Here is a 199918-nt window from a genome sequence, read left to right as displayed (position 1 = left end):
ACAGGCAGACTAAATTCCCGGAAAATAGCACCCATGATCCATAAAATGGATTTATCATGTTTTGTGAACCCAAGATCATGTCGCCGTGCAGCAGTGGCAATCTCTTGGAGCAATTATCCCCCGGAGCACTCAAAGTGACTCGCTGACACTTTTTTATCCCTCGGCCAAGTGACTCTGCAACAGATCTTAATTCTTGACTCCGTGTTTTTTGGAAAAGAATCTCTTGCCACCTGTGGTTGAGACAATCGTGTTTAAAAAAAATAATTCTTTTACTGTTACTTAAACGAAAAAGGGCGCGGGAAATATCCCACGCCTAATATTCATAAATTTGTAACAATTATTAAGACAGAACTTTAACCCGTGAGGCCAAACGCGAAACTTTGCGTGACGCCGTGTTTTTGTGGAAGATGCCTTTTGTAACTCCGCGCATCAGCTCTGGCTGTGCGGCGCGAAGAGCTGCGGTTGCTGCGGCTTTGTCGCCGGAAGCGATGGCCTCTTCAACAGCGCGCAGAAATGTGCGGATACGGGATTTGCGGGCTTTGTTGACCGCTGTGCGGCGCTCAATTTGACGTGCGCGCTTCTTTGCTTGTGGTGAATTTGCCATGTTATCAGGTCCTAACTTAATCTTGTGCCACACGTATCACCGCTAGGCCCATACCGTTGGACCGGATTATCTAAAGCCAAGCGGGCCACACGCGCATTTTCTGAAGCTGCCTATAGCTGCTTTCTATGGAGATGCAAAGCAATTTTGCTTATTTATCGCGAAATTGTGGCTCTCTTTTCTCGACAAAGGCCGCCATACCCTCTTTTTGGTCTTCTGTTGCAAACATCGAATGAAACACACGCCGTTCAAACAAAAGGCCTTCCGCCAAAGTGGTCTCATAGGACCTGTTCACAGCATCCTTCGCGGCTTTGATGGAGATTTGCGATTTCTCAGCAATTTTTCCAGCAACCTCTAGGGCAACTTCCATCAATTTTTTAACCGGCACCACACGGCTGACCAGACCAGAGCGCTCCGCTTCCTCCGCATCCATAAAGCGCCCGGTCAAATGCATATCCATGGCTTTGGATTTTCCGACGAATCGGGTCAAACGCTGCGTGCCGCCAATGCCAGCGATGACGCCAAGATTGATCTCTGGCTGTCCAAACTTCGCGTTATCAGCGCAAATGATAAAATCACAGAGCATCGCCAACTCGCAACCACCGCCCAATGCATAGCCTGCAACCGCTGCTATTGTTGGCTTCCTAGCCTCTTGCAAAGGGCTCATACTCGCGCCGAATAAATCGTCAGACACTACGTCCACAAAGCTCTTGTCCGCCATCTCAGTGATATCGGCACCGGCGGCAAAGGCTTTCTCCGATCCGGTAATCACCATGCAACGGACTTTATCGTTCGCTTCCGCCTGGCGCACCGCATCGCCGAGCTCCGCCACCAACTGGCTATTTAGCGCATTCAGCGCCGATGGGCGGTTCAATTTGATGACGCAGATATGATCTGCAATCTCTACGATGATGGTCTCATAAGCCATATTGGTCCCAGCATTGCCTCTGTCAGGCGTTTAGGCCTATCACGTTCGCCACCTATTTCAAGCTATCTCTGACAGGTTGGACAATAGAAGCTGGAACGTCCCGATTGGCTCACCCGCGCAATTGTGCCGCCACATCTCGCATGTTTGCAGGGCTGCGATTCTCGATCATAAACCTGAAAACTATGTTGAAAATAGCCGAGCTCCCCGCCCGTTTGACGGTAATCTTTAAGACTAGATCCACCGGCTTCAATCGCCTCTTCCAGCACGGTCCGAATGATCGGCACCAAAGCGCCCACTTGGCGTTTTGACAGGTCCTTCGCCTTGCACATAGGTGAAATTTTCGCACGGAAGAGCACTTCACAGACATAAATATTGCCCAGGCCCGCAATGAGTCGTTGGTCCAAAAGCGCCGTCTTTATCGGCGTATTGCGCCCCGCCAAAGCTGCGAACAAATAGCTGTCGTCTAAGTAATTGCTCAATGGCTCCGGTCCAAGGCTGGAGAGCATCTTATGCGTTTCGACGTCGGCGGTCGGCGCAAGATCCATCGCGCCAAACCGTCTGGCGTCGTTGAAGGTCACCCGTGTGTCATTTTCCATGTGAAACACCACATGATCGTGTTTTTCTGGCGCGGGATGGTCTTGGTAAAACTCCCCAAGTTGCTGGCCCGAAATCAACATTCGGCCAGACATGCCGAGATGCACAATCAAAGTTTCCTGAGTATCCAAGTCCAACAGAATATATTTTGAACGCCGCCAAAGCCGCAAAACCCGCGCCCCAGTTAAACGCTGCGCCATATCCGGCGGAAAGGGCCAGCGCAAATCGGGCCGGTTCACCTCTGCACGCATGATTTTCTGGTCCTGCATCGCCGGCTGCAAGCCGCGGCGGACTGTCTCAACCTCTGGTAATTCGGGCATCTCGTGCTTCCTTCTGGTACATCACATTGTATCAGCCGTCCTGCGTATTATAAGGGGGGTGAAGTCACAAAAGGCCTGTTCCATGCAAGACACTGGTGAAGACACAACCCATTTTGGTTTTGAAACCGTTCCAGAGGCTGAAAAAGCCGGCAAGGTGCAGGGTGTTTTCACCTCCGTAGCCAGCAAATATGACGTTATGAATGACGTCATGAGCGTTGGCATCCACCGCATTTGGAAAGAAGCGATGATGGATTGGCTGGCCCCAAGACCTGGGCAAAAGCTTCTCGATGTCGCTGGCGGCACTGGCGACATCAGCTTTAAGTTCCTCAAGCGCGCGGGGTCTGGCCATTCCACAGTGCTTGATATCACTGAAAATATGCTCATCGAAGGGCGGAAACGCGCTGAAGCTGCGCAGATGGTGGATAATTTGGATTGGGTTGTCGGCGATGCAATGGCCCTGCCCTTTGCCGACAACAGCTTTGATGTCTACACCATAAGCTTTGGCATTCGGAATGTAACACGGCCGCAAGAAGCCTTAGATGAGGCCTTCCGCGTCCTGCGTCCCGGGGGTCGGTTGATGGTTTTGGAATTCAGTCAAATACCCGTGCCTTTGGCGCAAAAGGCCTATGATCTCTATTCCTTCAATGTGATTCCACCCATGGGCCAGATGATCGCCAATGACCGCGACAGCTATCAATATCTTGTCGAATCGATTCGCAAGTTTCCCGATCAAGAGACATTTTTAAGCATGGTGCAGCAGGCAGGGTTTGAGAATACCAGCTATCGAAACCTATCGCTCGGGATCGCAGCCTTGCATTCGGGATGGAAAATTTAGATGCGTGGTCCGCATAACATTTTTCGCCTGATCCGCACCGGCGCAACATTTGAGCGCACGGGGGCGATGAATGTAATCCTCAACGCCTATCAAGCGCCCGTTGGCCTGCGCCTAGCCGCGAAAATTCTGGGATGGCCATTTCAATGGTTGGGCTACAAAGGTGATCCTGCAATGCCACCCGTCACCCGGGCGCTGACCGCTTTGGGCCCGGCCTATATCAAATTTGGACAAATCCTATCGACCCGCCCCGATGTGGTCGGCGATGAGCTGGCCGTACAATTGCGGGTGCTGCAAGATAAATTACCGCCCTTTCCGATCGAAGAGGCGCAAAAAATGATCGAGGCAGAGCTCGAGCGACCTTTGGCATCCATGTTTCAAGACTTTAGCGCGCCCGTTGCCGCCGCCTCTATTGCTCAGGTCCACCGCGCAAAATTAGCCTCCGATGGTGCAGATGTCGCCGTGAAAGTCTTGCGCCCCGGCATTGAACGCGCCTTTCGCAGAGATATTGATGCGTTTTACTTTGCAGCCCGGATGGTTGAGGTTTTGGCCCCCGGCGCGCGCCGTCTACGTCCACTCGATGTGATCGCGCATTTCGAAGGCGTGGTGCTCGGCGAATTGGATCTTCGGCTGGAAAGCAGCGCGGCAGGAGAATTTGCCGCCAACACCGAATCCGATGAAGGATTTCAATTGCCTAAGATCAATTGGAGCCTGTCTGGCAAAAACGTCATGACCATGGATTGGGCCGAGGGAATCTCTGCAGGGGACAATGCCGCCCTTGATGCGGCCGGACATGACAGACGGCGAATTGGTGAGCGGATTTTACAATTGTTTCTGTCTCACGCATTGCGCGACGGCTTTTTTCATGCGGATTTACATCAAGGAAATATCAAAATCGCGGCCAATGGAGATGTGATTGCCTATGATTTTGGCATTATGGGCCGAATTGATGAATATACCCGGCGGGTCTATGCGGAAATTCTCTTCGGCTTTATTCGCCGTGATTACAAGCGCGTGGCGGAGGTGCATTTTGAGGCTGGATATGTGCCGGCTGACAAAGATGTCGATGAATTTGCCCGCGCCCTCCGGGCGGTCGGGGAACCTATTTTTGGCATGGATGCCACACAGATCAGCATGGGACGGGTGTTAACCTATTTATTTGATGTCACAGAACAATTTGGCATGGAGACCAGAACGGAGCTCATCTTGCTGCAACGCACGATGGTTGTGGTTGAGGGGGTTGCACGCAGCTTGCATCCTCAGATTAACATCTGGGAGGTCGCCAAACCCATTGTGGAAGACTACATCAAGCAAAGTATTGGGCCGAAAGCCTTGTTGAAAGATCTGCTGAAAACAGCCCGCGTGCTGTCACGTTTCGGGCCAAAGCTTCCCCAGCTTGCGGAAGCGGCCTTGATCCGCACCTACAACACCGCGCAACCCAGCGCGCAAAAATATGGGATCAAAAAGCGGTGGCTTTTGCTCGCCTTGCTTGTTGGAGGTGGAGGCGGTTGGCTTGCAGCGCATTTGATTTAAGTTTTATGACATTTAGACTAAACATCTTTTAACCAATAATTCGGCAAGGTTGCACCAAGACTGATAGCCGCTTTGATTCAATCTAAGATCAAAGCGATTTGAGAGGAAACTTTATGACACGACACCTATTTGGAACGGATGGCGTCCGCGGCACGGCGAATACTTATCCCATGACCGCTGAAACCGCGCTGCGGCTTGCAGCGGCGGCGGGCCGGTTTTTTCGGCGTGACGCCTCCCCCGGCCACCGTGTCGTGATCGGTAAGGACACACGCAGATCGGGCTATATGATTGAAAACGCTCTCACCGCTGGTTTTTTGTCAACCGGCATGGATGTCGTCCTCTTAGGGCCAGTTCCAACACCTGCCGTCGGAATGCTCACCCATTCCATGCGCGCAGATGTCGGTGTCATGGTCACTGCCAGTCACAATCCGCATCACGACAATGGCATCAAGTTTTTCGGTCCAGATGGTTATAAGCTGTCAGACGCCGCCGAGATGGAGATCGAAGCTCTGTTTGCCGGAGATGTGGATCTCTGCTTGCCAGAAAATATTGGACGCGCCAATCGCATTGAAAGCGCGATCGGTCGCTATGTCGAAGCTGCAAAGGCAACCTTTCCAACAGGAAAGCGCTTGGATGGGTTAAAGGTTGTTATTGATTGCGCCAATGGCGCCGCATATCGCACCGCCCCAGAGGTTCTTTGGGAACTTGGGGCTGAGGTCATTGCCATTGGCGTGCAACCCAACGGCTATAACATCAACAAAGGTGTAGGGTCCACCGCACCACAAGCAGCCGTTGATGCGGTGCTACAGCATGGTGCCGACATTGGGATCTGTCTGGACGGTGATGCAGACCGGATCGCCATTATTGACGAGAAAGGCCATATCGCCGACGGGGATCAACTCATGGGGTTGATCGCTGCGCGCTGGGCTAAGAGCGGAGAGCTCCGGGGCGGCGCATTGGTGGCCACGGTTATGTCCAATCTAGGCCTTGAGCGCTGGCTAGGTGGACAGGGAATTGATCTACACCGCACCGATGTCGGCGACCGTTATGTGGTGGATGCCATGCGTCAAGGCGGGTTCAATCTGGGTGGTGAGCAATCTGGCCATATCGTGATGAGTGATTACGCCACAACCGGCGATGGTCTTCTGGCTGGATTACAATTTCTTGCCGCCATGGTCGAAACGGGCCAGCGGGCCAGCGAATTGGCCAACGTCTTCTCACCCTGTCCACAAGTGCTGAGGAACGTAAGATTTTCCGAGGGTATGGCGCCGCTGGAGGTGGCTTCTGTGCAATCGGCTATCCAAGATGCAGAGGCCTCTTTGATGGGCAAGGGACGTCTGCTCATTCGCAAGTCGGGCACCGAGCCGCTGATCCGCGTGATGGTGGAGGCTGAGGATGAAACCCTGCTCAACGAGGTTGCAGAAACTGTATCGCAAGCGGTGAAAGACGCCGCCTAAGGCCAAACCCGCATCCAGCGCGAAAAGTTTAACATTTGTTATCGCGCCCGCCCTCTCTGGATAGAATTCCATTAACTCTTTGCGAGATGATCGCCGAAACGTCATCTTGCAAAGGTTCTTGAACCATGTCCACTGTCTCGCCCAATCTCTCCCTGCCCTATATTCAACAAAACCAATCGCAAAAACATGTCACCCATAATGAGGGTATGCGCCTGCTGGATGGTGTGGTTCAACTCAGTGTTCTCAGCCGGGCCCAAACTGCGCCCCCCGCAAACCCTGTTGCCGGAGATCGCTATATTCTGCCCAGCGGCGCGACCGGCGCTTGGGCCGGGTTTGACGATTCGCTGGCCCATTGGGAAGAAAATGCCTGGCGGATTATCCCGCCAAATGAGGGTTGGGTGGCATGGGATCAAAACGGGCTGGCCTTGCTGGTATTTTCCCAGGGTCAGTGGACCGAAGCCACCGCTGCGGATGTCGAGCGCTTGGACAAGCTTGGACTCAACACATCCGCCGATTTGACAAACCGATTGGCGGTTTCCTCCGACGCAACATTGCTGACCCACGACACAACCGGCGGGCATCAACTGAAAATCAACAAGGATCAGCCCGGGGACACCGGCAGCCTGTTGTTTCAAACTGGCTGGTCGGGTCGCGCCGAAATGGGCCTCGCCGGGTCAGATAACTTCGAAATCAAAGTCAGCCCTGATGGCAGCAATTTTCATCAAGCCCTGACCGTTGACCGGGCAACGGGTGCAGTCACCCTGCCCAATACAACCCTTTCTCAGGCGGAGTTTGGAACAAGCCCGATTGTCACGGTCGATTATACCAATTCGAAAACGGGCAATTTGGTCAGCAATGGCAATGGCGCTTTGGGCAATTCCTATAATATGCCCAGCGCTCTAAGCTATGATGCCAGCGACACCCCAGGCTTGCCTGGCAGCTTTCTGTTCACAGGATACCATGGTTTAGATCTTACAACATCGGAATTTATCGCAGTGGACGCGCAGAAAACCTACCGCTTGGAGAGCTATATCAAACAAGCCACGGGCGATCGCCACGCCCAGGTTATGGGTATAATGGCCTTTGATGCCGATTTTCAACAGATCACCTCCGCCTGTCACATGCGCTATGCATCAGGTGGTGTCGACAGTTTGACCACTCTATCAGCGCCTTTGGCTCCGGGGGACACCACTGTATCGGTGACCAATGCGTCGGGGTGGAACGATGCAGACAGCTCTTCGGACAAATGCGGTTTGATCTTTTTCACCTATCGCACCCAGGGCGGCAACGCCCAAGACTTTTACAGCAGGCATTTTAGAACGGGTCTTTTCTCGCCGGCACAGGTGGATAGAACCAACCACAGCATTACACTCTTGGCGCCTTTGGCACAGTCCGATGGCAACCCCGATGATCCCAGTGGTATTTGGCCAGCCGGCACGCCTTTGGCCAATACGGACAGCGGTTGGAATCTCAAACCGGCTCTTTTAGATCAAACCGTTCTACCAACCGCGGGTTACTGGTACCACGCCTGCAACCATATCGGCGGGGTAGACACCTCCGGCCGCAATGAGGTGAAAAATTTCCCACCCAGCACGGCCTTTGTCAAAATTCTTATGCTGCCAAATTTCAGCAACCGCCCGGGGGGCTATAGCGGATTTGCCGATTCTGGCGCGGCCCATGGGCTGCATCTGTCTGGCATTTCAATGGCGCCCGAGCCCTATGCTGCCATGCAGGCTACGGCCTCTGGCGGCGTGGATATAAAGGTCCCAGACCCAGATTTCACCACTGGATCTCTCTCTCTGATCACCTCAAGCCTGCGACTCAAGGCCGTGTAAGTCTTCGGCCTCCAGCTCTGCTTTATAAGACTTAAACCAAGTTACGAACTGATCGACGCCCGCGCGAAAATCTGTTTGTGGGCGATAGTTGGTGAGTTTTTGCAAAAGTGACGTGTCGGCCCATGTGGCCGGCACATCTCCAGGCTGCATCGGCATATAGTTGCGAATGGCCTTGACGCCCAAAGATTGCTCAATGGCATCAATAAAATCCATCAACCGCACCTTGTCAGAATTACCAATATTGACCACACGATGCGGCGCAACGGGAGAGAGGCTGTCTCCCTCCATAATATCGGATGCACAGGTGGGACGCACCGGCGGCACATCCATCAATAAACGAATACCGCGCACCAAATCCTTTACATGGGTGAAGTCACGATACGTGTCGCCATTGTTGTAAATGTCGATAGGCCGCCCTTCGAGCATGGCATCAACAAACTTATAAAGCGCCAGATCAGGACGCCCCCAAGCACCGTAGACCGTAAAGAAGCGAAACATCGTTGTCGGGATATCCCACAAATGCGCATAGGAATGAGCCATTGCTTCATTGGCTTTTTTCGAAGCGGCATAGATGGTCAAGGGCGTGTCAGCCTTATCATTTTCGTGAAAAGGCATCCGCGTATTGGCGCCATATACCGAAGAGGTCGACGCCATCATCAAATGCGTCACCCCATGCACCCGGGCCGCTTCCATCACGTTGAAGGTGCCAAGCACATTGCTTTCAATATAGGCCCGCGGGTTTTCCAGGCTGTATCTCACACCCGCTTGCGCCGCGAGATGCACAATGACACCCGGTTTTGCCTGCGCAACGGAATTCATGACCGCATTCTCATCTTCCAGCATTGCAGTGATGGAATGAAAATTTTTGTGTTGGCCAAGCATTTGCAGCCGCCGATGCTTGAGCCGCACATCATAATAGTCCGTTAGACCGTCTAACCCTGTGACACTCCAACCCTCTTGCAACAGCAATTCCGCCAGATAAAATCCAATGAAACCAGCAGAACCAGTGATAAATGCGTGGCGCATGAAAGCCCCTTAATCATAAAAATATGGTGCAGGGCGAAGACCCCAAAAATTAACAATTTCAAATACCGCCCATCCGGGCCGTGCTTTAACGCAGCACTTAATCGGTTGCAGCCACCCGCGTCAATGTTGGCGATCAAACTGATCGCGGGCCTTTAGAATGTCTGGCTGTTTATCAATCGCCCATTGCGCCATTGCCCCAATGGGTTCAAACAGCGACTGGCCCAGTGCGGTGATGGCATAATCCACCCGCGGTGGCGTGCTGGGGGTGACTTTTCGACTGACAAGCCCGTCCCGCTCCAATTTGCGTAGGGTTTGCGTGAGCATTCTTTGCGAAATATCGGGAATGGCGCGCTGTAATTGCGAAAATCGCTGCCCGCCTGCGCGGAGTTGCAATATCACCAATAGGCTCCATTTATCCCCAATTTGCGCCAGGACCGTACGAATGGGGCAAAGATTAAGCCCCAGTTTTTTCTCAATTTCTTCTCTCTTTTTCAATTTTTATCCGGTTACTAAAAAGTGCCTACTTACGAATAGTGCCTAGTGTTTTTATATCTATTTCATCTGCTGATGCAGCGTAACCCTTTTTTTCAAATTATTCTCAAGGAGACATAAAATGTCCAAATCACTCACCGGATTAACACTCGCGACAACCCTCTCTCTCACCGGCGTTGCAGTCGCGGCGGAAGGCCTCAGCCAAAAAGATCTCGCACGCGGTCTGCTGGAGCAAGGCCTAGCGCAGGGTGATCGCGGTTTTATCATGGATCATGTGGCCGAAGGATATATCCAACACAACCCACAGGCTGCCGATCGTCGGCAAGGGCTGCTGGATTTTGTCGACTTCATTCAAACCATGGATCCGCCCATGAAAGTCACACCGCTTCGGATGATCACAGATGGGGCCTATACTGTGGTGCACCAAGAATCCGAGTTCTTTGGCCCGAAAGTTATCATCGATGTGTTCCGCTTCGAAGATGGGAAAATCGCAGAACATTGGGATAGTATCCAAGACCGGGTCACTGAAACCGCAAATGGTCGCACGATGACAGATGGGGCGACAGAAATTGCAGATTTGGATAAAACTGAGGCAAACAAAGCCTTGGTCCAAGCCTTAGTTGCGGATGTTTTGATCGGTGGCAATATCGAGAAAATCGACACCTATATCAGACCTGACTATCGCCAGCACAATCCATATGTTGCCGATACCAGAGATGGGCTAAAGCAATTCATCACCTATTTGGCCGACAGCAACATAGCCTTTGGCTATGAGAAAGTGCACCTAACTTTAGGCGAAGGCAATTTCGTATTCACCCAATCTGAAGGCATATACGACGGCGCCGCCACTGCATTTTATGATCTGTGGCGGGTTGAAGATGGGAAAATTGCCGAGCATTGGGATGTTGTTCAAACAATTCCAGAAGAATTTGCCCACGACAACGGCATGTTCTAACATCACCACCCGCTTACCTGCGATCAAAAGCAGGTAAGCGGGATCACTCAAGCCTGTGCTGCATTTTCTCGCACAGTTAAAAAGTTAGATTTGCCATATGGTGATGTTCTACGCATCATACTTAGACACAAAACCAAACGCGTGTTTCCCTGCAGAGCCTTGCGCTGAGATACGGTTTAGTGGCTTAAGCATTTGAGCTCTGCGTTCTGCCAAACGAAGATGCGCTGCTCTCGAACGGCGACTTTGTTAGACCTTAAGAACTCAATCGGCGCAATAATTTCATGATGGGAATTTCTATATAACGCAGCAGCAATTGTGCAAAAATTATAGAAAATATCGCAGTGAGCGTGAATATCATCCAAGTTTGTGCAACTGAAATCGTGGCAAGCTGTGCCCTGTCTGTCGATCGTAAGACCATTACGGCTGCGAGCGCCAAAAATGGCATGTGGAATAAATAGATTCCAAAAATACATTGGGAAATAGTTTTGCAAGCCTGCCCCAATGGGCTCATCCATTTTGCTCCAAACACAAGTGAATTCCAAATCACCATTGATAATCCAACAGAAAATATCGTTATTGAAGATCCAAAATAAACTACAAGAACCGGTTCTGGTAACCTGTATAACCACGCGTCCTCAATATGTACGGGCGGATAACAGCAGATAATAATCATGAATAACCCAGCGAATCCTAGGCCACGCCACGAGTGCTTTACGGCGCTGCTTGACGCTCTGTAATACGCAATCGCTAATCCCATTCCAACGAGGAAGGGAGGCAAACGGAACCACGGGTGGTAATACAAATGTTTGGCAGCATCCGACGCCGGTAAGCTTTGGTACGTATCCAAAAACACGCGGCCGGCAGAAATGTCTGATATGTGCAAATAAGCCACCCGAGACCCTGTCGTAATCAGTATGGCCAATCCTAAAATAAGCAAGGGACGTGTGCATTTCAAAATGAGAGTTAATAACGCTGGCATAAGCAAAAAGAACAGCATCATCACTTCCATTGACCAACCAACCGGGATGACATTGCCAACACCTAGGGTGACGCCCAGAAATACAGCGGAGAGAGCAAACTGCAACGGATCAAATGGTGATCCTAGTTGAAACAGGAGAAGTGCTAAGTAGTAGAGTGGTAAGATACGCGACAGACGCTTCAAAACAAAACTTCGCACGTCGATGCGCCCTAAACGTGTATGCTCATCCAGCAATGTCGAAGTTAACAAAAACGATGAGACAAGAAAGATCGCGTCTACGCCAAAGGGTTGCCAAGCGAATGTCATCCATGTTGGCAGTTGCTCAATGAGAGCAAGGGCTGCATCGCTTCCTCCATAGCTGAAGACACCAAATACAACATGAAATAGGACAACTTGCAAAATACCAATAGCGCGAACTAAATCCAGAAAATGGTAATGCTCAGTATGCGTTGACATCAGTCTGATTTTTCACATGTAAATGAATGTTTTAATCAAGACGATTTATCAGAGCGCGGATATTCTATCTTGTTGAAAATCAATTTCTTAACCACAGTCGCCTCCAGTTTGTGTCTTCCCAGCTTCATTTAGACACATTAGGACACTAAATTTGCCGTGAGCTCAAGAGACGTTACTGAGGCGCTATGGGCTTTGGGATGTAAAATCTGGCGCCTTTGTCTCGGCATCTTGCGTTGTCGGCGGTGGCAGCTGTTCTTGAGCAGATCTATATACGCCCATGGCAATGTTTGAATTTTTTACCAGACCCACACGGGCAGGCCTCGTTCCGGCCAGGATTGCCCCAGGTGGCGCGATCATTTTCGTTGAAAGCACCGGGTTCTGACGGGGTGTCATCCACTGATTGCGCCGCAGCTGCAATGGCCGCTTGTTGCCGGGCCATTTCTTCCATAATCGCCTTTTGCTCTTCGGCCGTGCGCATACGCACATGTGCCAAAAGCTGGGTCACCCGCTCGCGCAATCCATCGAGCAAATTCTGAAACAATTGGAAGGCTTCAGATTTATACTCATTGAGCGGATCACGTTGCGCATAGCTGCGAAACCCAACCACAGAGCGCAGATGCTCCAGAGTCAGCAAATGCTCGCGCCATTTGCTATCAATGGTTTCTAGCAAAATTTGCTTTTCAATCATCCGCATATTTTCAGGTCCAAACTCGACCGCCTTGCGGGCCATGAAATCATCACTAAGATCTTCGAGCTTTTCGCGGATCGTGTCATCATCGACACCCTCTTCCGCCGCCCAGTCCACCACCGGCGCATCAAGCCCTAAGTTCTCTGCAAGGGCTGCTTGTAGGCCCTCCACATCCCATTGATCGGCGTAGGATTTCGGCGGCATAAATTGCGTCACCAAGTCATCAATCACCTGATGGCGCATATCCTGTGTGATTTCTGCCAAATCATCGGCTTCCATGATCTCGCGACGTTGGCCGAAAATCACTTTCCGCTGATCATTCATCACATCATCGAATTTCAAAAGCTGTTTGCGGATGTCAAAGTTGCGACCTTCCACTTTGGCCTGCGCGCGTTCTAGGGATTTATTGACCCAAGGGTGCACAATCGCCTCGCCCTCTTTCATGCCCAAAGTGTTGAGCACTTTTTCCAAACGCTCCGAGCCGAAAATCCGCATCAAATCATCATCCAAAGACAGGAAAAAGGAGCTGCGACCAGGATCCCCTTGCCGGCCAGATCGACCACGCAATTGGTTATCAATGCGGCGCGACTCGTGCCGTTCGGTGGCCAAAACATAAAGCCCGCCAGCATCTTTGACCGCCTGCTCATCGCTGGCGTGCTCTTCTTCGATCCGGCTGCGAATATCATCTGGGTTCGCCTCAGGGTCCGCCGCAATGGCCTCCATAATGGAGAACTCAACATTGCCGCCCAATTTGATGTCCGTACCCCGCCCGGCCATATTGGTCGCAATCGTCACTGCACCCAGCTTACCTGCATCGGCAACGATTTTGGCCTCTTGCTCATGCTGGCGCGCGTTCAAAACATTGTGCGTGATGCCAGCAGCGGTCAACAATTCTGACAGAAACTCTGACTTCTCAATTGAGGTTGTGCCGACCAAAACAGGTTGCTTTTTCTCATGAGCCACTTTGATGGCGTCAACGACAGCGTTGTATTTTTCACCGGCGGTCCGATAAACTTGATCATCCTCATCCACACGCGCAACCACGCGATTGGTGGGCACTTCCACAACACCCAAGCCATAAATTTCATGAAATTCATCAGCTTCGGTCAAGGCTGTGCCCGTCATGCCGCCCAATTTATCGTATAGGCGGAAATAATTTTGAAAGGTGACCGAAGCCAAAGTGACATTTTCGGCCTGAATGGTGCAGCCTTCCTTAGCTTCAATGGCCTGATGCAACCCATCAGAGAGGCGCCGACCAGCCATCATCCGGCCCGTAAATTCGTCGATCAACACCACTTCGCCATCCCGCACGATATAGTCTTTATCCCGGGTGAAGAGCTTATGCGCCCGCAGACCTTGGTTGACGTGGTGCACAATGGTCGTGCTTTCTGGATCATAGAGCGATTGACCCTCCGGCAGAATGCCCTTGCCACTCAGCACCTCTTCCAACCATTCGTTGCCTTCATCGGTGAAGGTCACATTTTTGGTCTTTTCATCTAACGTATAATGGGCCTCCAGAACATCTGGGATCAGCTGATCAATGGTCTTGTACAGCTCCGAGCGATCTTGCGATGGGCCAGAAATAATCAGCGGGGTGCGCGCCTCATCAATCAAAATGGAATCCACCTCATCCACAATGGCGAAATTGTGGAATCGTTGATGCATTTGGCTCAACTCGGCCTTCATATTGTCGCGCAAATAATCAAACCCAAGCTCGTTATTCGTCGCATATGTGACATCACAGGCATAGGCTGCGGCTTTTTCATCATCGGGTTGCTGAGGGTAAACCACCCCAGTGGTCAGGCCCAAAGCCCCATAGACTTTCGACATCCAATCCGCATCGCGCCGCGCCAAATAGTCATTGACTGTTACAATATGCACACCCTTGCCGGTCAAAGCATTAAGATAGGCCGGAAAGGTCGCCACCAAGGTTTTACCCTCACCGGTTTTCATTTCTGCGATATTGCCTTCATGCAAGAATATGCCACCCATCAGCTGCACATCAAAGGCACGCAGGCCCAAGGCGCGCTTGGCGGCCTCGCGACAATTGGCAAAAGCCTCTGGCAGAAGGCTGTTTAAATCCTCACCAGATGTGGCGCGATCTCGCAGTTCAGCCGTCTTGGCCACCAGGCCCTCATCGCTCAGAGCTTCAAACTCAGGTTCAAGCGCGTTGATTTTCTCGATCAACGGCCGGGTCGCTTTGACCTTGCGATCATTTGGTGTGCCAAAAACTTTTTTAGCAAGTGTTCCTAGACCCAGCATATTCGCTCCGCATGGTTATTCAAATCAAATGAGGGATTTGCTTGCCCACCGCGCCACCGCAGCTTATGAAAAGCCAAAGGCATGTGCAGAGTTGAGCCGGCCCCCTCCGGGCCACCCAAACGATGTATGGGTCCCGCATTACAGTGTCAACGGCGCGGGCCAGTCCGTGCGCATCAAAGGATAAAACAATGGCAAAATCATCCACAATCTTCCGCAACATAGCCTTCACTTTGTTCTTATCCACACCCTTGGCCGCTCAAGAAGCTAATTTGACCACCGTGGTTGCCACCGTAAACGGCACAGAACTGACGCTCGCCCATGTGCTTGACATCAAACGGCAGCTTCCAGAGCAGTATAGAAACCTTGAAGACAGCGTATTGTTCAATGGAATAATCGAACAATTGGTTCAGCAACAACTCTTGGCCAGCTCCGTAGAAACCCCGCCAAGCTGGCTGCCCACAGCGATGGAAAATCAAGAGCGCAACCTGCTGTCTACAACTGTCATTGAGGACATTCGCGCAGGCGCGCTCAGTGACGCGGCGCTGCAATCTGCCTATGAGGCCAAATTCCCTGCCGGTGGCGGCGAAGCAGAATATCAAGCCTCACATATTTTGCTCGAAACCGAGGACAAAGCACGTGAGCTTTTGAAGCTTTTGGATGAGGGCGCAGATTTTGCAACGCTCGCCCAGGAACATTCAACTGGCCCCTCCGGCCCGCGCGGTGGTGATTTGGGCTGGTTTGGTAAGGGTCAAATGGTGAAACCCTTTGAAGATGCAGTTCTCAACATGGAGCCAGACACCTATACCGGCCCAGTGCAAACCCAATTTGGCTATCATCTCATCTTGTTGAGAGACCGCAGGGTAATGGCACCCCCCAGCTTTGAAGAGGTTCGGGGCGAGCTGGAAGTTGAGCTGCAAAATGCCGCTGTCGAAGCACATTTGCGCGCCTTAATGGATGAGGCGGATGTCACCCTGCTGAGCGATAGCATTGATCCATCCGTGCTATCAACCTTGGATCAATAACATCATGACACAGATATCCCCTCTGGCCCCCGCAAATTTTCCAAATCTGCCCGCCATTGACGGGGTGCGCTTCGCCACGGCAGCCGCTGGGGTGAAATACCCCGGACGGACCGACGTCATGCTGGCCGCCATTGCGCCAGGAGCGGCCATCGCAGGCGTCTTCACCCGCTCCGCGACCCGCGCGGCCAGTGTCTTGGATTGTCAGGATAAAATTGGCGGTGATATGTCAAAAGGTGCGGCAATACTTGTCAATTCCGGCAATGCAAACGCCTTCACAGGCGCTGCGGGAAAGGCCTCGGTTGGCCGTATCTGTGCCGCTGTCGACGCCCGGCTCAATATTCCCGCTGAAGCGGTTTTCACCTCCTCAACCGGGGTGATTGGTGAGGTCTTACCAGATCAAAGAATCACAGATTGCCTCGACCAACTGACAGCCTCCCTAAACCCCGCGGCGCAGGAAGAGGCCGCACGGGCCATCATGACGACCGACACCTTTCCCAAAGGTGCGTCAAAGATACTGGAAATAGATGGACAGCCCGTGACCATCAGCGGCTTTGCCAAAGGATCCGGCATGATCGCCCCGGATATGGCGACTATGTTGGTCTATATCTTCACAGATGCAAAAATTTCACAGCCAGATCTGCAAGCCCTGCTCGGGGATTTGACCGATCAAACCTTCAATTGCATCACCGTCGACAGCGACACCTCAACCTCTGACGCGCTCATCTGTGCTGCAACAGGAGCCTCAGGTGTAGATGTAACGGACAGCCGTGAGTTCGCAGAGGCGTTGAAGGAGGTCATGCTTGACCTGTCCCATCAAGTGGTCAAAGACGGCGAAGGCGCAACAAAATTTGTCACGGTTGAAGTGACCGGTGCCAAAAATGATGCCGACGCTCGCAAAGTGGCGATGTCTATCGCCAACTCTCCCTTGGTCAAAACGGCGATTGCTGGTGAAGATCCCAACTGGGGTCGCATTGTCATGGCCGTTGGAAAATCCGGCGCCGAGGCAGATCGCGACCGGCTTTCCATTTGGTTTGGACCGCATCTGGTGGCCGAAAATGGCTGGGTTGCCCCAAGCTATACAGAGGAAGCGGGCGCGAGCTATATGCAGCAAGCTGAGTTGATTATTCGCACAGATCTCGGTGTCGGCACGGCGCAAACCACGGTTTGGACATGTGATTTGACGCATGGCTATATTGAAATTAACGCGGATTACCGCTCGTGAAAACGATCCTGGTCTCTGCAGTTGCCCTTATCGATCCAGATGGTCGTGTGCTTTTGGCACAACGTCCCGAAGGAAAATCCATGGCCGGCCTTTGGGAATTTCCCGGCGGCAAGGTCGAAGCGGGAGAAACCCCAGAGGCCGCCTTAATTCGCGAATTAGAAGAAGAATTGGGCATTAACACTTGGCAAAGCTGCCTTGCCCCGCTGACATTTGCCAGCCATGCCTATGAAGATTTTCACCTTTTAATGCCGCTCTTCGCCTGCCGGAAGTGGCAAGGTCTTCCGCAACCTCAGGAAGGGCAGTCCATAAAATGGGTTCGAAAACAGGACCTTAGATCTTATCCCATGCCTGCCGCAGATCTACCTTTGATTCCCATCCTATACGATTGGCTCTAATTCTATCCATAGTCTTAGTAACTCTTACATAATTTCAATGTAACTTGTCCCCAATAGGTTTGGGAAAAAGTGCAATGGATCAAAAAGACAGCGCCAACAATCAATCAATCGTGAAAACGATTATGATGGGATCGCGGATTTTAGCTCAGGGGATTTACAAAGGCGAAGCCGCCAAAGGGGCAATCCAAATCAAGATCGGGCAAAAACTCTTTGTGGGTCAACCGGTTTCATAGAAGGCAAAGAAAAATGGCGCCCGATCGGAGCGCCATTTTTTATCTTTAAAAATTAAGTCAGCTTGCGTTCGACTTCTTCGCGCTCAAAAATTTCGATCACATCATTTGGTCTGATATCATCATAATTTTCAAAGGCCATGCCACATTCTTGGCCCGATTGCACCTCAGGCACCTCGTCTTTGAAGCGCTTCAGTGTTTTCAGTGTGCCTTCATGAATAACAACGTTATCGCGCAGCAAGCGTACCCCAGCGGAGCGCCGAGCCACGCCTTCGGTCACCAAGCAACCAGCCACTTTGCCAACGCCCGACACTTTGAACACTTCTTTGATATTGGCGTAACCAATGAATGTTTCGCGAATTTCGGCGCTCAATAGACCAGAGGCCGCCGCTTTCACATCATCAACCAAATCATAAATCACTGAATAATAGCGAATCTCAACGCCTTTTTGGTTGGCTGTGTTCCGCGCGGAGGTATTTGCCCGCACGTTAAAGCCAAACACCGGCGCCCCAGAGGCTTCGGCCAATCCGATATCTGTTTCTGTGATCGCACCGACACCAGAGTGCAAAACCCGCACCCGAACTTCGTCATTGCCGATTTTCGCCATGGCCTGCACGATCGCTTCCGCAGAGCCCTGAACGTCGGCTTTCAAAAGAATTGGCAGCTCGCTGATATCTTCATTGGCCTTCGCATTGGCCATGAGCTGTTCCAAAGTTGTCGCGGCACCTAGGGCGGCGCGTTTATCTTTGGCCGCTTGCGCACGATATTCTGCAATTTCGCGCGCCTGGGCTTCGGTTTCCACCACATTTAGAACATCGCCCGCTTCCGGTGTGCCGTTCAGGCCCAGAACTTCAACAGGCGTTGACGGCCCAGCGGTCTTAATCCGTTCCCCGGAGTCGCTGATCAAGGCGCGCACTTTGCCCCATTGTTCCCCAACCACGAAAATATCGCCAAGTTTCAGCGTCCCGTTTTGCACCAAAACAGTGGCCACAGGTCCACGCCCGACATCCAACTGCGCTTCAATGACAGCGCCGGAGGCTGCACGGTTTGGATTGGCTTTCAGCTCCAAAATTTCAGACTGCAAAGCAATCGCTTCCAGCAATTGATCCAAGCCTTGGCCCGTTGTCGCAGAGACTTCTACGTCTTGGACCTCACCGGACATTTGCTCCACGATCACCTCATGTTGCAACAAATCGGTCCGCACTTTTTGCGGATCAGCTGCAGGGCGGTCAATTTTGTTGATGGCCACAATCATCGGCACATTGGCCGCCTTTGCGTGGGCAATCGCCTCAATTGTTTGTGGCATCACCGCATCATCTGCAGCAACAACCAAGATAACAATATCTGTGACCTGCGCACCGCGTGAGCGCATCGAGGTAAAGGCCGCGTGGCCCGGGGTGTCGAGGAAGGTCAAAAGATCGCCATTCTGCTCAACCTGATAGGCGCCGATATGCTGGGTAATGCCGCCGGCTTCACCGGAGACCACCCGCGCATTACGGATCGCATCCAAAAGCGAGGTTTTCCCGTGATCAACATGGCCCATAACCGTGATGATTGGCGCACGAGGCTTAAGATCTTCAGGACTATCAACCACTTGGTCAATCACATCCTCAACATCCGCATCAGAAACGCGCACAATTTTGTGACCAAACTCTTCCACGATCAACTCAGCTGTATCTTGGTCGATGGTTTGGTTCTGTGTCACCATCATGCCCATTTGCATCAAAGATTTCACAACATCAGAGACCCGCTCAGCCATACGATTGGCCAGCTCTTGCACCATGATCGCGTCCGGCACTTGCACGTCGCGGATAATCTTTTCACGCTCAACAGTCCCGCCCATCGCTTTTTGACGGGCGCGCTCTTGCTTGCGCTTCATCGACGCCATTGAGCGATGCCGCCCATCATTTCCAGCGCTGGCCTGATTAACAGTCAGCTTGCCAGAGCGACGGTTGTCTTCCCGGCCTTTGTTGCGGCTTGGACGCGCAGGTTCCTCACGGCGCACAGGCTCAGCAACTTTGTTACGCACAACGCCGGTTTTGGCAGCCCGCTCTTCGGGTGTCGGTGGCGGTGCGGCTGCAAGCAGCGCTGCGGCCTCCGCTTCGCGCTTCTTTTGCTCTTCAGCAGCGACTTTTGCCTGCGTCCGCTCTTCGCGTTCGCGCAGTTCGCGCTCTTTTGTTTCCTGTTCTTCGCGGCGACGGTTGCGTTCAGCCTCCCGCTCGAGATCTTCTTGCGCGCGCCGTGCTGCGTCTTCTGTCTCGCGCGCTTTTGCGGCTTGAACAGCTTTTAAACGACGCTCCATTTCCGCGTCAGAAATTCCGGCCGGCCGGCGTGCAGGATCGCCGCCCCGCACAGCTCCAGGAGCGGCAGGTTTCGCGGCACCGGGCTTGGGTACGACAACGCGTTTACGCTTGGTTTCCACCACAACATTCTTGGTCCGGCCGTGGCTGAAACTTTGTTTCACATTTCCCGAACGTGACCCGCCCATCAAACCCAGTGTTTTTTTTCCGTCGTCGCTCATAAAGCTCTATTGTCCTTTTCAGAGGGCCATTGCCCTATGCCACCTTTGTGGCTTCTCGTAATCCGCGCAGTCTTGCGGCCTCATGTACTACACGTTCGCTAAGTTTGCCACCGGAGAGTGCGCAGTGTATCGCATGCCCGCGCCCAAATGCCAAACCCAATTCCTGCGCCGTTAAACACCCAAAAAATCGTCCACCCTCTGGGGTCCATAGTTTGTCTTTACCACGGGCGGATCCATCGCTGGCTTGCAGCAAGACTTTGGCCCGGCCCTCGGCCAACCACCCTTTGACCTTCTCAAAGCCTGTTACAGCTTTGCCGGCTTTGCGGGCAATTGATACAAGGTCAACCACCCGGCGCGCCAGCTGCCGGTCAATCTGAGCAATCAGATCGTCCGGCACGCTCACCTGCGTTTTCGCACCACGGGCAAAAACTTTGCGCTTTACCGCGTCTTCCAAAATATGCAGGTCAGCAGTGACATAATACCCCCTACCGGGCAATTTTTCCAGTATATCCGGCACGACCACCCCATCAGGGCTGGTCACAAAGCGGATTAACCCCGCTTTTGGACCAGACTCCTGGCTGACCAAGCATTTACGCTCGGTCAGATTTTCCGCAATGTGGGCGCCGCTGTGGCTCATTTAGCTCACCTGTTCCGCATCATCTTCTGAGACTTCCGCCTCTTCATCGAGCAATTCTTCAGGGTCCACCCACCCCAGCATGATCCGAGCCGTCATCACCATGTTTTGCGCTTCTGCCAAATCCACGTCGAATTTTTCAAGCACGCCGTCATCTTTGACCCGCTCACCCTCCACAGTGGTCCAACCACCGGCCAATTCCCAATCGGCACAAGTGGCGAAATCTTCCAAGGTTTTCACGCCATCATCAGCCAAAGCTTCAATCATCTGTGGCGTTAAGCCTTCGAAATTCACCAGGCTATCTTCGACACCCAACTCACGAGCGCGGGCCATTGCACGGGTGTTTTCGGCTTCAATCACATCACGCGCACGTGCTTGCAGCTCACCTGCCGTGGCTTCATCCACCCCGTCGATGACCAAAAGCTCATCAAGCTCCACATAGGCCACCTCTTCAAGGCTGGTAAATCCTTCAGACACCAAGAGCTGTGCAAAGAATTCGTCTAGATCCAAGCTGTCGATAAAGAGCTTGGTGCGCACTTCAAATTCGGCCTGACGACGTTTGGATTCTTCTTCCTCTGTCATGATGTCGATGTCGAGGCTGGTCAGCTGGCTCGCCAAACGTACGTTTTGACCGCGACGTCCAATGGCCAGGCTAAGCTGCTCATCTGGTACAACAACAACAATCTTGCCGGCTTCTTCATCCAGAACCACCTTGGTCACTTCCGCAGGTTGCAAAGCGTTCACCAAGAAAGTTGGTTGATCTTCATTCCAGGGGATAATGTCGATTTTTTCGCCTTGAAGCTCATTCACAACCGCTTGCACCCGGCTGCCGCGCATCCCAACGCAGGCACCAACAGGATCAATGGAGCCGTCATAAGAGATCACGGCGATCTTCGCGCGCGATCCAGGATCACGAGCCACGGCTTTGATCTCAATGATGCCATCATAGATTTCTGGCACTTCCATTTTGAACAATTCCGCCATGAATTCTGGCGCCGTCCGCGACAGGAAGATCTGCGGGCCGCGTTGCTCACGGCGCACTTCCTTGATGTAGACGCGAATACGGTCGTTGGGGCGATAGCTTTCACGGCCAATTTTTTCATTGCGGCGCAACACAGCTTCACCGCGGCCAATATCGACAATGACATTGCCATATTCTTCGCGCTTCACCAGACCATTGATAATCGTGCCAGCACGGTCCTTGAATTCTTCATATTGACGATCCCGCTCGGCTTCGCGGACTTTTTGCAAAATGACCTGCTTGGCAGATTGCGCGGCGATGCGGCCCATTTCAACCGGAGGAACCTCTTCAATATACTGCTGACCCACTTCTGGGTTCTCCATATATTGCTTGGCTTGCTCAACGGTGAATTCCGCTTGGTAATTTTCCAGCAACTCTTCTTCCACAACAGTGCGCACGCGGGTGAAAGTCGCTCGGCCAGTTTTCCGGTCAATAGAAACTCGGATATCCATTTCTGCGCCATAGCGAGACTTTGCCGCCCGCGCTAAGGATTCTTCCATCGCCTCAATCACCAGACCGGGATCAATCATTTTTTCACGAGCAACAGCTTCGGCGGTTTGTAGCAACTCAAGCTGGTTTGCAGATGTAATGGCCATTAGTCTTCCTCTCCATCAACGATGGTTTGCACTTCATCATATTGTGTTTCATCAATTTGACCCGCGTCTTTGCGACCTTTGAGAACCGCGCGTATCAAATCATCCGTCAAGATCAGCTTGGCATCTGCCAGCCAGTCAAATTTGAGACCAATCGTCCCCTCTTCGATGGTGATCAAAACCTCATCTCCATCCGTGCCTGCCAAGTCTCCCTTGAAGCGGCGGCGGCCGTCGATCAGCTGTTCGGTTTCAATCTTGGCCACATAGCCAATCCATTGGTCAAAATCTTTCAATCGAGTCAAAGGTCGATCGATTCCAGGGCTTGAAACTTCAAGCGTGTAGGCTTCAATAATCGGATCTTCCACATCCATCAAAGCGGAAACCGCTGTGCTGATCTCAGCACAGCCATCCACCTCCATCGTGCCATCAGGCTTTTGTGCCATGATTTGCAGCGTCGGGGTGTTGCCGCTCATCAAACGCAAACGCACCACCTCATAGCCCAAACCCTCAATCATCGGGTTCAGGATCTTGAGCAGTCGCTGGTCCATTGCAGCCTTGGCAATCAGATCTGTCATAGGCACCTTTCAGGCACAAAAAAACGGGCGCGCGGCCCGTGATATTTTCCGGTGGAATTTCGGGGGTGGAAGCCGAAACGCCGCTATTAAGTACCTATTACAGAGTTTGCCCAGCGGTTTCAATCCCAGAACGGCGATTCTTTCAAAAGGTTATTGAACAGGGCAGGCCGTGGAAGTGGTGCAAACGAGACAACCGGCTTAAGACCCCTGCATAACCCAGCCGCCAAGCCAACACACTTTGCCCGGTGGCAACACCGGGCTGCGCCTGCCTGCCCCCCGGCAGGCGCATTCACCATCTCAATATACGGGTATGTATGGTTATTGCTCCAGTGTTCCGGTGATTTCACCACCGGATTTATGCGCCCGCCCAGGCCGGCGCTGCCCTCATTTCATGTTAAAATGGCGTTATTCAGAGGTCTTAAGTTGGCAATCACAGATGACACAAAAAGGCCCCGGAAAATCCGAGGCCTTTGATCTTTAAAACCCAAAGGTCTTACGCAAACCACCAGCGCTCAGTCAAACGGCTCGAGTCCATTTGCCAAATGTTGCCGATGTCTGGACCGTGGGCCAGTTTTGTGGAGGCCGCATCCACCGTGTTTGCAAACATTGGAATGATCGTTCCACCTTCTTGCGACAGGAGCATTTGCATTTCAGCATATTGCGCCCGGCGCTTATTGCTATCCAGCTCCGCACGGGCTGTCAGCAACAGCTCTTGGAAACGGGCGTTCTCCCAATGGGTATCGTTCCAAGGCACACCGCTCTCATAGGCCGTTGAGAACATCCAGTCTTCCGTTGCCCGGCCAGACCAGTAGCAAGCGCACCAACCCTTTTTGAGCCAAACGTTGGACCAATAGCCATCTGCTGGTTCTTGCACCACGTTAATATTAATCCCGGCACTTTTAGCAGAGGCTTGATACAGTTGCGAGGCATCAACCGCCCCGTTGAAGGCCGCGTCTGAGGCGGAAAGATCTACATTCAGCTCTGTTAATCCAGCCGCCTTCATATGGAATTTCGCCTTATCCGCATCAAATTCAATCTGCGGAATATCGGTGGCAAGGTATTGGTTTGCCGGGCCGATCGGGTGATCGTTGCCAACCATGCCGTGACCTTGCAGGATTTTATCGACCATTTCCTGACGGTTCAGGCCATATTTCAAAGCCTTACGCACATTGACATCGTCGAACGGTGCCTGGTTTGTCAACATTGGGAATGTGTAGTGCATGTTGCCAGTCACTTCAAAAATCTCAACATTTGGATTGGCCCGCAGCAATGGCTCGGTCTTAAAGTCAACGCGGTTCACCGCATCCACCTGACCCGTCATCAAGGCGTTCATCCGCGCAGAGGAATCATTGATCGCGATACATTCAATCTCATCAAACCAACCGGCGCGGCCGTCTTTATAGTGGCTGTCCACACGGGTGAGCACGCAGCGCACGCCTGGATCAAAGCTAACAACTTTGTAAAGCCCTGTGCCAATGCCTTTGGCAATGGCTTCGTCGATCATTCCGGCGGGATACATCAAGATGTGATAGTCAGACAGCAGGAATGGGAAATCAGCGTTACCCGCTGCCAAAGTGAACTGGATCTGGTGATCGTTCATCTTTTTCATGGTGGTGATGGCAGCCACGATGGGTTGCGCTGCAGATTTCGCACCTTCCTCAGTGTGCATATTCAAAGATGCGATAACATCATCCGCACCAAAGGATTTGCCGTTGTGGAACGTCACACCTTTGCGCAGGTTAAACGTCCATGTTTTGGCATCCGAACTGGCTTCCCAGCTTTCAGCCAATTCGCCCACGAGCTCACCGGCGGCCGTGACCTCTGTCAGGCAGTCAAACACGGTCCCATGCCCCATGTGGATCATGAATTGATCCGAATGCGTCCGGCCGTCGAAGCTGTCAGATGTGTTCGCACCATTCAAGCCCATGCGCAGCTTGCCACCGCGTTTTGCGGCAGATTTCGCTGGCAGACCCGTCGCGGCGATCACACCGGCGGCGGCCCCTGTTTTTAAAAGTCCACGTCTACTGAATTGAGACATTCATTTTCTCCCTGGTTACTTTCATTTTTGGCGGGTCGCCCCGCGCCCCCTATTTAGCAGGGGGGGGTGATTCTATCCTACATCTTCCCAACCGCTGCGTCACCGATGTTATCCACTCCACGCCCATTTAATAGGTTTGTAAGCCAATCTGGGTCCATTTCAGGCACAGATGAGAGCAATAGGTCAGTATAGGGGTGGTGTGGTGGTTGGAACATCTCGGCTTTTGGCCCCTGCTCAACCACCCTGCCATCTTTCATAACCACAACTTCATCACTGATCGCACGCACGGTCGCGAGGTCATGGGTGATGAACATATAAGACAGGCCCAAGTCGTCTTGCAGCTGCGCAAGAAGCTTCAAAATTCCCTCCGCCACAAGTTGATCTAGCGCTGAGGTCACCTCATCACAGATAATAAACTGCGGTTCGGCGGCCAAAGCACGGGCAATGCCAATGCGCTGCTTTTGCCCGCCAGAGAGTTCACTGGGCAGGCGGTCAATATATTGTTCCGGCTCCAGCTCAATCTGCGCCAAGAGCTCCTCAACCCGTTTGCGTTTTGCAGAGCCGGTGAGGCCAGAATAAAACTGCACCGGCCGGCCGATAATATCACCAATCGAGCTGCGCGGATTGAGCGCTGTATCGGCCATTTGGTAAATCATTTGCACCTGACGCAATTGATCCTTGCTGCGCTTGCGATAATCCAACGGCAAGGCTTCGCAGTTAAACTCAATATGCCCCTGACTGGGCGGTAATAGCCCGGTGATACAACGGGCTGTCGTCGATTTTCCAGATCCAGATTCGCCCACAACCGCCACCGTGCGGCCCGCATGGATATCAAAGGCGACATCAAATAAAACAGGGGATTTCCCATAAGCCGCTGAGACGTTTTTCAAAGACACAATCGGCGTTACCCCAGTTGAAACCGCCGGTTTTGCAGGTCTTTGGAACGACCGCACGGCCCAAAGGGACTTGGTATAATCTTCGCGCGGCGCCGAGAGCATGGCGCGGGTCTCCGCCTCTTCCACCTCATCACCGCGCAGCAATACTTTAATCCGATCCGCCATTTGGGCCACGACTGCAAGGTCATGGGTAATGTAAATGGCGGCCGTATCAAACTGCTCCACAATGTCGCGAATGGCGGCCAGAACTTCGATCTGAGTGGTCACATCCAGCGCCGTGGTGGGTTCATCAAAGATGATCAAATCAGGCCGGCACGACATAGCCATCGCGGTCATCGCCCGCTGCAACTGCCCACCGGACACTTGGTGCGGATAGCGAAAGCCAATGCGATCGGGATCTGGCAGGCGTAGACGGCGGTAAAGCTCTATACCATCCAACTCGCTTTCAGCCTTGGGCCGCAGCCTGTGTTGCGTCGGCGCTTCGGTATGTTGGTCAATCAAACGATGCGCCGGGTTGAAGCTGGCCGCAGCAGATTGCGCCACATAGGCAATTCTCTTGCCCAGCATGTTGCGCTTCACCGCAGCAGAGGCGGTCACCAAATCCACCCCGTCGAAATCCACAGTTCCGCCGGAAATGCGGCAGCCGTCGCGGGTAAATCCCATGGCAGCCAGACCGACCGTCGATTTTCCAGCGCCCGATTCACCGATCAATCCGAGAACTTCACCCTTTTTCAGATCAAGATCTATCCCGTTCACAATTGGGTTCCAAACCTCATCGGATTTGCCTTCGATTTTCAACCCGCGTATTTTGAGGAGCTGCTGTGTCATGACCTTAATCCTTCAAGCCCGAAGATTTGTGCAGCATCCAATCCACCACGAAATTCACCGCCACAGTGAGCAAAGCAATTGCTCCAGCCGCCAAGAGGGGTGCGGTGGCGACATTTGGCGCAAAAGCAGCAAAATTTATGAATTGCGACAGATCTTTGACCATTGTTCCCCAATCCGCGAGGGGCGGTTGAATGCCCACACCCAAGAAGGACAGTGACGCAATCGTGAGAAACACAAAACAAAACCGCAAGCCGAATTCAGCCAAAAGCGGCGCTGTGGCGTTGGGCAGTATCTCTTTGAAAATGAGATATCCCATACCCTCTCCGCGCAGCTTGGCCGCTTCGATATAGTCCATCACGACAATATTTTGCCCCACCGCGCGCGCCAAACGATAGACCCGCGTGCTGTCAATCATCGCAATGATCAAGATCATAAAGATGGTGCGATCAATCCCAAGCTGGTTGGACCAAACGCTCGCGATTGTCATCAAAAGCAGGGCAAAAATAAGCGCAGGGATGGCCATCAAAACATCAATCGTGCGCGATAGGATTTGATCCAACCATCCTCCAACAATTGCAGCCAGAAATCCAAGCGAGCCGCCTACGAAAAACGCCAGGCATGTGGTGGCAAAAGCAATGCCCACAGTGTTTTGCGCGCCATAGATCAGACGGCTATAAATATCACGGCCGATTTGATCCGTCCCAAGCGGAAAATTTGGATCGCCCCCCATCATCGGGTTGCCCCCTGGCACAATATTGGCGTTGGCAAAAATCTCTTCCTGCCCATAGGGCGCAATCGATCCAGCAAAAATAGATACAAGCGCGTAAATCAAAATGACCAAAACACCAAAAGCAGCCGTCAGCGGCATGGCGCGAAACAATTTTCGTGTCCCAGAGGTTCCAACGGTCCGGCCAAACAGGCGGAACAAATAGGCCGCAATCGCAAAGCCAATAAAGCCCTGCACCGCCCAGCGGAAGAAAATCACCCCAGCAGCAGGCACGCCGTTGACCTCAACAGGTCGGAAGTAATAGCTCACGGCTCCAATCAACACCAACAGACCGGCAACATAGCCAAAGGCCACCGCAAAGGGCATGTCCCGGAAGAAGGGTTTATTGCCGGTGATTTTTTGACCGGCAAAACGAAACACCCAGGCGACAACCGCCGCCGCAATCAGGAGAAAAATCAGATTCATCAACCAACTCATTTCGGGTGCCTCAATCTTGGGTTGGAGAGAATGGATAGAATATCCGCCATCAAATTCAGCAAAATATAGGCGGCAGCAAAGATGAGGCAACAGGCCTGCACCACCGGAATATCGCGAATTTTCACGCTATCGACAAACAGCTGTCCGATACCAGGATATACAAACACCACCTCAACCACCACAACACCGGTGATGAGATAGGCGAGGTTGAGCGCAATCACATTGATAATCGGGGCCAAAGCATTTGGCAGCGCATGGCGCACAATCACGCGCATGGGGCTGACGCCTTTGAGGCGGGCCATTTCAATATAGGGACTGGCCAAAAGGTTGATAATCGCCGCGCGGGTCATCCGCATCATATGGGCTGTCACCACTAAGGTCAGGGTCAAGGCCGGAAGCATGGTTCGGTTGAGTTTTTCGCCCAATGCCATGCCCTCATAGACATTCGACAGCGACGGAAAGATCGGGTTGAGCACCGCTAGGACCAAAATCAGAATGTAGGCGAGGAAAAATTCCGGACTAGAAATAGACGACAGAGTCGTAATATTCACAGCCCGATCAAAAATAGAGTTGCGATAAAGCGCCGCCAGAACACCCAATGTGATCGAAATTGGCACCGCGAACATCGCGGTGACGCCAGCCAGAAACATTGTCGCTTTAAACCGCGGGGCGATTTGCTCCACCACGCCCACCAATTGATCCCCGCCCATATTTGACGCAAAATTCATCTGCGCAAAGCTGATCCCCAAATTACCGGTCACAACATTGCCCAGCCAAGAGAAATATCTCATAAAATAGTTTTGGTCCAAGCCCAAGTCAGCGCGGATTTGCGCCACGGCCTCATCTGTTGCGCCCTGCCCTAGAATCGCCTGGGCAAAATCACCCGGCAAGGCATTCACAGCAACAAAAATAACCATCGAAACGATCAGTAGTGTTATTACACCCAGTGCCAAACGCTGAAGAATGATCTGAAAGATCGGCCCCACCAGACATCTCCTAATTCAATTAATTGTTTCTGCGAGGTTAACGCCTGAAGGTCATATGTAAAGCCTCTTCTCAGAGCTTCCCGCTAAGGGCGCAGAGCATCCATGATTTTCACCAATTGCGCGCTAATGGGCGCATCAGACAATGCGTGTCCAGCCTTGCCCACCATTTGCAATCTTGCTTTTGGCCATGCCTTCGCCAATTGCCAGGCGGTTTGTGGCGGGCAAATCATGTCATAGCGACCTTGCACAATGTCGCCAGGGATCTCAGCCAGGCGGTCCATATTGTTCAACACCGCCTGATCCGCACTCAAAAACAACTGGTTTGAAAAATAGTGGTTTTCAAGCCGCGCGAAGGCGCGGGCATATTGCGATGGGGATTCTCCAGAGATTCCCGTTGAGTCAATCGACGCCAAGGCATTCTCCCAACCTGCCCAAGCACGAGCGTAGCGGGTCTCTTGCATCAAATCACCACTGAACAGACGAGCGCCATAGGCCGCGATCAGATCATCTTGCTCCTGCTCGGGGATTAAGTCGGCAAATCGCGCCCAGGCTTCTGGCCAAAACCGCCCAGCGCCACCTCCATAAAACCAATCTAGCTCAGATTTCTGGCCCAGAAACACGCCACGCAATATTAAATGCCGCACGGAAGAGCCTTTGGCTTGCGCATAAATCAAAGCCAAGGTCGCGCCCCAACTGCCGCCAAAGACCATCCAGCGCTCAATGCCCAAAGCCTCCCGAATTTTCTCAATATCTGACACCAGGTGCCAAGTGGTGTTATGCGCCACCTCCGCATGAGGCCGGGACCGCCCGCAGCCGCGCTGATCGAAAAGAATAACCCGGTAAACTGCGGGATCAAAATATCGGCGCATCGACGGGCTGCACCCGCCACCGGGACCGCCATGCAAAACGACCACAGGCACACCATCGGGCTTGCCGCATTGCTCCACATATATGTGATGCCCATCGCCCACACTCAAAATTCGTTGATCGAAAGGCTCAATCGACGGATAAAGAAGTTGCACTGCGCGTTTTTGACCTGCGACTTTGTCCATAACTGTCCTATATAAAGCAAAGGCCGGGTGCTGCCCTGCCTGATAAGTTAAATCCATATGGAGATGGGAATGCAAGGCAACCAATCGACCGTCGATCCCGCAGAAGTCGCAAAATTTGAAGCGATGGCCGCGGAGTGGTGGGATTTAGAAGGCAAATTCAAACCCTTGCACATGCTCAATCCTTGCCGCTTGGATTACATCACCCAGCAAATTTCCATGGAGTTTGACCGCGATTTGTCCGCAGATCTTCCATTTAAGGGCTTGCGGATCTTGGACATTGGTTGTGGCGGTGGGTTGCTCTGTGAACCTATGGCCCGTCTTGGCGCAACCGTTGTGGGTGCAGATGCAGCCGCAGGCAATATCCCCGTGGCAAAATTGCACGCAGAACAATCAGGCCTCAAGATTGATTACCGCCACATCACCGCCGAAGCCTTGGCCGAAGCCAATGAGCAATTTGACGTGGTGTTAAACATGGAGGTGGTCGAACATGTGGCCAGCCCACCGGCCTATCTCTTCGCCTGCCAACAGCTTTTGCGCCCGGGCGGCCTGCATATTTGCTCCACGCTGAACCGCAACCCCAAGAGCTTTCTCTTCGCCATCATCGGAGCAGAATGGGTCATGCGGTGGTTGCCCAAGGGTACCCATGACTGGAATAAATTTATCACCCCAGATGAACTCTTCGGCCTACTGGAGGAAGCTGGGCTCAAACCCGTAGACCGCAAAGGTTTTGTCTTTAATAAAGTGGCTTGGAGCTGGTCCATCTCAGCGCAGGATCTCAGCGTCAACTATGTCACCGCAAGCACCAAGCCCACCTAGACATCACTGGATAAGCTCAAACGCAGCTCGCGCAAAATGGGTAGAATGCCCTTGATATTATCCTCCCCCGAAACGCCTGTTGCGGCGGTCAAAATTGGCGCAATCTGAGCAAAGGCGTGATCACGCGCCGCGCGACCAGAGGGGCTGATCACGACCTGTTTGCGCCGAGCGTCATCCCAATCGGGCCGAATATGAACATAGCCGGCCCATTCCAACTTATTGAGCGTATTGGTCATCGCGCCGCGCGTCAGATTAAAGGTTTTTGCCAATTGCGCCGGGGTGCGCTCGCCACCCACATGCGCCAAATGGTTGAGCACCGAAAAATGCGACAGCTCCATACCTTTCGGCAAGCCCTTTGAAATTCGACTGCGCAACAATTGCTCCAAAGCCAGAATTTCCGAAAACAAGCTGACAGATAGAGTTTCAATCGATTTTGTCATGACTTAGATACCGTTTCAAAGCAAATGGGCGATCATGCTGCAAGGATGCCACACGCGCACGCGCCCTGTCCACGTCATCTAGGTCTAGTGTCGCAAAATGCAATCCAATGTCCGGCCCTGCGTCCAAAATTACCTCACCCCAAGGCCCGACAATCAAACTATGCCCGAATGTTTTGCGCCCAGATCCTTGATGCACACCCGTTTGCGCCGCAGCAATCACAAAACACCCAGTCTCAATCGCCCGCGCCCGCAGCAATACATGCCAATGCGCCTCCCCCGTCGGCCGGGCAAAGGCAGATGGCACCGCCAACACCTGGGCCCCATCCTGCGCCAGGGCACGATGCAATGCTGCAAACCGCAGATCATAGCAAATGCTGAGCCCCAACTCAGCCCAAGGCGTCTGCACAACCGCCGCCTCTGTGCCGGGGCGATATCCCTTGGACTCGTGATACCGCTCTGTATCAGACAGGGTGACGTCAAACATATGAATTTTATCATAAAATGCGACAATTTCCCCCTTTGCATTGATCATAACAGAGCGATTGGCAAAGCGGCCGTCATCGCCCTCGGTTTTGACCGTCACCGAGCCAAGCGCAACCCAAAGCCCCAAGCGCCGCGCCCGTTCACAGATGGCCCCAATAAAACTGTTCCCCTCATAGGGCTCCAGCACCTGCAATTGATATGCACGGTGCAGCGAGACGCAATTTGTCACCTCCGGTAGGAACAAAATATCCTGCCCAGCCGATTGATCCATAAGGTTCAAGACGGTTGCAAGATTCTCAGCTGGCTGATCGCTGGAAGTTATTTGCGCAATTGCAACTTTCACGGCACCAACATCGGGGCCAATTTGCCAGACCGATCCAGAGCATAAAGCTCATCACAACCGCCAATATGCACGTCATCTATAAAAATCTGCGGGACCGTATGCCGACCATTGGCCCGCGTTTGCATTTCAGAGCGGCGCTCCGGGCTACGCGAAAGATCCACTTCGACAAAGGTCGCGCCTTTAGCATCCAAGAGCCGTTTGGCGGCGTGGCAATATCCGCAAAGCGGTGAGGTATATAGTTCGATAATCGCCATTCACTAAACTCCATTGGCTCCGTTGCCATTACAGCACTTCAGGTTCACACCGAATTCATCACAGGCCTATCGCGCGCTGGACGCCCTGGGGGCTGTGGTGATGCCTATAAGTCATCGGTCATTGACTGGTCTGTAAATGATCCAGACGCTGTATAGCAATTTTTTTCTCTCTTCACCACGCGCACCATGCCGCGGGGCTATGGAGCATAGATCACGACGGTTTTGCAGCGCGGGCCAATGCAATGACAGAAACAGTTTTCGCACCAGCGTCCAAACACACCCGCGCAGCTTCCGAAAAAGTCGCCCCAGATGTAAAAACATCGTCCACCAAAACCACCGCACGACCAGCCACACATCCTTCTCACGCCGGGTTTATCGCCATAGAAGCATGCAGCAATTTCCGGCGTTCCTCAGCAGTGTGATCCTTAAGCTCCGGCGTACGGCGGCATTTCTTCAACCCATCCAAACAGCACTCAAGTCCCGCCATCTGCGCCATCTTCTGCGCAATGAGCGCAGATTGATTAAACCGCCGGCGCCACTGCCGTTGCCAATGCAAAGGAATTGGAATGAGCACAGGGGAGGGTGGAAAAATATCCGCGCCCCGGCGCAACATCCAATGGGCAAAGGGCGCGATGAGATCATGCCGATCGTGGCGCTTCAGGGCCAAAATCATACTGCGGGCTTTGGCATTATACGAAAACACCGCGCGCCCACTGGTCCAGGGACGCGGGTTGTTTAAGCAGTCGTCACAAAGAATATTTGCATCATCGTGATCCCCTAACATTTGCCCGCCACATTTCGGACAGGCACAGCCCGCAATAAAATGCGCCTCGCGCCAACATTCTGGGCAAAGATGCAGATGATTTTGCACCAAGACCCGACAACCGGGACATTGATGAGGATAAATCGCTTGCAACACACCTTGCAAACCGCACGGCTCCCTTCTACCTCAGAGCAATGACAGCGCCTGCACTCTTCGATCCGATAACTCAAGCCGAAGCACGCGCGCGTGCCTGCGCTTCAGGCATGTTTTTGCAAGAGCTGGCCTGCACTGAAATTCTAGAAAGACTGAAAGCGGTTAACAGGCAGTTTAAATCCGTCGCCATCGTCACCGGTTTTCCACAGGTTTGGTCGGGTGCCTTTCCCAACGCAAAACTGGTGCGCGATGAGGATCTGCTGGAATTGAGCCCCGGGCAGCATGATCTCGTCGTCCACGCAATGGCGCTGCATCATTGCAATGACCCCATAGGCCAAGTGGTGCAATGCGGCCGCGCGCTGCAAGCCGATGGGCTGTTTATGGGGGTATGTTTCGGAGGTCAGACCCTCACAGAACTGCGCAGTGCCCTATCAACGGCAGAAGCGGATTTGCGCGGCGGTCTGTCACCGCGGGTCACCCCTATGGCGGAAATTCGAGAGCTTGGCTCCCTCTTGCAGCGGGCCGGCCTCGCCTTGCCCGTGGCAGATTCGCTAAAAATACCGGCGGCCTATAGCGATATTTATCACCTCATGCGCGATTTGCGCGACATGGGTGAAACCAATATCATGACGGCGCGTCCAAAAACCTTCACCCCCAAATCACTATTTGACCGGGCCCAAGAGATCTTTGCCACAGAATTCCCAGCAGATGACAGCCGCATTACTTGCACCTTCGATTTGGTTTTCCTTTCAGGTTGGGCGCCGCATGCGAGCCAACCCAAAGCATTAAAGCCCGGATCCGTGACGAAATCGCTCCAACAAGCGTTAGAAGAGGCAAAAAGCTCCTTGGGCAATTGACGAGACCCATTTTCCAGTTATTTGCAAGGGAACAGATTCAGGAGCACGCCGTGACAGATCAAGACACCACCTATTTGCCCTTATCCGCTGCACCAGCAGATCACCCAAAGGTGAAGGCACCAAAGATTGGGGTTTTGCTGTCCAATCTGGGCACACCGGACAATTATGATTATTGGTCGATGCGCCGGTATCTGGGTGAATTTTTATCGGATCGGCGGGTGATTGATTATAGCCCCTGGCTTTGGCAACCTTTGCTCCAGCTCATCATCTTAACAAAACGACCATTTTCTTCCGGCGCGGCTTATAAGTCGATTTGGAACATGGAAGCCAATGAAAGCCCTTTGGCCACCATTACAAAAGCACAAACCGAAGCTGTGCGCACAGAAATCTCGAAACGCTATGACGGCGGTGTTATGGTTGAGTATTGTATGCGCTACGGCAACCCGTCCACCCAGTCCGTTGTGCAAAAGATGGTGGATGCCGGCTGCCAGAAAATTCTGTTCTTTCCACTCTATCCGCAATTCGCCGGGGCCACCTCCGCCACAGCCAATGATGAGTTTTTCCGAAGCTTGATCAAACAAACTTGGCAACCTGCCGCACGGACTGTTAGCCCATATTTTGATCGTCCAGATTATATCAACGCGCTGGCGACCTCGATTGAGAGAGCCTATGAAACCGCCGAGCTGCGCCCAGAGGTTTTGGTGTGTTCCTATCATGGAGTGCCAAAACGCTATTTGATGCAGGGTGATCCCTACCATTGCCAGTGCCAAAAAACCACGCGCCTATTGAAAGAGCGTTTGGGTTGGGATGACACAGAAATCGTAACCACCTTCCAATCGAAATTCGGTCCAGAGGAATGGTTGCAACCCTATACGGTCGAAGAAGTGGCCCGTATGGCCGAGAAGGGCCAGAAAAATATTGCGGTCTGCGCCCCGGCTTTTTCAGCCGACTGTATCGAAACGCTGGAAGAAATTAACGAAGAGATCAAAGAAAGCTTTGAGCACGCCGGCGGCGAACATTTCACATATATCCCCTGCTTGAATGACAGCAAGGAACATATTGAAACCTTGAGCAATGTGATTTCAGAAAATCTGCAAGGCTGGATTTAATCAAAAAAGGGCCACTGAAACAGCGGCCCTTTTTTAAATTGATACTTGCAAGCAAGTGATTATTTAGTTGCCAATGCCACGATTGCGATCAACGCCAGTGGGATCAACAGCGAACTTGCAGAACCAGCTGCTTCGTCCATTGTGGACGCAACAACAGGTGCTTCCATGACCGGTTCGCTCATACCGCCTGCGAAAGCGGTCGTTGTCGCTGCTGCAAAGACAGTCGCCAAAATTAGTTTTTTCATTTTATTCTCCATTCGTTTTGGTTCTCACGCATCATGTGCTGAACCGAAAAGTTAACCCATCCAGATGACGCTCCGGATAAAGCAAATTAAATTTGTTTTTGCAAATGCGGATTCGGCGTATCTTCGCCCAAACCCGCGACACTCGTCAAATTAGCAACACCTGTGTGCCAACCTTGGTGAGTTCATATAATTCGGCAATTTGCTCGTTGTAAAGTCCGATGCAGCCATTCGAGGATCTGCGGCCAATCTTTCGCGTGTCATGGGTGCCGTGAATACGGTAATAGGTCCAAGAAAGATATAGCGCGTGGCTTCCCAATGGATTGTCCGGCCCTGGCCCTACGAATTCAGGCCATTCCGGGTTGCGTTTGCGCATCTCTGGGGTTGGTCGCCAGGATGGGCCCACAACTTTGCGCACAACTTTCGTCCGGCCTTTGCGTGTTAAATCGGCGGTCATCGGAACAGATGTTGGGTATAACTTGTAGATCGACTCGTCTTCAGACCAGTAATGCAGCGCGCGCGAGTCAATGTCGGACAAAATCGCCCCATTCTTAAGCGTGTCAAAATAGGGGCGCCAATCCAACATTCTAAAACTGCTGATATTGCGCAGAGCCGTCTCGCTGGACTCTGTTTCTGCCTCCACAGCATCAAACACGCCTGTCTCCTGCGACAGGGCAAGCGTCCCCGACAAGGATGCCGCCCCCGTCAAAAATGCCCGTCTTGGCAAATGGTTTTCTGCTCTGCCCATGGTATTCACTCCACATATGTTGAGGATGCTTACAAAGAAAATCGACAACACACAAATCAAACACGCCTGATGTACAGCATTTGTCTTAATATTGGGTTTGATTGGCAACGCTTTGCCGCTATGTACGCTGCACAGAATTGAGGGTTCAAGATGATTTATCGGGTCGTTCTAGCGTTTGGCTTGCTCCTATTGATGGGATGCACACAAAATACCGGCTCCAACCTAGAGCCGGGAGATCGCCCGTTGCGTCCAGTATATGTCATCAAAGCATCTGACGGCGCGCGCATTCAATACAGCATCTTAGATGGCATAAACAGCCTTCGGCGCGCAGCTGGCCTGCAAACATTGATCTTTAATGCCAAGCTCAACGCCGCAGCCGCCACGCATGCGCGCGATATGTCGGTGCAAAACCGCGCCTGGCATTTCGGCTCTGACGGATCTTCTCCGCTCGACCGTATGGAACGCGTCGGATATGAGGGCACGCTTCTTGGAGAAAATATTTCCGAGACCTTTGAGTCAGAGCTTGAAACCCTCGCGGCCTGGATGGAGACCCCAGCCACGCGCACAATCATCCTCGCCCCAGAGGCGCAAGAAATGGGTTTCAGCTGGTATCAAGAACCGGGCGGCAAAATTTGGTGGACTTTGGTCACCGGCATCGAGGCGCAACAGTAAGACCGCTAAAGCCCCCCGAACAGGCTCTAGGGGTAAATCCAAATCGGCGTGCCGATGTCAACCATCGCATAAATCTCTTCAATTTCACGATTGCTCACCGCAATACAGCCCCAGGTCCAATCTTTGAAAAAGAAGCGATAGGGCCGGGGCGTTCCATGTATGAAAATGTCACCTCCCGGACTTCGCGTCCCAGCGGCCCGTCGATCCGCCGCATTGGGGTATGATATGCCGACAGATAGGTGAAATTGGCTGTTGGGGTTTTTGCGATCAATGAAATACTGCCCCTCTGGGGTTTTGCCATCGCCTTCAAATTTCTTATGTCCAATGGGTGCGAAACCCAATTTAAAGTCGTATTCTTTGATAACCGTGTTACCTTGAAACAAGTACATGCGGCGTTCAGCCTTGTATAAAACCAAGGCTGTTGCTTTCGGAAGATCGGTCCGCAAAATAGGCTTGGGATCGGAACAAGCGGCCAAGACCAAAGCGATGCAAAACATCGCGACGATATTAAAAACTCTCATTGTCCTCACCCTAAGTCACCTAGCCCATCTCTACCTCAGGATGATTAAAATACAACTCATCAATCTTGGATTAAACGCTCCTCAATGGCTTTAAGTCGCGCCAATACCTCGTCACGATAGGTATCGGTTTTTTGATCTGCTTCTTCAGAATGCGCATCCTGCATGGAGTTTACAATCAAACCCACCAGCAGGTTCACCACAGCAAAGGTGGTGACCATGATAAAGGGTACAAAAAACACCCAAGCATAGGGATATACTTCCATCACTGGGCGCACGATCCCCATCGACCAGCTTTCCAATGTCATGATCTGGAATAGAGAATAAGCCGACTGCCCGAGTGACCCAAACCATTGCGGAAAATCAGCGCCAAAGAGTTTTGTTGAGATTACCGATCCAATATAAAAAATGATCCCCATCAACAAAAAGACGGACGCCATACCCGGCAAGGCGGTGATGAACCCCTCCACCACCCGGCGCAGGCGCGGCGCCACAGACACCACGCGCAATATACGCAAAATGCGCAAAGACCGCAGGACTGACAAGCTCTGAGCCGCAGGAACAAGTGACACTGCAACAATTGCAAAATCAAAAATATTCCAACCATCGCGGAAAAACCTAAAGCGATAGGCCAACAGCTTCAGCGCCAGTTCCACCACAAATATTGCCAGACAAATGCGATCCAAAATTCCAATAAACGTACCGACGCGCGCCATGACCATCGCGGACGTCTCTAACCCAAGAATAACCGCATTAAATAAAATCACCGCGGTGATGAATTTACGAACTCCGGCGGACTCAAGAGTTGTTTGAAGATATGTCATCGATTTTTAAACCTTGCTGAAATGGGCAACGATCTCGATATGCGGCGACCATCTAAATTGATCAACCACTTCAATCCATTTTAGCAAATAACCGCCGTTACAAAGCAAGGCCGCATCACGCGCGAAACTGACAGGATTGCATGACACCATAGCAATATCGCGCAAATCGCTTTGCGCCAATTGCCCCACTTGCTGCTCTGCGCCGGCGCGAGGTGGGTCGATGATGGCGGCGTTGAACGGTTTCAAGTCCGTATGGTCAACAGGATTGCGAAACAAATCACGGGTGGAGGTTGTGACACTCTTGATCCCCTGCGTGTGACGCACGCCATGGGCCAAAGCCTCAAGCAAACCGGCATCGTTCTCAAAACAATGCAGCGTCGCCCTATCCGCCAGCGGCAATCCCAATGTGCCAGCGCCAGAGAACAAATCAACCACCCGATCCGCTCCCGCCAATGCACGCGCCACCGCCGCTTGGAGCGCGCGCTCGCCCGCAGAGGTGGCTTGGGTGAATGCCCTGGGTGGCGGAGAGACTTTTACCCTGCCAAAGGTCATTTGCGGCGCCTGATGCTGGCAAATGATTTCATTTCCCACGGACAGCCGCGCAATTCCATTGGATCCAGCCCATTGGGCAAATGGGCCAAAATCTGTATCTGCGAGATGATCCAATCCCTCAACAGAGACATCAATCCCCCGATCTGTTGCCAGGACCCAAAAGCCCAGCTGCCCCTTGCGAGATCCAAATTGGACCGTGAATTGTTCAAGCGCCGGTATGATACGCATGATCTCAGGCACCAGAACCTTGCAGGGCTCAATCGGCTGAATTGTGTCGCTGGCCTTGCCAAAGAAACCCACCGTTGCACCCTTCTTTGTGCGTCGGCCTGTGAGTTTGGCGCGGCGACGGGAATTTTCTGGCGATGTGTGAAGCGCTTGAATTTCAGCTGTGATTCCCTGCGCCGCCAAGGCCCGCACCACAACCTCTTGTTTCCACTGAGCCACAAAATCAGGATGTGCATGATGTAACGCGCAGCCCCCACAGCGCTTAAATGCGCTGCACAGAGGGGTGATACGATGCTTGGAGGGCGTGACAATTCGTGTATTTTGCAACCGATCGCCCAGCAAATCCCCAGAGAACACCTCTCCAGGCAGGGCGCGATCAACAAAAATTGGCCCCGCGGCCAAACCATCGCCCAGGTGCCCTAAACGTTCGATTGTGAGTTCCATCAGGTCTCTTCCATTGCCAAAAAGCCACCAGATTGGTGCTTCCAAAATCCAGCATAGGCCCCATTGGCTTCTAACAGGCTGGCATGGGTTCCCTCTTCTACAATGCGTCCCTCGTCAAGCACCACAATGCGATCCATACGCGCAATGGTTGACAGACGATGCGCAATTGCAATCACGGTTTTGCCGCGCATGACACGGTACAGCGTCTCCAGAATGTCTGCCTCTACCGCACTGTCCAGTGCCGAGGTGGCCTCATCCAGCACTAAAATCGGCGCATCTTTTAAGATCACCCGGGCCAAAGCCACCCTTTGTCTCTGACCGCCTGAAAGTTTCACACCCCGTTCACCGACCTGTGCATCATAGCCTGTGCGCCCCTCCGGATCTTCGAGCTGCAAGATAAAATCATGCGCTTCGGCCTTTTTCGCCGCCTCGATCATGTCTTCCTCAGTCGCTCCGGGTTTGCCGTAAAGAATATTGTTGCGCACAGAACGGTGCAGCAGCGCGCTGTCTTGCTGCACCACACCAATTTGCGCCCGCAAACTGTCCTGTGTGACGTGAGAAATATTTTGCCCATCAAAATAAATCGCCCCAGATTCCACATCATAAAACCGAAGTAATAGCTTTATGAGGGTTGATTTCCCCGCGCCGCTCGCCCCAACCAACCCCAGGCTCTCACCAGGCTTAATCTCAAGCGAGATATTCTCAAGCCCACCAAACTCCTTGCCATAGCGATGCGTCAGACCGGCAATTGAGATATGCGCTGCCTTCATCTGCAACTCCTGAGCACCTGGCGCATCAACCAGCTCAATGGGAGCAGAAATGGTCTCCATCCCCTCGCGAATAACCCCCATTTCTCTGAAAAGCGTGGTCAGTGCCCACATGATCCAATGGGACATGCCACTCATCCGCAGGGTAAGGGCTGCACCAGCGGCCACCACGCCCACATCCGCGCTGCCGATGCTCCACAGGTAGGTGGCCCAACCCACAACACTGACGACCAAACAGCCATCCAACAAAATAAGACCAAATTCCATGGTCGTATAAAGCCGCATTTCCTTTTGAAAGGTCACACGCGCCTCTTCGATCGCCTCTACCCCATAGTTCAACTCTTGATCGTTCTGGGAAAACATTTTGACCGCATGAATATTGGTGTAGCTGTCCACCACCCGCCCGGTCACGGCACTGCGCGCATTCGACGCCGCCGCCGATGCCGGGCTAACGCGCCGCACAGTCCAAACGACCAAAGCGAAATAGAGCCCCGTCCACATCGCAAGGGGGATCATTAACCGAGGATCAGACTCGCCCAATAGGAAAAATGCCCCGATCAAATAAACAAACGAAAAGGTGACCGCATCAATCAGCTGATAGACAAATTCACCCGTCGCAGGCGGGGTTTGCATGATCCGATTGGCAATGCGCCCAGCAAAATCATTTTCAAACCAACCCACAGATTGCCGCAACACATGGCGATGCGCCCGATAGCGCACCAAAGTGCCCACATTCGGCAAAATCGTATTGTTGAGCAAAAGGGTCGAAACCGTATCAATCAGCGGTCGAATCACAAGAATAAACCCGGTGACCAAAGCCAATTCCACCCAATGATTGCCCCAAAACTCAGACGGCGTTGCCTCTGTCATCAACACAATCAGTCGCCCGAAATACCAGATCAGAAAAATCTGGACCGCGGCAACAAGCGTTTGAAAAAAGGCAGAAAAGCAAAATGTCGTTTTGAACGGGCGCAGATAGTCACGCAAAAAGGCCAAAAGCGCGCGCGGTGGACGATTGCTGACTGGGTAGGGTTGATAGGGATCAACCAATCTTTCAAAAAATCTAAACATAGCCGAACAGAATACTGCGGCTATGCTTTTTTGCAAACAAAATAATGTGGTTAAACAAACAAACCCTTGAGACAGGGCAGGTCACCCAAGGCCGTCCAAATGCACCAATATTTCATCTTTGGTGATCTGCATATCCCGTGCAATCCAAATGTCTTGTGCACGCTTCAAAGCCTCCCCAAGCGCTGGGCCCTGGTGCTTTGGCATTAGATCAGCCGCCGAAACGGGGCAAATAGACTGGGCGCCGCGGCGCACCGCCTCTTGCTCTGTCTCTGTGACCCTGTTCTCCATCCAGGCCGCGCGCAGCAGCCAAGACGACCAGCCCTGCGCCGCGCCCAGCGCATATCCATGCGCCAAGGCTTTTGATGTGTTTTGCCCGTGATACCGCAGCGCTTCAACCTGGCGCGCCTGCACATTTGACAACCGCAAGCGCTCTTGCACCGCCTCACCACCAAGACAGGCCAGACGGCGTAGCGCATCGGGCGGATGCTCCCGCTCTAGGTCCACCAAAAGCGAAACCGAGCGCGCCGAAGCCCCTGGCAGCACGCGCCCCAAGATGCCAGCTGCCTCCATTGCGGCCAGCGCTGGGGCTGGGTCGGCGGCGGCCAATAGTTTGAGCAGCTCAGCGCCGATCCGTTCTTTAGAAATTCGCTCCAAACCCGATTGCAAAGCCGCACAGGCCGCGAGCGCCTGCGCATCAACACCTTCGAGGGGATCGCCATACCAAGCCCAAAACCGAAAAAACCGCAAGATACGCAGATAATCTTCCGCGATACGAGCTTGCGGCTCACCGATAAAACGCAACCGCCGCGCTTGCGCATCGGCCAGCCCGTCCAATGGGTCGATCACCTGGCCCGACGCCTCTGCATAGAGCGCATTCATGGTAAAATCGCGGCGCGCGGCGTCTTGTTCAAGCGATGTGCCAAAAACAACTTCAGCATGCCGACCGTCGGTCGTCACATCTTGGCGAAATGTGGTGATTTCATAAGATTTGCCACCGAGCAAAAACGTCAGTGTTCCATGATCTGCGCCGGTGTCGACAACCCGCACCCCATGGGCTTGCGCAATCCGCCGCATCTGATCTGGCACGGCGTCACTGGTCAAATCAATATCCGTTGCCGCACCCCCCATCACCGCATTACGAATACAACCGCCCACATATAAAAGCCGCGCGCCGGCCTCCTCGAAGGCCGTGAAAAGCGGTGCTAGGGTCTGGATATCAAGCGCGGTGGGATCAATCTTCATAGCGGACCCATCTGATCGGCCAAGCCGCGCAATATCCGCGCGGTCGCGCCCCAAATGTAATAGGGCCCGTAAGGGACGCAATAGTAAGAGCGTCTCTGTCCGCGCCAGATCCGCGACTGAACTTGAAAATTTTGCGCCGTCACCACATGAGACAAAGGCACTTCGAACACCTCCGCCACCTCGCCAGGATCTGCCTTAACCTCCCAGGGCGTGCTGATCCAACCGATGGTTGGAATAACGTTGAACCCCGTCACGGTTTCATGTGCCGGCAATTGCCCTAAGATTTCTACCAGGGATGGATCAAGCCCGGTTTCCTCATGCGCTTCACGCAGCGCTGTTGCAGAAATATCCGCGTCACCGGCATCCCGCTTGCCGCCGGGAAACGCAATCTGCCCAGGGTGGGATGACAAATGCGCCGCGCGTTTGGTCAAGACCACATGAACGCCTGAAGAGCGCTCAATCAAGGGCACCAAAACACCGGCATCTTTCTTCGCAGGCCCAGACCCAGACGTCCCCGGATTAAGATCAAAATCCGACGAGGCGCCGCCCGGCCGCGCCAATGCGCGGAGAATATCAGCGTGATGCGGAATCATTTTCAATGGGGGGATTGGCCTCAAACCCAAGCGTATCTGGATCAAAGCTGTAATGGGCGCCACAAAACTGGCAATCGGCGGTGACCTCATTGTCGTCTGTGGTCATATGCGCCATGTCTTTGGCCGAATAAATCGACAGGCTTTGGCGCACACGATCAGGCGAGCAGGTACAGCCGAAAGTCACCGGCTGGGTGTCGTAGACCCGCGGTTGCTCTTCATGAAACAAACGAAGCAGCAGTTGCGTCGGCGCAATGGATGGTCCGACCAGCTCAAGCTGATCGACGGTATCGAGCAAAATATTCGCCCGGTTCCAATTTTCATTCCCATCTGAATCCAATAGATCCGCTGCCGAGAGCAAACCATCTTCGCCCTGTGGCTCTTCAGAGGTCACATGCGAACCTGCCGCAGGCATATGTTGCAGCATCACGCCGCCCGCACGCCAACCATCTGAGCCATCCGCCTCCTGCGAGTAACCAAATGCCAGGGAAAAGCGGGTCGGTATTTGTTCAGACTGCGCAAAATAGGCCTCTGCACAGGCCGAAAGAGAGGTGCCGGCAATCGGGGTGATCCCTTGATAGGGCTGCATATCTTGACCTTGATCAATCAATATGGCGAAATACCCATTGCCAATTTGATCAAAGCCCGGTGCCTCGGTGTCCAGAGTCTCAGCATCATAGCTTGCATAGGCCCGGATGCGCCCGGGCGCTCCATCTTCTGTCGGGCCATAGTAGTCAGTTGCGATCAAACGCACCGCACCGCTGCCGCGCACTTGAAGCGAGAGCTTCCAGCGCAGCTTCATGGTTTGACCAATTAACGCAGTGAGCAAAGTCATCTCTGCCACAAGCGCCTCAACAACAGACGGATAATCATGCTGCGCAAGCACCTGATCCAACACACCATCGAGCCGCGCCACACGGCCACGGATATCGGATGCGTCCAATTGAAACGGCAAAACCGTATCATCCCAACTCATTTTTACAGTTTGCGTCATGATAACTTTCCATAGATTGGCCTTGCCTTAAACTGTCAATATAAGCGCGTCTAGGCTGACACCAAGTTTTGGAGAGACGATTGCTACGTTTTGGCACCACACCAGATCCCAATCGCCGCTACACGCGGCGCCCCGGCGCCTATGCAATTTTGCCCCATAAAGGAGGGCTTTTAGCCACCTATCAAGGGGGACGAAATCAGGAATATCAATTGCCTGGCGGCGGCATAGATCCGGGCGAATCACCTCTCCAAGCGTTGCATCGTGAAGTATTTGAGGAAACCGGTTGGCGCATCACACAGCCTCGGGTGTTTTTTCGTTTTAAAGTTTTCAGCTTTATGCCGGACTACGATCTTTGGGCAGAAAAGATTTGCACCATCTATGTCGCGCACCCCGTGTATCAAAAATCGGCTCCCTCCGAACCAGACCATCATCCCGTGATTTTGCCCGCTGACGCGGCCCTAAACCATCTGGCCAGCCCGGGCGATCGTCAGGCCGTGGCACAGTTTTTCGGCAAGAGATAACCCAAGCCTTAGATAATCAAATCCACCATCGCCTCATCTCCAGTGATGTCCCGAATTGACATTCCAGCCGCTTCAAGCCGCTCCGATAAGAGCGCAAAATTCTCTGGCTTTGAGGTTTCAATTCCAAGCAAGACAGTTCCGAAGTTGCGCGCTGATTTCTTGAGATATTCAAAGCGCGCAATATCATCATCCGGTCCCAAAAGACCCAAGAAATCCTTAAGCGCCCCAGGTCGTTGAGGCAGACGCAAGATAAAATATTTCTTCACACCGGCGTAGCGCTGGGCGCGCTCTTTCACCTCTGGCAATCGTTCAAAATCAAAATTGCCTCCCGATGACACACAGACCACGGTTTTGCCTTTGATCTTGTCTTTTAGATCCTTCAGGGCGTCCAAAGCCAAAGCCCCCGCGGGCTCCAAAACAATTCCTTCTGTATTCAGCATATCCAAAATTGTGGTGCAAATTCGATCTTCGGGGATATCCAAAACATGATCCGCATCAATACCTTTTAACGCAGCAAAGGTATTCACGCCCATCTTGGCCACCGCCGCCCCATCAACAAACGTATCCACCTGCTCCAGCGCAATAGGGGCGCCGGCCTGAACCGCAGCGGCCAGGCTTTTGCCCCCACTCGGCTCAACATAAAAGATTTCAGTCTCAGGAGCGCGCTCTGACAGCAAACGCCGCGCAGAAGAAGACAGACCTCCGCCGCCCACAGGCACCACAAAAACATCTGGAGAGCGGCCCAATTGTTCGAGCATCTCATAGGTGACTGTTGCCTGCCCCTCAATCACATCGGGATCATCAAATGGCGACAGAAAATGCCCGCCAACTTCCGCGCAATAGGCTTGGCTGGCGCGAAGCGTGTCGTCAAAATAGTCACCCACCAATTGCACCTGCACCCACGCGCCCCCAAACAGTCGAGTCTTGCGAATTTTTTGTTCCGGTGTGGTCACTGGCATAAAAATTACGCCTTTTTTCTGCAAATGCCTGCAAACATAGGCGACGCCCTGCGCATGATTGCCGGCGCTGGCGCAGACGAACACGTCTTTATCCGCCTGTTTGCCCATGGCATTAAATGCGCCGCGCAGTTTATAGGAGCGCACAGGCGATAGATCTTCTCGCTTCAGCCAAATATCCGCATCATAGACATTCGAAAGATGATCATTGCGCTGGAGCGGTGTTGCAGGAAACAACTGGCGCATGCGCTCGGTGGCCTCAGCGGCTTGGTTGCTAAAATCTGTCATGACAGATTAGTGGCTCAAACTGCGAAATTGCGCAAGTTATCTGGCCTGCGGCGGATTATGCAACGGGCTTTATAAAATTGCTCTGCACCAACTTGCCGTGCAAACAAAAACCATATACCTCCGCGCCGACCACACTTTGCCACATTTGGATTGGAAAACGCATGTCAGCCCCTAAGAAAGTTGTCCTGGCCTATTCGGGCGGACTAGACACCTCGATCATCCTCAAATGGTTGCAGACCGAATATGGCTGCGAAGTGGTGACATTCACGGCAGATTTGGGTCAGGGTGAAGAGCTCGAACCCGCCCGCGCCAAAGCCGAACTGATGGGCGCCTCCTCAATCTATATCGAGGATGTGCGTGAAGAATTTGTCCGCGATTTTGTGTTCCCTATGTTCCGAGCCAATGCGCTTTATGAAGGTCTGTACCTGCTGGGTACCTCCATTGCGCGCCCATTGATCTCCAAACGCCTGGTTGAGATTGCACAGCTCGAAGGGGCAGATGCTGTTGCCCATGGCGCGACCGGCAAAGGCAATGACCAAGTGCGGTTTGAGCTGGCCGCCTACGCATTGAACCCCGATATCAAAGTCATCGCCCCCTGGCGTGAATGGGATCTTTCAAGCCGTACCAAGCTGATCGATTTTGCCGAGAAAAACCAAATCCCAATCGCCAAAGACAAGCGCGGCGAAGCGCCGTTTAGTGTTGATGCTAACCTGCTGCACACCTCTTCGGAAGGTAAGGTCTTGGAAGACCCGGCCATTGAGGCACCCGATTACGTCTATCAACGCACCGTCAATCCCGAGGATGCACCCGACACGCCAGAATATGTTGAGATTGGCTTTCAAGCCGGGGATGCTGTCTCAATCAACGGCGTTGATATGTCCCCCGCAACGATTTTGACCGAGTTAAACCGGCTTGGCGGTCAACATGGCATCGGGCGGCTTGACCTGGTCGAGGGTCGCTTTGTGGGCATGAAATCCCGTGGCATTTACGAAACCCCTGGCGGCACATTGCTGCTGGAGGCCCATCGCGCCATTGAATCCATCACCTTGGACCGCGGCGCGGCCCATCTCAAAGACGAATTAATGCCAAAATATGCCGAGCTGATTTACAATGGCTTTTGGTTTAGCCCTGAGCGCGAAATGCTTCAGGCTTTGATTGATAAGTCCCAAGAGCATGTCACCGGAACTGTGCGTCTGAAGCTCTATAAAGGCTCCGCCCGCACGGTGGGCCGCTGGTCATATTACAGCCTGTATTCTGAAGCGCATGTGACGTTTGAAGATGATGCGGGCGCCTACGATCAAAAAGATGCTGCTGGCTTTATCCAGCTCAATGCCCTGCGCCTCAAGCTCTTGGCTGCGCGTAAAAATCGGATCCGTTGATCCGCGGGAGCAGGCGGTTATTTGGCAGCCTGCAGCTGCTCATAGATCGCCTGCGCTTGGTGCCATAGCGCGTCATAATCGGCATCAACTCTTGGCGCGGGACCTGGTGCCGGTCCAAATCCAGTTGAGCGATGCACGGCGTCATACCAATGGGCCGCCCAAATACCATCCTGCGCCCGCGGCCCAGCAGGCCAGTGTAACATCGCAGGGTCAAAGGCAATTTCCAGCCGCAGGCAGAGCTCCATAAGCGCAGATTTTGGATCGGCTAAAATATCATCGCTGTCGATCACAACCGGGACCTGACCCAGCGCCACGCAATGATCAAAAATTTTCTTTTGTTGCACAAACCCGAGGTCGTATAGAGTCACATCCGCGCGCTTGCGGGCATAGCTGGCGATCACCCGCGCGGGATCACGAATGAGAAACACATTGCGCAGCTGCGCCAGCAGATCCATCGGGAAATGGTCCAGCATATGATGGGTCATGTGTTTTTGATACCAAATCGCCGCACCACCTGGCACAGGGCCGGACAGCTCGGCACTCACCTGCACAGGATCACAAGCCATACTTGCCATGATTTCAGCACGCATCGGATGGTCCGCATTGGAATGATGAAGATAGGCGCCATAAAACGGCTCATCTACAACCCGCGTATCCGCCCGATTGCCAAAGGCATACATCATCGCCGTCGACAGGTTGCGCGGACCTGACCACATGGCGATCTTCATGCGCAGACCTGGGCGATGAGGTCCTGATACAACCCCCGAATACGGCAGGTGATTGGCCCCATGTCGCCGTCACCGATGGGGCGGCCATCAATCTCGATCACAGGGGTTTGCGCACCGAAGGTTCCGGTCAGGAAGGCCTCCTGCGCGCCATAGGTGTCCACCAAGCTGAAGTTGCGCTCAAAAACGGGGATGTCATGGGCGCGGCACAGATCAATGACCTTTTGCCGGGTGATGCCGTTCATGCAGTAATCTCCCGTACTGGTCCAAACCGCACCATCGCGCACAATAAAAAAGTTGCAGGCATTGGTGGTATTCACAAACCCATGCACGTCTAACATCAAAGCCTCATCCGCTCCGGCCTTTTGTGCCGCGATACAGGCCAAAATGCAGTTGAGTTTAGAATGCGAATTTAATTTTGGATCCTGCGTCATGGGCAGGCCCCGCATATGCGGTACAGTGGCGAGACGAATGCCACGGGGAAGGCTGGGCTTTGAATGTTCCATTATGATGGTAAATGTGGGGCCAGATTGTGACAGGTCTGGATGCTGAAACGGGCGGATCTTCACCCCGCGCGTGACCATAAGCCGAGCGTGCGCATCGCTCTGCATCCCATTGGCCGCTTGCGTATCGCGCAAGGCCCGCTCCACCCCATTGCGATCCATACCAATATCAATATCCACGGCCTTTGCCGCCTCAAACAAACGGTTCAGATGTTCATCCATGAAGGCCCATGTGCCGTTATAAAGACGCAACCCCTCCCAAACCCCGTCCCCAAGCATAAACCCGCTGTCATATACGCTGACCAAGGCACGCTCTTTGGGCAGCAATTGCCCATTGAGGTAAATCAAAATGTCTTCATTGCGGGCATCTTCCGCAGCTTGGTGGGTTGTTACATGATCTGTCATATCTCAAGCCTAGGCTGAGAGGCATTTTGAGCCAAGAGGGAAAACTCACAAGGACGGGTGAAACACAGCAAGAGGCTCAAGCCCATCACTCAGGGGGCGAATTCCATCACCTCTTGCAGGTTTGGAATAGCATCCGCTGTGCCGGATCGTGTAACCTTGAGGGCTGCGGCGCGGTTGGCACAGGTTAAGGCGGTTTGGGGGTCGTCTCCCAATGACAAACGCCCTATGAAATAACCACAGAAAGTGTCGCCTGCTCCGGTGGTGTCCACGGGAATGACAGGGATTCCAGCAACCTCAAACACCTGATCTGCTGAAAAATCATGATAGGCGGCACCTTTTGCGCCATAGGTAATGAGCATTCCATCGAGCCCAAGGCTGGCTAAACTGGAGATGCGCAGATCCTGTTGGAGCGCTTTCACCTCATATTCATTCGCGCATAGGATATTCACAAATGGCAAAACCTCTGCCACAGCCTTCGCCTCGAAGGGTGCCGCTGAATAGACCACGCGCGCAGCTTGAGCGCGCGCCATTCGGGCGGCATGGACTTGATGCGCAGTTTCATTTTGCATCACCAGCCAATCCCCCGCACCGATCGGGGCCAACCATTGGGTGAGCTGCGCTTCACTCATCGCCGTATTGGCTCCAGAAAATAGGGTGATGGCGTTTTCACCATCAGCGGCCACCGTGATGATGGCGTGGCCGGAAGCGCAGGACAGGCGGGCAATTGAATCGCGCGCGACACCCAAAGCAACAAGCCGCTCGAGCAGCCAATCCCCATCGCGGCCCACGGCTCCCAAATGCACCACATCCGCACCGGCTTGAACCATAGCCACAGATTGATTGGCCCCCTTGCCGCCCAGGCCTTGATCCAAATCAGTCGCCGCAAGGGTTTCACCAGGCGCCGGAATATGACGCACCTGGTAGAAGTAATCGGCGTTGATGGAGCCGAAATTGTAGACCGTCATCTGATATTGCAGGCGGCAATGGCCGCCATATTGAGGATGTCATTCACCGAAGACACGGTCGAGCAAATTTGAATTGGCTTATCGATGCCTGTCAAAATTGGACCGATGACAGTGGCACCACCCATTTCCTGCATCAATTTCACTGAGATTGATGCCGAATGCCGCGCTGGAACCACCAAAACATTGGCCGGGCCAGTGAGGCGGCTGAACGGGTATTTCTTCATCTCATTGACGTTGAGCGCCACATCCACAGCCATCTCGCCCTCAAATTCAAAATCAACCCCACGCTTTAACAAGACATCCGGAGCAATGCGCATTTTTTCAGCGCGCTCTGAAATCGGATAACCGAAGGTCGAAAAGCTTACAAAAGCCACCCGCGGATCCAAGCCCAAGGCACGCGCCACGCCAGCACCACGTTCGGCAATATCGGCAAGGTCGTTTTCATCAGGCCATTCATGAACCAATGTGTCAGCGATCAAAATGATTTTGCCTTTTGACAAAATAGCCGTCACCCCAACCGCGCCATCATGTGGGCCCACGTCATAAACATGGTTGATCAATTCCAAAACATGCGCTGACTTGCGTGTAACACCCGTCACCAAACCGTCGCCATGTCCATGCGCAAGCATCAAAGATCCAAAAACGTGACGATCCCGGGCAGCAAGGCGATGCACATCGGTTGTATCAAAACCTTTGCGTTGCAGGCGCTGGTAGAGGTAGTTTTTGTAATCTTCCAAATGTTCTGTGTTGGCGGCATTCACCACTTCCAGCTCACCGGCCGCATCACCCAGCCCCGCTGCCTCTAATCTTTGACGCACATCGCTTTCCCGACCCACGACAATTGATTTTCCAAAACCCTGGCGTTGATACAAGACAGCAGCGCGCAAGACCCGCTCATCATCACCTTCGGCAAAGATAATCCGAGCCTGCGACGACCGTGCGCGCGCATTGATGCCGCGCAAAATGCTCGCGGTGGGATCCATGCGGGTTTTCAGGGACAGCTCATAGCCATCCATATCCACAATCGGCCGGCGGGCAGCGCCTGTGTCCATACCTGCGCGCGCAACTGCGGGAGGAATGCGGTAGATTAAACGTGGATCAAAGGGGGTTGGGATAATGTAATCGCGGCCAAAACTCAACTTCGTGCCATAGGCCAAAGCCACCTCATCTGGCACCTCTTCACGCGCTAAATCCGCAAGCGCACGCGCACAAGCAATCTTCATTTCGTCATTAATCGCTCTGGCGTGAATATCTAATGCACCACGGAACAAATACGGGAAACCCAATACATTGTTGACCTGATTGGGATAATCCGACCGCCCTGTGGCCACGATCGCATCTGGACGCACGGCATGCGCCTCTTCGGGTGTGATCTCAGGGTCTGGATTTGCCATAGCAAAAATCACCGGATCGGGGGCCATGCTTTCCACCATTGCTGGGGTCACGGCGCCTTTGACGGAAACACCCAAAAACACATCTGCGCCCGCCATAGCGTCATCCAAACTGCGCAACTCTGTTGAAATAGCATGGGCCGATTTCCATTGGTTCATACCCTCAGTACGTCCCTGATAAATCACGCCCTTAGTGTCGCACACAATGCAGTTGTTATGTTTGGCACCCATAGATTTTAAAAGTTCAATACAGGCAATGCCAGCAGCACCGGCACCATTCAAAACAATTTTCACGTCCTGAATTTTCTTGCCAGACAGGTGCAAGGCATTGATCAGGCCTGCCGCGCAGATCACGGCCGTGCCGTGTTGGTCATCATGAAACACTGGAATATCCATGACCTCTTTCAAGGCTTGCTCGATGATAAAACACTCCGGTGCCTTAATGTCTTCGAGGTTGATGCCGCCAAAGGTCGGACCCATGAGCTTCACAGCATTGATAAATTCTTCGGGGTTTTCGGTGTCCAGCTCAATATCGATGGAGTTCACATCTGCGAAGCGCTTAAACAAAACCGCCTTGCCTTCCATGACCGGCTTGGAGCCCAAAGCCCCAAGATTACCAAGACCCAATACCGCTGTTCCGTTCGAAATCACCGCTACAAGGTTGCCTTTGTTGGTATAGTCATAGGCCAATTCAGGATTATCTGCGATGGCCAAACAGGGCACCGCAACACCTGGCGAATAGGCCAAGGAAAGATCACGCTGTGTTGTCATTGGCACAGAGGCGGTTATCTCAAACTTACCAGGCGTTGGTTCCAGGTGGTAGGCCAGCGCATCAGCGTCTGTGACTTTGTTATTGGGCATTGCAACACTCCGTTTAGAATTAGTTTAATATTAAACTATCTGTTTCGCTGGTGCAATTCAATTTTAGCAGAGCCCCTATATAGAGGATCTGCGCCGTCTAGGCCTTGAGCCATTGCCCATCGACCCTGCGCCACCTTCGCGCCAGAATGAACCACCGCCAACCAGAGGTCAAACCAATTCAAAATCCATCCCGATGATCGCTTTCTTTCGTCGCAAGTTTTGCCTAATACTTGCCACAAATGGAGATCAATCTGTGAGCAAGCCCGACCAGTCCGTAACGCCCATGATGGCACAGTTTCTTGCGATCAAGGAGGAATACCCCTCCGCCCTATTGTTCTACCGCATGGGAGATTTTTACGAGCTGTTTTTCGACGATGCCGTCGCGGCAGCGCAGGCGCTGGATATTACCCTGACGAAACGCGGCAAACATCAGGGCGCGGATATTCCCATGTGCGGTGTGCCGGTGCACGCGGCAGAGGGTTACTTGCTCAATCTCATTCGCAAAGGGTTTCGCGTTGCGGTCTGCGAACAGCTGGAAAATCCAAAAGAGGCAAAGAAACGCGGGGCTAAATCCGTTGTGAAACGGGGCGTGGTTCGGTTGGTCACCCCAGGGACCTTGACCGAAGACACGCTACTGCAGCCGCGACAAAGTAATTTTCTGGCCACGTTTGTTCAGGTGCGCAACCAAAGCTGTCTTGCTTGGGTGGATATTTCGACCGGAGATATGCGCTATAGTCCCTGCCCGCCCGTGCGATTGGGGCCAGAGCTGGCCCGGCTTGCCCCAGCTGAGGTGCTTGTGGCTGAGGGGGCGCTGGATGAAACTCTGGAAATCATAAATGAGGCCGGTGCGGCCGCGACCGAATTGCCACAGGAGGTTTTTGACAGCACCGCCGGCGTGGAGAAAATTTGCAAAGCCTATGGTGTTGGAGACCTGAGCGGTCTTGGAGAGTTCAGCCGTGCCGATGTCGCCGCCGTTTCTGGGCTTATTGAATATCTCTCCACCACCCAAAAAGGCCAACTCCCACTTCTACGCCGACCCGTTTGTGAAGCGCGGGATGATTTTGTTGCAATTGATGCCGCAACCCGAAAAAATCTTGAACTGACCCAAACGCTGGCAGGGGAAAGATCTGGCTCTTTGCTGTCGGTTGTGGATCGCTCTGTGACCGCTGCCGGAGCGCGGCTTTTGTCTCGCCGCATTACGACACCCTCTCAACGCCTGGCAGCCATCGAAGAGCGCGCATCGGCGGTGGAGTTTTTCTGTGGCCAAAGCGGTTTGCGCGGCGCGGTGCGCACCGCTTTGAAGCAATTGCCCGATGTTGAACGCGCCTTGGGGCGTGTGGCGCTTGAGCGCAGTGGTCCAAGAGATTTGCTGGCGCTTGGGAATGGCATCGCCCAAGCCGCGCAAGTGCATGCCCTTTTGGCAGAGCAAGAGTTACCGCCACTCCTGAAGAATGCGGCAGATGATCTGAAAGGGTTTGAGGCCCTGTCCGATGAATTGGATCGCGCCCTGGTCGCCGAACCGCCCCTTCTGGCGCGAGATGGTGGGTTTGTCGCCACTGGCTATTCGGCAGAGCTGGATGAGATGACGGCCCTGCGCGACGAAGCGCGGTCTGTGATTGCTAGGATGCAAGCCGATTATGCCGGCCAGTCTGAGATTTCCTCCCTGAAAATTAAGCACAATAATGTGCTGGGATATTTCATTGAAACCACCGCCACCCATTCCCAGCGCATGATGACGGCACCTTTGAATGATGTTTTCATTCACCGACAAACCACCGCCAATGCGGTCCGCTTTACGACGGTCGAACTGGGTGAGCTGGAAACCAAAATCCTAAATGCTGCCGGCCGCGCCACAGGGTTAGAGCTTGAAGTTTTTGCCGGTCTCTGCGCTCAGGTGTTAGATCATGCCGCCGCACTACAGGCTTTGGCGGTCTCGATTGCAGAGATTGACGTCGCTGCCGCTCTTTCCGAGTTGGCCATGGCAGAGGGTTGGGTCCGCCCGGTGCTGAATGACAGCCGCGACTTTATAATTGAGCAAGGCCGCCATCCAGTGGTCGAAGCGGCAATCAAAGCGCAGGCGGAAACTGTTTTTGTCGCCAATGATTGCCAATTGACCAGCACAAACGACATGATTTGGCTGCTCACCGGGCCAAATATGGCCGGTAAATCAACGTTTTTACGTCAGAATGCTTTGATTGCCCTTTTGGCACAGGCCGGATCTTTTGTGCCGGCGGCTCGGGCTGAAATTGGCATTGTTTCACAGATTTTTAGCCGGGTTGGTGCGGCCGATGATTTGGCCCGCGGGCGATCGACTTTTATGGTGGAGATGGTTGAGACCGCCGCAATTTTGAACCAAGCAGATGATCGTGCTTTGGTTATTCTGGATGAAATTGGCCGCGGAACCTCGACCTATGACGGGCTATCCATCGCTTGGGCCACTCTGGAGCATTTGCATGATGTCAACCGATGCCGCGCATTATTTGCCACTCATTACCATGAGCTCACCCAGCTCACCGCGAAACTGACCCATGTGGACAATGCCACCGTCACTGTGCGGGAGTATCAGGGAGATGTGGTGTTCTTACATGAGGTGAAGAAAGGCGCAGCAGATCGGTCCTATGGGGTGCAAGTGGCCAAACTGGCCGGCCTGCCGCAATCGGTTTTGGAGCGGGCAAAGGTGGTTCTTGAGGCTTTGGAGCGGGGCGAGCGCGAGGGGCATAGCAAGCAAAAAGCCCTCATCGACGATTTGCCGCTGTTTTCCGCGGTGGCGATGTCGGCACCTGCGCCCTCAGCCCAGTCGGAGCTTGAAGAGGTCTTGAATGGGGTCCAGCCAGATAGTTTGAGCCCCAAAGAGGCGCTGGATCTCATTTATCAGCTGAAGTCGAAACTCAAGACATAAAAGGCGGCCCTTGAGCCGCCCTTGTCGCAGATATCGCTTTTTAGCCTCAGCCTGGAGTTGAAGAAACGCCCACTTGCGCAGGGCGCAAAAGGCGATCATGCAACATAAATCCTTCGGTCATCACCTGAATGATGTCCCCTGCTTTTGTGCCAGGAACAGGCGCTTCAAACATGGCTTCATGATTTTGTGGGTCAAAACGTTCGCCAATTTCTGGCGAAATGGGTTCGATGCCATGTTTTTTGAAAACATTAACCACTTCGCGCATGGTGAGCTCAACGCCCTCAATCAAAGCAGCTGAGACTTCGCGCTGGTCATCCGTCGCGGCCTCCAGGCCACGCTTGAGGTTGTCATAGACCGGCAGTAGATCACGGGCGAGCTTCGAGCCGCCATAATTTTCAGCCTCTCTACGATCACGATCACCGCGTTTCCGAGCGTTTTCCGCATCCGCGAGGGCGCGCATCCACTTGTCTTTGAGATCATCGCGTTCGGCGCGCAGAGCATCAAGCTCTAGCTCTTCTTCGGTGTATTCTTCCTCACCATATTCTTCTTCTTCGGCAAGACTGACGTCCTGGAGAAACTCGTCTTCATGTTCTTTTGCCATCTGGACCTAACCTCGATCAGATAAAACCCGCCCGACCATTTGAGCGGTATAATTCACGATTGGCACGATCCTACCATAATTCAGACGCGTGGGTCCGATTACGCCAATAGCGCCAACCACCTTTTGGTCAGCGTTCATATAGGGAGAAACCACCAAAGAGGAACCCGAAAGTGAAAATAGTTTGTTCTCAGAGCCAATAAAAATGCGAACACCCTCACCTTCATCGGTTAATTGCAGGAATTCCGCTATATCTCGCTTGCGTTCAAGGTCATCAAAGAGCACTCGAACCCGCTCTAAGTCCTCAGCTGTTCCAGCATTCTCAAGGAGATTCGATCTGCCGCGGACAATTAATCGCTCATTGTCACCGCCAGCATCCTGCATGACGGCCACGCCAGCCTCAACCAAGCCGGTTGTCAAAACATCCAATTCCGAGCGGTGTTTTTTGATCTCTGTGACAATGGTGGATTTTAACTCTTGCAATGTCCGGCCCTGACCGATGACATTTAGAAAGTTTACGGCCTCTCGCATTTGACTCGGGGTTTGACCCAAAGGCGGTCGAAATACCCGGTTTTCAACCTCGCCATTGGCAAAAACCAAAACCACAAGCGCCCGGTCGGTCGCCAAGGAAACAAATTCAATATGTTTTATGGGCGATGACTTTTTAGGCGCCAGAACCAAAGATGCTCCGCGGGTAAGTCCGGAAAGGGTGCTGGACATACGGTCAAGCATGCCTGTGATGCTGTCGTTTTCATCCATTGTTGCGGAAATTTTACGCTGGGCGGCCTCATCGGGCTCCCCAACCTCCAAAATACCATCGACAAACATTCGCAGACCAAGCTCCGTGGGCTGTCGGCCGGCAGAGGTGTGCGGGCTGTCAAGCAGGCCAAGAAGCTCTAAGTCTTTCATGACATTGCGAATGGTGGCGGCGCTCACGGGTTGTGTCATGTGTTGGGTTAACGTGTTGCTGCCCATCGGTTCCCCGGAAGACAGGTAGCTTTCCACAACCCGTTGAAACACTTCACGGCTCCGGGCATCCATTTCTGAAAATAACTCTGTAGACGAATCCATTCACCTAAGCCTTGCTATTTGGGGTCCGCTTCGCATATTCGCGCATGAACACAGAGAGGACAAGCGATGCGACCATCCAATCGAGAATTAAATCAAATGCGTGACATTGTGATTGAAACAGATGTCACCCGTCATGCCGAGGGATCTTGTTTGATCAAGATTGGCGATACGCATGTGCTTTGCACAGCCAGTTTGGAAGAGCGCGTGCCTCCTTTTCTGCGGAACTCAGGATTGGGTTGGGTAACAGCAGAATATGGGATGCTGCCCCGCGCCACCCATACGCGCATGCGCCGGGAGGCCAAAAACGGTCAATCGGGGCGCACTCAAGAGATTCAACGTCTCATCGGGCGGAGTTTGCGCGCCGGTGTGGATCGGGTGGCTCTGGGTGAGCGGCAAATCAGTATCGATTGCGATGTGATCCAAGCAGATGGCGGGACGCGTTGCGCCGCAATCACAGGCGGTTGGGTGGCGCTTAAGCTCGCTGTGCAAAAACTCATGAAAGCTGGAGATATTATCAGCGATCCGCTTGTGGATCCCGTGGCTGCGGTGAGCTGTGGAATCTATGCGGGCCAAGCGGTTTTGGATCTGGACTACCCGGAGGACAGTGAGGCTGGGGTTGATGGCAATTTCGTGATGTTGGGATCGGGCAAATTGGTTGAAGTCCAGATGTCGGCAGAGGGCTCAACATTCTCTCGTGATCAAATGGGACAGCTGATTGATCTGGCCGAGGCAGGCGTGTCGCAACTGGTGGCTGCGCAATTGGCGGCCGTTGGCTGATGCGCGTGCTCACCGCACCTAAGATCGTTCTTGCCAGTCACAATAAGGGCAAGTTGCGCGAAATTCAGGCTCTTTTGGCTCCGTTTGGCATCGCATGTGTGAGTGCCGGGGAGCTGGGCCTGGAAGAACCGGTGGAAACTGAGACAAGTTTTGCTGGGAATGCGCGCCTGAAAGCACATTTTGCAGCGCAGGCGGCCGGTCTGCCCGCTCTGTCTGACGATAGTGGAATTTGTGTCGATGGGTTGGATGGCGCACCCGGGGTGTATACGGCCGATTGGGCGGAAACACCCAGTGGTCGCGATTTCACAATGGCGATGACGCGGGTTTGGGATGAGCTGGAAGCAGCAAATGCACCCTTCCCGCGCCATGCGCAGTTTAATTGTACATTATGTTTAGCATGGCCAGATGGTCACGATGAGATTTTCACCGGCATTGCGCCCGGTCAAGTGGTTTGGCCAATGCGCGGTATGCATGGATTTGGCTTTGACCCAATGTTTCAACCCGATGGGTTTGATCAAACATTTGCTGAGATGCTCCCCGAAGAAAAGCACCCCCTAAGCCATCGGGCAGATGCCTTTAACAAGTTGGTGTCTGGCTGTCTGACGTGATGGAAGATTGGCGCCACGGCGGATTTGGTCTTTATATCCATTGGCCATTTTGTGAAGCGAAGTGTCCTTATTGTGACTTCAATTCCTATGTCAGCGCCACGGTTGACACTGAAATGTGGGAACACGCCCTATTAAGGGAATTGGATCGCCACGCGGCCCTCACCCAAGACCGCGTATTAAATTCAATTTTTTTCGGGGGCGGCACCCCAAGTCTGATGCCACCCAATATGGTGGGGCGTTTAATTGATCGCGCGCGGGGGCATTGGCCCTTCGCGAATGATATTGAAATCACGCTTGAGGCCAATCCATCCTCTGTTGAAGCATCACGCTTCGCGGATTTCCATAAGGCTGGAGTGAACCGGATTTCCATGGGAATTCAGGCGTTGAACGATCCAGACCTAAAGCGCCTTGGCCGTTTGCATTCAGTGGCGGAGGCGCGGTCCGCCCTCACGGTTGCGAAGACTTATTTTGAACGGGTCAGCTTTGATTTGATCTATGCAAGGCAGGACCAAACGCTTGAAGCTTGGCAAAGAGAGCTGACCGAAGCCATTGAAATGAGCGCGGGGCACCTGTCTTTGTATCAACTCACGATCGAACCGGGGACGGCCTTTGGTTTTCGAGCAAAAGCGGGCAAATTGGCGGGATTGCCCGATGAAGACTTGAGCGCGGATATGTTCGATGCAACCAATGAGATCTGCGCTGCGGCAGGCTTACACGCCTATGAGGTATCCAATTATTCACACAAGCTATTGGAATCAAAGCATAATATTATATATTGGCGTGGGGGTGACTATATCGGAATTGGGCCCGGAGCCCATGGGCGCCTAACCTTGGCAGGAAGGCGTCACGCCACACAAACAGCATTGGCGCCGCCGGCCTGGTTGGAGCGGGTGGCAAAACTGAACAGTGGGACCAGTCGTCAGGAGGTTTTAACCCCACAAGATCATGCAAATGAATTAATCATGATGGGATTGCGGGTGTCAGATGGGATTTCGCGCACGCGCATTGAGGGCATCGCCGACACTCAGCTGAAAATCCCAGATCACTTGCTTGATTTGGGTCTACTGGAACTTTCAAACGATCGGCTGCGCGCCACAAAAACCGGCCGCCCGCTGCTCAATCAGCTGGTCCAGGCTTTGATGTATTAAAGCCCGGCTAAGTGACGACAAAGCTCATCAAGCTGCTCTAGGTTTTTGTAACGAACAGTGATCGAGCCGCCCTCTTGTCCGGGATTATGTGTAATCGAAACCGCCATTTTAAGCGCTGCGGAAAGGTCGCCCTCAAGCGCACGTGTGTCTGCGTCTTTGACGGATTTTGACACGCGCTCTTTGCCGGAGGTTTTGGGCTCTTTCACCAGTTTCTCAGTCTGGCGGACAGATAACCCCCGCGCCACAACAACACGCGCCAGATCAGAGGCGTTGGGCGCCGTAATCAGAGCACGGGCGTGACCACTTGAAAGGCTACCATTGACGACAAGGGATTGAACATCTTCCGGTAGTGCCAGAAGGCGAAGTACATTTGCAATATGCGGGCGCGATTTTCCAAGCGCCTCGGCCATCTGCTCTTGCGTATGGCCAAACTTATCCATGAGCTGTCGATAACCGATTGCCTCTTCAATTGGATTTAGGTCTGCGCGTTGGATATTCTCGATGATGGCGATTTCAAGCACATCCTGGTCAGAAAATTCCCGCACCACAACAGGCAATTCATGCAGCTGGGCAAGTTGAGAAGCGCGCCAGCGTCGTTCACCCGCGACAATTTCATACTCTCCAGTTTTGCCTGGATGGGCGCGCACGACCAGGGGCTGAATAATGCCCTTAGAACGAATGGACCCTGCTAGGTCATTTAGATCGTCAACGTCGAAATACCGGCGCGGTTGATCCGGGTTGGGATGTATATTTTCGATTGGCACAAGCATATCATTGCGCCGATCAGACCCTATTGGACCCGAGTCACCAACGGCGGGTTCAATATCTGCCATAAGAGCGGATAGGCCTCGGCCGAGACCTCTTTGGCGTTTGGGTGTATTGGCCATGGTGTGTCCTAACTCTTTATCATCTTCGTGCCAAAATCTCTTGAGCGAGGGCGCGATAGGCCTCCGCCCCTTTGGAACGGCTATCATAACTTAAAACAGGCATCGCAAAAGACGGCGCCTCGCTTATTCGTACATTGCGGGGAATAACTGTTTTAAAGACCAGTTCGCCCAGATTTTCCCGCGCGTCCTCTTCGACCTGCAGGGACAAGCGATTGCGCGCGTCATACATTGTGAGCACCACGCCCTCGATTCTGAGGTCGGGATTGCCTAGATCTCGAACCTCTCGCACGGACATCAGTAGCTGTGACAGCCCCTCCAGTGCAAAAAATTCACTTTGCAAAGGAATAATGAGCGCATGAGCCGCTATCAGCGCGTTCACAGTTAGAACATTGAGCGATGGGGGGCAGTCCAACAATACATAATCATATTTTGAAAGGTCTGAGTTGCCGAAAACCTTACGCAGCTTTTCACTTCGGTTCTTTGCACTGGCCAGCTCAATATCTGCAGAGCTGAGATCCGTTGTTGATGGGACAAGATCGATATTTTCAATATCTGTTTTTTGTATAAATCGGGGCTCAACGTGAGTGCCGATCAGAACATCATAAGTGGTAAATTCGCGCGCATCAGCGTGGGAGCCAAGCCCCGTTGACGCGTTTCCCTGAGGATCAAGATCCATAACCAGCACTTTAAAGCCGGCTTCTGCGATTGCAGCTGCCAAATTTAGGGTTGTAGTTGTCTTCCCGACCCCACCCTTTTGGTTCGCGATGGCGAAAATTTTTGGTTTAATCTGCAACACGTCGAATATTCCTGATTTTCAACACCGCGGCATTGCTATCTGTCTGGCTCTGTACGATGTCATGTTCAAATGACCATGATTTTTGCGCCGCCGCAAGTTCATCCTGATAGGTTTGTCCCTTCATGAACAAACACACACCGTCCTTTTCCACGAGAGTTTCGGCATATTCTAGCAAACTAGGCAGAGGTGCGAGCGCCCGCGCCGAGAGGGTGGCCGCCGGAGCTATCGTTAAGGATTCAATTCTTGAGCTGTGGATTTCACAGTTAAGCTCTAGAAGCGCGGCTGCTTGACGGAGGAATGTGGCTTTTCTCATATCGCTTTCGACCAAGGCGACACAAGTGGATGGGGAGATCTCTTTCAAGCAAATCGCCACAACGATACCGGGAAAACCCCCGCCGCTGCCAATATCAATCCAATAGTCTGACAGCTTTGCCAATGCGATAATTTGTGCCGAATCTTCAATGTGACGGCTCCAGATGTTCGGAATGCTGCCCTTAGCGATCAGATTGATCACCGGATTCCACTTTTCAACCAACGCAACAAAATCGTGGAGCTGCGCCTCTGTTTCACGTGAAACATTCAGACTGGCGAGTGTTTCTTGCTGCTTCATCCGGTATTTTTCAGACTTTGGGATTTAATACTCAATAATACGGCGGTCAAAGCCGCCGGCGTTACCCCTTCAATATTTTTAGCGGCGCCAAGTGACGCCGGACGCGCTGCACTTAATTTTGCAATCATCTCAGAAGACAAACCAGCAACGCCCGCATAATGAAAACCGTTTGGAATCTTAACGCTTAGGTCCCGAGCCAATGCCTCGATATCGCGGCCCTGGCGTTCAATATAAGTAACATAGAGCGCTTCTCGCGCAGCCTGATCCAGGGACTCTGTGTCAAACTCAGCTAGCTTTGGGGTCAAATCAGCGAGATTGGCAATGGTGACACCGGGGATAGAGAGCAGCTCATGTCCATTGCGACGACGCCCATCTAAACCAAGGTCGATTCCCACCCGTCGCGCCTGGTTGGGTGACACGGACATTGATGACAGCAGCGAACGACATTGATCTAGGCGCTTCATCTTCTCTTGATACACGCCGTACCTGTGACCAGATACCAGCCCAGAGGTGTGTCCTTGCTCGGTGAACCGCTGATCAGCATTATCCGCACGGAGTTTCAATCGAAATTCAGCCCTTGAAGTAAACATTCTATACGGCTCGGTTGCTCCCCGTGTTGTCAAATCATCGATCATAACCCCAATATAGCTGGTGCTACGATCAAATGTGATGGGACACACGCCCTTAAGCCGTTTCGCAACGCCGATTGCCGCAACCAGTCCCTGAGCTGCAGCCTCCTCATACCCTGTCGTGCCGTTAATTTGCCCAGCCAAGAACAAGCCGCCCATCAAGTTTGATTCCAAATCACTTGATAAACCCTGAGGATTAAGAAAATCATATTCAATGGCATATCCTGGCTGTTGAATTTCTACATTCTCCAAGCCCTGGATCGACCGAACATAGGCCTCTTGCACGTCCTCGGGCAATGATGTCGAAATACCATTTGGATAGACGCAGTTTGTCGTTAACCCCTCTGGCTCCAAAAACACCTGGTGGCTAGATTTATCAGCAAAACGGGTTATTTTGTCTTCGATTGAAGGGCAATACCGCGGCCCAACGCCTTCGATGTGCCCCCCATACATTGCCGACTTTCCAATGTTCTCCCGAATAATGTCGTGAGTATGGCCATTGGTGTGAGTAATGCCGCAGCTGACCTGCTGAACAGCAGGTCCTTTTGATAAGAATGACAACATCACCGGATCACAATCGGCCGGCTGAAGCTCGAGCTGGCTCCAATCAATGGTGTCACCGTTCAACCGGGGCGGCGTGCCAGTTTTCAACCGGCCAAATACAGCGCCCAAAGATTCCATCTGCAATGAAAGCTCGTCTGCAGCCTTCTCTCCCATGCGACCCGCGGAAACCCTTTTATCGCCAATATGGATTGTCCCCCGCATGAAGGTTCCAGCGGTCAGGATAACCGAGCGGGCGCGAACTTCCGAGCCATCCGCCAAACGAACACCCGTGACAGAACCGGCATTTGACATCAAAGCCGCCGCTTCCCCCTCGATCAATGTGTAATCTTGCTGAGCAAGCAGGGCCTGAATTGCCTTTAAATACAGCTGCCGATCCGACTGTGTCCGCGGTCCCTGCACCGCGGGCCCCTTGCTTCGGTTCAGAAGGCGGAATTGAATGCCCGAAAGATCGGTTGCCCTGCCCATAATTCCATCCAGAGCATCAATCTCACGCACCAAATGGCCCTTACCCAAGCCACCAATCGCTGGGTTGCATGACATCACGCCGACCTTGTTTTTGTCCAAAGTTACAAGAGCGGCATTCAATCCATACCGGCAGGCCGCATGAAGCGCCTCGCATCCGGCATGTCCGCCGCCTACAACCACAACATCAAAATGTTTCACGTGAAACAAGCCCCCTACTTCCCCAAGCAAAAGCTTGAGAAGATTTCATCCAATACAGATTCTATATCAATCCGACCAAAAACGAAATCCAATTCACTAAGCGCGAAATACAGCTCTTGGCTAGCCAATTCAAAGGGCAATGGGTCGGCATGAGTCAACTCCAATACCCGCCCAAGAAAGGATTCCGCCGCACGCAAACCCGTGATTTGACGTTCTCGAATAGCCACCACATCTTGCGGTGTTTTAACCAGTAACCGTTCAGCAATAAGGCTCAGTAATTCTGATACACCTTCCCCGGTTTTTCCCGACACTGTACCAACATCAGAGCTTCGCTCATCTCCCTTATTCAGCCGAACAATATCTCCATCACGCAGAGCAATAGGGAGAGGCTCCCCCACCTCTTCAACCAAGAACACACGAATATCAGCGGCGGCTGCCATCTCATATGCCTTTGAAATTCCTAAGTTTTCAATTTCATCCTCTGACTCGCGTAAACCCGCTGTATCTAAGAAACTCACAGCCAGCCCTTGCAAATCAACCCGGCACTCGATCACATCTCGCGTCGTTCCCGCCACATCAGAGGTAATTGCAGCTTGCCGTCCCACAATGGCATTCAACAGAGTGGATTTACCAACATTGGGCGCGCCGATTATCGCAACCGTAAAACCGGTACGAATTTTTGACGCCATCATAGACCGCTCCAATATTGCAGCGATCGACGCACGCGTCTCCTCAACCAGGCTGATAACCTCGACAGAAAGATCATCCGGAATTTCCTCATCCGAAAAATCAATACTAGCCTCCAGCAGCGCTGCCGCACGCAACAACTTGCCCCGCCACATCTCCCCGGCGTCCCCGAAACGACCATCCAATACACGAATGGCTTGCTGGCGTTGCGATTCGGTTTCAGCATCAATGAGATCTGACAAGGCCTCGACCTGATTAAGATCTAATTGGCCGTTTTCGAGCGCACGGCGGGTAAATTCACCCGGTTCTGCAAGCCGGCATCCCTCTTGTTCCGACAGTTCCGACAGCAACTTGGCCACAGTGGCCAGGCCCCCATGGACCTGAAACTCTACAACACGCTCGCCCGTAAAGCTTGCACCTTGCTCGAAACATAGCACAAGTGCCTGATCAATAAGCGCCCCATCGCGGCCCCGAACCGCCCGCAGGCCGGTCCGACCAACCGCCGGCAATTTGCATAATATTCTTGCTATATCAAATGCTTGAGGTCCGGATAAACGGATAACAGAGACCCCTGTCCGACCCGTTGCCGTCGCCTGCGCAAAAATACTGTCCATTCGCTACACTTAGGTGTTCATGGAATCGAAGAATTCAGAATTAGATTTGGTCTGCTTCAATTTCGAGATCAAGAATTCTATCGCATCAGTCGTCCCCATCGGATTCAAGATCCGGCGCAAGACATAGGTTTTTTGCAGATCGACTTTATCCACCAGCAGATCTTCCTTACGCGTTCCTGATTTCAAAACGTCCATTGCTGGGAAAACGCGTTTGTCGGCAACTTTCCGGTCCAAGACGATTTCCGAGTTACCAGTGCCTTTAAATTCTTCGAAAATAACCTCATCCATGCGGCTGCCTGTATCAATCAAAGCGGTCGCAATAATAGTCAAAGAGCCGCCTTCTTCAATATTTCGTGCTGCGCCAAAAAAGCGTTTTGGCCGCTGCAAGGCATTCGCATCCACACCACCGGTCAATACCTTACCGGAGGACGGCACCACCGTATTAAATGCCCGACCCAATCGAGTGATCGAATCAAGCAAAATGACCACGTCACGTTTGTGCTCAACCAAACGTTTCGCTTTTTCAATCACCATTTCGGACACAGCAACGTGACGCGTCGCGGGCTCATCAAAGGTCGAGCTCACAACCTCACCCTTCACAGACCGCTGCATATCGGTAACCTCTTCCGGCCGCTCATCAATCAACAAAACGATCAAATAACATTCCGGATGGTTTCTTTCGATAGAATTGGCAATGTTTTGAAGTAAAACGGTTTTACCCGTCCGTGGCGGTGCAACGATCAAAGATCTTTGACCCTTACCAATCGGGGCAACCAAATCAATAATCCGCGCCGAGCGATCCTTCGTCGTGGGATCCTCAAGCTCCATTTTCAACCGCTCATCTGGATAAAGCGGCGTCAGATTTTCAAATGCCACCTTATGACGTGCGCGCTCTGGGTTCTCAAAATTGATCTTCTCAACCTTGGTCATACCAAAATAGCGTTCTGTATCCTCTGGCGCCTTAATGATCCCCTCAATGGTATCTCCGGTCCGCAGAGAGAATTGCCGGATCATTTCTGGAGAAACATAAATATCATCTGGGCCTGGCAAATAATTTGCTTCTGGAGACCGCAGAAACCCAAAGCCGTCTTGAAGCACTTCCAAAACCCCATCTCCAGAGATTTCCGCTCCATCTTCAGCGCGCTCTTTCAAAATTGAGAACATCATATCGCCCTTACGCATGGTCGACGCGTTCTCAATTTCCAGCTCTTCCGCCATAGAAAGCAGATCTTTTGGGCTTTTCGCCTTTAATTCGGCCAAAGTCACACGGTTACTTGTCATGGAGTCTCTTCCTGCCCAAGATCGCCCCGGGCACCACAGATGTCATTAAGAAAAAGCAATCCCGAACGGGTGCGCAATCTTGTTACTGAAAACCAAGCGACAAGTCAAATATTACAAACTTATTTAAAATGGCCGAACCACAACCATTATAACAATTGCCAGTAACAAAACTGTCGGAACTTCATTCATAATTCGGTAGGTTTTTCCAGTCAGATGATTTTCACCATTCTCGAAATCTCTTTGCCTCTTGGCCAGCCAAACATGAAATACTGTCATTGCCACAATGGATATCAATTTCACCCAGGGCCAAACCTCTGACCAATTCAACACGCCGGGTATGATCGCCAAAGATAACCCAAAGCCCCACGTCGCAAGCATGGCTGGTGTCATAATGACCTTCAACAACTTTGATTCCATCATGCAGAATAATCTATCTGTATCAGATGGAACTTTAACTTTTTCACTATGATGTACAAAAAGGCGAGGCAGATAAAAAATCCCAGCCATCCAAGAAATGACGGACACGATATGACCAGCTTTTAACCACGGGTACATTGCAATTAAGTAATCTATCATCGGACTGTATTTCTACCCCTCTATATTAATAAAGATAATATATGATTTTAGTAGAGAGATGTAGTGCCGTCAGACTCTGTGGATCAAATTTTATAAATCCATTTATCCACAGATGGATAAAAACAACCAACGTCTCAAAATAATTAAATTAAACGCCTATAAACAGAAACTTAAAAACAGACCTTGTGTGTAACCCTGTTGATAGAATTGTTAAACTACACCAAAATAAAAATTATCATCGGCACTAAATTATCCATATCCACAGAAGATAAATCCGTTGAAAAATCCTGAACCCTGACGAAATCCAGGAAGAATTCTTGTATTTGCATAAATCCGCAATTACCCCCACAGTTCAGTCACAGGTCACACAAAACATATCCACAGGTTTATCTCACATGGATCTCATCCTCGCGTCTCAATCAGCCACGCGCCGTCGCATTTTAAACTCTGCACGAATAAGCGCTCAGTTTATGTCACCGCAAATTGATGAAGAAAACATTACGAAATCTCTGATTGCAGAACAGGCCCTGCCCCGCGACATTGCCGACACTCTAGCCGAACATAAAGCGCTAAAAATATCCCGAAAGAATCCAGATAGTTGGGTGATTGGATGTGATCAAATACTGGTTTTTGAGGGCGAAATTTTCGGAAAGCCCGCCTTACCCGAGGCGCTCAAAACCTCTCTATCTCGCCTTTCTGGGAAAACGCATCGTTTGATTACTGCTAATGTCATCTACAAGGACAGCAAACCTCAATGGCGACATATTTCAATCAGCCATATGTCTATGCGCTCTATGAGTCCGGCTGAGATAGACGCCTATATAGAAGCTCATTGGCAGGATGTGAAACATTCAGCCGGGGGCTATCACTTTGAAAAAACGCCAGATTTTTTCGCCGATGTTCGTGGCAATTGGTTTGATATTATGGGGCTTTCTATCGGGCCAATCATCAGTTTTTTGAACCAGACCAATACAACCGCCCCGTTTCAAACCCCTAAACTTGCGGCGATTTTGGGTCATCCGATAGCGCAGAGCAAATCGCCCCTGATGCATGGGCACTGGCTTAAGAAAAATCAAATATCAGGCGATTATTTCGCCATCGACATTCCCCCCGCACGCTTTAGTGAAACGGTGCGCATGCTGTTTGACCTAGGCTTTTCAGGTTTCAATGTCACCATTCCGCATAAGGAACAAGCATTGGCATTTGCGGATGACGCCACCCCCCGGGCGCAACGCATTGGAGCATCCAACACTTTGATAAAAAAGGACAATGGCAATATTAATGCCGATAATACAGACGGTTATGGATTTATGACCAATCTGATCTCTCAAAGCACGACGTGGCAGCCAAGCGCTGGTCCATCTTTGGTGTTGGGCGCAGGTGGCGCTGCGCGGGCGATTTTGGTTGCTCTTTTGGACGCTGGCGCACCCAAGATTTACCTTTGTAATCGTACCCGTGCACGGGCAGAAGATTTGGCCGCTGAGATTTCAGATCTCATTGAAGTGATTGAGTGGCAGGACAAAGAGGATATTTTGCCAAAGGTGTTCACCGTGGTGAACAGCACCTCGCTTGGGATGATTGGAAAACCTGCCTTAGATTTCGATTTGACCCATGTGAATCCGCTCGCCCTGGTCGCTGATCTCATTTACGCCCCCCTCGAAACCCAGCTTTTGAAGGATGCGCGGGCGCGTGGATGTGAGGTGGTGGGCGGTATTGGTATGTTATTACATCAAGGCGTCCCAGGGTTTGAGGCTTGGTTTGGCACCCGGCCCGTGGTGGATCAAGAGCTAGAGGCATTGGTGCTCACATGAGCTTTCTTTTGGGATTGACCGGATCGATCGGCATGGGAAAATCAACAACCGCCCAGCTTTTTGCTGATCGCGGTTGCAAGGTTTGGGATGCCGATAGCACCGTGCACCGCGCCTATGGTGAAAACGGCGCGGCGGTGGCCAGTATTGCCAAGATTGCTCCGAGCGCCGTGTCTCAAGGCTTTGTGGATAGAGCAAAGCTTCGAGCACTTATTTCACAAGACGCAAAACTATTGCCCAAGCTAGAAGCGATCATTCATCCCCTTGTTAAAAAAGACCGGGAGGCTTTTATTGCCGGTAACCCGGGGTCCATTTTGGTTTTTGATATTCCACTATTGTTTGAGCTCAATTCCGCAGCTGATTTTGATGCAGTGGCCTGTGTCTTATCGAGCCCCGAGGTGCAAGAATCTCGTGTTTTGGCACGATCAGGGATGACAGCGGAGCATTTTCAAATGATCCTATCTAAACAATGGCCCGCAGAAGAGAAAGCCGCGCGGGCCGATTACATTATTGATACCAATAGCCCCGAAACAGCCGCGCGGGCGGTCGACGTTATTTTGGCAGATATCAAGAAAAGGCAAAAAGATGCGTGAAATTGTTTTGGATACAGAAACCACCGGATTCGAGCCAAGCGAAGGGGATCGGATTGTTGAAATTGGCGCGGTTGAATTGTTCAACCATTTGCCAACTGGCCGCACGTATCACCAATACATTAATCCAGAACGCAATATGCCGGAGGCTGCGTTTAATGTGCATGGTCTGAGCGAAGAATTCCTATCGGATAAGCCTATTTTCAAGAACATTGCCCAAGAATTTATCGATTTCATTGCGGACTCCAAGCTTGTCATACACAATGCATCTTTCGACATGAAATTTTTGAATGCAGAACTTGGGTGGGTCAATCGGCCGGCTTTGCCAAACGATCAAGCCATTGATACTCTTGCGATTGCACGCCGTAAATTCCCTGGCTCGCCCGCTTCGCTGGATGCTTTATGCCGCAGATTCGGCATTGATAATTCCTCGCGAACACTGCATGGGGCATTGTTGGACTCTGAAATCTTGGCAGAAGTTTATCTGGAGCTGGTTGGTGGCCGGCAGCCAGATTTGGTTTTGTCCGGCCCAGAGGTCAAAACATCCACCGATGGCTCACAATCCCCCGATTGGCGCCCCGCGCCTCGACCAAAACCCTTGGCATCCCGGCTGTCAGACAAAGAAAAAGCGGCGCATGAAACATTCATCGCCGCTTTGGGATCTGATGCACTTTGGACAAAAGAGACTTAGTTTGCTTTCACTTTCGCGTTTTCAGCAACACGCCGTTGAATTTCATTGCGATACAATTGAACGAAATCCATTGAGTCGAGGTTGAGTGGCGGGAAGCCACCATCTCGTGTTACATCGCTGATGATGCGGCGCAGGAAGGGGAAGATCATGCGTGGGCACTCGATCATCAAATAGGGATGAAGTTGATCTTCTGGCAAGTTTTCAATGTGAAAAATGCCCGCATATTCCAGCTCTAACAAAAACATCGCTTCGCCCTTATCTTTGGTCTTGGACGAAATTTCTGTCTTGATGATGACCTCAAACTGGTTTTCGATCGGGCGCTTTTTTGCATCGATATTAACCTGCACAGACACATCGGGCTGTGCTTCACCGCTAATGCCTTTCTGAGCTAAAATATTCTCGAAAGACATGTCACGAATATACTGGGCCAGAACTTGCATTTTCAAAGGCTTTTGTGCGGCCTCTTCTTCATTTTTGGCATTTTCAACCGGTTTTTGTGCCATTCTGGTCACTCCTAAAAATATATCCCAAGCCGCATAGCAGGATCTGCGGCAACCCTCAATGCTTTGTCGGGCCAGAGGAGGGGCTCTGCTCTGAAATATCTGTATATTCCGCATCAATGACGGTGTTATCTGGCCCGGTCTCGTGGGGGGAGAATTTCATATCGGCTGATTTAAGCTTTGAGCGGATCATTTTCGTAATCAGGTTGCGGAAAGGTGGGAAGAGAAGCAAAAACCCGAAGGCATCGGTGAAAAACCCCGGTGTCAGCAGTAACGCCCCAGCAAATAAAATCATTGCCCCGTGCGCCAAGGGCTCGGTTGGATCTTTCATTGCCTGAAACGATCCTTGGAGCGTACGCAACACCTGCGTGCCCTGACTGCGCACCAGCGCGGTTCCAACAATGGCGGTCAATAAAACGATAAGCAACGTTGGCCAAGGACCAATTGCGTCACCGACTTGGATAAAAAGGCCGATTTCAATTAAGGGCACCGCTATAAAAGCTATCAACAACCGCATTTTGGCTCTCCGATTCACCTGTGTGCTGGTGGACTTGAACCACCTGCTGTCCTACATAGGTAACAAGTTCGAATAATTCTATTCCTCATGGGGCAACAGATCACAATGAATATGCAAATTATCCAATTATTGGCGTTGGCAGGTATCGCCATCTATCTCATTTTGAAGTTGCGGGGTGTTCTGGGCACAAGAGATGGTCATGAGGGCCCGCGCCCCAATATCGCGGCACACGCTGATGATCGGCCAAAGCTTGAGGTGATCGACGGTGGTCCAGATCAGGATATCACAGATCACGTTGCAGAAGACAGCGACGCAGCTCGGGCACTTTTGGGCATGAAGCACGCGGAGCCGTCGTTTTCTGTAACAGAATTTCTGTATGGTTCGAAAAGTGCTTATGAAATGATTTTAATGGCCTTCGAGAATGGTGACTTGGGCAGTGTCAAAGCCTTCTTAAATCAAGATGTCTATGATGCCTTTGCTTCGGTTGTGGAGGCCCGCAAAGCACAGGGCCTGTCGATTGAGGCAGAATTCATTGGCGTGCGGGATACTGGCTTAATGGGCGCGACGTTTGACCCCAAAACCAACGCTGCAGAGATTGATGTGCGCTTCATTTGCGAGCTCACCTCAGTGGTGCGCAATTCGGATGGAGATATTATTGAGGGCAATGAGACTGAGGTTAAACGCCAGCGCGATGTTTGGACTTTTGGCCGCACTATGGGCGCCGACGATCCAAACTGGCAGCTCATTGCCACGGGCGAATGAGTCTTAGACCGCTGCTTTTGGCCGCCATTTTTGCGGCCCTTGGTTTGCCGGTTATCGCAGGCGACACCTATCAGGCCATTCCGTTCTCAGCGCTCAATGGCTGGCAAGACGACGATCACGCGGCGGCACTGGAGGCTTTTAAAGTCACCTGTGGCGATATGTCAGGTGAGGAGTGGGAAAGTCTTTGCGCTGTTGCACAGCAAAACCCAAACGCGCGACTGTATTTCGAAACTTTTTTCCAACCCGTGATGACCAAGACCACCGAGCCGGCTCTTTTTACGGGGTATTATGAACCGGAACTAGACGGGTCTCTCACGCGAACTGGGCGATTTCGGTATCCAATCTACGGCGTGCCGAAGGAGGTGCGTGCTGGTGGCCTTTGGAAAACCCGACGAGACATTGAGGAAAACCAAGTCTTAAAGGGCAGGGGGCTTGAATTGGCCTGGGTTGAGAATCCTGCTGATATTTTCTTTTTGCAAATTCAGGGTTCGGGCCGCGTGCGGCTGCAAGATGGCACGACCATCCGCCTGGGGTTTGGTGGCTCTAATGGTCATCGGTATCAGGCCATTGGTCCCCATTTGGTTGAGTTAGGTGTTTTGCAGGAGCATGAAGTATCGGCAAACCGAATTAGACAATGGGTACTGGACAACCCCGAGAAAGGACAGGAAATTGTCTGGGAAAATCCGGCCTATGTATTTTTTCGCCGGGTTGGTGATGTGCCCAGTGACAAAGGTCCACTTGGCGCGATGAACCGATCACTCACAGCGTTGCGCACCCTGGCCGTTGATCCTAAATATGTCACCCTTGGCGCGCCCGTCTGGCTTGAAAAGGGTGGGTCAAGACCTCTAAACCGTCTTATGATTGCTCAAGATACAGGCTCCGCCATAACAGGGCCGCAGCGCGCTGACGTGTTCTTTGGAACGGGATCTCAGGCCGGGATCGCGGCGGGTTTGACCAAAAATTCGGGTCGTATGATCCTTTTGCTGCCAATCCAAGAAGCGCGCGCCCGGATTTCGGGGCAATAGGGATGGCTAGAAAACTGCGTCCAGAAGAGCGAGAGCTTTGGAAAAAGGTGGCTGATACAGCAACACCTTTGGCTCCGCCCACAAAGATGGAAATGCCGCGGGCCCTGTCTGTACCAAAAGCAGAGATAAAGCGCCCCGCATCGGTACAACCCGACCTCAAGGCCTTCAAAATTGGTATGAAATCACGATCCATACCGCCAGCGAGCCGGGCACAGGCCGCGGCGAAGCCTGCGCCTGTGATGGATGCAAAATCCTTTGGGAAGTTGACCCGCGGCAAGCTGCGGCCCGAGGGGCGCATCGACCTTCATGGGATGACAATGGCGCAAGCCCATCCAGCCTTGCAGGATTTCATTTTGGGATCCGCGCAATTGCAGCGCCGATTGGTTCTTGTGATTACCGGCAAGGGCAAATTCAAGCCAGATCATGGGCCTATTCCTGAGCGCCATGGGGTATTGAGGCACACTGTTCCGATTTGGTTGCGACAGTCTCCGGTGTCTTTGGTCATTTTAGAGGTGACACAAGCACATCAGCGCCACGGCGGGGAGGGCGCGCTTTATGTCTATCTGCGCCGGGGTCGCTAAGCCAGCAAGCTGGCGCGCACGCGCCTGACACCCGCCCACATCATCACAGACGAGAAGCCAAAAAATACGGAAACTGCAACATATTGTGCATCAAGAGCGAGGTTGTAGTCCAGCAAGATCCCCGTCACCGCCGGACCAATCGCTGAGCCCAAAACCATGACGGCCGCCGCCGCCGCTTTGATTGAGCCAAGGTGTTTTGTGCCGTAAAATTCGGCCCAAAAAGCATTTGGCAGTGTCGCGTTTGCACCGGCAGATAGACCTAGGAAAATAAATCCCACCAATGCCGCAACAAGCGATTGACCATAGGCAAAGATCAAAAAGGCAAAAATCATTGGCAATTGAAAATAGGGGATCAAGCGGGCGGTGTCTAATTTGTCGAGCAAGATCCCAGATAAAATCATCGCCCCTATAGAAACAGCGGTGTAAACTGGAAACATGGCCACCAATTGCAAATGCTCCCAGCCTTTAATTTCGGCAAAATGTACCTGGAGGAAGAAAAAAGCGGTGTTAAATGCTGATTGTCCCAACAGTGCAGGGATCATGAACCAAAACAATGAATGGCCAAGCGCTTGATTGCGGCTCCAATGGCGCCCGCCCATTCCAAGGGATTGCCCCTCTGTGGCGTTCGATTGAGGGCTACGTTCTTCTGCGAGCAACCAAAGCAGCGCGGGAATGGCCAAAACTGCGACGCCGGCGGCCAAGATCCAAACGCTTTGCCAGGTAAAAAATACCAAAAGGCTAACCACCAAAATCGGATAACAGGCCTCACCAATTGAAAATCCAAGGCTGGCCACGGAAAGCGCCTTGCCGCGGTTGGCCACAAACCAGCGGGACATCGCCACCGCTGCGATATGGGTCGACATGCCCTGACCCGTAAAGCGCAAACAAAAAATGACAACAGGCAGCAGGGCGACCCAGGGATTGAACGCCATGAATAAACAAGAGGCCGCAAGCGCCGCCAAGACAATCGGCCCGAGGTGACGCACGCGCATGACGTCGGTCAAACCACCGGACCAAACCATCACAATTGCCGATGCAAATGTGCCAAACCCGTAGATTGCCCCCCAATCTCCATGGGATAGGTTGAAGGCTGCGCGAATTTCACCTGCAAATATTGAGATGAAATATGTCTGCCCAAAGCTCGAGATTAAAGTGAGCAGGGCCCCGGCTGTGAGCCACCGGCTGTTTTGCAAAATGAAACGTATCATGCGCTGTTGTCAGACGAAATGTGACCGCTGACAAGAGCTATAATACGTAGCGAGACAGATCTGTTGATTGCAATAGGCTGTCGAGATGTTTGTTGACATAGGCCTTATCAATAACCACCTCAGACCCCGCCTGATCAGGTGCAGCAAAAGACAATTCCTCAAACACCCGCTCGATGACCGTATAGAGCCGCCGCGCGCCAATGTTTTCGACGGAGCGATTCACCTCGGCGGCCGCTTGCGCCAAAGCTTTTATACCGTCCTCACTAAAGCTGACGGAGACATCTTCCGTGCTCATAAGCGCTGAATATTGCAAAGTTAATGCGTTTTCAGTTTCCGACAGAATGCGTATAAAATCCTCTTCGGTAAGATCTCGCAGCTCCACACGGATCGGCAGGCGGCCCTGAAGCTCAGGTAAGAGGTCAGACGGTTTTGCAACATGAAATGCGCCGGAGGCAATAAACAAAATATGGTCTGTTTTCACTGGCCCATGTTTGGTGGACACGGTTGTACCTTCAATCAAAGGCAGCAAATCACGCTGGACACCTTCGCGACTGACGTCCGCTCCGCGCGCATCGGCGCGCGCGCAGACCTTATCAATTTCATCAAGAAAAACGATTCCGCTTTGCTCTACAGCCGTCACGGCGGCTTTGGTAACGATTTCATCGTCTAGCAGCTTATCTGCTTCTTCTCCGAGCAACACATCATAACTGGCAGCTACGGTCATCTTTTTGCGACTGGTCCTGCCGCCCATGGCTTTGCCGAAGATATCTCCAAGGTTCATCATTCCCATCTGACTGCCCGGCTGACCGGGAAGGTCCAGCATCGACATGGGGTTAGAGGTATCGGCAACCTCAAGTTCGATGATCGTGTCATCCAGCTCTCCACTGCGCAATTTCTTGCGGAACATTTCGCGGGTTGCATCGCGGGCATCTGCTCCAGCAATGGCCTCAATCACACGCTCTTCGGCGGCTTCTTTCGCGCGTGCGCGGACATCTTCGCGCATGTGATCGCGGGTCATGGCGATGCTTGAGTCGACCAAATCCCGAATAATTTGCTCAACATCCCGGCCAACATAGCCCACCTCAGTGAATTTTGTGGCTTCGACCTTAAGGAAGGGTGCGCGGGCCAATTTGGCCAATCGGCGGCTAATTTCGGTTTTACCCACCCCGGTGGGGCCAATCATGAGAATATTTTTCGGGTAAACTTCATCACGAAGCTCATCGGGCAATTGTTTACGGCGCCACCGGTTGCGCATGGCAACAGCAACAGCGCGTTTGGCGTCATTTTGGCCGACAATATGGCGGTCTAGCTCAGATACGATTTCGCGAGGGGTTAGGTCGGTCATTTTGAAATTACCTCAACGGTCAGGTTGCCATTTGTATAAACACAAATATCCGAGGCAATCGCCATGGCTTTGCGAGCAATCTCCTCTGCATTGAGATCTGTTTCTTGCAGGCCGCGCGCGGCGGCCAGGGCGAAGTTGCCGCCAGAGCCAATTGCCGCAATCCCATGTTCTGGCTCCAGCACATCCCCGGCGCCGGTGATGATTAAGAGTTCAGCCCCATCAGTGACAATCAGCATGGCTTCGAGCTTTTGTAAATATTTGTCTGTGCGCCAATCTTTGGCCAGCTCAACACAGGCGCGTTGTAGCTGTCCGGGAGTGGCTTCGAGTTTCGCCTCTAGCCTTTCCAACAGGGTAAAAGCGTCAGCTGTAGAGCCAGCGAAGCCCACCACAACATCATTTCCACCCGGTGATAAGCGCCGCACTTTGCGCGCGGTTCCCTTTATGACCGTTGGTCCAAGGCTGACTTGGCCGTCGCCGGCAACCACAACTTGAGTGCCTTTACGCACGCCAATAATCGTTGTGCCGTGCCAACCGGGGAAATTTGTATCGCTCATCTGCTTCTCCTCATTACGGACGCTATATGGGAAATGCCACTTCTGGCAACAAGGGCACGAAAAAAGGCGCCCAAAGGAGCGCCCTTCTCAGAAATAGAGACTTCATCTTAAATGGCGTCGTCAATCCAGCTTTTGAGAGCCGCTTTTGGGGCTGCGCCTGTTTTGTTGGAAATGACTTGTCCGTCTTTAAACAAAAACAATGCTGGAATACCACGCACACCCAGGGCGGCTGCGGCGGAGGGGTTGCTATCGACATCCACCTTGACCACTTTGATTTTGCCCTCCATTTCGACAGAAAGCTCTTCGAGTGACGGGCCAATTTGCTTGCACGGTCCGCACCATTCTGCCCAAAAATCCACCACAACAGGCAGATCAGAGTCTTTTACAATACTATCAAAAGTTGCGTCTGTAGCAGCGACAGTGGCCATGGGGTTACTCCAAATGTTATAAGGCTTTCCTAAGAGTTAGAGTTGCAAGCGCCCAGCGTCAAGCAGGTGATGTATTTGCCAAGGATGAAATCACAAGATCTGGCGGTAGCGGCATGAGCTCAAGGGTTTTTGTCCATAAAATTGCGGTTTCGATGTCATGATGGGGATAGATTTGTGATAAAGCGGCGGCATAGGCCCCCATCTGCCTTAAAAGTCCGCTCGGAACCTGCGCAACCTCGCTTGGCACGATTTGATTGGACTTGAAATCGACCGCCAATACCCGCGTTGGTGAAATAAGCAGCCTATCTATGGATCCTTGGATCGGATCACCGTTCAGCTCTGGCAAATGGGCACTTATATCGACTTCAGCCAGACTTTCGGGGGCAAAAATATAGGCCAGCTGTGGTTGTTGCAGCACCGCGCGGGCCTCTTGGAAAGCAGCGGCTTGGATATCTGCCTCAACCAAACGTTGTGCGATATGGCCCCATTGATCTTGCGGCGCATTGGGCAAGACCTCCAACAGCCGATGCACCGCCGTTCCCAGTCGTTTTGAATTTTCAGCGTCCTGCGGCGCGCCACCGGGCAAAACCTTATCGCCCCCCAAATCGGATGGAGAGCGGGGGGCTGCAGGGGCTTGGGCTGGTTTGGTATAGGGAATTGCCCAGCTTGGCACGGATTGCTTCATGACCTGAGGCTGTACAGGGTCACTTTGCGGCCCCGCTGACAATTGCATCGGTTCATACCGCAATCCCAAACCGGCGACGGTGTTCAACGGCGCAGCGCCGAGGGCAGAAATCGCATCCTGTATGGCGTTATGCCAACACTCTTTCCCCTCTTTAATATCTCCTGAGCCCATAACAATGAGCCAGCTCTCCGCTCGGGTCATGGCCACATAGAGTAGACGGTCACGCTCCTCCTCTTGCTGTCGCTGCTTGTCTTTAAGGCTGGATTGCAGCGCGGCTGGTATAAGATCTTTGTTTGGAGACCAAACCGCGATTGTGTTATGGGGCACCACCTCTGGCAGTTTGGGGTCTTTGCGTGGCGCTGTGTCGGGCAAAATTACGATAGGCGCCTCCAGGCCCTTGGCGCCATGGACCGTCATCACACGAATTTTGTCGCCAACACTGTCCATCTGACGTTTGATTTCCAGATCGTCGGCATCCAGCCAGACGAGAAACCCGGTGAGATTGGGAATATTGCTGCGCTCATAGGCCAGAGATTGGCTGACCAAAGCATCAATCCCTTCGGCGGCTTCTGGTCCCAATTGGCCCAGTAAAGCTGACCGCCCGCCGCGGGTTGTCAATATATGTTCGATCAGCTCAAAGGGGCGCTTGAAATCTGCAAGATCGCGGAGCTCAGTGAGCCGTTGCACTGTATTTGGGAATTCCTCTTCTCGGTTTTGCAAGCTGCGCCACAAAAAGGGTGAGTCTCGACCCTGCGCGAGATCAAAAAGCTCTTGTTCTGACCATCCAAAAAGTGGTGATTTCAACGCTTCGGCCAAAGATAAATTGTCTTCCGGCAGCGCCAAAAAGGCCAGCAAGGAGCGAATATCGCGAACGGCCAGCTCGGCCGCAACTTTCAAACGATCCGCCCCAGCGATTGGTAGGCCGGCTTCCTTACAGGCTCGGTGAATTTCGCGAAACAGCAATTTTTGACGGCCCTGAACCAGAATCAAAAAATCACCTGCTGTGATTTTACGCTGAAAGGCGGCACCCGTGTCATCCAGCTGCGTGAGCGTCTCAGTTTCGATCAAATCACAGATATGTCCGGCCAGAGCATCGGCCAATTGTTTGTCTTGATGATCTGTTGAAACCTCATCCACGGGATCCGTCCAATGGTGCGGCTCTGTCTTGTCGGGGGCTTGAAACACAGGCCAAACATCAACGCGGCCTGGAAGATCCGCTTTAAATGCCAAATGTGCGGACCCAGAGCCAAGTCCGCTGCGATTGGCAAAGACCTGATCCACGACACCCAAGATTGCCGAAGATGAGCGAAAGGAATAATCCAAAGTGGTCGATTGAAAAGGCTGATCGATTTCGTGCAATTTCTGGGAAAATTGGTCACGCATCCGATCAAAACCATCCGGATCTGCGCCTTGGAAGGAATAAATTGACTGTTTTTTATCGCCCACAACGAAGATTGTTCGGGGCACATCTGCCCGTGCGCCTTCACCTGATGTGAACTCTTGAGCGAGAAGGCGGATCACATCCCATTGCGCTGGGCTTGTGTCTTGGGCCTCATCCACAAGAATATGATCAATGCCACCATCCAAGCGAAATAAGACCCAAGTGGCGACGCGTTCATCCGACAGCAGATGGCGCGTGCGCATGATGAGATCATTAAAGTCTAAGAACCCCCGCACCTGTTTTCTTGCGCGATAGGTGCCGAGAAATTCCGCTGCAAAATCATAGAGCGCCAGGCTCCGTCTGGCGACATTCAGGCTCAGACGGCTTTGCCGCCCGGCCTCAACGCGCAACATAAGGGCCTCAATCTGTGCCATGCCCGGCAGCTCAGCGCGCGTGGCTTTCGTGGGAAACGATCCTATTTTTGCCGAGCCCGGAGCTTTGCCCGTTTTGTTCAAAAATACGGATTCCAATGTTGGCAGGTCGGCCGTGGTGAGCTCTGGGCCGGGGATGGCTTGCAATCGCAGACCGGCCTTAAAGTCATTGCTATTCTCGTCTTTGGTCATGAGGAGTGCTTTAAGCTCTTCAATATGTTGGAAGTCGTCCGGTAGGAAACATTCACGGGCCAGAGATGCGTCATCATACCCAGCCGGCAGGCCCAATGCCTTCCAAATACCATCTGCGCCGGGGTGGCTGTCAAAATGATGATCCAGATTTAAAATTGCATGCAGAAATTTTTGTAAGTCTGGCCCTGTAAAATGTTCTGCGATACCGTCAAAACTGGATTGTCCCTGGCCATCTGCAATGGCTTCAACCACCTCATCAAGAAGAAGATTTTGGGCTCGTTCATCGATCTCGACGAATTGTGGATTTACTCTCGCCTCCAGGGGAAATCGCCGTAGGATTGCGGCGCAGAAGGAATGGATGGTTTGAATTTTCAGGCCACCGGGTGCCTCTACCGCGCGGGCAAAGAGTGTTCGGGCCCGATCAATGTCGTCGGGCCCGAGGTCGCGCTCGACGCCAAGGGCCGCCAGCTCGTCCAAAAGCGTGACATCGTCCAACATGGTCCAGCGCCCCAACCGTTTGAACAGCCGGTTTTGCATCTCCGACGCCGCCGCTTTTGTATAGGTCAGGCAAAGAATATTTTGCGGCATCACCCCATCGAGCAAGAGCCGCGCCACGCGATCTGTCAGCACGCGCGTTTTTCCAGAGCCGGCATTGGCCGCGAGCCATGTTGAGCGCCCCGGGTGGGCCGCTTCGATTTGTCGGAGGCTTGCATCGCTCAACTTCATTTTGACACCTTGATGACTGTGGCGCGCTGGTTGGTGCTCCATTCACCGTAGCGGGCCAGGTGGTCATAATCGGACGCATCATCTGCTTTCAGCATCGCGCGCCGCGCGGCATAGCCTTGTTCAGGAGATTGATAGGCGCGGATTAATTTGGAAAAATCCGACCACACGTCAGTCTCATCTATAGGTGCAGGCAGCTCACTGGGCGCATTATCAAGGCCGATATAGGTTGCGCCAGCCACTTTGAGCGGTCCCAATCCAGGAAATCCACCGCGCCGCAGGATCTCAACTTCCAGTAGGAGCTGTTTGTCAAAATGTAATTGTTGTGCCGGGCTTGGCGGCTTGCCTGTTTTATAGTCGTAAATATGGGCGGTGCCATCGTTCAAGAGGTCAATCCGATCGGCCGTGCCTGCGAGGGTAAAATTGAGCTCTGACAAATTAACGTCACCCTCAATTTCCGTCTTGGTCGAGAGGATGCGCGCCTGGCGCTTCATTTCATGTGTCACGAACCACTCAGCAAATCGGACCACTCGGGCCAGCCACATTCTGCGCGCGGCGGGCCAAGGCACGGTGCTTTGAAACCGCTCTTCCGCTAGGGTTAGGAGTGTGGCTTTGGCAACCTCCGCATTGGTCCAGGGGCCCGTTTTCAAAAATGCTTCCAAAAGGTCATGAATAAGTGTGCCGCGCAGCGGGGCATCGGGAGATTTGGTCAACGGGTCTAGGCGCCGTAGATTCAAGACGCGCCTAGCATAGATCGCATAGGGATCACGGATCAAGTGCTTGATGTCTGTGACGGCCAATCTTTCGGGCCGGGATGCCACCGGTGGCGCAACCGAAGGTCTGATGCTCAGCGGCGCGACTTGCGGCTCCTCCAGGGCTTTAACTTTTCCAAGCCATTCATTGCCTCGGGCGCGCATGTGATCCATCCAAGAGGCGTCATCTGGTTTCTCAAGCCCGTTCAACAGATTTTCAATGCGGTTGAGCCAGCGGGAGGGCACGGTTTCCGCATCATCTGATCTTAAGGATCGGGTGAGCCAAACGGCTTTGGCGCCAATGGCCTGTTGAAAATCATGTGCTGACAAACCAATTCGGCGCTCGGGCAAAAGCAGACCGGCTTGCAGCCGCAAACTGCGGTTGAGCCAGGGATCTGGAGCAGGGGGCTCGGGCCAGGTGCCGTCATTTAATCCCGCAAGAATTACAAGATCAGCGCTTTGCACGCGCGCCTCCAACGTGCCCCAAATTAGGATATTTGAATGCACATGATTTTGGTCGCGGGTTTGACCAGCACTCAAAACACCGCGCAAAATGGCGGTATAGTCTATGAGCTCTACATCGCCCGCGGCCGGGGCATATCTTGTGAGGTTCTCGATTACGGCTTTCGTGTCGCGCCCGGGCGCTTGTTCCCACAGCTCGCCATCTTCTCCGACAAGACCAGCGGACAGCCCCTCTGCAAGCTTGCGGTGGTGCGTGACCCAGTTTTCCAGCGGCTGCGGTCCTTGGGGCCATTGATCAAAGACGTTGGCGTTGATCCAATCCACCCATGGGCGGTAATGATCTTCTTTTTCTGCCCACTGTAAGAGCGCTTGCGCTGTGAGAAAGGCCGGACCGCTGCGCCGCAGATAAAGCTCGAGTTCGCGCGTGTTGCGCAGATGTTGGCCGCGTTCTGAACCAGAATGGGTGAGCGGATGTTTCAGCAAAACCAATAGGGTTTCCGAGGTGAGTTGTGATTGTGCCAGATCCAACACATGCAACAAAAACCGCCCCGGCGCGGTGAGGTTCAAGGGAATCCCAGCGCTGTCATCTGGAGTGATGTTCCATGCAGCCAGCGCTGTTGATATTCGCCGGGTCAAATTACGATCTGGGGTTATCACCGCAGCGGTTTGCCCCAATTCGGCGGCCTGCCGCAGTCGCAGCGCAATGGCCTTAGCCTCGACTCTTTGGTTTGGCGCTTCCAGCCAGGTGATGTCTTGCGTGGCTTGATCAAGCTTTGTCAGATGTGGCCCTTCTTGTCGCCAGTGATGAGTCACAGGAGCAGGGCGCAAAGCTAAGGACACCAGCCGATTGCGCGCGGCCGCCTGTGGTTCCGCTGCGGTCCAGGGGATGACGTGATCCGATGTGAGCTCCAAGGCATTTAGCAGGCGCGAAAATCGATATTGCGGATGATCTTCGCTGGTTTTCGGATCAGACAGCTGGGCCCAAACCCGGCGCGGCATGTCGAAATCAAATCCTGGCAAGACCACGGCGCCCTGCGGCAACCCGGCCACTGCTGTCATCAGATGAAAAGTCGTGCCGCGGGACCCGGTTGAGCCCGCCACTAAGATCGGATGATCTGGAGGGTTTTCTTGCCAGCGCTGGGTGAGGGCCAAAACACTGGCCCGCTGTCGGGCTTCCTCATCTGGGGCTTCGCCGCCTTCAAAATAGCGTTGTACGATAGAGATAAATTGCAGAGCGCGTTCCCAATGACCTGAGAAATCGGAAATATCGAGACCCTCAATGACGTCGGGGGCGATGCCTTCCCCCTGCATTTCATCCATCAAACCCGCCAGGCTATTGGCCAAATCAAAGACTGCGCTTGCGGGCGCCAGCCCTTCAACGCGTTGAATCAATTTGCGTACCAGCTGTGCAATTTCCAACCTGCGTTTCAAAGTTGGAACTGGCATTGGTAGATCTGTCAACAGCGGGTCATGCGCCAAATCTGTGACCAAATGAAACTTTGGCATTAGGCGCGCTGGGCCTTGCAAAAATAGCTCGGCCAACCGTCGCTGCATGCGCCGCGTGTTGACATAGACCTCAACCCGCGCCCAGTCTTCTGGAGCGGCCCCCTGCAACCGGGTGCTTAAACCCTCAAGCAATGTGTCGGGGAAGGCTTGACCTGCATAGGTGCCATAAACCCGAAATTTTGGCCGATCCTCAAACATGGCTGGTGCCCAGCAATTTCTCACCTAGGGCGATGTTCTCAGGCTTGCCGATGTCGCACCATTGCCCAGGATAGAGGCAGGCGCGTAGAGTATTCTTCGCCATTAACGCATCCCAAATGATATTGAGCGAAAACTGGGGCTCACGAATATGTTGGACTGTCTCCAGCCGGATAATCTGAACGCCGAGGTACACAAAATCCCCGCCTCGGGTCACTATTGCATCCTGAGAAATGGAGAAGTCCCCCGGTGCCGCGCGGCCGATGATTTGGTTTACGGGTGCACAGAGCAGTAATGCATCGCAGTCGTCTTGCCAATTTTGAGCGAGGTGAGCGAAAGGATTGGGGCCAGACCATATGGCGTCGCTGTTGCTGGTGAAAACTGCTGGCCCATCAAATAATGGGCTGGCATTTTTAAGCCCACCGCCGGTGTCGAGAATATTGGGTTCATGCAGCACTTGAACAGGGCAATTTTCCAAATGCTTTGCGATCTTTTCGCCAAGATAATGGGTGTTGACCACGGTTTTGGTGATCCCGCCGGCCTCCGCGAGCCTTAATGTTCGATCAAGCAGGCTTGTCCCAGCCACGGTGATCAGCGGCTTTGGGAGATCAGCGGTGAGTGGCTGCATGCGACTGCCAAAACCGGCAGCAAATAGCATCAGCTCGTGGGGCGGCTGGCGCATTTTGCTCTCAATTCTGATTGTCGTTTTGGTGTGGGTTCGGGAAGGGATTGGCAGATGCGGAACAAATTGGACAGATGCGGATGGGATAAATCGCGCCAAAGGTTGTTCCAAACATGTGGCATCAACTTAAGGTAACCGGGCTTGCCATCTCTAAGACACAGCCGTGCAAATAGGGCAAGGACTCTGAGGTTGCGCTGGGCGCTGAGGGTGGACAATGCATGATGAAAATTATCAGAACCCGCGTAGGTTTGGGCCAGCGCATCTTTCAGCCGACGTTCAACGTCGGGATGTAAACTGCGCCGGGCATCGTGGATGAGCGAAGCGGCGTCATACAGCGGGTGGCCAAGTTGGGCATCTTGAAAGTCCAAGAGCCCAATTTGGGCCAGTCCGGATTGCTCGGGTCGATAGACGATATTTTGTGCATGGAAATCACGCAGGACGAGCACGGGATGTGTCCAGTCAAGGCTGTTCAATTGATTGATCAGTTCAGCTGTAATGGCCGCCGCGAGGTCCGGGCTGCAATACCATGGTAGGGTGATCTCAGTGGCCTGCGCCATATCTTGCGGAAAATAGGATCCAACATTCGGCGGTGGCGGCGTCTGGTGCAGTCGTTCGAGAGCGTCGAGGCACATTTTGTAGAGTGGGTATTCGAGCTCTGGGCTGGCAATGGCGACATCAAAAAGCAGCTGATCGCCAAAATCCTCCAGGAAGATAAGCCCTAGATCGCGATTCGCGTCATAAACCTCAGGGGAGGAAAGGCCACAGCTTTTCAGATGCGCGGCAATGTTCAGAAAAGGCCTGATATTTTCTCCACTGGCAGGGTCAGCATCCATCAATATGGACAGGCCCTTTTGGGGGTGGCTCAGGCGTTCATATTTTCGATTGCCGGCATCTCCAGCCAATGGCGCGCGCTGCGCCATGCCCCAACCGGCGGCTTCTAGGAAGGCATGAATATCTGCGCTGCGGTTCATGCCAAACTCTCCGCCGCTGCGGCTTTAAAGAGCTGAGCAACAGATTGTGCCGTTGAGCTGCTGTGCGTGGCTTTTGGTTGGGGAGGCAAGGGCGGAGCGTGCATGGGGTTACAATACGGTGGGCACCCGCTGCTGCAAGCGAAAATTAGGCTACTGATTGCTGATGGGTGACGATCGCCGGCTTATTACTTGGTCCAAGTTCAATGAGCGTGTGACGATTGGCCAGTGGCGTACATTGCAGCTCGAACGGCCGGCCCTCTTTTGAAGATAAAACCGCTTTCCAACCCTTTCGATCGCCACAGCCCAGGACCGTTGCGCGCATTTTTCCCAAGCGCCATGCGGTGACATCTGCTTTTGCCAAAGCGGAAGGCAGCCGGACAGGGACTTTTCCGCACTCTTTTTGTGTGCGAGTTCCGGCCAAATGGATTGAAATGCGGGGTTCGAGCGTACATAGGCGCCAAGCCCATCAAAAATCACGTGAGGAGTGGTGACCGCATTGAGTGCGTTTTCCAAAAGGCAGAGCTCCGCACGGGCTTCGCGGGCGTGCGCGGTTTCGGCACTGATGTCTTCGAGCAAAAACGCAATTGCCCCGTCTGGATGTGGTTTTCCCGAAACGCGATAGGTGACTCCGTCTCTTGGCTCCCAAACGTCGCGGTAGCTGCCGTTTTCAGCGGCGGATTCGAGCTTGGCCAGCTGGTCGCGCCAATCATTATAATCTTTGGGTTCGGGCAAAAACCCCTTGCCGCGGAGTGTATCAAGGAAAGTGGCCAAATCGGGCTTTAAGCTGAGCGATTCAAAATCCAAACCGGTGATATCCAAAAGCGCGGGATTAAAGTGGATGAGCGTGCGCTTGCGGTCAAAAATGGCCAGGCCCGTTGAGAGCTGGGCAAAGGTCTTAGACATGGTTTGTATGAATTCGCGACGTGATGCCTCGGCGCGAACCTCACCGTCAACGGGGCTGGCGAACCAGAGGGTTTCATGATCCTGCAGTTGGGCGGTGATGTCGTACCAACAGATACTCCCCGCGCCGCTGTGTGCTTGTATCCGCCCTTCGGTTTGGCCGATTGAGAGCCAATGTTTGCAGGTAGCCACGAAATCTGATTCGCTGGTTTTAAACGCGTTATTGCCCCATGTGACCTGCCGATCATGGCTGGTAATCCAGATGGGGTGCGGATGCAGCTCGGCTGGATTGGGCCGGTGGTCATCTGAGCTGTCGGAGCGTGGGGTGTTGCTTCGGGGTGTGTGGTAGGCTCGCAAGGCCTGCGCCGCACCGCTTAGGTTGTTGCGCAGCAAGGCATAGCCTGACGACATTGCTATAAGTGTTGCAAGAAACACCAAGCCCGAGATCAGCAAATTTTGTTCTACGATTCCCAACACATCAAAACCCTTTCGGGCGCAGTGTTGCGCAGGTGTCTTAATTCCGAATTAATAGCTCATTCAATTTTTATCTGTTGGTTTTCACCGACCGGTTCATCTTTGGCTTCCAGCTTGTGGCGCGGCCAGGTGCTGGTCACGATGGCCCCGCGAAGGGGATCTCTCTTTGTGCCATTGAAAAATTCCAAATCTGCGCCGGATCTTTCGAGGAGGGTTTTTGCGATAAACAATCCAAGCCCCATGCCGTCGTATCCGGGGCGGGCACCATGCGTAGAAGTTCGATTGCGGCGGCGGACAAAGGGATCGCCAATGCGATTGATGACCTGTGGCGCATATCCGCGACCGTCGTCAGAAATTTTCACGGCCAAACTGTCCTTGCTCCAACGGATGTCCACCCGCACCTGGGATTGGGAAAAATCCACTGCGTTTTGAATTAAATTGCGCAGGCCATGGATCACCTCGGGTTTGCGGAAGGTTTGGGGTTGATCAGGATCGGCCTCAAGGTTGTCTTCAAAAGCGAAGGTGACGGTCTTTCCGCGGTCCAGGTGCGGCTCTGCGGCCTCTCGAACAAGAGCAGACCACAGCGTGGTGCGCAGATGCAGATCTTCTTTTCCCGCGCGCCCCATGGATCGGAGAATCGCGCCGCATCGTTCGGCCTGTTCTCGGATAAGCTGGGCGTCGGCATGCAGGGGTTCTGTGTCTTTCAATTCTTCCATCAATTCGGCGCTGACCAATTTTATCGTGGCGAGCGGCGTGCCCAACTCATGGGCCGTGGCTGCCACAACGCCGCCCAGGTCGGTGAGCTTTTGCTCCCGCGCCAGGGCCATCTGCGTGGCCAGAAGGGCCTCTGACATCGAGGTCATCTCTGTGGTCACGCGCCGGGTATAGATCGAGATAAAAATGATACCTGTGACAATGGCCACCCAAAATCCGAACACAAACACCAAAGGCATTTCAAGTAGCCCCCCATTCGCAGTGCGCAGGGGCAGGTGAACCAATGCAACGGTGGTGGTCATGACCACCGCACAAAAGGCCAAAAGAAGCGTTGAGCGGGTGGGTAGAACCGTGGCGGCGATGGTGACGGGGGCCAGAATGAGAAGGGCAAAGGGATTGTTGAGCCCGCCGGTGAAAGCCAAAAGCAACGAGAGTTGCAGCGTGTCGAACAGCAAGGTTAAAACCGTTTCCGCTTCAGACAGACGACGATTGTCAGGGAAGATGAGAACCGCAAAAATATTGGCGAGGATCGACAGGCCAATGACCGCAGAGCAGGGGCCAAGGGCCAAGGAGAGGCCATAAAGCTCGTGCCCAACACTCAGCGCCAATATTTGCCCGGTGATCGCCACCCAACGCACGGTCACCAATGTGCGCAAGCGCATCCAGTTGCTGCGGGCATTTTGGTCAATATAGCCTATTCTGGACTGTGACATTTTATGTTCCTGTGACGATCTGAGGCTGCACATTCAGAAGATATGTCATAGGAGTACCCCAGAAACGATAAGGGGGCCATGATGTCAGTGACGAAATTTGCAGCCTTTGCTGGTACCGCGGTGGTTGTGACGCTGGCGGTTACTTTTGCGATTACCCAGATCATGATGCCAGCACAGCGATTTGAAGCCTGTATTGAAGGCTCTGTTGCAGGTGGCAGTATCGGTGGACCGTTCGAGCTCATGGATCACAGGGGGCAAATGGTGACGGATGCCCAGGTGTTAGATCAACCGGCTTTGGTTTACTTTGGTTACACCTTTTGTCCGGATGTCTGCCCTATGGATGTGGCGCGCAATGTGGTGGCGGTTGAGATTTTGGCCGATGCGGGTCTCACGGTGAAGCCGGTGTTCATAACAATTGATCCAGCTCGCGATACGGTTGAGTATTTGGCAGATTTTGTTGCCAATAATCATCCCGAAATGGTGGGCTTGACCGGCACAGCAGAGCAGATTGCGAAAGCAGCCCGGGCTTATAAAGTTTATTACCGCAAACAACCGAGCCAAGATGAAGAGTATTACTTGATGGATCACTCAAGCTTTTCCTATCTGATGGTTCCAGGCTTCGGCTTTGTTGACTTCTTGCGCAGTGATCTTCCTCCAGAGGTGGTTGCGGATCGTGTGGCTTGTGTACTGAAGGCCTCTTGATACTAGCCATATTCGAACCATCTTGTTAACTTAGAGAAAATCGGAAGGATCAGATCATGGCAAATGAGCCGCTAGACATCGGTGAAGATAAATCTTTGCTTTTGGTGGATGATGATGAGCCGTTTCTAAAGCGTTTGGCAAAAGCGATGGAAAAACGCGGGTTTTCGGTTGAGCAAGCTGGATCAGTGGCCGCTGGTCGGGCGATTGCGACGGCGCGTCCTCCGGCCTTTGCGGTTGTGGATTTGCGGCTGGAAGATGGCAACGGTCTGGATGTTGTGGAAGTGCTGCGCGCGAAGCGTCCCGATTGCCGGGTTGTGGTTCTGACGGGCTATGGGGCGATTGCAACGGCGGTCGCGGCTGTAAAGATCGGTGCCACGGATTATCTGTCAAAGCCAGCCGATGCCAAAGACATTACAAATGCGCTTCTGGCCACTGGGGATGAATTGCCGCCGCCCCCTGAGAACCCAATGTCTGCGGATCGCGTGCGTTGGGAGCATATTCAGCGGGTGTTTGAGCTTTGTGATCGCAACGTGAGCGAAACGGCGCGGCGCCTGTCTATGCACCGTCGGACTTTGCAGCGTATTCTGGCCAAACGCAGCCCGCGATAGTGGTGCTGCGGGCCATCCTTGAAATATAAACTGTGATCCAAAAAAACAGCCCGGCGGTTAATGCCGGGCTGTTTTTGGATTGGTTGTTTTAGAGACCTCTGCATAACCCAACCGCCAAGCCAAAACACTTTGCCCGGTGGAAACACCGGGCTGCGCCTGCCTGCCCCCCGGCAGGCGCATTCACCATCTGGGCATTCTGATATATATGGCTATTGCTCAAATTTTGCAGTGACTTCACCACCCGACATATGCGCCCGCCCAGGCCGGCGCTGCCCTCATTGCGTGGTGAAACGGCGTTATGCAGAGGTCTTTTTTAGTAGCGATAATGCTCTGGCTTGAATGGGCCTTCGGAGCTCACGCCGATATAGGCGGCTTGCTCGTCATTGAGTTTCGACAGCTTCACCCCAATACGATCAAGGTGCAGACGCGCGACCTTTTCGTCCAAATGTTTGGGCAGGATGTATACTTCGTTGCCGTAATCATCGCCCTTGGTCCAAAGCTCAATCTGCGCCAGGACTTGGTTTGTGAAAGAGGCGGACATCACAAAGGAGGGGTGGCCCGTAGCATTGCCCAGGTTCAACAAGCGACCTTCCGAAAGCAGGATCAAACGATTGCCATTTGGCATTTCGATCATGTCGACCTGCTCTTTGATATTGGTCCATTTGTGGTTCTTGAGGCTGGCGACCTGAATTTCATTGTCGAAGTGACCGATGTTGCCGACGATCGCCATATCTTTCATGTCACGCATATGTTCGATGCGGATCACATCTCTGTTGCCTGTTGTGGTGATGAAGATATCCGCGCTGGAGACAACATCTTCAAGAAGCACAACCTCAAAGCCATCCATGGCCGCCTGCAAGGCACAGATGGGGTCAACTTCCGTGACCTTCACACGCGCACCGGCGCCGCGCAGGGAGGCCGCAGAGCCTTTGCCCACATCGCCATAACCTAAAACCACCGCCACTTTACCAGCCATCATTGTATCGGTGGCGCGGCGGATGCCGTCGACCAGAGATTCTTTACAGCCGTATTTATTGTCGAATTTCGACTTGGTGACGGAATCGTTCACATTGATTGCTGGGAAGGGCAGCTGGCCCTGTTTGACCAATTCATACAAGCGGTGCACGCCTGTGGTGGTTTCTTCGGACACGCCTTGGATCGCGGCGCGGGTTTTTGTGAACCAACCGGGCGTTTCGGCCATGCGTTTTTTGATCTGTGCGAAGACGGCCTCTTCCTCTTCGGATTTTGGAACGGCGATAAGATCGGTTTCCCCTTCTTCCACCCGTGCACCCAAAAGCACATAGAGCGTCGCATCGCCGCCATCATCAAGAATCATGTTTGCGCCCTCTGGGAACATGAAAGAACGGTCGAGGTAATCCCAATGCTCTTCCAAGGACTGACCTTTGATCGCAAAAACTGGCGTGCCGCCTGCGGCGATTGCCGCGGCGGCGTGGTCTTGGGTGGAGAAAATGTTGCAAGAGGCCCAGCGCACATCCGCACCAAGCTCTACAAGTGTCTCAATCAGGACTGCCGTTTGGATAGTCATATGCAATGAGCCAACAATGCGCGCGCCTTTCAATGGCTTGGCTGCACCATATTCTTTTCGAAGCGCCATCAACCCAGGCATTTCGGTCTCAGCGATATCCAATTCTTTGCGGCCGAACGCAGCCAAAGAGATGTCTTTTACAATATAATCATGTGCCATTCATCGGTCCTTACGGGGTTTTAACGTCTATGGGTTTGAAGATTTCTGCCGCCATAACATTGCTTTGTCCTCTCGACAATAGGGCAGGGTGCAAGATAACCTGCTGCGAAAAAGGTCAAGCACTTATGAAACAACCCCGCGCATGGCAAAGGATGCTGTCTGGTCGTAGGCTGGATCTGCTGGACCCTACACCTGTAGATATTGAGGTGGAAGATATCGCGCATGGGTTGGCCTTTGTTGCACGTTGGAACGGCCAAACTGTTGGAGATTTTGCTTATTCGGTTGCGGAACATTCTTTGTTGGTTGAGCAAATTTTTTTGCACCTGCACCCAAAGGCCTCTCCAGCGCAGCGGTTGACCGCCCTGCTGCACGACGCGCCCGAATATGTGATTGGGGATATGATCTCACCGGTAAAGGCATCAGTTGGACCAGGATACGACGATCTCGACAAACGATTAACCGCCGCTATTCATATCCGCTTTGGTCTGCCGGCTGTCACGGCCCCAGCGCTCAAAAAGCAGATTAAAAAAGCCGACAAAATTAGCGCGTGGTTGGAAGCCACACAATTGGCAGGGTTTTCACGGGCGGAAGCGGATCGGCTGTTTGGCAAGGTGGATGCCAATCTTGCCGGCAGCCTAACCCTCCATCTGCGGCCCCCGCTGGAGGTCCGGCAAGACTTTACGGCAAAACATGCCGAGCTTTTGGCGCAGATGTGATCGCCGGCTTCCACGGCTTGTGTGTTCATTGTTAGCAGTTGAGGATAAGCAGGAATTTTTCTCAAGACATTAAAAAGAAATCGATTTTTGGAATGTACAAATGGTTCAGGGCAAGAGGAAATGGGGCATAGGTCCAATTAATGACTTTATCGAGCAGCATGGGTTGCGCGAAAAGTTTGACGCCCTGACTCCCCCAAAAGTTGCGACCGTTGCTTATCGGGATGCCAGTTTCAAGTTCTACATCCCCGACGCAATGACTGACAAAATGCAATTGGCACCTTTGCTTGGGTGGTATCACGAACGTTCTTTGCTGGAGGCATTTCACTCAGTCGTAGATTCAAATGGAACCATCTGTGATTTAGGGGCTAATTTTGGGTCCCATACGGTCTACTTTGCGGCCATCATGAAGGCCCGGCGGGTGCATTCTTTTGAGCCTCAGGCACATTTGATTGATGTCATTAAAAAGACATTGGAGCTGAATCAGATAGATAATGTGACGTTGCATCATGCGGTTGCGGGCGCAAAACTGGGAAAGGCGCATTTGAAGCGGACCCATGTTGAGAATTCAGGCATGGCTGAATTTCGGCCAGGGGCTGGCGACCTGCCAGTTGATATGTTGCCTGTCGATGATGTTGTTGGCGAGGAACATGTGACGGGTGTGAAAATTGACGTTGAAGGCATGCAAATGCCCGTTTTGCGCGGCATGTCAAAAACCATCCGTCGCTGTGCGCCCGTACTGTGGTTGGAGCTGAGACCTGCGAAAGGTGAGATCGAACAGCCATCCGAATGGTTGGCAAAGCGAGGATACCGACGCCAAAAAACCAGTTTTCGAGACTTTTTATTCATTCCAGAGACGTCAGCGTGATGTCACTGCGCGCAGAAATGAGGGTGCGCCTGCCGGGGTCAGGCAGGCGCAGCCCGGTGTTGCCACCGGGCAAAGTGTTTTGTTTTAACGGTTCGGAAAGTAGTCCTCGCAGACGCCTTCACGGTAAACATCTGCGGTGCAGCAATGCAGTCCGCCGCCAAAGGCATAGGCATCTCGCAGGTCCACTTCGACCACTTCCATGCCCAGCTTGTCCATTTGCTCTGCCTGATAGACTTCAGACTTTTCGACACAAACGGTTTTCGGATCTAGGACAAGGACATTCATGCTCAGCCATGTGGAGGAATAGCATAGTGGCGGCGGTGCGTTATGGGCCGGTTGGGCGGAATCGACGATCTGCCAATCGTTCTTTTGGAACATTTCGCGTTGCTCATCGGGCAGGCGGCGTTGTGGATTGTTCAAGATGAGCCCGGGGCGCAAGGGGGTGAATGTTGCATCGATGTGAATGGGGTAGGGGTCGCCGGGGAAATTCACCGCATGCACCCGATGGTCTGGGAAGTGGCGGCGTAGCCATTCGATTCCCTTGAGGTTCGTGGTGAACCCATGTTGAACGACCAAATCGCGACCAAACCGCAAAACATCGGCGGCATCGAACAGAGGCTCCTCTTCGGTGGTGACAAAGAATTTCTCTGCCGTCCACTTCAGCCGCTTCTCAACACCAATCTTCTCAGAGAGGTAATCGGGGTGATAATCTGCATCGGTCAACCGAGGTTTGGGCGCGGATTCATGGCGGAATTTTGGGTCTTCTTCAAAATATTTTTGCATCAAAGGGCGGTAGTTCAAATACTCAAACCAACGACAGCGATAAGACATGGTCGCTTCGAGCATTTCGGATCCAACGGTCAGCAAGACGTCGCGGGGCGGCATGCAACCAAATTGGCTTTCGGTTGAGAAATCAGGTGTTTCCACGGGCACAGAGTGATCGATTGACGTGGGGCGGTCCACGCGAATGCCGCGTTTTTCCAACTGGCTGGCGAAATTATTGAGCAACTCATTGGCGCGATCAATCGTTTCTTGTGGTCGGCGACCCCATTGGCCGCGCATGTCGCTATCTTCTGGTACTTTTGCGTCCAGAGCGGGCTCTTCTGCTGGAATATGGCAATCATCCGCCCGGCCAACGATGACATGGCGCAGCGGGTCCCATTCATTCCAACTATTAACAATTGTCTTACCAGTGTCGCTCATTTTCAGGCTCCCGATCCTGTGATGGTGTGAATTATTAAACTGCAGATAAATCGTTTTTTCGGCAGTGGCTATATCAAAGCGAAGGGCGAAGGGTGACGCGCGACCTTTCGGTGTCTATATTGAATTGACAGCAAGGCTCTAGAGAGGCAGGCAGGCGACACAGCCGCCGCAAGTACAAGGGATCACGATGACGAATCATGTTTATAAGGGCGATTTGCCGGATGGCTTGGATCTGGGTCCAATTGTGGCCATTGATTGTGAGACGATGGGTCTGAACCCTAAGCGCGACCGTCTTTGCGTGGTGCAACTGTCCAGCGGTGATGGACATGCGCATTTGGTGCAAGTGGCCAAGGGCCAAACTGCGGCGCCCAATCTATGCCGGATGCTTGAAGATCCCAATGTGCTAAAGCTCTTTCACTTTGGCCGGTTTGATATTGCCGCCATGAAGGAGGCTTTTGGAGCTTTGACCGCGCCGGTCTACTGCACCAAGATTGCCAGCCGCATGACCCGAACTTACACCGATCGGCATGGTTTGAAAAACCTGCTGCAAGAATTGCTCTGCGTGGACATTTCCAAACAACAGCAATCTTCTGATTGGGGTGCGGCGGATTTAACTAGGGCGCAAGTGGAATATGCGGCGTCTGACGTGCTATATTTGCATGCATTGCGTGAGCGTTTGAATGAGATGCTGATCCGTGAGGGGCGCATGGAGCTGGCGCAATCTTGCTTTGACTTCTTGCCGACGCGGGCTGAGCTCGATCTAGCAGGTTGGCCAGACAGCGACATTTTTGCCCATTCTTAGGCTGGGATTTTATAACTGAGAGGCGCAATGCATTTTTCCTTCGACGACGGTTATTCGGCGCTTGTTGCATGGCTGAAAACCCTGCTGCCCATCGCCGCGCTGGGCCTATTGTCGACGATTTTTCTGTTTTCTGGCAAAGTGGATGTGACCCAATCTTTGCCCTATGCTGAACACAATGTGGCTGAAATTATCCGCGAACAGCGTATCACACAGCCGTATTTCACTGGCATTGCCAGCAATGGCACTGAAATCGCACTCTCTGCAGCCTATGCCTCACCGCAGTTTGAAAACGCAGACATCCTTGAGATCACTGATCTATTTGTCGTTCTTAGATCCACCAACAATCGTAGCGTCCAAGTGACCGCGGGGCGGGGCGCTTTGGATTCAGCAACGCAAACAGCCCAAATTTCAAAGAATGTTCATATTGCCGCCTTGCCAGAGTTTTGGGTAACAACCGAGGCCTTGGACATGAATCTCAAGCAGGGCGTGGCATCTGCCATTGGCGGATTTCAGGGGGTCACAGCCCTGGGTGAGATCACTGCGGGAGAAATGCATCTGCAAATGACCGCCGACGATCAGCAAATTGTTTTCATAAATGATGTGCGGCTGGTATACTCCCCGAAACTTATTGATTGAGGTTATCCGTGCGCCACATTTTGCTGCTCATTACAGTTCTGCTCTCGACCGTTTGCGGAGCCTTGGCCCTTTCGGCGCAAACCACTGTGTCTTTGGACGGGTTTCAAAGTGATCCGGAAGCCTCTGTCGAAATGCTGGCCGATAGGCTCACGGTCAGTCAAACAGATGGCGCCGCGCGGTTTGAGGGCAATGTCGTGATTGCACAGGGGGATATGCGCCTGTCCGCAGATCTTGTGGATGTCACCTATCTAGAGGCCGGCGGGATTGGCCGGCTGTCGGCCAGCGGAAGCGTTCTTTTGGTGTCACCGTTCGACACAGCACAAGCGGACAGCGCGGTCTATGATTTTTCAGCGCGCGAATTGCGGATGCGGGGTAATGTTCTGCTCAACCAAGGCGCAATAAGCCTGTCCGCCGATCTTCTGACGATTGATCTTGAGACGGGGGGCGCCGTGATGGAGGGCCGGGTGCGTACCGTTTTGCCCAGTGGATCCAAATAATGGCCGAACCGCAGTTTGAAGTGTCGGATGGCAAGGGCGGCCTCAAAATAGAGTCACTGCGAAAGAGCTACCGCAAGCGGTTGGTAATTAGCGATGTGAGTATGCATTTGCACCGGGGCGAAGTTGTGGCGCTTTTGGGGCCAAATGGCTCGGGGAAAACCACCTGTTTTTACTCCATCGCTGGGTTGGTCACGCCAGAGGGAGGACGGGTAAGCATTGATGGCCGCGATGTCACCCGCTTGCCGATGTATCGGCGCGCCCGGCTCGGCATCGGATATTTGCCGCAAGAAACGTCCATTTTTCGCGGCATGAATGTTGAAGATAACATTCTTGCAGTGCTGGAATTGAGCATGAAAGACCGTGTGCGACGCTTTGAGCGCTTGGAAGAATTGCTCAATGAATTTTCCATTGAACATCTGCGCCGTTCTCCGGCGCTTGCCCTATCTGGTGGCCAGCGCCGGCGGGTTGAGATCGCGCGATGCTTGGCTGCAAACCCAAAATATTTGCTGCTGGATGAGCCTTTCGCCGGGGTGGATCCAATCGCGGTTGCGGAGATTCGCAACTTGGTGTCAGACTTGAAAAACCGCGGTCTTGGGGTGCTGATCACCGACCACAATGTGCGAGAAACGCTCGATATCGTCGATCGTGCTTATATTTTGCATGATGGCGTGGTTCTGCGCAGCGGCACTGCGCAAGAGATTGTTGAGGACGAAAATGTTCGGCGTGTCTACTTGGGTGAAAATTTCAGATTGAGCTAATATTCAATTTGGAGTTGACAATTACCCCTTATATTTGGCCAAATAGAGTTGTGACATGTTGTCATTATATTCAGCCAATTCAAACAAACTGCACCCTGCAGCTTGCGACCGTTTATGGGATCGTGAGGCGTGATTGATGTGGCCTATCGCGCCCTTAGCTGGTCATTTTGAGGCTGATAAAAAGGAGACCAAATGCTATATCAAATTTCCGGAAAACAAATCGACATTGGCGCCGCACTTCAAACGCATGTGAAATCCGTTGTGGACGCCATCGCCTCAAAATATGCAGAGCGACCAACTGATGCTTCGGTCGTATTTTCGCGAAGCTCTAATGAATTTGTCTGCGAGGTGAGTGTACATTTGTCGACCGGGTTAACGGCGCAAGCCAAAGCGCATGATCATGAAATATATGCCGCTTTTGACGCCGCTGCTGATAAAATGGAGAAACAATTGCGCAGATATAAGCGCAGATTGAAAGATCATCATAAAGAACGCGCCCAGCCCGTTGAATTCTCGGAAGCATCCTCGTATATCCTCGCCCAACAAGACGATTCGACCGATAACGAACCGGAGAGCCTGCAGCCTTTAATTGTGGCGGAGATGGAGCAGAAAATCCAATCTTTGTCTGTAGGAGAGGCAGTGATGCAGATGGAACTCGCGGGGGCGCCGGTCCTTGTCTTTAAAAACGAAGGTCATAATGGAGTAAACGTTGTATACCGCCGTGACGATGGCAATATTGGATGGGTCGACCCGGCCTAAGCCAACATACAACTAGGATTGTAAATGGATCTACTTGAAATCATTCATCCCGATGCTGTGCGTAGCGCGCAATCTGTGGGCAGCAAAAAGCGCCTGTTCCAAGACCTGTCCGCTATGGCGGCGCAGGTCTATGGTATGGATTGTGATGGTGTGGTTGAAGCGCTCTTGGAGCGTGAAAGCTTGGGTCCAACCGGTGTGGGGCGCGGTGTCGCCCTGCCCCATGCACGTCTTGAAAACCTCGATCGCATAGTGGGCTGTTTTATCAAACTTGATCGTCCGATTGATTTTGATGCGGTGGATCGCCAGCCGGTTGATCTGGTCTTTGCACTTTTTGCGCCGTTGAATAGCGGTGTGGAACATCTAAAGGCTTTGGCCCTTGTCTCGCGGACATTGCGGGATGCTGATGTGTGCATGAAACTGCGCAACAATGAGAGCGCCAGCACCTTGCTCGCGATCTTGCAGGAAGGGCCGAACTCGGTCGCGGCCTAAATCTTTAACGGTTTAAACCCAAAATTGGTGTAATCCGCAGCATAGGCCTCGCGGGCCAAAGTTTCGAGCTCGGCATCGTAGATTTCCGCAAGTGCTGGGCCCTGCGGTGGCGGTGCGGATGGGGGCGCATACCACGTCAGCCCAACCTGCTGGGTTAACAGTTTCAAATCCTCTTCCAAAGTTTCTGCGCGCACGATCATATGCGGTGGCGAGAACTTGCAAAAGCCCTGGATAATTTGCGATTGACTGGCCCAGGCCCCGTCAACACGCAAGGCGGTCTGGCCAGCGAGATTGAACTTTAGAAATTTTAGGAATTCGCAGAAGCATGCGCGTAGTTGCGTGGTTGAGAGGGGCGGATCATCTGGGTGCTCCGGCAGGGGGAGGTTATGCACCCGGCGCAACCCTCTGCGCAATTCGGCATAGCGGTCATCTTTGATCGGTAAGATATGTCGGCAAAATACGTCATAGGCGCGCGCGACAGGGTGATGCACAACTGTGAAACTGCGATGATTGGGATGGGTATTTTTCCAGCGAAGTAGCGGTCTTTGGCCAAAATTGCGCCGCAGCTCCTTTGGATCTGTGTGATCCAACGCCGCCAACCAAGTCTCGATTTGCCGGTCTGGCCAGGGTGAAATCGGCATGAACAACAGCGGAGATATTGGCGCGGCGACATAACGCGGGATGGCGGCACCACGTTTGGGCTCAAAGTTGGGTGTCCGTGCCAGATCGAACCAATCGATTGATGATACAGCAGCTTCAAGGTCCTCGAAATTGGCAACCTTCTCGACAATTGGCCGTGGATTCTGGCGTTTGAGCTTTTTCGACAGGCGGTCCAATTGTGACTGTGAGCCCAAAAAGCGTGCAATGCCATTCACGACATCCAAATCTGTTAAATCCTCATACCGGACATAAAACGCGGATTGGCCGCTGACCTGCAGGCTGCGCTGCACTTCCATCTGAAAATTCTGCATTTCGGTCAAGTAATCCTCGAATTGCTCCAAATGGAAGTCGACCTGTGCTGTTTTGAGATGGGTCGTATTGGTGAGCTTCCATTGACCCGTCGCCAAGGCAATTTTCCAAGAAATAAAACTGTCGAGCGGATTGCGGGTGAGAATGATCTTGGCGCATTTTGGGTCATTTAAAATAACATCAAAGATGCGCACATCATGGTTGTGGAAATACCGAAAACCAGAAATTTTATCCTCACTGGTTTTGATCTTATCTAGCAAAGCAAAGGGGTTTTCGTTGCGCTGCGCTTCTGTTTCACCCAAAAGCGTTTCGACTTCTGGGAATCCTAAGAAAGATGGGTTGAATGCCTCGCCATGGCAGATGACATCCTCAAGCCCGTTTATATTTTCCTCCAAAAAATTGGAGCCGGTGCGCATTTCTGCGAAAATAACAAAATAATCAAACCGTTTTGTCATATCAGTTCACTATGTAAGGTCTTGGCCGCGCCGCGCGCTGTGCAGGTGCGCTGTCGTCTTCTTTGTAATCTCCCACACGTTTTTGGTAGAGGCCCTGGTTTTTCAGCGCTTCTAAGAACGCACCAAAACCAGTCAAATCCACGAGATTTGGCATTGAGTGCATTGCCTGGCCTGCACCTGGTTGCACCAGATCAAGTGCAGATCGCATATAGTCCACGCGATCTGTGAGGAAATCGGCCAAAGTCCAAATTCTCACCTGCGCTTTTGACGTATTGTCTTCAAAGGCTCTAAGGTACATGCGTTCGACCTTTTGTGTTTCGGCGATATCCTCGCGCATTTCAGAAATATCAGCGCCGGAGTGGAAATATCTTAGAAGCCAAGCTCCAGAAATTATCACGATAGTGGCGTGTGGGTCATTGACGAAGTTGAGATAGGCTTTAGGGGTGTCAAAGGGTCCATAGTGGAAGGATTGATGCGTGCCGCGGCTGTTCCACATCAAATTTCTCAAAAAGCAACCGCAATTGTAATCTCTGACTTGCGCGCTGTCTGACATTGCGCCTTTGTAGACCGTGGCATCATTTGCAAATTCCACCCGTTCAGGAGCGAATAGGTGCCCATGGGTGATGGTCTCCAGGGTTTGCCCAAGCCAGGGCTGAAACTCCTCAAACAGATCAGAAAACCCTACAAACACGGCATAATGTCCCGCGGTCTGACTTCTGACCGCTGCCCGAGACGGATAGCGGCTTTGCATGGCAAGTCCTGGTCTACCTTTCAAACGTCTTTCGGAGGCCTTGGCCAAAAGGCGGTTGATTTTATCGGGTTGTGGTTCTGTCGTATTCGGTGAGTCATTGGATGTGCGCAAGAATGTGTCAAAGAGCTTATCGGCCCTTGGCCAAATTTTGCGGGCTACAAAGCAATTGGAGCGTTGCAACAGGCGGAGGTGATCATCGTAAAAGACATGTGGTCGACCACGGTAGTCAAATTTTGTCAGTGTCAGAGAGCGACTTTCCAGGTTGCGGGCAAAGCGACGTGACAGGGTTTGAAAATAGGTTTCATCTGGGATCCAACTGCGGCGGAAAAAGCGATCGGTGGCCTTGCGGTTCGGATTTCTCAAAATTTGGCTCAACGTCTCACGGGTGAGACACCACCATTGCGATCCTATGTGGGGTATGAGCCCATTTGGAATTTTGCGCTTCACGCGGAGCCGGCGTTGAAGATTGACATAGGCATCAAATAGGAGGCGATGCTTGCGCCAAGAGAAGGGAAACCGCAGGGTAAATCGTTCAATCTCCAGCCCATCCACAGCCCAGTTGGCCTCCGCTGTGGATACGCTTTCTATGAAATCTGTGTCCGGATGCCTGTCTAAATAGGCGGTTAAATCTTGAACCGGTCGCAAAGGCATACAGGCGCCTGACGCAAGATAGACATGACGCACTTCGGGAAAGTTGTCTAAGAGGATCTGGCTGGCGTCCAAAGTTGCCGCCACCAATCCCCACATGCCCCATTCACAGCGATGGCGGGTCGAGAATTTCACCTTGGGTTCATCACCAAGGGCGGCCACAAAGGGCTTGAACGTGGTATCTGGCACATTGCTATCCACATGGATCACAACAGGGCATCCCCCAGCCACCCAATGCCGGGCAAGTTGTTCGGCACGGTGCAAATTCTCATGCACCAACATGATAACGCCAACGGTCACGCCCAGCTCCCCTTAGACATCAAGCCCAAAACTTCCAGTTGTCGCCAATTGATGTATTCTTCGGACCAAGAGCACCATAAATGTTCTTTTGAATTCAATTTTTTGTTGTACCTTTGGTATTCGCGCCCATGCGCATAATGCTGATTGCGGCGAAGCTCTTCATTGGCCTTATCGGATAAAGTATTTAAAAATTTTGCGTGCAATAACATGCCGGAGGGTTTTTCTCCACCCGCGCTTTCGTAAACGCGGTTCAATCCTCGCGGTAAAATTAAATGGGTCGAGCTCACATAAACATAGGATTTATTCCATTTCACCAATGGCACCTTATTGAGTGCCGGGGCCTGTTTTGGGGCGTCGGCAAAATAGACCCGCGCGCGCGGCCCCCCTTGAATCCAAAGATTGCCATAGAGTGGGTTTTTTTCGATTGTGTAGTTGCCACTGTCAAACCATTTGGCAACTTCAAAAGGGTTTTGCCCAGATTTATACTGAAATTTTTCAAGAGCGCCTTTTGGATACATGTCCAAGAGCATCGCAGAAAACGACCTAATTTCACTTGTATCGAGCCAATCGGTCAGGGCGGAGAGCGGTCGGCTGTCGCAATAGGGAAAGACCAGAAACTCATCTGGATCGACCACCAGGCTCCAATGGCCGTGCGCATATTTGCGTTGCAAAAAATTGAGCCAATCCACGCCAAAGCGCGCTTTGCGATATAGACCCTTGGCGTGCCAGACTGACGTATCGGGTTGATCTGCCAAAAATTCACGCGTGCCGTCTTGGCTGCCGTTATCCACCATTAGAAAATGATCAACGCCAAGGTTCCGATAATATTCGTAAAAATACGGCAGGCGCACCAATTCATCCCGTAGGGTGCAAAATAAGAGTTGGGCGCCGGGGGTGATGGACTTCGTTCGGTTTTGAACCGGATGCAATTCGCGACTCTTGCGCAAGGCACGCAGGCGCAGGCGTTTTCGAATAAGCCGGAGGCGATATGATTCAGCCAGTCCCAAAAAATTCACTGTCCCAAAATACATTTTTCAATAAAAGTTTAGCTATCAATTATTCTTGCCGGTTTCTAGTGCCTGTGCCCACTGATCAGTCGTCACTCAATCTTTGTCAAATCCACCCCCCCCGTGACATGAGACCGCTTTTTTCCAGCTGTCGCCATCCGGTGAACTTTTGTGATTCAGAACACCATAGGTTGGGATTATCTAGTAAAGATTTATAGTAGGTTTCATATAGGTGACTATTCTCAAAATGTTGTTTTCGATCCAAATCTTCCGCAGATTTTTGCACGGCAGAGGGTAAGAATTTTGTATGAAGTAAAATTCCAGAGATTTTTTCACCGCCCCCTGTGTCATAAACTTCGTTGAGTCGGCGCGGCAAAAGCGAGTGTGTCGAACTGACATAGGCAAACCGGCGGTCCCATTTGACCAGGGGTGTTTTGCTCAATGTGGGGGCCTTGCGTGGCTCGTGGTGGAAAAAACACCGGGACCGCACCCCCCCTTGAATCCACAGGTTGTGAAGCTTTGATTGGCGTTCAATTGTGTAATTGCCGCTGTCAAACCAAGACAATTCTTTAAAAGGATCCGCCCCGGGTGCCACATCGGACGCGCCGATTGGCCCCTTTGGATACATATCCAACATGAGAGCACCGAAGGACACCTCTTCCTCAGCTTCTAACCAGGACACCAAGGCGTGCAGGCTGCGCGTTTTGTAATACGGGTAGATAAAAATCTCATCGGCATCCAAGGTGAGACACCATTTCCCATGGCCATACTTGATCTGTAACCAGGCCAGCCAATCGGCACCGAAACGCGAGAGCCGGTAGCTGTGCTGTGTTGTCCAAAGAGATACGTCATCTTGATTGCTCAGATAGTCCGCGGTGCCGTCATCGCTGCCGTTATCAACGAACAAAAAATGCCCAACGCCGAGTTGGCGATGGTGGGCCAAGAAAAACGGCAAACGGTGCCTTTCGTTGCGCACCGTGGAAAAGCACAAGATTGTGTCGGGCGTTATCTTATCGGTTCGATCCGTGTTGCGGCACAGCTGCCGTCGTTTTCGCCAAGCGCGCAGCAAATATCGGCGGCGACGCAATCGCAATTTATATCGCTGCAAAAGTTCATGCGCGGTTTTGATCGATGTGCCCCTTCGTGCTGGTTGATCTATGCGCCCAATTTCAACGCGCGCGCTGCCGATTGACTAATTTTTAGGTCCGTGAGGAACTCAGAAAATTCATCGTGCAAATCGTCACGCTCTAAACCAAAGGCAACGGTGGCCTGTAGGAATCCAGCTTTAGATCCACAATCAAACCTTTGACCAGAAAATTGATAGCCGTAGACATCACGGCCCTGATCAATTTCTTGGGCAATTGCATCGGTGAGTTGAATCTCATCCCCAGCGCCACGTTTGATTTTGGTGAGATTTTGCATGACGGATGGCGTTAAGATATATCGCCCAATGACGGCAAGATTTGAAGGCTCCTGCCCCAAGGGGGGTTTCTCGACCATACCCTTGATCGATACGAGCGGGCCTTGTTCTTTTTCGATGTCCAGCATCCCGTAGGATGATGCATCCTTGCTGGAGACTTGCATAGCCGCAACCATTGATCCGCCGGTCTCTTCATAGGCCTCGACCATTTGTTGCAAACAGGGTTTTTGTGCGGAGATCACGTCATCGGGCAATAAAACCGCAAAAGGTTCATCGCCAATCAATCGCCGGGCACACCAGACCGCATGGCCCAGACCCATAGCTTGATGCTGGCGAATATAAGCGATTGCACCGCTTTCCATATTGGTGGATTTCAGCTCAGACAAAAGATCTGCCTTGCCCTTCTTGCGCAGGGATCGCTCAAGCTCTGGTGCTTCATCAAAATAATCTTCCAAAGCACCCTTGCCGCGTGAGGTCACAAATATGAACTCTTTAATCCCGGCGGCTCGGGCCTCATCAATGGCATATTGTACGAGGGGCCGATCCACCAATGTCATGATTTCTTTTGGTATGGATTTTGTCGCGGGTAAAAATCGCGTGCCTTGACCGGCGACTGGGAAAATGGCTTTAGTGATTTTTCGTTTCATTTCATTATATTTCTAAAAAATTATTTATGAGAGTCCAAGCGACTAAAATTTAGGCGAGGATATGAAAGTTTCTAGTTAAATTATATATAGGTGTTCGTGGGTTGTCTCACTTTCCGTAGGGTCAAGTTCCTAAGGTTGTGTAAATTTTGTCTCCTGACTCATATTGGCTGTTCGCCTGCGGTCTTTGCTGTGAGTTCATGGCTTTTGTAATATTACCCCTTTGGCATGGGCAATAAAATGTGGATTCTCATATCCTGGCTTGCCGTAGGTCAAAGGTTCCAGGTCGTCAAACCGCACAACGGCACCACCGGCCCCGTTCAAAACGGCATGCCCGGCCGCTGTGTCCCATTCCATGGTGCGGCCTGCGCGTGGGTAGAGATCAGCCTCGCCGGTTGCGATCAGGCAAAATTTGAGTGACGAGCCAGCACTCTTTAAATCGGATACTTTATATTTTGCGATATAGGCATCTGTTGTTTGGTCCCGATGTGATTTTGAGGCGACAACGCGTAAACCATCAGGATTTGGAACGGCGACGGAGATGTTTTGGCATACTCCGATTTTCTCCATCTCAAATAGACCGGTTTCCTCCAGGGATTGCCCTTGAGCGTCGGTATAAAACAACCGTTGTTTTGCGGGGGCATACACGATGCCACGAATTGGAACGCCGTTGACCACATAGGCAATATTCACAGTGAAATCTCCACGCCGGTGGACAAATTCTTTTGTACCATCCAGCGGATCGACGATCAAAAATTCAGTTCCTTTTAGAGCATGGCTCTCCGCTTGCTCTTCTGTGATGAGTGCAACATCTGGAAAGGCCGCCTGCAAACCAGCGGAAATAATCGCATCTGCAGCTTCATCGGCGGCGGTCACCGGGCTGGCATCTGATTTGGTTTTGACCTCAAAATCTGGGCCGTTATAGATCTTCATAATCGCGTCCCCGGCTTCAAGAGCGAGCCTGCGCGTGACCTTTTGTAATGCGGTAAAATCCAAAACGTGAATGTTCCTTGCTGGCGTATTGAATTAATTCATATTTTATTGCAACCTATGGCGTATTGTTTAAAGTTGCAATTCGACTCCCGTTTATATTTTTGAAAAACCAAAATGTTTGCTAAACCTCGCCATACGCGCTCCGGTATTTCGGGCTCCCTTGCCTTTCTTGAGCAGGTCTATTTTGGAACTGTTCGCGGCATGCGCAAATCCAGTGGGCGAAACGCCGTGCTCGGGTTGATTGGCTCCATGATGCAGACGGTCATTTTTATTATGGCCTTCTATTTTATGTTTCAGCTGATGGGGATCAGATCGTCGCCGATCAAGGGCGATTATATGCTCTATATTATTTCTGGCATCGCAATGTTCATGACACATAATACAGCTGTGCAGGCGGTCGCCGGAGCGGAAGGGCCGACCTCTGGCATGATGCAGCATGCGCCGATGAATACGATGATCGCCGTATGCTCGGCAGCGCTGCAAAGCCTCTATCAACAAACAATTACCATTGGAACAATCCTGCTCATTTACCATCTTGCCATCAATCCAGTTGATATTTTTAACCCAATTGGCCTGGCCGGTGTGTTTTTGCTGAGCTGGTTTACCGGCGTGGCCATTGGCATGTTGTTTTTGGCCTTAACGCCGTGGCACCCCCCATTGGTCAAAATTCTTTTGATGGTCTATCGCCGGGTGAATATGTTGGCATCAGGCAAAATGTTCGTTGCCAATACATTACCATCCTTCATGTTGGTCATGTTCGATTGGAACCCTTTGTTTCACTGTGTGGATCAGGCGCGCGGCATGATGTTCATTAATTATTCGCCCATGCACTCCAATTTGTCCTACCCATTGAAGGTTGCTTTGGTGGCTGTTGTCCTCGGTCTTATGGGCGAATTTTTCACCCGAAAACGGGCTTCGATGAGTTGGGGAGCGACCAGGTAAGGGCATTAACGCACCACGCGCAGGGTCACATTGAGCCGTCCACCTTCTTTCAAAAGAGATGAGCTGCCGAATTTGATCCGGTCAATGCCGTGATAGTTGAGCCTTGCGGCACCGCCCATCACCGCAACATCGCCGGACTGTAGCCAAATTGACTCCGTCTTGCCGCCGCGCTCAGTGCCGCCCACGCGAAACAGGGCATCATCCCCCAAAGATATTGACACAACGGGCCAGTCAAAATTGGCTTCATCTCGATCTTGATGCAGCCCCATGCGCGCGCCTTCGCCGTAGAAATTGACCAAGCAGCATTCCGGGTCCGGAACCGCCCCTGCGACTGCCCGCCAGATGGCCATGATCGCGTCTGGAATTTCTGGCCAATTCACGCCGGAGGGGTGCTGCTCTACATATCGATATCCGCGCTGATCGGAAAACCAGCCGAAGTCACCAGCGGCCGTCAAGCGCACAGACATAGGTTTTCCAGATTTCGTTTTTGGCGAAAAAACGGGCGCTTGAGCAGCGACTGCCCGCAGCTCCTTGACCAGATGTAATTGATCGCTTGGGGGCAAAAATTCCTTAAAAACAGATATTCCGCCCACAGTTACGGTGGGGCTGGGAGTATTTTGCCCATTTAACTTGATGAAATCCAAATTTCATTGCCTCCAGATGGTTGCAGGGGGTGTTTGACACACCTATATAGCGCGATGAGCTGGTAGTTTAGAAGAACTGCTGAATTAATTGAGGCACAGGCGCCGCACTGCGGGCCGAAAGCCTCGGTATCGCCAGAGCGAAGGGATGCTAAGAAATGGCTAAAGTCATTGGAATTGACCTTGGAACAACAAACAGCTGCGTGTCGATCATGGACGGATCGCAGCCACGGGTAATTGAGAATGCTGAGGGCGCACGGACCACTCCATCAATCGTTGCCTTTACCGAAAACGAGCGCCTTGTGGGTCAACCTGCCAAACGTCAGGCTGTTACCAACCCAGAAAACACTGTTTTTGGTGTAAAGCGCTTGGTCGGCCGTCGGTATGATGACGCCCATCTGAAAAAAGATATGAAAAACCTCCCCTTCAAAGTTCTTAATGGCGGCAATGGGGACGCTTGGGTTGAAGCACAGGGTGAGCAATTCTCCCCATCGCAAATTTCCGCATTCATTTTGCAAAAAATGAAAGAAACTGCTGAGAGCTATCTTGGCGAAGAGGTCTCACAAGCGGTCATCACCGTGCCGGCCTATTTTAATGACGCGCAGCGTCAAGCGACGAAAGATGCGGGTAAGATTGCCGGCCTTGAAGTCTTGCGGATCATCAACGAGCCAACTGCAGCGGCCCTGGCCTATGGTTTGGACAAAAAAGAATCGCAAATCATTGCCGTCTATGACCTTGGTGGTGGGACATTCGATGTCACTATCTTGGAAATTGACGACGGTTTGTTTGAAGTCAAATCCACCAATGGGGATACGTTCCTTGGCGGTGAAGACTTTGACATGCGCATCGTCAACTACCTTGCGGAAGAGTTCCAAAAGGAAAATGGCGTCGATTTGACCAAAGATAAAATGGCTTTGCAGCGGTTGAAAGAAGCGGCTGAAAAGGCAAAAATTGAATTGTCCTCTTCCAGCCAAACAGAAATCAATCAGCCCTTCATCTCGATGGACGGCGCATCTGGTCAACCCTTGCACCTGGTCGTGAAACTTACACGGGCCAAATTGGAAAGCTTGGTGGGTGATCTCATCAAAGCCTCCTTGAAGCCTTGCCAAGCTGCATTGAAAGATGCCGGCCTGTCCACGGGTGATATCGACGAAATCGTTTTGGTTGGCGGCATGACCCGTATGCCAAAAGTGATTGAGGAAGTGACCAAATTCTTTGGCAAAGAGCCAAACAAAGGTGTTAATCCTGATGAAGTTGTTGCCATGGGCGCGGCTATTCAAGCCGGTGTTTTGCAAGGCGATGTGAAAGACGTTGTTTTGCTCGACATCACACCTTTGTCCTTGGGTATCGAAACTCTGGGCGGTGTATTCACACGCTTGATCGACCGCAACACCACGATCCCAACCAAGAAATCACAAGTGTTCTCCACCGCAGAAGACAATCAAAACGCGGTGACCATTCGTGTGTTCCAAGGTGAGCGGGAAATGGCAGCTGACAATAAAATTCTGGGTCAGTTCAATCTGGAAAGCATTCCACCGGCGCCGCGCGGCATGCCGCAAATTGAGGTGACATTCGACATCGATGCCAATGGCATCGTTTCGGTTGGCGCGACGGATAAGGGCACAGGCAAGGAGCAAAAAATCACCATCCAAGCTTCGGGCGGTCTGTCAGATGCAGATATCGAAGCCATGGTGAAAGATGCGGAAGCCAATGCCGATGCCGATAAAGATCGCCGTGAATTGGTGGAAGCTAAGAACCAAGCGGAAAGCCTGATTCATTCCACTGAAAAAGCCATGGAAGAGCACAACGACAAAGTCGATCCAACCACAATCGAGGCGATTGAATTGGCCATGGCGGCGTTGCGCGATGATCTGGAAACAGAAGATGCGGGCAAAATCAAAGCTGGCATTCAAAATGTGACTGAGGCGGCGATGAAGCTTGGGGAAGCGATTTATAAAGCCAGCCAAGAAGCAGAAGCCAATGGCGATGTCGACGATGGTCCTGTTGCGGATGATGATATCCTGGATGCCGATTTCGAAGATTTGGACGGCGACAAACGCAGCTAACGCCAAGTAAGGATCAGTCTAAACCGGCCTGCGATTTTGCCGGCCGGTTTTTCCGTTCCAGAGGGGACAGTTTAGATGTCAAAACGCGATTACTACGAAACGCTTGGGATCTCGAAAGGGGCCACGGCGGAGGAAATCAAAAAGGCCTATCGTAGCAAGGCGAAGGAGCTTCATCCAGATCGCAATGCAGATAATCCAGCTTCTGAGGGTCTCTTCAAAGAGGCCAATGAGGCTTATGAAGTTCTCAAAGACAGCAATAAAAAGGCCGCTTACGATCGTTACGGTCATGCAGCCTTTGAAGGTGGCATGGGCGGTGGCGGCGGTGGCCGGCCCGGCGGGCAAGGGGATTTCTCCAGTGCCTTTTCCGATGTCTTCGACGACCTTTTTGGCGACTTCATGGGCGGACGCGGCGGCGGTGGCCGGCAACGTGCCGCGCGCGGCGCGGACCTGCGCTATAATATGCGCGTCACCCTCGAAGAGGCGTTTCGCGGGTTGCAAAAAACCATCAATGTGCCAAGGGCTGTGTCCTGCGCAAATTGTTCTGGAACAGGCGCAGCTTCGGGCAGCGCACCTGCAACCTGTGGCACCTGCTCCGGCATGGGCAAGGTGCGCGCGCAGCAAGGCTTTTTCACGGTTGAGCGCACCTGCCCCAGTTGTTCTGGCGCAGGGCAGGTGATCAAAAACCCATGCTCAAGGTGCCACGGCGCTGGGCGGGTTGAGAAAGACCGGGCGCTATCCGTCAATATCCCGGCGGGTGTCGAAACCGGCACGCGCATTCGCCTGTCGGGCGAAGGCGAGGCGGGGGCACGCGGTGGACCTCAAGGCGATCTCTATATCTTTATCGAGGTGGCCGATCACCAGATTTTTGAACGCGAGGGCAACAACCTGTTTTGCAATGTGCCCGTGTCTATGACCTCCGCTGCATTGGGCGGTGATATCGAGGTGCCAAATATCGACGGGGGCCGCAGCCGGGTTAAGATCCCAAGTGGTAGCCAATCCGGCCGGCAAATGCGCTTGCGCTCTAAGGGCATGCCCTCCGTGCGTGGCGGCGGCGTGGGTGATATGTTCATCGAGCTACAGGTGGAAACGCCCGTAAACTTGACGGCGCGTCAAAAGGAGATTTTGAAAGAGTTTGAGGCGCTCTCAAGTGACAACAGCCCCGAGAGCCAAGGCTTTTTCAAAAAGGTCAAACGGTTTTGGGATGGTGTAAAGGGTCAAGAATAAAGCATGAAGCCTAGCGCCCGATAAGATCGGCGCTGGGCTTTTATTTTAACCAAATCTCAACCCGGCGGTTTTGATTTTGGCCCCAGGCGGTGTCATTGCAGGCCAGCGGTAAGCCCTCCCCTAATCCAAGAACTTCGAACCCATCACTGAGTTGCGCATCATCCAGCAATGTCGCGATGGTGGCGCGTACAGCGCGGGCGCGATCGAGAGAAATTTGCACGTTGCCTTCCGCGCTCCCTTGGCTGTCGCTGAACCCCACAAACATCACGTCGCGCCCCTCAAAATACCCTGCAACAAACAAACGTTTGAGAAATTGGAGGTTGGATTGCGAGTCAGCATCCATGATCTGCGTGCCCTCCAAGAAGCGGAACGCCAGAGACATCCGCTCATAGCCATTCAGGTTGAGCACGGCCAGGCGCAGATCTTCGGTGCGCATATCCATATCGGTGTTTAAAATCGCATTGATCAAGAGGCCAGATTGCCCATGAATTTCGGTCTTTTTGGGGCTGCGGCTGATGAAACCCAGTGTCCGCACCGCGTCCTGCGCTTCGGGTGTCAGCAAGAAGGCCCAAAAGGCACGGGTTATGCTTTGCATCTTCTTTGGTGCGGCGATCAGGTAGATCGGCGCTTGTAACGGATGCGCCGGGGCTTGAATGTCAGCTGGCGCCATCGGTTGATCGCAGCCCAAGCTGACTTGAACCAAGGTGTCTTGTGCCACCTGATCGGTGCTCACCGTCAAACGACCAGGCGTGTTTACGCCTTTGGGCGGCATCGGTCGGGGGGGCTCAAAAACTCTTAAGAGTTGCTGCAACGCCTGAGTTTGATCGTCTTTTCCTGTAAGAAAGGCCGGGTATTGAATGCCGGCGGTAAGTGGCCAAAGCCCGGGCTCCTCGCCCAACATTGCCACCAATTGGCTCATCGTGATGAACCTATTGGGATTGCTGGGCTGAGAATACAAATAAAGATCCTGCCATGCCAAAACCATAGAGTTTTGCGGATGGTCTAAGGAGCCGAACATATCCTCATTGAGAGCGGCTTGCTCCTCTTGCGTGGCGGCGCGCAGCGTCAGTGCCAAATTGGCCCGGCCCTCTAAAATATCTGAAATTGCGTCACGACTATTGCGATCAGAAAGCGCGAAAACCGCAAGCGCCGTACCATTTTCCGGGTCAAACAAGGTGACCTGCCCCGGCATCTCTTTTGACAGCTGATAGGAATAGCCCTGATGTTCGGCGAAGGACTGAATGAGCGGCATGAGCAGCGCCGAATTCAATGATCCGTCACTTGAGAGTGCGATGCTTTCGGGTGATGCGCTCACGGCAGGGCAGGCCGCCCCTCGGCAGACCACCATATCGGCAGCTAAGGTCAATTGCCCATACTCGGATTGAATTTGATAGTTTTCCCCATCGAATGAGATCAGCGCGCCGGAGACTGAAAAAGAGCCATCGCGCAGCACCATCTCGACCGGATCTGCGAGTGCCGCGCCTATGCTTCCGAAAAAGCAGGCCACAGCCCATAGTCCTATGCTCAAAATACGATGCAAATGAGGTCCAACCCAGGAAACTTCAAGGTCATACTGTCGTGGGTTTCACCGATTCTATCAACAAAATAATAGCCTTAGGGCTGATTTCTTTCATAGAATTCCCTGCGTATTTTGTTAGGTGAAGGCCACCCGCGCAATAGGGCGCAACCGCTCTAGGGTTTTTTGATTGGTTTTGGAGCGATCATTGCGTCGCTGCGGGACATTGACCAATGAGCCTAAAATCTTTGCGTAGGGCAAAAATTGGACACTCGGGTCATTGGGCCCCACAAGCCTATAGCCCGCGAAAAACGCCTCAATGGCATCAGCTGGAATGATCTGCCCGCTTTCAAGCTCTTTGGAGCTGCGCAGAATGGCGGTATAATCAAGCAACAGGCGGGCGATGTCATGACCCACGGGCGCAGGTTGGTTTTTTGAAATATTGATTCCGGTTAAACAGGTGCCATCAAAAATCAGATTGCGCATATGAAAATCGCCATATTGAACCGCAGATACAGTTTGTTGATCGGAATATTTGTTTGCTAGTTCAGACAACCGTTCAACACCTTGCAAAATAGGGGTTTGGCGGCAACTTTCAGGTCTCCCGACTGAATTTTTTCGCCCAGATCGTGGTAGTAATTCACCGCATGTTTTGGCTGAAAAATGCGGGTCTCCGAGACTTTGGTTCGATGATAGGCATCCAACCATTCTCCAGCCAGTTGCAGCAGCTCAAGCTGCCTGGCGTTATCCTCTGCGGCATCGCGCATATACTCAGAAAAGGGTAGGCCTTCCGCATAGGTCGTTAGGCTGGCTTGATTGGCGATGTCCAAGCACATGGGTTTGATCAGAGAAAGGCGCTCGCTACGTTGAAAGGCGCGAGACGCTTTTTCCAATCGCAAATAATGTGCGGCAAAGGCGGCCTGTGCGCGGGGTCGCAGTTGTAGCCGATATTTGAACAGCCCGTGGTTTGGGTGCTCTACCAAATAAGAAATGCGGGCCCGATCTGTCTCTTCGCGTTTTGACAGCAAAACATATGACCAGCCCAACATAGGCAGTTGCGCCTCCTCCAAAACACCTGGCCATGCAGCATGGGCCGCTCTTTCCAGTTTTGTTATGGGGTCTTCGAGCCACATGATAGCATTCCAATAATAAGCAAAAATTAAAGACTTCAAAAAATACCCTAGACGAATCTAGGCCGGTGATTTCCGTGAAATTATACAAATTTTAACGTGTCATTGACCAGTAAAACATGTGGTTTTTTCTAAATTCACGAAGGATTGATAGGATCAATTGGACCAAGTGGACCCCCGAATGTTAATTCGACGTGTCGTGCAGCGGCCAATAGCGCAGCTTCTCCTCGTGGTTTCCCGATCAGTTGCAGCCCCACCGGCAAGCCGCGCGGACCGCGTCCTACGGGCACCGATATCGCGGGCAGGCCGGTGGTTGTGGCCAAAAAGGCAAAGCGCAACCAATCCATATAATTGGTCAGCTCTACACCACCCACATGATGCACCCATTCTTCAGAGGCCGAATGCGGCATACAGCCCACTGTTGGGCAAGCGAGGACGTCGAATGTCTCAAACAGGCTCAGCATATTATTGAACAGAATGGAGCGATTCAAATTGGCGTCGATAATATCTTCCAGAGTCAAAGCTTGCCCAAAAGCGGTGTTTTCAGCGAGCGTAGATTTGAAATGCGCTTGGACCTCCTGTGGTAGACGTTTTGCCGCCGTGGCCCACATAAGGCCGCGCAGTGTGTGATAGCTGCGCTCAAGATGGGTGAGATCAGGGCAGGTCTCTTCAATCCGTGCGCCATTCTTCTCAAGCTGTCGCATTGCCGCGGCAAGATGCTGGGCCATTTCGGGATCGACCTGTCCAAAGCCTCCCAAATCCGGGGCAAAGGCAATTTTCAGCTTTCCGTCAGCGCGAATGACGGCCTCTTGATAGGAAATTTCGGGTGCCGGATAGGACATGGCGATCTGTGGATCAAACCCCGACATCGCATCCAAAAACAATGCACAATCTCTTACGGAACGGGCCATTGGGCCCTGCACCCCTTCAATTATGAAGGCCGCGTCCTGTCCCGGTCCGCCTGCAATGCCCGGGCTTGGGCGCAGACCCACGATGCCGCAATAGGCGGCTGGGGTGCGCAGGCTGCCGCCGTGATCGGACCCATGGCTCAGCCAAATTTCCCCTGCGGCCAAAGAGGCGGCCGCGCCACCGGACGAGCCGCCCGGATTGAGCGCGGTATTCCAAGGGTTTCGTGTTTGTCCAAAGACGTCATTGAAGGTGTTACCACCTGCGCCAAATTCGGGTGTGTTGGTTTTGCCTAAAATGACCGCCCCACGCTGTTCCAATTGGTCCACCAAAGGATCGCTTTTTTGCGGTATGAAACCCGCCAGCCCTTTGGTTCCAAATGTTGTGCGGACATCGGCGACGGCGTTGAGATCTTTGATTGTGATCGGCAAGCCCGCCAGCCAACCGGCCGGGGTGCTGTCTCGGCTTGATAAATCCACAGCACGCGCCCGCGCTTCACAAAGCGTAGGTGTGGCATTGATCAATGGGCCGGTTTGGGCAATGCGCGTCAAAGCTGCATCTATCAGATCTGACGAGGAAATTTCCCTGGCTTTCAACAGGGCAACAACCTCATGGGCTTCAAATTTGCAAAGTTCTGGGCCAGTGAACAATAGCTCTGATGTCATAATGCGCACCCTTCATATGATGGGTTAATGACTGCATCATAGGTTGGGGTGGGTCAAGTCAAAGGGGTAAGCTGGTCCATGGCCCGTTTTTGGCTCAGGAAAATATCTCCCGTGAGCTGCTCGAGAAACTCCGTTCCCGTCAATCGATCCATGACCGGCCCCTTAACCTCGGACAGATGGAAAGACACGCCCATATCTTCAAGCCGTTTATTGACCGCCTCTAAGGAGTCCAACGCGCTCATATCAATATCATTCACGGCAGAGCACATCAAAACCACATGGCGCAATTGTGGCTGCTGGGTGGCGCGGGCAAGTAGGTGATCTTCTAAGAAGCGCGCATTGGCGAAATAGAGGCTTTCATCCACGCGAATTGTCAAAATGTGAGGCTGGGTGATGACATCATAGCGCAGAACATTGCGGTAGTGTTCTGAATTTGGCACTTGCCCGACGGTTGCGATATGGGGTCTGGAGGATTTATAGAGATGGATCAAAATCGAAACCAAAACCCCAGCAATCACCCCAGTTTCAACGCCGACAACCAGCGTTATGGCCATTGTGGTCGCGACGGCTGTGAAATCGGCCTTTGAATAGCGCCAGGCTTTTCCCAAGATTTTGAAATCTACCAAAGAGAGCACGGCGACAATGATCGTCGCGGCCAATGTGGCTTTGGGCAAAAAGAAGATGAGAGGTGTCAAAAACAAAGAGGCGAAGATCAAACCAACAGCCGTATAGGCCCCGGCCGCGGGAGTTTCGGCGCCGGCGTCATAATTGACGACTGACCGTGAAAACCCGCCCGTCACGGGAAAGCCTGAAGTGAAGGCCGCACCAATATTGGCGGCGCCAAGGCCGATGAGCTCTTGGTCTGGATCAATCCGCTGGCGCTTTTTTGCTGCAAGAGTTTGCGCAACAGAGATGGATTCAACAAACCCAATGACTGAAATCAAAACGGCTGATGTTAGAAGGCTGCTCCACAGATCAAGCGAAAATTTTGGCATTGTCAGTGGCGGCAGACCCTGCGGCACTGCGCCAACTATTTTTACGCCCAAGTTTTGCAGATCGAGCAGCCACACGAGGGCGGTGGTGGCAACAATTGCGGCAACTGGCCCCGTTTTGGCCATAATTTTTGCGACAGGTTCGGTCAGACCCAGCGTCAATAAGAGCGGCAGCAAACCTTTGCGCACCCAGAAGAGAAAGGCTGTTGTAAGGCTGCCGATGAGCGCGGTGATCCAATTGATGTCCTGCCGATGTGCCCAAAGAGACTCTGCCAATTGAACCAAATTATGGCCCTCTGCCTGAATGCCTAAAATTGCCTTCAGTTGGCTGGCAGCGATGATCAGGCCAGAGGCTGTGATAAAACCAGCAATGACGGGATGGGACAGGAAATTGGCCATGAACCCCAAACGAAACACCCCCATTGCCACCAAGAACACACCTGACAAAAAGGCCAGGGCGATGGCTGCAAAGATATAGTCTTCACTGCCGGGTGCAGCGATGCGTGAGATAGATGCTGCTGTGAGCAAGGACACGACCGCCACGGGGCCCACGGCTAAAGACCGGCTGGTGCCAAATATTGCATAAAGGGTGATCGGCAAGATGGATGCGTAGAGACCCATTTGCGGCGGTAGACCCGCGAGCATGGCATAGGCTAAGGATTGCGGAATTAACATGATGGTCACAATCACTGCAGCGGTGAGGTCATTGGTCAAAGACCCGCGATTGTAAGTTCTGCCCCATGTTAGAATGGGCAGATATGGGGCGAGCATTGATGTGAGTTTCATGTGCGTGTTCCGGTCATGCGAGACGGGTGATAGAAATCTGGGCTAAAGGGCGGCCGCAGAAAGCCTTGGGATGAGTGCCGTCAGATCATGTCCGGCCGATTTTGCAGCCGCGAGAATCTCATCCACGGATTGCCCAGTTTGGGCTTGATGCAAGGCCCAAAGGGCGGTCGCGCGCATACCACTGCGGCAATAGGCGAAAATGGGCCCGGTGCTCTTGCTGACCATATCCGCAAATTCCGCGATTTGTTCTTCAGAGATCTGACCGGGAATGATGGGCAGGTAATGGGCTGCAAGCTCCAAAGTGGCGGCTTGAGTTTTCAGGGTGTCAAACGCGGGCTGATCGGGCCCCTCGCCATCAGGGCGCAGGCAAATAACTGATTTGATGCCAGAGATTTGAATATCTTCAATATCATCAATTTCAATCTGGGGTCCAACATAGAACTGATCTGAGAGCTTTTTCATAGACATAGCTTATCCTTTTGCCGCGCGTATCAACCGGGCAATTGTGTTTCAAAAATGGGTGGCGGCTTTATAAAGAGTTGATTGGTACTTTCAGGCTCGGGTGCCCGTCTTCATCTGTAGGAACTTCGCCTGCGCGCATGTTGACTTGCAGGGCTGGAATAATCAGCTTTGGCATCGCCAAAGTGGCGTCGCGCTCGGTACGCATTTTAACAAAGGATTCGCGGGTCGCATCACCACCAACATGGATGTTGAAGGCGCGTTCTTCTGCCACGGTGGTTTCCCACTTGATGTCGCGCCCATTGGGGCCGTAGTCATGGCACATAAACAAGCGCGTTTCATCCGGCAGGCTCAACACTTTTTGAATGGAATCATATAGGATCCCTGCATCGCCACCGGGGAAATCAGCGCGCGCTGATCCACCATCGGGCATAAACAAAGTGTCGCCGACAAAAGCCGCATCGCCCATGACATGCACCATACAGGCCGGAGTATGGCCAGGTGTGGCGATGACGGTGGCTTGCATTTGCCCCACATGATAGCTGTCCCCATCTTCAAACAGCGCATCAAATTGTGATCCATCGCGTTGGAATGCGGTTCCTTCATTGAAGATCTTGCCAAAGGTGTCCTGCACCTGGATGATTTTCTCACTGATGCCGATCTTGCCGCCCAATTGCTCTTGCAAATAGGGGGCTGCGGAAAGGTGATCGGCGTGCACATGGGTTTCAATGATCCATTGTAGCTCAAGGCCCTGATCTTTGATTGTCTTGACGATCTCATCGGCGCTTTCGAAGGTAATCCGTCCGGCCGCGTAGTCCATATTCATGACGGAATCGATCACGGCGCAGGCGGTGCTGCTCGGATCCTTCACAATATAGCTGATGGTGTTGGTTTGCGCATCAAAGAAGGCCATGACTTCCGGCTGTTCTAGCGTGTTCAGTTTTGTGTCAGACATTTGATCACCTTTCTAAATTACTTATCGTCGCCGAAGTTTAAACCTGGTTGTCTCGCCGTTGGAGAACGTATTTTGAGGCTGCCATCCCTGTCAACATAGTGGCGACAAAGATCAGCGTGCCTTCCGCGGCCAGCGGCAGAGCCGTCATTGCTGGACCGGGGCAAAATCCGCCCAAACCCCAACCTACGCCAAATATTGCTGCACCTGTGATCAAACGTGCGTCGAAGTCCGTGCGGGTGGGCAGATGGAAGACGTCGTTGAAAAACGGCTTGCTGCGCCGGGTGACCAGCCAAAACCCTGGCATGGTGACAGCAATCGCGCCGCCCATAACAAAGGCAAGGCTGGGATCCCAGGTGCCGAAGAGGTCGAGAAAGTTTTGGACCTTGGCGGGATTGGCCATGCCCGACAGTAACAGGCCGAAGCCAAACATAAGACCGGACAGAAGTGTAACGAGGTTTTTCATGGCTTTAGCCTCCAAAAACGTGACGAAGCAGCAGGACGGCGATAAAACCGGTGCTCATGAAGGTTAATGTCGCAACAATCGAGCGACCGGAGAGGCGGGAAATGCCGCATACCCCGTGGCCACTCGTGCAGCCATTGCCCCAGACGGATCCAAAACCGACCAGAGCGCCGGCGAGGGCCAAAAGCGGCAGGTTGTTTGAAACGCTTTGCAGCGGAGCTTGTCCGTTGATCACGATCCAAATGGGTGCGGCGAGCAACAGACCGATCAAAAAGATCAGACCCTGTGGGAGTGACTGATCTTTGCCGGTGGGGGGGAGCATGCGTGATAGAATGCCGCTGATTCCCGCAATACGACCATGGGTCGCCATTAGTAAAACAGCCGAAGCGCCAATAAGGCCGCCGCCCAAAAGTGACAGAAGTGGTGTGAACTCGGTTTCCATAGTTGGCCCCATTGTTATGGCGTATTTGATATTCTCATTTTTATATATAAGTGATCATTGATATACAAGCGCTATATTACCGAGTTTGAAAAACAGGCTCAGAATTCGTTGTGCGGAGCTTTAGAGCGCCATCCTCGGCCAATGAATTCGCTGGTCAGCTGGAAGATTGCTCCCTATGTATAATGCATGGATGTTTTCGTGTTTGTCATTTTGTTGGTCACATGTTTTGCCGCTGGTGCAACTGGGGCTTTGTTTCAACCAGGTCGCTGGTATCAGGCGCTCAACAAACCGGTCTGGACTCCGCCGAACTGGGCCTTTCCCTTGGCTTGGACAACGATCTATTTTTCAGTTTCCTTCGCGGGTGCCCGCGTGGCGGATATGGAGGGAAATGCCATTGCCCTGGCCTTTTGGGCTATGCAGGCCGGCTTCTCGACCCTATGGACGCCGGTATTTTTTGGGCTGCGGCGATTGCGTGGAGCGCTATTGGTGATGCTGCCTTTGTGGGTCTCTGTATTGGGAGCCACCTTAGCGATGTTTGAGCTGGACCGGGCCGCAGGCCTGGCTTTTCTGCCCTATATTCTCTGGGTCACCATAGCGGCTGCATTAAATTACCGGGTTGCACAGCTGAACCCTGCGGTTGCGCCCCGAGACCTATCGGCAGATTAGCCTGGTGATGGATCTATGGCCATACCTTGCCATCTGCGGCGCTCCCTTCTCGGCGGGGTTGGTACATGCCGCATGAGCCTATCTCCATTTATGTTGTGGATGGCGATCCACGGGCGCTGGACGCCCAAACAGCAGTTTTAAGCGCAGAGGGCTATGCCACGATTCCCTGCGGTTCAGCTGAGCAGTTCTTGAAACTGTTTGATCCAGACCTCAAAGCCTGTGTGGTTATGGAGCTGCATTTGCCTGGGATGTCAGGAAGCGAGCTGCAAGACTATCTCGCCTCCAACGGATTGGATATTCCCATTGTGATCCTAACCGCCCATGGCGATGTGCCCAGTGCCGTACAATCGTTACAAGTGGGCGCTGTGGACTTCATCGAAAAGCCGTCGCCTCAGTCCCGATTGCTTGAGGCGATAGGCACTGCTTCGGAGCTCATATTTGATCGAGAGCCGAACCGTCTTTCGCAGAAAATTATTGCACAACGTCTGCGCTCTTTAACGGATCGAGAGCGCGAGGTCTTGGAGCATCTGCTCAAAGGCAAGCTCAACAAAGAGATTGCCGTAGATCTCAATGTGAGCCAGCGCACAATCGAAGCGCATCGCGCCCGCATACGCGAAAAAACACGGACCCGCGGGATTGTAGATTTGATCCGCATGTTTGGCTAAGCGAAGTAAGTATTATTACCTATGTATTTTCCCTAATTATGCTGCAGTGTGTTCTGTGCTCTAAAGATTTTACCGATGACGATGGTTTTGATCGGACGTCAACAACGTAAACTAACTTCTGCTTAAGAAATGATAGCTTTATGATCTGGCGTTCAGCCTGCGTTTTTACGATAAAGTGAATATTCTGGAGGATAAGACCGAGTTTTAACATGGAACCTGCTGTACGGGAGCAGTGCTAAAAAGCTGTGTAGCCCTCTTTCGATTTGAACTGATCGGCCCTCTCGCCAAGGGCCCTGTCGCTTCGCAATTCGATGCAGTGTGAATACCGGTGTCCATGTGAGTAGAGAGTGATAGGGGACACATGAATGTCGAAACAACAAGGCTCCGCTTCAGGAGTGCAGTCGACAGATGCCTTCGAATGGGAAGTGTATCACAACAGCGAAACAAATATATTTGAACTCAGCAAAAAGCTGCCGGAAGATTTGGTCGCCAGCCTGGCACGCGAAGTGATTTTACGCGTGGCGTCGAGGACTGTGGCGGCGGCGGTGGCCCGTCCGGTGTCGCAAGAGGAGTTGCTGGCATTCAGCACGGCTCTTGCCTCCGATAGTCCCAAAAGCGCCGCACAGATCATTGCCGCGGAACGCGAGGCTGGTCGTCCGGCAGAAGATATCTACGTCAATTTATTGGCGCCTGCTGCGCGACAATTGGGTGATATGTGGAACAGCGATCATATTACATTTGCGCAGGTCACGGTTGGTTCAGGCCGCATTTTTGCGATTATGCGGTCAATGCGGCATATGTTTGAGACCTCCGCGCCCGCCGAAGAGCCGGCGGTTATTTTCGCCTCCGTGCCAGGGGAGACCCATACGCTTGGGGTTCGTATGGCCGCAGATTTTTTCCGAACTGATGGGTGGAATATTTCTCTATTGATAGGCTTGTCACACGATGATCTGCTTGCTGAAATCGCACAGATCTCAAGCCGTATGGTGGGCCTGTCTTTCAGCGGGGAACATTCGCTTGAGGCGCTGTCACAGCTGATTGTCGCGCTGCACGTTTGCGCGCCGCATCTGTCCATCGTGATTTGCGGCCAAGAGGTAGACGAGTTTCGACCTATTTTGGAGCTCATGGGTGTCGACGGGATCGCTGTCACCATGGAGGATGCTAGGGCGCATTTTACGCGTCTATCACAGGATAAGACGTGAATTAATCGCTCACACGAGGTCGTATTTGCGTAACTTCACATAGAGCGATTGCCGCGACAGTCCGAGCATCTCAGCTGCGGCGACGCGGTTGTTCGAGGTCATGCCAATCGCGGTTTCGATACACATTTTTTCAACCACATCGGTGCTGCGCGCGACAATATCTTTGAGGGACTGGCTGCCAATCAGCTCAACTACAGAATTAATCTCTGCTTCCGACATTTGACTGGTGGGTGTTGAGATCGCCTCGACCCTGCGGGCGTTGCGCAGGAGCAGAACACAAATTGGCTCACGTTCTGTGCGAATTTGCGTTGTGGAAATTTCAACAGGGCGCTCGTCCCCATGCTCGTTCAAAACCTTTGTCGAATAGAGCCGCATCTTACCATTGCGGCGGGCGCTTTCCAAAATTACGTTGAGATCGACCGATCCACGGGAAAAGAACTCGGACATGCTGCGTCCACTCAGGGTTTGCGCATGGGTTACATTGGCCAAAGAGACAAAGGCCTCGTTCACACTCAAAATCTGACCGGACATATTTATGAACACAATTGGGTCGACCCCTTTGTGGAAAAAGCTGACCAAATGCGTTGCCAGTTGGTCCACAGGTTCCTGGGCGGGCTCCTCTGGCTCAATTTTACACAGCAACATTTGCGAGGTTGCGCCACGGAACAATGTGGGGTCGATGCGGTAGGACCGGCCGCCCAGCGCCGATTTTGCCAAAATGGCCCCCATGGAGGCATCAGAGGCAGCGGTCACCATTCGGTCGATCAGGCTCGTCAGACCTTCGTCTTCAAATTCCGAGGCGAAGGAGGCGTCAATCAACTCGTTGCGCGGCCGTCCGAGTAGAATCTCAGCAGCGCTATTGCATGATACAATGGCGCCTGTTTCGAGTGTGATGAACACCGTTGCAACGTCGGATGAGTCCATCAAGACTCTGAGCTGGATTTCATGCTCCCGGCGCGCGTCGTAGTCGTTTTCAAGAGCGATCTGTGCTTCCACCAGCTGTTGCTGCATTTCTGCGACGGGCCGCAAATCCGAACCCAAAAGCAATGTAGATCCGTCCGCTGCGCCAGAATGATAGGTATAGCGAACGGGCAATTCAGCTTGTTGGTCGGTGGCGCGATGGTTCAACTCAACGGGCCGCACCTCTTTTTGGCCCTTTTGAAACTCGGCAAGCCGAGCCTCAAACTTTGGCACAGATTCCTTGGTGAGCGTGTCTTTAAACTGCAGACCAGTCCACGGGGTCAAATCCAATTTTGGCGCCAAAAAAGGGCTGGTCACGGTTTGCGTGATCTCGCCATCACTCGAGATGATAAAAGCAAAATCACACAGGCGCGAAATTAAATCCGCTGTGGCAGATTGATCCAAATTGGGAATAAGGCGATCGGCCCATTCTGTTTTACCATGCGACGTCATTTGCAAAAGTCCTTCGTTCAATTTGCATTTCTAGATGCACCCACGTGGCAATCGTACTGTCAAATATCTGGACTTTAACTTTCAAAAGCATTGAGCAACCGCGGCTTTCCAGTCGTTGGTTTTGTAATCTGTTCCCGTAACCGCATCAAGGTTAATTTGAGCGCTCAGAATGCCGCCTCCAAGAATAACCTTTGCTGTGCTCCAATTACATCTAACATTTGAAATTATTTCAGATAATTTTTCGGCACTGTCGCGTGCTGACGCAGAAATAAACACGCCGTCGAATTGCTCACCTGCGCCAATCTGATGAACTCGATTGGCGGTGACATCCATCTCCAACTTAACGCGTGCGCCAACACATCTTAGTGTCTTGCCTAGGATAATCGCACCTAATGTATGTTGTGTTCCTTCCGGGACGATAATTAACAAACTCAAATTTTTACTCAGGTAATTCACGCCTTCCGGAACCTCTCGTTCTGAAAGACCGTGCACAGCAATCTGCAGACGACTCGCGCCGAGCGTCATGGCGAAGAAGGAAAGCGCGTCCTCCTCCCAGGCCCGGCCCAATTGGCAGACGGCTGCGGGTATAATCTCTGAAAATAGGGTAAAGTCCGAAAATCTTGCGGCTTGTAGCTCTTGAATAGCTGTCGAAACGGCTGCGTTTTTCGGATTGAGAGAGGCATCGAACAAGCGTTGGGCGGCTTGGCTTGTACTGATTGCAGGGGCCAATGGCGCGCGCGCTTCCAGGCTGCTGGCATGACTTAAACTGCTCGCCAAAACCTTAATAGCCACCTGAGCTACCCGGGCGGCTTCATCCCCTATATTCACTAAATTTGTGTGTTGGTGATGAGTCACGATGACCTTCCGAATACTGGCAGTAGGTCACCATGACCTCAGTCCCTATCAAAGATGACAGAGATGCTCGGGCATTGGGGCGCAATTGTCAATAATTTGTTACATAATTCGGGAAACCGTCGGTGAAACGCCGCATTTTCCGGGAAAGTAAAAATATTTAGACAAGAATTCTGCCAATAAGTGTAAATCAAAGTTGACAGACTGCGCCGCGCCTGCCAAATTTTGACCAGCCTATTGGCGAATTGGAAACCCGAATGACAATGACCGCGTCACAAAATTTGCAACCCTCTGGCCTCTATACTCAGGACCAGCGCAGTCGGCGTGACAGAACGGTTTGGACGACGGTTCAGGGCATTCTCGCGCCTTTGCAATTCTTGGTCTTTTTGGTCTCCCTCGTTCTGGTCATCCGTTACATGGTAACCGGTCTGGGCTATGAGATTATGACCCTCTCAATCATTGCAAAAACCTTGCTGCTTTATCTCATCATGATCACGGGCGCGATTTGGGAGAAAGTGGTTTTCGGGCAATGGCTTTTTGCACCAGCATTCTTTTGGGAGGATGTGGTCAGTTTTGGTGTCATCGCCCTGCATAGCCTTTATCTTTATGGATTAATTCAAGGCACCATCCCTGCCGATACTTTGGTTCTGATCATCCTGGCGGCCTATGCCACCTATGTGGTGAATGCCGGGCAGTTTTTATGGAAATTACGCGCCGCGCGCCTTCAGATGGAGGCCGCCTCGTGACTGAACATATGCCCCCGCCGCCCGCAACAGGATGTCGAACCGCACCGGTGTTGAAGCAGCGCGGACAGCGCGAGGTATTTTGCGGCTTGACCGGCATCATTTGGCTGCATCGAAAGATCCAAGACGCGTTCTTTCTCGTTGTTGGATCGCGCACATGTGCGCACCTGCTGCAGTCTGCGGCAGGGGTCATGATCTTTGCTGAGCCACGATTCGGTACCGCGATTCTGGAAGAGGCAGATTTGGCCGGGCTGAAAGACGCGCAAGCAGAGCTGGATCGCACCGTCGAAGAGCTTTTGGCGCGGCGCCCCGACATTCGGCAGCTGTTTCTTGTTGGGTCGTGCCCTTCCGAGGTGATCAAGCTTGATCTGAACCGCGCCGCCGAGCGGTTGACCCAGACTTATGCCCCCAGAGTCCGCGTTTTGGAATATTCTGGCTCTGGCATCGAAACCACCTTTACCCAGGGGGAGGATGCGTGTTTGGCGGCTATGGTCCCCGTTTTGCCGTCAACCGACGCACGGGAATTGATTGTCGTTGGCGCCTTGCCCGATGTGGTGGAAGATCAAATGGTGGCGCTTCTGACCGATCTTGGCATTGGCCCGTTGCGTATTTTGCCGGCTCGTACGATCGAAGATGAAATTGCCGTTGGTCCCAATACGGTTTTTGCCCTGACCCAGCCATTCTTGGGTGACACCCATGCGGCCTTGATCCGCCGCGGCGCACGCCATATTGCGGCTCCGTTCCCCTTTGGTGAAGAGGGCACCACCGCCTGGTTGTCGGCTATTGCTGAGGAATTCAACATTCCGCGCGCGCTGTTTGATCGCGTGACTGAGGCACCCCGACGCCGGGCCCGTCAAGCGATCAGCCAGGCCGCCGTGCCGCTCAATGATAAATCCGTGTTTTTCTTTCCCGATAGTCAATTGGAAATCCCATTGGCGCGCTTCTTGACCCGGGAATGTGGGATGACCGCGCTGGAAGTTGGCTCGCCCTATATCCACGACGCTTTGCATGGACCGGATTTGGATCTTTTGCCCACGGGTCCGCAAATTTCCGAAGGTCAAGATGTTGACCTCCAGCTGGATCGCTGCCGCGCGGCGCATCCGGATTTGACTGTTTGTGGCTTGGGTTTGGCCAATCCGCTTGAAGCGGACGGGTTCGCCACCAAATGGGCCATTGAGTTGGTTTTCACGCCCGTACATTTCTATGAACAAGCCGGTGATCTTGCCGCTCTTTTCGCCCGACCCCTGCGGCGTAAATCTATTTTGAAGGTGGCTGCGGAATGAAGCTCACCGTTTGGACATATGAAGGCCCGCCCCATGTTGGCGCGATGCGCGTCGCCACGGGTATGAAAAAGCTTCATTATGTTCTGCACGCGCCCCAGGGCGATACCTATGCCGATTTGTTGTTCACGATGATTGAGCGCCGCGACCACCGTCCGCCGGTGACTTACACCACATTTCAGGCGCGGGATCTGGGCGCGGATACAGCGGGTTTGTTCAAAAAAGCCTGCCAGGATGCATATGACCGGTTCCAACCTGAGGCGATTATCGTGGGCGCTTCTTGCACGGCTGAACTCATTCAAGATGATCCCGGCGGTCTCGCAGAAACCATGGGGCTTCCCATTCCCGTCATCCCGCTTGAGTTGCCCAGCTATCAGCGCAAAGAGAATTTTGGGGCGGATGAGACGTTCTTCCAATTGGTCAAACATTTGGCCAAGCCACAAGCTAAAACAGAGCGTGTCAGCTGCAATATCATTGGGCCCACCGCCCTGGGGTTTCGGCATCGCGACGATGTGGCTGAGATTACAAATCTCTTGTTTGAGCTTGGTATTGAGGTGAATGTCACCGCGCCCATGGGTGCCACACCCAGCGATATTGCGCAGATGGGAAAGGCGCATTTCAATGTGCTGTTATATCCTGAAACCGGTGAAACGGCTGCGCGGTATTGTGAAAAAGAATTCGATCAACCCTACACGAAAATCGTTCCCATTGGGGCCGGCGCGACGCATGATTTTATCACGGAAGTCCGTGCGCTGAGCGGCAGTACCGCCCCGCTAGACAGTCAAGCCTTGCGGCAAACCTGGTGGTCACGCTCAGTGGACAGCACCTATTTGACCGGCAAGCGGGTGTTTATTTTTGGCGATGGCACCCATGTCAAAGCCGCCGCGCGGATCGCGCGGGATGAGATGGGCTTCGAGGTTGCGGGGCTCGGATGCTATAATCGTGAATACGCACGCGATATTCGGACAATTGCAAAAGAGTTTGGCGTCGAAGCGCTGATCACGGATGATTATTTGTTGGTCGAAAAAACCATCGAAGCGCTACAGCCCGAAATGATTTTAGGCACGCAAATGGAGCGCCATATTGGAAAGCGGCTGGGTATCCCTTGCGCTGTTATTTCGGCTCCGGTGCATGTGCAAGACTTCCCTGCGCGCTATTCGCCGCAAATGGGGTTTGAGGGTGCAAATGTAATCTTTGACACCTGGATCCATCCGCTGGTCATGGGTCTGGAAGAACATTTGCTGCATATGTTCCGAGAAGACTTTGAATTCAATGATGCCGCAGGTCCCAGTCATCATGGTGGACACCAACCCTCGGGCACAGCATCGGTGCAGGTGCCAGCAGCGCAAGAGCAATCCTTGGCTTTAAGCACCGGCGGCGATGTGGCGATTTGGTTGGCGGAAGCTGAAAAAGAGTTGAAGAAGATCCCATTTTTCGTGCGCGGCAAGGCCCGCCGCAACACCGAGACCTACGCAACCTCGCAAGGGCTGTCGGAAATCTCTGTTGATACCCTGTATGAAGCGAAGGCCTTTTATGCGCGATGAGCTGACATATCCTTCGTATAATGTCGTGTTGCTGACATTGGACCGCCACGCGGCCGGTCCTGCAGCGCGGGCTTTGCCCAAGCTGGCAACCGATTTTCCAGGCTTGCAACTCAAAATACATGCCGCCGCCGAATGGGCCAAAGATCCAGAGGCCTTGGCCTTGGCCAAAGCAGATATTGAGACGGCGCATTTGATTGTGTCCTCCGTGCTGTTTCTCGAAGATCACGTGCAGGCTATTTTGCCAGACCTAAAAGCGCGGCGTGCGGCCTGTGATGCTTTGGTGGGTATAATCGCCGATCAGGAAATTGTGCAGCTGACCAAAATGGGTGAGCTGGACATGATGCGGCCCGCCTCTGGTGTGATGGGGTTCTTGAAGAAGCTGAAGCCTGCGAAGAAATCTGGCAGCACGGGCGAAGGCCAGGCAAAGATGCTGCGCCGGATTCCCAAAATTCTGAACCTTATTCCTGGCAAGAGTCAGGATCTGCGGGCGTGGTTCTTGACCATGCAATATTGGCTCGGTGGATCTGACGATAATATTGAAAGCCTCGTGCGCTTTTTGATTTCGCGCTACGCATCCCGGCCGGAATGGCGCGGCGTTGCGGCCCCGGCGCCTGTCGAATACCCCGAAGTGGGCCTTTATCATCCAGACCTGCCCGGCCACCATATCACCACAGATATTGCGGATCTGCCGCAAGAGGGTACAGGCCCAACAATTGGGTTGGCCATGTTGCGCAGTTACATTTTGGCCGGTGATACGGCGCATTTTGACCATGTCATTCGGCGTTTTGAAGCGGCGGGGATGCGGGTCATACCGGCCTTTGCTGGAGGGCTCGACAGCCGGCCAGCAATCCAAGCCTATCACATGGGGAAGATCGATGCTTTGGTCTCATTGACGGGCTTTTCTCTGGTAGGTGGGCCCGCCTATAATGACAGCGAGGCGGCTGTAGAACTCCTGAGCGCGCTCGATGTGCCCTATATCGCCGCGCAACCCTTGGAATTTCAAACCCTGTCCCAATGGGCCAATGGTGGCCAAGGCTTGAGCCCGATTGAGGCGACAATCCTTGTGGCTTTGCCCGAAATTGATGGGGCCACAAATCCGACCGTGTTTGCAGGTCGGCACGGGCCGGATGGCTGTGATGGCTGCGCTTACGCCTGCAAAGCGGCAGGCACGGTAAAAGCCATGGCGCCCTGCCCAGAGCGTATTGATGCGTTGGTCGAAAAAACCCGAAACCTTGCGGTTTTGCGGCGCAAAGAAAACTCTGACAAAAATGTTGGGATCGTGCTTTTTGGTTTTCCACCGAATGCCGGCGCGATTGGCACGGCGGCCTATCTGTCGGTCTTTGAAAGTCTGCATAATACTTTGCAGACAATGGCTGAAAATGGCTATGATGTGACGCCACCCGAAACGGTTGACGATCTGCGCGAGGTCATCTTGAAGGGCAATGCGTCGATCTATGGGCAGGAGGCCAATGTCGCGGCTAAAGTCTCAGCCGATTACATCGTGACCCATACGCCCTGGCTGCAAGAGATCGAAGAGACCTGGGGCCCTGCGCCAGGGCGCATTCAGTCCAATGGCAGCGATCTTTACATTCTTGGTGCGCAGTTTGGAAAAGTTTTCGTCGGGGTGCAGCCAACCTTTGGCTATGAGGGCGATCCGATGCGCCTCCTCTTTGAACGCGGGTTTGCACCCACCCATGCGTTCAGCGCGTTCTATCAATTCATGAAGCATCAGCATAAGGCCGATGTGCTTTTGCATTTTGGGATGCATGGGGCATTGGAATTTATGCCGGGCAAGCAAAACGGCTGTGGTGGCAAGGATTGGCCAGATCGGCTGATTGGCAATATGCCCAATATCTATCTTTACGCAGCCAATAATCCCTCAGAGGCAACTTTGGCGAAGCGTCGCAGCAATGCCATTACAATCACCCATCTCACGCCACCGTTACAGGCCTCTGGTCTTTATCGCGGTCTGGCTGATTTAAAAGACAGCCTGAGCAAGTGGCGGGCCCTGCCTCCGGGCGATGCGGCCTGCGAGCCTTTGGAGGCGTTGATTGCGGCGCAGGCCGAGATTGTGCATCTGGACGGGACAGATTTGAACCGGCTTTGGATTACCCTTTTGGAAACCGAAGACGCTTTGATTCCCGATGGGTTGCATATCATCGGTCAAAAACTGCCCGCGCATAAAATCGAAACTTTGCTGGATCTGATGAGTTTTGACACGCTACAAGCACGCCAGGTGGCCAGAGCCCATTTGCAGTCCAGCCAAGAGCTGGATGGAATGATGCGCGGATTAAATGGCCAATTTATCAAGCCGGTTCCTGGCGGCGATGTCATCCGCGCGCCAGATATTCTGCCGACAGGTCGGAATATTCACGCCTTTGATCCCTTCCGGATGCCGACGGCTTTTGCCATGCAGGATGGCGCGCAGCAGGCGGCAGAGTTGTTGCGCACGCATGAGGGGTTGCCCAAGACCGTTGCATTGGTGCTCTGGGGGTCTGACAATATTAAATCTAACGGTGGGCCGATCGCGCAGGCGCTTTCGCTGATGGGCGCAAAGCCGCGGTTTGACGCCAATGGCCGTTTGTGTGGTGCGGATCTGATCTCGCTTGAACAGCTGGGGCGGGCACGGATTGATGTGGTGATCACCCTCTCGGGTATCTTCCGCGATTTGTTGCCGCTGCAAACCAAAATGCTGGCCGATGCCGCCTTGCAATGCGCGATGGCCGATGAGCCCTTAGAGATGAATCCCATTCGCGCCCATGCTCTCGAGTTTTCTCAGGCTCAAAACTGCAGCCTAGAAACAGCCGCGCTGCGGGTCTTTTCCAACTCCGAAGGGGCCTATGGTTCAAATGTGAACCAATTGGTCGACAGCTCCGCTTTCAAAGACGACAGCGATTTTGCTGATGCCTATCAAGCGCGTAAAAGTTTTGCCTATGGCAAGGATGGCGAAGCCAGTCAGCAATCACAATTGCTGCAAGACACATTGAAGAATGTGGAGCTGGCCTATCAGAACCTTGAATCAGTTGAGCTTGGTGTCACCACAGTGGATCATTATTTTGACACGCTCGGCGGTATTGCGGCGGCTGTGAAGCGGGCCAAGGGCGGGGTGGAAACGCCTGTTTATATCGGGGATCAAACCCGGGGTGGCGCGCAGGTGCGGACGCTGCGCGAACAGGTTGCGTTGGAGACCCGCGCGCGCAGTTTAAATCCGAAATTTTATGAACCGCTCCTGCAGCATGGTCATGAAGGCGTGCGCGCGATTGAGGCGCATATCACCAATACCGTTGGCTGGTCGGCCACCACAGGGAAGGTTGATGAATGGGTGTATCAAGAGCTGTCTGAAACATTTGTTTTGGATGAAGACATGCGCAAACGCCTGTCTGCTTTGAACCCGCAAGCCTCCATGCGCATGGCAAATCGCCTGCTGGAAGCGTCAGATCGTGCCTATTGGAAACCAGACGAAACCACTTTGGCCGCGCTGCAAAGTGCCGCGGATGCCATTGAAGATCAACTTGAGGGCATTGCAGCCGAATGACCCAAAACGCAGTTATAGAAAGGGACTACAGACATGAGCCCACTTGATAGAAATATCCCCAATTTGACCGGTGACGGCGAAGGGTCGGTGCAGGTGCACCAGGACGAAACCGCGAAAATTGAGGGTGCAAAAGTATTCAGCGTTTACGGCAAGGGTGGCATTGGCAAGTCAACCACCTCGTCAAACCTCTCGGCGGCCTTTTCCAAAATGGGAAAGCGCGTGCTGCAAATTGGCTGTGATCCCAAGCATGACAGCACATTCACATTGACGGGCACCTTGCAACCTACCGTGATTGATATTCTCAAAAGCGTGGATTTTCACTCCGAAGAGCTTCGTCCCGAAGATTACGTTGCGACGGGATATAATGGTGTGAAATGCGTCGAAGCCGGCGGGCCACCTGCGGGGACGGGTTGTGGTGGCTATGTTGTTGGGCAAACGGTGAAACTGCTCAAGCAACATCATATGCTTGAAGACACGGATGTCGTGATTTTCGATGTGCTCGGGGATGTGGTTTGCGGCGGGTTTGCGGCGCCATTGCAGCATGCGGATCGGGCTTTGATTGTCACCGCCAATGATTTTGACAGCATCTATGCGATGAACCGGATCATTGCCGCGGTTCAGGCGAAATCTGCCAACTATAAAGTACGGCTTGCAGGCTGTGTCGCCAATCGGTCGAAAGACACTGACGAAGTGGACCGCTATTGCAAGACTGTGGGCTTCAACCGAATTGCCCATATGCCGGATCTCGACGCGATACGCCGGTCTCGCCTGAAAAAGAAGACTCTGTTTGAAATGCCCGATGACGAAGAAATCGTTCAGGTGCGCAAAGAATATATGCGTCTGGCCGAAACGCTTTGGAACGGCACGCTACCACTTGCGCCGGCACCTTTGCCTGATCGCGAAATCTTTGAGCTGCTTGGATTTGACTGATGACCTATGAATCGACCCGCAACACTGTTGAAACCTACTTTGATCGCACCGCGACAAAGACCTGGGAAAGGTTGACCTCAGACGCGCCTGTGTCGGGCATTCGTGCCACTGTGCGCGCCGGTCGCGAACGGATGAGACAGCTCTTGCGGTCGCAATTGCCTGCGGATTTGCGCGGGGCGCGTGTGTTAGATGCGGGCTGCGGCACAGGGGCTTTGGCCTTTCAATTGGCCCAGGCTGGCGCCGATGTTGTGGCGGTGGATATCTCGCCGAAGCTCATCACAATCGCCAAGCAGCGCCAACCTGCGCATTTGAGCGGCACGCTCAAGCTGATGGCCGGAGATATGTTTGACCCTGGCCTGGGGCATTTCGATCATATCGTGGCAATGGACAGTTTGATTTATTACTCGGCTGAAGACATTGGCGCGACCCTCGACCGGGTGAGTAGCCGGATATTGACAAATATGGTCTTTACGGTTGCGCCGCGCACGCCGCTTTTGATGGCCATGTGGCGGATTGGCAAATTGTTTCCACGCAACGATCGCTCGCCGATGATGGTGCCGCATCAAATGGCACAGATCGCCAAATCTACCTCGGGTCAGATCAGTGACATCGATCGGGTGGCCTCTGGGTTTTACATCAGCCAAGCGTTGGAATTCCGCCCATGATCCCAAAGAGCGCTGTCAAAACCATGACCCTAAGGATGTTGCCTTTCGCCGATGCGGCCAGCGATGAGCTGCCGCTCGGGCAATTGTTGCGTCTATCCTTGTTTCAAATTTCCGTGGGCATGGCGGCCGTGATGTTGCTGGGCACTTTAAATCGGGTGATGATCGTTGAGCTGTCAGTGCCGGCCTTCATCGTGGCGACCATGATCGCCATTCCCGTGCTGATTGCCCCTTTCCGTGCGCTTCTTGGTTTTAAGTCTGACAATTACCGCTCCGCCATTGGTTGGAAACGCGTGCCCTATTTGTGGTTTGGCAGCCTCTGGCAGTTTGGTGGCCTGGCAATTATGCCGATGGCCCTTTTGGTCTTGGCGGGAGATTCGGCGATTGATGCGGGTATTTTCGGCGAGATTGCCGCTGCGCTGGCCTTTTTGTTGACCGGGCTTGGGATGCATATGACGCAAACAGCAGGTCTGGCTTTGGCCGCTGATCGGGCAACGGAACAGACCCGCGCAAAAGTCGTCTCAATGCTCTACGTCATGTATCTTGTGGGCATGGGGATTTCAGCGGTCATCATTGGCACATTGTTGCGTGATTATTCCTCGCTTTTGTTGGTTCAAGTGGTGCAAGGCGCGGCGGTGTTCACCATGGTTTTAAATGTTATTGCTCTATGGAAGCAGGAAAAAATGGCGCCGATGAGCCAGGCGGCGCGCCAAGCGCCAAAGGCGAGTTTTCATGCCGCCTGGGCGGATTTCACCGGTCAAGCAACGGTGCGCCGGTTAATTTTCACGATTTTCGCCGGCACGGTTGCTTTTAATATGCAAGATGTGCTGCTCGAACCCTACGGGGGCGAAATTCTTGGCCTTTCAGTTTCCGCGACAACGCAGCTTACGGCCATGTGGTCTTTGGGTGCGTTGATCGGTTTGGGCCTATCGGCGCGCTGGCTGTCGCGATCCATTGATCCCATTCGCCTTGCGGGGCGCGGGGTTGTTGTTGGCATCTTTGCTTTTGCGGCAGTTCTTTTGTCCTCCGTTTTTGGCTCGCCAATATTATTTTTCTCAGGCGCCTTTTTGATTGGGCTGGGCGGCGGCACCTTTGCTGTGGCGACCTTGACCGCAGCTATGACCATAAATGTGCCTGGAGCCGCTGGGCGTGGATTGGCGCTGGGCGTTTGGGGCGCGGCCCAGGCCACAGGCGCAGGCCTGTCCATTTTCTTAGGCGGCGCAATTCGTGATATGATCACACAAGCCGCGCATAGCGGCATTTTAGGCGATGTCCTCAACACCCCGGTTGTAGGGTATTCAGTCGTCTATCAAATTGAGATCGCTCTACTTTTCATCACCCTCATCGCCCTTGGCCCCATCCTACGGACCAAAGGCATCAGTGCAAACACACCGCAGCGCTTAGAGCTGACGGATTTTCCGACTTGATAGTCAAAGGAGACGACCATGGTAGGCAATGAATTTTTCGGTAATTTTGATCTCGCAAGCGCTGCGATCTGGATGTTCTGGATCTTTTTTGCTTTGCTTGTTTATTATCTTCAAACGGAGAACATGCGCGAAGGATATCCGCTGGAGGCCGATGATCCCTCTGGATCTGCCCATCGCGGCCTCTTTCCGCTGCCCGGTGACAAGACGTTTCACCTGCCCCATGGGCGTGGTGATGTGACGGTTCCCTCCGGTCAGCGCGGTGATCGCGCAAAATTGGCGCTTGAGGCTACGTCTGATGCGACCGGCTCGCCTTTTGTGCCGACCGGCGATCCGATGCTTGCGGGTGTTGGGCCAGGTGCATGGGCCCCGCGGCAGGATCATGCAGAGCTCGATGCCCATGGGCATGCCAAGATCAAGCCTATGTCACAGCTCGATGATTTCCACGTGTCGGCGGGCCGCGATCCACGGGACAAACCTGTGGTGGCCGGCGACGGTGAGGTGATCGGCCGTATCAATGATATGTGGATTGATGTGCCAGAACAGATGGTGCGCTACTTGACTGTGGATCTCAATCCAGAGGGCACGGGCCAGACCCGTCTGATCCCAATCAATTTTTGCAAAATTAACGATGACCGGGTGACGGTTCGTTCGATCTATGGCGCAAATTTTGCAGCTGTGCCGCAGCATAAGGCGGCTTCAGAAATCACCTTGCTCGAGGAAGAGAAAATTATGGCCTATTACGGCGGCGGCACACTTTATGCCGATCCCGCACGTTCCGAGCCAAAACTGTAAAGGACCAACGCTGGGCCGCAGCCACGGCCCAGCGTTCAGACGATAGGGGACTTAAGATATGAGCCACGACGATTTTAATTTCGAACCGATCCGCGGATTGCCTGAAGCATTGCCCGCAGATGAATATATCCTCTGGCAAGGCCGGCCTAATAGCTTGCGGCTGGCCAAGGATGCTTGGAGCCTCAACTGGGTGATTGGGTATTTTATCGCCCTGGCGGTGATCCGCGTTATCTCCGTATCGGATATGATGAGCCTGACATCGGCCATGGCACAGGGCATTCCGTTTCTCGTGGCCGGCGCGTTGACGGCCTTAATCTTATTTGGGGTGGCAACAGTGCAAGCTCGAAGCACCGTTTATACGCTCACCAATAAACGCGCCTGTCTGCGCATCGGTGCTGCGCTGACCATGACATTGAACCTGCCCTATGTGTGTATTGGAAATGCACAAGTGGCTCTGCGCAAGTCGGGTTTGGGCACAATCACCTTTGAGCTCATCGGTGAGACTCGCCTGTCATATCTGATGACCTGGCCGCATGTGCGCCCATGGTACATGAGCCGCACCCAACCGGCCTTTCGCTCCATACCAGATGCTGAGCGGGTCGCGGCCCTCTTTGCCGAGGCCGCAGAGACGCGGGTATCGATGCCAAAGGTCACTCAGCGCGACTATTCCAAAACTGACAGCATTGCTGCGGAGTAAAGCTCATGCCCACCACCAACTCACTTGCCGCTCAAATGAAACACCGAGACCGGGACATGGTGCCCAAGGTCTTGGTTCAAGCGATGTTCACCTTGATGATCGCCGCGGTCCTTCTGGTCGCCTACGCCCGCCTTACGGATCGGCCGGTCATTGGTGTGGCACCGCACAGCGATATCGTGGCGGAGCTTGAGATCACTTTGGTGGGCAACCGGAGCGATGGGATCGCAGTTTTGGATGCAGATGGCAGACAAATTGCCCATTCCAACGATCATAAAGCCGGCTTCATCGACGTGATTTGGGTCACCACCACGCGCGAACGCATTGTGCATGATACAGATACGCAAGCGCCGTTGCGCTTGGTTCGACGGGAAAATGGGAATGTGGCCATTCTCGACGACACAACCGGCTGGTCGATCGAGTTGATAGGATATGGCCAAGACAATGTCGCAGCTTTCGCCAAGCTGATCGACTGAACCAAGGGGACAGCAGATGGGATTATTTACAAGATCAAAAGAGACCGCACCCTGCACGGTGACGATTTCACATCGGTTTGAGGAACTTTCCGCTCATGTGAAATTCAACAATGGTGCCGTGGTGCATCCAGGAGACAGCGTTCAAGTGGAGGGGCCGGAAATCATGGCGCCCTATGGCGTCTGTGTTGAAGAGCAACGCATGGCCACGATCACCCGCGCCTCAAAAATTGAACGGCTTTGGACGCGCTCGACGGGCGATTTCGAATTCATGGAGCTGTGCGAATTTTCCTTTTCGGAAGGAGTTTTGTCATGAATGCGCCAACACATTCCGCTTTTGCCAATACTGCTGAAGAGGCGATTGCCGCCCAAGATGCGCTTGATGATCCAATGACATCTGAAAAAGCGACAGAGGTGGCGATGCAAAACACGTTGCTCACCCCGCGCTTTTACACCACTGATTTTGCCGAAATGGACGCGATTGATGTCACCCCGGTGCGTGAAGATTGGGACCGCTTAATTGCGCAAATGAAATCTGATCCGAATAAGGGGCATTTCAAAAAGAATGAAGATTGGGACAATGTTGATTGGGAGGGGATGGAGCCTGCGCTGAAAGCAGAGTTCATCGATTTTCTGATTTCATCCTGCACCGCAGAATTTTCTGGCTGCGTTTTGTACAAAGAGATGAAGCGTCGCGGGTCGAATGAAGACATCACAACCCTGTTTCAATTGATGGCACGGGATGAGGCGCGCCATGCTGGATTTATAAATGATGCGCTACGCGAAGCGGGTGTTCGGGTGAATTTGGGCTTTTTGACTCAGCAAAAGAAATACACCTATTTCCGCCCGAAATTTATCTACTACGCCACCTATCTATCTGAGAAGATTGGCTATGCCCGCTACATCACCATATACCGGCACCTCGAAGAGAACCCGGAACTGCGGTTTCATCCCATTTTCAAATGGTTCCGCGAGTGGTGCAATGATGAGTTTAGCCATGGGGAAGCCTTTGCGCTTTTGATGAAATCTGATCCGAAACTGACCGAAAGTTTTGGCAATAAACTGTGGATTAAGTTTTTCCTGACAGCGGTTTATTCCACCATGTGGGTGCGTGACCACCAGCGGCCTCTGTTTCATGAGGCTCTTGGTGTCGATGTCACCTGGTACGGCCAAGAGGTGTTTCGGAAAACCTCTGAAATATCAAAACAAATTTTTCCAATGACATTGGATATTGATCACCCTCGGTGGCGCAAAAACCTCGATCGGATGGAAGCGGCATCTCGGCAAATTGCCGCCGCAAAAGCCCGCGGAGGCTTGGGTGGCATGATGAGCCGGTTGGGCGGCATGGCGAAGGCGGCGACGGCTTTTGTCTTGGTGTTCACCATCCCGGCCAAGGCCCATAGCGTTCCAACCAGCACGCGTATGGAGCCGACCTACTGATGCTCGGCTCGCCCTGGATAGCAGCGCTCATCGCAATTTTTTCCTGGTGGTTTTTCACTGGGATTATTTTGCTGATTGTGCGGCGCAAAGACGTGGCTGGGGCAACGGCTCATGGGGCCTCTGTCGTTTTGGGCGTGCCGCTGTTGGCTCTGGGAATCTTTGGCGCGGTGATCTCGGCAGCTTCGTTGAGCGTGGCAAATATCTATCTCGCATTTTTCTCAGTCTTGCTCATATGGGGCTGGATTGAGCTGGCCTTTCTGTCCGGGGTCATCACCGGACCGTTGCGGGATTCTTGTCCCAAGTCGCTTCGGGGCTGGGCCAGATTTCGCAGAGCCTGGCAGACCGTCAGCCACCACGAAGCCCTATTACTCTGCGGCCTGGTTCTCATGGCCGTCATCGCGCTTGATGCTGCAAACCCGCTCGGCTTTTGGGCCTATTTCATCCTTTTTGCAGCGCGCATCTCGGCCAAACTCAATTTGTTTTTTGGCGTGCCGCGTATCAATCTTGAATTCATTCCCCAACCGCTGCTGCACCTCTCTTCTTACTTCAAGCAGGGCCCGGTGACCGTGGTTTTTGGCCTTGGAGTAACTGGGCTTAGTCTGGTCACTGCGGCCCTGGGTTTAGCGCTTTTTTCAGCGAGTACTGTGGAGGCACAAATTGGACATGCGCTGCTCTTCGCACTTTGTGCATTGGCCACGCTGGAACATTGGTTGATGGTCATTCCATTGCCTGATGCAAAGCTTTGGCGCTGGATGCTTCCCACACTTTCTACGAACACTAAGACAGGACAATCCCATGAACTTTAATGCGCTCTTTCAAGCTCAAATCGACACGCTGAAATCCGAAGGCAACTATCGCTATTTTGCTGAATTAGAGCGTAAATGTGGTAAATTTCCCCATGCGGCGAGTCACCACGATGGCAAGGTGCAAGATGTAACGGTTTGGTGCTCCAATGATTACCTAGGCATGGGGCAAAATCCGGTGGTGATTGAGGCTATGTGTGAGGCAGTCACCCGCAGCGGCACTGGGGCGGGCGGCACGCGCAATATTTCAGGGACAAATCATGATCACCTCTTGCTTGAGCGGGAATTGGCAGATTTGCACAATAAAGAAGCTGCTTTACTGTTCACCTCTGGCTATGTCTCCAATTGGGCCGCTTTGAGCACGCTGGGCAGTCGACTGGAAGGCTGTATCATTCTCAGCGATTCTGGCAATCACGCCTCCATGATTGAAGGCATTCGTCATTCGCGCGCTCAAAAGGTTATTTGGAACCATAATGATGTGAAAGATTTGGAGGCGAAATTGGCGGCGCTTCCGGTGGATGCGCCAAAAATTGTGGCCTTTGAGTCGGTCTATTCGATGGATGGGGACATCGCCCCGATACGCCAGATTGTTGAAGTGGCCGAGAAATACGGCGCAATGACCTATCTCGATGAGGTTCATGCGGTTGGGCTTTACGGACCACGGGGCGGCGGTATTGCCGAGCAAGAAGGGCTGATGGATCGGATTACATTGATCGAGGGCACCTTGGGCAAAGCCTATGGCGTTGTTGGGGGATATATCACCGGATCCTCTGTTTTGTGCGATTTCATTCGCAGCTTCGCTTCTGGTTTTATCTTTACGACAGCTTTGCCACCGGCCGTCGCGGCAGCGGCGCGGGTGTCCATCATGCATTTGAAAACATCCGACAGTGAGCGCCAACGTCAACGGCAACAGGTCGCGAAACTGCGCGCGGGATTGAATCGCGCGGGCATTCCGCATTTGGAAAACCAAAGTCACATCGTGCCGGTGATGATCAAAGACCCGGTGAAGACCAAAATGCTTGCGGATTACTTGATGGATGAATGGGGCATCTACGTGCAGCCGATTAACTATCCAACGGTTCCAAAAGGCACGGAACGTTTACGCTTCACCCCATCACCACTGCATTCGGACGCTGATATTGCCTATTTGGTTGAGGCGCTTGAATCTTTATGGAAGCAATGTGCCATTGCCCATGCGGTCGCCTAAAAGACCGAGTGGTCTCCTCGGGGGATGGCGGCGCCGGAGCGCATGATCTCTGCATAGTGATCAAACAGATGTTCCGTTCCGGTTGAACTCGTGAGCTCCGCTGAATAGCCCCTCTGTGCACCCTGCCAGATCAGCATTGATTCTGTTGCGTAATACAGCCCTATTTCGGCGAGATCCGCCTTGCGTCGCGCGGCCGGGATCAAGGCACCGGCCAGGCGCAATCCACCGCAGATGATGCGCAATAGGGCAACTGGCACCCGGCGCAGTTTCACAGGTCGCCCGAGCAAACCAAACAGGGCTTGGGCCTGATCGCGCGGTGTGATGGCAGGGCCGGGGCCGCCGATGGGCAAAATCTTATTGTGCTTGGTCGGGTTGGCTATGCAATCGACCATGAAATTGCCCAGATCATCATCGCTGATTGGTTTGCAGGCGGTGAGTTCACCGTTCCCAAAGACCAAAAATGCCTTGCCAGCGCGCAGACGCGGAATCTGACCGGAAAGAGATTTAAAAAAAGCTGTGGGTCGCACGATGGAATAGGTGAGCCCCGAGGCGATCAATGCTTTTTCGAAGGCCAGTTTGGCGAATTGAAATGGCAGCTTTGGTTTTTGGACGCATATCGCGGAGAGCAAAATAAATTGCGGTACAGCTAATCTTTGCGCCACGTCTAGAATGTTCATCTGCGCCGCGTGGTCAATTGCCCAAGCATCTTCGCGGCCGCCATTGCGGGAGGCAACGCAGGAGATGACCGCGTCGAATTGGCCAAGTATATGAGGCATCGGCTGGGTGATATCGGCATATAGAGGCTGTGCCGGCTGCGGTGGGGTCTGGCCGGCGCGCAGAACGCAGGTGACCACATATCCCGCCCGATGCAGCGCGCGGCACACCCCTTGTCCTGCGGTTCCTGTCGCGCCGAAAAGTAAGACGCTTGCTGTGGGGTTAACTCTCTCGCCAGTCAAAGAATCCCCTACCTGCTTGCTCAAGGAGCTTTGCGGCCATTTCTTTCCCAGCTTGCGCGCCATCTTCGATTGGCACGACCATATCATCATGAATGGCATCGGAGCCATCGGGCCGAAGCACTTCGCCGCGCAGTCTCATTGTGCTGCCTTGAAGTTCAGAAAGCCCAGCAATTGGCGTTTCACAAGAGCCATCCAACGCTGCGAGAAAGGCGCGTTCTGCGGCCAAACGCTGTCCGGTCTCACGGTCATGAATGGCTGCGAGCATATCGGCCATGCGCCCGTCATTGATGCGTCGTTCAATACCAATGGCCCCCTGCGCCACGGCGGGCAACATGTCGTCCACTTCAATCGCTTGGCGTGGCACCTCATTCATGTTCAATCGCTTTAGTCCAGCCATGGCCAGAAAGGTTGCCTCAGCCACTTGGTTTTCAAGCTTCTTGAGCCGCGTTTGCAAGTTGCCCCGAAATTCCACGACCTGTAGATCTGGGCGCCGTAATTTGAGTTGCGCCTGTCGTCTCAGACTTGAGGTCCCCACCACCGCACCGGGTGACAAATCGCTCAATGCGCCGCCTGACAGGGAGATAAACGCATCGCGCACATCCTCGCGTGGCAAATAGGTGTCCAAAACCAGGCCATCGGGTTGCAGGACGGGCATATCTTTCATGGAATGCACGGCGATGTCGATGGATCCATCCAGCATGGCTTGCTCTATTTCGCGGGTAAATAGCCCTTTGCCGCCAATTTCTTTTAATGGACGATCGGTGACGCGATCCCCCGTGGTCATGATGACGACAATCTCAAAGGCTTCGAAGGGCAAATCGAAAGCCTTGGCCAGTCGTGCGCGTGTTTCATAGGCCTGTGCCAGCGCCAAGGGAGAGCCTCGGGTGCCGATATTGAGCGGGGTCTTCGGAGTGGGTAATGTATAAGTCATGTCCTATCCCTAAACATGTAAACTTGGCCTGACAACTCTTGCTTCTATGAACTGATGCTGCGCATAATGTTGCAAAGCAATATCTGGGAATAATACAATGACATCAAGGAAAGTAATCTTGCGCGCTCTGGCAGGAGAAACACTTCCAACCGCTCCGATTTGGATGATGCGTCAAGCGGGCCGCTATCTTCCCGAGTATCGCGCCACCCGCGCGCAGGCCGGCGATTTTTTGTCGCTATGCTATAACTCAGAATTGGCAGCAGAGGTCACACTTCAGCCGATTCGACGCTATGGATTCGATGCTGCAATATTGTTCGCAGATATTTTGTTGCTGCCGCAGGCGCTGGGCGCGGATCTGTGGTTTGTCACCGGGGAAGGCCCGCGTTTGTCGACAGTGACCACGCAGGAAGATTTCGCAAAACTAAAACCGGCAGATGACATTCACGCGCATCTGGCACCGATTTATGAGACTGTGAAAATTTTGTCCGAAGAATTGCCAGAGGCCACAACATTGATTGGATTTGCCGGGTCACCATGGACTGTGGCGACCTATATGATTGCCGGTCAAGGCACAGCTGACCAAGGACCAGCGCATCGTCTGAAGGCTGAAAACCCTGCTGTTTTTGACTCGCTGATTGATTTGATAACTGAAGGCACGATCCACTACCTCAGCGCGCAGATTGAAGCGGGGGCGGAGGTCGTGAAACTCTTTGACAGCTGGGCGGGATCGCTTAAGGGCGAAGATTTCATGAAATATTCCATTGAACCCATGCGCCGTATCACGGCCGCATTAAAGGCCAAATTTCCCGATGTTCCGATTATCGCCTTCCCGCGATGTGCTGGCGAGAAATATGCAGGTCTGCATCGCATGATTGGTGCCGATTGCATTGCTTTTGATGATGGTATCGATGCGCAATGGGTTGCGAAAAATTTGCAACCTGAGGGCTGCGTGCAGGGCAATCTTGCCTCATCCCACATGGTGACAGGCGGCGCTGCCCTGGTTGCTGAAACCAAACGCATCGCGGGCGCTCTGTCGAAGGGTCCACATATCTTCAATTTAGGTCATGGCATCACCCCGGATGCGGATCCTCAAAACGTCCAATTGATGATTGATACAGTGCGATCAATGTAACAAAAAGGCCCTTCAAATTTTGAAGGGCCTCAAGTCATTCTCAAAGTGTTGGCTCGGTTATTCTGCCACAGACACAAGATAGGCCCAAACATTGGCCTGATCTTCCGCGTCTTTCAGCTTAAAGGCCATTTTGGATTTCGCTTTTTTGTCATCCAAATATGATTTTAGAAAATCTTTTGGATCTGCAACATAGGCGACAAAATCGGCTTCATTCCAAACCAGGCCTTGCGCACCAGCGGCGACCAAGGATTTGCCATATTTCTTGAAATCAGGATGTACGGCTGCCTGGCGGTCATAGATGCCATAAAGGTTCGGCGCGTTTTTGCCGCCTTTGACAATCACTGTTCCATCATCAGCGACGATGGCATGACAGGCTTTGCATTTCTTAAAAACCGCTTCGCCCGCAGCAGCGTCCCCAGATGCGTGGCCGCCCGCAAGCGCAGGACCGGCTGTCATCAACAGACCCATTAGGGCCATTTTAATTGTTTTCATTCGTTCTCACTCCTTTGCTTTAAATCTATCTAGCGTGATTTTCATCTGGGTAAAGTCAGTTTGTCGCAAGTAATTTGACAAAACAAAAACCCTTATTCGTAAATATAACTTTACACTTGATGTGGGGCTAAGTGTAAGTCTAAAATTACACTATGACAGAATATATTCCCATAGAGCCGCGGCGCTTGCCTGAGCCGATGGCCATGTTGCTTTTGCTCAAGCCCATCACTTGGTTCCCGCCAATGTGGGCGTTTTTATGTGGAATTGTCTCTTCTGGGGCCTCTGTCACGGGCCATTGGGTTTTGATCATTATGGGCCTTGTTCTTGCCGGTCCAATTGTCTGCGGCATGAGTCAGGCGGCAAATGATTGGTGTGATCGGCATGTCGATGCCATCAATGAGCCGGACCGCCCCATCCCCTCTGGGCGCATCCCGGGAAAATGGGGGTTGTGGATCGCCTGGGCTATGTCGGCGCTGTCACTTTTGGTGGGGTATCAATTGGGACCCTGGGGCTTCGCGGCGACCATCTTTGGCGTTCTTGCAGCTTGGGCCTATTCTGCGGAGCCACTACGGCTAAAAATCTCTGGCTGGTGGGGCCCAGGATTGGTGGGGCTCTGCTATGAGGGATTGCCTTGGTTTACGGGGGCTGCGGTTTTATCTGCCGGTGCGCCCGATTGGCGGATTATTCTTCTGGCGGGACTTTATGCCTTGGGCGCGCATGGAATCATGACATTGAACGACTTTAAGGCGACCGAAGGGGACCGCCAATTGGGCATCAACTCATTGCCGGTGACACTCGGTTCAGACCGGGCCGCGCGGCTGGCCTGTTGGATCATGGGCGTGCCACAAGGGATCATTATCGCACTGCTGATTTTCTGGGACCGGCCTGTTTTCGCCGGGATCATTGCGGCGCTTCTGGCAGCGCAGTTTTGGGCGATGCGGGTCATGCTGACAGATCCGAAGGCGCGTGCGCCTTGGTATAACGCCACTGGCGTGTCGATGTATGTCTCGGGCATGATGATCAGCGCCATCGCCCTGCGAGGTCTGCTATGAGCCTATCTTGGAGCCAAATTTTTCGCTTGGGATTGGTGCAAATGGCCCTGGGGTCCATTGTTGTGCTGACCACCTCCACGCTCAACCGCCTCATGGTGGTTGAATTGTCTTTACCGGCGCTTTTGCCGGGTGTTTTGGTCGGGTTGCATTATGGAATCCAACTGTCGCGTCCGCGCTGGGGGTTTCGGTCGGATGTAGGCGGCAATCGGACCCGTTGGATTATTGGCGGCATGATCGCCTTGGCATTGGGCGGCGTCGGTGCCACCTATGCTGTCACGTTATTTGCTATGCACTATTGGCTCGCATTGACCGCCTCCATTATGTCCTATGGGTTGATCGGCATAGGCGTTGGGGCTTCCGGCACATCGCTATTGGCCTTACTGGCCACGGCCACGGCTGCACATCGGCGTGCGGCGGCTGCCACGATCACTTGGTTGATGATGATCTTTGGCATTGCACTTACAGCAGGTGTGGCGGGGCAGTTCTTGGACCCTTACACCCCAGAGCGGCTTATGACGGTCGTGATTACGATCGCCTTATTGGCCATTTTGTTGACCGTTCTAGCCATTTGGAACATCGAGCGTTCGGTCAGCCCACGCGCGTCTGAGCCGGACATCCCGTTTCAAGAGGCTCTGCGCGAAGTTTGGGCGGAATCCAAAACGCGGAATTTTACAATTTTCGTCTTTCTATCAATGAATGCCTATTTCATGCAGGAGTTGATCCTTGAGCCTTATGCGGGTTTGGTTTTTGCCTTTACGCCGGGGCAATCGACCTCTCTCAGCGGCGCACAAAACGGCGGGGTTTTTGTTGGGATGCTCACTGTTGGCATTATGGCCACGGGTTTCAAAATTGGATCCCTGCGCAGATGGGTCATGAGCGGATGCTATGGGTCAGGCGCGGTTTTGTTGCTTATTTGTTTGTCAGGGCTGATGTCGACCGCGCTGAATTTTACCTATCTCGTCGTCGCCCTTGGGTTCTTTAACGGCATGTTCGCAGTATCGGCGATCAGCGCCATGATGGCGCTTGCGTCAAGCTCAGAGGGCCGTGGTCAACGTGAGGGCACCCGCATGGGGCTCTGGGGCGCGGCGCAGGCCATTGCCGCCGGTTTCGGCGGCCTTACGGGCGCAGTTTTGGTTGATATGACACGCAACTTTTTGGCGGATGGTCCCGCCTTTGGCGCAGTTTTCATATTCGAAGCCGCGCTGTTTTTTGCCGCCGCCCTCATGGCGATGCGGGTCATTGAGCACAGGGCGCAGCCGGTGCCCACCAATTTAGTCGCAGGAGAATAACTATGTTTGATGTTGTTGTAATCGGTGGAGGCCCTTCAGGGGCGACGGCGGCCGAAGATTTGGCGCGTTCAGGCCATCATGTTGCCCTGCTGGACCGTGAAGGTCGCATTAAACCCTGTGGCGGCGCAATACCACCGCGCCTTATTGAGGACTTCGCAATTCCCAGCTCGCAAATTGTCGCACGGATCAATACCGCGCGGATGATCTCTCCAACGCAGCGCAAGGTTGATATTCCTATTGAGAATGGCTTTGTGGGCATGGTTGATCGCGAACACTTTGACCCGTTTCTGCGCCGCCGGGCGCAAGGGGCCGGGGCCACTTGGTTGACGGGAACCTTTTTGCGTATTGAGCGGGATGCCGACCATCCGACTGTGATCTACCGCGACAAGGACAGTGGTGAGGAGCGGCGCTTGGCGTGCAAAGTCATCATTGGTGCTGATGGCGCACGCTCAAAGGTGGCCAAATCAGAAGTCCCAAATGGCGATAAAATCCCCTATGTGATCGCCTATCATGAGATTATTGAAGCCCCGCTGGAGGGCATGAGTTACGATCCGAAGCGATGCGACGTTATTTATGACGGGGCCATATCGCCAGATTTTTACGGATGGGTGTTTCCGCATGGAAAATCTGCCAGTGTTGGAATGGGCACCGGTATTGAGGGTGTCGATTTGAAAAAGGCGACAGCCGAGCTGCGCGCCGCCCACGGTTTGAGCGATTGCAAGACCATTCGGCGCGAGGGTGCGCCGATCCCCTTGCGTCCCCTGGATTGTTGGGACAATGGCACCGATGTGGTTTTGGCTGGGGATGCGGCGGGGGTGGTTGCTCCGTCTTCCGGTGAGGGTATCTACTACGCGATGGTTGGCGGTCGGGTGGCCGCCACGGCGGCCAGCGCCTTTTTGACCACCGGGCGCGCGAAAGACCTACAATTGGCGCGCAAGCTGTTTATGCGGGAACATAAAAACGTCTTCAAAGTCCTAGGTGTGATGCAAAACGCCTATTATCGCAGTGACGAGCGCCGCGAGCGCTTTGTGTCCCTTTGCCATGATATCGATGTGCAAAAACTGACATTTGAAGCCTATATGAACAAACGCTTGGTTGCGGCACGACCTATGGCGCATCTTAAGATTGGTTTGAAAAATCTGGCGCATTTGACCCGGCTTATTTCAGAAGATCGTGTCTGATGACGATCATGATTCCGGCATGGCAAGATGGTGCGCTGCAACCCGTTGAAAAACTGATGGCGCATCAACTGGGCCTCAAACATCGGGCGGTGTCTATTTTTGTGATGGCGGAGGATCACATTTTGATCCAGCAGCGTGCCTTGAGCAAATATCACACGCCCGGCATGTGGGCGAATAGCTGTTGTACCCATCCGAATTGGGCAGAAGACCCTCTGATCTGTGCGCGGCGGCGTTTGGATGAGGAATTGGGCATGACTGGCCTTGATCTCGCGCCCCGTGGTGAGGTGGAATACCGCGCGGAGGTTGGGAATGGCCTGATTGAACATGAAGTGGTGCAAGTCTATGTGGCCCAAACCAGCTTTTCTGTGTCAATGGCACTCAACCCAAGTGAGGTCCAGGCGGTGAAATGGGTGACCCGGCAAGACTTGCGACAAGAGTTGGACCGCACGCCGACTTCATTTACGCCATGGCTGCATATTTACATGACGCAACACAGTGATCTGATTTTTGACACATAGGCGCGACGCCCTGCTTGATTAGACTGAGACAGGCGCGCGTTTGAGGGCTTGCAAGGCTGTGGCTGCAATATCTGTGGCGGTTAATCCTGCATCCGCATACATCGCATCCGGGGCGGCCTGATCAATAAATCGATCTGGCAATGTCATGCTGCGCACGGCCAATGGGCCGTCAAGCAGACCTGTATCTGCCAGATAGTGCAACACCATTGCCCCAAAACCTCCCTGCGCGCCCTGTTCAATAGTGATGAGGACCTTATGGGTTTTGGCCAATTTGGAAATAAGCGCGTGATCCAAGGGCTTGGCAAATCTCGCATCTGCCACTGTGGCGTCAACGCCCTGTGCTGATATGAGGTCTGCGGCCTTCAGTGCCTCAGCCAGATGCCCCCCGAAGGACAACAGAGCGATCTCTGCGCCTGGGCGGACAATGCGCCCTTTGCCAATTTGCAGCAACTCGCCTTCTTGCGGAATGCTAACGCCTGTGCCTGTGCCACGGGGGTAGCGAAAGGCGATGGGGCCGGTGTCATGGGCGGCGGCGGTTGTAATCATATGCACCAGTTCGGCCTCATCTGCGGCCGCCATAACCACCATATTGGGCAAGGCCGTCAAAAAGCCAATATCAAAGGCGCCGGCATGGGTCGCCCCATCCGCACCGACCAATCCAGCCCGATCTATGGCAAAGCGCACCGGCAGGTTTTGCAGCGCCACGTCATGGACAATTTGATCATAACCGCGCTGCAAAAAAGTTGAATAGATCGCGCAAAAGGGCTTGAGGCCGCTCGCGGCCAGGCCTGCGGCGAAGGTGACACCATGTTGCTCGGCAATCCCCACATCAAACATGCGGTCCGCAAAGCGCTGGGCAAAGATATCTAGGCCAGTACCAGAGGGCATTGCTGCGGTAATGCCAACAATCTTGGAGTCTTTTTCGGCCAGTTGTGTGAGGGTTTGGCCGAAGACTGTGGTGTAGCTGGGCGCATTGGCGCCCGATTTCATCTGTGCGCCGCTGGCCACGTCAAACTTTGCCACCCCGTGATATTTATCGGCCGAGGTTTCTGCTGGCGCATAGCCCTTGCCCTTTACTGTGCAGCAATGGATCAAAACCGGACCCTTGGCGCGGGTTCTTGCAGAGCGCAAAACGGAGAGGAGCTGGCTCATATCATGGCCATCAATGGGCCCGATGTACTCAAAGCCAAGCTCTTCAAAGATTGTGCCCTGTGAGGCGACGGCGCCTGTCACCAATTCTCGCGCGCGACGGGCGTGGTCGCGCATAGGGCCAGGCAGGACGGTTTCGATATCCTGACCAAAGGCATTGAGCTGTGCGAGCGCAGTGCCGGCCAGCCCCGACATATATTTTGACATTGCGCCCACCGGAGGCGCGATGCTCATTTCATTGTCGTTGAGGATGACAAACATCCGGCGGCCCTCAGCTCCTGCGTTGTTGAGCGCTTCATAGGCCATGCCGGCGCTGATCGATCCATCGCCAATGACGGCGATGGCGTCACCTGTATCTTGTCCAAGATCGCGTGCTACGGTGAAGCCATGAGCGGCAGATATTGAGGTCGAGGAATGGGCGGCGCCGAAAGGATCATAGGGCGACTCGCTGCGTTTGGTGAAGCCAGATAGCCCGCCTTCTTGGCGCAGGGTTCCCATGCCAGCGCGGCGGCCCGTTAGAACTTTATGGGGATAGCATTGATGCCCCACGTCCCAGATTAGCTTGTCCTTTGGGGTGTCGAATACTGCATGCAGTGCAACGGTCAACTCTACCACTCCGAGCGACGAGCCCAAATGTCCCCCAGTGCGCGAGACGGCTTCGATCACGTCGACTCTCAATTCATCGGCCAGCTGCGCCAGTTGTTGGTCGCTCAGGGTTTTGAGGTCTGAGGGTGCTGTAATCTCGTCAAGCAAAGAGTGCATGGTTGATCCTTATCTTGGCGTGTTGGCCCTGTTGGCCAGGTGCAGGTGCCTCTGATGTTAGAAGTCACCTGCCCCCTGTAGCCAACAGGAAATATCAGGATGCTGCATCCCGATGCTTCCAGATATTCAGGGACTGAGATATCTGGAATTCGGATCCTCAAGCGCCGGGGCGCTTGAGGAAATTCTTAAACGCGTGTGGTTTCGATATATGGCTGTTGCAAAAATGCCTGGCCAGGATCGGGCGTGTCGCGCGATTCCTCGGGCAAGGCTTTGCCGATCCAATACAGAACCATAAGTCCAAACCAGAGCACCAGACAGAATACAGCTGCGTATCCTGCACCTTTCAACATCAGCATCAGCACATCTGCGCGCAGCCGAAATTTTGTGTCACTCCCAGTTCCGAGATAGTCTTGATGATCACTCATAATCCATTTCCCTTATGCTTAAGATCAATCCAGCGGCGCATAGCCATGGTCTTGTGCCCAGACATACCAATTGTCGACCACGGTCCCTGTGAGCAAAATGCCAATACCGCCTGTCAAAGTTGTCAGGACTGCAAACCACCACGCCCAGCGGTGAATACCTTCCATGGTCGCGTTGAAGCCCATGGTCCAGCGCCAGAAGAGTGCCGCGCGTTCTGAGGCCGTCCCGCGATCCACGATTTGCTCAATTTCCCGCTCGCCACCATAGCGCGATACGGCCAGGATTGTGGCGCCATGCATAGCGAAGAGCAAAGCAGAGCCGTAAAGAAAGGCGATCGAGAGTGCGTGGAATGGGTTGTAGAACAGGTTGCCATAGGTCAGTGAAAACAGATTTGTCCAATCAAGATGCGAGAACACCCCATAAGGCACCGCTTCTGACCAAGAGCCCATCATCACTGGGCGGATCAGGCCAAGAACCAAAAACAGCCAGATGGCCGAGGCAAAGGCCCAACTGACATGTTTCCCAAGGCCCAGCTCTTCGGCGCGCAGATAGGTGCGGATCCACCATGCAATGACGGAGACCAGCAAGAAGAAGGAGGAAATCAACCACCAGCCACCTTCGTTTAAAGGCGCCATGCCAAGACCATATTCCTCTGAAGGTGGCTCAAGTGAGAACCAAAACAGATCGCGCATGAAAACGGCTGGCGAGTAATCCGCTTGGGCCCAAAAATTCAGGCCGACGATAAAGAACCACAGCAGGCCCGTCGCCAGAGAAACGACGCCAAACATACCCAGATGCAGCGGGCCCAATTGCGCATTGCCCAAAATGCCAGCCAGTTTCGAGAAACCAGCCTTGTTTGTGCGCTCACGGGCGATGTCTCCCGTAGGGTCCATGCCCATTTCGGGTGGACCTTGCACTTGAACCTGTGTGAAAATATTTTGATATTCCATGTTTCAGTCCCCCTTAAAGATCCGCCCACCAGGGCAATTCAGCATACCAATCCCACCACGAGCTCCAGCTATCGAACCAAATCGTGCCGGAAATCACGATGCAGATCGCGCTCCAAATAACGGCGCTTAGCGCCAGCAAAAGACCGAGGCGGTGAATGCCCAAGGGCCCGATGGAATAGCCGATGAGATCGCGGAAGTAGGTGTCTTCGTGATCTGGCGTGCCAATGGTTTTGCCCTTACCAGGGTTCACAGCTGACAGGACTAGCGAGCCATGCAATGCCAAAGCAAAGCAGGTGGTGAAAAAGAAGGTGATCGCAATCATATGCGCTGGGTTATAATGGAAGTTGCCATAGGCATATCCGACGTTATTGACCCAATCGAGATGGCTAAAGATGCCATAGGGAAATCCGTGGCCCCAGGCGCCCAAAAGCACAGGCCGAATGATCACCAAAGTGACATAGGCAAGAATTGCAACACCAAAGGCGAAAGGCACATGCAAGCCCATGCCGAGTTTGCGGCAGATTTCGACCTCTCGCATCATCCAGCTTAAAAAAGCGAATGTCGCGCAGATGGTGATGGCTTGCCATAGGCCGCCTTCGGCCAAAGGTGCGACGCCCAGGCCAACTTCAATGGCGGGTGGATTGACGGAAATCAGCCAAGGATTCCACGTGTCTCCCAAAGCGGCACTGTAAAATATCAACAATGTGCCAAGCGCGGCGAAAAAGATCGTCGTGACACCGAAAAAGCCGACATAGAAGGGACCAATCCAGAAATCGAACAGATCACCCCCAACCAGCGTTCCACCTCGAACGCGGTATTTTCTCTCGAAGCTGAGCAATGCCATCTTCTTTCTCCCTCTTAAACATTTCGGCTGCCTTAGATGCGCAGCTATGTTTCAATCTCAACTGTTTGCTTTGGCCGGAGGGATAGACACGCCGGCCAAAGCGTTATTAAAACAGCCAGTTAGCCGCCAAAGGCGAGGCTAAACCAGTTGGTTGCATCATTGCTCAACAGAACGAGGTGAATCATTGCTGCGAGCAAGAAAAGGAAAACACCCTGAGCCACGAAGACGCGACGCGGGTCGAAGATCAGCCAGATTTTGTAAAACTGTGCCATGTTCTATATTCTCCCTTTACCAAGCGAACCAAGGCAGTTTGATGTACGTCAGCACGTGAGCCACGACCGCAACGGTCGTGAAGATCATTAATCCGCTCATATAAACTGAGTGCAATTCCTGCGCTTGTTCATCTGTAAGACCTGTGAAACTTAGGTCATTTTTATCAGCCATTTTCTTCTCCTGAAAATATGTACTGACGCTGCAAGGCCCCTGCAGCCGGGTTACAACAAGGGCACACCCCCTGCCTTAATTCCACTGCCCCATGCGGAAGAGCGGATCTTTGACCCCGGGCCGGTTGGGCGCGGGGAATCTCTAACCTACGTTTGAAAAATACGCGGTGTGATGGTGCGCGCCTCGCTGATCGCGCTTTGAATTGGACCCAGCGTGGGCAGCGTCATGTGCCGGATCAGGCGATAGGCCCAAATCACGGTGCAAAACGGCAAAGCGGCCAAGAAGATCAACGCGAGATAGACGCGATATTCATTTTTTGAGTGCCGAAGACTTCTGGGTTGCTTTGACAGTCCAGACATTTCATTTGCAAAGTCAGTCATGATACTCCTCCTGAAATTGACTGAAGGCTTTTGACAGTCTTCAGTAAAACCCGCTCTTCGCCATTCTCGAGGGCGCTTTTTTCGGCAGCATCTCGCAGAGTTTTGGCGGCGGAAATTCTTGTAAGTATGGGGTGTGAGGCAACAATCGCGTCCAAGGCGGATTGCGCATCCGCATCCCATGGAAAATCACGGCGCAGTGTGGTGGGTGTGGCCGGCGTGGCGTCCATTTCTGTGCCCAGAGGTAGTATGTGAAACAAGGCATCAAACAGGCTGTTGCACACTTCCTGCAACAGATAGGTTGCGCCCGCATAACCCATAAAAGGCGTGCCGGTTGCCCGGCGAATGGCGGCACCTGGGAAAGAGGCGGGAATGAATGAAGGCGCAGGACCAAAGCCGGCCTTCATTTCGGCCAAATACATTTTCTCATTGATCGAGCCCAAAACCAGCAGGGGTTTTTTCTCATGCATAAGGGCACGCACCGCGTCATTATCTGTCTTCTGGCCGCGTTGCCGCGATACGGCAAAGGCGCAGGGCAATCCAAGATCGTTCTCAAGATAGTTTTGAATGCCGCGTGTATAGGTCTCATGGGCCACAATGGCGAAAGAGGCGGTGGCGAAAAAATCCTGGGTCACCGAGCGCCACAGATCCCAAACGGGCTTAATGGTGGAGTGTTTTTCCTGTTCGATAAAAGGTTCCGGATCCAGATCCAGAAGCTCCCCCAAGCTGCGCAGAAACTTCGTGGTGGACTCAATTCCGATAGGGGCTTGGAGATAGGGCTTGTTGAGCAGTTCACAAAGCCCGCGGCCAAATTCCCGGTACATGCAGATATTCACATCGGCATTCACCAGACCGCGCATTTCAGCGATATGTGCCCCAAGCGGCATCACCATATTGATTTCTGCGCCGATGCCTTTGACCAGGCGTCTTATCTCAGCAAGATCTGATGGCATGTTAAATGTGCCATACATGGGCCCTAGGATATTCACCCGTGGCGGCGCGCCTTCTTCGCGCTTTTTCTCAGGGGGCATCCGGCCTTTCGTCATGCCAAATTCACTGAAAATCCATGTCATCGCACGATCGGCTGTTTGCCATTGATCTTCATCAATCGTGCGGGGGAGGAATCTTTGAATATTGGTGCCTTGTGGTGTGACACCGCCGCCAATCATCTCCGAAATTGAACCGGTGACCACCACCGCAGGTAGGGCTGGATCCAGCACATCCCACGCGCGCTTCATCGAGTCTTCGGTTCCGGATCCCATTTCTTCCTCGCCCAAGCCGGTGACGACGATAGGCAATTCATGTGGGGGCAATCCGTCGGTGTAGTGCAGAACTGAGGTGACGGGCAGGTTTTCGCAGCCGACCGGGCCATCGATGATGACTTGCAAGCCTTTGGTGGCGCAGAATGCATAAACAGCGCCCCAATAGCCTCCTGCACGGTCATGATCTTGCACCAGCATTAAATCATCTCCGCCGCTTTGGCCGCACGGGCTTTTTTCTCAAGCTTTTTGAGATTCACCGCTCGGAAATTAGGTTGCAGGTTGGGTTTACCTGCCCAAATTCCACCGGTATCGCCCCGGCCGACACCCTCAAAGAAGGAACGCATGTGGTCCATACGCGCTTTGTTTCCCATGGCCGCATTGATCACCTGTGCCAATGAGCCCGCGCCCGCAGCTCCCATCAAAGGCCGCGCAGAAATCAAATTTGTGAAATAAAGCGAGGGTATTCCCAGCTCTTTACCCTTCTGGACAACGGGTGTTGTGCCGATGGCCAGATCAGGATGAATGGCTTCCATGGCGGCGCAATCATCTTCCAATGAGGCGCGGAATTTGACTTTTACCCCGTGGGATTCGAGCCATTCGGCATCCTGTGCCGACCAAGGTGTTTTCGGACAAGCCGTGCCCACATAGGGAACATCTGCACCGCTTTCGATCAGCAGGCGGGCCACCAAAAGCTCACTGCCCTCATAGCCTGATAGGGTGATTGTGCCTTTGATCGGCGCTTGCTTTAGGGCTTGACGAATTTGAGGCACAAATTGGTTTTGTGCCGCTGCGATGACATCCGCTGGAAGCGCAAAAGCCTCGCCAATCGCTGCCAGCCAAGCGGCTGTGCCTTCGGATCCGACGGGTGCGGAGCCTATAATCGGGCGCCCTGCGGCTTCAAATTCACGGATGCTTGCGGTGTAAAACGGGTGAATCGCCGCCACCGCCCCGCAGTCCAAAGCGGAATAGAGTTCGCGCCATTCGCGGCAGGGAACAACAGTGCCGGCCGCCAGGCCAAGCGGCGCCAGCATTTGCCCAATGACCATAGGATCAGCTGGGAACATTTCACCCAGCAGGCTGACCGTGGGTCGATCCGATTTGCCCATGGCCGGCATCGGCACAGGGCCGGCGGCAATTTCTTTGCGGGCATAGTTCAGCATTGCACCGGACAGCACATCCTTGGCCTCCGCGTGGGTTGGAATGCCGAAGCCTGGCACATCAATACCAACAACGCGCACACCATTGATTTGTTCGGGCAAGAGCCGCAAAGGCACACCGGAGGCCGTCGGCACACATAGATTTGTGACAATAATCGCATCAAGCTTTTCGGGATCTGCGATGTCATGCACCGCCTCGCGAATGTCTTCAAACAGCTTGCCCGTGACCAGAGTTTCCGAATTGAACGGCACATAGCCCACTGAGCGCCGCGCCCCATAGAAATGCGACACGAAGGTCAATCCGTAAACGCAGCAGGCAGATCCGCTCAAGATTGTTGACGTGCGCTTCATCCGCAGGCCGACCCGCAGCGAGCCAAAGGCAGGGCACATGCTTTGCGGTTTTTCGTGCGGTCCTTGCGGGTAATCTTTGGCGTATTGGTCCAAGATTTCTGACTTGCCAGCCGCGCGGGCTGCCGCCTGAAGGGTGTCTACCCCGGCGGAGCAACCACCCTCGGCCGCGACAGCCTTGGAGGCTTCGCTGGCCTCAATGACTTGCAATGTGCCGGAGGCATCGTAGCTGACGTCAAAACCTTGGCGATTGGCCTCAGACATCATCATATACCACTTCTAAACTGGCGCGTGGCGCCGCTTTTTTGCCGCGCATGTCCATGTCTGTGGCGGGCACTAACTGGTAATCGCCGCCCGTGTCTTTGGCGTCAAACAGGGCCAAGAGGCCATCTTGATCCAGCGGCGTCGGGCGCACGGGCGGCGCGAGGCCGACAGCTTCTCCCAATTGGCCAAACAAAGCGCCCCATTGCGATTCGGAGGTGCCGACAATTTGATAGTTTGCAGATTTCTTGCGCAGGTCATCATCTTGTGGAATCGCCGCCAAAATCGGGATATCGACAGCCTTGGCAAAAGCCGCGGCCTCACCACTGCCATCATCTTTGTTGATAACCAGTCCAGCAACACCCACGTTTCCGCCAAGCTTTCGGAAATATTCGACCGCCGAGCACACATTATTGGCCACATAGAGAGACTGAAGGTCATTGGAGGCCACCAGGATGACTTTTTGTGCCATATCGCGTGCAATTGGCAGGCCGAACCCGCCACAGACGACATCCCCTAGGAAATCAAGCAGAACATAATCGAAGTCCCAGTCGTGGAATCCCAATTTTTCCAGCAATTCGAATCCGTGAATAATCCCACGGCCACCGCATCCGCGCCCAACTTCCGGGCCGCCGAGCTCCATGGCAAAAACGCCACCCCGTTTGAAGCATACGTCGCCAATTTTCACTTCTTCGCCGGCAATCTTCTTTTGCCCGGAGGTTTCGATGATCGTGGGGCAGGCCTTGCCTCCGAAGAGCAAGGAGGTTGTGTCTGATTTTGGATCGCATCCGATCAGCAAGACGCGCTTGCCTTGCTCGGCCATCATATGGCTCAAATTGGCCAGGGTGAAAGACTTACCGATGCCACCTTTTCCATAGATAGCAATGATTTGAGTTTTGCTGGTGGGTTCGCCCTGTGGCACCTCAAGGGAGATGTCTTCATTGGCTTCATCTCGCAACCGCTGATCGAAATTCTTCAGATTTGGCACTTCATCTTTCACGACGTTTTCTCCCAATTGAGCATCATTTTCAGACAGGACGAGTCCCGAAAGGCCGTTTCATAGGCCTCAGGCGCATCGGCTGCTGACGATGAATGTGTGATCAACCCGCCAAGGCTCAGAGCACCGCTCTCAACCAAAGCACGTGTTGCGGTTAGGTCGTCGCGGTCCCATTCTGCGGCCACGCGAAACTTGGCTTCTTTCATAAAGGCTGGTGGAAAGGCGAAGCTTATAGGGTCGGTGTAAAAGCCAGCCAGGACAATCTCGCCACCTTTGGACAGGCGGCCAATCAATTGAGCCAGGACATCCGTGGACCCAGAGGCATCATAGATAGATTTGTAATCTTTTCTTTGATCCTCTTCTGGCGCCACGACCTGATAGCCCTTAGCGCCCATACGGCGGGCAGGATCAATTTCCCAAACTGTTGGCGGCGGTGCACCAGCGGCTACGGTGAGGCGGGCCAGCAGGCGTCCTAAGACCCCGTGACCGACGATCAAATCTGGTACGGATTTTCCGGGCCCAGCCATGGCGTGACGGGCCGTGGCCGCCAGGGCCAACAAAGCCCCTTCCGCGCCCATCGCCCCGTCCAATTTTGTAACGCGATCTTCATTGCTGACCAGATAACGTGCGGCGCCGCCAAAAAGCCCAAAAGCGCCATCATAGCAATTGGCACCGGGTACAAAGACCGTATCTCCGGGTTTAAAGGCGCTGGACTGCGGCGCTTCAACCACTTCACCGGTTGCTTCATATCCCGGCACAAGCGGGTAGCCCATCCCTGGGAAAGGGGGCATTTGTCCGGACCAAAACAGTTTTTCAGTTCCCGTCGAAATGCCGGAATGCTTAATTTGCACAACCAAGTCTTTCGCCTGTGGCGCAGCCACAGTGAGCGTATCGAGACGGATATCTCTGGGCCCATTTAAGACGACAGCAGTTGTCTGCACAGCAAAGCTCCCTTTGGATTTCATAACTGGGATATGCCAGTTTGAAATTTCTCATGTATTGTACTTTAAAAGTGACACATTTAACTGTCAACTAATATTGACAGCTGAGGCAGAAGCAACTTTACGGGCCTCTAGACAGCGTGTGACAAAGGCGCGGGCGGGTTTTGGAGTCTTGATGATGTCAAAGCCGGCTTGGCGACAAAGCGCCGAAATTTCCTGAATTGAGCGCGTTTTTCCCGTGCGCATCGCCAATGTGTAAAGGGCGAAATAGACATCGCCAGCCGGTTCCGGGCAGGCGCCCCCGGACATAGGTTCAGAGATAATCAGCCGCCCCCCCACGGGCAGGCTCGCCCAGCATTTGGCCAAAAGCATCGCCACGGTCTCATCGGTATGGTCGTATAGCACCCGGATCAAGCTGATAGAATCGGCGCCTTCGGGAATGGCGTCTGTTTTAAATGACCCACAGGCAATCTGCGCGCGGTCATCCATGCCTGCGGCCGCGAATCTCGGAGCGGCGGTGGGCGCGACCTGTTCCAGGTCGAACAACATCAATTTCACATGTGGATGCGCCCGACCGACATGCTCGAGAAAAGCGCCAGAGCCACCGCCAACGTCAAGCAATGTGCCCACGGTGGACAGATCGAGGCTGCGCAGCGTATCTTCTGCGACCAATTCTTGACTGCGGGCCATCAAATCGGAATAGGTTTTGGCCGCTTGCGGCTCCATCTCTCCACCAAACACATAGGGCCAAAAATCGGCCAGCTCTGTTTGGGTCTCGCCTCGGAAAAAAGCAGCTGGATCAGACAGATCGCGATAGAGGACATCGTGGTGCCGGATCATATCACTTAGACCCGGCACTCCGAGCAAAGCTGCGCTGGTTTTGCTCAATGCAAAGCGTCCGCCGCCCTTGGAGCGCAATAGTTTTAAGGCCACAGCTGCCCGCAACAAAATTGTCATCCGGTCCTGTGGCACTTTGCAAGTCTCGGCAAGCTCCTCAAGTGTTTTTGGACCGTTTAACAAAAGGTTGAAGATATCGAATTGTACCAGCGCCATAAGAACTTGTGAGTGGCAAAACCCGGCCAAAAGACCAAATAATGCGGCGCCTTCACGTCGAACCATCCGCCGAGTTAAGAAACTTTTTGCCGCCCATTTTTGGAATTTGCGCGAGGCAATCAGACGGTTTGACCATCCGGAAATCCCATACCACCCGCCGGCCTCACGTTCACCCGGCATTACTCACCAGGGTGAAGATTTGAGTGTTTGCTGCGCCATTTCACGGGAGTTAACATTTCTGCTTGGGCATTGACCATTTTGGCCAACATGGCTTCGCCGGGGCAGCGCGGAATAGAAGAGATGGCGCCGCCTAAGATATTTTTCATATGGGAAATCGCGCCCTCGATGCCGTATTCCGCAACCGCGTTTGGCCGCCCATGCAGGTCGTCTTGCCCGGCGGGCTTGCCCAACTCGGCTTCATTGTAAAGCGCATCGCGTAGGTCATCGGCCACTTGAAAGGCTTCGCCAATACGAGATCCCAGCTCATCCCATTGTGCACCATCTTGGCCAGCAGCAATCGCGCCCATTTGCGTTGCGGCGACGAAAAGGGCACCAGTTTTTGCTCTGTGATAGGCACGCAAATCTATTTTTTGCTCACTTTCCCAGCCCTGTCCGGCGCATATGCCATTGGGCATTCCGGTCTGCTCGGCCAGGATGTTCATCAACCCAATTGCGCGCTGTGGATCAATGGAGGCATGGCGCGTGAGAATTTGAAAAGCCATCACGATGAGACTGTCGCCAGCCAAAACCGCAAGCGGCTCACTATAAGCACGGTGAAGGGAGGGTTTGCCCCGCCGCGTTTCAGCATCGTCAAAGCACGGCAGATCATCATGCACCAAAGAGGCGCAGTGAATACATTCTAAAGCGGCCGCGGCCGCATTGGTCAATTCTGGGCGATCATCACCGCAGGCCGCGGCGACACTCATTAAGATGGTTGGGCGAATACGCGCGCCACCGGGGCTGACCGCATAGCGCAATGCAGAGGCAAGTTTGGCAGGGGACGGGGCGGTTTGCCCCAAGTTTACGGCATCTGATATCGCCGCTTCAATTCGGGTACTAAACCCCATGATCTCGTCCTCACATTCAAAAGCCATTCAAAAATGTAATCTCTTGATGACATATGTAATGTAAACTAGAATGGACACATCAAGCGGATCTGTCAATCGAAAGCTGTGAAGGAGGCATGTGAGATGCAGCACGTCGCCATTATCGGAGCCGGCATAGGAGGTCTCGCGGCCGCAATGCGGCTGGCCCATGGCGGCGTGAAGGTGACAGTTCTCGAGCGTCAAGCCACCCCCGGAGGCAAAATGCGCAGCTTGCCCTCTGCCGCCGGTATGATCGATGCGGGCCCAACAGTTTTAACCATGAAACCTGTGTTTGAGGCGCTTTTTCGCGAGGTTGGCTGCCAATTGGCTGATTACGCTACGCTGATACAAGAAGACATCTTGGCCCGTCATTTTTGGCGCGACGGCACGCGCTTGGACCTCATGCGCGATCGCCAGGCCAGTTTGGAAAATGTGCGTCACAGTTTTGGCGCGGCGGCGGCGGCTGAGTTTCACCGCTTTTCGCGTGATGCGCAGTATCTGTTTGAGCAGCTCAATGATCCGATGATGCAATCGGCAGCGCCGGCGTTGCGTAAGATGATTCCGGTGATGCTGAGATCTCCCGCCACAGTTATGCGGATGGATCCGCTGCGGTCTTTGGCCCAATCGCTCGCGCGCAGGTTTTCCGAGCCGCGGCTGGCACAGCTTTTCGCCCGCTATGCCACCTATATCGGTGGCCTGCCGCAGGCCTCGCCAGCGCTGCTTGCCTTGATCTGGCATGTGGAAAGCCTGGGTGTTTGGCATGTCAAAGGTGGCATGAAACAATTGGCCTATGGCATGGAGGCCTGTGCCAAGACTCTGGGTGCTGAATTTCATTATGATAGCTGTGTCACAAAGTTTGAGCATGGCGGCTCGGGCCAATATCACCTTGAATGCGATGGCCGTTTCCTGTCCTGCGATGCGGTCTTGTTCAATGGGGATCCAAATGCCCTGGCCCGCGGGCTCTTGGGGCCCGAGGCCAGCGCCGCCACCGCCCCTCAAGCGACGATGCCGCGCAGCCTTTCGGCCCATGTCATGAGCTTCGCTGCGCAAGTCCAAGGCCTGCCGCTCGCGGCGCATAATGTGCTTTTCGCGGCGGATCCAGATCAGGAGTATAGGCCATTGGCGCAGGGTGCACCGCAACATGATCCAACGCTCTATATTTGTGCTCAAGATCGGTTTGGATCCACAACGCCCGGTGGGCAAGAGCGATTTGAAATAATCCTAAACCATCCGCCCAGCGCAGCAACGGCAGTCCCCTCACAGAAGGTTCGCGAACAATGTCAGACAATACTTCTAGATCACCTCACGCGTCACGGGCTGAGCTTCACACCGCGCCCACCGCCGAGCACACTGACGATGACCGAGGATTTCGCGCAGATGTTTCCGGGCTCGGACGGATCCCTCTACGGGCGATCTCCGCATGGAATGATGGCGGCCTTCGCGCGTCCAACCGCCAGAACGAAAACCAAGGGACTATATTTGGTGGGCGGGGGAGCGCATCCGGGGGCCGGGGTGCCGATGGCGACACTCTCCGCCAAGCATGCGGCCGCGGCGATCTTGAGCGACCTCACTTTGACATAGAGGTGCCGCCAGGTGGCTATGCCTGGTGGTATATTGATGGCGTCAGCGATGATGGCAAGCGTGCCGTTTCTGTCATCGGCTTTATCGGTTCGGTCTTCTCGCCATGGTATGCTTGGTCGGGCCGTGGGAATCCTGGCAATCATTGCTGCATCAATGTTGCAACCTATGGTCGAGGTGGCCGCTTTTCCATGACAGACCGTGGCCAGACAGCGTTGCGGCAAACTTCGGACATGCTCACCATTGGCCCATCGTCTCTGCATTGGACCGGAAAGCAATTGGTGATTGATGTGGATGAAATATCTTCATTGCCCATCATTTCTAGAATGCGGGGACAGATCACTTTGACCCCGCCGGCCCTCACACAAATTGAATTGCCACTCACAGCTGATGGGGCCCATGTCTGGCGTCCGTTTGCTCCAATTGCGCGTATTTCTGTCGATCTAGAGGCGGAGGGCTGGCAGTTTGATGGGCATGGCTATTTTGACAGCAACTTTGGCACACGCGCCCTAGAGGAGGATTTCAGCTCTTGGACCTGGGCGCGGTATCCGACTCAATCCGGGGCCACTTGTTTTTATGATGCTGAGCGCCGCGATGGTACGCGCTTGGAGGCGGCTATTGGATTTACCCCGGACGGCCAGGCCGCGCATGTTTCGGCGCCGGGATCTGCGCGCTTCAACCGAACGCTCTGGGCTCTTCCCCGCGCCACCCGTGCTGATCCAGGGCATCGACCAAAGCAGATCAAATCCATGCTCGACGCACCATTTTACTCCCGATCCGTTGTCGAAACCGTGCTGAATGGTGAGCGGGTGCAAGGGGTGCATGAAGCGCTCGATCTCAACCGCTTTGATTCACCGATCATCAAATCCATGCTGGCTTGCCGTGTGCCGCGCCGGGCAAAGTGGAAATTCTAACTATTCTGCGAGCATAGCGCCGCTGGATTGGGCACGTTCTTTGCGTTTCAGCTCGGCCATGGCGGCAATAAAAGCGCCGGTATGCCCTTGGCCCCATGACATGGCGTGGCGTTCGTTGATGGCCACGGCATCAACTAAAAACTGAACCTCCGGCAGCGGTCGCGCGTAGAGCACTGGGGACCTTGGCATGACCAAACCTGCGGCTGTTCGGAGCGACGATTTCGCAAGAAGCGCCATTTTCTGTGCTTTAGTTGTTCGGCCCCGGTGGGTGATGGAATCATAGTGATTGCGGGCCACGGCTTGACCGATTGCGTCATAAATATAACGGGCCGCATAGATTCCCGTACGGGCATTCAGCGGTAATGCGGCAACGCCGGCCTCGGATCTCACATAGAGCGCATGGGCCTCGGATAATAGTTTTTTAACCATACGGCGCAGTTCTGGCGTCGCCTCGGTCACGCTCAAAACTTGCTGCGGATCAAGCCCTTCAGCATCGATCCACTCAAGTGGCAGGTAAATTCGTCCTGCCCGTGCATCCTCGCCCACATCCCGCGCAATATTTGTCAGCTGCATCGCCACACCTAGATCGCAAGCCCGCGCCAATGCGTCTGCATCGCGCACGCGCATCAAGACACACATCATTGCACCCACGGCCGAGGCCACGCGGGCGCAATAGCCGCGCAGGTCCGAGAGGCTGGAATAGCGGTGCTCCATTGCGTCCCATGCCAAACCTTCAAGCAGAGCTTCGGGCAGGGCGGCTGGCATTTCGAAATCCTCCACCACTGAAGCAAAGGCCCGATCCTCGGGGGCATTGCGCGGTCGTCCCGCATAGACAAGTGCCAACCGTTCTTGCAATTCAATCACGGCGCGGGTCTTGTTCTGCCCCTCATCCACTTCGTCATCGGCCAATCGGCAAAAGGCATAAAGCGCCAAGGCCGGATCACGGACGGAGGCGGGCAATAATTTTGATGCAGCATGAAAAGACAATGACCCGGTGCGGATCACGTTGCGGCAATGCTCCAGATCATCAGCGCGTATCATTCAGCGGCCATCCTTGTTTTGCTCTGTGCAACCGGCGCATCGGGCACAAGTTTTGACAAGACCTCTGCGCTGGAGATGACGCCAGGCAGCCCGGCGCCCGGATGCGTTCCTGCGCCAACAAGATAGAGGCCGCGGGCTTCTTCGCTCACGTTATGGGGTCGGAACCAAGCGCTCTGCAGAATGCGCGGCTCAATGGAAAATCCTGCGCCATGCGGGCTGAGATAGCGATCCTCAAAGGTTTCGGGCGTGAAAATTGTTTCCGTTGAAATGCAGGCTTCGAAGCCGGGCATCAATTTCTCCACTTCGGCGGCCACCTTGGCGCGGTAGATCGGCATCTCCTTTTGCCAATCGACTTTGTTCTTCCAGCCCAAATGTGGGACGGGTGATAGTACATAGAATGTATCATCCCCCGCGGGCGCGACACTTGGGTCGGTCACAGATGGCCTGTGGATATAGAGGCTCATGTCGTCCGACAAACGGCCTTTGAGAAAGATGTCTCGCAACAGGCCCTTATAGCGTGGTCCATTGGCGATCGTATGATGCCCCACATCCGCCCATCGGCCCGCGGTTCCCCGCGTTCCAAAATACCAAACGAATAAGCCCATTGACCAGCGCTTGCGCGCAAGTTTTCCGGTCGTCCAGCGTCGACGGCTGTGTTTGCGCAGGAGGTGATCATAGGTATGACCGGCATCGGCATTGCTTACAATCAATGGCGCATCGAACCTTTGGCCGTCGGTGAGAACAACCGCTTGCGCAGCCCCGTTCTTGATAAGAATTTCATCCGCGACCGCGTTTTGGTGAATTTGCCCGCCTTGGGCGCGCACCACTGCGGCCATGGCATCCGCAATCTGTTGCACCCCGCCCATCGCGTAATGCACACCATAAGTTTTTTCCAAATGCGCCACCAAAGCATAGATTGAGGTGACATGCATCGGGTCGCCACCGATGAACAAGGGGTGAAAGGAGAGGGCCATTCTGAGCCGCTCATCCTTGACGCGCCGCGCGGCCAGACCATAAATTGAACGATCCGCGCGCAGCATGGCAAATGTCGGCAGGACTTTTAGGGTTTCCCAAAGCCGGTGCATGGGCTCGGCCACCATGCCCTCATAGCCGATGATATAGCGTTTCTGCGAGTCTTTCAAAAAGCGTTTGTAGCCCGGCAAATCCGCAGGGTTCAGCCTCTGGACCTCGGATTGCATTTTCTCATCATCGCCGCTGGCCCGAAAATATGACCCATCCGGCCAACGAATCTCATAGAAGGGCTCGAGCGGTCGCAGATCTACATCTGCGTGAAAATCTCGACCACAGGCGGCCCAGAGGGATTCAAACACTTTCGGCATAGTGACAATCGTCGGCCCCAAATCAAATCGGTGACCATCTTGTGTGACTGAGGAGCCACGGCCGCCAACACGATCAAGCTTGTCCAACACAGTGACCGCATAGCCCTTTGCGCCCAACCGCATCGCTGCCGCCAGCCCGCCCAGGCCGGCGCCAATCACAACCGCGCGGTTGTCTTGGGTGCTTTGATCAGGGTTGGTCATAAATTTCTCGCCCGCCATCTGTCTAGAATTATTTACAACCATAGGTCTTATGAGCTTCCCAATGCAAGGATAATGTGTCAACATATTCTGACACATTTACCAGGTGCACAGGGCATGACGCAGATCGTCACAATTAGTTTCTTTCGTTTTGGGTCCGTTCGCTCGCGACTTTGGGCCTTCGCTATGATGGGTCTGGCCAGAGGGCAGATGTCGCGCGTACCGGGTATTGGATTTTGGAAATTATTTGGATCTGGCTCCAATGAAGGCTTTACGCCCAAACCCAATGTGTCTGTCTACGCGGTGCTGGCGACTTGGCCGGATCGGCAAACCGCGGAGCGCAGCTTGCAACAGAGCGCTATCTTCGCACGCTACCGTCAGCAGGCGATCGAAAACTGGACCGTTTTTATGAAAGCGGAGACAGCGCGGGGCCAGTGGTCGGGCCAAACTCCATTTTCCGCAACGACTCAAAATCAGAATGGCCCGCTTGCGGTGATCACCCGCGCCACGCTGCGGCCGCGAAACCTGGCCCGATTTTGGCGCCGTGTCCCTAATATTTCACAGGTGATTGGCCAAGATCCCAATGTTGTTTTCAAGATCGGAATTGGTGAAGTGCCCTGGTTCCAACAGGTGACCTTCTCCATATGGCCCAGCTTGGAGCATATGAACAATTTTGCACGCAAAGGGCATCATGCGCGGGCCATTCAGGCCGTGCGGATGGAGGGATGGTTCAAAGAAGAACTCTACGCCCGGTTTACCCTCATCGCAGACACAGGCACTTGGGAGGGCGACTCCCCTCTAAAAAAACTGGATATCTCATGAAGCAGCCTTTTCCTTTCTCAGCCATTGTTGGACAGGATGATATGAAACTGGCCATGGTGTTAACCGCTATTGATCCATCGATCGCAGGGGTTCTTGTCTTTGGAGAGCGTGGCACCGGCAAATCTACGGCGGTGCGGGCTTTGGCGGGACTGTTGCCGCCAATCCTCGCTGTAAAGGCCTGCCCGGTGAATAGCGCGGACATCAAAGATTGCCCCGCGTGGTGCGAAATATCGGACGCGCGTGTGCAAAGCATTGCCACGCCCGTTGTGGATCTGCCTTTGGGCGCGTCGGAGGATCGTGTCACCGGGGCGCTCGATATCGAAAAAGCATTAACCAAGGGTGAGAAAGCCTTTCAACCCGGCCTATTTGCCCAGGCGAACCGCGGGTATCTTTATATAGATGAGGTGAATCTACTTGAAGATCACATTGTGGATCTTTTGCTGGATGTGGCGCAATCGGGTGAAAATGTCGTGGAACGCGAGGGTCTGTCCATTCGCCATGCCGCGCGTTTCGTATTGGTTGGCTCTGGCAATCCCGAAGAGGGCGAATTGCGGCCGCAATTGATGGATCGCTTCGGACTGTCTGTCGATGTGCTGTCCCCTACAAATATTGATGAAAGAATTGAGGTCATAAAGCGCCGCGACGCTTATGAGAATGACCATGAGGCCTTTATTGCGCATTGGCAGTCGGAAGACGCCACTCTGCGGGCGCGCATTGTTGCTGCGCGCGCCGCTTTGGCAGATTTGCAAACTGCCGATAGCGCCCTGCGCCGCGTCGCGGAGCTTTGCATCGCCTTGGGTTCGGATGGGTTGCGCGGGGAATTGACGCTTTTGAAAGCGGCGCGGGCCTTTGCTGCATTTGCAGGTGATGAGGCCGTCACAGATGAGCATATCCGCAAGACCGCCGTGCTGGCCCTGCGCCATAGATTGCGCCGCGATCCTTTGGACGAGTCTGGCTCAAGCAGTCGGGTGGCGCGGACCGTCTCAGAAATTTTAGGCGATTGATATGACCCTTTGGGAGAGGGCGCAGCTGGCGATTACGCTCCTTGCGATAGATCCCCACAGGCTTGGGGGCTTGGTTATTCGTGCCCGCGCCGGCCCCGCTCAGGCCGCAATGCTTGCCGCCGTTCAATCGCTCGATCTGGCCAAGGTCAAGTTGCAGCATCACATGACGGTTGAGGTTCTCAACGGCGATATTGATTTAACGGCCTCTTTGGCGGGGCGCCAATTGGTGACGCGCAAAAGTATTTTTGACTGCGCTCCGTCATTGTTCATACTTCCTATGGCGGAGCGCAGCGCACCACAGTTTTCTGCGCGAATATGCCAAGCCTTGGAGGAGGGCCGTGGTCATGCTCTTCTCGCCTTGGATGAAGGCGTGGAGGTCGGGGATGGCCTGCCGGATGCGCTGACAGATCGCCTGGCGTTTCATGTCACCCTCGAAGATTTGGCCCTGCAAGATTTATCACCCATGACATTGCCCAGATCATTGGAAGACATCCGCGCTGCGGTCCGTGGTGTAACTCTGCCGGCTGATGTGATGGAGGAGGCTGTTATCCTGGCCGCGTCGCTCGGCATTTCCAGCCTGCGTGCTCCGCTCTTGCTGGGCTATGCGGCGCAAGCTCATGCCGCCCTTCACGCCCGATATGAGGTGACGGAAGAAGATTTAAAACTGGCCGTGATGCTGGTTTACCCACATAGGGCCACGCGCTTGCCTCAGGATCCAGAGCCGGAGGCGCCATCTGAACAGACAAACCCAGCGGAGGCGCCGCAAGACCCAAATCAAGCCATACCGCCGAAGGACTTAATGATCGAAGCCGTCAAGGCCGTCCTGCCGCCGGGTGTTTTGGCCCAGTTGCAAACTGTGGTAAAACAGCCTGCGTCTGGCTCGGGATCTGGCGCGCGCCGCAAAGGAAATCACCGCGGGCGTCCCTTGCCGGCCAGATTGGGCCCCAAGAACAGTGGGGCCCGGGTTGATCTCGTGGCCAGCTTGCGGGCCGCAATTCCTTGGCAAACTCTGCGCAAGACCGCAAACCCTGAGGCCGTGGGACCGATTTTCAAAGCCTCTGATTTGCGTCATAAACGCTATGAAATTGGGTCAGATCGCCTGCTTATTTTCACGGTGGATGCGTCAGGTTCCGCTGCCGTTGCTCGCTTGGCTGAGGCCAAGGGCGCGGTCGAACTGCTGCTTGGCGAGGCCTATGCTCGACGGGATCATGTGGCGCTTTATGCGTTCCGTGGAACGGGGTCCGAGGCGTTACTGCCTCCAACAAGATCACTTGTGCAAACCAAAAAGCGGCTGGCCGCGCTGCCTGGTGGCGGAGCCACGCCCTTAGCTGCCGGGCTTGCGGCCGCGTTTCAACTTGCATTGCAAGAACGGCGCAATGGTCTGACGCCGACGTTGATTTTGCTAACTGATGGGCGTGCCAATGTGGCGCTTGATGGATCGAATGATCGCGCGCAAGCGGCGGCGGACGCATTGATGTTGGCACAAAAGATTGCTGAGGCGCAGATCCCGGCTTTGGTTATCGATACAACCATCCGGCCAGAGAAAACGCTACAAACCCTGGCTGGGAAAATGCGGGCACACTACATTGCTTTGCCCCGCTCGGATGCAAAATCAGTGTCCGGTGCCGTCTCTTCAGCTTTGGCGCATTCGTGATGAACTGGCAGCACGCAAAGCCATATTGGCCCTTTGCGCAGTATTCGCAGTTTACGCTGCAAAAACCGCATTTATGGCATATTCAGGATATCGGAACTGGGCCGGTGATTTTGCTGATTCATGGTGCTGGCAGTACAACCCACAGCTGGCAACACCTCGTGCCTTTCCTAACGGATAGATACCGCGTGATTATGGTGGATCTGCCGGGTCAAGGCTTTACCCGCCTGGGTGCGCAGCAACGTTGCGGGTTGGATCACATGGCTGAAGACCTAACCAGCTGTTTGACGGCGCTTGATCTCGCGCCCAAGGTCATTATTGGCCATTCCGCGGGCGTTGCAATTGCGCTTCGCCTTGCGGAGCTTGCGAAGTTTGACTGTAAAGTTATCGGGATCAACGCTGCGCTTGATCACTTTCGCGGTGTCGCGGGGGTTTTATTTCCGCTTTTGGCAAAGGCCATCGCCAACATGCCGTTCTCAAGCAGTCTCCTGAGTAAAATTGCCGGTCATGATCAAACAGTCGATCGCATTCTCAAAGGCACCGGTTCAACTCTGACGGCGGCGGATGTAGAATTTTACAAAGAGTTGATGCGCAGCCGCTCTCATATTGGGGCCACCTTGCAGATGATGGCGCAGTGGGATCTTGAACCGCTATTGGCGCGGTTGCCGAGATTACAAACTGAGACCCATCTGATTGCGTCTTCCAATGATCTCGCGGTGCCCTGCGCAACCTCCCAACGGGCGGCCGCTTTGTTGCCGAATGCAGATTACCAAGCCCTGCCCAATCTTGGGCATCTGGCGCATGAAGAGGACGCCGCCACCATCGCCGCTTGCATTGCGCCAATGTTGGATTTGGGCTGCGCCTCTGGAACATAAGGTCGGCCGCGACGGGCAACCCTCACCCGGCCACCGTCATCAACCCGAAGTTGCACCTATCATCCAAACCTTAAAATATCTTGTATAAAAGCCGTTTTTTGCGTAGCACTTCCACCTATGGGAAAGATTGATGTGTCGAATTTAAATTTTGAGAGGTTGGAGCCTCAGATCTCCGAAGCTGCGCGGTTGATGGAGATGTTGTCGCATCCTGCGCGGCTGCGGATTCTTTGCACCATGCTGGGCGGCGAAAAAAGTGTACAGGAGTTGGCGATCAATGCGAGCCTGTCACAGCCGGCCATGTCGCATCATTTGCGCAAGCTGCGCGACTCCGAGTTGGTGAACACCCGGCGCGACAAGCAAACCATATATTATTCCCTGAAAGGCGAGCATGTGGCGGCCGTGTTGGAAGTCTTGCACGGCTTATACTGCAGCGAGCTTATTCTTTAAGCGGCGCATCATCGGCAGCTATTTTCACAGCGCTTGCGTCTGCTTGGCTCAAGTCCTCTGGCTCTAAAAGAGGCGGGAAATCCTCATCTGACCGCGCCATGTGACCTACGATCAACGGCAGCATATCTGGGCTCACCGCCTCGGACATTGGTGGGCGTTTCCAAGCGATGCTGTCTATGGCTTCACAATTGAGACAGACTGGCTCCCAATCGTGATGCACATGCCCGCAGTTATCGCAAATCCACTGTGGGTCGCGCTGGGCGGAAATGGCTTGGGTCAAGAGCCGGCGCACAGATTGATCATCGGCCCCGTCGCCGCGCTCAATGGCCGCGAGAATGGTCAATGCGCGCATTGTGGGATCGGTCTTTGCAAGGTCCCCAAGCGCCTGCCGGGCCGCATCAAAATCGGCCATTGCGACGTAAAGTTCCGCCATCAGCATTTTGGTTTCGGGATGAGATTCTGTACCTTTGGTAAACTGTCCAAACCGTTTGAGCCGGGCCACGGAGGCTTCATCCGGGGCGAGGGCGGCAAAACCGGCCGCGAGGTCTGGATGGGGCGCCAATTGCCAGGCCGCGCGCAGAATGCGGCTTGCCTGTTTGACATTATTTTGTTCCCGATGGCCTTCGGCGGACAGTAGGGCGCCGGGCACCAAACCGGGTGCAAGCCGGTTGGCTTCAACCGCGTAGATTTGCGCCTCTTCCAACTTGCCCTCTGCGCGCAAATCACGGGACTGGGAGAGGGCAAAAACCGCATCGCGGCGCTTGTGCACATCTTTTGGTAAACTCCCATGTTTCAGCTTGGCGGTCAGGGTTGTCCGTACCCCGCGCCAATCTTCTTGGCCCGCTTGCAGTTTGAGCAACACATCCTGTGTTTCGCCATGCCGCGGCTTAAGTGCAAAAGCATGTTCAGCCAGTTTCAGCGCCACTTCTGTGTCGCCATCCTGCAAATGTTGTTGCAGTAGGCCATAGGTGCCAACAAAACGGGTTTTGGGATCTTTTAGCAATTTCTTATAAGTCGCCTTGGCGGTCTGCCGATCTCCATTGGCCACAGCGGCCTGTGCCATGATCAAATTGGTCAAATCTGGGCGGTTCAGCAGGCGATCGGCTTTTCTTGCCTTGGCCATTGCATCGCGACCATCGCCGCTGGCCAGAGCCATCAACCCATCGGAAAGAGCTTCAAACCCGCGGCGCTCACGGTTGCGATCGAAATAGCGCGACAGGGCGGTTTCATCGCCATTGATAAACCGTAGAAGCGCAACCACCAAACCCAAGAGTTTGAGCACAAGCCAAAAGCTTACCAGCAAACCCAGAACCAATAGGGCAGCTTGCAGCGCGCCGAAGGACAACTCCAATCCGGCATATTGAATCATGACGCCGCCTTGCGCCTCCATCAGGCGGCCGGCGCCAAAGCTGATGAGCATCACCATGGCCACGAAACTTAGGATTTTAATGAGGGACCAAAGCATTCTATTTTCCTCAATTGCCGCTTAGGGCGCTGGACAATTCTGAAAGTGCGGCTTGCACAGCCACGCGGCTTTGTGCAGCGGCGATCCAATCTTGCAGGTGATTTTGGCCCAGTTGCGGCAGGGCAGAGAGTTCTGAAAGAGCCGCAGTCAGATCGCCCTTGGTCACGGCCGCTTGCGCGCGCGACAGCACAGCCTCTGCTGAATTGCCCGGCTGCGGCTCTAAAGACCGGACGCCAAACTGGGCTTTCAAAAAGGCGAGCAGGCGGTTCTCCCCCGTCTGAGGCCCCTCGGCCAGACGTATCGCCTTCAAAGCGGCCCGCGCGGCGGGCGAAAACCGATCTTGCAAGCCTCCCAGTTGAGCCACGCCATCCTTGGCATGGGCCTGTAAGGCTTCGGGCAGGTCAACCTCTGTCGCGGAGATCAAATCAGAGAGGGCCGCTTCATAGCCTGCGCCATTTTCGGCAGCGGCTCTGATGGCATTGAGCGCCGCAGTGATGGTGCCGGTCCGTGTGCGGGCGTCAGTGGTCATTTGCAGCTCTTCTGCTTTGGCTTTTGTTTGCTCTATCTGTGCGCTTGCCGATTGCACGACCTCCGCCAGATCGCTGCGCAATTTGGCCAGCTCGCTTTCGTAGGCTTTGATCGCTTGGGGAGAGACGCTTTGCGCCAATGGCTGCTTTTCCGCCTCCTCAAGTCGAAGGGTAAGCGCTTGCAGCTGTGTTTCAATCTTTGTCTGGCGCTGGTCGATGTCACGGCGCAGCGCGTCAATCGCTTCGGTCATGGCAATGAGTGTGGCGCTGTGATCTTTCGGTGCGGGCTTGGCTTGGATTTGTTTAATCTGCGTCTCTTGCTCCGCCAGCTGCTTCGCCAGAGTGTCTTGCGCAGAAACGATGGGCGCCAGAGGATCTGAGGGGTTGAGATAAGCAGGCAGGACTGCGGCGCCAAAGCCGAGCCCACCGGCCAAAACCCCACCAGCTAAAAACGGCAATATGACCTGAAATTTCGAACTATTGGGGGTGTCGCGCGCCGCGGGGTCCTCTGGCGGAGCCGTGCCAGGGTCCGATTGCTCCACCAGTTCAGCATCCTCAATGGGCCGCTCGGTTGCGTCTTTAGGATCTTTATTGGACACGATTTTTACCTTTTGTATTTCGCCCTGTTTCAAACCTATCCGCCTGGGCAAAATCTCTCAACCACTCTTCATATCCATGAGCGGTATTATGACTGCCACCATGGCTTGTCTGTTGGGTTGGGCGGCTGTGGTGATCTGACCAAAGCCAGCCTCTTGGCACAGCGCGGCTATGGTGGGGCTCAAAGCCACGGCCCAATGCGGCCGCCAATCCAACGCAAGTTTCCCGAGAAGTTTGGCGCTGCGGGCAGAAAAAATCGGCAAAATGACGGGTGAGGATCGACGCAAAGCCTCATGAGTTTCTGCCTGTAGAGGAAGCGCGATTTGCTCATAGACAACCACGTTTTCAACCGGCAAGGGGGTGCTGCGAAAATGCTCCGCCATGTTGAGGGTTGTATGGCTGCCCCGTAGATGCAGCAGCGGTCCCTCTTGGCAGACTGTTGGTAGGGCTTCGCAGAGGTCTCTGGCCGTATCGGCCAAATGATATGCGTTCAGCCCCAAGGCGCGCGCGGCTTGGCTGGTGGAGTCTCCAACGCAATAGCACGGCAACCGCGACCCTCTGAGTGCCACTGGCAAATATGACAGCGCGTTGGCCGAGGTGATGATCAACCCTGTGCAGGCTGAGATGTCACAGGCTGTCTCGACCGGGGCAATCTTCATGATTGGGTCAATTGTGATTTGATCTGGCTGCACACCCTGCGCGATGAGCGCATCCGCAAAGTGACGTGCTTGGGTATGAGGGCGCGTGAGCAATATATTGGGCAATCGTCCACCGTAGGATTGAGCAGGAACTGCAACGATGTTAGGCCTTAGGACAAATTTGCGCAACAGGGGCCGAGCAATGAGCAAATCAAAGGACGTGTCATGACTGTGTGCATTCTGGGCGCCGGCGCCTTCGGTACGGCTCTGGCGGTTGCCCTGTCGGATCGCCATGACGTCCGCCTATGGGGACGCGACGGGGCAGCGCTCCGTGAGATGGCGCAGAGCCGCAAATCACCGCGGTTGCCAGATGTTACCTTGGTTGAAAATATCACGGTGACCTGTGATGCCAAAATGGCCCTACAGGGCGCGGACTTCATATTGAGTGCCATTCCATTGCAAGCCACCCATGCGGCCTTGAGCGAATTGGTGCCTTTGTTTGCCGGTCAGCCGTTGATTGGGTGCAGCAAGGGGGTGGATCTGACGACTGGTCTGGGTGGTTATTCGGTGTTGCGATCCGTTTATGTGGCAGGCCCTTCAGGCTTGCTGACGGGTCCAAGCTTTGCCGCGGATATCGCGGGCGGCTTGCCAACAGCCTTGACCCTTGCTGCCGCGGCGCAAGAGGATGCCGGCGCCTGGCAGGCGGCTTTGTCCACAGAAACATTGCGGCTTTATACCTCGAGTGATCCCATCGGGGCTGAGCTTGGTGGGGCGTTGAAAAATGTCATTGCTATCGCCTGTGGCGCCACTATTGGCGCGGGGCTTGGGCAAAGTGCGCGGGCGGCGCTCATCACGCGCGGACAGGCCGAAATCATGCGCTATGCGGTGAAACTTGGCGCGCAACCAGAAACTTTGGCGGGTCTGTCAGGCTTTGGTGATCTTTGTCTCACATGCACATCCCAAAAATCACGAAACTACCAATTCGGTCTCGCACTTGGGAGGGGCCAGGCCTTTGATAAGGCGGTCACCGTAGAAGGCAGGGCCACAGCTTTGGCGCTTTTGCCGATCATGGAGCGGCTTGATATCGATATGCCGATTACAAAAGCGGTTGCGGGCCTGTGTTCTGGCGCGATAACTGTGTCGCAAGCTTTGGCAGCCCTCATGGCGCGGCCCCTCAGAAAGGAATTATAATGCGTATTGCTGTTATCACCCGCGATAAACCTGGACATCTGCACCTGCGCGTGGAGACGCGTGACGCGCATTTGGCCTATATTAAGGAGACTGGCATTGTTGAAATGGCAGGACCGTTTTTGGACGACGCCGAGCAAATGTGCGGGTCGCTGATTGTTCTGGAGGTTGAAAATATGGCTGCAGCGCAGGCTTGGGCCGAAAATGATCCCTATAACAAGGCTGGATTGTTCGAAAGCGTGACGCTGAGCCAGTGGAAGAAAGTCATCGGCTGATGGCCTATTGGTTGTTCAAATCGGAGCCAGCCACCTGGTCCTGGGCAGATCAACAGGCAAAAGGCGAGGCCGGAGAAGAATGGGACGGCGTGCGCAATTATCAGGCACGCAATAATATGCGCGCGATGCAGCTGGGCGATCAGGCGTTTTTCTATCATTCGCAGAGTGAGAAGGCGATTGTCGGCATCGTGGAGGTCTGCGCCCTGTCGCATCCAGACAGTCAAACCGAAGATCCTCGGTGGGAGTGTGTTGATATCCGTGCCGTCAGGTCATTGGCCAAACCTGTCACCCTGCACATGTGTAAAGAAGACCCGCGACTGGCGGATATGGCTTTGGTCAAATATACACGGCTTTCGGTGCAACCGGTTCGCGATGAAGAATGGGACATTATTCTTGAGCTGTCGGCGCGGTGAACCGCGCGCTTGTCGCGGTGCTTTACATAGAATTTTTACCTTTTTAACATAGGCCTATTCTTATTCGGAGGCATATTATGGAAATTTTCAATGTATTGGCGGCGGCGGCCGCATCATTTTTCTTCGGTGCCCTTTGGTACATGGTTTTATCTGGACCTTGGATGGCCGCGTCTGGCGTGGCGCAAGGGGCAGATGGCAAGCCGTTGAATGCTTCAAACCCACGGCCCTATATTCTGAGTGCGGTCTCGGCAGTTCTGGTCGCCGGGATGATGCGCCATGTGCTCGCGGCCAGTGGGGTGACCTCCATCTCTGGTGGTGCGATTGCTGGGTTTGGTATTGGCGCGTTTTTGATTGTGCCCTGGATGATGATGAACAATGAATTTGCCGGCAAGCCGTTTCAATTGACTGTGATTGACGGCGGCTATGCGGTGATCGGATGCACCCTCATGGGCGCGGTATTAATGGCGTTTTAATCTCAAGCTTGGCGGGGCGAAAGCGGTGCAAATTTTGCCAGCATAGCCCTTGATCTTTGGGGTCCATACCTCATATGCAAATGACAAGCTATGAGGAGCGCCGCAGATGACAAAAGCCCTAACCCGTATTCAGGAGTTCCTCAAGCTGGAGGCCAGCGCCGGGTTGGTGCTGATGGCCATGGCGCTCTTGGCCATGCTCTTTGCCAATACAACCCTTGCTCCGATCTATTCTGGAATATTGGACACAAATGTTCGTATTGGGATTGCCAGTTTTGAGATTTCAAAACCGGCACTTTTGTGGATCAATGACGGGCTCATGGCGATTTTCTTCTTCCTGGTCGGGCTGGAGATCAAGCGTGAAGTTCTTGCCGGTGAGCTGTCGAGCTTTGATAAGGCTGCCCTGCCCATTATAGCGGCGCTGGGCGGAATGGCTGTGCCGGGTTTGGTCTATTATTTCATCAACTCGGGATCCCCAGAAACCCTTGTGGGATGGGCTATCCCAACGGCAACAGATATTGCGTTTGCGCTCGGAATTTTGGCTTTGGTCGGCAGCCGCGCGCCTTTGGCGTTGAAAGTCTTCCTCCTGGCCGTGGCCATTATTGACGATCTCGGCGCAATTGTGATCATTGCGGTATTTTATACCTCAGACCTGTCCACCAATGCGCTGACCCTTGCTCTGCTTGGGTTTGCCGTAGCTGTCGGATTGAACCGCGCTGGGGTGAAACGCGCGGCGCCTTATGTTTTGATTGGCGTCTTGATGTGGGTTTTTGTTTTGAAATCTGGTGTGCATGCGACCCTGGCCGGAGTGATGATCGCCTTAACCGTTCCGATGAAGCGCGAGGATGGCGACCACTCTTTGCTCCACCATCTTGAGCATGCGCTGCATCCTTGGGTTGCTTATATGATTTTGCCGATTTTTGCATTTGCCAATGCGGGTGTCACACTCACGGGTTTGACCTGGGCCGATTTTGCACAGCCTTTGACCCTGGGTATTGCCGCTGGGCTGTTTATTGGAAAACAGATTGGGGTCATGGGCGCCACAGTTCTTGCGGTTAAAACCGGGTTTGCGCGGCTGCCGCAGGGTGTCAGCTGGAGGCATATCTACGGCATTGCTGCGCTGACGGGGGTGGGTTTTACCATGAGCCTCTTCATTGGATCTCTGGCCTTTGGCGCGGATGACAAGATGAATGCCGTGCGCTTAGGTGTTTTGCTGGGATCTGTGGTTTCAGGCCTATTTGGCTATGTGATCTTACGCAGCGCGCCGCAAAAAGCACTGACTGCCGAAGACCACCCCACGACAGGCTAAGGATCTTACCGCTGCTGTTGATTTCTGCCAAGGCGCTGCATAAATATGATGTAGCTGTGATCGTGAAATTTATTGTAAATGACTCGCATGTCTGACCTCCGCCCGATCGACTGCACCGCATGCCCTATTCGGCACTGAGGCATTGGGATGGTTTGCCCGACCAAAGGACTTTGTGAGTGGCTCAGCACGGTTAACCTGCCCTGCAGCTCAGCCAAGACCGCCGACCCGCGCGCGCCGAATGGCTGTATGGCGTTTGCCCAGAGCGCGCAGATATGTTGCTCCACCCTGCCGTCATTAGTCACGAGCCTTTGCAGTTCGCGTATAATATGCACTGAATCGGTCGCCGACATAGCCACGATAATAGTCTTCACCCCTTACTCAACCGTTACAAATTATTGAATCAATGGCGTCTTATAGAATATATAAGCAATCTTTTCAATAAATTAAGATTTCTCCATTTCTGCATTCCGGGCCGCCGCAATCATGTGGCTTGCCAATTCATCATAGGTTTGTGACCAAGCCGCATGTTCCTTCGGTCCAAAATCAGGGCCCAAAAAATCTGCAAAAGTCGTTAACAAAGCGCGTTTCACAAACGCATAGTGTTCTTCTGTGACCCCATAACCCACATGGCGCACGGACAGATCGCATGCGGCCGGGAGGAGAGTTTCTGGTTCGTCAAGATGGTCCACAACGAAGGCCAATGTGTCCATCAATTTTTCGCCCTGCGATGTGAGATCATTTTTAAATAATGCCTCCGTTTCCGGTGCTATTCGAAACAGATTCGCGTAAAAAATCAGAGCGACTTGCATCTTGTTCAAGGCTGCAAGAGACCAGGTTTTGCGAATGCAATTCAGGTTTGTTTAGGTCATGAATCCATTTCAAGTATCAATAGTGTAATAATAATCTCATTAATGGATAGACTTTTGTAGTAGGGGGCAACCGAAATTTCTCATTCATTAGAATAGTATAAAGATACCAAAGTATAGGATATTTTGTGAAACCTCTGGACACCGCCATGTCAACGCAGTCCCGGGGCCAGCGCTGCCTGGTTTTGCCACGGGTCATGGAGATTTACGATTTTCGCGTATCTACGCGGTCTTTCTATAGGAGTAGCTCTGTGGGGCTGACCACCCGCTGAGCGCTGCGCCTGAATGGGGGTTGCTGGCGCCAAATGCCTCCTTCATGTACAAAATCACCGAAAATCTTCCTGAAATTTTCTCAAGGTGTAAAAAAAGTATTACTATTTGTGGCAAAAATATTTGTGACAGAATAGTTAATACCTCAAGGATGGCGGACTGGTTGAACGACCAACCGCGATTTCAGGGAGGAAAACATGAAATCTCTATTTAACACAGTTGCTGCTGTTGCAGTTGCGACCACAGGGGCCACTGCGGTCTCTGCTCAAGATCTTACAATTGCGATCGTCAACAACGGTCACATGATCAATATGCAAAAAGTTGCAGAAGCCTATACGGCTGAAACCGGCGTGAACCTGAACTGGGTTGCTCTGGAAGAGGGCGTTTTGCGCGAGCAAGTAACGTCCGATACAGCCACAGGTGGCGGTCAATACGACATTATCAACATCGGCATGCAAGAAGCTCCAATCTGGGGTGCTGCGGGTTGGATCGAGCCGCTGAAATTCAGCGCCGATTATGATGTAGACGATATCCTGCCCGCCATGCGTGCCGGTCTGTCCCACAATGGCACACTCTACGCTGCGCCGTTCTATGGCGAATCTTCCATGGTTATGTACCGCAAAGATTTGGCCGATGCCGCTGGTGTAAAAATCCGCGACAATGACAGCTGGGCCAATGTTAAAGGCGCCGCAATGGCGATGCACGACCCAGACAATGGCGTTTATGGCGCCTGTTTGCGTGGCAAGCCAGGCTGGGGTGATAATGGGGCCTTCATCACAACTGTTGCCAACTCATTCGGCGCGCGTTGGTTTGATGAAAACATGAAGCCACAGCTGGATTCCGCAGCTTGGAACGAAGCTGTAAGCTTCTACGTTGATCTATTGGCGAACTACGGCCCTCCAGGTTCTGAAGGTAACTCCTTCAACGAAATCTTGGCGCTGTATAACCAAGACAAATGTGGTCTGTGGATCGACGCGACCATCGCGGCCTCTTTCCTCGAGAATCCAAATGTTGCTTATGCGCAGTCACCAAATGCTGGTAACCCAGTGGGTGCGAACTGGCTATGGGCTTGGGCAATGGCAATTCCTGCCGGTTCCCCAAATGCAGAGGCAGCGCGTGACTTCATCGAGTGGGCAACGTCTAAAGACTATGTTCAGGCCGTCGGCAACCACCCAGACTTCGGTTGGGGTTCTGTTCCAACAGGTCAGCGTGCGTCTACATATGACATACCTGAGTTCAAAGCTGTTGCAGGTTTTGCTGCCGCTGAAATGGCCGCGATCGACTCTGCTGCTCCAGAAGCGACTGACCTGAAGCCATATGTAGGTGTTCAGTTTGTTGCGATCCCTGAGTTCCCAGAAATCGGTTCTGCATTCGGTCAAGAAATGGCTGCTGCTTTGTCCGGCGCGAAATCAGTAGAAGATGCTTTGGCTGCGGCTCAAGCGGCTGCTGTCGCCATCATGGATGAAGCTGGCTACTAATCGGTTCCTTCCGATGGAGGGGGAGGCGGTGTGCCGAGCATATCGCCTCCCCTGACACCTCAAGTCTCTTAAAACTCTAAAACCAATCCCATATCTAAGGATTACTTTCCCATGGCTAACCGCACGCTTCCAAGACTGTTGCAAGCCCCCGCAGTTCTGATGCTGCTGATGTGGATGCTGGTGCCACTGGGAATGACACTGTTTTTTTCCTTTATTCGCTACGTTCTGAATAGCCTGCGCCGGCCAGAATGGACCACGCCATCCATTGAGAATTGGCGAGGTTTGGGAAATTATAAGTATGTGCTTGACGCCAAAGATTTTTGGTTCGCAATACAAAACAGTGTTTTCATCGTGGTCAGCATTTTGGTCTTCACCGTTGTCTTCGGCTTGTTGATCGCCGTATTGGTGAACCGCAGCTTCCCCGGACGGGGCATTGTGCGCGTTTTGCTGATTTCACCGTTTTTCGTGATGCCCGCCGTGAACGCGGTGCTCTGGATCAATATGATCTTGGATCCGGTCTTGGGTCTCAATGGTCTCGTTGTCGCGGGGATCAATGACCTGGTCGTGGGTCTGCGAGAGTTTCCGCTCATTGGGCCATTTTTCTCTATGTGGCCAGAGCTTGAACCCATATCATTCCGTTCCAGCCAGACGTCTGCCTATGCTGTGATCATGATGGTCACATGGCAGTGGACGCCCTTTGCGGTTCTCATTTTCATGACCTCTTTGCAGTCTGAAGATGAATCGCAAAAAGAGGCGGCCATGCTTGATGGTGCCAGCCCCTGGTCGCAGTTCATCAATCTAACCGTGCCGCATTTGGCCCGCCCCATTGCCATTGTGGTGATGATCCAATCGATTTTTCACCTGTCTCTTTATGCCGAGATTGAGATTGTCAGCCGCGGCAATGGCAACAAAAACTTGCCGTACTTGATTGGTGAATTCACGTCCAACAATATTGGTGCTGCAAGTGCCACGGGCATATTCGCCGTAATTCTCGCCAATATCATCGCAATATTCTTGTTGCGCATGGTTGGCAAAAGCTTGATGGATTAGGACACAGACAATGGCTGCAGTTGCACAAACCACTCCCTTAAGCAGACTCCTTTGGCCGACTTTGGCTTGGATCATTGCATTGATCTTTTTCTTTCCGATTTTTTGGTTGGTGTTCACCAGCTTTAAGACCGATGCCGATGCGGTAAAGCCAGAACATTTATTCTTCTTTACCCCGACTTTGGAAAATTATGCGAATATGACAGAAAACTATGACTATTGGCGCTTTGCGATCAATTCGGTCATCACTGCCACATTCGCCACGGCCTTCGCCCTGGTGGTTGGCGTGCCGGCGGCCTATGCGATGGCGTTCGATCCAAGCCGCCACACCAAGGATATTTTGGTCTGGATGCTGTCAACCAAGATGCTCCCCGCTGCTGCGGTTCTCTATCCCATGACGTTTTTGACCAAGAATATGCTCGGTCTTTTTGACACGCATTTTCTGATTATCGTGGTGCTTTGTTTGATTAACCTGCCAATCGTGATCTGGATGTTGTTCACCTATTTCAAAGAAATTCCCAAAGATATCATCGAAGCGGGCAAAATGGATGGGGTGAGCACTTGGGGCGAGATTAAGGATATTTTGATCCCTCTGGCCTGGGGCGGCATTGCCTCAACCGCGCTTTTGACGTTCATCTTTTGTTGGAATGAGGCCTATTGGACGGTACGTCTTACAACTATTGATGCGGCCACCTTGTCAAAACTCATTGAAGGCAACCGTGCGCCTGAAGGTTTGTTCTTTGGTCGCCTCTCGGCTGTATCGACGGCGGCTGTTGGGCCAATCGTCGTTTTAGGTTGGTTTTGCCAAAAACAATTGGTCCAGGGTCTTACCTTTGGGGCGGTTAAATAATGCTCCGAACTTTGGTCATCACATCTTTGCTGGCAGCAGACCGTAACGGCGGGCTGGGGTAAGCCATGTCTATTATCCAGCCGCAAATTGAGTTTATTGACAGATCCACAAGGAGCATCCGCTACCTTGAGCATGGCCTGCCGACGGATTTGTGCCGCTGGCACAGCCATGAAGAATATGAGCTGCATTTCATCGCAGAAACCCGTGGCAAGGCCTTTGTGGGCGATTATATTGGTGATTTTGGACCGGGCGCGCTCTATCTCACCGGCCCGAATTTGCCGCATAATTGGGTGACGGATGATGTCTGGGCGCGCGAGGTCAAGATCCGCGACATGTTGGTTCAGTTCAATCAATCCAGCTTTGATGCATTGAAAATGGCCTTTCCTGAATTTGCCGATATGCAGCGCATGTTGACCCTATCGCAATCTGGCATTGAGTTTGTTGGGTTTAACCCGACTTTCGCACGCGGCCATATGGAAGCCATTCGTGATGCCCGGGGGCCAGAGCGGATCGTGGCATTTTTGCGCCTGATGGTGCGGGTGAACGAACATGCTGAAAAGAAGGTGCTTTCAGTCAGTAAAATGGTTCAAACGGATGGCAACGGAAAACAGGCGCGTATCGGTGAGGTTATTGACTTTGTCCTGAATAATTTTGCGGAAGATATCTCCGTTGAGCGCGCTGCTGCAATTGCGCGCATGTCTCCCGCGGCGTTTTCGCGTAATTTTCAAGCGACCACAGGTCATAAATTCGTCGAATTTGTGACTCGGATTAGAATTGGGCAGGCTTGCGGTATGCTCTATGCCACCGATGCACAGGTCTCGTCGATTTGTTTCGATGTGGGATTTCAAAACCTGGCGAACTTCAATCGCCATTTCTTAAAGATGAAGCACATGACCCCCACCGAATATCGTCAAACTGCGCAAGCTGAACTGGCCTCCAATTTAGGAGTTGTCTCATGAACCGAATGTCTTCTCCGGCCTTATTTGAGACAGGTTATGACCGCACAGATTGCGAAATCGGCATCGTGCATTTGGGTTTTGGCGCCTTTCATCGGGCCCATCAGGCACTTTATGTCGATGACTACATGGATCAAACGGGGGATCTGCGGTGGGGCATCGCGGCGGTCAATCTGCGTGCTGCGGAATCGCCCAATTTTGCCGGTCTTAAAGAGGCAAGCCGTGGCTATGTGCTCAAATCTATGTCCAGCAGCGGGGATGTAGATTTCCGCCGCGTTCGGTCGCATGTGAAATTTTCTGACTGGGCGGATAACACTGAGGAAGCCGAAGCGCTTCTGGCGCGGTCATCGGTGCATATGGTGACGATCACCGTTACCGAAAGCGGCTATTATATGGACGAAACCGGGGCGCTAAACCCTGAGGATCCCAGCATAGTTGCAGAGTTAGGCGGCGGTGCGCCGTGCACCATCTATGCATATTTGACCCGCGCTTTAACTCGCAGGCAAGCCGCCGGATTGGGCGGGATTTCGATTTTATGCTGTGATAATATTCGGCGAAATGGCAAAATGTTGAAGCGCAACCTCTTTGCCTATCTTGATTTGATCGGAGCCGAGGATCTTGCCCAATGGGTTCGCAGCTGTGTTACATTTCCTTGCTCTATGGTTGATCGGATCACACCGCGCAGCACACAGGCTTTGCAAAGCGAAGTGGAGGCCCTCGTTGGCCCTGACCCCTTTGCACCGGTGATGGCTGAAGATTTCACGCAATGGGTAGTGGACGATCATTTCGCTGCCGCGCGGCCGGATCTCACGCAGGTGGGCGTCACCTTCACTAAGAATGTGGATCCCTATGAAGAAGCAAAAATTCGCATCCTCAATGGGGGTCACACTTGCTTGGCGTATTTGGGCGCTTTGGCTGGACATCACACTTTTGATCAGGCGATGGCGGATCCGGAGCTTTTTGCACATTTTGAAGAATTTGAACGCGGCGAAGTGTTGCCCGCATTGGTCGAGGCGCTGCCATTCGACAAAAACCTCTATCTTGATCAAATCATCATGCGGTTCAAAAATGCGTCCATCGGGGACACGGTTGAGCGGATCTGTGCGGATGGGTATCTGAAATTCCCAATCTTCATTCATCCAACCCTTGCGGGATGCCTGAAACAGGGAATTTTGCCGCGCGCTGGTCTGCGCGCAATTGCGAGCTGGTATGTCTTTTGTAAGCATATCGAGGCTGGAACTCTGCCAATCGCATATGGGGAACCCTATTGGGACAATCTGCGCGAGCTGTTGCAGGCGGGCCAAGTCGATCGGTTTGCGCGATCCGCTTCGCTTTGGGGCACCCTGCCGCAAGACCACCCGGAATTTACGCCAGCGTTGATCGCTGCAATCACAGAAATGGAAAAAAAATGGCCAGTCTAAAAATTCGTGACGTGAAAAAATCTTATGGTGATCTTCAGGTCATGCATGGGGTGGACTTGGATGTTGAAGAAGGTGAATTTGTTGTCTTCGTTGGGCCGTCTGGCTGTGGCAAGTCGACTTTGCTGCGGATGATTGCGGGGCTGGAAGAAGTCACTTCCGGTGAAATTTCCATTGGCGATAAAGTTGTAAATGAAGTGGCGCCGGCCAAGCGTGGCGTGGCGATGGTGTTCCAATCCTACGCGCTTTATCCGCATATGACCGTGTTCAACAATATGGCGTTTGGTCTCAAACAGGCCAAAACGCCGCCAAAGGAAATTGATCGCCGGGTGCGTGAAGCCGCCGAAGTGCTGCAGATCACCGATTATCTCGACCGCAGCCCGCGCAACTTATCGGGCGGGCAGCGTCAGCGCGTGGCGATTGGCCGGGCAATTGTTCGCGATCCCGAAGTGTTTTTGTTTGACGAGCCCCTGTCCAATCTCGATGCCGCTTTGCGCGTGCAGACCCGTTTGGAAATTGCCCGTTTGCATGAGCGGTTAAAGTCCACAATGATCTATGTCACCCATGATCAGGTTGAGGCTATGACGCTCGCCGACAAAATTGTCGTCATGCGTGCGGGCCGGGTGGAGCAGATTGGCTCTCCCATTGATCTCTATCGTAACCCCTCCAATGCTTTTGTGGCGCAATTTATCGGCAGTCCGAAGATGAATTTTTTCACCCAGGCAGATTTGGCCAAAAACGGCAGCAAGTCTTTGCCAGCTGCGGCCACTGGTGCACATATTGGTATTCGCCCAGAGCATCTGACAGGCTGCACGGAAGCCAAGGCCCTTGTTGGTGGTACATTGGATCTGGTGGAGCAATTGGGCGAATATGCTTTGGTGCACTTGGTGAGCGCCTCTGGCGAGGCCTTCATTGTGAAAATGGAGCATCCGCCAAAAACTGCAAAAGGTGAGACCATGTGGTTTACGGCGCAAAGCGATGCTCTGCACCTATTTGATCAAAGCTCAGGTCTGCGCATCGAGGCCAATAGCTCGTCCAGCTAATATTGGCTCAGGGTTAAAAGCTTTAAGCCTGTGCCAAAAGATCCTCAACGCGGGCAATCTTACTGTCCTTGTCATAGCCATCAAAATAGACTGAACTCATGATTTGCGGCGGGCCGAAGAAGAAGCGCTCATAAAGCGCTTGGCGATTGCCAAAGCCAGAGACGGCGATGTCATGTGCCAGGCGATACAGGCCAACGCGGTCGCGGCTGTCCATATGGGTCAGTTGGAAATATTTTTCCACGTCGCCTGCCATGGCATTGCTGAAATCCGCCTCAGTTGGCGTCGCCATAAGGGAGGAGGAGCCTAAGAGTTGCAGGATCTCCACCATCCGCGGGTACATTTTGGGAAAGAGATTGCGCGAGGCGTCTAAAGGGCCGCGCAGCGGAATGAAATTGCCCCATTGATCCTCATGGGCCTGTTGTTCTGCCGAAAAGAGCAGGGCGCGCACGGTTTCGGCCATCAACATCACTTCAGCAATCATGCCTTTGGTGGCCAAATCCTTATCGCGGCCCGTCGCCTTGGCAATGGCGCACATGACGCCGACCATGAACTCCGCCTTGGCCAGCTTTCCACAGGCCACTTGATGCGCCATATGCACCACCGCATTGGTTTGGGCGAAGGCCTGGTTGCATAGGTTTGGTTCACCATACATGAACACCCGCTCCCAGGGGACCAAGACATTGTCAAAAATGACCACCGCATCCATCTCCTCATAGCGCGACGATAGGGGCGCATCGAAATGGGATTTACCATGGTCATAGCTGTCCCGGCAGATCATCTTGAGACCCGGTGTGGCGATGGGAATGGCAAAGGCGAAGGCAAAGGGAATATTGCTGTCATCGGCCCGCAACAGCGTTGAGGGGAAGACTTCGATCTCATCAGATAATGGCCCCAAAGTGGCCAAAAGCCTTGCGCCTTTCACGATGATCCCAGCATCGGTTTCTTTAACCACATGCAATGCAACCTCTTCGTCGAATTTACCGCTGGTGGCCTGCGCATGTGAGACAGAGGGGTTCACCAAAGTATGGGTTAACACCCGATCATTCAGCCTGACTTCATCATAGAACCGGGTCATATTTTGAACGAAATCTGCCTGTCCCTTGCTGCCCTGTGCTAGAAATCCTGGGGCATGGGCAAAGGCCATAACGGAGGCGTTCTTGTAATCTGGAGTGCGGCCAAACATGCCATTGGACCATGTGGCCCATTCATAAAAGGCGCGGCCGCGTTGCACCACATCGGCCTTGGACTTGGGCACCATATGGGAGATGGCGCAGCGAATGCCCTGGGCATCTTCATAGGTCACGATATCGCGGTAGGCCGCTTCATGTTGCCGATCCAAAAAACCCGCCAAAGAGGCCGCACCGCCGCCCATGCCCGGCTCCGCTGTCACATCCTTGACCCGCGTCCCGCGCGTCCAAATTTCACGATCGTCGCGCAGCCCCTCGAGATATTGCGCTCCGGTTCTGATTCCAGCGTTTTTCATGCCAAATTCCGTTTCTCTGTAGATTCCGATAATTTTTCCAAAATTCGATTAAATTCAGCCCATTCAGCCGCTGTCACGCGCTGCATGAAATCGTCATGAATGCGGTCCACCATGGGCATCATATGCTCCATCAAAGCGCGCCCCTTTTGGGTGGGGATGATGTGGACATGTCGGCGATCTTCGGTCGAGCGCAGGCGCCCAATGAGGTTTTTCTTCTCGAGCCGATCCAGAATTCCGACCAATGAGGGCGGGGGCAAGAGGGTGATCTGTGAGATTTGCGCTGAGGTCAGATGCTGTTTTTCCCAAAGCGCGCGGAGGACCCGCCATTGTTGATCCGTCAGATCATTGGCTTGAAATAGACGCCGATAGCTTGGCATCACCCGATCCAAGGAGCGGCTGAGGATCATTGGGAGGCTGTCTAGAAATTTTGGCATTTACCACTCATCTATGAATCATTCATATATTAATTAATTAGAGATGCTCCGCTCTGTCAAGAAAATCTCGGCTCACCTGGTGTGAAATGCAAAAATTGTAGATCAATGAGCACTCCTCACTTGTTATTTTCAGTCAGGCTGCGATGATTTCATCATGATTGCCAAGGATTCACCATGCCACATCTGACCGTTCAATATTCGCAAAATTTAGATCATGACGTTGATATGAAAGAATTTTGTTCTGTCATGAGTGTTGCCATGCAGCAAACCGGTGTGTTTCCTCTGGCGGGCATTCGGGTACGGGCGCATCCGATGCCGCAGTATTGCGTCGCCGATGGGCATTCCAAGAATGCCTTTGTGGATATGGTCCTACGCATGGGGGAGGGGCGCAGTGATGCGACCAAATCTGAGGTTGGCGCGTTCTTAATGGCGCGTGCGGAGGCGGTTTTTGCACCGCTGTTGGCGGATCCCTATTTTGCGCTGTCTTTGGAAATTGTGACAATTTCCAAGCCCTTCAGCTGGAAAACCAACAGCATCCATGCGCGGATCAATGCGCCATCTGTCAAAGGAGAAAACTCATGAAATTTGCATCCATTCGCGCGGCGGGTGAGGCACTGTATGGCGCTGTGACGGAGGCTGGTTTCATTGCTTTATCGCCGAACTTCCCACAATGGGCGACTTTGACAGAGGTGATCCGCGCGCAGGCCCTGCCGCAGCTGGCGCAAGCGGCAGAGGGGGCCTCTGTTACCCATGATTTTGGCAGCTTCACCTATGACATGCCCGAGGCGGGCGGTGAGAAGATCATTTGTGTCGGGGTCAATTTCCCAGACCGCAATGCGGAATATAAAGACGGCAGCCAGGCACCTGCGAATATGTCACTCTTCCCACGGTTTGCCCGTGGTTTTGTCGGACATGAAGAGGCCTTGGTCCGTCCACCAGAGTCGCATCAACTCGATTATGAGGGCGAAATTGCCATTGTCATTGGCAAGGCCGGACGCCGCATTTCTCAAGCAGATGCTTATGATCACATTGCCGCCCTGACCCTTTGCAACGAGGGGACAATCCGAGATTGGGTGCGCCATGCGAAATTCAATGTCACGCAGGGTAAGAATTGGGACAGGTCTGGGGCTATGGGCCCGTGGTTGGTGCCTTTTGAGGATGCCGCGCAGTTGGACGATGTCCGCATCACCACCCATGTCAACGGGGAGCTGCGCCAAGACGATCGTACCAGCCGCATGATTTTTCCCATCCGCCGTCAAATCGAATATATCTCAACATTCACCACTTTGATGCCCGGTGATATTATTGTCACCGGAACCCCGACCGGCGCCGGCGCGCGGTTTGATCCTCCAATTTTTCTCAAACCCGGTGATGTGGTTGAAGTTCACGCGGACGGTCTTGGCACCCTGCGCAATTCTGTCGAGGATGAGACATGACCCCGGCAGAGATTTCCCAGGCGGCGCAGGCCTTATTTGCGGCAGAAAAAAGCCATAAACAAATTGGACTGTTGACCCGCGCCCATCCTGAGATGACGATGGATGATGCCTATGCGGTGCAAAAAGCCCTAGTTGCGCTGAAGATTGCTGATGGTCGTCGGGTGATTGGCTGGAAAATTGGCCTCACGTCCAAGGCGATGCAATATGCTTTGAATATTGATATCCCCGACAGTGGGATTTTGTTTGATGATATGCATTTTGAAGATGGCGCGACTGTGCCAGCGAGGCGGTTTATACAGCCGCGCATCGAGGCAGAAATCGCCTTTGTGATGAAAGCGGATTTGGACGGTGCCGTGCGGCGCGATGAGGTGCTGGCCGCGACGGATTATGTCTGCCCCTCGCTAGAGATTCTCGACACGCGGATTGAGCGCGTCGATGCGCACACAGGGCAGACCCGTAAAATCTTTGATACGATTTCCGACAATGCGGCCAATGCGGGTATCGTCTTGGGCCGCGCACGTCATGATCCAAGCGCGTTTGATCTGCGCTGGGCTGGTGCGATTTGTAGCCGCAATGGAGAGGTTGAAGAGACCGGTCTTGGCGCGGGTGTTTTGAACGATCCGGTTATGGGAATCGTTTGGCTGTCCGAACGTCTTGAAGCCTATGGGCAGAAAATTCGCGCTGGCGATGTTGTTCTGTCTGGCTCGTTCATTCGTCCGATTGAAGCGCGACCAAAGGATGAATTTGTTGCTGATTTTGGCGCCTTTGGTCAGGTATCCATTGGCTTTGCCTGAACAAGCTCCTCGGCAGGTGCATTCACCGTCTGGGTATACTGATATGTATAGTTATTGCTCAAATTTTGAGTGATTTCACTACCGTTCATAGGCATCCGCCCAGGCCTTTCGTGTTGAAATGGCGTTATGCAGAGGTCTTTGTCATAACGGTGATTGGAGGAGACCAAAAAAACCCGGGCGCGGGGCCCGGGCTTAGGTCGAGGGAGGAAAGACGCCTTGCGATAATGCCCCGGCGCCGGGGATTGGAGGGGGTCACATTGACAAGCGATAGCCGCCGTTTTCGGTAATTAATATGCTGGCCTTGCCGGGATCGGGTTCAATTTTCTGACGCAGGCGATAAATATGGGTTTCCAGCGTATGGGTCGTGACGCCGGCATTATAGCCCCATACTTCATGCAAAAGAATGTCACGTGGCACCACATCTTCGGTGGCGCGGTATAGAAATTTTAAGATATTAGTTTCTTTTTCGGTCAGGCGAATTTTCTTGTCATCAGCGGTGACCAATATCTTGATTGAGGGTTTGAACGTATAGGGCCCAAGGGTGAAGATCGCATCTTCCGATTGCTCATGCTGGCGCAGCTGCGCGCGCATACGGGCCAAAAGTACGGGAAATTTAAAGGGCTTGGTGATATAGTCATTGGCGCCGGCATCCAGACCCAAAATCGTGTCGGAATCTGTATCATGGCCGGTGAGCATCACGATGGGGCATTTAACGCCCTGTTTGCGGATCAATCGGCACAGCTCACGCCCATCTGTGTCCGGCAGACCCACATCCAAGACCAAAAGATCGTAACTCTGCTGCTTGACCTTTTCCAAAGCCGCCGCGCCGCTGTTGCCCTCGTAGACATCAAAATCTTCCGTCATAAGAAGTTGCTCGCTCAAAGCCTCTCTCAGATCTTCGTCGTCGTCGATCAAAAGAACTTTTTTAAGCTGTGCCATTCTACCTCTCCAATTCATAGGATAGCCTATACCTGCGCGCTTGGGCGCTTTATTGCAAGATTTGCGACAGTGATCTCACGACCTCGTGTCATAAATGAAGGAATTGTTTCAATTCACCCGAAAAAAGGGCTATCGGACGTTCTATGAGTATATCACCTTCTCCTGTTGAGCTGCGCGCTCGTGCTTTGACCGATCTTCGTATGGGTCTGCCGGTGGTCATTGATTTGCCGCAGCCTCTTGTGGTCTGCGCGGCAGAGACTTTGACGCAAGACCGGCTGGAGGCGCTGCGCGCTTTGGGTGAGGTGCAAGCGGTTTTGTCAAAGTGGCGGGCCGATACGCTTAAGATCAACGCATATGACGGGGATGTGGCGCGCATTTCTGTGCCTCTGTCGGTCGATGCGCGCTGGTGCCATGCGGTGGCCGATCCCATTCTCGACCTTAGCTATCCGATGAAGGGTCCCTTCCAAGCCCTGCGCGGCGGATCTGCTGATGGGCAACGCCTTGCGGTGGCGCTATTGAAAGCGGCGCATCTTTTGCCCATGGCGATCACGGTGCACAGCCCCGAGCCGCTCAGCAGTTTAACGCATTTGCCGGTGGATATCTTGTTGGAGCCTGGCTTTGCGCATGTGGTTTCTGCGCAACTTCCACTGGAGGTTAGTCAAGCGGGACGTTTGCATGTGTTTCGCCCAGATGGCGGTGGGGATGAACATTATGCGGTTGAGATTGGCGCGCCCGATCGGGCGGCACCGGTCTTAACCCGTTTGCATTCGGCATGTTTCACTGGGGATATTCTGGGATCCTTGAAATGTGACTGCGGCCCACAGCTCAAAGGTGCTTTGGCGCAGATGGGGCAGGAAGGCGCCGGGATCCTGCTCTATCTCAATCAAGAAGGCCGCGGGATTGGTCTGGCCAATAAAATGCGGGCCTATGCGTTGCAGAGCCAAGGTTTTGATACGGTTGAGGCCAATCATCGCCTGGGTTTCGAAGATGACGAGCGGGATTTTCAGATCGGGGCAGAGTTGCTCAAAAGCCTTGGCTTTTTATCCATACGGTTGATGACCAATAACCCCAATAAAGTTGCCCGCTTGCAAGACCAAGGCCTTATGGTCACTGAACGCGTGCCATTGGTTGTGGGCGGCACAGCGCAGAACCGCGGCTATCTGCGAACTAAGGCGGAAAAATCTGGGCATTTGCTATGAGCGCCTTTGATATGGTCTATGCCTCTGGTCGCTTGCGCTATCTTGGTCGCACGCTCGCGGCGACCTGTGGGCGCGGCGGGGTGCGCGATGATAAGAGAGAAGGCGATGGGGCGACCCCCCGTGGCATCTTGCGCATTGCTGCGCTTATGTATCGCCCCGACCGGATTGCGCCGCCCGCCCCTTGGGCGGTTCCAATCCACCCTGGAGATCTGTGGTGTGATGATCCGGCTCACCCATTATATAATCAGCTTTGCCGCGCGCCTTTGCAGGCCAGTCACGAACAGATGCGTCGGGCAGATCCGCAATATGACATTGTGTTGATCACGGATTGGAATTGGCCCAATGCACATCCAGGGGCGGGCTCTGCGATTTTCATGCACCAATGGCGCAAACTAGGCGCACCTACAGCGGGCTGTATTGCGCTGGCACGCCCAGATATTCATTGGCTGGCCACGCGGGCAGTGCCCGGCACCCGGCTTATTGTCCGTTAACACGGCTCACGGATGAGGGGCCTGCACCCGCGCGCCAAAAATCGCTGAGCCAACCCGGACATGGGTGGCGCCAAAGGAGATTGCCTTGGCAAAATCATCGGACATGCCCATGGATAATCCCTCTAGCCCATTGCGCCGCGCCAGTTTGGCCAAAAGCGCGAAATGCAGGCTGGCCTCTTCCTCGACAGGTGGGATGCACATTAAGCCCATCACAGGCAGATCCAGAGCACGGCAGTCTTTGACGAATGTATCTACCGCATCGGGGGCAATGCCGGCCTTTTGTGGTTCCAAGCCGGTGTTGACTTGGATGAAAAGCGCCGGGCAATGGCCCAGCTCTTGGGCCAAGCGCGCCAGAGCGGTTGCCAATTTGGGGCGGTCTAACGTGTGGAGACAATCAAATAGGCGCATGGCTGCGCGCGCTTTGTTCGATTGCAGCGGTCCGAGCAGATGCACCTTTGCATCGGGGAATGTTTTTTGGAACTCCGGCCATTTGCCTTCCGCTTCCTGCACGCGATTCTCACCAAAAACCCGATGACCCTGCTGCAGAACCGCCAAAACACGATCATTGGGCTGCACTTTGGACACGGCAATCAGCTCCACCGAGCCTGAAGCGCGTCCGGCGTCCTGCTGCGCTTGTAAAATCTCTTCCGAAACATGGAACAGTGACATATTTTTTTAACCTTTTTTCGACATTAACCTGAGTTTAAACAGGAACAGGCAGGATGTCATTGGCTGAAAACCACCGATGCAGTGTGACATCTGTGCATCATGTTGGCGTTTCGGTGCCTTGTGACAGGGGGATCACTTGACCCAAGGGCCGTTCTCACGTCACTAAAGCCGTAATGCTTAACCAAGGTATTCCTTGGCTTGGTATTTTTATTTTGGATAGCAACTCGAGGGAAAAACATGAAACGCATCCTCCTTACAACTACTTCTTTGGTTCTCGCCGCTGGCGTTGCCCAAGCTGACGTATCTTTCTCCGGCACAGCCGGCGTTGCACTGATCGATGACAACGGTGCATCCGACGCTAAAGCAGGTTCGACCACTTCCTACGGCGTCGATATGTTCTTTGAATCATACTATGACTTCGATATCACAGCTTCTGCTGAATCCGACAACGGTGTTGCTGTATCACTGGGCTTAGACATGGGCGCTGGCGCTAAAATCGACTACAACGATGATGATGAGATGGAACAGCAAGGCGCTCCTGTAACTGCAGCAGACGTAGCAGTTTCATACGCTGGTTGGACATTGACTGTAGATCACGCAGGCATCGACAACTTGTTTGATGACACTGATGGCGCACATGACGTAAAACTCTCCGGTTCAATCGCTGGTTGGAGTGTCGCAATGACATCTGATGAAAGCGAATCGCACAGCTCTTATAGCTTAAGCGGTGACGTTGCTGGCGTAGCACTCACATTGACTGGTACAAACAACGACGACAACGGTGGCAGCGCTACTAAGATTGCTGCATCTTACGCAATGGGCAATGGCTTGACGCTGAAGGGCTCTGTTGAAGACGAGTCATTGGCTTCCGGTGGCGAAGACGAGCAAACAGTTGGCTTCTCATATGCAATGGACGCTTTGACTGTTGGTTACACAGCAATCAAGCCAGGCGAAGTAGCTGGTGCGGATGCATTTGGCGACGAGTGGGATTTCTCACTTAAGTACTCTGCAGGCGACCTGGTTGCATCATTCGCAATCGACGAAGCTGACGCGACTACAATCATCGCTGATTACGCACTCGGTGGCGGCGCATCTGCTTTTGCAGCAATGCACGACAAAGCCGGTACAGCAAACGACCTGACAGCTGTTGGTTTGAACTTCGCATTCTAAGCGAAACCAACTTCGGTTAAAGAGAGAGCGGCGCTTTGGCGTCGCTCTTTTTTGTTGCGCCTGTCGCATTGCAGCGCGTTTGATGTGACATTGCGCAATTCTTCATTGCGCGGCAGAAGGGCCGGCGCTATCGACGGGGCAGCAGCGGTCACGGAACACAAAATGATAAGCTCACCGGCACCTTCGCAAGGATCCACCTAATATGGATCACGCCCAAGCCCAGTCTCAAAATGTGTTTGACCTATTGGTTGTGGGCGCGGGCCCAGCCGGGCTGATGGCGGCAGAGCAAGCCGCGCGGGCTGGGATGCGTGTGGCAATAGCTGAGGCGATGCCCTCCCCTGCACGAAAATTTCTCATGGCTGGAAAATCTGGTCTCAACCTAACCAAGGCAGAAGAGCCCAACACGTTCTTGGAGCATTTTGACACCATCGCCCCCTTGAAGCCCATTCTAGCGCAATTTGGGCCGGCTGAGGTCATCGGCTTTGCGCAAGGCCTTGGGCAGGAGGTCTTCACAGGCAGCACAGGCCGGGTTTTTCCGACGCGCATGAAAGCGTCTCCCCTTCTGCGGGCGTGGCTGGCGCGGCTCGATGCGCTGGGTGTTGTATTGCTGCGCCGCCACCGATGGATCGGTCCATTGACCACAGATGCGCCGCATCTGCTGGCCACGCCAAAGGGCCAGGTCGCCGTGACGGCCGGGGCGTTGATCCTCGCGCTCGGTGGCGCGAGTTGGGCGCGTTTAGGGTCTGATGGCGCTTGGCAAACGCCAGTCGCGGCGGCGGGCGTGCCGATTGTCCCTATTCAAGCGTCAAATGTGGGACTGCAGCGCGCTTGGTCGGATCATATGCGCCCGTTTTTTGGCCAACCCGTAAAGAATATCGAACTTACCGTCGCAGATCAGCGAAGCCGTGGTGAATTTGTGATCACACAATCCGGTGTGGAAGGCGGGGCAATCTATGCGCTGGGGCGGATGCTGCGGCAGACCCCTTTGGCCCGGATTGATTTGGCGCCACAGCTTTCAATCCACGCCTTGAGGGACATGATTTCAAATCGCAAGCCCAAGGACAGTCTGAGCAATTTCTTGCGAAAATCCGTCAAACTGGATGCCACAAAACGAGCCCTGCTGTTTGAGCTGACCCGCCCTATGCCCCGCGATACCGATGGGCTTATTGCTGCAATCAAAGCTGCGCCGCTGCAGGTCTCGGGACCGCGCCCTATAGATGAGGCCATCTCAACAGCTGGTGGACTGTCATGGGACGCATTGACACCTGAGTTGATGCTTCGGGATTTCCCGGGCGTATTTTGCGCCGGTGAGATGCTGAATTGGGACGCACCGACGGGCGGTTATTTGATCACCGCCTGCCTCGCGACCGGCCGTTGGGCTGGCCGCGCGGCCGCTGATTATCTTTCCGCTAAAGCCCTTACATAGGCCGGACGCGCTCGGCAGCGTTTGGCATAGTCCTTTAAAACAGGGCTGGCGTCTGGGAATTTCGCCGTATAGGCCCAATTGAGGCAATGCACTGCCAAAATGTCGGCGATTGTAAACTGCTCGCCCATGAGGAACGCGCCCTGAAGCCGGGCTTCAAGCCGCTTTAAACTGCGTTCAAACTCCCATTTCAACACGGGCTTCACTTCGGCGGCACGGTGCTCAGGCGGATTAACAAAAGAGTTTTTCGCCGAAACCCAGAGTAGGCTGTCGAATTCTTCGAGCAGGAAATGAATATGCCCATCCATGCGCAACCGTTCGACAGATCCGGCTGGAAAGGTTAGGGCATTGTGACGGTCAGATAAAAAACTCATGATCGCAACGCTATCAGGTAGAACCTCTCCATCGACCACCAAGGCCGGCACTTTACCACTGGGGTTGTGCGCCTTGGCCTCTGCTGAGCCAGGGTCGCCTTTGACCTGATCATAGGGCAAGCCCAATTCCTCAAGCGTCCAAATCACTCGCAAAGTTCGATTTTTGGTCGAACCCAATACCGTATACATTTATCTTTTCCCCATCATTGAAATTCGGATGAAACATCTCTCAACCTGTGCCATTTGCGGCGCGGTTTGCCCCGCAGATCGTAGCTGCAAATCAGTGTCTAGCAAAAGCGAAATCACCTGTTCCAGCCGGTCTCGACGCCAAGCGCCGACCTGCCGTTGGATCCGATCTCGACGTGGCCCGTAAACCGGCGGCCGAAGCTTTGCCACACCTTGCTGCGCGCCTGCTGGATCAGAGGCTGCGGCGTGGAGAAGGCGAAAATGGCGCAAAGCGGCAATGCAAAGCCCGGTGGCGGTTCCGCCCTGAGCGATCACGCGGTGCAACACTGGGGCAATCTCATTTGTTTTCAAATCGGCCACCAACCCAATGACATCATCGAGCGCCGCTTCGGTGGATTGCGGCGCGCAGATCTCAACATCTCTTAGGGTGACGGGTCCGGCTTGGGACATGCAATATAGGGACAATTTTTCCAAGAATTGACTGAAATCTCCGGGATCTATGGCCTTGGAAAGATCTGTAATGGCCGCGCTGGCCTCAGCGTCGACCGCGCCCATGCCGACTTTTGCCAAAGCGGCCTCCACTTCGGCGCGGGTGGGCGGTTCATCAAAAATGGCGATAGACCAGGCATTGGGATGGGCTTCAAAAGCTTTGCGGATTTTTGATGTCGGCTTTAGAGCGCCGCCAATGACAACCATCTGCGCATCACCGGCCTGCCAATCGGCCAATCCCGCCAGGATTGCATCGGCGCAATTGTCATTGGCGTCTTCCACGAGAACCACGCGCGGGCCGGGGAAAAACCCGACTGCTTTGATGGCATCATTCAGCGCGGCCCCGTCGCGTCGTAACTCACCGCCCTGCAGGCGCGTGAGGCGCATTTCCTCTTCGCCCTGCGGGCCGATCAGCCCCTTGATCAATTGCTGTCGCCTCAGCGCCACGCGCATCGCATTGGCGCCATAGATCAACACCCCTGTTTTGTTGGGATTGGGCTTCGCAAAAACCGCCGCTGCGTCGCGGGCGGAGAGCTTCATGGGAGGTCCAGTGTAAGCAGCGCCGTGGAGACTTGGTCTGCCAGAATGACCATTAAGCGGTCATGGGCGTCTCGCTGAGCCCGCTGGGTGGCGACGGTGGTGCCTGTGGCGGAGTAGCCGGTGAATGATTTTGCACTCTGGTGGGTCAGGATGGCGCCATTGTTGTCCCGCAAGGAATACTCCAGCTCGCCGACAAGGCTATAGCGGCTGATCTCTTGGGCGGCGGAGACAACGATATTGTCCTCTGTGACGTTCAATTCATAACGCAACGCAAAACGCGCGCTTTTTGCGACTCCAAGCTGCGCTTCTAAGTTCCGCACCAGCTCATATTCCGCCCGATTGACCGGGGCTTGGATCAGGACCTGATTGTAAAGCTGCTGCGAGCTGGGCTCCATGACAGGAATAAGCCCACAGCCCGCCAGAGCAAGAGCTGCACTTAGAAATCCGCGTCGGCTAGATAACCACATTGACGATACGTCCGGGTACAATGACAAGTTTCTTAGGTGTAGCACCATCAAGCGCTTTCATCACAGCGTTATTCTGCAACACCAAGGCTTCGAGCTCTTCTTTGCTCATATCTTTGGCCACAGTGATCTCATCACGGCGCTTGCCGTTGATTTGGATGGGCAAAGTGACCTCATCTTCGATCAAGAGCTCCGGATCTGCTTTCGGCCAAGGCGCATTGGCAATAAGCCCCTGCCCGCCTTGATGCGCCCAAATGTCCTCTGCCAAATGCGGCGTCATCGGTGCCATCAATTGCGCCAAGGTCCTGATTGCCTCATGCTGCGCGGCATATCCGGCCTTGGATTTGGCTAATGTTGCGGTGAAACCATAGAGCTTGGCAATTGCTGCATTGAAGCCAAAACTCTCCACCCCCGATGTGACGTCCACAATGGTTTTGTGGAGCGCGCGCAGGAGATCCTTATCCCCTTCGCCAGATTGATTTTTGTCCATATTGGCGATTTTATCGCAAAGTTGCCAGACGCGGTTCAAATGCTTAAACGCCGCTTCCGCACCAGAAGCGGTCCACTCCACATCGCGCTCTGGCGGACTGTCAGACAGAACAAACCACCGCGCCGTATCGGCTCCGTAGCTGCTGATGATGCTGATCGGATCCACCACGTTATTTTTTGATTTCGACATCTTTGCGGACGGCACAATGGTGACCTCAGCGCCGCCATCAAGCAAGAAAGCCTTTCCATCCCGGAGTGCCACCTCTTCGGGGTAGTGATAGACAGGCCGGCCGTCTTTGCCCTCTGATTTATAGATCGCATGGGTGACCATGCCCTGGGTAAAAAGCGCGTCAAAAGGTTCAATCGCAGAAGGGGGCAAATGGCCACAGATCTGCATGGCGCGGGCAAAGAACCGCGAATAGAGCAGGTGCAAAATCGCATGTTCCACGCCGCCAATATATTGATCGACGTTCATCCAATAGCTGGCCTCCGCCATATCCGTAGGTGTGGCGGCATTGGGGGCCGTGAAGCGCGCATAATACCAAGAGGAATCCACGAAAGTATCCATGGTATCGGTCTCGCGGCGGGCGGCCTTGCCGCAGGCGGGGCAGGCGCAGTTGCGCCAAGTGGGGTGCCGATCCAACGGGTTCCCCGGAATGTCAAACGTCACATCATCAGGCAGGCGGACTGGCAGGTTTTCCTTTTTCTCCGGCACAACGCCGCAGCTGTCACAATGCACCACCGGAATCGGACACCCCCAATAGCGTTGTCGGCTCAATCCCCAATCGCGCAAACGACATTGCGTTTTTCCGATGCCAAGCCCCAGCGCTTCGGCCCAGTCGATGGTGGCGTCAATTGCCTCTTGCCCCGTGGCCTCTTGCAGGCCGGCCGGTTGGTTGACCCAGCGCACCGTTTCCGTTTTGGCCGGCACGAAAGCCACATCTGTCACGGGTGTATCATCGTTGAGCGCAAAGAAGGTATCAATCACGGGCAGATCATATTTCCGCGCAAAATCAAGGTCGCGCTGGTCATGGGCGGGGCAGGCGAAGATTGCGCCGGTGCCGTAATCCATCATCACAAAATTGGCGACCCAAACAGGCAATGGCGCGCCGCCAAGCGGATTTTGCACGGTGATGCCGGTATCAAAGCCCTTCTTTTCAGCCTTTTCCATAGCGGCTTCTGTTGTGTCCATTTTCTTACATTCGGCACAGAATTCCGCCAAGGCAGGGTTTTGAGCTGCCAGGCTTTGGGTCAGCGGGTGGTTCGCGGCCAGTCCAATGAATGATGCGCCCACCAATGTATCGGGGCGGGTGGTGTAAACGGTGATGCCCTCATGACCATCTTGGGGTGTCGTCAGCGGGAAGGTCATTTCCAACCCCCGCGATTGGCCGATCCAATTTTCCTGCATCAACCGAACTTTGGCAGGCCAGTTTTCCAGCCCGTCCAAGGCGCTGAGCAATTCGCCCGACATCGATGAGATATTGAAGAACCATTGTGTTAACTCGCGGCGTTCCACCTCGGCATTGGAACGCCAGCCTTTGCCGTCAATCACCTGCTCATTGGCCAGAACCGTCATATCGACTGGATCCCAATTGACCATCGCATTCTTGCGATAGACCAAACCATTGGCAAGCATATCGAGAAACAACGCCTGTTGTTGTCCGTAATATTCTGGGTCACAGGTGGCGAACTCGCGCGACCAATCGATGGACAGGCCCAAGGGCTTCATCTGTCTGCGCATGGTTGCGATGTTGTCATAGGTCCATTCTTTTGGATGTCCGCCGATCGCCATCGCGGCATTTTCGGCCGGCATGCCAAAGGCGTCCCAGCCCATCGGGTGTAGAACATTATGCCCGGTAGACAGCTTATAACGCGCGATCACATCGCCCATGGTGTAATTGCGGACATGGCCCATGTGAATGCGGCCCGATGGATAGGGGAACATTTCCAGGACATAATATTTCGGACGATCGGCAGTGGCCACGGCCTTGAAGGTCTCGCCTTTGGCCCATGCCTCTTGCCATTTGGCTTCGATTTCGGCGGGGGAATAGCTGCTCATGAGATCTGCCTCGTCTATATATTCATGGGCCAAACCCAGATTAGGCGCCCGCCGCCAGTCATAGGCTGCTTTGGCTCAGGTTTCCAGAGCTCCAAGGGATCCATGCCGAAAAATCATCATCCAAAAATGAAAAAGGCGACCCTTTCGGGCCGCCTTCGGAAGGTTCGATTTCAATCGACTTAGAATGCGAAAGAAAGCTGGAAGGTCATGCCTTCTTTGTAGTCTTTTGCACCAACTTCGTCGTCAGTATCAGTGTTGTTGCTGTCATTTGCGTAGGATGCCAAGAGCGATGCACCGCCGCCGAGATCATAGCTCACACCAGCATATGTGTCTTTGCCACCGTCATCAGCACCGACGAAGAGGTTCATGCCGTTACCCATGTCGTAGGACACGTCAACATTCCAGTCCTGACTTTCGTCTGTAGCAACTGTCACACCCAATGCGCCTTCGGCATAGGCAACTTTCACATCCCATTTGTTTTCTGCGCTAGCTGCGCCTTCTTGAACGTAAGATGCTGTTGTGGTGAGTGCGCCCATTGGGTAGCTGACTTCAATGCCGGTTGAACCGCCATCGTCGTTTTTGGCATAACCCAGTGCAACAGTTGCGCCACCCAAAGTTGTGCTCACACGAACACCGGTTGTTGCTTGTTGCGACTTTGCTGAGTTGTCATCACCGTCCAGCCAAGCGGTGTTTGCATTTTGATGGGCCAGCGCATAGGAGAATGAGCCTGCAGTGCCTGTGATGCCGAGTGAAATGTAATCTTTTTCAGTTCCCTTAACAGCGGGGGTGGTACCAGATGCGGCAGTGACCGTGTAGTTTGTATCGTCACCCAAAGAGATGCCGATTTTTGCGCCGCCAAAGGTCATGTCAGCGCGGGTCACCATTTCGCCGTCTGCGACACGGAAGGCGTCGTTTTCCATGGAGCCAACCGCAGACCATGCGTTTTCAGCGCCATGTTTCGTGTCACCATAGTGGATGCCGGAATCAGCATTTGTCAAAGAGATCACAGCATCAGAGGCATTGAAACTCGCGCCTTGGTCCGCATTGGCAACGTCAAACTCAAAAGAAGCGGCGGCTGTGTAGCCGTTGTTCAGCTCTTGTGAAAATGCGATGTTCAGATCAATGTCGGAGAAAGCAGCGCCAACAGATGCGCCAGTTGTGGCATCTGTGTCGTTGTAACCAAAGTTTGCTGTGCCTGAGAAGGTAACTTCTGCAGCGGCAACACCAGCGGTCATCACCAGAGCAGTAGAAGTAAGGAGAATGCTTTCATGCTAAAGTTAGCCATTGGTACTGCTTTTTAGACGAATCAGTTCCAAATAGTGTTGTTTGTCAGTATAAAGGCGCTCGAGGAGGGCCTCAGTATGTCTATTTTTTCAAATATTTTTAAAACAACCGATTTCAATTCGTCTAACAGTCTCCAAGAATTCTCCTGTTTCGCAGATTTCTTCGATCATAAATACTATGCGTTCTCCAAGGCGACCAAGCGTCGGAGCCAATTGGAGCTCTATGTGTTCGACAAACACATTAGGCCAATCTTTGGGCCAAAAACCCTGGCGGAGATTACCAGCCAGGATCTCGACCTATGGATGACGGCGCAATTGGAGGCGGGCTACAAGCCTGCGACGGTGAACAAGCATTCCAGCATGTTGAACAGAATTCTAAACATTGCCGTGCAATGGGGTTATCTCGATACAAACCCATTTAAAGCTGTCGTCATCAAGAAATTGCCAACAGGCGATTATATGCAGCGCTTCTTAACCCATACGGAGATCAAAAGTCTGCTGAGCGCTTGTAAGCGCAGCACGCATCCGTTCTTGCATTTATTTGTCAAATTGCTCTTGCTCACCGGGGCACGAAAGAGCGAACTGCGCCTGGCCAAATGGACCTGCATTGATTTGCAAAAGGGCGAGCTTTTTGTTGCCGTCAGTAAAAGTGGCCGCAGCCGTACAGTGGTTTTGAGCAAAAAAGCCCTGGCGGTTCTGGAGCAGGTGAAATTGCGGTCTGAGGCTCTGGGCCTGCCGATCACCCGGGACAGCTGGGTGTTCGCCAACCCCCGCACGGGCCAACCCTGCACCAGCTTGCATATTGCGTTTTTTAAGGCTCGAGACAGCGCGGGCCTGAGCTCCGTTCGGATGCATGACTTGCGCCACACCTATGCCAGCCTTTTGATTAACAATGGCGCAAGTATTTATGAGGTTCAGCAATTGCTGGGGCATTACAATATCTCTATGACCGAACGCTATGCCCGCCTCTTTCCCAATACTTTGCAAGATCGGGTTGATATCGTCGCCGACTCGCTCGATTTTGACCGCATTTAAATGCAGGCCGCTGCGGTCATCTGTGATTATTGGAGGACCGGCGGGTTAATCGACCCGAATGTTTCACGGTTTTCAAACTGAAAATCCCGCGCATATTTTGCGAAGAAATGCGCGAGAAAGGTGTTGAGGCTCGCCCGCACCCGAGGATCATCGCCCATTAACGGCTTTGAGGCCTCTAGCGAAGCGACCATGAGTGTGACCCAGCGGCGCGCACCTTCTTCATTCATCAAACTATGGGCATTGTGGGTGTGATGGAAATTCAACCTGAATTCTGCCCCGTGGTAATAAGGCCCGCCGCCCATGACATCGAGCCACATGCTGGCCTGCGTTGAAATATGGTGATTGAGGTTGCCGACCCGCGCGAAAACCGATGTGAACCATGGCTCGTCGTCAAACAGGCGTTGATAAAAATCAGCAACAATCCCGACAATGGGCTCTGGCCCCAAAACGGAAAAGAGCTGCCAAAACTGGATGGGCATCTGCGGATCCTGTGACGCCTGCAGTGAGGTGATCTGTTCCATGCGCCGCGCATGTGGGGGCAAAAGCCTGGCTTCTACAGCTCGCTTTATGTAGGATTTTCGGGTGGTCTGTGTGAGGTAGCCATTTTCAGCTTGATAGCGGGGGGCGTTCGTACTGCTCAAAGGGCGTTCCTTATGCGTGGCCGTGGGCATCGGATGTGGATCGTTGCTCTACAGGCGCAACGCGCCCCTGTCAAAACGCATTATGCGGTTTGACCTCGCCGGTGGTTGCAATAAGTTAACACC

The 199918-nt window shown here is 53.3% G+C and carries 195 protein-coding genes; 87 read left to right on the top strand and 108 right to left on the bottom strand.

The genetic code is table 11. The annotated features are described in order from the left end of the window. Positions 1 to 340: 340 nt before the first annotated feature. From rpsT to mutM, 3 genes are all read right to left on the bottom strand, one after another. Positions 341 to 604: a 30S ribosomal protein S20 gene (rpsT, locus tag RCA23_RS15835; protein ID WP_044051130.1), complete on the bottom strand. Its 264-nt coding sequence runs from the start codon at positions 602 to 604 to the stop codon at positions 341 to 343. Between the two features lie 148 nt (positions 605 to 752). Next, positions 753 to 1529 carry an enoyl-CoA hydratase gene (locus RCA23_RS15830; RefSeq protein ID WP_044051129.1) on the bottom strand — a complete coding sequence of 259 codons (777 nt, stop codon included), beginning with the start codon at positions 1527 to 1529 and terminating at the stop codon, positions 753 to 755. A 62-nt stretch (positions 1530 to 1591) separates the two neighbouring features. After that, positions 1592 to 2443 carry a bifunctional DNA-formamidopyrimidine glycosylase/DNA-(apurinic or apyrimidinic site) lyase gene (gene mutM / locus RCA23_RS15825; protein ID WP_044051128.1) on the bottom strand — a complete coding sequence of 284 codons (852 nt, stop codon included), beginning with the start codon at positions 2441 to 2443 and terminating at the stop codon, positions 1592 to 1594. Between the two features lie 82 nt (positions 2444 to 2525). Here mutM and ubiE point away from each other — a divergent pair, with 82 nt between their 5' ends. From ubiE to RCA23_RS15805, 4 genes are all read left to right on the top strand, one after another. After that, positions 2526 to 3278: a bifunctional demethylmenaquinone methyltransferase/2-methoxy-6-polyprenyl-1,4-benzoquinol methylase UbiE gene (ubiE, locus tag RCA23_RS15820; RefSeq protein WP_044051127.1), complete on the top strand. Its 753-nt coding sequence runs from the start codon at positions 2526 to 2528 to the stop codon at positions 3276 to 3278. Then, positions 3279 to 4808: a 2-polyprenylphenol 6-hydroxylase gene (ubiB, locus tag RCA23_RS15815; RefSeq protein WP_044051126.1), complete on the top strand. Its 1530-nt coding sequence runs from the start codon at positions 3279 to 3281 to the stop codon at positions 4806 to 4808. A 113-nt stretch (positions 4809 to 4921) separates the two neighbouring features. After that, positions 4922 to 6265, top strand: coding sequence for a phosphoglucosamine mutase (gene glmM / locus RCA23_RS15810; protein WP_044051125.1), 1344 nt, complete (start codon positions 4922 to 4924; stop codon positions 6263 to 6265). A 125-nt stretch (positions 6266 to 6390) separates the two neighbouring features. Next, positions 6391 to 8100, top strand: coding sequence for a DUF2793 domain-containing protein (locus RCA23_RS15805; protein WP_044051124.1), 1710 nt, complete (start codon positions 6391 to 6393; stop codon positions 8098 to 8100). Here the strand turns inward: RCA23_RS15805 and RCA23_RS15800 are convergent. Next, the gene (locus RCA23_RS15800) at positions 8074 to 9126 is read right to left on the bottom strand and encodes an SDR family NAD(P)-dependent oxidoreductase (protein WP_052377237.1); all 1053 of its coding nucleotides are present in this window, start codon (positions 9124 to 9126) and stop codon (positions 8074 to 8076) included. The genes RCA23_RS15805 and RCA23_RS15800 overlap by 27 nt on opposite strands. 120 nt (positions 9127 to 9246) lie before the next feature. Next, entirely contained in the window at positions 9247 to 9621 is a 375-nt protein-coding gene (locus RCA23_RS15795) for a winged helix-turn-helix transcriptional regulator (protein WP_044051123.1), read from the bottom strand. Between the two features lie 118 nt (positions 9622 to 9739). On the opposite strand from RCA23_RS15795, the gene RCA23_RS15790 reads away from it, so the two are divergent. Beyond that, a complete protein-coding gene (locus RCA23_RS15790) occupies positions 9740 to 10573 on the top strand; it encodes a nuclear transport factor 2 family protein (protein WP_044051122.1) in 834 nt (277 codons plus the stop codon). A 253-nt stretch (positions 10574 to 10826) separates the two neighbouring features. Here RCA23_RS15790 and RCA23_RS15785 read toward each other — a convergent pair whose 3' ends face one another. Next, on the bottom strand, positions 10827 to 12008 hold the full coding sequence (locus RCA23_RS15785; RefSeq protein ID WP_044051121.1) for an acyltransferase family protein: 1182 nt from the start codon (positions 12006 to 12008) through the stop codon (positions 10827 to 10829). A gap of 265 nt (positions 12009 to 12273) precedes the next feature. After that, a complete protein-coding gene (gene secA / locus RCA23_RS15780; RefSeq protein WP_044051120.1) occupies positions 12274 to 14958 on the bottom strand; it encodes a preprotein translocase subunit SecA in 2685 nt (894 codons plus the stop codon). A 188-nt stretch (positions 14959 to 15146) separates the two neighbouring features. On the opposite strand from secA, the gene RCA23_RS15770 reads away from it, so the two are divergent. The 4 genes from RCA23_RS15770 to RCA23_RS16610 all read left to right on the top strand — a co-directional run bounded on the left by RCA23_RS15770 (position 15147) and on the right by RCA23_RS16610 (position 17830). After that, positions 15147 to 15980, top strand: coding sequence for a peptidylprolyl isomerase (locus tag RCA23_RS15770; protein ID WP_044051118.1), 834 nt, complete (start codon positions 15147 to 15149; stop codon positions 15978 to 15980). A gap of 4 nt (positions 15981 to 15984) precedes the next feature. Then, entirely contained in the window at positions 15985 to 17202 is a 1218-nt protein-coding gene (argJ, locus tag RCA23_RS15765) for a bifunctional glutamate N-acetyltransferase/amino-acid acetyltransferase ArgJ (RefSeq protein WP_044051117.1), read from the top strand. Continuing rightward, entirely contained in the window at positions 17199 to 17597 is a 399-nt protein-coding gene (gene mutT, locus RCA23_RS15760; protein WP_044051116.1) for an 8-oxo-dGTP diphosphatase MutT, read from the top strand. Before argJ ends, mutT begins: the two co-directional genes overlap by 4 nt. Positions 17598 to 17671: 74 nt before the next feature. Beyond that, entirely contained in the window at positions 17672 to 17830 is a 159-nt protein-coding gene (locus tag RCA23_RS16610) for a hypothetical protein (RefSeq protein ID WP_169701437.1), read from the top strand. A 52-nt stretch (positions 17831 to 17882) separates the two neighbouring features. Here RCA23_RS16610 and infB read toward each other — a convergent pair whose 3' ends face one another. The 9 genes from infB to pip form a co-directional block, all read right to left on the bottom strand. Then, positions 17883 to 20348, bottom strand: a complete 2466-nt coding sequence (gene infB / locus RCA23_RS15755) for a translation initiation factor IF-2 (RefSeq protein WP_044051115.1) — start codon at positions 20346 to 20348, stop codon at positions 17883 to 17885. A 34-nt stretch (positions 20349 to 20382) separates the two neighbouring features. Next, the gene (locus RCA23_RS15750) at positions 20383 to 20985 is read right to left on the bottom strand and encodes an RNA-binding protein (protein WP_044051114.1); all 603 of its coding nucleotides are present in this window, start codon (positions 20983 to 20985) and stop codon (positions 20383 to 20385) included. Further along, complete coding sequence (gene nusA, locus RCA23_RS15745) at positions 20986 to 22599, bottom strand: transcription termination factor NusA (protein ID WP_044051113.1); 1614 nt, start codon at positions 22597 to 22599, stop codon at positions 20986 to 20988. It lies immediately after the preceding gene. Next, complete coding sequence (gene rimP / locus RCA23_RS15740) at positions 22599 to 23171, bottom strand: ribosome maturation factor RimP (RefSeq protein WP_044051112.1); 573 nt, start codon at positions 23169 to 23171, stop codon at positions 22599 to 22601. The genes nusA and rimP overlap by 1 nt, the downstream gene beginning before the upstream one ends. A 493-nt stretch (positions 23172 to 23664) precedes the next feature. Further along, a complete protein-coding gene (locus RCA23_RS15735) occupies positions 23665 to 25209 on the bottom strand; it encodes an ABC transporter substrate-binding protein (protein WP_044051111.1) in 1545 nt (514 codons plus the stop codon). 77 nt (positions 25210 to 25286) lie between these two features. After that, complete coding sequence (locus RCA23_RS15730; RefSeq protein ID WP_044051110.1) at positions 25287 to 26933, bottom strand: ABC transporter ATP-binding protein; 1647 nt, start codon at positions 26931 to 26933, stop codon at positions 25287 to 25289. A gap of 4 nt (positions 26934 to 26937) precedes the next feature. Continuing rightward, entirely contained in the window at positions 26938 to 28125 is a 1188-nt protein-coding gene (locus RCA23_RS15725) for an ABC transporter permease (RefSeq protein WP_044051667.1), read from the bottom strand. Positions 28126 to 28133: 8 nt separating this feature from the next. Further along, on the bottom strand, positions 28134 to 29123 hold the full coding sequence (locus RCA23_RS15720) for an ABC transporter permease (RefSeq protein ID WP_044051109.1): 990 nt from the start codon (positions 29121 to 29123) through the stop codon (positions 28134 to 28136). A gap of 83 nt (positions 29124 to 29206) precedes the next feature. Then, positions 29207 to 30175 (bottom strand): prolyl aminopeptidase, encoded by a 969-nt coding sequence (pip, locus tag RCA23_RS15715; protein ID WP_044051108.1) that lies wholly within the window; start codon positions 30173 to 30175, stop codon positions 29207 to 29209. Positions 30176 to 30244: 69 nt separating this feature from the next. Between pip and ubiG the strand changes: the two genes are divergently transcribed. Beyond that, entirely contained in the window at positions 30245 to 30991 is a 747-nt protein-coding gene (gene ubiG, locus RCA23_RS15710; protein WP_044051107.1) for a bifunctional 2-polyprenyl-6-hydroxyphenol methylase/3-demethylubiquinol 3-O-methyltransferase UbiG, read from the top strand. Here the strand turns inward: ubiG and RCA23_RS15705 are convergent. From RCA23_RS15705 to RCA23_RS15690, 5 genes are all read right to left on the bottom strand, one after another. Next, a complete protein-coding gene (locus tag RCA23_RS15705) occupies positions 30988 to 31431 on the bottom strand; it encodes a MarR family winged helix-turn-helix transcriptional regulator (protein ID WP_044051106.1) in 444 nt (147 codons plus the stop codon). The two genes, ubiG and RCA23_RS15705, sit on opposite strands and share 4 nt — an antisense overlap. Next, on the bottom strand, positions 31415 to 32257 hold the full coding sequence (locus tag RCA23_RS15700) for a carbon-nitrogen hydrolase family protein (protein WP_044051105.1): 843 nt from the start codon (positions 32255 to 32257) through the stop codon (positions 31415 to 31417). The genes RCA23_RS15705 and RCA23_RS15700 overlap by 17 nt, the downstream gene beginning before the upstream one ends. Beyond that, positions 32254 to 32511, bottom strand: a complete 258-nt coding sequence (grxC, locus tag RCA23_RS15695; protein WP_044051104.1) for a glutaredoxin 3 — start codon at positions 32509 to 32511, stop codon at positions 32254 to 32256. Before grxC ends, RCA23_RS15700 begins: the two co-directional genes overlap by 4 nt. 211 nt (positions 32512 to 32722) lie before the next feature. Next, positions 32723 to 32863 carry a hypothetical protein gene (locus RCA23_RS16605; protein ID WP_169701436.1) on the bottom strand — a complete coding sequence of 47 codons (141 nt, stop codon included), beginning with the start codon at positions 32861 to 32863 and terminating at the stop codon, positions 32723 to 32725. A 9-nt stretch (positions 32864 to 32872) separates the two neighbouring features. Continuing rightward, a complete protein-coding gene (locus RCA23_RS15690) occupies positions 32873 to 33430 on the bottom strand; it encodes a ComF family protein (RefSeq protein ID WP_268870333.1) in 558 nt (185 codons plus the stop codon). Between the two features lie 38 nt (positions 33431 to 33468). Between RCA23_RS15690 and RCA23_RS15685 the strand changes: the two genes are divergently transcribed. Further along, entirely contained in the window at positions 33469 to 34284 is an 816-nt protein-coding gene (locus RCA23_RS15685; RefSeq protein WP_052377234.1) for a methyltransferase domain-containing protein, read from the top strand. Between the two features lie 50 nt (positions 34285 to 34334). Next, a complete protein-coding gene (gene hemH, locus RCA23_RS15680; RefSeq protein ID WP_236631374.1) occupies positions 34335 to 35393 on the top strand; it encodes a ferrochelatase in 1059 nt (352 codons plus the stop codon). A 59-nt stretch (positions 35394 to 35452) separates the two neighbouring features. On the opposite strand, the gene RCA23_RS15675 is transcribed toward hemH, so the two are convergent. Next, entirely contained in the window at positions 35453 to 35638 is a 186-nt protein-coding gene (locus RCA23_RS15675; protein WP_044051103.1) for a hypothetical protein, read from the bottom strand. Between the two features lie 145 nt (positions 35639 to 35783). Beyond that, positions 35784 to 36383, bottom strand: a complete 600-nt coding sequence (locus tag RCA23_RS15670) for a L,D-transpeptidase (protein WP_044051102.1) — start codon at positions 36381 to 36383, stop codon at positions 35784 to 35786. Positions 36384 to 36533: 150 nt separating this feature from the next. On the opposite strand from RCA23_RS15670, the gene dalA reads away from it, so the two are divergent. Further along, positions 36534 to 37055 carry a divisome-associated lipoprotein DalA gene (gene dalA, locus RCA23_RS15665; RefSeq protein ID WP_044051101.1) on the top strand — a complete coding sequence of 174 codons (522 nt, stop codon included), beginning with the start codon at positions 36534 to 36536 and terminating at the stop codon, positions 37053 to 37055. 26 nt (positions 37056 to 37081) lie between these two features. Here dalA and RCA23_RS15660 read toward each other — a convergent pair whose 3' ends face one another. The 7 genes from RCA23_RS15660 to hslO form a co-directional block, all read right to left on the bottom strand. Beyond that, entirely contained in the window at positions 37082 to 37576 is a 495-nt protein-coding gene (locus RCA23_RS15660; RefSeq protein WP_044051100.1) for a L,D-transpeptidase family protein, read from the bottom strand. 59 nt (positions 37577 to 37635) lie between these two features. Further along, a complete protein-coding gene (locus tag RCA23_RS15655) occupies positions 37636 to 38397 on the bottom strand; it encodes an ion transporter (protein ID WP_044051099.1) in 762 nt (253 codons plus the stop codon). Positions 38398 to 38403: 6 nt separating this feature from the next. Further along, positions 38404 to 39618: a class I SAM-dependent RNA methyltransferase gene (locus RCA23_RS15650; protein ID WP_044051098.1), complete on the bottom strand. Its 1215-nt coding sequence runs from the start codon at positions 39616 to 39618 to the stop codon at positions 38404 to 38406. Continuing rightward, a complete protein-coding gene (locus RCA23_RS15645; RefSeq protein ID WP_044051097.1) occupies positions 39618 to 41456 on the bottom strand; it encodes an ABC transporter ATP-binding protein in 1839 nt (612 codons plus the stop codon). Before RCA23_RS15645 ends, RCA23_RS15650 begins: the two co-directional genes overlap by 1 nt. Before the next feature lie 81 nt (positions 41457 to 41537). Beyond that, on the bottom strand, positions 41538 to 42698 hold the full coding sequence (locus RCA23_RS15640) for a CCA tRNA nucleotidyltransferase (protein WP_044051096.1): 1161 nt from the start codon (positions 42696 to 42698) through the stop codon (positions 41538 to 41540). Beyond that, positions 42695 to 43291, bottom strand: a complete 597-nt coding sequence (locus tag RCA23_RS15635; protein WP_044051095.1) for a CoA pyrophosphatase — start codon at positions 43289 to 43291, stop codon at positions 42695 to 42697. Before RCA23_RS15635 ends, RCA23_RS15640 begins: the two co-directional genes overlap by 4 nt. After that, positions 43272 to 44282: an Hsp33 family molecular chaperone HslO gene (gene hslO, locus RCA23_RS15630; RefSeq protein ID WP_044051094.1), complete on the bottom strand. Its 1011-nt coding sequence runs from the start codon at positions 44280 to 44282 to the stop codon at positions 43272 to 43274. The genes RCA23_RS15635 and hslO overlap by 20 nt, the downstream gene beginning before the upstream one ends. A gap of 80 nt (positions 44283 to 44362) precedes the next feature. On the opposite strand from hslO, the gene RCA23_RS15625 reads away from it, so the two are divergent. Continuing rightward, on the top strand, positions 44363 to 44803 hold the full coding sequence (locus RCA23_RS15625) for an NUDIX domain-containing protein (RefSeq protein WP_044051093.1): 441 nt from the start codon (positions 44363 to 44365) through the stop codon (positions 44801 to 44803). An 8-nt stretch (positions 44804 to 44811) separates the two neighbouring features. Here RCA23_RS15625 and ilvA read toward each other — a convergent pair whose 3' ends face one another. Next, entirely contained in the window at positions 44812 to 46047 is a 1236-nt protein-coding gene (gene ilvA, locus RCA23_RS15620; RefSeq protein WP_044051092.1) for a threonine ammonia-lyase IlvA, read from the bottom strand. Positions 46048 to 46208: 161 nt separating this feature from the next. Between ilvA and RCA23_RS15615 the strand changes: the two genes are divergently transcribed. Next, positions 46209 to 47426, top strand: coding sequence for an argininosuccinate synthase (locus RCA23_RS15615; RefSeq protein ID WP_044051091.1), 1218 nt, complete (start codon positions 46209 to 46211; stop codon positions 47424 to 47426). Between the two features lie 17 nt (positions 47427 to 47443). Here RCA23_RS15615 and RCA23_RS15610 read toward each other — a convergent pair whose 3' ends face one another. The 4 genes from RCA23_RS15610 to RCA23_RS15595 all read right to left on the bottom strand — a co-directional run bounded on the left by RCA23_RS15610 (position 47444) and on the right by RCA23_RS15595 (position 52276). Beyond that, entirely contained in the window at positions 47444 to 48154 is a 711-nt protein-coding gene (locus RCA23_RS15610; RefSeq protein ID WP_044051090.1) for a sulfotransferase-like domain-containing protein, read from the bottom strand. Further along, positions 48151 to 49059, bottom strand: coding sequence for a D-amino acid aminotransferase (locus tag RCA23_RS15605; RefSeq protein WP_044051089.1), 909 nt, complete (start codon positions 49057 to 49059; stop codon positions 48151 to 48153). The genes RCA23_RS15610 and RCA23_RS15605 overlap by 4 nt, the downstream gene beginning before the upstream one ends. Positions 49060 to 49148: 89 nt before the next feature. Next, positions 49149 to 50024 (bottom strand): ribokinase, encoded by an 876-nt coding sequence (locus RCA23_RS15600; RefSeq protein WP_044051088.1) that lies wholly within the window; start codon positions 50022 to 50024, stop codon positions 49149 to 49151. Further along, positions 50021 to 52276, bottom strand: coding sequence for an NADP-dependent malic enzyme (locus RCA23_RS15595; protein ID WP_044051087.1), 2256 nt, complete (start codon positions 52274 to 52276; stop codon positions 50021 to 50023). Before RCA23_RS15595 ends, RCA23_RS15600 begins: the two co-directional genes overlap by 4 nt. Before the next feature lie 283 nt (positions 52277 to 52559). Between RCA23_RS15595 and mutS the strand changes: the two genes are divergently transcribed. Further along, entirely contained in the window at positions 52560 to 55175 is a 2616-nt protein-coding gene (gene mutS / locus RCA23_RS15590) for a DNA mismatch repair protein MutS (RefSeq protein WP_044051664.1), read from the top strand. 46 nt (positions 55176 to 55221) lie between these two features. Here mutS and RCA23_RS15585 read toward each other — a convergent pair whose 3' ends face one another. Beyond that, positions 55222 to 55776: a nucleotide exchange factor GrpE gene (locus RCA23_RS15585; RefSeq protein WP_044051086.1), complete on the bottom strand. Its 555-nt coding sequence runs from the start codon at positions 55774 to 55776 to the stop codon at positions 55222 to 55224. A 6-nt stretch (positions 55777 to 55782) separates the two neighbouring features. Further along, entirely contained in the window at positions 55783 to 56844 is a 1062-nt protein-coding gene (gene hrcA, locus RCA23_RS15580) for a heat-inducible transcriptional repressor HrcA (RefSeq protein ID WP_044051085.1), read from the bottom strand. 66 nt (positions 56845 to 56910) lie between these two features. On the opposite strand from hrcA, the gene rph reads away from it, so the two are divergent. Genes rph through hemW form a run of 3 tightly spaced genes read left to right on the top strand, consistent with a single transcriptional unit; the run spans position 56911 to position 59377 of the window. Beyond that, on the top strand, positions 56911 to 57621 hold the full coding sequence (gene rph / locus RCA23_RS15575) for a ribonuclease PH (RefSeq protein WP_044051084.1): 711 nt from the start codon (positions 56911 to 56913) through the stop codon (positions 57619 to 57621). Further along, positions 57621 to 58229: an RdgB/HAM1 family non-canonical purine NTP pyrophosphatase gene (gene rdgB / locus RCA23_RS15570; RefSeq protein WP_044051083.1), complete on the top strand. Its 609-nt coding sequence runs from the start codon at positions 57621 to 57623 to the stop codon at positions 58227 to 58229. The genes rph and rdgB overlap by 1 nt, the downstream gene beginning before the upstream one ends. After that, on the top strand, positions 58229 to 59377 hold the full coding sequence (gene hemW, locus RCA23_RS15565) for a radical SAM family heme chaperone HemW (protein ID WP_044051082.1): 1149 nt from the start codon (positions 58229 to 58231) through the stop codon (positions 59375 to 59377). The genes rdgB and hemW overlap by 1 nt, the downstream gene beginning before the upstream one ends. Here the strand turns inward: hemW and RCA23_RS15560 are convergent. The 7 genes from RCA23_RS15560 to hemJ form a co-directional block, all read right to left on the bottom strand. Then, positions 59374 to 60264, bottom strand: a complete 891-nt coding sequence (locus RCA23_RS15560) for a ParB/RepB/Spo0J family partition protein (RefSeq protein ID WP_044051081.1) — start codon at positions 60262 to 60264, stop codon at positions 59374 to 59376. The two genes, hemW and RCA23_RS15560, sit on opposite strands and share 4 nt — an antisense overlap. Positions 60265 to 60283: 19 nt before the next feature. Further along, positions 60284 to 61060: a ParA family protein gene (locus RCA23_RS15555; RefSeq protein WP_424450524.1), complete on the bottom strand. Its 777-nt coding sequence runs from the start codon at positions 61058 to 61060 to the stop codon at positions 60284 to 60286. Beyond that, positions 61047 to 61670 (bottom strand): 16S rRNA (guanine(527)-N(7))-methyltransferase RsmG, encoded by a 624-nt coding sequence (gene rsmG / locus RCA23_RS15550; protein ID WP_044051079.1) that lies wholly within the window; start codon positions 61668 to 61670, stop codon positions 61047 to 61049. The genes RCA23_RS15555 and rsmG overlap by 14 nt, the downstream gene beginning before the upstream one ends. Next, positions 61667 to 63535, bottom strand: coding sequence for a tRNA uridine-5-carboxymethylaminomethyl(34) synthesis enzyme MnmG (mnmG, locus tag RCA23_RS15545; protein ID WP_081870996.1), 1869 nt, complete (start codon positions 63533 to 63535; stop codon positions 61667 to 61669). Before mnmG ends, rsmG begins: the two co-directional genes overlap by 4 nt. Before the next feature lie 5 nt (positions 63536 to 63540). Then, complete coding sequence (gene mnmE, locus RCA23_RS15540) at positions 63541 to 64827, bottom strand: tRNA uridine-5-carboxymethylaminomethyl(34) synthesis GTPase MnmE (RefSeq protein WP_044051077.1); 1287 nt, start codon at positions 64825 to 64827, stop codon at positions 63541 to 63543. Positions 64828 to 64836: 9 nt separating this feature from the next. Then, positions 64837 to 66108 carry a transcription termination factor Rho gene (gene rho / locus RCA23_RS15535; protein ID WP_044051076.1) on the bottom strand — a complete coding sequence of 424 codons (1272 nt, stop codon included), beginning with the start codon at positions 66106 to 66108 and terminating at the stop codon, positions 64837 to 64839. Between the two features lie 123 nt (positions 66109 to 66231). Beyond that, the gene (gene hemJ / locus RCA23_RS15530; protein ID WP_347721381.1) at positions 66232 to 66663 is read right to left on the bottom strand and encodes a protoporphyrinogen oxidase HemJ; all 432 of its coding nucleotides are present in this window, start codon (positions 66661 to 66663) and stop codon (positions 66232 to 66234) included. Between the two features lie 416 nt (positions 66664 to 67079). Here hemJ and RCA23_RS16930 point away from each other — a divergent pair, with 416 nt between their 5' ends. From RCA23_RS16930 to dnaQ, 3 genes are read left to right on the top strand one after another with little or no spacing between them, the layout of a single operon-like run. Then, complete coding sequence (locus tag RCA23_RS16930; RefSeq protein ID WP_081870995.1) at positions 67080 to 68495, top strand: shikimate dehydrogenase; 1416 nt, start codon at positions 67080 to 67082, stop codon at positions 68493 to 68495. After that, entirely contained in the window at positions 68492 to 69085 is a 594-nt protein-coding gene (gene coaE, locus RCA23_RS15520; protein WP_044051074.1) for a dephospho-CoA kinase, read from the top strand. The genes RCA23_RS16930 and coaE overlap by 4 nt, the downstream gene beginning before the upstream one ends. Next, the gene (dnaQ, locus tag RCA23_RS15515) at positions 69078 to 69773 is read left to right on the top strand and encodes a DNA polymerase III subunit epsilon (RefSeq protein ID WP_044051073.1); all 696 of its coding nucleotides are present in this window, start codon (positions 69078 to 69080) and stop codon (positions 69771 to 69773) included. The genes coaE and dnaQ overlap by 8 nt, the downstream gene beginning before the upstream one ends. Here the strand turns inward: dnaQ and secB are convergent. Both secB and RCA23_RS15505 read right to left on the bottom strand, forming a co-directional pair. Further along, positions 69770 to 70276 (bottom strand): protein-export chaperone SecB, encoded by a 507-nt coding sequence (secB, locus tag RCA23_RS15510; protein WP_044051072.1) that lies wholly within the window; start codon positions 70274 to 70276, stop codon positions 69770 to 69772. The two genes, dnaQ and secB, sit on opposite strands and share 4 nt — an antisense overlap. 55 nt (positions 70277 to 70331) lie before the next feature. After that, positions 70332 to 70790: an FxsA family protein gene (locus tag RCA23_RS15505; RefSeq protein WP_044051071.1), complete on the bottom strand. Its 459-nt coding sequence runs from the start codon at positions 70788 to 70790 to the stop codon at positions 70332 to 70334. A 105-nt stretch (positions 70791 to 70895) separates the two neighbouring features. On the opposite strand from RCA23_RS15505, the gene RCA23_RS15500 reads away from it, so the two are divergent. Genes RCA23_RS15500 through RCA23_RS15490 form a run of 3 tightly spaced genes read left to right on the top strand, consistent with a single transcriptional unit; the run spans position 70896 to position 73158 of the window. Next, positions 70896 to 71552 (top strand): Tim44/TimA family putative adaptor protein, encoded by a 657-nt coding sequence (locus RCA23_RS15500; RefSeq protein ID WP_044051070.1) that lies wholly within the window; start codon positions 70896 to 70898, stop codon positions 71550 to 71552. After that, the gene (mltA, locus tag RCA23_RS15495; RefSeq protein WP_044051069.1) at positions 71549 to 72577 is read left to right on the top strand and encodes a murein transglycosylase A; all 1029 of its coding nucleotides are present in this window, start codon (positions 71549 to 71551) and stop codon (positions 72575 to 72577) included. The genes RCA23_RS15500 and mltA overlap by 4 nt, the downstream gene beginning before the upstream one ends. A 2-nt stretch (positions 72578 to 72579) precedes the next feature. After that, positions 72580 to 73158 carry a Smr/MutS family protein gene (locus RCA23_RS15490; protein ID WP_044051068.1) on the top strand — a complete coding sequence of 193 codons (579 nt, stop codon included), beginning with the start codon at positions 72580 to 72582 and terminating at the stop codon, positions 73156 to 73158. Here the strand turns inward: RCA23_RS15490 and RCA23_RS15485 are convergent. The 10 genes from RCA23_RS15485 to regB form a co-directional block, all read right to left on the bottom strand. Next, the gene (locus RCA23_RS15485) at positions 73155 to 74366 is read right to left on the bottom strand and encodes an MFS transporter (RefSeq protein ID WP_044051067.1); all 1212 of its coding nucleotides are present in this window, start codon (positions 74364 to 74366) and stop codon (positions 73155 to 73157) included. The two genes, RCA23_RS15490 and RCA23_RS15485, sit on opposite strands and share 4 nt — an antisense overlap. A 37-nt stretch (positions 74367 to 74403) precedes the next feature. Continuing rightward, a complete protein-coding gene (gene hslU / locus RCA23_RS15480; protein ID WP_044051066.1) occupies positions 74404 to 75711 on the bottom strand; it encodes an ATP-dependent protease ATPase subunit HslU in 1308 nt (435 codons plus the stop codon). Next, positions 75708 to 76265 carry an ATP-dependent protease subunit HslV gene (gene hslV / locus RCA23_RS15475; protein WP_044051065.1) on the bottom strand — a complete coding sequence of 186 codons (558 nt, stop codon included), beginning with the start codon at positions 76263 to 76265 and terminating at the stop codon, positions 75708 to 75710. The genes hslU and hslV overlap by 4 nt, the downstream gene beginning before the upstream one ends. Positions 76266 to 76372: 107 nt before the next feature. Further along, positions 76373 to 76693, bottom strand: coding sequence for a thioredoxin (gene trxA, locus RCA23_RS15470; RefSeq protein WP_044051064.1), 321 nt, complete (start codon positions 76691 to 76693; stop codon positions 76373 to 76375). Positions 76694 to 76751: 58 nt separating this feature from the next. Further along, positions 76752 to 80108 (bottom strand): double-strand break repair helicase AddA, encoded by a 3357-nt coding sequence (gene addA / locus RCA23_RS15465; protein WP_044051662.1) that lies wholly within the window; start codon positions 80106 to 80108, stop codon positions 76752 to 76754. Beyond that, positions 80105 to 83023 (bottom strand): double-strand break repair protein AddB, encoded by a 2919-nt coding sequence (gene addB, locus RCA23_RS15460; protein ID WP_052377233.1) that lies wholly within the window; start codon positions 83021 to 83023, stop codon positions 80105 to 80107. The genes addA and addB overlap by 4 nt, the downstream gene beginning before the upstream one ends. Next, on the bottom strand, positions 83016 to 83678 hold the full coding sequence (locus RCA23_RS15455; protein ID WP_169701434.1) for a nucleotidyltransferase family protein: 663 nt from the start codon (positions 83676 to 83678) through the stop codon (positions 83016 to 83018). The genes addB and RCA23_RS15455 overlap by 8 nt, the downstream gene beginning before the upstream one ends. Further along, the gene (locus RCA23_RS15450; protein ID WP_044051062.1) at positions 83678 to 84673 is read right to left on the bottom strand and encodes an aminoglycoside phosphotransferase family protein; all 996 of its coding nucleotides are present in this window, start codon (positions 84671 to 84673) and stop codon (positions 83678 to 83680) included. The genes RCA23_RS15455 and RCA23_RS15450 overlap by 1 nt, the downstream gene beginning before the upstream one ends. Positions 84674 to 84823: 150 nt before the next feature. Next, positions 84824 to 86050 carry a PAS domain-containing protein gene (locus tag RCA23_RS16135; protein WP_052377232.1) on the bottom strand — a complete coding sequence of 409 codons (1227 nt, stop codon included), beginning with the start codon at positions 86048 to 86050 and terminating at the stop codon, positions 84824 to 84826. A 56-nt stretch (positions 86051 to 86106) separates the two neighbouring features. Next, positions 86107 to 87474: a sensor histidine kinase RegB gene (regB, locus tag RCA23_RS15440; RefSeq protein WP_044051061.1), complete on the bottom strand. Its 1368-nt coding sequence runs from the start codon at positions 87472 to 87474 to the stop codon at positions 86107 to 86109. Positions 87475 to 87555: 81 nt separating this feature from the next. Here regB and RCA23_RS15435 point away from each other — a divergent pair, with 81 nt between their 5' ends. Further along, positions 87556 to 88176 carry an SCO family protein gene (locus RCA23_RS15435; protein WP_044051060.1) on the top strand — a complete coding sequence of 207 codons (621 nt, stop codon included), beginning with the start codon at positions 87556 to 87558 and terminating at the stop codon, positions 88174 to 88176. A gap of 56 nt (positions 88177 to 88232) precedes the next feature. Further along, entirely contained in the window at positions 88233 to 88784 is a 552-nt protein-coding gene (locus RCA23_RS15430) for an ActR/PrrA/RegA family redox response regulator transcription factor (protein WP_044051059.1), read from the top strand. 313 nt (positions 88785 to 89097) lie between these two features. On the opposite strand, the gene ahcY is transcribed toward RCA23_RS15430, so the two are convergent. Then, positions 89098 to 90489, bottom strand: a complete 1392-nt coding sequence (gene ahcY, locus RCA23_RS15425) for an adenosylhomocysteinase (RefSeq protein WP_044051058.1) — start codon at positions 90487 to 90489, stop codon at positions 89098 to 89100. Between the two features lie 125 nt (positions 90490 to 90614). Between ahcY and RCA23_RS15420 the strand changes: the two genes are divergently transcribed. Continuing rightward, entirely contained in the window at positions 90615 to 91205 is a 591-nt protein-coding gene (locus tag RCA23_RS15420) for an HD domain-containing protein (RefSeq protein ID WP_044051057.1), read from the top strand. A 100-nt stretch (positions 91206 to 91305) separates the two neighbouring features. Continuing rightward, complete coding sequence (locus RCA23_RS15415; protein WP_044051056.1) at positions 91306 to 92070, top strand: FkbM family methyltransferase; 765 nt, start codon at positions 91306 to 91308, stop codon at positions 92068 to 92070. Positions 92071 to 92154: 84 nt separating this feature from the next. On the opposite strand, the gene RCA23_RS15410 is transcribed toward RCA23_RS15415, so the two are convergent. Then, positions 92155 to 93273, bottom strand: coding sequence for a serine/threonine protein kinase (locus RCA23_RS15410; protein WP_044051055.1), 1119 nt, complete (start codon positions 93271 to 93273; stop codon positions 92155 to 92157). A gap of 187 nt (positions 93274 to 93460) precedes the next feature. Between RCA23_RS15410 and RCA23_RS15405 the strand changes: the two genes are divergently transcribed. The 6 genes from RCA23_RS15405 (at position 93461) to ptsN (ending at position 97214) form a co-directional block, all read left to right on the top strand. Beyond that, positions 93461 to 94075 (top strand): ribonuclease D, encoded by a 615-nt coding sequence (locus RCA23_RS15405; RefSeq protein WP_044051054.1) that lies wholly within the window; start codon positions 93461 to 93463, stop codon positions 94073 to 94075. 27 nt (positions 94076 to 94102) lie between these two features. Then, positions 94103 to 94711 carry an LPS export ABC transporter periplasmic protein LptC gene (gene lptC, locus RCA23_RS16130; protein WP_052377231.1) on the top strand — a complete coding sequence of 203 codons (609 nt, stop codon included), beginning with the start codon at positions 94103 to 94105 and terminating at the stop codon, positions 94709 to 94711. Between the two features lie 8 nt (positions 94712 to 94719). Beyond that, on the top strand, positions 94720 to 95208 hold the full coding sequence (locus RCA23_RS15395; protein WP_044051053.1) for an LptA/OstA family protein: 489 nt from the start codon (positions 94720 to 94722) through the stop codon (positions 95206 to 95208). Continuing rightward, positions 95208 to 95966: an LPS export ABC transporter ATP-binding protein gene (gene lptB / locus RCA23_RS15390; RefSeq protein ID WP_044051052.1), complete on the top strand. Its 759-nt coding sequence runs from the start codon at positions 95208 to 95210 to the stop codon at positions 95964 to 95966. The genes RCA23_RS15395 and lptB overlap by 1 nt, the downstream gene beginning before the upstream one ends. A 192-nt stretch (positions 95967 to 96158) precedes the next feature. Then, positions 96159 to 96725 (top strand): ribosome hibernation-promoting factor, HPF/YfiA family, encoded by a 567-nt coding sequence (gene hpf / locus RCA23_RS15385; RefSeq protein ID WP_044051051.1) that lies wholly within the window; start codon positions 96159 to 96161, stop codon positions 96723 to 96725. Between the two features lie 24 nt (positions 96726 to 96749). Next, positions 96750 to 97214, top strand: a complete 465-nt coding sequence (gene ptsN, locus RCA23_RS15380) for a PTS IIA-like nitrogen regulatory protein PtsN (protein WP_044051050.1) — start codon at positions 96750 to 96752, stop codon at positions 97212 to 97214. Here ptsN and RCA23_RS15375 read toward each other — a convergent pair. From RCA23_RS15375 to RCA23_RS15360, 4 genes are all read right to left on the bottom strand, one after another. After that, the gene (locus tag RCA23_RS15375; RefSeq protein WP_044051049.1) at positions 97211 to 98638 is read right to left on the bottom strand and encodes a sulfotransferase domain-containing protein; all 1428 of its coding nucleotides are present in this window, start codon (positions 98636 to 98638) and stop codon (positions 97211 to 97213) included. The genes ptsN and RCA23_RS15375 overlap by 4 nt on opposite strands. 1 nt (position 98639) lies before the next feature. Further along, positions 98640 to 100337 carry a DUF5927 domain-containing protein gene (locus RCA23_RS15370; RefSeq protein ID WP_044051048.1) on the bottom strand — a complete coding sequence of 566 codons (1698 nt, stop codon included), beginning with the start codon at positions 100335 to 100337 and terminating at the stop codon, positions 98640 to 98642. Beyond that, entirely contained in the window at positions 100334 to 101344 is a 1011-nt protein-coding gene (locus RCA23_RS15365; RefSeq protein ID WP_044051658.1) for a glycosyltransferase family protein, read from the bottom strand. The genes RCA23_RS15370 and RCA23_RS15365 overlap by 4 nt, the downstream gene beginning before the upstream one ends. Before the next feature lie 106 nt (positions 101345 to 101450). After that, positions 101451 to 102251: a glycosyltransferase family 2 protein gene (locus RCA23_RS15360; protein ID WP_488578120.1), complete on the bottom strand. Its 801-nt coding sequence runs from the start codon at positions 102249 to 102251 to the stop codon at positions 101451 to 101453. Between the two features lie 3 nt (positions 102252 to 102254). Here RCA23_RS15360 and RCA23_RS17060 point away from each other — a divergent pair, with 3 nt between their 5' ends. Next, the gene (locus RCA23_RS17060) at positions 102255 to 102536 is read left to right on the top strand and encodes a hypothetical protein (protein WP_488578119.1); all 282 of its coding nucleotides are present in this window, start codon (positions 102255 to 102257) and stop codon (positions 102534 to 102536) included. Here RCA23_RS17060 and galU read toward each other — a convergent pair. Continuing rightward, a complete protein-coding gene (gene galU, locus RCA23_RS15355; protein ID WP_044051046.1) occupies positions 102500 to 103411 on the bottom strand; it encodes a UTP--glucose-1-phosphate uridylyltransferase GalU in 912 nt (303 codons plus the stop codon). The two genes, RCA23_RS17060 and galU, sit on opposite strands and share 37 nt — an antisense overlap. 195 nt (positions 103412 to 103606) lie before the next feature. Further along, positions 103607 to 104404, bottom strand: a complete 798-nt coding sequence (cysQ, locus tag RCA23_RS15350) for a 3'(2'),5'-bisphosphate nucleotidase CysQ (RefSeq protein WP_044051045.1) — start codon at positions 104402 to 104404, stop codon at positions 103607 to 103609. Positions 104405 to 104515: 111 nt separating this feature from the next. Between cysQ and RCA23_RS15345 the strand changes: the two genes are divergently transcribed. Further along, the gene (locus tag RCA23_RS15345) at positions 104516 to 105343 is read left to right on the top strand and encodes an ABC transporter permease (RefSeq protein ID WP_044051044.1); all 828 of its coding nucleotides are present in this window, start codon (positions 104516 to 104518) and stop codon (positions 105341 to 105343) included. Positions 105344 to 105348: 5 nt separating this feature from the next. Here the strand turns inward: RCA23_RS15345 and RCA23_RS15340 are convergent, their stop codons facing one another. After that, positions 105349 to 105936 (bottom strand): alpha-ketoglutarate-dependent dioxygenase AlkB family protein, encoded by a 588-nt coding sequence (locus tag RCA23_RS15340; protein WP_268870346.1) that lies wholly within the window; start codon positions 105934 to 105936, stop codon positions 105349 to 105351. 206 nt (positions 105937 to 106142) lie between these two features. On the opposite strand from RCA23_RS15340, the gene dnaK reads away from it, so the two are divergent. Next, entirely contained in the window at positions 106143 to 108050 is a 1908-nt protein-coding gene (gene dnaK / locus RCA23_RS15335) for a molecular chaperone DnaK (protein WP_044051043.1), read from the top strand. A 75-nt stretch (positions 108051 to 108125) separates the two neighbouring features. Beyond that, positions 108126 to 109274 carry a molecular chaperone DnaJ gene (gene dnaJ, locus RCA23_RS15330; protein WP_044051042.1) on the top strand — a complete coding sequence of 383 codons (1149 nt, stop codon included), beginning with the start codon at positions 108126 to 108128 and terminating at the stop codon, positions 109272 to 109274. Between the two features lie 40 nt (positions 109275 to 109314). Here dnaJ and RCA23_RS15325 read toward each other — a convergent pair whose 3' ends face one another. The 9 genes from RCA23_RS15325 to RCA23_RS15285 form a co-directional block, all read right to left on the bottom strand. Continuing rightward, on the bottom strand, positions 109315 to 110781 hold the full coding sequence (locus RCA23_RS15325; RefSeq protein WP_044051041.1) for an OmpA family protein: 1467 nt from the start codon (positions 110779 to 110781) through the stop codon (positions 109315 to 109317). 147 nt (positions 110782 to 110928) lie between these two features. Then, on the bottom strand, positions 110929 to 111345 hold the full coding sequence (locus RCA23_RS15320; protein ID WP_044051040.1) for a hypothetical protein: 417 nt from the start codon (positions 111343 to 111345) through the stop codon (positions 110929 to 110931). Next, positions 111333 to 111923 carry a hypothetical protein gene (locus tag RCA23_RS15315; protein WP_044051039.1) on the bottom strand — a complete coding sequence of 197 codons (591 nt, stop codon included), beginning with the start codon at positions 111921 to 111923 and terminating at the stop codon, positions 111333 to 111335. Before RCA23_RS15315 ends, RCA23_RS15320 begins: the two co-directional genes overlap by 13 nt. Before the next feature lie 134 nt (positions 111924 to 112057). Beyond that, a complete protein-coding gene (locus RCA23_RS15310) occupies positions 112058 to 113491 on the bottom strand; it encodes an amidase family protein (protein ID WP_044051038.1) in 1434 nt (477 codons plus the stop codon). Positions 113492 to 113544: 53 nt separating this feature from the next. Continuing rightward, entirely contained in the window at positions 113545 to 115269 is a 1725-nt protein-coding gene (locus RCA23_RS15305) for a SulP family inorganic anion transporter (RefSeq protein ID WP_044051037.1), read from the bottom strand. 42 nt (positions 115270 to 115311) lie between these two features. Beyond that, the gene (locus RCA23_RS15300) at positions 115312 to 115737 is read right to left on the bottom strand and encodes a protein tyrosine phosphatase family protein (RefSeq protein ID WP_044051036.1); all 426 of its coding nucleotides are present in this window, start codon (positions 115735 to 115737) and stop codon (positions 115312 to 115314) included. Positions 115738 to 115798: 61 nt separating this feature from the next. Then, a complete protein-coding gene (locus RCA23_RS15295; RefSeq protein WP_052377229.1) occupies positions 115799 to 116683 on the bottom strand; it encodes an MBL fold metallo-hydrolase in 885 nt (294 codons plus the stop codon). A gap of 37 nt (positions 116684 to 116720) precedes the next feature. Next, complete coding sequence (locus RCA23_RS15290) at positions 116721 to 117146, bottom strand: DUF6691 family protein (RefSeq protein WP_044051035.1); 426 nt, start codon at positions 117144 to 117146, stop codon at positions 116721 to 116723. A 4-nt stretch (positions 117147 to 117150) separates the two neighbouring features. Beyond that, positions 117151 to 117585, bottom strand: coding sequence for a YeeE/YedE family protein (locus tag RCA23_RS15285; protein ID WP_044051034.1), 435 nt, complete (start codon positions 117583 to 117585; stop codon positions 117151 to 117153). 186 nt (positions 117586 to 117771) lie between these two features. Between RCA23_RS15285 and tspO the strand changes: the two genes are divergently transcribed. From tspO to RCA23_RS16125, 3 genes are all read left to right on the top strand, one after another. Continuing rightward, complete coding sequence (tspO, locus tag RCA23_RS15280) at positions 117772 to 118251, top strand: tryptophan-rich sensory protein TspO (RefSeq protein WP_044051033.1); 480 nt, start codon at positions 117772 to 117774, stop codon at positions 118249 to 118251. A gap of 65 nt (positions 118252 to 118316) precedes the next feature. Next, the gene (locus tag RCA23_RS15275; protein ID WP_044051032.1) at positions 118317 to 118916 is read left to right on the top strand and encodes a response regulator transcription factor; all 600 of its coding nucleotides are present in this window, start codon (positions 118317 to 118319) and stop codon (positions 118914 to 118916) included. A gap of 365 nt (positions 118917 to 119281) precedes the next feature. Further along, on the top strand, positions 119282 to 120118 hold the full coding sequence (locus RCA23_RS16125) for a cobalamin-dependent protein (protein ID WP_052377228.1): 837 nt from the start codon (positions 119282 to 119284) through the stop codon (positions 120116 to 120118). A gap of 9 nt (positions 120119 to 120127) precedes the next feature. On the opposite strand, the gene ppsR is transcribed toward RCA23_RS16125, so the two are convergent. After that, positions 120128 to 121531: a transcriptional regulator PpsR gene (ppsR, locus tag RCA23_RS15265; protein ID WP_052377227.1), complete on the bottom strand. Its 1404-nt coding sequence runs from the start codon at positions 121529 to 121531 to the stop codon at positions 120128 to 120130. A gap of 81 nt (positions 121532 to 121612) precedes the next feature. Next, complete coding sequence (locus RCA23_RS15260; protein WP_169701433.1) at positions 121613 to 122386, bottom strand: hypothetical protein; 774 nt, start codon at positions 122384 to 122386, stop codon at positions 121613 to 121615. 254 nt (positions 122387 to 122640) lie between these two features. Between RCA23_RS15260 and bchF the strand changes: the two genes are divergently transcribed. From bchF to hemA, 14 genes are read left to right on the top strand one after another with little or no spacing between them, the layout of a single operon-like run. Then, positions 122641 to 123129, top strand: coding sequence for a 2-vinyl bacteriochlorophyllide hydratase (bchF, locus tag RCA23_RS15255; RefSeq protein WP_052377226.1), 489 nt, complete (start codon positions 122641 to 122643; stop codon positions 123127 to 123129). A gap of 8 nt (positions 123130 to 123137) precedes the next feature. Beyond that, complete coding sequence (locus RCA23_RS15250) at positions 123138 to 124409, top strand: ferredoxin:protochlorophyllide reductase (ATP-dependent) subunit N (protein ID WP_044051652.1); 1272 nt, start codon at positions 123138 to 123140, stop codon at positions 124407 to 124409. Further along, a complete protein-coding gene (gene bchB, locus RCA23_RS15245; protein ID WP_044051030.1) occupies positions 124406 to 125950 on the top strand; it encodes a ferredoxin:protochlorophyllide reductase (ATP-dependent) subunit B in 1545 nt (514 codons plus the stop codon). Before RCA23_RS15250 ends, bchB begins: the two co-directional genes overlap by 4 nt. Next, a complete protein-coding gene (locus RCA23_RS15240) occupies positions 125940 to 129485 on the top strand; it encodes a cobaltochelatase subunit CobN (protein WP_044051029.1) in 3546 nt (1181 codons plus the stop codon). Before bchB ends, RCA23_RS15240 begins: the two co-directional genes overlap by 11 nt. A 33-nt stretch (positions 129486 to 129518) precedes the next feature. Continuing rightward, a complete protein-coding gene (gene bchL / locus RCA23_RS15235; RefSeq protein ID WP_044051028.1) occupies positions 129519 to 130415 on the top strand; it encodes a ferredoxin:protochlorophyllide reductase (ATP-dependent) iron-sulfur ATP-binding protein in 897 nt (298 codons plus the stop codon). After that, complete coding sequence (gene bchM / locus RCA23_RS15230; RefSeq protein ID WP_044051027.1) at positions 130415 to 131080, top strand: magnesium protoporphyrin IX methyltransferase; 666 nt, start codon at positions 130415 to 130417, stop codon at positions 131078 to 131080. Before bchL ends, bchM begins: the two co-directional genes overlap by 1 nt. After that, on the top strand, positions 131077 to 132504 hold the full coding sequence (locus RCA23_RS15225; RefSeq protein ID WP_044051026.1) for a PucC family protein: 1428 nt from the start codon (positions 131077 to 131079) through the stop codon (positions 132502 to 132504). Before bchM ends, RCA23_RS15225 begins: the two co-directional genes overlap by 4 nt. 18 nt (positions 132505 to 132522) lie before the next feature. Next, positions 132523 to 133296 carry a photosynthetic reaction center subunit H gene (gene puhA, locus RCA23_RS15220; protein WP_044051025.1) on the top strand — a complete coding sequence of 258 codons (774 nt, stop codon included), beginning with the start codon at positions 132523 to 132525 and terminating at the stop codon, positions 133294 to 133296. A gap of 58 nt (positions 133297 to 133354) precedes the next feature. Beyond that, positions 133355 to 133993, top strand: coding sequence for a photosynthetic complex putative assembly protein PuhB (puhB, locus tag RCA23_RS15215; RefSeq protein ID WP_044051024.1), 639 nt, complete (start codon positions 133355 to 133357; stop codon positions 133991 to 133993). A gap of 5 nt (positions 133994 to 133998) precedes the next feature. Continuing rightward, a complete protein-coding gene (puhC, locus tag RCA23_RS15210; protein WP_044051023.1) occupies positions 133999 to 134466 on the top strand; it encodes a photosynthetic complex assembly protein PuhC in 468 nt (155 codons plus the stop codon). 16 nt (positions 134467 to 134482) lie between these two features. Beyond that, positions 134483 to 134779: a hypothetical protein gene (locus RCA23_RS15205; RefSeq protein WP_044051022.1), complete on the top strand. Its 297-nt coding sequence runs from the start codon at positions 134483 to 134485 to the stop codon at positions 134777 to 134779. After that, positions 134776 to 135903 (top strand): magnesium-protoporphyrin IX monomethyl ester (oxidative) cyclase, encoded by a 1128-nt coding sequence (gene acsF, locus RCA23_RS15200; RefSeq protein WP_044051021.1) that lies wholly within the window; start codon positions 134776 to 134778, stop codon positions 135901 to 135903. Before RCA23_RS15205 ends, acsF begins: the two co-directional genes overlap by 4 nt. Then, a complete protein-coding gene (gene puhE, locus RCA23_RS15195; RefSeq protein WP_044051020.1) occupies positions 135903 to 136709 on the top strand; it encodes a putative photosynthetic complex assembly protein PuhE in 807 nt (268 codons plus the stop codon). Before acsF ends, puhE begins: the two co-directional genes overlap by 1 nt. Next, positions 136699 to 137913, top strand: a complete 1215-nt coding sequence (gene hemA / locus RCA23_RS15190; protein ID WP_044051019.1) for a 5-aminolevulinate synthase — start codon at positions 136699 to 136701, stop codon at positions 137911 to 137913. Before puhE ends, hemA begins: the two co-directional genes overlap by 11 nt. Here the strand turns inward: hemA and RCA23_RS15185 are convergent. Together RCA23_RS15185 and hemC are read right to left on the bottom strand one after the other, a co-directional pair. Then, positions 137910 to 138869: an NAD(P)H-binding protein gene (locus RCA23_RS15185; protein ID WP_044051018.1), complete on the bottom strand. Its 960-nt coding sequence runs from the start codon at positions 138867 to 138869 to the stop codon at positions 137910 to 137912. The genes hemA and RCA23_RS15185 overlap by 4 nt on opposite strands. After that, positions 138850 to 139800: a hydroxymethylbilane synthase gene (gene hemC, locus RCA23_RS15180; RefSeq protein WP_044051017.1), complete on the bottom strand. Its 951-nt coding sequence runs from the start codon at positions 139798 to 139800 to the stop codon at positions 138850 to 138852. The genes RCA23_RS15185 and hemC overlap by 20 nt, the downstream gene beginning before the upstream one ends. A 97-nt stretch (positions 139801 to 139897) precedes the next feature. On the opposite strand from hemC, the gene hemE reads away from it, so the two are divergent. Further along, positions 139898 to 140932, top strand: a complete 1035-nt coding sequence (gene hemE, locus RCA23_RS15175) for a uroporphyrinogen decarboxylase (protein ID WP_044051016.1) — start codon at positions 139898 to 139900, stop codon at positions 140930 to 140932. A gap of 57 nt (positions 140933 to 140989) precedes the next feature. Here the strand turns inward: hemE and RCA23_RS15170 are convergent, their stop codons facing one another. Continuing rightward, positions 140990 to 141424 (bottom strand): c-type cytochrome, encoded by a 435-nt coding sequence (locus RCA23_RS15170; protein ID WP_044051015.1) that lies wholly within the window; start codon positions 141422 to 141424, stop codon positions 140990 to 140992. Between the two features lie 152 nt (positions 141425 to 141576). Here RCA23_RS15170 and chlG point away from each other — a divergent pair, with 152 nt between their 5' ends. Genes chlG through idi form a run of 4 tightly spaced genes read left to right on the top strand, consistent with a single transcriptional unit; the run spans position 141577 to position 145464 of the window. Further along, positions 141577 to 142476: a chlorophyll synthase ChlG gene (gene chlG / locus RCA23_RS15165; protein WP_044051014.1), complete on the top strand. Its 900-nt coding sequence runs from the start codon at positions 141577 to 141579 to the stop codon at positions 142474 to 142476. Then, on the top strand, positions 142473 to 143765 hold the full coding sequence (locus RCA23_RS15160; RefSeq protein WP_044051013.1) for a BCD family MFS transporter: 1293 nt from the start codon (positions 142473 to 142475) through the stop codon (positions 143763 to 143765). The genes chlG and RCA23_RS15160 overlap by 4 nt, the downstream gene beginning before the upstream one ends. Positions 143766 to 143767: 2 nt before the next feature. Further along, positions 143768 to 144946, top strand: coding sequence for a geranylgeranyl diphosphate reductase (locus RCA23_RS15155; RefSeq protein ID WP_044051012.1), 1179 nt, complete (start codon positions 143768 to 143770; stop codon positions 144944 to 144946). Then, on the top strand, positions 144946 to 145464 hold the full coding sequence (idi, locus tag RCA23_RS15150) for an isopentenyl-diphosphate Delta-isomerase (RefSeq protein WP_044051011.1): 519 nt from the start codon (positions 144946 to 144948) through the stop codon (positions 145462 to 145464). Before RCA23_RS15155 ends, idi begins: the two co-directional genes overlap by 1 nt. Before the next feature lie 18 nt (positions 145465 to 145482). Here the strand turns inward: idi and dxs are convergent, their stop codons facing one another. From dxs to RCA23_RS15085, 13 genes are all read right to left on the bottom strand, one after another. Then, positions 145483 to 147375, bottom strand: coding sequence for a 1-deoxy-D-xylulose-5-phosphate synthase (gene dxs / locus RCA23_RS15145; RefSeq protein WP_044051010.1), 1893 nt, complete (start codon positions 147373 to 147375; stop codon positions 145483 to 145485). A gap of 185 nt (positions 147376 to 147560) precedes the next feature. After that, entirely contained in the window at positions 147561 to 147800 is a 240-nt protein-coding gene (pufX, locus tag RCA23_RS15140) for an RC-LH1 core complex protein PufX (RefSeq protein WP_052377225.1), read from the bottom strand. A gap of 24 nt (positions 147801 to 147824) precedes the next feature. Beyond that, a complete protein-coding gene (gene pufM, locus RCA23_RS15135; protein ID WP_044051009.1) occupies positions 147825 to 148748 on the bottom strand; it encodes a photosynthetic reaction center subunit M in 924 nt (307 codons plus the stop codon). Positions 148749 to 148761: 13 nt separating this feature from the next. Continuing rightward, positions 148762 to 149592: a photosynthetic reaction center subunit L gene (gene pufL / locus RCA23_RS15130; RefSeq protein ID WP_044051008.1), complete on the bottom strand. Its 831-nt coding sequence runs from the start codon at positions 149590 to 149592 to the stop codon at positions 148762 to 148764. 119 nt (positions 149593 to 149711) lie between these two features. After that, positions 149712 to 149864: a light-harvesting antenna LH1, alpha subunit gene (gene pufA / locus RCA23_RS15125; protein ID WP_044051007.1), complete on the bottom strand. Its 153-nt coding sequence runs from the start codon at positions 149862 to 149864 to the stop codon at positions 149712 to 149714. A gap of 16 nt (positions 149865 to 149880) precedes the next feature. Continuing rightward, entirely contained in the window at positions 149881 to 150036 is a 156-nt protein-coding gene (gene pufB, locus RCA23_RS15120; protein ID WP_044051006.1) for a light-harvesting antenna LH1, beta subunit, read from the bottom strand. 146 nt (positions 150037 to 150182) lie between these two features. Further along, positions 150183 to 150416: a cytochrome PufQ gene (pufQ, locus tag RCA23_RS15115; protein ID WP_044051005.1), complete on the bottom strand. Its 234-nt coding sequence runs from the start codon at positions 150414 to 150416 to the stop codon at positions 150183 to 150185. Next, positions 150413 to 151873 carry a chlorophyllide a reductase subunit Z gene (gene bchZ / locus RCA23_RS15110; protein WP_044051004.1) on the bottom strand — a complete coding sequence of 487 codons (1461 nt, stop codon included), beginning with the start codon at positions 151871 to 151873 and terminating at the stop codon, positions 150413 to 150415. The genes pufQ and bchZ overlap by 4 nt, the downstream gene beginning before the upstream one ends. Further along, positions 151873 to 153450: a chlorophyllide a reductase subunit Y gene (gene bchY / locus RCA23_RS15105; RefSeq protein ID WP_424450460.1), complete on the bottom strand. Its 1578-nt coding sequence runs from the start codon at positions 153448 to 153450 to the stop codon at positions 151873 to 151875. The genes bchZ and bchY overlap by 1 nt, the downstream gene beginning before the upstream one ends. Beyond that, complete coding sequence (locus RCA23_RS15100; RefSeq protein ID WP_044051003.1) at positions 153437 to 154441, bottom strand: chlorophyllide a reductase iron protein subunit X; 1005 nt, start codon at positions 154439 to 154441, stop codon at positions 153437 to 153439. The genes bchY and RCA23_RS15100 overlap by 14 nt, the downstream gene beginning before the upstream one ends. Beyond that, complete coding sequence (gene bchC / locus RCA23_RS15095) at positions 154438 to 155379, bottom strand: chlorophyll synthesis pathway protein BchC (protein ID WP_044051649.1); 942 nt, start codon at positions 155377 to 155379, stop codon at positions 154438 to 154440. Before bchC ends, RCA23_RS15100 begins: the two co-directional genes overlap by 4 nt. A gap of 87 nt (positions 155380 to 155466) precedes the next feature. Continuing rightward, positions 155467 to 156612: a methyltransferase gene (locus RCA23_RS15090; RefSeq protein WP_044051002.1), complete on the bottom strand. Its 1146-nt coding sequence runs from the start codon at positions 156610 to 156612 to the stop codon at positions 155467 to 155469. Then, positions 156612 to 157499: a polyprenyl synthetase family protein gene (locus RCA23_RS15085; protein WP_044051648.1), complete on the bottom strand. Its 888-nt coding sequence runs from the start codon at positions 157497 to 157499 to the stop codon at positions 156612 to 156614. Before RCA23_RS15085 ends, RCA23_RS15090 begins: the two co-directional genes overlap by 1 nt. Before the next feature lie 123 nt (positions 157500 to 157622). Here RCA23_RS15085 and crtD point away from each other — a divergent pair, with 123 nt between their 5' ends. Next, positions 157623 to 159098, top strand: a complete 1476-nt coding sequence (gene crtD, locus RCA23_RS15080) for a 1-hydroxycarotenoid 3,4-desaturase CrtD (protein ID WP_044051001.1) — start codon at positions 157623 to 157625, stop codon at positions 159096 to 159098. A gap of 2 nt (positions 159099 to 159100) precedes the next feature. Continuing rightward, a complete protein-coding gene (gene crtC, locus RCA23_RS15075) occupies positions 159101 to 160009 on the top strand; it encodes a carotenoid 1,2-hydratase (protein WP_271507912.1) in 909 nt (302 codons plus the stop codon). Here the strand turns inward: crtC and crtB are convergent, their stop codons facing one another. Beyond that, complete coding sequence (gene crtB, locus RCA23_RS15070; protein WP_044051000.1) at positions 160010 to 161050, bottom strand: 15-cis-phytoene synthase; 1041 nt, start codon at positions 161048 to 161050, stop codon at positions 160010 to 160012. Continuing rightward, on the bottom strand, positions 161047 to 162591 hold the full coding sequence (locus RCA23_RS15065; RefSeq protein WP_044051646.1) for a phytoene desaturase family protein: 1545 nt from the start codon (positions 162589 to 162591) through the stop codon (positions 161047 to 161049). Before RCA23_RS15065 ends, crtB begins: the two co-directional genes overlap by 4 nt. 114 nt (positions 162592 to 162705) lie before the next feature. Here RCA23_RS15065 and crtA point away from each other — a divergent pair, with 114 nt between their 5' ends. From crtA to RCA23_RS15040, 5 genes are all read left to right on the top strand, one after another. Beyond that, the gene (gene crtA / locus RCA23_RS15060) at positions 162706 to 163410 is read left to right on the top strand and encodes a spheroidene monooxygenase (RefSeq protein WP_044051645.1); all 705 of its coding nucleotides are present in this window, start codon (positions 162706 to 162708) and stop codon (positions 163408 to 163410) included. Further along, the gene (gene bchI / locus RCA23_RS15055) at positions 163407 to 164414 is read left to right on the top strand and encodes a magnesium chelatase ATPase subunit I (RefSeq protein WP_044050999.1); all 1008 of its coding nucleotides are present in this window, start codon (positions 163407 to 163409) and stop codon (positions 164412 to 164414) included. The genes crtA and bchI overlap by 4 nt, the downstream gene beginning before the upstream one ends. 1 nt (position 164415) lies before the next feature. Next, complete coding sequence (gene bchD, locus RCA23_RS15050; protein WP_052377223.1) at positions 164416 to 166068, top strand: magnesium chelatase ATPase subunit D; 1653 nt, start codon at positions 164416 to 164418, stop codon at positions 166066 to 166068. Then, positions 166068 to 166940 carry an alpha/beta fold hydrolase BchO gene (bchO, locus tag RCA23_RS15045; protein WP_052377222.1) on the top strand — a complete coding sequence of 291 codons (873 nt, stop codon included), beginning with the start codon at positions 166068 to 166070 and terminating at the stop codon, positions 166938 to 166940. Before bchD ends, bchO begins: the two co-directional genes overlap by 1 nt. A 117-nt stretch (positions 166941 to 167057) precedes the next feature. Next, positions 167058 to 167387 (top strand): ArsR/SmtB family transcription factor, encoded by a 330-nt coding sequence (locus tag RCA23_RS15040; protein ID WP_044050998.1) that lies wholly within the window; start codon positions 167058 to 167060, stop codon positions 167385 to 167387. On the opposite strand, the gene RCA23_RS15035 is transcribed toward RCA23_RS15040, so the two are convergent. Genes RCA23_RS15035 through RCA23_RS15025 form a run of 3 tightly spaced genes read right to left on the bottom strand, consistent with a single transcriptional unit; the run spans position 167377 to position 170728 of the window. Then, the gene (locus RCA23_RS15035; protein WP_044050997.1) at positions 167377 to 168852 is read right to left on the bottom strand and encodes a heme biosynthesis protein HemY; all 1476 of its coding nucleotides are present in this window, start codon (positions 168850 to 168852) and stop codon (positions 167377 to 167379) included. The genes RCA23_RS15040 and RCA23_RS15035 overlap by 11 nt on opposite strands. A 10-nt stretch (positions 168853 to 168862) precedes the next feature. After that, a complete protein-coding gene (locus RCA23_RS15030) occupies positions 168863 to 169978 on the bottom strand; it encodes a hypothetical protein (protein ID WP_081870993.1) in 1116 nt (371 codons plus the stop codon). Positions 169979 to 170035: 57 nt separating this feature from the next. Beyond that, on the bottom strand, positions 170036 to 170728 hold the full coding sequence (locus RCA23_RS15025; protein ID WP_169701432.1) for a uroporphyrinogen-III synthase: 693 nt from the start codon (positions 170726 to 170728) through the stop codon (positions 170036 to 170038). Positions 170729 to 170839: 111 nt separating this feature from the next. Between RCA23_RS15025 and RCA23_RS15020 the strand changes: the two genes are divergently transcribed. The 5 genes from RCA23_RS15020 (at position 170840) to nhaA (ending at position 174269) form a co-directional block, all read left to right on the top strand. Continuing rightward, the gene (locus RCA23_RS15020) at positions 170840 to 171805 is read left to right on the top strand and encodes an NAD(P)H-dependent glycerol-3-phosphate dehydrogenase (RefSeq protein WP_044050994.1); all 966 of its coding nucleotides are present in this window, start codon (positions 170840 to 170842) and stop codon (positions 171803 to 171805) included. Beyond that, positions 171805 to 172077 (top strand): YciI family protein, encoded by a 273-nt coding sequence (locus RCA23_RS15015; protein ID WP_044050993.1) that lies wholly within the window; start codon positions 171805 to 171807, stop codon positions 172075 to 172077. The genes RCA23_RS15020 and RCA23_RS15015 overlap by 1 nt, the downstream gene beginning before the upstream one ends. Further along, on the top strand, positions 172077 to 172490 hold the full coding sequence (locus RCA23_RS15010; RefSeq protein ID WP_044050992.1) for an EVE domain-containing protein: 414 nt from the start codon (positions 172077 to 172079) through the stop codon (positions 172488 to 172490). Before RCA23_RS15015 ends, RCA23_RS15010 begins: the two co-directional genes overlap by 1 nt. Positions 172491 to 172567: 77 nt before the next feature. Continuing rightward, positions 172568 to 172963 carry a DUF1761 domain-containing protein gene (locus tag RCA23_RS15005; protein WP_044050991.1) on the top strand — a complete coding sequence of 132 codons (396 nt, stop codon included), beginning with the start codon at positions 172568 to 172570 and terminating at the stop codon, positions 172961 to 172963. A gap of 106 nt (positions 172964 to 173069) precedes the next feature. Then, positions 173070 to 174269 carry a Na+/H+ antiporter NhaA gene (nhaA, locus tag RCA23_RS15000; RefSeq protein ID WP_044050990.1) on the top strand — a complete coding sequence of 400 codons (1200 nt, stop codon included), beginning with the start codon at positions 173070 to 173072 and terminating at the stop codon, positions 174267 to 174269. A gap of 443 nt (positions 174270 to 174712) precedes the next feature. On the opposite strand, the gene RCA23_RS14990 is transcribed toward nhaA, so the two are convergent. Then, positions 174713 to 175078 (bottom strand): globin domain-containing protein, encoded by a 366-nt coding sequence (locus tag RCA23_RS14990; protein WP_052377221.1) that lies wholly within the window; start codon positions 175076 to 175078, stop codon positions 174713 to 174715. 524 nt (positions 175079 to 175602) lie between these two features. Between RCA23_RS14990 and RCA23_RS14985 the strand changes: the two genes are divergently transcribed. The 6 genes from RCA23_RS14985 to RCA23_RS14960 all read left to right on the top strand — a co-directional run bounded on the left by RCA23_RS14985 (position 175603) and on the right by RCA23_RS14960 (position 182197). After that, positions 175603 to 176883 (top strand): ABC transporter substrate-binding protein, encoded by a 1281-nt coding sequence (locus RCA23_RS14985; RefSeq protein WP_044050987.1) that lies wholly within the window; start codon positions 175603 to 175605, stop codon positions 176881 to 176883. A 111-nt stretch (positions 176884 to 176994) separates the two neighbouring features. Beyond that, positions 176995 to 177933: a carbohydrate ABC transporter permease gene (locus RCA23_RS14980; protein ID WP_044050986.1), complete on the top strand. Its 939-nt coding sequence runs from the start codon at positions 176995 to 176997 to the stop codon at positions 177931 to 177933. A gap of 10 nt (positions 177934 to 177943) precedes the next feature. Next, a complete protein-coding gene (locus RCA23_RS14975) occupies positions 177944 to 178780 on the top strand; it encodes a carbohydrate ABC transporter permease (RefSeq protein WP_044050985.1) in 837 nt (278 codons plus the stop codon). A gap of 65 nt (positions 178781 to 178845) precedes the next feature. Further along, on the top strand, positions 178846 to 179739 hold the full coding sequence (locus RCA23_RS14970) for a helix-turn-helix domain-containing protein (protein ID WP_044050984.1): 894 nt from the start codon (positions 178846 to 178848) through the stop codon (positions 179737 to 179739). After that, entirely contained in the window at positions 179736 to 181157 is a 1422-nt protein-coding gene (locus RCA23_RS14965) for a mannitol dehydrogenase family protein (RefSeq protein ID WP_044050983.1), read from the top strand. Before RCA23_RS14970 ends, RCA23_RS14965 begins: the two co-directional genes overlap by 4 nt. Continuing rightward, positions 181145 to 182197, top strand: coding sequence for an ABC transporter ATP-binding protein (locus tag RCA23_RS14960; protein WP_044050982.1), 1053 nt, complete (start codon positions 181145 to 181147; stop codon positions 182195 to 182197). The genes RCA23_RS14965 and RCA23_RS14960 overlap by 13 nt, the downstream gene beginning before the upstream one ends. A gap of 22 nt (positions 182198 to 182219) precedes the next feature. Here RCA23_RS14960 and hpaB read toward each other — a convergent pair whose 3' ends face one another. Next, a complete protein-coding gene (gene hpaB / locus RCA23_RS14955; RefSeq protein ID WP_044050981.1) occupies positions 182220 to 183680 on the bottom strand; it encodes a 4-hydroxyphenylacetate 3-monooxygenase, oxygenase component in 1461 nt (486 codons plus the stop codon). Continuing rightward, positions 183677 to 184114 carry a MarR family winged helix-turn-helix transcriptional regulator gene (locus RCA23_RS14950; RefSeq protein WP_081870992.1) on the bottom strand — a complete coding sequence of 146 codons (438 nt, stop codon included), beginning with the start codon at positions 184112 to 184114 and terminating at the stop codon, positions 183677 to 183679. Before RCA23_RS14950 ends, hpaB begins: the two co-directional genes overlap by 4 nt. Positions 184115 to 184288: 174 nt before the next feature. Between RCA23_RS14950 and RCA23_RS14945 the strand changes: the two genes are divergently transcribed. The 3 genes from RCA23_RS14945 to hpaH are packed head-to-tail and all read left to right on the top strand — an operon-like array spanning position 184289 to position 186344. Beyond that, a complete protein-coding gene (locus tag RCA23_RS14945; RefSeq protein WP_044050979.1) occupies positions 184289 to 184696 on the top strand; it encodes a 5-carboxymethyl-2-hydroxymuconate Delta-isomerase in 408 nt (135 codons plus the stop codon). After that, positions 184693 to 185550: a fumarylacetoacetate hydrolase family protein gene (locus RCA23_RS14940; RefSeq protein WP_044050978.1), complete on the top strand. Its 858-nt coding sequence runs from the start codon at positions 184693 to 184695 to the stop codon at positions 185548 to 185550. The genes RCA23_RS14945 and RCA23_RS14940 overlap by 4 nt, the downstream gene beginning before the upstream one ends. Continuing rightward, entirely contained in the window at positions 185547 to 186344 is a 798-nt protein-coding gene (gene hpaH / locus RCA23_RS14935; protein WP_044050977.1) for a 2-oxo-hept-4-ene-1,7-dioate hydratase, read from the top strand. The genes RCA23_RS14940 and hpaH overlap by 4 nt, the downstream gene beginning before the upstream one ends. A 252-nt stretch (positions 186345 to 186596) precedes the next feature. Here hpaH and RCA23_RS14930 read toward each other — a convergent pair whose 3' ends face one another. Beyond that, complete coding sequence (locus RCA23_RS14930; protein WP_044050976.1) at positions 186597 to 187283, bottom strand: response regulator transcription factor; 687 nt, start codon at positions 187281 to 187283, stop codon at positions 186597 to 186599. A 143-nt stretch (positions 187284 to 187426) separates the two neighbouring features. Between RCA23_RS14930 and ribA the strand changes: the two genes are divergently transcribed. Next, a complete protein-coding gene (gene ribA / locus RCA23_RS14925; protein WP_044050975.1) occupies positions 187427 to 188482 on the top strand; it encodes a GTP cyclohydrolase II in 1056 nt (351 codons plus the stop codon). Next, positions 188479 to 188973 carry a L,D-transpeptidase family protein gene (locus tag RCA23_RS14920; RefSeq protein ID WP_044050974.1) on the top strand — a complete coding sequence of 165 codons (495 nt, stop codon included), beginning with the start codon at positions 188479 to 188481 and terminating at the stop codon, positions 188971 to 188973. The genes ribA and RCA23_RS14920 overlap by 4 nt, the downstream gene beginning before the upstream one ends. Before the next feature lie 6 nt (positions 188974 to 188979). Here the strand turns inward: RCA23_RS14920 and RCA23_RS14915 are convergent, their stop codons facing one another. Next, on the bottom strand, positions 188980 to 189642 hold the full coding sequence (locus RCA23_RS14915; protein ID WP_044050973.1) for a YggS family pyridoxal phosphate-dependent enzyme: 663 nt from the start codon (positions 189640 to 189642) through the stop codon (positions 188980 to 188982). A 237-nt stretch (positions 189643 to 189879) separates the two neighbouring features. Here RCA23_RS14915 and RCA23_RS14910 point away from each other — a divergent pair, with 237 nt between their 5' ends. Both RCA23_RS14910 and RCA23_RS14900 read left to right on the top strand, forming a co-directional pair. Beyond that, the gene (locus RCA23_RS14910) at positions 189880 to 190812 is read left to right on the top strand and encodes a porin (protein WP_044050972.1); all 933 of its coding nucleotides are present in this window, start codon (positions 189880 to 189882) and stop codon (positions 190810 to 190812) included. Between the two features lie 202 nt (positions 190813 to 191014). After that, entirely contained in the window at positions 191015 to 192238 is a 1224-nt protein-coding gene (locus RCA23_RS14900; RefSeq protein ID WP_044050970.1) for a BaiN/RdsA family NAD(P)/FAD-dependent oxidoreductase, read from the top strand. Here RCA23_RS14900 and RCA23_RS14895 read toward each other — a convergent pair. The 5 genes from RCA23_RS14895 to RCA23_RS14875 all read right to left on the bottom strand — a co-directional run bounded on the left by RCA23_RS14895 (position 192211) and on the right by RCA23_RS14875 (position 198074). Beyond that, the gene (locus tag RCA23_RS14895) at positions 192211 to 192798 is read right to left on the bottom strand and encodes a glutathione S-transferase family protein (RefSeq protein WP_044050969.1); all 588 of its coding nucleotides are present in this window, start codon (positions 192796 to 192798) and stop codon (positions 192211 to 192213) included. The genes RCA23_RS14900 and RCA23_RS14895 overlap by 28 nt on opposite strands. Then, positions 192799 to 193824 carry a DNA polymerase III subunit delta gene (holA, locus tag RCA23_RS14890; protein ID WP_044050968.1) on the bottom strand — a complete coding sequence of 342 codons (1026 nt, stop codon included), beginning with the start codon at positions 193822 to 193824 and terminating at the stop codon, positions 192799 to 192801. Next, a complete protein-coding gene (gene lptE, locus RCA23_RS14885; protein WP_169701431.1) occupies positions 193821 to 194219 on the bottom strand; it encodes an LPS assembly lipoprotein LptE in 399 nt (132 codons plus the stop codon). The genes holA and lptE overlap by 4 nt, the downstream gene beginning before the upstream one ends. 58 nt (positions 194220 to 194277) lie before the next feature. Next, positions 194278 to 196836, bottom strand: coding sequence for a leucine--tRNA ligase (gene leuS / locus RCA23_RS14880; protein WP_044051642.1), 2559 nt, complete (start codon positions 196834 to 196836; stop codon positions 194278 to 194280). A 179-nt stretch (positions 196837 to 197015) separates the two neighbouring features. Further along, positions 197016 to 198074, bottom strand: coding sequence for a porin (locus RCA23_RS14875; protein ID WP_268870332.1), 1059 nt, complete (start codon positions 198072 to 198074; stop codon positions 197016 to 197018). A gap of 123 nt (positions 198075 to 198197) precedes the next feature. Here RCA23_RS14875 and RCA23_RS14870 point away from each other — a divergent pair, with 123 nt between their 5' ends. Further along, a complete protein-coding gene (locus tag RCA23_RS14870; protein ID WP_044050965.1) occupies positions 198198 to 199154 on the top strand; it encodes a tyrosine-type recombinase/integrase in 957 nt (318 codons plus the stop codon). Between the two features lie 26 nt (positions 199155 to 199180). On the opposite strand, the gene RCA23_RS14865 is transcribed toward RCA23_RS14870, so the two are convergent. Continuing rightward, positions 199181 to 199795 (bottom strand): globin family protein, encoded by a 615-nt coding sequence (locus RCA23_RS14865; protein ID WP_169701430.1) that lies wholly within the window; start codon positions 199793 to 199795, stop codon positions 199181 to 199183. Between the last annotated feature and the right edge of the window lie 123 nt (positions 199796 to 199918).

The organism is Planktomarina temperata RCA23, from assembly GCF_000738435.1.
GTDB lineage: Bacteria > Pseudomonadota > Alphaproteobacteria > Rhodobacterales > Rhodobacteraceae > Planktomarina > Planktomarina temperata.
The sequence above is the reverse complement of the archived record's forward strand: the minus strand, read 5'-3'. Positions and strand labels throughout refer to the sequence as shown.

Bases quoted from the DNA above. Each gene is read 5' to 3' on its own strand.
- RCA23_RS14980 (WP_044050986.1), top strand. From the start codon at position 176,995: ATGGCTAACCGCACGCTTCCAAGACTGTTGCAAGCCCCCGCAGTTCTG.
- RCA23_RS15805 (WP_044051124.1), top strand. From the start codon at position 6,391: ATGTCCACTGTCTCGCCCAATCTCTCCCTGCCCTATATTCAACAAAAC.
- hemC (WP_044051017.1), bottom strand. From the start codon at position 139,800: ATGACTTATACATTACCCACTCCGAAGACCCCGCTCAATATCGGCACC.
- RCA23_RS15675 (WP_044051103.1), bottom strand. From the start codon at position 35,638: ATGAAAAAACTAATTTTGGCGACTGTCTTTGCAGCAGCGACAACGACC.
- ubiE (WP_044051127.1), top strand. From the start codon at position 2,526: ATGCAAGACACTGGTGAAGACACAACCCATTTTGGTTTTGAAACCGTT.
- ppsR (WP_052377227.1), bottom strand. From the start codon at position 121,531: ATGACGTCGCATGGTAAAACAGAATGGGCCGATCGCCTTATTCCCAAT.
- RCA23_RS15685 (WP_052377234.1), top strand. From the start codon at position 33,469: ATGACAGCGCCTGCACTCTTCGATCCGATAACTCAAGCCGAAGCACGC.
- RCA23_RS15040 (WP_044050998.1), top strand. From the start codon at position 167,058: ATGGGAAAGATTGATGTGTCGAATTTAAATTTTGAGAGGTTGGAGCCT.
- RCA23_RS15655 (WP_044051099.1), bottom strand. From the start codon at position 38,397: ATGACATATCTTCAAACAACTCTTGAGTCCGCCGGAGTTCGTAAATTC.
- puhA (WP_044051025.1), top strand. From the start codon at position 132,523: ATGGTAGGCAATGAATTTTTCGGTAATTTTGATCTCGCAAGCGCTGCG.
- RCA23_RS15660 (WP_044051100.1), bottom strand. From the start codon at position 37,576: ATGAGAGTTTTTAATATCGTCGCGATGTTTTGCATCGCTTTGGTCTTG.
- RCA23_RS15485 (WP_044051067.1), bottom strand. From the start codon at position 74,366: ATGATACGTTTCATTTTGCAAAACAGCCGGTGGCTCACAGCCGGGGCC.
- ubiB (WP_044051126.1), top strand. From the start codon at position 3,279: ATGCGTGGTCCGCATAACATTTTTCGCCTGATCCGCACCGGCGCAACA.
- RCA23_RS15160 (WP_044051013.1), top strand. From the start codon at position 142,473: ATGAGCCTATCTTGGAGCCAAATTTTTCGCTTGGGATTGGTGCAAATG.
- rdgB (WP_044051083.1), top strand. From the start codon at position 57,621: ATGCGCGTGCTCACCGCACCTAAGATCGTTCTTGCCAGTCACAATAAG.
- pufX (WP_052377225.1), bottom strand. From the start codon at position 147,800: ATGAGTGATCATCAAGACTATCTCGGAACTGGGAGTGACACAAAATTT.
- RCA23_RS15505 (WP_044051071.1), bottom strand. From the start codon at position 70,790: ATGCGGTTGTTGATAGCTTTTATAGCGGTGCCCTTAATTGAAATCGGC.
- RCA23_RS15250 (WP_044051652.1), top strand. From the start codon at position 123,138: ATGCCCCCGCCGCCCGCAACAGGATGTCGAACCGCACCGGTGTTGAAG.
- regB (WP_044051061.1), bottom strand. From the start codon at position 87,474: ATGTCACAGTCCAGAATAGGCTATATTGACCAAAATGCCCGCAGCAAC.
- RCA23_RS15500 (WP_044051070.1), top strand. From the start codon at position 70,896: ATGAATATGCAAATTATCCAATTATTGGCGTTGGCAGGTATCGCCATC.
- RCA23_RS15430 (WP_044051059.1), top strand. From the start codon at position 88,233: ATGGCAAATGAGCCGCTAGACATCGGTGAAGATAAATCTTTGCTTTTG.
- RCA23_RS15005 (WP_044050991.1), top strand. From the start codon at position 172,568: ATGGAAATTTTCAATGTATTGGCGGCGGCGGCCGCATCATTTTTCTTC.
- infB (WP_044051115.1), bottom strand. From the start codon at position 20,348: ATGAGCGACGACGGAAAAAAAACACTGGGTTTGATGGGCGGGTCACGT.
- RCA23_RS15455 (WP_169701434.1), bottom strand. From the start codon at position 83,678: ATGCTATTTGCTGCCGGTTTTGGCAGTCGCATGCAGCCACTCACCGCT.
- pufA (WP_044051007.1), bottom strand. From the start codon at position 149,864: ATGGCACAGTTTTACAAAATCTGGCTGATCTTCGACCCGCGTCGCGTC.
- hemW (WP_044051082.1), top strand. From the start codon at position 58,229: ATGGAAGATTGGCGCCACGGCGGATTTGGTCTTTATATCCATTGGCCA.
- RCA23_RS15035 (WP_044050997.1), bottom strand. From the start codon at position 168,852: ATGCTTTGGTCCCTCATTAAAATCCTAAGTTTCGTGGCCATGGTGATG.
- RCA23_RS15640 (WP_044051096.1), bottom strand. From the start codon at position 42,698: ATGAAGATTGATCCCACCGCGCTTGATATCCAGACCCTAGCACCGCTT.
- RCA23_RS15790 (WP_044051122.1), top strand. From the start codon at position 9,740: ATGTCCAAATCACTCACCGGATTAACACTCGCGACAACCCTCTCTCTC.
- RCA23_RS15155 (WP_044051012.1), top strand. From the start codon at position 143,768: ATGTTTGATGTTGTTGTAATCGGTGGAGGCCCTTCAGGGGCGACGGCG.
- RCA23_RS15315 (WP_044051039.1), bottom strand. From the start codon at position 111,923: ATGTGGCTCGAAGACCCCATAACAAAACTGGAAAGAGCGGCCCATGCT.
- RCA23_RS17060 (WP_488578119.1), top strand. From the start codon at position 102,255: ATGCCCAACGCCGAGTTGGCGATGGTGGGCCAAGAAAAACGGCAAACG.
- rpsT (WP_044051130.1), bottom strand. From the start codon at position 604: ATGGCAAATTCACCACAAGCAAAGAAGCGCGCACGTCAAATTGAGCGC.
- hpf (WP_044051051.1), top strand. From the start codon at position 96,159: ATGCTATATCAAATTTCCGGAAAACAAATCGACATTGGCGCCGCACTT.
- bchM (WP_044051027.1), top strand. From the start codon at position 130,415: ATGACCTATGAATCGACCCGCAACACTGTTGAAACCTACTTTGATCGC.
- RCA23_RS14910 (WP_044050972.1), top strand. From the start codon at position 189,880: ATGAAACGCATCCTCCTTACAACTACTTCTTTGGTTCTCGCCGCTGGC.
- rsmG (WP_044051079.1), bottom strand. From the start codon at position 61,670: ATGAAGCAGCAAGAAACACTCGCCAGTCTGAATGTTTCACGTGAAACA.
- pip (WP_044051108.1), bottom strand. From the start codon at position 30,175: ATGGACAAAGTCGCAGGTCAAAAACGCGCAGTGCAACTTCTTTATCCG.
- RCA23_RS16125 (WP_052377228.1), top strand. From the start codon at position 119,282: ATGTCGAAACAACAAGGCTCCGCTTCAGGAGTGCAGTCGACAGATGCC.
- pufB (WP_044051006.1), bottom strand. From the start codon at position 150,036: ATGGCTGATAAAAATGACCTAAGTTTCACAGGTCTTACAGATGAACAA.
- hslU (WP_044051066.1), bottom strand. From the start codon at position 75,711: ATGACCGACCTAACCCCTCGCGAAATCGTATCTGAGCTAGACCGCCAT.
- secA (WP_044051120.1), bottom strand. From the start codon at position 14,958: ATGCTGGGTCTAGGAACACTTGCTAAAAAAGTTTTTGGCACACCAAAT.
- rimP (WP_044051112.1), bottom strand. From the start codon at position 23,171: ATGACAGATCTGATTGCCAAGGCTGCAATGGACCAGCGACTGCTCAAG.
- RCA23_RS14940 (WP_044050978.1), top strand. From the start codon at position 184,693: ATGAAATTTGCATCCATTCGCGCGGCGGGTGAGGCACTGTATGGCGCT.
- RCA23_RS15410 (WP_044051055.1), bottom strand. From the start codon at position 93,273: ATGAGCGACACTGGTAAGACAATTGTTAATAGTTGGAATGAATGGGAC.
- RCA23_RS14920 (WP_044050974.1), top strand. From the start codon at position 188,479: ATGAGCGCCTTTGATATGGTCTATGCCTCTGGTCGCTTGCGCTATCTT.
- RCA23_RS15420 (WP_044051057.1), top strand. From the start codon at position 90,615: ATGAAACAACCCCGCGCATGGCAAAGGATGCTGTCTGGTCGTAGGCTG.
- RCA23_RS15300 (WP_044051036.1), bottom strand. From the start codon at position 115,737: ATGTCTATGAAAAAGCTCTCAGATCAGTTCTATGTTGGACCCCAGATT.
- secB (WP_044051072.1), bottom strand. From the start codon at position 70,276: ATGGCACAAAAACCGGTTGAAAATGCCAAAAATGAAGAAGAGGCCGCA.
- pufM (WP_044051009.1), bottom strand. From the start codon at position 148,748: ATGGAATATCAAAATATTTTCACACAGGTTCAAGTGCAAGGTCCACCC.
- RCA23_RS15725 (WP_044051667.1), bottom strand. From the start codon at position 28,125: ATGAATCTGATTTTTCTCCTGATTGCGGCGGCGGTTGTCGCCTGGGTG.
- trxA (WP_044051064.1), bottom strand. From the start codon at position 76,693: ATGGCCACTGTCGCTGCTACAGACGCAACTTTTGATAGTATTGTAAAA.
- RCA23_RS14900 (WP_044050970.1), top strand. From the start codon at position 191,015: ATGGATCACGCCCAAGCCCAGTCTCAAAATGTGTTTGACCTATTGGTT.
- bchD (WP_052377223.1), top strand. From the start codon at position 164,416: ATGACCCTTTGGGAGAGGGCGCAGCTGGCGATTACGCTCCTTGCGATA.
- RCA23_RS14895 (WP_044050969.1), bottom strand. From the start codon at position 192,798: ATGTATACGGTATTGGGTTCGACCAAAAATCGAACTTTGCGAGTGATT.
- puhE (WP_044051020.1), top strand. From the start codon at position 135,903: ATGCTCGGCTCGCCCTGGATAGCAGCGCTCATCGCAATTTTTTCCTGG.
- ilvA (WP_044051092.1), bottom strand. From the start codon at position 46,047: ATGACAGATTTTAGCAACCAAGCCGCTGAGGCCACCGAGCGCATGCGC.
- RCA23_RS15375 (WP_044051049.1), bottom strand. From the start codon at position 98,638: ATGACAAAACGGTTTGATTATTTTGTTATTTTCGCAGAAATGCGCACC.
- RCA23_RS14975 (WP_044050985.1), top strand. From the start codon at position 177,944: ATGGCTGCAGTTGCACAAACCACTCCCTTAAGCAGACTCCTTTGGCCG.
- lptC (WP_052377231.1), top strand. From the start codon at position 94,103: ATGCATTTTTCCTTCGACGACGGTTATTCGGCGCTTGTTGCATGGCTG.
- hpaH (WP_044050977.1), top strand. From the start codon at position 185,547: ATGACCCCGGCAGAGATTTCCCAGGCGGCGCAGGCCTTATTTGCGGCA.
- RCA23_RS15065 (WP_044051646.1), bottom strand. From the start codon at position 162,591: ATGACCAACCCTGATCAAAGCACCCAAGACAACCGCGCGGTTGTGATT.
- RCA23_RS15240 (WP_044051029.1), top strand. From the start codon at position 125,940: ATGCGCGATGAGCTGACATATCCTTCGTATAATGTCGTGTTGCTGACA.
- RCA23_RS14985 (WP_044050987.1), top strand. From the start codon at position 175,603: ATGAAATCTCTATTTAACACAGTTGCTGCTGTTGCAGTTGCGACCACA.
- RCA23_RS14990 (WP_052377221.1), bottom strand. From the start codon at position 175,078: ATGCAAGTCGCTCTGATTTTTTACGCGAATCTGTTTCGAATAGCACCG.
- RCA23_RS15605 (WP_044051089.1), bottom strand. From the start codon at position 49,059: ATGACAGATCATGTAACAACCCACCAAGCTGCGGAAGATGCCCGCAAT.
- galU (WP_044051046.1), bottom strand. From the start codon at position 103,411: ATGAAACGAAAAATCACTAAAGCCATTTTCCCAGTCGCCGGTCAAGGC.
- RCA23_RS15415 (WP_044051056.1), top strand. From the start codon at position 91,306: ATGGTTCAGGGCAAGAGGAAATGGGGCATAGGTCCAATTAATGACTTT.
- bchI (WP_044050999.1), top strand. From the start codon at position 163,407: ATGAAGCAGCCTTTTCCTTTCTCAGCCATTGTTGGACAGGATGATATG.
- hslV (WP_044051065.1), bottom strand. From the start codon at position 76,265: ATGAGCGATACAAATTTCCCCGGTTGGCACGGCACAACGATTATTGGC.
- RCA23_RS14950 (WP_081870992.1), bottom strand. From the start codon at position 184,114: ATGCCAAAATTTCTAGACAGCCTCCCAATGATCCTCAGCCGCTCCTTG.
- ubiG (WP_044051107.1), top strand. From the start codon at position 30,245: ATGCAAGGCAACCAATCGACCGTCGATCCCGCAGAAGTCGCAAAATTT.
- RCA23_RS15560 (WP_044051081.1), bottom strand. From the start codon at position 60,264: ATGGCCAATACACCCAAACGCCAAAGAGGTCTCGGCCGAGGCCTATCC.
- RCA23_RS14915 (WP_044050973.1), bottom strand. From the start codon at position 189,642: ATGTCACTGTTCCATGTTTCGGAAGAGATTTTACAAGCGCAGCAGGAC.
- acsF (WP_044051021.1), top strand. From the start codon at position 134,776: ATGAATGCGCCAACACATTCCGCTTTTGCCAATACTGCTGAAGAGGCG.
- RCA23_RS15610 (WP_044051090.1), bottom strand. From the start codon at position 48,154: ATGAAGATCGCCATGTGGTCAGGTCCGCGCAACCTGTCGACGGCGATG.
- RCA23_RS15010 (WP_044050992.1), top strand. From the start codon at position 172,077: ATGGCCTATTGGTTGTTCAAATCGGAGCCAGCCACCTGGTCCTGGGCA.
- RCA23_RS15770 (WP_044051118.1), top strand. From the start codon at position 15,147: ATGGCAAAATCATCCACAATCTTCCGCAACATAGCCTTCACTTTGTTC.
- bchZ (WP_044051004.1), bottom strand. From the start codon at position 151,873: ATGCTGGTGCAAGATCATGACCGTGCAGGAGGCTATTGGGGCGCTGTT.
- puhB (WP_044051024.1), top strand. From the start codon at position 133,355: ATGAGCCACGACGATTTTAATTTCGAACCGATCCGCGGATTGCCTGAA.
- RCA23_RS15670 (WP_044051102.1), bottom strand. From the start codon at position 36,383: ATGGGCAGAGCAGAAAACCATTTGCCAAGACGGGCATTTTTGACGGGG.
- RCA23_RS15020 (WP_044050994.1), top strand. From the start codon at position 170,840: ATGACTGTGTGCATTCTGGGCGCCGGCGCCTTCGGTACGGCTCTGGCG.
- RCA23_RS15085 (WP_044051648.1), bottom strand. From the start codon at position 157,499: ATGGGGTTTAGTACCCGAATTGAAGCGGCGATATCAGATGCCGTAAAC.
- RCA23_RS15170 (WP_044051015.1), bottom strand. From the start codon at position 141,424: ATGAAAACAATTAAAATGGCCCTAATGGGTCTGTTGATGACAGCCGGT.
- RCA23_RS14970 (WP_044050984.1), top strand. From the start codon at position 178,846: ATGTCTATTATCCAGCCGCAAATTGAGTTTATTGACAGATCCACAAGG.
- RCA23_RS15600 (WP_044051088.1), bottom strand. From the start codon at position 50,024: ATGACGGTCTACAATTTCGGCTCCATCAACGCCGATTACTTCTACCAG.
- RCA23_RS15295 (WP_052377229.1), bottom strand. From the start codon at position 116,683: ATGTCTGACACAAAACTGAACACGCTAGAACAGCCGGAAGTCATGGCC.
- dalA (WP_044051101.1), top strand. From the start codon at position 36,534: ATGATTTATCGGGTCGTTCTAGCGTTTGGCTTGCTCCTATTGATGGGA.
- RCA23_RS15305 (WP_044051037.1), bottom strand. From the start codon at position 115,269: ATGAAACTCACATCAATGCTCGCCCCATATCTGCCCATTCTAACATGG.
- RCA23_RS15015 (WP_044050993.1), top strand. From the start codon at position 171,805: ATGCGTATTGCTGTTATCACCCGCGATAAACCTGGACATCTGCACCTG.
- hpaB (WP_044050981.1), bottom strand. From the start codon at position 183,680: ATGAAAAACGCTGGAATCAGAACCGGAGCGCAATATCTCGAGGGGCTG.
- RCA23_RS15435 (WP_044051060.1), top strand. From the start codon at position 87,556: ATGTCAGTGACGAAATTTGCAGCCTTTGCTGGTACCGCGGTGGTTGTG.
- bchB (WP_044051030.1), top strand. From the start codon at position 124,406: ATGAAGCTCACCGTTTGGACATATGAAGGCCCGCCCCATGTTGGCGCG.
- mutS (WP_044051664.1), top strand. From the start codon at position 52,560: ATGATGGCACAGTTTCTTGCGATCAAGGAGGAATACCCCTCCGCCCTA.
- RCA23_RS15225 (WP_044051026.1), top strand. From the start codon at position 131,077: ATGATCCCAAAGAGCGCTGTCAAAACCATGACCCTAAGGATGTTGCCT.
- hemE (WP_044051016.1), top strand. From the start codon at position 139,898: ATGACATCAAGGAAAGTAATCTTGCGCGCTCTGGCAGGAGAAACACTT.
- RCA23_RS15730 (WP_044051110.1), bottom strand. From the start codon at position 26,933: ATGACACAGCAGCTCCTCAAAATACGCGGGTTGAAAATCGAAGGCAAA.
- dnaK (WP_044051043.1), top strand. From the start codon at position 106,143: ATGGCTAAAGTCATTGGAATTGACCTTGGAACAACAAACAGCTGCGTG.
- RCA23_RS16610 (WP_169701437.1), top strand. From the start codon at position 17,672: ATGGATCAAAAAGACAGCGCCAACAATCAATCAATCGTGAAAACGATT.
- dxs (WP_044051010.1), bottom strand. From the start codon at position 147,375: ATGCACTCTTTGCTTGACGAGATTACAGCACCCTCAGACCTCAAAACC.
- hemA (WP_044051019.1), top strand. From the start codon at position 136,699: ATGAACTTTAATGCGCTCTTTCAAGCTCAAATCGACACGCTGAAATCC.
- mutM (WP_044051128.1), bottom strand. From the start codon at position 2,443: ATGCCCGAATTACCAGAGGTTGAGACAGTCCGCCGCGGCTTGCAGCCG.
- crtB (WP_044051000.1), bottom strand. From the start codon at position 161,050: ATGATACGCGCTGATGATCTGGAGCATTGCCGCAACGTGATCCGCACC.
- RCA23_RS15650 (WP_044051098.1), bottom strand. From the start codon at position 39,618: ATGGAACTCACAATCGAACGTTTAGGGCACCTGGGCGATGGTTTGGCC.
- mltA (WP_044051069.1), top strand. From the start codon at position 71,549: ATGAGTCTTAGACCGCTGCTTTTGGCCGCCATTTTTGCGGCCCTTGGT.
- RCA23_RS15490 (WP_044051068.1), top strand. From the start codon at position 72,580: ATGGCTAGAAAACTGCGTCCAGAAGAGCGAGAGCTTTGGAAAAAGGTG.
- RCA23_RS15275 (WP_044051032.1), top strand. From the start codon at position 118,317: ATGCCGCATGAGCCTATCTCCATTTATGTTGTGGATGGCGATCCACGG.
- RCA23_RS15290 (WP_044051035.1), bottom strand. From the start codon at position 117,146: ATGAAAAACCTCGTTACACTTCTGTCCGGTCTTATGTTTGGCTTCGGC.
- RCA23_RS15450 (WP_044051062.1), bottom strand. From the start codon at position 84,673: ATGAACCGCAGCGCAGATATTCATGCCTTCCTAGAAGCCGCCGGTTGG.
- coaE (WP_044051074.1), top strand. From the start codon at position 68,492: ATGAGCTTTCTTTTGGGATTGACCGGATCGATCGGCATGGGAAAATCA.
- RCA23_RS14965 (WP_044050983.1), top strand. From the start codon at position 179,736: ATGAACCGAATGTCTTCTCCGGCCTTATTTGAGACAGGTTATGACCGC.
- lptB (WP_044051052.1), top strand. From the start codon at position 95,208: ATGGCCGAACCGCAGTTTGAAGTGTCGGATGGCAAGGGCGGCCTCAAA.
- nusA (WP_044051113.1), bottom strand. From the start codon at position 22,599: ATGGCCATTACATCTGCAAACCAGCTTGAGTTGCTACAAACCGCCGAA.
- RCA23_RS15585 (WP_044051086.1), bottom strand. From the start codon at position 55,776: ATGGCAAAAGAACATGAAGACGAGTTTCTCCAGGACGTCAGTCTTGCC.
- addA (WP_044051662.1), bottom strand. From the start codon at position 80,108: ATGAAGTTGAGCGATGCAAGCCTCCGACAAATCGAAGCGGCCCACCCG.
- RCA23_RS15285 (WP_044051034.1), bottom strand. From the start codon at position 117,585: ATGGAAACCGAGTTCACACCACTTCTGTCACTTTTGGGCGGCGGCCTT.
- holA (WP_044050968.1), bottom strand. From the start codon at position 193,824: ATGAAGCTCTCCGCCCGCGACGCAGCGGCGGTTTTTGCGAAGCCCAAT.
- RCA23_RS15615 (WP_044051091.1), top strand. From the start codon at position 46,209: ATGTCAGCCCCTAAGAAAGTTGTCCTGGCCTATTCGGGCGGACTAGAC.
- pufL (WP_044051008.1), bottom strand. From the start codon at position 149,592: ATGGCATTGCTCAGCTTCGAGAGAAAATACCGCGTTCGAGGTGGAACG.
- lptE (WP_169701431.1), bottom strand. From the start codon at position 194,219: ATGGAGCCCAGCTCGCAGCAGCTTTACAATCAGGTCCTGATCCAAGCC.
- dnaQ (WP_044051073.1), top strand. From the start codon at position 69,078: ATGCGTGAAATTGTTTTGGATACAGAAACCACCGGATTCGAGCCAAGC.
- RCA23_RS15785 (WP_044051121.1), bottom strand. From the start codon at position 12,008: ATGTCAACGCATACTGAGCATTACCATTTTCTGGATTTAGTTCGCGCT.
- RCA23_RS15645 (WP_044051097.1), bottom strand. From the start codon at position 41,456: ATGTTTAGATTTTTTGAAAGATTGGTTGATCCCTATCAACCCTACCCA.
- RCA23_RS15405 (WP_044051054.1), top strand. From the start codon at position 93,461: ATGACGAATCATGTTTATAAGGGCGATTTGCCGGATGGCTTGGATCTG.
- addB (WP_052377233.1), bottom strand. From the start codon at position 83,023: ATGTTTGAGGATCGGCCAAAATTTCGGGTTTATGGCACCTATGCAGGT.
- hemJ (WP_347721381.1), bottom strand. From the start codon at position 66,663: ATGTACCCGTGGTTAAAAGCTGGTCATATCGTGTCCGTCATTTCTTGG.
- dnaJ (WP_044051042.1), top strand. From the start codon at position 108,126: ATGTCAAAACGCGATTACTACGAAACGCTTGGGATCTCGAAAGGGGCC.
- RCA23_RS15595 (WP_044051087.1), bottom strand. From the start codon at position 52,276: ATGCCCAATAACAAAGTCACAGACGCTGATGCGCTGGCCTACCACCTG.
- tspO (WP_044051033.1), top strand. From the start codon at position 117,772: ATGGATGTTTTCGTGTTTGTCATTTTGTTGGTCACATGTTTTGCCGCT.
- RCA23_RS15205 (WP_044051022.1), top strand. From the start codon at position 134,483: ATGGGATTATTTACAAGATCAAAAGAGACCGCACCCTGCACGGTGACG.
- idi (WP_044051011.1), top strand. From the start codon at position 144,946: ATGACGATCATGATTCCGGCATGGCAAGATGGTGCGCTGCAACCCGTT.
- RCA23_RS15735 (WP_044051111.1), bottom strand. From the start codon at position 25,209: ATGTCTCAATTCAGTAGACGTGGACTTTTAAAAACAGGGGCCGCCGCC.
- RCA23_RS15345 (WP_044051044.1), top strand. From the start codon at position 104,516: ATGTTTGCTAAACCTCGCCATACGCGCTCCGGTATTTCGGGCTCCCTT.
- hrcA (WP_044051085.1), bottom strand. From the start codon at position 56,844: ATGGATTCGTCTACAGAGTTATTTTCAGAAATGGATGCCCGGAGCCGT.
- RCA23_RS15090 (WP_044051002.1), bottom strand. From the start codon at position 156,612: ATGCCGGGTGAACGTGAGGCCGGCGGGTGGTATGGGATTTCCGGATGG.
- RCA23_RS15635 (WP_044051095.1), bottom strand. From the start codon at position 43,291: ATGATTCCGCATCACGCTGATATTCTCCGCGCATTGGCGCGGCCGGGC.
- glmM (WP_044051125.1), top strand. From the start codon at position 4,922: ATGACACGACACCTATTTGGAACGGATGGCGTCCGCGGCACGGCGAAT.
- RCA23_RS14960 (WP_044050982.1), top strand. From the start codon at position 181,145: ATGGCCAGTCTAAAAATTCGTGACGTGAAAAAATCTTATGGTGATCTT.
- RCA23_RS14945 (WP_044050979.1), top strand. From the start codon at position 184,289: ATGCCACATCTGACCGTTCAATATTCGCAAAATTTAGATCATGACGTT.
- RCA23_RS14930 (WP_044050976.1), bottom strand. From the start codon at position 187,283: ATGGCACAGCTTAAAAAAGTTCTTTTGATCGACGACGACGAAGATCTG.
- crtA (WP_044051645.1), top strand. From the start codon at position 162,706: ATGACGCAGATCGTCACAATTAGTTTCTTTCGTTTTGGGTCCGTTCGC.
- argJ (WP_044051117.1), top strand. From the start codon at position 15,985: ATGACACAGATATCCCCTCTGGCCCCCGCAAATTTTCCAAATCTGCCC.
- RCA23_RS15705 (WP_044051106.1), bottom strand. From the start codon at position 31,431: ATGACAAAATCGATTGAAACTCTATCTGTCAGCTTGTTTTCGGAAATT.
- puhC (WP_044051023.1), top strand. From the start codon at position 133,999: ATGCCCACCACCAACTCACTTGCCGCTCAAATGAAACACCGAGACCGG.
- bchO (WP_052377222.1), top strand. From the start codon at position 166,068: ATGAACTGGCAGCACGCAAAGCCATATTGGCCCTTTGCGCAGTATTCG.
- ptsN (WP_044051050.1), top strand. From the start codon at position 96,750: ATGGATCTACTTGAAATCATTCATCCCGATGCTGTGCGTAGCGCGCAA.
- rho (WP_044051076.1), bottom strand. From the start codon at position 66,108: ATGACAAGTAACCGTGTGACTTTGGCCGAATTAAAGGCGAAAAGCCCA.
- grxC (WP_044051104.1), bottom strand. From the start codon at position 32,511: ATGGCGATTATCGAACTATATACCTCACCGCTTTGCGGATATTGCCAC.
- RCA23_RS15310 (WP_044051038.1), bottom strand. From the start codon at position 113,491: ATGACATCAGAGCTATTGTTCACTGGCCCAGAACTTTGCAAATTTGAA.
- RCA23_RS15830 (WP_044051129.1), bottom strand. From the start codon at position 1,529: ATGGCTTATGAGACCATCATCGTAGAGATTGCAGATCATATCTGCGTC.
- bchY (WP_424450460.1), bottom strand. From the start codon at position 153,450: ATGATGATGTCTGAGGCCAATCGCCAAGGTTTTGACGTCAGCTACGAT.
- RCA23_RS14870 (WP_044050965.1), top strand. From the start codon at position 198,198: ATGTCTATTTTTTCAAATATTTTTAAAACAACCGATTTCAATTCGTCT.
- ribA (WP_044050975.1), top strand. From the start codon at position 187,427: ATGAGTATATCACCTTCTCCTGTTGAGCTGCGCGCTCGTGCTTTGACC.
- pufQ (WP_044051005.1), bottom strand. From the start codon at position 150,416: ATGACTGACTTTGCAAATGAAATGTCTGGACTGTCAAAGCAACCCAGA.
- nhaA (WP_044050990.1), top strand. From the start codon at position 173,070: ATGACAAAAGCCCTAACCCGTATTCAGGAGTTCCTCAAGCTGGAGGCC.
- RCA23_RS15800 (WP_052377237.1), bottom strand. From the start codon at position 9,126: ATGCGCCACGCATTTATCACTGGTTCTGCTGGTTTCATTGGATTTTAT.
- RCA23_RS16930 (WP_081870995.1), top strand. From the start codon at position 67,080: ATGGATCTCATCCTCGCGTCTCAATCAGCCACGCGCCGTCGCATTTTA.
- hslO (WP_044051094.1), bottom strand. From the start codon at position 44,282: ATGACGCAAACTGTAAAAATGAGTTGGGATGATACGGTTTTGCCGTTT.
- chlG (WP_044051014.1), top strand. From the start codon at position 141,577: ATGACAGAATATATTCCCATAGAGCCGCGGCGCTTGCCTGAGCCGATG.
- crtD (WP_044051001.1), top strand. From the start codon at position 157,623: ATGCAGCACGTCGCCATTATCGGAGCCGGCATAGGAGGTCTCGCGGCC.
- bchL (WP_044051028.1), top strand. From the start codon at position 129,519: ATGAGCCCACTTGATAGAAATATCCCCAATTTGACCGGTGACGGCGAA.
- RCA23_RS15750 (WP_044051114.1), bottom strand. From the start codon at position 20,985: ATGAGCCACAGCGGCGCCCACATTGCGGAAAATCTGACCGAGCGTAAA.
- bchF (WP_052377226.1), top strand. From the start codon at position 122,641: ATGACAATGACCGCGTCACAAAATTTGCAACCCTCTGGCCTCTATACT.
- ahcY (WP_044051058.1), bottom strand. From the start codon at position 90,489: ATGGCACATGATTATATTGTAAAAGACATCTCTTTGGCTGCGTTCGGC.
- mnmE (WP_044051077.1), bottom strand. From the start codon at position 64,827: ATGGACAGTATTTTTGCGCAGGCGACGGCAACGGGTCGGACAGGGGTC.
- rph (WP_044051084.1), top strand. From the start codon at position 56,911: ATGCGACCATCCAATCGAGAATTAAATCAAATGCGTGACATTGTGATT.
- leuS (WP_044051642.1), bottom strand. From the start codon at position 196,836: ATGAGCAGCTATTCCCCCGCCGAAATCGAAGCCAAATGGCAAGAGGCA.